This window comes from Pseudomonas sp. TH43 (assembly GCF_016650635.1).
In the GTDB taxonomy this organism is placed as follows: domain Bacteria; phylum Pseudomonadota; class Gammaproteobacteria; order Pseudomonadales; family Pseudomonadaceae; genus Aquipseudomonas.
Window position 1 is genome coordinate 685028 of the sequence record NZ_JAEKFI010000001.1, and the last position, 230686, is coordinate 915713.

The following is a 230686-nucleotide window of genomic DNA, read 5'->3' on the forward strand; positions in this document are numbered from 1 at the left end:
TACAAGCACGCCGCGCCGGAACTGACCTGGGCACTGATCATGGCCGCCACACGCAATCTGGTGAACGAGGCCAATGCCCTGCGCGCGGGTCAATGGCAGCAGGGCCTGGGCGCTGATCTGCATGGCCGGACGCTGGGCATCCTTGGCCTTGGCAGCATCGGCCAGAAAGTCGCACAGTTCGGGCAGGTCTTCGGCATGCGGGTGATCGCCTGGAGTGAAAACCTCACGGCTGAGCGGGCCGAACAGGCTGGCGTGACCTATGTCAGCAAGCAGGCACTGTTTGAGCAGTCCGATGTGCTGTCAGTGCATCTGGTGCTGAGCGAGCGCAGTCGCGGCCTGGTCGATGCGCAGGCCTTGGCCTGGATGAAACCGACGGCGCTGCTGGTCAACACGGCACGCGGGCCGATCGTTGACGAAGCGGCGTTGATCAAAGCCTTGCAGAAACAACAGATCGCTGGCGCCGCGCTGGACGTGTTCGAGCACGAGCCGTTGCCGGCCATGCACCCGTTTCGCACGCTCGACAACGTATTGGCGACGCCGCACGTGGGGTATGTCAGTCGGCAGAACTATGAGCAGTTCTTTTCGCAGATGATCGAGGATATTCAGGCGTGGTCAGCCGGCAGCCCTGTTCGTTTGTTGAATTGAGTCCTGGCTGATTGCGAGGGTGAATCGACCACCGTCATCGCGAGCAAGCTTTGCTCCTACAGAAACACGTTCCCTGTACCCACTGCCGTAGGGTGCGATCCTTTGATCATGATTTAAAAACAGGATCAAAGGATCGCAGCCTGCGGCAGCTCCTACATTGGCAGGAGGGCACCCATTTAACAAAGTGTTCGCACCACAACAGTGCAAGCGCTTTCCCTGCTAGCACGAAAACGTGACCGCCCGGTCACCGTTTTGATCCACTCCCGCAAAAAAACCTGCACTTCGTCGGTGCGTTTGCCCCAGCAAACCAAGGTTTCCGTTAACGGCAAACCGATTGTCGAACAATTTACCCATTTGCGCTCGCCCGCTCTAGGATCTGGCCTAGACTGATTTTTCGGGGACAAGACCTGCCGGTCACATCGCGGAAAAAAAGTCGAAACTTTTGCGTGAAGCGGCGGGTCATCTGAAAGGCGGGGCCAAAGCGGCTGGTGCAATCCTTGCAACGGCCCAACCACCCATTCTGCTTAAGCGTGTTGGGTAGCATTTGCTCACCGATGCGTGGCGCGTTTGCGCTTGCCATATGCAGGTGGGAGCTGCCGAAGGCTGCGATCTTTTGATCTTTCAAACGTAAAGATCGCAGCCTGCGCCAGCCCCTGCAGGGAATGAGACAAGAATCAGATCAACGACACGGGAGATTCATATGATCAGTGCGGCATTGGATATTCAGGGAGAGCGTGCTCAACAGTCGACAGGCGAATCGAGCACCGTCAGCGTTCCCGGCAGCCGAGCGATCAACGTCCCCGGCACCAAGACCCTGACACCAGTAGCAAGTCAGAATCCCAACAAGAAAAAAGTGTTGTTCGTGACGTCGGAAATCGCCGATCTGGTCAAGACCGGTGGCTTGGGCGACGTCTCTGCCGCTCTGCCCCGCGCCATGGCGCACTTGCATGATGTGCGCGTGCTGATTCCCGGTTACCCGCAGGTGATGCACAGCGAAAACCCGATTCACATCATCGGCGAACTCGGTGGCCACGCTGCGCTGCCGCCCTGCAAGATCGGCCGCATGGACATGCCCGACGGCCTGGTGATCTACGTGCTGATCTGCCCGGAACTGTACGAGCGCGAAGGCTCGCCGTATGGCGCCAACAACGGCCGCGACTGGCCGGACAACCATATTCGCTTCGCCCGCCTTGGTCTGGCCGCTGCCGACATCGCCGCCAACCTCGCGCAAATTCACTGGTGCCCGGATCTGGTGCACGCCCATGACTGGCCGGCCGGCCTCGCCCCTGCTTATATGCACTGGCGCGGGCAGCGTACGCCGACCCTGTTCACCATTCACAACCTCGCCTATCAAGGCGTGACCAGCCTCGGCTCGTGCCCTGAGCTGGGCATTCCCAACCATGCCCTGCAACAGGAAGGCATGGAGTTTTACGGCAAAATGTCGTTCCTCAAGGCCGGCATGGCCTATTCGAGCCACATCACCACGGTCAGCGCCACGTACGCGCAGGAAATCACCACCCCGGATTTCGGCTGTGGCCTCGACGGTTTTCTCGCCGCCAAGACCCAGCAAGGCTTGCTCAGCGGTATCCCCAACGGTATCGACGAGAGCTGGGACGCTGCCACTGATCCGCACCTGTTCGCACCGTTCGCCATTGGTGACTGGGAAGGCAAAGCCGTCAACGCCGCCCATGTCCGCGAGCTGTTCGAGCTGAATGATTCCGCAGGCCCGCTGTTTGCCGTGGTGTCGCGCCTGGTTTATCAGAAAGGTCTCGACCTGACCGAGGCTGTGTCCGAGTACATCGTGCAGAACGGCGGCCAGATCGCGATCATCGGTCGTGGCGAACCCGAAGAAGAGCAAGCCATGCGTAATCTGGCCTTGCGCTTCCCCGGCCAGATCGGCGTACGCATTGGCTTCAACGAAACCGACGCCCGACGCATGTTCGCCGGCAGCGACTTCTTGTTGATGCCATCCCGCTACGAACCTTGCGGCCTGAGCCAGATGTACGCCCAGCGCTTCGGATCGTTGCCGGTGGCGCGCAATACCGGGGGTTTGGCCGACACCATCGAAAACGGTGTCACCGGCTTCCTCTTTGACGAATCCACTGCCGAAAGCTATCAGGAAGCCCTGAGCCGCGCGTTCAAGGTCTTTGCCTTTCCCGAACTGCTCAACGCCATGCGTTGCCGAGCGATGGCCGCACCGTTCAACTGGTGCAAAGCGGTTGAACCGTACGCCGAACTCTACGAACAACTGGTGGCCAAGGCACTCGGTAAAGCGCTGCACAAATAACAGGGAGAATTGCCACAATGCCGTTACGGTCTTCTGAAACCTGGCCCCACGGCGCGATCATGCTGGATGCCGAGCACACGCAGTTTGCGTTGTGGGCGCCGGATGCGTTTTACGTCAGCGTCGAGTTGGAAGACGGCCAGTCTCTGCCCCTGCTACCGCAGGCTGACGGCTGGTTCGTGATCAAGGCTCGCTGTGCGGCGGGTATGCGTTACCGCTTCAACATCGATGGCGAACTGGAGGTCCCCGACCCGGCCTCCAGAGCGCAGGACGGCGACCTCGACCGCCAGAGCATTGTCGTCGATCCACTGGCCTATCAATGGCAACACAGCGCCTGGCACGGTCGGCCGTGGAGCGAAGCGGTGATCTACGAGTTGCACGTCGGTGCGCTGGGCGGCTTCGCCGAAGTCGAGCAACACCTGGCCCGCCTGGTGACCCTTGGCATCACCGCCATTGAGCTGATGCCACTGGCGCAATTCCCCGGGGATCGAAATTGGGGCTACGACGGCGTCCTGCCCTATGCGCCACAAGCCTCCTACGGCACGCCGGAACAACTCAAGCATTTGATCGATACGGCTCACGGTCAAGGTCTGGCAGTGATCCTCGACGTGGTCTACAACCACTTCGGCCCCGACGGTAATTACCTGAATCGCTACGCCAAAGGCTTTTTCCGCGAGGACAAACACACGCCATGGGGCGCGGCGATCGATTTTCGCCGCCGCGAAGTGCGCGATTTCTTCATCGAAAACGCGCTGATGTGGCTGCTCGAATATCGCTTCGACGGTCTGCGCCTCGATGCGGTACATGCCATCGAGGATCCGGATTTCCTCATCGAAATGGCCCAGCGCATCCGCCAGCAGGTTGACCCGAGCCGCCACGTCTGGTTGACCGTGGAAAACGAGCTGAACCAGTCGAGCCTGCTGGAATACGACTACGACGCGCAGTGGAATGACGATGGCCATAATGCCCTGCACGTCTTGCTGACCGGCGAAACCGACGCTTATTACGCCGACTACGCCTTGCAACCCACCGAGCAATTGGTCCGTTGCCTGAGCCAGGGCTTCGTGTTTCAGGGCCACATCACCCGTCATGGCGAACCGCGCGGCGAACCGAGCGAGCATCTGCCGTCGACGGCGTTTGTGTTGTTTCTGCAAAACCACGATCAGATCGGCAACCGCGCCTTCGGCGAGCGCCTGCATCAACTGGCCGATCCGCGGGCTTTGCAAGCGGCCACCGTGCTGTTGCTGTTGTCGCCGATGATTCCGCTGATGTTCATGGGCGACGAGTTCGCAGCGGAACAACCGTTCCTGTTTTTCACCAGTCACCACGGTGAGCTGGCCAAGTTGGTACGCGAAGGCCGACGCAATGAATTCGCCGCCTTCAGCGCTTTCGCCGATCCGCACAAACGCGAGCAGATTCCCGACCCCAACGCCGAACAGACCTTCCACGCCTCACAACCCAGGCTGATCGGCAGCGGCACTCAACACCAGCAGCAAACCCTCGCGCTGTACCGACAACTCCTGCAATTACGCCATCGCTACATCATTCCCAACCTGTCCGGCACTCAGGCGCTGGGTGCACACATGCTCGGTTATGGCGCGGTCAGTGCGCGCTGGCGCCTGGGCGATGGCAGCGAGCTGCGAATTGACCTGAACCTCAGCGACACGCCGGTGGTCAACCCTCCACAGACCGACGCCGTGTGGCTGTTTCAGCAGCCGCCCGCTGCGGCGCTGTCGGATCCGGGCGAACTGCCCGCGTATTGCGCGATTGTCAGCCTCACGGCCGCAACCCCTTTGCAACCTCTGGATGGAGAGCGCCTATGAGCGATGCGCAACTGGAAATTCTGGCCAGCCGAGCCGGCCTCGCCGTCGACTGGATCGACGCCAACGGACGCCCGCAAAAAGTCGCCCCGGCGGTGCTGCGCAATGTCCTCATCGGCCTCGGCCACCCCGCCAGCACGGCGCAGGAAATCGACGCCAGCCTGCTGCAACTGCAAGAAGTGCAACAAGACCGCCACTTGCCGCCGCTGTTGACCAGCGATGTCGGCGTCGGCGTCGATCTGGCGCGCTATTTCGAGCCGCACACCCCTTGCGAAATTCACCTTGAAGACGGCTCCCGCCTCAATCTCAAACTCGATGCAGAAGCCGTCCTGCCGGGCCTGATTCCTGTCGGTTATCAGCAAGTGCACATCGCCGATCAGTACTTCACATTGGCCGTGGCGCCGGAACGCTGCTTCAGTGTTGGCGATGCTGTCGACAATCCGATCCCGCGCGCCTGGGGCCTGAGCGTGCAGCTGTATTCATTGCGGCGCCCCGGAGATTGCGGTTTTGGTGACACTCAGGCATTGGAAGAGCTTGCTCGCGTGGCTGGCGAGCGCGGCGCCGAAGCCCTGGCGATTAGCCCGCTGCACGCGATGTTCAGTGCCGACACTGGCCGCTACAGCCCTTATTCGCCTTCCAGTCGCTTGTTCCTCAACTCCCTGTACGCCGCACCGGGCGCGATTCTCGGCGAGCGCGCCTTGCGTGATGCCATCGATGCCACTGGGCTGGCCGAGCACTTTGCGCAGCTCGAAGAGCTCAAACTGATCGACTGGCCGGCCGCCTCCGAAGCCAAACAGAAACTTCTGCACGCGTTGTACGAAGGTTTCGTGGCCGGCGACCACCCGTTGCATCCCGACTTCGCCAGTTTCCGTCACGCCGGTGGCGAGGCGTTGGAAAACCATTGCCGCTTCGAAGCGATTCAGGAAATGCGCGCCGCCCGTGGCGAAAACCTCGATTGGCGGCAGTGGCCGGAACATTGGCATGACCCGCGCGGTGCAGCGCTTGAAGCCTTCGCCGAAGAATATGCCGAACGCATCGGTTACTTCGCTTTTTGCCAATGGTTGATTCATCGTTGTCTGGAGCGCGCGCAAACGGCCGCTCGCGGTGCCGGCATGGGCATCGGCCTGATTGCTGACCTCGCCGTCGGTGCCGATGGCGCCGGCAGTCAGGCGTGGAGTTTCCAGGACGAATTGCTCGCCTCGCTGACCGTGGGTGCGCCGCCAGACATACTCAACCGCTCCGGTCAGGGCTGGGGGATTTCCGCATTTTCCCCGGAAGGCCTGATCCGCAATGGTTTCCGTGCCTTCATCGACATGCTCCGGGCCAATTTCGCCCATGCCGGCGGCTTGCGCATCGACCATGTGATGGGCCTGCAACGCCTGTGGGTGATCCCCAACGGTGCAGCCCCTGCCGACGGTGCATATCTGTATTACCCGGTCGACGATCTGCTGCGCCTGCTGACGCTTGAATCCCATCGTCACCAGGCCATCGTCCTCGGCGAAGACCTTGGCACTGTGCCGGACGGCCTGCGCGAAAAACTTATCGCCCGCTCGATCCTTGGCATGCGCGTGCTGCTGTTCGAACAAGACAACAGTCATTTCAGACCGATACTCGACTGGCCGGACAATGCGCTGGCGACCACCAGCACCCACGACCTGCCGACGCTCAACGGCTGGTGGCACGGCCGTGACATCGACTGGAATGCGCGGCTGGGGTTTGTCGACGCCAATGGCGAAATCGAATGGCGTCACCACCGGCAACGCGAGCGTGAAGGCCTGCGCAGCGCCTTGAGTCAGGATCCGCAGAATTTTCGCGAGGAGTCTCACGAAGCCGATCAAGTGGTCGATGCCAGCGTGCGGTTCCTCGGTCATACCCGCGCGCCTCTGGTATTGCTGCCGCTGGAGGATGCGCTGGGCATCAATGAACAGGCCAATCTGCCGGGCACCATCGACACCCACCCGAACTGGTCGCGGCGATTGCCCGGCACCAGTGAAGCACTGCTCGACGGCGTCGATGCGGCGCGACGCCTAGAGTTGCTGGCCTGCGCACGTCTCCAGGCTGCCGAGCGTGACCAATGAATCAAACGCTTATTCAGCCCCTGCGCGCGACTTTGCGCCTGCAATTTCATAAAGACTTTACCCTCGAAGACGCGGTGCCGCTGGTGCCGTACTTCGCCAGTCTCGGCATCAGCCACATATATGCCTCGCCGCTGCTGGCAGCGCGAGCCGGCTCAATGCACGGTTATGACGTGGTCGACCCGACACAAGTGAACCCGGAACTTGGCGGCGAAGCGGCGCTACGGCACTTGGTCAGCACCCTGCGCGAACACAACATGGGGCTGATCCTCGACATCGTTTCCAACCACATGGCTGTTGGTGGCAGTGACAATCCATGGTGGCTGGACCTGCTGGAATGGGGACGGTTGAGTCCCTACGGTGAGTTCTTCGACATTCAGTGGCACTCGCCGGACCCGTTGATGGAGGGCCAATTGCTGCTGCCGTTTCTGGGCAGCGATTACGGCGTGGCGTTACAGGAAGGCACGCTGAAGCTGCATTTCGATGCGCAAAAAGGCAGCTTCCACGTCGAGCATTACGACCACCACTTCCCGATCTGCCCGAGCGATTACGCTGAGCTGCTCACGTCCGACCAAGCGCTGAAACCCTTGGCCGATCGCTTCGGCGCACTCAGCTACCAGACCGATGCCCATTCGCTGGCGATTCCCCTGAAGGAAGAGCTGCGGCAACTGGCGAGTGATCCGCACATCCTCGAAGCGATTCAAACCAACCTCACTCACTACGACTCCACAACCGAAGAAGGCTTCGACAAGCTGCACCAATTGCTCGAACGGCAAAGCTATCGTCTCGCCAGTTGGCGCACGGCAGCGGACGACATCAACTGGCGGCGTTTTTTCGATATCAACGAGCTTGGCGGTTTGCGCGTCGAACGCCCGGCCGTGTTCGAAGCGACCCACGGTAAAATCTTCCAGTTGATCTCTGAAGGGCTGGTCGACGGTTTGCGCATCGACCATATCGACGGCCTCGCCGATCCGCGCGGGTACTGCCGCAAACTGCGTCGGCGAGTCGATCTGCTCGCGCCGGGACGCCACTTGCCGATCTACATCGAAAAGATCCTCGGCGCTGGTGAAACCCCACGTCGCGACTGGTCGGTGGATGGCACCACCGGCTACGAGTTCATGAACCAACTGTCGCTGCTGCAACATGATCCGGACGGTGAGTACGTGCTCGGTGAGCTGTGGCAACGCCGCACCGAACGCCCCGCCGCATTCATCGAAGAAGCACAACTGGCGCGCCAGCAGATACTCAACGGTTCGCTGGCCAGCGATTGCGAAAGCGTCGCTCAGGCGCTGCTGCAAGTCGCCCGCGATGACTTGATGACCCGCGACCTGACCCTCGGCGCGATTCGTCGCGCGTTGCAGGCGTTGATCGTGCATTTCCCGGTGTATCGCACCTACATCAGCGCAATGGGCCGCTCAGCGCAGGATGAAGTATTTTTCCAGCAGGCCATGGACGGTGCACGACAGACACTCGGCGAAGGCGACTGGCCAGTGCTCGACTGCCTGGCGGCCTGGCTCGGTGGTACACCGTGGCGGCGCAAACCGCGCGGGCGCTCGCGCAAAATCCTCAAGCACGCCTGCGTACGCTTTCAGCAATTGACCTCCCCGGCTGCGGCGAAAGCTGTGGAAGACACCGCGCTGTATCGTTCGGCGGTGCTGCTGTCGCGCAATGACGTCGGCTACAACACTGAACAATTCAGTGCGCCGGTCAGCGACTTCCATGCCGTCAATCAGCAGCGTCTGGCCGAGTTCCCCGACAACCTGCTGGCCACCGCTACCCACGATCACAAACGCGGCGAAGACACCCGCGCACGCCTCGCCATACTCAGCGAGCGCAGTCACTGGTACGCCGAGCAGATCGAATTGTGGCGTGCCCTCGCCCGCCCGGTGCGCAGTGACGATCAAGTGCCGTCGTCGGGTGACGAATTGATTTTGTATCAGGCATTGCTTGGCAGCTGGCCGCTGGAGTTACACGAAGGCGATCAGGCCGGGTTTGCCGACTACGCCAAACGCATCTGGCAATGGCAACAGAAAGCGCTGCGCGAAGCCAAGCTGCAAAGCAGCTGGAGCGCGCCGAACGATGCCTACGAAGACGCCGCCAAAGCTTTCACCGAAAGACTGCTCACCGGTGATGAAGGCGAACTGCTGCGCGCGGCGCTGGGCAAGACGGTCAACAGCATCGCCGCTGCCGGCGCGCTCAACGGTTTGGCGCAAACCTTGCTGCGCATGACCGTGCCGGGGGTGCCGGATCTGTATCAGGGCAATGAGTTCTGGGATTTCAGCCTGGTTGATCCGGACAACCGCCGGCCGGTGGATTACGCCGCTCGCAAGCAGGCCCTGACGGCGCAATTGCCGATCACGGAGCTGCTGGCGAACTGGCGTGACGGGCGCATCAAGCAAGCCTTGATCGCCGAGGTGCTGAACCTGCGCGTTGAACATGCCGAGCTGTTTCGGCGTGGCTCGTACCAGGCCCTGGAGGTGCTGGGCAGTCAAGCGCACAACGTGCTCGCGTTTGCCCGCGAGTACGAGGGGAAACAGGCCATCGTGATCGTGCCGATCCGTTGCGCGACGTTGCTGGAAAATAGTGCTGTACCTCAGGTGGATGCGCTGCGCTGGGGCGATACGCGGGTGGTTTTACCGTTCGCCGCCTCTGATACAAACCTGAAGGGACTTTTTTCGAGCGGCGCAGTCACAAAAAACAGGGAGCTGAATATCAGCGACGCGCTGGGGGATGTCCCGGTCAATCTCTTTATCCAACACTTAACGTAAGCACGAGTTCAGTTCAGGAGCATTGCGATGAGCACCGACGATAAACGCATCCGCGAATTCGCCTATCAGATCTGGGAATCCGAAGGGAAACCCGAAGGCCACGAGGATCGCCACTGGGAGATGGCGCGCAAATTGGCTGAAGCCGAAGCGTTGGCCCCGAAGAAAGCCCCGAAAGCGGCGGGCAGCAAAACCGCTGGCAAGACTGCTGAGGTCAAGGCACCTGCTGCCAAACCGAAAGCGCCGGCCAAGGCCAAGCCTTCCAGCGCCGCCAAGGTGATTCCACCCGGCGAAAAACCCGCCGAGAAAAAGCCACGAGCGCCGCGCAAGCCTTCGGCGATCTGACGCTTAACCCGACGATTGAATTGAACTGAATGACCGTGTGGCGGGCTTGCTCGCCACCGAGGGCCAACTCGCCCTCAAGAAACACACAAATCCCTTGTGGGAGCGGGCTTTTGTGGTGAGAGGATTTATCCAGTCACCACAAAAGCCCGCTCCCACAGGGGATCAGTGTCAACGAACTATCCCCGTTTTTTGCAGGAGCAATTATGACCCGTCCAAAGAAAGCCGAGCCCGCAACGCACACCGAGCCGTCGAGAATCCGTGAAGGCCTGCCCTTCCCGCTGGGTGCGACCTGGGATGGACTGGGGGTTAACTTTGCGCTGTTCTCCGCCAACGCCACCAAGGTCGAGCTGTGCATTTTCGACGACGCCGGCGAAGTCGAACTCGAACGCATCGAATTACCGGAATACACCGACGAGATCTACCACGGCTATTTGCCCGATGCGCATCCGGGGTTGATCTACGGCTACCGCGTTTACGGCCCGTACGATCCCGCCAACGGCCACCGCTTCAACCACAACAAACTGCTCATCGACCCGTACGCCAAACAGCTGGTGGGTGAGTTGAAATGGTCGGAAGCACTGTTCGGCTACACCATCGGCCACCCTGACGCCGACCTCAGTTTCGATGAGCGTGACAGCGCGCCGTTCGTGCCCAAGTGCAAAGTCATCGACCCGGCGCACACCTGGGGCAATGACCATCGCGTTAGCGTGCCGTGGGACAAGACCATCATTTATGAAACCCACGTGCGCGGCATCAGCATGCGTCACCCTTCGGTGCCGGAAAACGTGCGCGGCACGTTTGCCGGATTGATGGTCGACGACGTACTCGAACACATCCGCAAGCTCGGTGTGTCGACGGTCGAGCTGCTGCCGATCCACGCCTTCGTCAATGACCAGCACCTGTTGCAGAAAGGCATGACCAATTACTGGGGCTACAACAGCATCGCGTTTTTTGCCCCCGACCCGCGCTATCTGGCCAGCGGCAAGATCGCCGAATTCAAGGAAATGGTCGCGCACCTGCACGAAGCCAATCTCGAAGTGATCCTCGACGTGGTCTACAACCACACCGCCGAGGGCAACGAGCAAGGCCCGACCCTGTCGATGCGCGGTATCGATAACGCCTCGTACTACCGCTTGATGCCCGACGACAAGCGCTTCTACATCAACGATTCCGGCACCGGCAACACCCTCGACCTGAGTCACCCGTGCGTGCTGCAAATGGTCACCGACTCGCTGCGTTACTGGGCGAGCGAGATGCACGTCGACGGCTTCCGCTTCGATCTGGCGACCATTCTCGGTCGTTATCATGACGGTTTCGACGAACGCCACAGCTTCCTCGTCGCTTGCCGACAGGACCCGGTGCTGCGCCAGGTGAAAATGATCGCCGAGCCGTGGGACTGCGGCCCCGGTGGTTATCAGGTGGGTAATTTCCCGCCGGGCTGGGTCGAGTGGAACGACAAGTTCCGCGACACGGTGCGCGCGTTCTGGAAAGGCGACGATGCTCAGGTCGCCGACTTCGCCAGCCGCATGACTGCGTCCGGCGAGATGTTCAATCAGCGCGGTCGCCGGCCGTATTCGTCGGTCAATTTCATCACCGCTCACGACGGTTTCACCCTCAACGATCTGGTGTCGTACAACGACAAGCACAACGAAGCCAACGACGAGAACAACCAGGACGGCAGCAACAACAACCTGTCGTGGAACCACGGCGTCGAAGGCCCGACCGACGACCCGGAGATCAATGCCCTGCGCCACCGGCAGATGCGCAATTTCTTCGCCACGCTGTTGCTCGCGCAAGGCACACCGATGATCGTCGCCGGTGACGAGTTTGCCCGCACCCAGGACGGCAATAACAACGCCTACTGCCAGGACAGCGAGATCGGTTGGGTCAACTGGGATTTGAGCGAGGACGGCAAGGCACTGCTGAAATTCGTCAAGCGCCTGATCAAGTTGCGCCTGGCGTACCCGATCCTGCGTCGCGGACGTTTCCTGGTCGGCGAATACAACGAGGACATCGGCGTCAAGGACGTCACTTGGCTGGCCCCGGACGCCACCGAGATGACCACCGAGCATTGGCATGATGCGCACAACCGTTGCCTGGGCATGCTGCTTGATGGCCGCGCGCAGGAAACCGGGATTCGTCGCAAGGGTGGCGATGCGACCCTGCTGCTGGTGGTCAACGCGCATCACGACATCGTCAATTTCAAATTGCCGGAAGTGCCTGACGGCGGATTCTGGACATGCATGATCGACACCAATCAGCCATCGATTCGCGGGCAGGAGCGCTTTGATTTCGATCATCAGTATTCGGTGACCGGACGTTCACTGCTGCTGTTTGAACTACAACGTGATGAAGAAGACTGAAATGGACTTGGTACATTATCTCGCCCGTCGGCCGCCGGATTATCCCGACGCCGCGGCCCTCGGCCATTGCCTGCGGGCGCTGGTCGAGGCCGGGCTGGATCGCTTGCCATTACCCGGCAGCGGTCTGACGCTCGCGCGGTTGCAACGGCTGGCCGAGGTCGGCGGGCATGATCTGGGGTTGTGCAAACTCTACGAGGGGCATACCGACGCACTGGCGATCATCGAGCAACTCGGCGGTACGCCGACGCCCGGCAGCACTTGGGGCATGTGGGCAGCAGAACCGCCGCAAGCGCGGGTCAAGGTCAGCTCCAACGGGCACATGGTCGAACTCAACGGGCGCAAGGCGTGGTGTTCGGGCGCTGCCGTCCTCAGCCATGCGCTACTCACCGCATGGGACGCCGATGGCCAACAGCAACTGGTCGCCGTCGCGCTTGACCAGCCCGGCGTGACCGTCACCGAGCAAGGCTGGGCGGCGGTCGGTATGGCGGCCACCGGCAGCGTTGAAGTGCTCTTCGACGGCGCCGAAGGTCAGGCCATCGGCAGCCCAGGCGACTATCTGCAACGGCCGGGCTTCTGGCAGGGTGGCGTTGGCATTGCGGCATGCTGGTATGGCGCCACGCGGCAAATTGCCGAATCCTTGCGCCAGCACTGCGCGCAACGTGAAGAACCGCATGCCCTCGCTCACCTCGGTGCGGTCGACAGTGCCTTGCAGGCCGCCGCCGACGTGCTGCGCTTCAGCGCCTTGCACATCGATGCCCACCCCGAAGACAACGCGCAACTGCTGGCCCGTCGCGCCCGCGCTGTGGTCGAACAGACTGCCGAACAGGTGATTCGCGAAGTCGGCCGTGCGCTGGGCGCCGGGCCTTATTGCAAGGATCGGCACTTCGCGCGACTGATCGCCGACCTGCCGGTGTTCCTGCGCCAAAGCCACGCCGAACGCGACCTCGCTGCCCTTGGCAGCCTGATTGCCGGCCAATCCAGCGAGGTCTGGTCACTATGAGAGCCAATCCAATCGTCGGCCAGGGCACCTCGCTGCAACAGTGGCAAGCCTCGCGGCATCTGGCAGAACTGCCCAGCATCGACATCCTCAGTCTGGTGCCACCGGGCGCGCGGGCGGTGATTGTCGCCCCGCACCCGGACGATGAAGTGCTCGGCTGCGGCGGCCTGTTGCAAGTGCTCGCGGCCGCTGGCCGGCCCCTGCAATTGATTTCGGTCACCGACGGCAGCGCCAGTCATCCAGGCTCGGCACGCTGGCCGGTACAGCGCCTGAGCGTGGTGCGCCCGCAGGAATCTGCCGAAGCCCTGCGTCGTCTAGGCCTGCCAATGCATCGTTTGAAGTGGCTGCGCGGTGGTTTCACCGACAGTCAGGTGGCGGCGCAAGAGGCGCAATTGTGCGAGTTCATCGAACGCCATCTGCGTCCCCAAGATGTGCTTTTTGCCACTTGGAGTGAGGACGGCCATTGCGACCACGAGGCCGTCGGCCGCGCCAGTGCTGAAGCTGCGCGGCGCGTGGGCGCGAGCTTCCATGAGTTGCCGGTGTGGACGTGGCACTGGGCAACGCCCGAAGACGCGCTGGTGCCTTGGCAACGGGCGCGCAAGATTCTCCTGTCACTCGAGCAAATCGCGCGCAAACGCCATGCCGTGCATGCCTTCGCCAGCCAATTGGAAGGTGATCCCGACGCCGGTCTGACGCCAGTGCTGGCGCCCTATGTGCTGGATCGCCTGCTGCAGCCCTTCGAGGTGGTGTTTCTATGAGTGTCGAAGATCGCTATTTCGAAGGCCTGTTCGCCGGCAACGACGACCCTTGGGCCTTCCGCGAGCGCTGGTACGAGCAACGCAAACGCGCGATCACCCTCGCCGCCCTGCCCCGACCGCGGTATCGCGCAATTTTTGAACCGGGCTGCGCCAATGGCGAACTGAGCGCTGAACTGGCGAGCCGTTGCGACCGTTTGCTGTGTTGCGATACGGCCGCTGCCGCCGTGCGGCTGGCGAAAACCCGTTTGAGCCATTTTGACCACGCCGAAGTGCGGCAAAATCGCTTGCCGAGCGACTGGCCGGAGGAAAAATTCGACCTGATTGTATTTAGCGAAATCGGCTACTACCTGGATAGCAAAGATCTGACAGCCGTTATCCGTCACATCAGCAATTCCCTGACTGCGGACGGCCAATTGCTCGCCTGTCACTGGCGTCCACCGATTGAGGGTTGCCCGCTGAATGCGCGCCAGGTTCACGACTTGATTCATGAGCAATTGCAATTGCCACGCCTGGTGCTGCATCAGGAAGCGGATTTCATCCTTGAAGTGTGGAGCCGAGAGCCACGTTCCGTGGCGGCGCTGGAGGGCTTGAGATGATCGGCATCCTGATTCCGGCACACAACGAAGAGGACTTGCTCGACGCCTGCCTGAACGCGGCGTTGCGTGCCAGCAAGCATGGTTTGCTGGCTGGGGAACGCGTGGAAGTGCTGGTGGTGCTCGACAGTTGCACCGATCGTTCGGCGCAAATCGTCGCGCGTTACCCGGTCATGAGCCTGCCAATCGAGGCGCGCAATGTCGGCCAGGCCCGCGCTTGCGGTGCGCGAGTGCTGCTTGAGCGCGGTGCGCGCTGGATCTCCTGCTCGGACGCCGACAGCCGCGTGGCCGACGACTGGCTGGTAGCCCAACTGGGGCTTGGCGCCGACGCCGTGTGCGGCACCGTGACGGTCGAGCACTGGCATGACTCGTTCGATGAGGCTGCGCAGATCCGCTATCACAGCCACTATCAGGCCAGTGACGGTCATCGCCACATCCACGGCGCCAATCTGGGCATCAGCGCCGATGCCTATCGCTGGGCCGGAGGCTTTAAACCGCTGGCTTGCGACGAGGATGTGCAATTGGTGCGGGAGCTGGAACTGTGCGGCGCCAACATTGCCTGGAGCCATCGTCCGCAAGTCCACACCAGCGCCCGACTGGACAGCCGTGCACGGGGCGGATTTGGCGATTATCTGCGACAACTGACACAGCTTTGCGAAAAAAAACCGGATCAGCTGAATCTGTAACGCGACGAATGACAGTTCATGAGCAATACTCTGCTGCGCGGCAATCCAGGGTTCGGAGCGTCGCACGGCAATTCACCAGCCTTCACGGGTCGGCCACGGGCGTCATGTCTGTGCGCGACAGAGGGCCAGACACACAAGGACGTCGCTCACATGAAACTGTTATCCCTCAGCGAAAACAGAGCGCCAGCGCAGATATGGAACAGCGCCCGGCAACTCGACAACATTCCGGTCATCAACACCCGCAGTCTGGTGCCCGTCGGCGCGCGAGCCGTCGTCATCGCCCCGCACCCCGGCGATGAGGTGGCGATAGCCGGCGGCCTGCTGCAACTACTCGCCAACCTTGGCCATCCGCTGCAATTGCTATCGATCACTGACGGCAGTGCCAGCCATCCCGGTTCACGGCAATGGTCGGAGAAACGCCTGAGCGTGTTCCGTCCGCAGGAAAGCGTCGAAGCCTTGCGCCGCCTCGGTCTGCCCATGCACAGCCTGAAATGGGTGCGTGGCGGGTTTACCGACAGCGCACTGATCGATCAGGAAGCGCAGCTGACCGAGTTCATCAGCCGTTACCTGCGCCCCGGCGACGTGGTGTTCAGTACCTGGCGGGGCGACGGCAATAACGACCATGAAGCGGTCGGCCGTGCCAGCGCCAAAGCCGCTGAAATGACAGGGGCGACATTCCACGACGTAGCGATCTGGGCCTGGCACTGGCCGGAACGCGAACACACGCTGATTCCCTGGGAGCGCGCACGCAAGCTGCGCCTTGACAGCTGGACCGTCGCGCGCAAGAGCCACGCCACCCATGCCTACGCCAGCCAGCTCAACGGCGAGCCTGCGCTGGGCATCGCACCGATGATGCCCCCGGTGACCCTCGAGCGCCTGCGTTTACCCTACGAGATCGTGTTCGTCTGACCGCCACTAAATCGTTTATCCCCCTGTAGGAGCTGCCGCAGGCTGCGATCTTTTGATCTTGTTTTTAAAAACCAACGTCAAAAGATCGCAGCCTTCGGCAGCTCCTACACGGGAATCGGGAAGGAACTGCGTAGCCCTCGGATCTGTCGCATGAATAGGCAGACAGATTCAGAGGAGTGAACGTGTCCAGCGATCCCGAGCGTCACCACGTCGACGCACCCGTCATCCATCGCCTGCGCGTGCTGACGGTCAATACCCACAAAGGCTTCACCGCGCTCAATCGGCGTTTCATCCTCCCGGAGCTGCGCGAAGCGGTGCGCAGCACCTCGTCCGATCTGGTGTTTCTGCAAGAGGTGGTGGGTGAACACGAACGCCATTCGAGCCGCTACAACGAATGGCCACAGACTTCGCAGTACGAATTTCTCGCCGACAGCATGTGGAGCGATTTCGCCTACGGGCGTAACGCGGTGTATCCCGACGGTCACCACGGCAATGCCCTGCTGTCGAAATACCCGATCCGCGAATACCGCAACCTCGACGTGTCGATCACCGGCCCCGAACGCCGGGGCCTGTTGCATTGTGTGCTGGACGTGCCGGGGCATGCCGAGGTGCATGCGATTTGTGTGCACTTGAGTTTGCTCGAAAGCCATCGCCAATTGCAGTTGCAGTTGCTCTGCCAACTGCTTGAATCCCTGCCTGACGATGCGCCGGTGATCATCGCCGGCGACTTCAACGACTGGCAGTTACAGGGCAACGCCGCCCTCGCCCGTCGCGACTATTTGCACGAAGCGTTCGAGCGCCATCATGGTCGTCCGGCGAAGACCTATCCGGCGCGGTTTCCACTGTTGCGGCTGGACCGGATCTACCTGCGCAATGCCAGCAGCCACGACCCGCAGATCCTGGGCAACAAGCCGTGGACGCACCTTTCCGATCACCTCCCGCTGGCGGTCGAAGTGCATCTGTAATCGCGGCTCAGACAAGACCGCTGGTCAGACCTGCTTGAACCAAGGCAATAATCATCTACACCTAAGTCAGCTCAAGGAGTAGCGCTTTCAAATTGTTACAGCATGGATCTCACGTAGTGCATCAGTTGCACAGGAAGTGCCGATCCCATGCTTATCAAGGATGAATTCCCCGAATTTTGCCTTAGGGAATTGCCATGACGCGCTACATCCGCCAGTTTCGGGCCCTCCCGCACGCATTGCTTCTGCCTGCCTCGCTATTGCTGCTCACCAGCAATCCTGCCTCGGCGGCGTGCACGCTGGTTCCGGGCCCAGGCAACGACAACTTTACCTGCGACAGCGGCACCAGCGGTTCGCTGACTGATCTTGCCGGCAACAACAGCCTGACCTTGCCGGTCAATGGCACGGGCCGAATCAATGGCAGCGTGACCTTTGGCGCCGGCACCGACCGCGTCGAAATAAACTCCGGGGTGATTACCGGCGCGGTCAGCCAGGGCAACGGCATCGATGACTTCGTCATGACTGGCGGCTCGATTGGCTCCCTCGCCCAAGGCGACAGCCGTGACACCTTTCTCATGACCGGCGGCACCATCGTCGGCGCCTTTGAAGACGGCGATGTCGCACGCATGACGGGTGGCACGATCGGCCGCGTCGACATGAAACTCGACAACAATATTTTCGACCTGTCCGGGGGGCAGATTCTCGGCAATCTGGTCACGGGGTTCGGCACCGACACGATCATCGTCTCCGGTGGCCGCATCGGCGGCAATATCAGTGTCAGCGGCGGCAACGACAGCATCACCGTGACCGGGGGCGAAATCCTCGGCGAGATCCGCGCCAGTGTCGGTGACGACCGATTGCTTTGGGACGGCGGTGGGATCATTCGTTCGGCGATCCTGATGGACGTCGGCAACGACAGCGCCACCCTGCGCAATCTCGATGACAGCATTCTTGCCCTCACGCCGAGCGTCGACGGCGGTGTCGGCAGCGACACCCTGACCTTCGATAACACCCGCACGGCACTCCCCGCACGCTTTATCAATTGGGAAACAGTCAACCTGAGCAACGCTTCACAACTGGATCTGGGCTCAGGCAGCCTGGTACTCGGCGATGCCGGCACGGGCAGCGGTGCATTGAACATCGATGCCAGCAGTACGCTGTTTTCAACTCAGGGCACAGTATCGGCCGCGGTGGCCGGGCAAGCCGCGACGCTGACTAACTCGGGGGTCATCGACCTGACCCGTGATAACAGCCGCACCGACGACACCCTGACCGTACAAGGCAACTACGTCGGCAACAACGGCCAGTTATTGCTGCAAAGCGTCCTCGGTGGCGACAACTCACCGAGCGACAAACTCGTGGTCAATAACGGCAGCCTGAGCGGCGCCACGGTCATCAGCGTGACTAACCTCGGCGGATCAGGTGGGTTGACGCAGGTAAACGGCATTCAGTTGGTGCAGGCGCAAGGCAGCACGGTCAGTACTGATAACGCATTTACCCTGAGCAGCCGGTTGTCCGCCGGGGCCTACGATTACTACCTGTTCAAGGGTGGCGTCACCGCCGGCACGGAAAACAGCTGGTACTTGCGCTCCGCCGTGGTCGCGCCGCAAGTGGTCAGCGTGCCCAACCCCGATCCAAGCCTGCCACCGATTCTGGTGCCAGTGGTGGCTACGCCGATAGCAGCGGCCATCAGCCCCCTTGCCGTGGCCGCCGGCCAACCCGTACCGAGCCCAGCCTTGCCTGTCCTCCCGGCAGCCGTGCCGGGCGCCGAACCGATTCCGTTGTACCGCCCGGAAGTACCGACGTGGTCGGTGTTGCCACCCGCTGCCGCGCAACTGACGCTCAACGCTCTGGGCACGTTCCATGATCGTCAGGGCGATCAGCGCCTGCTCAGTGAAACCGGTGCATTCGGTGCCGGCTGGGGCCGGGTTTACGGAAAAAACATCGACCAGACCTGGGCCGGCACCGTTACACCGCGTCTGGATGGATCGCTCAACGGCTTTCAGGTCGGCAATGATCTGTACAGCTCACAGACGGCTGGCGGCCAGACTCAGCGTGTCGGTTTCTTCGTTGGCCACAGCCGTTTGCAAGGCGACGTCGACGGTTTCAACGAGGGCTTTGAGGACAACAGCGCCGGCAAGATCAAACTCGAAGGCGACAGCTACGGCCTGTACTGGACGCTGACCGACCCGTACGGCTGGTACATCGACACGGTGGTGATGGGCACCCGCTTCGATGGCGACAACCATTCTGATCGCGGGCTCAAACTCGACAATCGTGGACATGCCCTGACGCTGTCTGCCGAAGCCGGTTATCCATTGCCGATCAACGACACTTGGGTGGTCGAACCGCAAGCCCAGGTCATCCACCAGAAAATCTCCCTCGACAGTCAGGATGACGGCATCTCGCGGGTATCGTTCGACTCCGACGGCGCATGGACCGGACGCCTCGGCGCACGCCTCAAAGGCCGTTATCAGGTCAGCGGCCTGCCGATTGAGCCGTATGTGCGGGCCAATCTGTGGCACACATTTTCCGGTACTGATTCGGTAACCTTCGGCGACAGCGACGTGATTACCACGGAGCAAAAATCCTCGACGGCGGACATCGGCCTCGGTCTGGTCGTGACCCTGGATCGTGCCGTGAGCGTGTACGCCAGTACCGATTACAGCCGCAATATTGACAGTAATGACCTGCGCGGCGTGTCGGGCAACGTGGGCATCCGCATCAGTTGGTAAACCTTCCGTCGGTAATGGAAAGCCTTTGAGCCGGGGTATCAAAGGCGATTTTCCATGCAAACAATCACTTAGTTATGTAAAGAAAAACAAACGCTTGCACCGCACAATTTACCCCTACCGCTCATCGTCCAGGTTCTTGACGCGCGCAAGTACGTCTTCTTATCTCTACCTTACTACCCCCGGAATCACTGTCCGGGGCGAGCCTCCGGACACTCGCGAAATCGAGCGGCCACGACTCGCCCCGCTCCATTCGGTCGCCCCTCGTTCGGGGTAGGAGAGACGCCACATCGAGATGCCCAATGCGCCTGCAAGGTAGACCTCCATGAAAATTTCATTCACCCCACACGAGATCAAAATCACCTTTTGCACAGTGTCGAGTTCAATCTTGCTGTGCTCGTCCATGGAGGCCCAGGCCAGCCCTGCGGCGGATGAGACCGATCCGTGGTACCGAGAGAATGTGCCGGTGATGACCTTGCCCGCGACGGTGATCACCCCCTACCCGCAACGCTTCAGCCCTCGGCCGGATTTGCAGGGCACACGCTTGATCACCGAAGACCTCGCACCTTCGGCGTGGGATGAGTTATATGGGCGCAGTGCCCGTCAGGCGCAAACCGATGTGCTGTCGCCGGGGTTCGCCACACCGGGCAGCGACGCTTTCAAAGGTCCGGCGGTGCTGACGCTGCAAAGCGCCAGCCATACCCAGAAGATCGGGTTGATCGGCGGCCTCAATCAGATTCAGGCAAACGGCAATGGCTTGATCACTACCCGTGCCCTCTCCGACCCGACCACCGACACGTTGAACTTGCAGGGCCAAAACCTCGGCGCTTATTACAGCCTGATCGGTGCCCAGGGCTGGCACGTCGATCTGTCGGCCAGCGGTGGCCGGGTCAGCGGTTTCAGCCGCAACGAACAAAGCGCTCGGCAAGCCACCGAAGGCAGCGCGATGACCTTCTCCGTGGAGGGTGGTTATCCGATTGGCTTGAGTGAGAACTGGGTAGTCGAACCGCAGGCGCAATTGATCAATCAGCGGATTACCCTTGATACGCCGTATGCCGGGTCGGGCAATGCCTCATCGACCGATCTGAGCGCGTGGAGTGGCCGCGTCGGCGCACGGCTGAAAGGCAGTTACGATTTGAACGGTTTGCCGGTCGAACCCTACGTTCGCACCAACCTCTGGCACACGGTGTATACGGGCAACACGGTGACACTGGATCAGGTCGACAAGATCAGCAGCAGCCGCAAGTCATCGACCGTCGAGTTGGGATTGGGCTTGGTGGCGCGGGTGACGCCGGCTGTGAGCCTCTATGTGAGTGCCGATTACAGCAGCGATGTCGATGACAATGACCTCAACGGACTGATCGGCAGCCTCGGCGTGCGGATGCGCTGGTGAATCTGGATTTTTTAGAGTGTCCGGGCTGACGCCTTCGCGAGCAGGCTCGCTCCCACATTAGATTGCATTTCTCCAGTAATAACAGCCTGGAACGCGATTCCCTGTGGGAGCGAGCCTGCTCGCGAAGACGGTGGATCAGCCCATAGAAATGTTGAATGTCATGCCCTCATCGCGAGCAGGCTCGCTCCCACAGTGGATTGCATTTCTCCAGTGAGAACAACCTGGAACGCGATTCCCTGTGGGAGCGAGCCTGCTCGCGAAGACGTTGGATCAGCCAATGAAAATGTTGAATGTCACGCCCTCATCGCGAGCAGGCTCGCTCCCACAGTGGATTGCATTTCTCCAGTGAAAACAACCTGGAATGCAATTCCCTGTGGGAGCGAGCCTGCTCGCGAAGACGTTGGATCAGCCAACAGAAATGTTGAATGTCACGCCCTCATCGCGGGCAAGCCCACTCCCACAGTGGATTGCATTTCTCAATTGAGAACAGCCTGGAATGCAATTCACTGTGGGAGCGAGCCTGCTCGCGAAGACGGTGGATCAGCCAATTGGAAATGTTGAATGTCATACCCTCATCGCGGGCAAGCCCGCTCCCACAGCGGATTGCATTTCTCCAGTAATAACAGCCTGGAATGCAATTCCCCGTGGGAGCGAGCCTGCTCGCGAAGACGGTGGATCAGCCAATGGAAATGTTGAATGTCACGCCCTCATCGCGAGCAGGCTCGCTCCCACAGTGGATTGCATTTCTCCAGTGAGAACAACCTGGAACGCGATTCCCTGTGGGAGCGAGCCTGCTCGCGAAGACGGTGGCTCAGCCAATAACAATGTTGAATCTCATACCCTCATCGCGGGCAAGCCCACTCCCACAGTGGATTGCATTTCTCCAGTGAGAACAGCCTGGAATGCAATTCCCGTGGGAGCGAGCCTGCTCGCGATGGCAGCAACTCGGTCTCGGATCAACCCTCAGGCTTGAGGATCAATACGGCCAGCGGTGGCAGGTTCAGTTCCAGCGACAATGACTGACCATGGCTCGGCACTTCCTCGGTAAACGCCCCGCCGCCATTGCCGTAGTTGGAACCGGCATACGTGTCGGCATCGCTGTTGAGCAGTTCAGTCCAGCGCCCGGCAAACGGCACGCCGACCCGATACGCTTGACGCGGCACCGGCGTGAAGTTGGCCACCACCAGCACTGGTTTGCCCTCCTTGCTCCAGCGCAACCAGGCGTAGACACTGTTGATCGCATCGTCGCCGATCAGCCATTGAAAACCCTGCGGCGCGTCGTCCTGATCGTGCAGCGCCGGCTCCTCGCGATAGAGCCGATTGAGGTCGCCGACCAGTTTCTGTACGCCTTTGTGCTCGGAGTACTGCAGCAGATACCAATCGAGTTGCTGATCGTGATTCCACTCGCGCCATTGCCCGAATTCGCAGCCCATGAACAACAGCTTCTTGCCCGGATGGGTCCACATGAAACTCAAATAGGCACGCAGGTTGGCGAACTTCTGCCAGCGATCTCCAGGCATTTTGTCGATCAGCGAATGCTTGCCGTGCACCACTTCGTCATGGGAGATCGGCAAGATGAATCGCTCTGACCAGGCGTAGACCAGGCCAAAACTCAACTCGTTGTGGTGATGCGCGCGATACACCGGATCCTGCTGGATGTAATGCAGCGAATCGTGCATCCAGCCCATGTTCCACTTGTAGGCAAAACCGAGGCCGCCCTGCTGGGTGCTCTGGCTGACGCCTGGCCACGCCGTGGATTCCTCGGCGATCACCAACGCGCCCGGCGCTTCCAGCTCGACCACGTCATTCAAGTGCCGAAGGAAATCGATGGCTTCAAGGTTTTCCCGGCCACCATGGCGATTCGGCACCCATTCACCGGCCTTGCGCGAGTAGTCGCGATAGAGCATCGAGGCGACCGCATCAACCCGCAGACCATCGATATGGAAATGCTTCAACCAGTGCAGCGCCGAAGCAAGCATGTAGCCATGTACTTCGGTGCGGCCGAGGTTGTAGATCAGCGTGTCCCAATCCTGATGGAAACCTTCCAGCGGATTGCCGTACTCATACAGCGCGGTGCCGTCGAATTGCGCCAGGCCATGGGTGTCAGTGGGGAAATGCGCGGGTACCCAGTCGAGAATCACCCCAATGTCGGCTTTGTGGCAGGCGTTGACGAAGTCACCGAACTGCTCGGGGGTGCCATAACGGGCACTCGGGGCAAACTGCGAAAGCAACTGATAACCCCAGGAACCACCGAACGGATGCTCCATGATCGGCATCAATTCGATGTGGGTGAACCCGAGTTCCTTCACGTATGGAATCAAGCGATCAGCCAACTCGGGCCACGTGTACTGACGGGCGACTTCGCCCAGATCATCCAATTCGCATTGCCACGAGCCGGCGTGCAACTCGTAGATCGACAACGGCGCCGAATGTTTCTGCCGATCCCGGCGGCTGTTCATCCAGTCGTGATCCTGCCAGTCGACTTGCAGCGGCGCGGCGACTTTAGACGCGGTGTCCGGCGGCAGGCTGGTGGCCAGCGCCATCGGGTCGGCCTTGAGCGGCAGAATCCCGTGGGCACCGAGAATTTCGTATTTGTACAACTCACCCGCTTGCAGGCGCGGGATGAACAACTCCCAGACCCCGGACGGATGCCGCAAACGCATCGGATGCCGACGCCCGTCCCAGACGTTGAAATCACCGACCACCGACACCCGCCGAGCATTCGGTGCCCACACGGCAAAGCGCACGCCATCAACACCCTCGACGGTCATCAGTTGCGCGCCGAGGCACGAACTGAGATCACGGTGATTACCTTCGGCGAACAGATACAAATCCATTTCACCGAGCAACTGGCCGAAGCTGTAAGGATCCTCCGCTTCCTGCTCGCCACCGGCCCAGCGGGTACGCAAGCGGTACGGCCGTGCGTGGTCGAAGTGCCCGACAAACAGCCCCGGCGTTTCGCTCTGTTCCAGCGCACCGCGCTCTTCACTGCTGTCCTTGTCCAGCACTACAACACTCAGCGCACCCGGTAAATAGGCGCGGATAAACTGCCCGCCGGCGCCATCACCGTGCGGACCGAGAATGGAAAATGGATCGGGATGTTCGGCACGTACCAGCGCGTCGATGTCTTTCGCCGACGGCAGCAGTGCCTCTTTGACCTGACCCTGTTCCTTGTTCGAGAAACTCATGACTACTCTCCACCAAGATCGGAAAAGGGTTTAAGCCCTGTCAATAACCCGTACAAACCGTGCAACGGCACGGGCAGCCACGTGGGGCGATTTTCGGCTTCATAGGCCACTTCATAGGCCGCCTTCTCCAGGCCGAACAACGCAAGCGCGGCGTCGGCGCCATCAGGATCTTGCCAGGCATGATCAAGACTAGCTGCCGCTCGGCGATATGCCTGAACAAATGCCTCACGCGCCTCGCGCAGATAACGTTCGGCGACACGTTGACGTGCGCCTTCGGATTCAGCGCTGTGATCAACGTTGTGTACGTTGATGGTCATCGCCGCTGCGTAATCGAAGGAACGCAGCACGCCACTGACGTCCTTGTACGGACTGTGTTTGCCGCGACGCTCGCTCAATGGCCGCGCCGGTTCACCCTCGAAATCGATCAGGTAGGCGTCGCCCTTGATCACCAACACTTGGCCCAGATGCAAGTCGCCGTGGACGCGGATACGCAGACCGCCGACGGCCTTCTTCGCCAGATCCTGCACGTGGGCGAGGATGGTTTTTTTCTCATCGACCAAGCGTTTGACCAGCTTCTGATCTGCAGCATTGAGCTCGCCCTGATGCTGCTTGAGCAACTTCAACGCATGCTCGACCTGTGCGGCGACATCCTTGCCGGTGGCCTGCATATCCTTCGCCGTACTGGCTTGCGGAGCGAAGTCGGCATTGTCGGTCGGGGCTGCGAGCACTTGATGCATCTCACCCAGTCGCTGCCCGAGCATGCCAGCGAAGTCCTTCAATTCGCTTAGCGCGTTGTAGTGCTGTTCCTGCTCGGACATGGCATCGGCCAGTTCGTCGCGCAACGCCCGTTCGAGGTTGTTCTGCGTCCATTCCCAAGCATCGCCCTGATTGCTCAGATAACCCTGAGCGATCATCAGCAGGTTGTCTTCGCCCTGCGCATCGCGGCGAATCACCGAACCGAGCAGCGGTGAGATATTGGCAAATCCGGCAGCGGTCAGGTAAGCGCTCATCTCCAGTTCCGGGTGGACGCCGGAGGCGACTTTACGGATCAGCTTGAGCACCAGGCTGTTGCCGATCACCACCGAACTGTTGGACTGCTCGGCCGACAGATAACGCACTTCGGACTCACCGCCGAGGTTGAGTGTGTCCAGCAGCGGCGTCGGCTCGAAGCGAATTTCGCCGTCGGCAGATTCCAGCACGGTGTTGTTCTGCATGCCTTGCAGTACGGCGCGGATAAACGCTTCGAGACTGAAGGCGTCAGTGATCAAACCGACCTGACGCACTCGACGCACGCGGGCCAGTGCCAATTGTTGCGGCAGCGCCGCGCCAACCTGATCTTCCGAGATAAAGCCGAACGGCAATTGATAACGGCTGGTCTGGCCGCCGCTGGTGACTTCGATTTCGCTGAGCAGCACCGGGTGCTGGGCATCGCCGAAGCGCACGCCGTAGGCCATATGCACCTTGTCGACGGCCGCGTCCTTGCCAGCGAACCAGCGCCGGTTTTGCAGCCAGCTCGGCAGAATGCCCTGCTCCAGCGTCGCGCGGGACGGCGCTTCGAGCAGTTCTTCCATGCGTTTTTTCAGCACCAGCGTGGTGAAGTCCGGCAGGCTCTGCGCCGGTTCGACGTGCCAGCTTGGCATCTGGTTTTCGGTAGCCAGGGCGAACCAGTAGAAACCGTACGGCGCCAGCGTCAGGAGAAAATTCAACTGGCCAATCGGCGGGAACGCGTTACCGCCGAGCATCTCCACCGGCACCATGCCGACGTACGCCGACAAATCCAGCTCCGCCGCTTGCGCACTACGCGACACGTTGGCCACGCACAGAATGATTTCGTGCTTGCCATCGGCATCGGTGAATTCGCGGGTGTAGGCCAAAATGCGTCGATTGCTCGGCGAGAGCATCTTCAGCGTGCCCCGGCCGAATGCCTTGGATTGCTTGCGCACGGCGAGCATACGCCGCGTCCAGTTGAGCAACGAATGCGGGTCACCGGCCTGGGTTTCGACGTTGACCGACAGATAACCGTATTGCGGGTCCATGATCGGCGGCAGCACCAGACTGGCCGGATCAGCGCGGGAGAAACCACCGTTGCGGTCGATCGACCACTGCATCGGCGTCCGCACACCGTCGCGGTCGCCGAGGTAGATATTGTCGCCCATACCAATTTCATCGCCGTAATACAGAGTCGGCGTGCCCGGCATCGACAGCAGCAGGCTGTTGAGCAATTCGACGCGACGACGATCACGCTCCATCAACGGCGCCAGACGCCGACGAATACCGAGGTTGATCCGCGCCCGGCGATCAGCGGCGTAGTAGTTCCACAGGTAATCGCGCTCCTTGTCGGTGACCATCTCCAGCGTCAGCTCATCGTGATTGCGCAGGAAGATTGCCCACTGGCAGTTGGCAGGTATTTCCGGGGTCTGGCGCAAAATGTCGGTGATCGGGAAGCGATCTTCCTGGGCCAGGGCCATGTACATGCGCGGCATCAGCGGGAAGTGGAACGCCATATGGCATTCGTCGCCATTGAGGCCGTGGGCGTCGGTGTCACCGAAATACAGCTGGGTGTCTTCCGGCCATTGGTTGGCCTCGGCCAACAGCATGCGGTCAGGATAATTGGCGTCGATCTCGGCACGAATCTGCTTGAGGACGTCGTGGGTCTCCGGCAGGTTTTCGTTGTTGGTGCCGTCACGCTCGATCAGATAAGGGATAGCGTCGAGGCGAAGGCCGTCAATGCCCATGTCCAGCCAGTAGCGCATCACCGACAGCACCGCTTTCATGACTTGCGGGTTGTCGAAATTCAGGTCGGGCTGGTGCGAATAGAAGCGGTGCCAGAAATATTGGCCGGCGACCGGATCCCAGGTCCAGTTGGACTTTTCGGTGTCGAGAAAAATGATCCGCGTGCCGTCGTATTTCTGGTCGTCATCCGACCACACATAAAAGTCCCGCGCTGCCGAACCGGGTTTGGCTTTGCGGGCACGCTGGAACCACGGGTGCTGGTCGGAGGTGTGGTTGATGACCAGCTCGGTGATCACCCGCAAGCCGCGCTTGTGCGCCTCGGCGATAAAGCGCTTGGCGTCGGCCATGGTCCCGTAATCGCTGTGTACACCACGGTATTCGGCGATGTCGTAACCGTCGTCGCGACGCGGCGACGGGTAGAACGGCAGCAGCCAGATGGTATTGACGCCGAGTTCGGCGATGTAGTCGAGCTTGGCGATCAAGCCGGGAAAGTCGCCGATACCGTCGTTGTTGGAGTCGAAAAACGATTTGACGTGAACTTGATAAATCACCGCATCCTTGTACCAGAGCGGGTCTTTGATAAAGGTGGCTGCCTTGGGTTTCTTCGCCATGTGAAACTCCTGTTGAATTCTCTGACACCACAAAAATGCCGCTGAAATGAGGACACCTTGTGGTGAGGGGATTTATCCCCGTTCGGCTGCGCAGCAGTCGTAAATCCGGAAAACACGGTGCATCTGAATAAAAGCGGGGCCGCTTCGCAGCCCAACGGGGATAAATCCCCTCACCACAATGTTCCGTGCATTAGTTCAATCTGTAGTAATCCGCCAGATGCCGAACGGCTGGTAAGCCGGGTCCAGGCGCATGAACTGATATTTGCCGTGCCAGTCCCAGCGATGCCCGCTCATCAAGTCTTCGCCATGGGTCGTTGCATCGTCCGGCAGGCCCATTTCCCACAACGGCAGCTCAAAATTCGCCTCCTGCACGTTGTGCGGATCAAGGTTGACCGCCACCAGGATGAAATTGCTGCCATCGGCGCTGCGCTTGCCGAAGTACAGAATGTTGTCGTTCCAGGCGTTGTAGACCTTCAAGCCCAGATGGGTGTGCAGCGCCGGGTTCTGCCGGCGGATGCGGTTGAGCTGGGCGATCTCGGCGATGATGTTGCCGGGTGCCGTAAAGTCGCGGACGCGGATCTGGTATTTCTCCGAATCAAGGTATTCCTCCTTGCCCGGCACCGGCGCTGCCTCGCACAGTTCATAACCCGAATACATGCCCCACAGGCCCGAGCCCATGGTTGCCAGCGCCGCGCGAATCAGAAAACCGGCACGCCCGGATTCATGCAGAAACGCCGGGTTGATGTCCGGCGTATTGACGAAAAAGTTCGGCCGGTAGCATTCGCGCCAGGGTGATTCGTTGAGTTCGGTGAAGTAAGCGGCGAGTTCCGCCTTGGTGTTGCGCCAGGTGAAATAGGTGTAACTCTGCGTGTAACCGACCTTGCCCAGCCGCGCCATCATTGCCGGCGTGGTGAATGCCTCGGCAAGGAAGATCACTTCCGGGTACAGCGCCCGCACATCAGCAATCAGCCATTGCCAGAACGGCAGCGGTTTGGTGTGCGGATTGTCGACGCGAAAGATCTTCACGCCCTCCTCGACCCAGCCGATGACGATGTCACGCAGCTCGACCCAGAGGCTCGGAATTGCGTCCGGCGCATAGAAGTCGACGTTGACGATGTCCTGGTATTTCTTCGGCGGGTTTTCCGCGTATTTGATCGTGCCGTCCGGCCGCCAGTTGAACCAGCCCGGATGCTGTTTGAGCCACGGGTGATCCTGGGAACACTGAATGGCAAAGTCGAGGGCGATCTCCAAGCCATGGTCAGCGGCGGCCGCCACCAGTCGGCGGAAGTCTTCGCGGGTGCCGAGTTGCGAGTGGATCGCCTCGTGGCCGCCCTCCTCGCTGCCGATCGCATAAGGGCTGCCGGGATCATCCGGGCCCGCGGTGAGGGAATTGTTGCGGCCCTTGCGGTGCGCACGACCAATCGGATGGATCGGCGTGAAGTACAGCACGTCGAAACCCATGTCCTGGATCATCGGCAATCGAGAATGCACGTCGTTAAAAGTGCCATGACGGCTTGGATCGTCGGTGATCGAGCGCGGAAACAGCTCATACCAACTGGCGAACTCGGCCAGTTCACGCTCGACATCCATGGGGAATTCGGCGCTGACACTCAGGTAGGCGCGATGATCAGCCTCAGCCATCAGTTGCGCACTGTGCGAGTGCAGGAACAACGCAACCTGCTCGGTTTCGAGCAGGCCGGACAGTTCGTGATGCAGGGCCGCGAGTTGTTCGCTGAGCTGGCCTTCGCTGCGTTCGGCGGCCTGTTGCACCATCGTTCGGCCTTCTTGTAGCTCCAGCGAAATCGGCACTGCAGCGCTGTGCTTCTTCTCCAGTTCGTACTGAAAACTGGCGAAGTGGTCGATCCACGCCTCGATGCAATAGAGGAAGCGCCCCTGATGCTCGGGGCGGAACTGGCCTTGCCAGCCGTTATTGCCCTGGTCGGCCATGACCTCGCTTTGCCAGACCTCCTCGCCTTCCTCGCGCCAGCGAATGCGTACCGCCAGTTTGTCGTGGCCGTCGGCGAAAACCTTGCAGGTGACCACCACTTCACGGCCGGCAATCGATTTCACGGCAAACTGCCCGCCATCGAGAGTCGGCATGGTGTTTTCAATAGCAATGCGTGGCAGCAGCAACGCCTGCGACAGTGGCATGTGCGGGTTGTAGCTCAGTTCAGACGATTTTTCAGCAGTCATTGAGCATCTCTCCTTAACGCCCCAAGGACGCTCTTGTGCCGGATCAGTGTTCACAACAAGACACTGGCCCCGTCATGAACTCGCTTAGGTTCCGAGCAACCCGCGCCGGGAAAAGTTCAGATGAAATTACTGCGCCGCACCAGCGGATCGAATTCAGCGCGAGGCGGTCAATCCACTTAAGCACTTCTCACGCCATGTGCCACACGGAGGTCTACAGATGAACAACCCATTTCCGGCCGAAACGCCCGATCCGAACATCGACAACCCGACGATTCCCGAGACCGAACCGCAACCAGTCCCTGAGCAGGAACCGCCAGGCACGACCCCACCGCCGAAAGAAGAGCCGCCGACGACCATGCCGCCCGTGATCGTCTGAACAACCCCGTAACGACCATGCCGCCGGTGGTTGTTCCCCCCGGTAGGAGCTGCCGAAGGCTGCGATCTTTTGATTTTGTTTTTAAGATCAACATCAACAGATCGCAGCCTTCGGCAGCTCCTACACGTTGTCCGGTTACAGATGCGGTTTTTTCTGTTCGTCCTTCTCGAACAGCCTGACGATGCGCGGCATCACGCTGAAGATCGCCAGTGCCAGAAAGGTACTGAACAGCGCGGTCGCCTCCTTGCCCAAACCCGCCGCGACGCCGATGGCGGCCGTCATCCACAGACCGGCAGCCGTGGTCAGGCCTTTGACGTGGCCTTCATCGCCCTCGCGGTTCTTCAGAATGGTGCCGGCACCAAGAAAGCCGATCCCCGCAATCACACCCTGCAACACTCGGCTCATCGCGTCGGACTCCGCACCCGAAGTTTGCGGCACCAGCACAAACAGCGCCGCGCCCAGCGCCACCAGCATGTGCGTGCGCACCCCGGCAGCCTTGCCCTTGTGTTCGCGCTCGAACCCGAGAATCCCGCCGAGTACCGCCGCCATCAGCAGGCGCACGGTGATCCGCGTCAGTTGCGACGCATCGCCAATGTCGGCGAATTCCTTTTGCAGCGTTTCCCACACTTCATGCCACCACGCGTTCATCGGGTTGTCCTTGTTATTGGCTCGATAAACGATGGACAGCGCCGACCATTAATCAGTTGCGCAGAACCATCGGCAAACGCTGCCCCCTAACCCTTTAGACACCCCCTGTAAAAAAGGACTGCCACCATGTCTCTGCGAGTTGATAAATCCAATCCCGAGCAAGAAGTCTGTTTTTTCACCGTCGAAAATGGCGAAGAAATACGTATCTGCGACACCCTCGAAGTCAAAACCGATAGCGACAAAGCCATGTCCTTCGTGGAAATCGAAGCGCGGCGCGTCTACATCACCGAAGCAGAAGCCGACGCCTTGACCGTTGCCGGCGCGAAGGACGGCCGCAAGCATTTGAAGGCCGACGAGAGTGATTCGGTTATTTGACTGACCTCGGTCAATGCCCGCCGCAAACGCCTGCGATAGGCGTTTGCGCCCCGCCACCCGGGCTGCTTCAAGTTGTCGCAGGGCTTGCGCAAAAACGCATCTGATACGCTTTTTATTGAAATAGCTGAGTCTGTTATGCAAACAGATCGGCGCTCATAGTTCATCGGCCTGATGGAGGCTGATGAGCGAATAACCATGAGCGAACAAATCCCCGTCCGAACCGTAGAAGCATCGCCAACGATAGCGCCTCATATAAAGAAGGTGCCCGCACGCCCAATGAAGCCGACGGCCAAATCCAGCGACAGCCAGATCCACACCCGCAGTTTCACCGGCCTGTTCCGCACCTTGCGCATGAGTGGCGCGGGTTTTCTGTTTCTGCTGTTTTTCGGCACCGTGTGGCTGAACTGGGGCGGACGTCAGGCGGTGCTCTGGGACCTTTCCGAAAGCAAGTTCCACATCTTTGGCGCGACCTTCTGGCCACAGGATTTCATCCTGCTCTCGGCGCTGCTGATCATTGCCGCGTTCGGTCTGTTCGCCATCACCGTATTCGCCGGACGGGTCTGGTGCGGTTACACCTGCCCGCAGAGCTCGTGGACATGGATCTTCATGTGGTGCGAGAAAATCACCGAAGGCGAGCGCAATCAGCGCATCAAACTGCAAGCCGCACCGTGGGGATTGAACAAGCTAGCCCGCCGCGCCGCCAAGCACACACTGTGGCTGGCGATCAGCGTGATGACCGGCCTGACCTTTGTCGGCTACTTCACCCCGATCCGACCGTTGGCCGAGGAACTGCTGACCCTGCAAATCGGCGGCGTCAGTTTGTTCTGGGTGTTGTTTTTCACCGCCGCCACTTACATCAACGCCGGCTGGCTGCGCGAAGCGGTGTGCATGCACATGTGCCCGTATGCGCGATTCCAGAGCGTGATGTTCGACAAGGACACCCTGGCGATTGCCTACGACGTGGCGCGCGGCGAAAACCGTGGCCCGCGTAAACGCGACGTGAAACCGGTCGAGACCGGGCTCGGCGACTGCATCGATTGCCAGTTGTGCGTGCAGGTCTGCCCGACCGGCATCGACATCCGCGACGGCTTGCAGATGGAATGCATCGGTTGCGCCGCCTGCATCGACGCCTGCGATTCGATCATGGACAAAATGAACTACCCGCGCGGTTTGATTCGCTACAGTTCCGAGCGCGAACTGCAGGGTGGCAAGACGCATCTGCTACGCCCGCGATTGATCGGTTACACCGTGGTGTTGCTGGCGATGATCGGCGCATTGGCTTTGGCGCTGGTCGAGCGGCCAATGGTCTCGCTGGACGTGACCAAGGATCGCGGGCTGTTCCGCGAGAACGGCCAGGGCCAGATCGAAAACATCTACAGCCTCAAAGTCATCAACAAGACCCAGCAGCGCCAGGACTACAACCTGAGCCTGGTCGATGGTGAGGGCTTCCAGCTGCAAGGTAAAACCGAACTGAGCCTGGCGCCGGGTGAAATTGTTGATGTGCCGGTGTCGGTGGCGATGACCACGGAACGCCCGAGCAGCAGCTCGCAAACCTTGAGTTTCAAGATTGCCGACAGCGACGAACCCGAGGTTTATAGCGTGGCAAAAAGCAGGTTTGTGGCACCGATGAATCGCTGAACCGCTAGAATCCTCCCCCTCACCCCAGCCATCTCCCCGAGGGAGAGGGGCCGACCGAGGTGTCTGGCGCTATACATCGAACTGACAGACCGAGTCGATTATGGATTCAGCAAAGCAATTTCAGGTCGGTGCATTTCGCAGCATCCCTCAATCAGTCCCCTCTCCCTCCGGGAGAGGGCCAGGGTGAGGGGCCGTTCTTTGACACCCCGCACAACCAACACACACCAAGGGCCCCGATGAAACGCTACGAAAAATTCGCCGATGACATCGCTGAACTGATCCGCTCCGGCGTCCTCGGCCCCGGCCAGCGCGTGCCTTCGGTGCGCTACGCCAGCCAGACCTACGGCGTCAGCCCGTCCACGGTGTTCCAGGCCTATTACCTGCTCGAACGCCGCGGCCTGATTCGCGCCCGACCGCGGTCCGGCTACTTCGTCAACACCCACGCACCGAGTCCGTTTTCAGAGCCGGTGATCAGCAGTCACGTCAACGACTCTACCGAAGTCGACGTCAGCGAACTGGTGTTCTCCGTACTGGATTCGATCAAGGACCCGAGCACCGTGCCGTTCGGCTCGGCATTCCCCAGCCCGACCCTGTTCCCGTTACAACGCCTGTCGCGTTCGCTGGCCAGCGCCGCGCGGGAGATGGATCCGCGCATGGTCGTCACCGACATGTCGCCGGGCAACCCGCAACTGCGCCGGCAAATTGCCCTGCGCTACATGGTCGGCGGGCTGATGCTGCCGATGGAAGAATTGCTGATCACCAACGGCGCACTGGAAGCGCTGAACCTGTGCCTGCAAGCCGTCACCGAACCCGGCGACCTGGTGGCCATCGAAGCCCCGGCGTTCTACGCCAGCCTGCAAGTGCTGGAACGTCTCAAGCTCAAAGCGGTGGAAATCCCCGTACACCCGCGCGACGGCATCGATCTCGGCGTGCTCGCGCAGACACTGGAGCGTCACCCGATCAAGGCCTGCTGGTGCATGACCAGTTTCCAGAACCCGATGGGCGCGACCATGCCCGAGGCGAAGAAACAGGAGTTGGTCGAGCTGCTGCGCCGCCATCAGGTGCCGCTGATCGAGGACGATGTCTACGCCGAACTCTACTATGGCCAACAGGCACCGAAACCGGCCAAGGCGTTCGACACTGAAGGTCTGGTGATGCACTGCGGCTCGTTCGCCAAGAGTCTGGCTCCCGGTTACCGCATCGGCTGGGTTGCCGCCGGGCGCTACGCGCAGAAGATCGAACGGCTGAAGCTGATGACGTCGTTGTGTGCGTCGATGCCCGCACAAGCGGCGATTGCCGACTACCTGCAACACGGTGGGTACGACCGGCATTTGCGCAAACTACGCTACGCGCTGGAGGAACAGCAGAGCGCGATGCTGGCTGCCATCGCTCGTTACTTCCCGGCGCAAACGCGCGTCAGTCAGCCGGCGGGCGGCTATTTTCTTTGGCTGGAACTGCCACCGCAGATGGATTCGTTGAAGTTGTTTCAGATGGCGCTGGCACAAGGCATCAGCATCGCACCGGGGCCGATCTTCTCGCCGACGCAGCGCTTCAGGAATTGTATTCGCCTCAACTATGGCAGCCCGTGGACCGAGGATTCGGAGAAGGCCATGGAAACGTTGGGGCGGATTGTGCGGTCGTTCTGATAGTTCTGAGCTGTATGGGCTATTGCCTTCGCGAGCAGGCTCGCTCCCACATTGGTTTTGTGTCGTGCACATATCCAGGGTGGAAGCGAGCCTGCTCGCGAAGGGGCCCGATCGGATAGCGGAATTCTCTGGACTTAGCGCCCGCCACCCAGATCGACAAACGTCCCGGTGGCATAAGAAGCCTTGTCCGACAGCAACCAGACAATCGCCTCCGCCACCTCGTCCGGCCGCCCCCCACGGGCCATCGGAATCGCCGACTCGAGCTTGCTGACCCGATCCGGATCGCCGCTCAGCGCATGGAAATCGGTATAGATGAATCCCGGACGTACCGCATTGACCCGAATCCCCTCGCCCGCCACTTCCTTGGACAAACCGATGGTGAAGCTGTCGAGCGCACCTTTGGATGCCGCGTAATCAACGTACTCATTCGGCGACCCCAAGCGCGAAGCCACCGATGACACGTTGACGATACTGCCGCCCTGCCCGCCGTGTTTGGGCGACATGCGCAGGATCGCGTGCTTGGCGCAGAGGATCGGCGCCAGGACATTGGTTTTCATGATCTTGAGGATGCGGAATTCAGACATCTCGTCGACCCGCGACTTGTGGCCGACGGTGCCGGCGTTGTTCACCAGCGCGGTGACCCGGCCCAGCTCGGTGTCGACCCGATGGAACATCGCGACCACTTCGTCTTCGATGCTGACGTCAGCACGCACGGTGATGGCTTGTGCGCCCAGCGCGCGGACTTGCTCCAGCACGCTTTGTGCGGCCTGTTCGTCAGACTGGTAATTGATGCAGATCCGATAGCCCTGCTCGGCAGCCAATAACGCCGTAGCGGCGCCAATTCCGCGCCCGCCACCGGTGATCACAATGACTTTATCCATGCTGGCCTTTCCCCCCAATGCACACGTAACAGTCGGGAGGGAGAATAACCGCCATTGACGGCTTTTGCATGGGTTGTATCAAAGGCTGAACCTGCGACAAAACCATTTTGAGATTTGCAGCAGCTCTTGTCGCGGGGGAGCCTGCTTCGCTTGGGTGCGTAGCACTCACCAGGATGTGGCGGCTGCTGCGCAACCCAGCGGGACGGTGCGACGATTCGACAAGCTCGCTCGCCACAGGATTTGTCCCAGCCTCGGCTCCGCGTGAAGTCAGACTGTCGCCAGTTTCTCTCCCCGCGCGATGTCCTGCATGAACTGCTCGGCCGGCATCGGATGCCCGAGCAGGTAACCCTGCAACGAATCACAGCCCAACTTCGTCAGAAAGTCCTGCTGCACACCTGTCTCGACACCTTCGGCCACAATCCGCAATCCCAACGCCTGACCCAACGCCACAATCGCCGAAACAATCGCTGCGTCATCACTGTCATGCTCCAGATCACGCACAAACCCTCGATCGATCTTCAGCTCGTTGGCCGGCAGACGCTTGAGATACATCAGGCTCGAATAGCCTGTACCGAAGTCATCGATCGATAGATCGACGCCCATGTCAGACAACTCCTGCAACACCGTCATGCTCGCATCGGCATCGCTCATCGCCGTGGTTTCGGTGATCTCAAGCGTCAGACTGTTGGCCGGCAAATGGTGAACGGCCAACGCCTTGGCCACGCTTTGCACCAGCCCGGTATGGCAAAACTGCAACGCCGACAGATTCACCGCGATACGCCAATCGGTGTAGCCGAGCACATACCACTCGCGCATCTGCCGGCAGGCCTCGTTAAGCACCCACTCACCAATCGGGATGATCAGACCGCTCTTCTCCGCAAGATCGATGAACTTGTCCGGCATCAGCATGCCATGCACCGGATGCTGCCAGCGCAGCAGCGCTTCGGCACCGATCGCACGGCCATTGGCGGCGTCGAATTTGGGTTGGTAATGCAAACTGAACTGGCTGTGTTCCAGCGCCGCACGCAGATCCTGCAATAACTGCAACTGCTTGCGCGCGTTGCTGTTCATCGACGCATCGAAGAAGCTGTAACCGTTCTTGCCACCGCCTTTGGCGTGGTACATCGCCGCGTCGGCGTTCATCAGCAGTTCCTGAGCGGTCAGGCCATTGCCTGGATACAGGGCGATGCCGACGCTGGCGGAAATCTGCAAGTCATGCTCAGCCACGCGGAACGACCGGGCGATAAGACCGACCTGGCGTGCGGCCAGGCTCAACGCGTCATTGGGTTCGGCCAAGCGAACGAGCAAAGCGAATTCGTCGCCGCCGATCCGTGCCAGCGTGTCGAGACTGCGCAAGTCATCCCGCAGACGCAATCCCACCTCGCGCAACAACTGGTCTCCCATGTGGTGACCGAATGCATCATTGACGGGTTTGAAGCCGTCCAGATCGATGAACATCAAGGCGAAACAGCCGCCCTGTTCGTGGACCTTTTTCATCGCCTGATTGATCCGGTCGTCGAGCAGCATGCGGTTCGGCAGGCCGGTCAGCGTGTCGTGCAGGGCCAACTGCGTCAGTTCGCGGTTGGCCACGGTCAGCGAGTGCGCCAGATCGGCGGTGCGTGCTTCGAGACGGGCGTCAAGAATCGAGGTGAGCAAGGCAATGGAAAGCACCGCCAACGTGGTGATCAACACCAGACTGTCGAGGCCGTTGCCCTTCAAGCCATTGAGCGTCGCGCCGCAGAAGCTGCCATCAGGAAACTGTGCAGCGGCCATGCCGGTGTAATGCATGCCGACAATGGCGATACCCATGATCACCGCAGCGCCGCCACGGATCAGGCGCACATAGGGCGAATGCTGGCGCAGGCGAAACGCGATCCACAGTGCGGCGGCTGAAGCACCGACAGCAATCAGCAGTGAAGCGCCGAACAGCGTTGGGTCGTAGTCGATCCCCGGCGTCATGCGCATCGCCGCCATGCCGGTGTAATGCATGGCGCTGATACCGGCGCCCATGATCAATGCGCCAAACGCCAATTGCAAAATCGGCAGTTTCGGTTGGCTGACCAGCCACAAGGCAAAACCGCAGGACAACACGGCAATCAGCAGCGACAGCGCGGTAATGACGATGTCATAGCCCAGATCGATCGGCAGTTTGAAAGCTAGCATGCCGATGAAGTGCATCGACCAGACGCCGACCCCCATGGCCAACGCACCGCCTGCCGTCCAGAAATGCACGGCACGTCCCTTGGCGGTGGCAATGCGCCCGGTCAGATCGAGCGCGGTGTAGGAGGCGAGGATCGCCACACACAGCGAAATGAACACCAGGGTGAAGGAATAACTACCGATAAGCATGGAGACTCTCGTGGACACCCAATCCGTACTGCGTCCTTTCTCGGCCGGGCAAATGCGCCGATTGTACTGATTGCACAAAAGAACGCACTGACAAAGTGAGCAAATTGCCATCAAGCCGATGAAGCGCTTGTTCGATCGTCCTACAAGGCTCTGGCCCGCGTGTCATAGCAATTATTGAACACTTGTGGCGAGGGGATTTAGCGAAACGTCGCACCACAGGTTTCCGGCACTCACTTTTTGTTGTCGCTTACTTCCAGATCGCCATCCCAACCACCGCCCAGCGCTGCAATCAATTGCACGCTGGCAATCAATCGGCTCTGCAGAATGTTCAGCACGGTCCGCTCGTTGCTCAACGCCGTGGCTTGCACCACCACCACATCGATATAGGCAATCAGGCCGGCCTTGTACTGGTTCTCCGTCAAGCGCAGGGAATCACGCGCGGCGTCCAGCGCCTCTTGACGCACCGCCGCTTCGTCCTCGTAGACTTTGAGCTGCACCAGATAGTTTTCCACTTCGCGGAAACCGTCGAGCACGGTTTGCCGGTACTTGGCCACGGTCTGGTCATACACCGCCTCGGTGCGATCAACCTCGGCCGAACGGATGCCGCCGTCAAACAGCGGCAAGTCGAGTTTCGGCCCGACCGACCAAAAGCGGTTTGGCAGACTGATCAGGTCTTTCGACGTGCTGCTGCTGTAACCGCCACTTAAACTCAGGGACAGATCCGGGTAATACGCCGCTTTCGCCACGCCGATATTGGCGTTGGCGGCGATCACCGAGCGCTCGGCCGAGGCAATGTCCGGGCGCCGTTCCAGCAGCTGCGATGGCAGGCTCAACGGCACCTGCGGCAGGTTCGGAATGGTCTGCGTTTCCGCGATGTTGAAATCCGCCGGGGCCTGCCCGGTTAGCACGGCGATCGCGTTCTCGAATTGCGCGCGCTGCCAGATCAGATCGACCAGATCAGCCTGGGTGCTCTTCAACTGCGTTTGCGCCTGGGCCACCGCGTCCCGCCCGGAAACGCCCGCACGGTACTGGTTCTGGGTCATTTTCAGCGATTTTTCGTAAGCCGCCACTGTCGACTCGAGCAGACGTTTCTGCTGGTCGATCACACGCAATTGCAGGTAGTTCTGCACCAACTCCGACTGCTGGCTGAGGCGCATCGCCGCCAGATCGGCAAAACTTGCCTGGGCACTGGCCTGATCCGCCTCAAGACCGCGCCGCAGCTTGCCCCAGATGTCCGCTTCCCAACTGACGCCCAATTGCGCGTTGTAGGTGTCACGGATACCGCTGGAAGAGCTGCTCAAACTCGAACTGCTGCTGCCGGTGCCCTGACTGGAACGGGTCTTGCCCAGGCTCAGGTCAACATTGGGGTAGAACGCCCCGCGCGCACTGCGCACCAGAGCTTGAGCCTGCCGGTACTGGGCTTCCGATTGCGCAACCGTCTGGTTGGAACTGTTGAGTTTCTCGATCAGCCCGTTGAGTTGCTGGTCGCCGTATAACTCCCACCACGCGCCACGGGCCAGGGAATCGCTCGGATTGGCCTGACGCCAGCCCTCGGCTTCCTTGTATTGAGCAACTTCAGCAGTCTGCGGGCGCTGATAGTCCGGGCCGACGGCGCAGGCACTGAGCAGCGCCACGCACAGCGACAGGCTCAGCAGACGCGAACCGCGAACAGTGGCCAGATTGATAAGCGAACGGTCAGTCATAGCGGAGTTTCCAAAGCGGCGTCAGTACGCACGCCACGCCATTTGTTGAAACGATGGCGCAGCTTGTCGAGATAAAGGTAAACCACAGGTGTGGTGTAAAGCGTCAGCACCTGGCTGAAAATCAGCCCGCCGATAATGGTCAGGCCCAGTGGCTGGCGCATTTCCGCGCCCTCCGCCCGGCTGAGCAACAACGGCAGGGCACCGAGAATCGCTGCCAGCGTGGTCATCAGAATCGGACGCAGACGTTGCAGGCAAGCACTGCGGATCGACTCCAGCGGAGTCATGCCCTGATGCCGTTCCAGTTGCAGCGCCAGGTCGATCATCAGAATGGCGTTCTTCTTCACCACACCGATCAGCAGGAACAGCCCGAGCAGCGAGATCAGGCTGAACTCGCCGCCGAGCAAATAGATCGACAGCAACGCCCCGACACCGGCCGACGGTAACGTCGAAAGAATGGTCAGTGGGTGAATGTAGCTTTCATAAAGCACACCCAGCACCAGATACACCGCCAGCAGTGCTCCGAGGATCATGAACGGCTGACTCTTCTGCGTGGCGGCGAAAGCGTCGGCGGTGCCGGCCATTTTCGCAATAACGTCTTCCGGCAGACCGAGCTTGGCAATCGCCCGCTCGATGGCAGCGCTGCCCTGCTCCACCGTCACGCCTTCGGCCATGTCGAAAGAGATGTCTTCCGAGGCAAACTGGCCTTCGTGACTGACGCGGTCGTCTTCCAGGCTGTTTTCGTAGTGAGCGATGGTCGACAGCGGAATCCGTGCACCGTCAGCCGTGATCACTTGCACCTGCTTGAGCGTCACCGGGTCCTGGGCGTATTTCGGATTGACCTCCATCACCACCTGGTATTGGTTGAGGCTGTCGTAGATCGTCGAAATCTGCCGCTGGCTGTAAGCGTTGTTCAGCACTGCGGTGACCATGTTCATGTCCACACCCAGGCGTTTGGCCTGATCGCGATCGACAATCAACGTTACCTGCTGCGCGCCCTTGCCTTCACGCGCATCGATCGCCGTCAGCTCGGGCAAGGCCCGCAGCGCGGCAACCACTTTCGGATACCACTCACGCAACTGACCCAGATCACCGCTCTGCAGGATGTAGCTGTATTGCGACGTGGTCTGTTCACGACCACCGCCGAATTGCAGGTCCTGGTCGGCCATCAGCATCAATTGCGCGCCCGCTACTTTGGGCATTTCCTTGCGCAGACGTTCGATGACTTTCTGCGCCGACAACTGGCGATCCTTGATGGGTTTCAAGCGCACCAGCATGAAGGCGTTGTTTGTGCCGTTGGTGCCGCCGATGAACCCGGCAACACTTTCCACCGCTTCGTCTTTAAGCACGGCTCGGCGGAAAGTCTCCATTTTCGGTTGCATCACGCTGAACGACAGACCGTCGTCACCGCGCACGAAACCAATCAGTTGACCGGTGTCCTGCTGTGGCATGAAGGTTTTTGGCACCACTACGTACAGCGCAACGTTCACCGCGACGGTAATCAGCAGGCTGAGCAAGGTCAGGCGCCGATGGCGCAGCACCCAATCGAGGCTGGTGGCGTACTTGCCGACCATCCAGTCGTTGGCCCTGCGGCTCCAGCGTTGCAGGCGATTTTCCTCGCCCGGGGTGTGCGGCTTGAGCCAGCGGGCGCAGAGCATTGGTGTCAGGGTCAACGAAACCACCAGCGACACGACGATGGCTGCGGCCAGGGTGATGGAAAACTCGCGGAACAGGCTTTCGACGATACCGCCCATGAACAGAATCGACAGAAACACGGCGACCAGCGACACGTTCATCGACAGGAGCGTGAAGCCGACTTCCTTGGCCCCGAGATAAGCCGCCTGCATCGGTTTGACGCCTTCGTCGATGTGCCGGGAAATGTTCTCCAGCACCACAATGGCATCGTCCACCACCAAGCCGGTGGCCAGGATCAGCGCCATCAGCGACAGGTTGTTCAGCGAGAAGCCATAGAGGTACATCACCGCAAAGGTGCCGACCAGTGACACCGGCACCGCCAGCGTCGGAATCAGCGACGCGCGGAAGTTACCGAGAAACAGGAACACCACGAGGATCACCAGCGCCACGGCGATCAGCAAGGTCATCTCGGCTTCGTGCAATGTCGCCTTGATCACCGGCGAGCGATCCATCGCCAGATTGAGCTTCACACTGGCCGGCAATACCGCTTGCAGCGCTGGCAGTTGCGCCTTGATTTCGTTGACCGTCTCGATGATGTTGGCACCGGCCTGGCGGTTGATCACCAGCAACACCGCTGCGTCGTCGTTGAAGAAACCGCTGTTGTAACGGTCCTCGACGCCATCGCTGACCTTGGCCACGTCCTTCAGGCGCAACGCGGCGCCGTCGGCATAGTGAATGATCAGCGACTCGTAATCCTTGGCCTTCTCCAGTTGATCGTTGGCCTGAATCTGCCACAGCCGCTGGCCGTCCTCGACCGAGCCCTTGGGCCGGCGCACGTTGGCGTCGGCGATGGTCTTGCGCACATCGTCGAGCGCCACGCCATACTGGTTCAGCGCCTGCGGTTCGAGTTCGATGCGCACGGCCGGCAGCGAGCTGCCGCCGATCTGAACTTCGCCGACACCCTGCACCTGCGACAGGCTCTGGGAAAGAATGGTCGACGCCAAATCGTAGAGCTGACCTTTTTCAAGCACATCCGAGGTCAGCGACAGCACCATGATCGGTGCCTGCGACGGGTTGACCTTCTTGTAGGTCGGCATGCTGCGCATTCCGCTCGGCAACAGGTTGCGCGAGGCGTTGATGGCTGCCTGTACTTCCCGCGCGGCGCCGTTAATGTCGCGATCGAGGTCGAATTGCAGGATGACCCGCGTCGAACCCTGGCTGGAGCGGCTGCTCATGGTGTTGACGCCAGCAATGGCGCCGAACGAGCGTTCCAGCGGTGTCGCCACGGTGGACGCCATGACCTCGGGACTGGCACCGGGCAGACTCGCCTGCACGACAATGACCGGGAAATCCATTTGCGGCAGCGGCGACACCGGCAACAGACCGAAGCTGACACCACCGAGCAGCATGATCGCCAGGCTCAGCAGCATCGTCGCTACCGGGCGCTTGATGAAAGGACCGGACAGGTTCATTGACCAATATCCCAGGATTCACACTGAACCACTGTGGGAGCGAGCCTGCTCGCGAAGAGGCCGTCACATCCAGCCTGTGTAGCGACTGAAACGCCGCATTCGCGAGCAGGCTCGCTCCCACAAGGGGTTAGCTGTAGGGCTGAAGTCATACCGAGACCTCTTCGGCGTCCGCATTGGTCTTGCCAAAGCGCCGGCCCAGACGATCGAAATACAGGTAGATCACCGGCGTGGTGAACAGCGTCAGCACCTGGCTCACCAACAAACCACCGACCATCACCAGACCCAGCGGTTGGCGCAGTTCAGCGCCGGAACCGGTGGCGAGCATCAATGGCACAGCGCCAAACAAGGCCGCCAGCGTTGTCATCAGAATCGGTCGGAAACGCAGCAGCGCCGCCTGATAAATCGCCTCCTCCGGCGCCATGCCCTGGTTGCGTTCGGCATCGAGGGCAAAGTCGATCATCATGATCGCGTTCTTCTTGACGATACCAATCAACAGAATGATGCCGATGATCGCGATCATGCCCAGGTCGTTGCCGCTGAGCAGCAATGCCAACAACGCGCCGACCGCCGCCGACGGCAATGTCGAAAGTATGGTGATCGGGTGGATGTAACTCTCGTAAAGCACACCCAGCACGATGTACATGGTCACTACCGCCGCCAGAATCAGCAGCAAAGTGCTCGAGAGCGAAGCCTGAAACGCTTCCGCCGCGCCCTGGAACTGGGTCTGCACGCCCACCGGCATGCCGATGTCTTTCTGAACCTGCTCGATCACGTCGACCGCATGCCCCAGCGCCACGCCGGGCGCGAGGTTGAACGACATCATCACTGCCGGAAACTGGCCGATGTGGGTAATCGCCAGTTGCGCCTGACGTTCCTCGACATGGGCAAGACTCGATAACCGTACCTGCGCGCCGTCGGTGGTCTTGACGTGAATCTGATCCAGCGCCTGCGGGCCGATTTTCTCCCCGGCCTGTGCCTGCAGCACCACGCGGTACTGACTGGCCTGGGTGTAAATGGTCGAGATCTGCCGTTGCCCGAAGGCGTCGTACAAAGCGTCAGTGATATTCGCTACCGAAACGCCGAGGCGCGAGGCGGCATCACGGTCGATCACCAGATAGACCTGCAAGCCCTTGTCCTGCAAGTCGCTGGCAACATCGGTCAGCTCCGGGCGTTGCGCCAACGCTTCGACAAGACGACTGCTCCATTGGCTGAGCAGTTCAGAGTCCGGCGAGGACATGCTGAACTGGTATTGCGTGCGGCTGACACGGTCTTCGATGGTCAAGTCCTGCACCGGCTGCATGAACAGACGAATACCGACCAGTTTGTCCAGTTGCGGTTGCAGGCGTGCGATCACTTCAGTGGCAGTCAGCTCTCGCTGCCCGTGAGGTTTGAGGTTGATCAGCAAGCGCCCGCTGTTGAGCGTGGCGTTGTCGCCGTCGACACCAATGTAGGACGACAGGCTTTGTACTGCCGGGTCTTCGAGAATGATTTTCGCCAGCGCCTGCTGCCGCTCGCCCATCGCCGCGAAGGAAATCGACTGCGGTGCCTCGGAAATACCCTGAATGACCCCGGTGTCCTGTACCGGGAAGAAACCCTTCGGCACCACCATATAAAGGAACACGGTCAACGCCAGTGTGCCGATGGCCACCATCAATGTCAGCGGCTGATGCTTGAGCACCCACTGCAATTTGCGCCCATAGGCCGCAATCATCCAGTCGATCACCGCGCCACTGGCCCGATAGAAACGGCCTTGCTCATGTTCTTCCGGCTCACGCTTGAGCAAGCGCGCGCACATCATTGGCGTCAGGGTCAGCGAGACGACAAGCGAAATCAGGATTGCTACCGCCAAGGTGATGGCGAACTCGCGGAACAGCCGCCCGACCACGTCAGCCATGAACAGCAGCGGTATCAGTACCGCAATCAGCGACAGGGTCAGTGAAATCAGGGTAAAACCAATCTGTTTGGCGCCCTTGAGCGCCGCCTGCATCGGACTATCGCCCTCTTCGATAAAGCGCGCGATGTTTTCCAGCATCACGATCGCATCGTCGACCACGAAACCCGTGGCGATAGTCAACGCCATCAGGGTCAGGTTGTTGACCGAAAACCCGGCCAGATACATCACGCCGAAGGTACCAATCAGCGACAGTGGCACCGCCACCGACGGAATGATCGTCGCACTGGCGCGACGCAGGAACAGGAACGTCACCATCACCACCAGCGCGATGGCGATCAGCAGTTCATGTTGCACGTCGGTAACCGAGGCGCGGATGGTTTGAGTACGGTCAGTCAGCACCGTCACTTCGAGACCGGCCGGCAGGTTGTCGGTGATGCTCGGCAGCAAAGCCTTGATCCGGTCGACCACTTCAATCACGTTCGCACCCGGCTGACGCTGGATGTTCAGCAACACCGCCTGATTCAGGTTTGCCCACGCGGCCAGACGCTCGTTTTCCGCACCATCGACGATTTCCGCAACGTCCTTGAGCCGCAGCGGCGCGCCATTCTTGTAGGCGAGGATCAGGTTGGCGTAATCCTTGGGCGAGGTCAGTTGATCATTGGCGTCGAGCATCGACACCCGGGTCGGGCCGTCAAAGTTACCTTTCGGCTGGTTGACGTTGGATGCACTGATCAAGGTGCGCACGTCCGACAGGTTCAGGCTGTTGGCGGCCAGGGCTTCCGGGTTGACCTTGATCCGCACGGCCTGCCGCTGGCCGCCGGCAATGCTGACCATGCCGACGCCGCTGATCTGAGCGATTTTCTGCGCCATGCGCGTATCGACCAGGTCATTGAGTTTGGGCAGGAGCATGGTTTTCGAGGTAATGGCCAGAGTCAGCACCGGGGTGTCGGCCGGGTTGACCTTGTTGTACACCGGCGGCGCCGGCAAGTCGGTCGGCAGCAGATTGGTTGCCGCATTGATCGCCGCTTGCACCTGTTGTTCGGCGACATCCATGTTGATGTCGAGGCTGAAACGCAGGGTCAGCACCGAAGCGCCACCGGAGCTGGTCGAAGCCATCTGCGTCAGCCCCGGCATCTGCCCGAACTGACGTTCGAGCGGCGCGGTGACGGCGCTGGTCATCACGTCCGGGCTCGCGCCGGGATACAGGGTCATGACGCGAATGGTCGGGTAATCGACCTGCGGCAGCGCCGAGACCGGCAGCAAGCGATAAGCGATCAGGCCGGCCAGAACAATGGCCAGCATGCTCAGGGTAGTGGCTACCGGACGGAGGATGAACAGCCGCGAAATGTTCATGCGCCCTTCTTGGCCTTGTCGGTGACAGCAGTGTCAGTCGGGGTCGCGGCGAATTTACCTTGCAGGTGTTCGGTCGGCGTGGTCGGCACCTGATTACTGTCATTGACCACTTCCACTTCGCTGCCTTCCTTGAGGCGGTCGGTGCCTTCCAGCACCACTCGATCGCCGGCGGCCAGGCCTTCGGTGATCACGGTGTTCTCACCGTCACTGGCGCCGATTTTCAGTTGTCGGATGGTGACTTTCTTGTCGCCGTCCAGCGCATAGACGAAGGTGCCGTTGGTGCCGAACTGAATGGCCGCCGACGGTGCCAGCACTACGCCTTTCAGCGTATCAGCCAGCAAGTGCACGTTGACGAACTGATTGGGGAACAGCGATTGATCGCGGTTATCGTAACGCGCCTTGAACTTCAGGGTGCCAGTGGCGACGTCGATCTGGTTATCGAGGCTTTGCAGCACGCCGGTGGCTTGCAGTTTGGCATCGCCGCGATCCCACGCTTCGGCGGGCAGTTTGGCGCCGCTGCGGTAGCGGGCGAGCACGGTTTCAAGGCTGTTTTCCGGCAGTGTGAAGGCGACGCTGATCGGTTGGGTCTGAGTAATCACGGCGAGGAATGTGGTGTCATTGGCCGCCACGAGGTTACCGACGTCGACCTGACGCAAGCCGACACGACCGGCAATCGGCGCGCGGATTTTGGTGAATTCCAGATTGAGCTTGGCGTCGTTGACCGCTGCCTGATTGGTCTTGACCGTGCCCAGATACTGGCCCACCAGCGCTTCGGCGGTATCCAGAGTCTGTTTGGCGATGCTGTCCTCTTTGAACAGACCGCGGTAACGCTCAACGTCGACCTGAGCATTTTTCAGCTGTGCCTGGTTCTGCAGCAAGGTGCCTTCAGCCTGCAGCAAGGCATTCTGATAAGGACGCGGATCGATCTCTGCCAGCAGATCCCCGGCCTTGACCATCTGCCCTTCTTCGAAATTGATCTTCACCAACTCGCCGCCAACCCGGCTGCGTACGTTGATGGTATTGAGCGCCGTCACCGTGCCCAGTGCCTTGTAATACAGCGGGAAGTCCCCTGTGACCGCCGGCGCGACCCGCACCGGAATCGGCCCGGTGCCACCACCGAAGCCCGGCCGCATCATCCCCGAACGCCCGGTATGCCCGGCCGCCTTGTCAGCGCCCTCTTTGTGGGCCGAACCGGCGGGCCAGAATTTCCAGCACAGGACGGCGATAACCAACAAGACAAGCAGGCTGATCAGCCAGCGACGGGAGTTGCGTGGGGACGATTGCATGGATTGATTAACCATTGGGCGCGTGGGCTTCTTTTTACGGGAGGCTGAACGATAAGCACTGACGAGACTTAAGCAAAGCAGCTTTACCGGCTATTTACTTTCAACTTACGTTTCAAGGTGTGTGGCAAAGCACTGATACACAAATGAAAACGGCCTGGACAGTGCCAGGCCGTTAACAATTGTAAAGCGTTTGTTTCAGAACACTTATTTCAACACAGCCAGTGCCGCGTCGTAGTTCGGCTCTTCAGCGATTTCCTTGACCAGTTCGCTGTGCAGGACGTTGTCGTTTTCGTCCAGAACGACCACAGCACGGGCGGTCAGGCCTTTCAGCGGGCCGTCAGCGATGGCTACGCCGTAGTTTTCGATGAACTCGGCACCGCGCAGGGTCGACAGGTTCTGGACGTTTTCCAGACCTTCGGCGCCGCAGAAACGCGCTTGGGCGAACGGCAGGTCAGCCGAGATGCACAGCACCACGGTGTTGGCCACTTCGTTGGCCTGAGCATTGAACTTGCGCACGGAGGTGGCGCAGGTCGGAGTATCGACGCTTGGGAAGATGTTCAGCACTTTGCGCTTGCCGGCAAAGTCTTTCAGGGTGACGTCGGACAGATTGCCGGCAACCAGGGAAAAGGCTGGCGCCTTGGAACCGGCTTGTGGCAACTGGCCGTTGACTTGAACCGGGTTGCCTTTGAGGGTGACTTGAGCCATGACTTGAGTCCTTCTGAACGTTGTTTTAGAAAATCACGCAAGGGCCGAAGTTAACCACGAAATTGTTCGACAACCTATGCCTGAACCGAAATTGTCATGCTCTTGCCGTGAAATTGCACACAACCCGATCACCTGTGGGAACGAGCCTGCTCGCGAAGGCATTCTGCCAATCAACGCTATGCTGGATGTGCTGCCGTATTCGCGAGCAGGCTCGCTCCCACAGGGATCTTCGGAGATACCGGATCCGCGTCGTTTATTTTAGAGGCTGTCGATTCCTGACCTGCTCATTCGACTAAGCAATGAATCCCTCACACTCTCTGGAGTAACCGCCATGCGATTCATGATCTTTGTCAAAGCCAGCGCCGATTCCGAGGCCGGCATCATGCCTAGCGAACAATTGATTACCGAAATGGGCAATTTCAACGAAGAACTGGCCAAGGCCGGCATTCTGGTCGATTGCGATGGCCTCCACCCAAGCCGCAAAGGCGCCCGTGTTCGCTTCTCCGGCGAAAAGCGCACAGTCATCGACGGCCCCTTTATAGAGACCAAGGAGTTGGTCGCCGGCTATTGGATCTGGGAAGTGAAATCGAAAGAAGAAGCCATCGAATGGGTCAAACGCTGCCCCAACCCAATGCCTGGCACTGAGTCCGAAATTGAAATCCGCCAGATATTCTCCGCCGAAGATTTTGGCGCCGAATTCACCCCGCAAGCGCGGGAACAGGAAGAGCGTGTGCGCGAACAAGCCAAAAAAAACGGCTAATGCCAACCCCGCTGGAGCAACTGGATGCCACTCCTGCGGGGTACTAACCAATTAGGACATGAAACAAGCGAGACTTTGCTCACAAAACCAAAGAATTAATCCATTCGACTGGCTAACTCCGAATTTGCTGCTAGCGTCATTCAGACGTGTCCTACAGGGTTGATAAGAAAGGGATTACGCCGTCAACGGCCGCCAAGTGCCGAGTTATCCAATCAGCCACCAGGGAATCGGGGAATGGTTTTGAATCAATGGGGATGCTGCGCCTTGCTGTTGGCGAGTTCGCTGACGCCCGTAGGTTGTGCCTGGGCGAATAACGCGGAGGAAGCCAACAAGAGCAACAACCCGCTGAACCTGGCGCCCGGCGCCAACCTTCAGGACTACTACACACCCAAGCTCTACGACACCAATGTCCATACCAACGACGCCCTGTTGCGCGGCACCTTGCCGATTGCGCCGAACGACTTCATTGGTGTGCCGCAATTGCTCCGCGCAACCATGCCGGTCAGCACCCGCCCCGACCCGCACGGCGGTTATAGCAGCGGCATCGGCGATCTCAATCTGTTCGATATCTTCCTGCTCAAGACCGATGGCGTGCAGTTGGGCATCGGCCCGCAAATCACCGCACCCACGGCTGCCGAGGACGAACTGGGCACCGGTAAATGGCAGGCCGGCCTTGCCGCGATAGCGATTGACTCTTCACCGCGCGGGCTGCTTGGCGCACTGGTGCAGTACCAGAGTTCGTTCGCCGGCGATCATGATCGGCCCCACGTCGAAACGGCGACGATGCAGCCCTTCATCATCCATAACCTGGAAAAAGGCTGGTACCTGCGCTCCACCGGCACCTGGACGTTCGATCTGAAAAACGACACCCACTACATCCCGATCGGCCTCGGCGCAGGCAAGGTGTGGAAATCCGGCAGCAACATTCTCAACGCCTTTGTCGAGCCGCAATGGACGGTCGAACGCAAAGGCGAGGGACTGCCGCAATTCACCCTGTTCGCCGGTATCAACGTCACCTTCGGTAAATAAGGATATTTCATGCATATCGCTCTTCGCGCGGCCGCTTTCAGCCTGATGACCCTGTTCGCCAGTTGCGGCGTCGGCGCTCAGGATCTCGATGCGCGCATCGGCACGATCGCCATGCAAGGCGAGCCGCCTGCGCAGACGTCGCTCACCAGACTCGGTGGGCGCAGCGGCGAGTGGAAGATGCCGTTGCTCAACCCGGTCAATACCCAACAATAAGCGGAGTCTGTGATGGTCAAGCCTAACGTTGTGCGCCCGATACTGGCGCTGTGCATGCTCGGCAGTCCGCTGCTGTACGCCACCGAAGGCGGAGTGGGTAGGCCCATTACCGGGCAACAGGTGTATTCCAATGCGGGGGTGATACCACCGGAACCGGGCTGGGTGGTTTCAGTCACCAGCATCTGGTACGACGGTTCGCTGAAGGGCAGTCGTGGCGCGCCGATTTCCGGTGAAGTCAGTGCCGGCATCGACATGAAAGTCTCCTACACCATGACCAACCTGACGCACATCTGGGACACCGGCAAAGGCCCGTGGAACTTCGCTTCAGCCATTGGTATTCCGGTGCAATACACCGACATCGACGCCGCTGTCACCGGCCCGCGTGGACGCACCCTCGGCACCAGCGATTCCGGTACCCAGTTCGCCGATCCGCTGATCACGCCGATTGCCGCCGGTTATCACTTCGATGCACTGAACCACATCGCGTTCTCCCTGCCGATCTACGTACCGGCCGGGGCCTACAACGAAAATCGCCTGGCTAACTCCGGGCAGAACAATTACACGTTCATGCCGACCGTGGCCTTCACTCATCTGGATGGCAAGGGTGGCGAGTTCACCCTGTCGAGCGGGCTTGAGTTCTACACCGAGAACGACGCCACGGACTATCGCAACGGTAATATTTTCACGCTTGATGCGCTGTGGACCCACGGTTTCGGTAATGGCTGGAGCGCCGGGCTGGCCGCCGGTTACATTCAGCAGATCAGCGATGACAAAGGCGATACTGCCGATGCCTTGAATGGCTTCCGCGGGCGCTCAGTCGGTGCCGGACCGGTGATCGGTTGGGCCGGGAAGTTCGCCGACGCCCAGGCCAACATCAGCGCGCGCTGGGTGCCGGAGTTCGACACCAAGAACCGCCCCGAAGGCAATGGCGTCAGCGTCAACATGACCCTGGCGTTTTTCTAGAAGGAGCCAGGGATGGCCATTTCTCGTTGTTTGACCTTATGCAGTGCGCTGTTCAGTGGCCTCGCCTGCGCAGCGGGCGACTTGCCGACCCTTGGCACCCCACCGACGCCGAGCACTGCCAAGGGCGACCCCGAAACCTGCCACCGCCTGCAACAAGACTTCGACATCGACCTGAAAAAAGTCGTGGCTGCCGGTTGCGACCCGTCCACCGAACAGATCGCCAAGTTGATGGACAACCCGGTCGGCAACCTCGTGCTGCTGTTCAACCAATACGACTACACCGCGCTCAAAGGCCCGAACAGCAACGGCACACGGATGCTCGGCAAGTACAGTTTCATGCCGACCTTCCCGATCTCCCTCGGGGAAGACTGGAACCTGATCAACCGCTTGCCGATCAGTTACGTCAGCGCCCCGGTCAACCGCAAGGCCGGCAATCTGATCGGCATGGGCCCGAACGAGTTGCTGCACGATCGCGGCGACTTCACCTCGGTTATTCAGGATCCGTTCGACCGCACCAGCGGTTTCGGCGATCTGGCCTATGTCGGCGTGTTCTCGCCCAAGGAGCCGATCCGCTTCGACGGCGGCGGCAAACTGGTCTGGGGCGTCGGCCCGACGGCGATGTTTCCCACCGCTGAAGAAGACGTGCTCGGCACCGGCAAATATTCGCTGGGCCCGGCGTTCGTCGCCGCTTACCTCGGCCCGGACTGGACGCTCGGCGTGTTTCCGCAGCACTGGTGGTCCGTCGGCGGCGACAGCAAACGCAAGGACGTCAGCCTGACCAACGTGCAGTACTTCATTCAACGGGCGATTCCAGGGCCGGAACAATGGCGGATCGGTATGACGCCCAACGTCACCGTCAACTGGAAAGCCGACGGCGGCAACAAGGTCACCTTCCCCATCGGCATTGGTGCCGGGCGGATTTTCAACTTCGGCAAATTACCGGTGCGCATCTCCGGCGAAATCCAGTACTCGGCGATCCACCCTGACGACCTGATCAGTAGCCGCTGGAATTTCCGGCTGTCGTTCATTCCGGTCATTCCGACGTTCATGTTTTGAGAAGGAAGCACACGCCATGACAGCACTCAGCGACCTTAATGCCCTGCAAGCAAGCATTGCCGAATCGGTGCTCGGCCAGGATCAGGTGATCCGGCAGATCCTCCTCGGCCTGCTGGCCAACGGGCATTTGCTGCTGGAGAGCCTGCCGGGACTGGCCAAGACTCGCACGGTCAAGGCATTGGCCAAACACCTCGACGCGAAGATGAGTCGCATCCAGTTCACGCCGGATCTTTTGCCCTCGGACATAACCGGTGCCGAAGTCCTGCATCAGGTTGCGGGCCAGAACGAAATCCGCTTCCAGCAGGGCCCGCTGTTCGGCAACCTGATCCTCGCCGACGAGATCAACCGAGCGCCCGCAAAAGTGCAGGCAGCGCTGCTCGAAGCCATGGAAGAGCGGCAGATCACCGTGGCTGGCAACAGTCATCTGCTGCCGGAACTGTTCATCGTCGTCGCCACGCAAAACCCGATCGAGCAGGAAGGTACTTATCCGTTGCCGGAAGCGCAGATGGACCGCTTCCTGATGAAAGTCCTGCTCGATTATCCGAGCGCCGACAACGAAGGTCAGGTCCTGCGATTGTTGCGCGCCGAGGAGTTCGCCCAAGGCGCCAACACCGCGCCAACCAAGGGTTTCAGCCTGTCGCAGGAGGTGATTTTCGCTGCGCGCAAGGAAGTCAGTGCGGTGCATGTATCGCCGGCCATCGACACCTATCTGATCGACCTGATCAACGCCACCCGCCACCCCGCCGATTACGACGAAGACCTTGGCCGCTGGATCAGCATTGGCGCGAGTCCGCGGGGCGGCATCGGTCTGGATCGCTGCGCGCGCGCCGATGCGTGGTTGCAGGGTCAGGATTTTGTTTCGCCGGACAACGTCCGCGCCGTGGTGCATCCGGTACTGCGGCATCGCCTGCAATTGAGCTATGACGCGGTGGCTGATGGCGTGACGGCCGACCAGGTGCTCGACCGGATTCTCGACAAAGTGGCGATTCCGGCCTGAGGTTGCATATGAACAGCACGGATGGCCTGGTTTACGTCTCTCTCGCGCAATTGATGGCGCTGGAGTTCAAGGCCCGTGACCTGAGCTTTCTCGCCCGCTAACCGCAGGGCAGCATCCTCGCCGGCAACCATGCCTCGCGCCTGCGTGGCCGTGGTCTGAACTTCGATGAGCTACGGCGTTATCAGCCGGGCGACGATCTGCGTCACCTCGACTGGCGCGCCTCGCTGCGCACCGGCAAACCGGTGGTGCGCACCTTCACCGAAGAGCGCGATCGCCCGGCGCTGATTGTGGTTGATCAACGCATGTCGATGTTTTTTGGCTCGCAACGCAGCTTCAAGTCTGCACTTGCCGCCGAGTTGGGCGCACTGGCGGCGTGGATGGTGTTCAACGCCGGTGACCGGGTGGGTGGCCTGGTGTTCAATGATCAACGCATCGACAGCGTCGCGCCATTGCGCAGCCGCAAGCGGGTTGAGGCGTTGCTCAGCCGCATCACCGAACAGAATCAAGCGCTGAACGCCGCCAACCCCGATGCTGAAGACGAAGATCAGCTGGATAAGGCCTTGCAGCGCTGCCTGGCATTGGCCGGCCATGATCATCTGATCTGCATCGTCAGCGACTTTGCCGGCGCCGCAGAGCGCACCTTGCAATTGATGCGGCAACTGCGCGCGCACAACGATGTGATCGCTCTGCAAGTCTATGATCCGCTGGCGTTGAAACTGCCGAGCAATGGCCGGTTGCTGGTGACGCAAGGGCAATTGCAGGTAGAACTGGCGGTTGAAAAACGCAGCGTGCATCAGCCGTTGGGCGATTACCTTGGCGGCCGACTCAAGGACGTCGCCATCCTGCTGCGGCGTAGTCAGGTGCCGTTGCTGATGTTCAGCACTGCCGAAGAGGCGCATGCACAATTGCGTGCCGAACTTGGCAAAACCGCCGGCCCACGGCGATGAATACGAATATCCCGAGCATCGATCAGCTCAAGGAGCTGGGCTTGCCAGCGCCTGTGAGCTATGCGCCACAGACGTGGGGCTGGTGGGTGTTGCTCGCGGTTTTGATCTTGTTGGCGCTGGTTGTCTGCGTACGCCGCCATTTGCAATGGCGCCGCGATCAGTATCGCCGCGAAGGCCTGGCCCGGTTGGCGCAACTGCGTGATCGCAGCGATGACCTCAGCGCATTGCGCGAGCTGCCAGAGCTACTGAAACGCGTAGCCCTCTCGATGCCCACACAATCCCCGAGCTGGAACCCGATCAATGTGGGAGCGAGCCTGCTCGCGAAGAGGCCGGCACATTCAACATCTGTATTGTCTGGCACAGCGCTTTCCCGAGCAGGCTCGCTCCCACAGGGGGCGGCGGCGTTGGGGGGATTGGATTGGCAAGACTTTTTACAGCGGTATAGCAAGAAGCCGCTCCCGGCGGACTTCAGCGAGCAACTCGCCCAGTTGGCCTACGCCCCCGACGACTCCTTGCGCGCCCTCCCCGCCGAGCAACGCCTGGCGCTGTTCGACACCTGCCAATACTGGGTGGAGCATCATCATGTGGCAGCTTGATTACCCATGGCTGTTGCTCCTGCTGCCATTGCCCTGGCTGGCTTACCACTACCTGCCCGCTTACAACGAAGCTCGCAGTGCCGTGCGCGTGCCGTTTTTCGGCGCCATGAGTCGCGCGGTCGGTGAAGCACCGGCCAACGCCGGCACTCGCCGCAATGCCTGGCAAGTGCTGCTTAATCTTTTGGTCTGGGCACTGATTCTGCTGGCTGCGGCGCGCCCGGTGTTCGTCGAAAAACCCATCGAACGCCAGCAACCGGTGCGCGACCTGATGCTCGCCATCGATATCTCGCAATCGATGGAAACCGAAGATTTCACCAACGCCAGCGGCCAGAAAATCAATCGTCTGGCAGCGGTAAAAGAAGTCGTGCAAGGCTTCATCGACAAGCGCAAGGACGATCGTCTCGGCCTGATCGTGTTCGGCAGTGGCGCTTATCCGCAGGCACCGCTGACCCTCGATCACGCGAGCCTCTCGCTGTTGTTGGCTGACACCGGCATCGGTATGGCCGGCCCCAATACCGCCATCGGCGACGCCATCGGCCTGAGTCTGAAGCTGCTCGATCAGGCCCACGAACAGGAAAAAGTGCTGATCCTGCTCACCGACGGCAACGACACCAGCAGCGCGATCACCCCGGATCACGCCGCGCAAATGGCGGCCAACAAAAGCGTGGTGATTCACACCATCGGCATTGGCGATCCGAGCGCCTCCGGCGAAGCCAAGGTCAATCTGCCGGGCCTTGAGCAAATCGCCAAAACCACGGGGGGCCAGTTCTTCCGCGCCGAAGACCGCACCGCGCTGGATCAGGTCTACAGCACCCTCGACCGCCTCACTCCGCATCAGGTGAAAACCCTCAGCCATCAACCGCAACGGGAGTTGTTCTACTGGCCGCTGGGCGCGGCGATCGTGTTGTTGGCGCTGTATCACCTCGGCGCGATGTTGCACCTGCGGTTGTCTTTCGCCCGCCAGCGGCAGGAGGCCTGAGATGGAGATCAATCTCGGTGACTTGCATTTCCTGCGCCCGCTATGGTTGCTGGTAGCGCTGCTCGGCGCACTGCTGCCGCTGATCTGGCGTCACAGCCGTAACCTGCAACAGCGACTGCGCGGCAACATTGCCGAACACCTGCTGCCACACTTGTTGGTCACGCCACAGGATCACCACCGCCTGCGTCCGGTGCATCTGTTGTGCGCGGTGTTGATACTCGGCGCCATTGCGGCGGCCGGGCCGACTTGGGAACAGGATCGCCCGGACTTCCTCGAAAATCGTGCGCCGCTGATCGTCGCCGTCGATCTGTCGCCGTCGATGGATGCCAATGATGTGCAACCGACACGCCTGGAAGCGGCCAAACACAAGCTGCACGACCTGACCCAGCGCCGTGCTGGCGCCCGCACGGCGCTGATCGCTTACGCTGGCAGTGCGCATCTGGTGTTGCCGCCCACCGATGACCCGGCGCTGCTCGACACCTTTATCCAGGCCTTGGGCACCGGGCTGATCGACAAACCGGGCAAGGACGTCGGCGCCGTGATCGATCAGGCCAAACGCCTGCTCAGTGCTGAAAAGACCCCTGGCAGCCTGTTGCTGATCACCGACGGCGCCGACACCGCGCAACTCGCAGGCCTCGATAAACAGCTGAGCGGCAGCCAGTTGCAAGTCCTGGTACTGGCGGTTGGCAGTGCGGACGGCGGGATCCTCCACGATACCAATGGCCAGCCGCGCACTGATGCCAATGGACGCCCGGCGCTGGGCAGTTTTGATCAGGCCGCCCTCAAGCAACTGGCTTCGGCGCTGGACGCGCCGCTCGGCAGCCTGACGCTTAATGACGATGATCTGGACTGGGTCGAACTGCACGCGCAACAGCACTTCCAGAGCGCCAGCGCCGAACAGCGCGAACTGCACTGGAAAGACGCCGGATATTGGCTGTGTTGGCCGTTGTTGCTGTTGGCGCTTTTCAGCGTTCGCAAAGGCTGGAGTGTGAATTGGATGCCGGCGCTGGCGCTTGCCGTGGGACTCGGCTGGCCGGCAGCCCCGGCGCAGGCTAACGCGTTGACCGACGCGTTTTTCACTCGCGATCAGCAAGGGCGCTGGGCTGTCGAGCATGAGCATTGGCCGCAAGCTGCTGCGCTGTTTGTCGACCCTTACTGGAAAGGCGTCGCGGCCTATCACGCTGCCGATTACGACTTGGCATTGGCGACGTTTGCGCGACTGGAAACACCGCAGGCGTACTTCTATCTAGGCAATATTTACGTGCGCCGCTTCAAGTTTGATGAAGCGATTGCTGCCTATGAGCAGGCGTTGAAACTGCAACCGCAATTTCCCGAAGCGACGGCGAATCTGGCCTTGGCGCAGGCGTTGCTCAAAGACACCGACAGTGCCGAGAAAAATGCGCCTGAGACCAAGCCGGACGAGGTGAAATTCGACAAGGCCCCGGGCAAGGGGCAGAGCAAAGCGGTCGAAACCGAGCAGGCGACGTCGGATGCGTTGTGGTTGCAGAACCTCACGACCTCCCCGGCGAAATTCCTCAAGCAGAAGTTCAGCTTGCAGGATCAATCGGGGGCCAAGCCATGAACCGGATTGAAGCATTCGCGAGCAGGCTCGCTCCCACATTGGTTGTATGTACCCCGCAAATCTACTGTGGGAGCGAGCCTGCTCGCGAAGGGGCCAGATCAATCAACACAAGAATCAGCACTGTATTCTTGGTCAGCCTGCTCAGCCTCAATGCCTTTGCAGCCGAACCCCAACTCAAAGTCCAGGCCCACCTGCAACCCGCTGACGGCGCCATGGTTGGTGGTCTGGTCGAGTTGCAAGTCGACGTTCTTACCGACACCTGGTTCACCCGTGCCGCCACCCTGCCCGACCTCAAGCTTGACGGCGCACTGGTCATGCCGCCGGACAGTCAGGCGCAGCACCTCAACCAGACCATCGATGGTCAAGCCTTCAACGGCATGCGCTATAGCTACCTGATCACCCCGAACGTTGCCCGTACCTTCGACATTCCGGCCCTGACCGTGCGAGCCACTCCCGCTCAGGCCAGCGCTGAAATCAGCGCGCAGACCGAGCCGTTGCAATTTCGCACCACCCAACCTCCCGGTTTTAAGCCCGGCGAAGTGCCGTTGGTGGCCACCGCAGTGCGCTTCAACCAAACCGTGACCCACTCGGCCACGCCGTTGAAAGTCGGCGACAGCATCACCCGTCAACTGACCCTGCAAGCCGACGGTGCACTGGCCATGGCCCTGCCGACCCCGACGCTGAGCGATGTCGCCGGCCTCAGTCGTTATGCGAAAAACCCGCAAGTCACCAGCCTCGATGATGGTCGCGGCGACATCCTCGGCGGTCAGCGTATCGACAGCGTGACCTACCGCATCGACAGCGCCGGCTCGCACACGCTGCCCGCCATTGAAGTGCAATGGTGGGACTCAGGCACCCGGCAATCCCGCACTGCACAAGTCCCCCCAGTGACCTTCGACGCCGCCACCGACAGCGCTTACAAACCGGTGTTCTCGATCGCTGAAGACCTGAAGCAACTGGGCCGCAATCGCCTGCATCTCTCCACGCAATGGCTGCTGTGGGTGTTCGTTCTCGTAGCACTGCTAGCGCTCGGTTACCTGAGCCGAGCGCCGCTCACTCGTGCCCGCCTCGCGATGCAAGCACGCAAACAGGCACGCCACGCCGCGTGGCTGCAATCACCCGACTACGCCTGGCAACAAATCAATCCGCAACTTGCCGCCCGACCCGCACAGTTGAGCGCGCTGTATCTATGGCTGCGCCGCAGTCGCCTCGGCTTGAAACTGGTCGATGCCGGCCCGCGTCTGCAAGGGCTGATGCGCGGGCTCTACGGTCGCGAACCGAGTACTGAAAAAACCTTGGCCCAACTACGCCAATCGTTGACTACGCTTCACAGTCAGGCCGAACAACAGCAGCAAAAATCCACACCGGCCCTGCGCCCGCTCAACCCCGTTCACGAGAAGGATTTCCCATGATCAACCCGATGGTGCACCGCCAACGTTTCGGCCTGGCCCTGTTGTTCGGCCTGGCTTTACCGCTGTTGGCTCAGGCCAGCGAACCGTTGCCGTCGTGGAACGACGGGCCGGCGAAAAAGAGCATCATCGAGTTCGTTCAAGCGGTCACTGACCAATCGAGCAAGGACTTCGTCAAACCCGCTGAACGCATCGCCGTGTTCGATAACGACGGCACTCTGTGGAGCGAGCAACCGGCGTACTTCGAGCTGCTGTTCGCCTTTGACGAGATCAAGCGCAACGCGCCGCAGCACCCGGAATGGAAAACCACGCAGCCGTTCAAGGCGGTGATCGAAAACGATCACAAAGCCCTTGGCGAGGCCGGCATGGACGGCATCCTGAAGATCTTCGGCGCCACCCACACTGGCATGACCACCGAGGCGTTCGATGATTACGCCAAGACCTGGCTGAGTCAGGCCCGCCACCCGAAAACCGGCAAGCCGTACACCGAGATGATCTTCCAGCCGATGCTGGAAATGCTCGACTACCTGCGCAGCCAGAACTTCAAGACCTACATCGTTTCCGGCGGCGACACCGCGTTCATGCGCGCCTTCGCCGAAAAGGTCTACGGCATCCCGCCGGAACAGGTGATCGGCACCACGTTTGTCACGGCATTCCAATACAAGGACGGCAAGGCCACGATCCTGCGCACGCCAAAACTGGCGCACAACGACGACGGCCCCGGCAAACCGGAAAGCATCGACGCGGTGATCGGCAAACGACCGATCCTCGCCTTCGGCAACTCCGACGGTGACCTGCAAATGTTGCAGTGGACCGCCGCAGGGCCGGGCAAGCGTTTCATGGGCCTGGTGCATCACACCGATGCCAAACGTGAATGGGCATACGACCGCAAATCTCAGGTCGGCAAACTCGACAAAGCCCTCGACGAAGCAAATTCCCGGGGTTGGACGGTGGTGGACATGGCGGCCGAATGGCGCCGCATCTATCCGTTCGATCCACCGGCAACCGAGCAAGTGCAATAACAAAAAACGTCACGCAGGACCGCAGTAAACGTAAGTCGCAGCAAGCGACACCCCCGCGCAAAAGGAGCAAGTCAGATGACTCGCATACGCAAGTGGCTACCGAAATTCGCCCTGGTGGCAACCTCGGTGATGGCGCTGTCGGCAACCGCCACAGCGGCTGAAAAACCCAACATTCTGGTGATCTTCGGCGACGACATCGGCCAGACCAACATCAGTGCCTATTCGATGGGCGTGGTCGGTTATAAAACGCCGAACATCGACCGCATCGCCAAAGAAGGCATGATGTTCACCGACTACTATGCGGAGAACAGCTGCACCGCCGGTCGTTCCTCGTTTATCACCGGGCAGACGCCGCTGCGTACCGGTCTGTCGAAAGTCGGTATCCCCGGCGCACCGGTAGGTCTGCAAAAACGCGACATCACCATCGCCCAGGCACTGAAGGGCCTGGGCTACGCGACCGGACAATTCGGCAAGAACCACTTGGGCGACAAGGATGAATACCTGCCGACCAACCACGGTTTCGACGAGTTTTTCGGCAACCTCTATCACCTCAACGCTGAAGAAGAACCGGAGCGTCCGTACTGGCCAAAAGACGATGCCGAATTCGTCAAGGCCAACACTCCGCGTGGCGTGATCCACAGCTTCGCCGACGGCAAGATCGAAGACACCGGTGCGCTGACCACCAAGCGCATGGAAACCATCGACGACGAAACCACCGCTGCCGCGCAAGCGTTCATCGAGAAACAGGCCAAGGCCGACAAGCCGTTCTTCGTCTGGATGAACACCACGCGCATGCACGTGTTCACCCACGTGCGTGATTCGATGAAGGGCCAGAGCGGCATGCCCGGCAACGAATACGCCGACGGCATGCTTGAGCACGACGCCGATGTCGGCAAACTGCTGAAGACCCTCGATGACTTGAAAATCACCGACAACACCATCGTCGTCTACACCACCGACAACGGCCCGAACCAGTTCTCCTGGCCGGACGCGGCAACCACGCCGTTCCGCAACGAGAAGAACTCCAACTGGGAAGGCGCGTACCGGGTGCCGGCGATGATCCGTTGGCCGGGCAAGATCAAACCGGCCGAGGTGTCTAACGAGCTGTTCTCGGGCATGGACTGGTTCCCGACCCTCCTCGCAGCGGCGGGTGATGCCGACGTCAAAGGCAAGCTGCTCAAGGGCTGGGCGCCGACTGCCGGCGGTACCAATTTCAAGGTGCACCTGGACGGTTTCAACCAACTGCCGTACCTGACCGGTCAGCAGCCTAAAGGCGAGCGCAAGGAGTTCTACTACTTCAACGACGACGGCGTGCTGGTGTCGATGCGCTTCGATAACTGGAAAGTGGTGTTCTGTGAGCAGCGCGAACCGGGCGGTTTCCGCGTCTGGAGCGAACCGTTCGTGTGCCTGCGCGTACCGAAAATCCTTAACCTGAGGATGGACCCGTACGAGCGTGCCGACGTGGTATCCGATCAGTATTACGATTGGCAGACCAAAAACGTTTACCTCGCGGCGCAAGCGGTACAGAAGTCAGCAGCGTTCCTGCAGACCTTCATCGAGTACCCGCCTAGCCAGAAACCGGCGAGCTTCAGCATTGATCAGATCCGTGCTGCGGTTGACGCCAAAATCGCTGAAAAAATGAAAGCTGCACCGGCTGCACAGTAAGACGCTCGACCGCCGCCCGCCCTCACCGGCGGGCGGCCCTGTTTTCGATCTGGGACCGAGTTGGCCACAATCGCTGGCAAGCCAGCTCCCACAGGTATTGTGATTGTTCACGAAAGATGTGTTCGCCAAAGCTCCCTGTGGGAGCTAATTCAGGGATCTTGGTGAGCAGAGTTTTTGTGAACTACCAAAGTACCTGTGGGAGCTGGCTTGCCAGCGATTGGTCCGAACAGTCGCAGTTATTTCTGAACTGGAACAAGGCAACCGCAATGTCCTCACGTATTGCCAGCAAGCCGTCGGCCATACCCCTCTCGCAAGCCGCTTCACCAGCGCTGTTGATCCCCGCCCTGCTGCTGTGCATTTCCGGCGCCGCAGCGCTGGTGTATCAGGTGTTGTGGATCAAGCAACTGTCATTGGTGGTCGGCGTCGAGGTGTATGCGATCACCACCGGCATCAGCGCTTTTTTTGCCGGCCTGGCCATCGGCGGCTGGCTGTTCGGGCGCTTGGCCGATCGTTTGCAGCAACCGGTTCTGCTGTATGCAGGGCTGGAAGTGCTGGTGGCGATATTGAGCGTCGGCGCGACGGTTGCGATGAGTCTGGCGGCGAGTCCGTTTGCCTGGCTGCAAGGTCACGTCAGTCTGTTCGCATGGGTTTTGCCGTTCGCACTGGTGGGCCTCCCCGCGATACTGATGGGCGGCACCCTCCCGGTGCTGGTGCGCGCGCTGGCGACAGATCCGGGCAAGGCCGGCGGCCAGTTGTATGCGGCGAACACCCTGGGCGCGATTATCGGCACCCTGCTCGCAGCGTTTGTGCTGATCGCCGCCCTCGGCGTGCGCGGCAGTGCGCTGTTCGCCGCGATGCTCAATCTGCTCGCTGCCGTCGGTGCGCTGTGGTTCGCACGTCAGCAGCCAACCTCGGTGACAACGCCAGTCAAACATCACAGCGCGAAACCTGCGGATCGCACCGCGTTGTGGCTGTACTCCATCGCCGGTGGTGTAGCGCTGGGTTATGAAGTGGTCTGGTCACAATCAATCGTGCAGTTCATGAGCACCCGCACCTACGCGTTCGCCGTGGTGCTGGCGACTTATCTGACGGGTCTGTTTATCGGCAGCGCCCTGCTCGCCCGTCGCGTCAATCGCATCCGTGACCCGTGGGGAGTATTCGGATTGCTGATTGCCGGCGCCGGATTGATCGCGCTGCTGGAAATTGCCCTGCTCGGGCGTTGGTTGGTGTTTGCACAAAGTCAGGCCGAGAGTTGGCTGCTGGCGATGGGCGCCAGCGAATTAGCCGGTATGAGCGCACGGTTTGCCGTGGCGGCGTTAAGCATTGTGTTTGTGCCAACGTTGTTGCTGGGCGCGGCGTTTCCGCTGGCCCTGCGTTTGAGTGTTGGTCAGGAACGCGTCGGGCGTGATGTCGGCGCGGTGGTCGCGTTCAATACGTTCGGCGGGATCATTGGCGTCATGCTGTGTGGTTTCCTGCTGATCCCGTGGCTGGGGCTGGTGCGTACCTTGGGGCTGTTGGCGATCATCGCTGCCAGCATCGGTTATTTCGCTGTGCGCAAGGGCCACCACGTCAAGAAAGGCCGACGTCAGGCGGTAGTCGCACTAGGCCTGGCCGCTGTTTTATTAGCCGTTTTGACGCCGGCCGACAAGCTTGCCAGCCTGCTGCCCGGTGCGCGCAACGGCACGCTGGCGTTCTACGAAGAAGGTCGCGGCGGCACCGTTGCGGTGGTCGCTCAGGGCCGAGGCGAAAACACGTTCCACCGTTTGTATATTCAAGGCGTGTCGAACACCGGCGATGCCATGCCCTCGCTGCGCTACATGCGCATTCAGGCTCTGCTGCCGCTGCTGATCCATAACGGCGAACCGCGTTCGACGCTGGTGATCGGTTTCGGCACCGGCATCACGGCCGGGGCGATGCTGCGCTATCCGGGGCTGGAACACCGGGTGGTTGCCGAGTTGCTGCCCTCGGTGGTCAAGGCTGCGCCGTTGTTCAAGGGCAACTTCAATGCCGCCAGTGATCCCGGCGTCGACGTGCGTCTGCGCGATGGTCGCCAGGAACTGCTGCGCAGTCCACAGACCTATGACTTGATCACGCTGGAACCACCGCCGCCGTCCGCCGCTGGCGTGGTCAATCTGTACTCACGAGACTTCTACCAATTGGCCGCCAGTCGCCTGGAGAAAAAGGGCATCGTCGCGCAATGGCTACCGCTGCCGACGCAGAACATCGATGACTCGCGCTCGCTGGTGCGCAGCTTCCTCGACGTGTTCCCGTATGCCTCGCTGTGGACCAGCGAGTTCCACGAGATGTTGCTGGTGGGTTCATTGGCGCCCATGGAGCTGGACGCGGCAAAAATCACCGAACGCTTCCAGCAGGACAGCGTACGCAGCACGTTGCAGGACGTCGGGATTGGTTCGGCGGCGGCGTTGCTGGCGACCTGGGTTACCGACCGCGCCGGCCTGGAACGTTTCGCCGCTGATGCACCGGCGGTGACTGACGACCAGCCGCGTATCGAATACGCGCCGTGGGTGCGCAGCAAGGAAATCACTCGGGTGCTGCCGGCGTTGCTGGATCTGTATCAGGTGCCGACGCTGGTGAATGCCGATGCTGGATTCACTGAACGCATGAACGCCCATCGGCAACGGCTGATGCAGTTCTACCGGGCGAGCCTGCATGCGTACGACGGCGATCGGGATGCGTGGGGGCGGGATATGCAGGAGGTGATGCGTTGGGATGGAGGGAATCCGTATTTCCGCTGGTTTACCGGACAATGATGTTGCGTGTGGCACACCGCTGTCGCTAGCAGGGCTAGCTCCCACACTGGATCCGTGAATGCCACGAATCCCCTGAGGGAGCCAGCCCTGCTGGCGATGAGGCTATCAGCCTCAGTGTCTTACCTGGCCTCTGCCTTGAGTTTGAGATACGACTGATGCAGGTCCGAAGCCCAGCCATCGATAACGCCTTTGACGTCATCCGTCTTCAGCACCTGAGTGTCGTTTTCCAGCGGTTTGCCGGTGCCTTTGCGCACCACTTGTGCCACCACTTTATTGTTACCGCCGTCGATGAACACGGCCTCGGTGGCCAGTGTAGTTTCCTGATCACGAATGCCGCTGGCGGTGCTGACAGCCGCCGCCACCAGTGCAATCGGGATCACTTCATAGGGTTTCAGGCCTTCGGTTTTGCTGCTGACGGCCGTGATCGCGGCACGCACGACGATGACGCCCGGGCCAGGACCGGTGGCCAATGGCAGATCCTTGCCGATCTCACGCTTAAGCGCTTGATCGTAATAGGCGGTGAGGCCATTGAGGGTCTGTTGCGGAATCTTCGCGGTCGGTTGTGGTTTTGGATAGAGTTGGGTCGGTTCGATGTACACGCTGGTGAACGTGTTGACGTTGATCTTCGGATCGATCCAGCGCATCACTTCGGCACCGGAGGGGGATTGGGTCTCCTTGAGTTGACTGTAGTCCTTGAGAAACCCGGAATATTCATCGGGAGCCACGGTTTTGCTTGAACAACCGGTCATGCCGAGGGTGGCGATGCACAGTGTGCCCATGATGACTGCTAGCTTCATGCTGTAACTCCTGTCAGAAAGCCTGAATGTGTGACTTGGGGGTGCTACAGGTATAGCTAAAACATTGGTAATTGCGATTGAAAATCGCAAAATTCACACAAGACTGCGCGGCACCTCACAACCGTCATTTGACAGACGCCGGGCATCCGGCAAAGCTGCACCAAGCTTGAACGCACGCCAGACGGCAAATGCACCTGGACTACGGAAGTCGCAATGCCCAAGCATAAAAATAAAGCAGTACAACCTGACCCTGAATCGTCTCCTTCTGCAATTTCCCGCTATCTGTTCCCCGTCACCATCGGTGTGCTGTTGGCCGCCGTGGCCGGGATCGGCTGGTTTCTCTTCAGCCCTGCTCCGGCGCCAGTCAAACCCGCGCCGATCAGTACGCCCGTTGCCCGGCCTGCGACACCGCAACCCGTCATCGCGAGCAAACCGGCGACCATGGTTGATGAGCAGCAATGCCAGGGCTGCCACACCGAGCAGGTCAAGGATTGGCAAGGCTCTCACCATCAATTGGCGATGCAACCGGCGACTGCCGAGACCCTGCTCGGCAATTTCAACAACATCACTTTCAAAGCCGAAAACGAGACCACGCGTTTCTCGCGCAAGAACGATGAGTTCTGGGTCAACACGCCCGGCATCGACGGCAAGAACGCCGATTTCAAAGTGGCCTACACCTTCGGCATCGCGCCGCTGCAGCAATACTTGATCGATGTCGGCGAAGGCCGGTTGCAGGCACTCGGCGTGGCGTGGGATACCGAGAAGCAGCGCTGGTTTCACCTCTACCCCGGCCAAGGGGTGAACTTCAAGAACCCACTGCACTGGAGCAAGCCGAGCCAGAACGCCAATTTCATGTGCGTCGAATGCCACACCACCGGCTTCAAGCGCAATTTCGATGCGGCCAGCAATACCTTCAACAGTCAGTGGAACAGCCTCGGCGTCGGCTGCCAGGCCTGTCATGGCCCGGCGTCGAATCACCTGGAGTGGACGCAGAAAAAGGGCGACCTGATCCATCAAGGTTTTGACGTCGATCTGAAGGACAAGAACGCCACCGTCGAGATCGAAACCTGCGCTCGCTGCCACGCTCGCCGCGCCCCGCTGGGCGATGGCTATACCGTTGGCAAGCGCTTGATGGATGATTACCTGCCAAGCACCCTCACCCGCGAACTGTATGCGCTGGACGGCAAGATCAAGGACGAAGTGTTCGAACACGGCTCGTTCCTGCAAAGCAAGATGTTCGACAAAGGCGTGCGTTGCAGCAACTGCCACAACCCGCACAGCACTGAGCTGAAAGCACCGGGCAATGCGGTGTGCCTGCAATGCCACAACACCGCTGGTAAAACTTCGGTGGAAGGCGTCGACGGCAAGGGCCTGCAAGCGAAGAACTACGATTCCATCGAACACACTCGCCACACCATGGGCCAACCCGGCTCGCAGTGCGTGGATTGCCACATGCCCGGCAAGTTCTACATGGGCAACGATTTCAGGCATGACCACAGCTTCAGCATTCCCAAACCCGAGCGTGCGCAGAAGCTCGGTACGCCGGACGCGTGCCTGACCTGCCATCAGGGCAAGGCTGGCGACAAGGTCACTGCGCAGTTCAAGTTGTGGAGCGCTTCAACTGCCCCGCAAGCCCCGCGTTATGACGAAAGCCTGTGGCTGATTCGTAACGGCCAGCCCGGCGCCGCCGACGCGTTGTACACGCAATTGCAGCGCAGCAATCTGCCGGCGATCCAACGCGCAACCTTGCTGGCGGAATTGCCGCTGTATCCGAGTGAGCAAGCGTTGAAACTGGCGACTCAGGATTTGAAAAATCCAGCGCCGCAGGTTCGTGAAAGTGCCGTGCGGGCGATCAGCGCATTCTTGCCGCCCGCGGAGCGCGCGCCATTGTTGTCGCCGTTACTGGGTGATCCGGTGAAAGCCGTGCGCATTGTCGCGGCCAGAGATCTGTTGAGCGTCGCGCGCAACAATACTCTGGGTGCAGCGCAAGCCAACTGGGACGCGGCGATTGCCGAGTATGAAGCGGTGCAGAAAAGCCTGGCGGAACGCGCTGAGGCCAACCTGAATCTGGCGATGCTCTATCAGGCCAGTGGGCGCGGATCGGAAGTCGAGGCGCTGCTGCGCACGGCGCTCAAGCGCGACCCGGATTTCTACCCCGCATTGGTCACGCTGGTGCAATGGCTTGAAGCGAATGGTCGCGGTGAGGAAGCGCAAAAGCTGCTGACAGATAGCCTCAAGGAACATCCGGAGGCGGCGCTGTTGCAGCACACCCGTGGCCTGTCTTTGATCCGCGCCGGCAAAACCGCCGAGGCCATGGCCCCGCTGAAAAAAGCCGCCGAACTGGAACCGCAGAACGCGCAGTACGGTTACGTGCTGGCGGTGGCGTTGCATGAAAGCGGCAAGGTCGATGAGGCGTGCGCAATACTCGAACGCCTGCTCAAGGCACAACCGGCGAACCGCAATGCGCGGCTGTCGCTGATCCAGTGGTATCTCGACAGTGGACAGGAACCGAAGGCGCAGGTGCTGTTGCAAGGTTGGAAGAAGATGAACATGGGCGATCCGGCCCTGAAATAACGGCCTCTACAAGGTTTTGTGCAACTAACTCAGACTTCACTCACAACGCAAAAATCGTAGGAGCAAAGCTTGCTCGAGAAGCGGCCGTATCAGTTAACCCCGTGGTCGACTGAAACACCGCTTTCGCGAGCAAGCTCGGCTCCTACAGGGTTTTGTGCTGGTAGCTCAGATTTCATTCGCAACACAAAAACCGTAGGAGCAAAGCTTGCTCGCGAAGGGGCCGTGTCAGTTAACACCGTTGTCAACTGACACACCGCTTTCGCGAGCAAGCTCGGCTCCTACAAAGGTTTGTGCTGATGGCTCCGGCTTCATTCACAACGCAAAAACCGTAGGAGCCGAGCTTGCTCGCGAAGGGGCCGTGTCCGTTAACACCGTTGTCGACTGACACACCGCTTTCGCAAGCAAGCTCGGCTCCTACGAGGTTTGTGCGGGAGGCTGCTTTACCAGGAAGAGGATTCGCCGCTGCGCAAGGCCATCTCGCGCCGGCTATTGGCGCGCATTGCCTTGATCAGCGACACCGTGCCTACCAGCAAGATTGCCGCGCCAAACAGAAAATCGATGTTGTACAGCTGGAAGTCTTGCACTGGCCCGATCAGCAGCACCCGCACCACCGCAATACCCACCAGCGTGGCGAGGAAGTCGATCCCCGGTTCATCGCGGTAGAACACCAGCAGCAACGGCAGGCACAGCACCAGCAGGAGCAACAGCACAACCACCTTGAACGAACCCTTGCGCTCGACACTGAAGGCACATTCGTGCGGCCCGTAAGCCGTGTAATCTTCGTCGCGAATCATCGAGTTTTTCTCGTTGATGTAGTCGACGCGGTTGTACTTCTGGATCGGCGTAAAGGTGTTGGACATCTCCATCAACGTGGTGATGTTCTTGAAGCGCAGGTCGATACGCTCGCTGCCCTTGAGGTAATACAGCACCGGTTTGTAGCCGTAACGATAGGTGTCGAACGGAAATTCGGTGACCTGACCCTGCACGCCGATCGGGCGTGGTTCAAGTTCGGCGTAGGCGCTTTTGTTGGTCGATGACAGGTTGCGACTCAGTGGCTGAACCTTGACTTGCTCAAGGAAGATCGGCGTGACGCCATAGGACCACTGCAATGGTTCCAGACGCAGGCGCAGCTCGTTGCGGCTCAGGTCATAGCGGTTGAACGTGCGTTCGGAAACCACCAGTGAACCACTGAGCATGAACTCGCCGCGCAAGTTGTTGGTGACGCGCAAGGTCAGTTGATCCTTGCCCAACAGCGCCGCTTCAGTGGAGGGCGGCGTGCCGCACCACGCGGTGCTTTCACCGGCGCCGCCGAGCTGACCGTCACGGTTCTCTTTGAAAATATAAAAGTAACTGGCCCACAGCGTCATCATCAAAAGCAACGCTGTGAGACCGAGGATTTTTTTGCCCGGACTCACTGATCAGACTCCCTTCTTCGGTTCCATCGTCCAGCCGAAAACCCGCTGGCGACGGCGACTCTACCAAAAGGCCACCATCGACCCAAGGGAAAATGCCTGATTCATGTGCGTTGTAGGGGTTTCCCCTGCATGCGAAACACCAAACCTGTGGCGAGGGGATTTAGCGAAACGTCGCACCGCCCCGATCGACTGCGCAGCAGTCGCAACCCCAGCAAACGCGGTTGACCTGTGAGAGCCGGTTGCCAGTTTTCAGGGCCGCTGCGCAGCCCATCGGGGCGGTGCGACGTTTCGCTAAATTCCCTCGCCACAAGGTTTACACACCACAGGCAGTCAATCCCGCAATCAGCGTCTTCGGAACAGGGGCCTTGGTTCGATGACTGAGCGGCCGTACAGCACGCTCATCCCCGCCAGGCCCTTCAGTGCATCCTCGGCCGATTTGTCCTCACGCACCGCGAAACTGTCAAAACCGCACTGGCGCATATGGCTGAGTTGATCGCGCAGCACATCGCCAATCGCCCGCAACTCCCCTGCCCAGCCGAAACGACTGCGCAGCAGATACGCCTGACTGTAAGCACGCCCATCACGAAAACTCGGGAAATCCAGTGCGATCAGCGGCAGTGACGCCAGCCACGGGACAAGGCTTTCAACCTCATCGTCGGGTCCCAGCCATACGGCATGGGTCGAAGGTGATTCCAGCCAATGAGCCAACGGAAGGATCAGCAATCCCGAAGGCCTGGTCAAAGCAGGCTCACGCACCAGCGTCCACGGATCGTCCACCTCAATCCGCGCCACACCCTGCTCCAGCCGCAGCAGATTGTTCATGCCGGCACCTCCAGCACCTTCGGGTAGACCCGTTCCTTGAACGGCTCCAGGCCGATCCGCGCCAACGTATCGACAAACAGCTCCTCGCTCTCGCGATAGCGCACAAACGTGCCGATGATCCGTTCGATTACCTGCGGTACTTCGGCAGCGCTGAACGATGGACCGATGACTTTGCCCAGCGCACTGTTTTTGCCCTGCGCGCCGCCGAGGGTGATCTGGTACCACTCGCTGCCGTTCTTATCGACGCCAAGGATGCCGATATTGCCGATGTGGTGATGGCCGCAAGCGTTTATACAGCCCGAGATGTTCAGGCTGATGTCGCCCAGATCGTGCAGGTAATCGAGGTTGTCGAAGCGCGCCTGAATCGCCTGAGCAATCGGGATCGATTTGGCGTTGGCCAATGCGCAGAAGTCACCGCCGGGGCAAGCAATGATGTCGGTCAGCAAGCCGACGTTGGCACTGCCCAGATCGTGTTTGCACGCCAGTTGCCACAGCGCATGGAGGTCTGACTTGGGCACATCCGGCAGGACGATATTTTGCTCATGCGCAATGCGGATTTCGCCAAAACCAAAACGCTGCGACCAGTCCGCCACTGCCAGCATCTGTACGCCCGTGACATCTCCCGGCGGCGAGGCCATACCCGGTTTGGTCGACAGCACCACACTGGTGTAACCCGGTTTTTTATGCGGCTGCACGTTACGCGCGACCCAACGGGCGAACGCCGGGCTCTCGGCCAGACGCGTGCCGAAGTCCAGATCGGTGTCGGGCAAGGTGTGATAGATCGGCGGCACGAAAGCACTGGCGACGCGCTGATATTCAGCCTCGGTCAACTGCGCGGGGCCGTCCTTGAGGTGCTGCCACTCTTCTTCGACTTCCTTGGCGAAGGCCTCTATGCCCAGTGCCTTGACCAGAATTTTGATGCGCGCCTTGTACTTGTTGTCTCGACGACCGTGGCGGTTGTAGACCCGCAAAACGGCTTCGACGTAGGACAGCAAATGCTGCCACGGCAACCCTTCGCGAATCTGCAAACCGAGAATCGGCGTGCGCCCCAACCCGCCGCCGACGATCACCCGCAACAGCATTTGCCCGTCACGACCGGGGTAAAGGTACAGACCGATGTCATGCATCATGATCGCTGCGCGGTCCTGTTTCGCCGAGCAGATGGCGATCTTGAATTTGCGCGGTAAAAAGAGGAATTCCGGGTTGATCGTCGACCACTGCCGCAGGATTTCGGCGAGCGGTCGCGGGTCGATCATTTCGTCCGCCGCAACCCCGGCAAAAGCTTCAGTGGTGATGTTGCGCACGCAGTTGCCGGAGGTCTGGATCGCATGCATGTTGACCTGCGCCAGGCGTTCGAGAATGTCCGGTACTTCAGCCAGTTCGATCCAGTTGAACTGCATGTTCTGCCGCGTGGTGAAGTGACCATAGCCACGGTCGTAATCGCTGGCAATGCTCGCCAACGTGCGCATCTGCTCAGCGCTCAACGTGCCATAGGGGATCGCCACTCGTAGCATGTAAGCGTGCTTTTGCATGTACAGGCCGTTTTGCAGACGCAGCGGCAGAAACTCTTCTTCGCTCAATTCCCCGGCCATGAAGCGCTCGACCTGATCGCGAAACTGCGCAACGCGTTCGAACACCAGCGCCCGGTCGTAATCATCGTACTGATACATGCAACTGCCACCTCATCAGGAATGCGCACAATTCCTGTAGGAGCAGAGCTTGCTCGCGAACGCGGTGTGTCAGACACACCGCGTTCGCGAGCAAGCTCTGCTCCTACAGATTTGCATGCACTATGCCCATGCAGCGCAGTTCATTACAGATTCACCTGAAACGATAAAAACCGTATCAGGGCGCGGCAGAACGCCGCAGGCAGCACTTCAATCTGATCCGCACAAATGAATAATTCCTGAGCCTGTTTTGTTTCTGGCGGTGTTCCTACAGTGCAGTCCATGCCAGACCGGGTGGCCTGGCAAGACTTGCAACCGTGGATGAACTGACCATGAGTACAGCAACAATCGGACAGGCTTATAACTACAAGGTCGTCCGCCAATTCGTCATTGCGACTATTTTCTGGGGCGTCGTGGGTATGGCGATGGGTGTCTTTATCGCCTCGCAACTGGTATGGCCGGAAATGAATCTGGACCTGCCGTGGACCACCTTCGGACGCCTGCGGCCATTGCACACCAGCCTGGTGATTTTCGGTTTCGCCGGCAGCGCACAATTCGCCGCCAGCTACTACGCGGTGCAGCGCACCTGCCAGGTCCGGCTGTATTCGGACAAACTGGCCGCGTTCACGTTTTGGGGCTGGCAATCGGTGATCGTGGTCATGCTGATCACCCTGCCGATGGGCTACACCACCACCAAGGAATACGCCGAGATCGAATTCTCCGGCGCGGTGTGGATGGCGGTGGTCTGGGTGGCGTACGCCGTGGTGTTCTTCACTACCGTGGTGCAGCGCAAGACCAAACACATCTACGTCGGCAACTGGTTTTTCGGCGCGTTCATCCTGGTGATCGCCATGCTCCATGTGGTCAATCACTTGTCGATCCCGGTCGACTGGTTCAAATCGTATCCGGTGTATTCGGGCGCCACCGACGCCATGGTGCAGTGGTGGTACGGGCACAACGCGGTGGGGTTCTTCCTGACCACCGGGTTCCTCGGGATGATGTATTACTTCGTGCCGAAACAGGTCAATCGCCCGGTGTATTCGTACCGGCTTTCGATCGTACACTTTTGGGCGCTGATCACCCTGTACATATGGGCCGGCCCGCACCATTTGCACTACACCGCGCTGCCGGACTGGGCGCAGTCGCTGGGCATGGCGATGTCACTGATTCTGCTGGCACCGAGCTGGGGCGGAATGATCAACGGCATGATGACCTTGTCCGGGGCCTGGCATAAGTTACGCACCGACCCGATCCTGCGTTTCCTCGTGCTGTCGCTGGCGTTCTACGGCATGTCGACCTTTGAAGGCCCGATGATGGCGATCAAGACCGTCAACGCCCTCTCCCACTACACCGACTGGACCATCGGCCACGTTCACGCCGGCGCACTCGGCTGGGTGGCAATGATTACCTTCGGCGCGACCTATCACATGGTGCCGAAAGTCTTCGGACGCGAGCAGATGTTCAGCACGCCGCTGATCAACCTGCACTTTTGGCTGGCGACTATCGGCACCGTGCTTTATATCGCTTCGATGTGGGTCAACGGCATCACGCAGGGCCTGATGTGGCGGGCGATCAATGAGGACGGCACGCTGACCTACTCGTTCGTCGAGGCGCTGCAAGCGAGTCATCCGGGGTTCATCGTGCGCTTTGCCGGCGGGGTGTTCTTCCTCAGCGGGATGTTGTTGATGGCCTACAACGTATGGCGCACCGTGCGCGTTGCGGACGTGGCGCTGGCCAGCCGTGAAGCGCAGATCGCCTGAGGCAGGGAGCCGCAGATGATGGAAGTTTTCTTGAATATATTGGGAGTGGTGTTTCTGTGGCTGGCGGTGGAGTACTGCTTGCGCCATCAGACCGCAGAAAGCCTTGATGACGCCAGCATGGTGCCGTTTGCCGATGATCCGGAGGTGGCGCGGCGGGTTGAACTGGCGACTGGTAAAACCGTAACCGCGGTGGCGCCGGAAGTCGCCAAACCGGGGTGGGGCAATCTGGATATGTGAGGAGAGTCAGTGGGATGCCCCTCACCCTAGCCCTCTCCCGAGGGAGAGGGAACTGACCGCGTTGTACTTTCGAGGTACGCCGACCTGTAACATCGAAGTTGAATGCAATAACAGCAACAACGTCGATCCGCTCCCTTTCCCCATTGCCCCCCAGGGGGAGAGGGAACTGACCGCGTTGTACTTTCGAGGTACACCGACCTGTAACATCGAAGTTGAATGCAATAACAGCAACAACGTCGATCTGCTCCCTTTCCCCATTGCCCCCTGGGGGAGAGGGAACTGACCGCGTTGTACTTTCGAGGTACACCGACCTGTAACATCGAAGTTGAATGCAATAACAGCAACAACATCGATCCGCTCCCTTTCCCCCTCGCCCCCCTGGGTGAGAGGGAACTGACCGCGTTGTACTTTCGAGGTACACCGACCTGTAACATCGAAGTTGAATGCAATAACAGCAACAACGTCGATCTGCGCCCTTTCCCCCTCGCCCCCTGCGGGAGAGGGAACTGACCGCGTTGTACTTTCGAGGTACACCGACCTGTAACATCGAAGTTGAATGCAATAACAGCAACAACGTCGATCTGCTCCCTTTCACCCTTGCCCACCTGGGGGAGAGGGAACTGACCGCGTTGTACTTTCGAGGTACACCGATCTGTAACATCGAAGTTGAATGCAATAACAGCAACAACGTCGATCTGCTCCCTTTCCCCCTCGCCCCCCTGGGTGAGAGGGAACTGACCGCGTTGTACTTTCGAGGTACACCGACCTGTAACATCGAAGTTGAATGCAATAACAGCAACAACGTCGATCTGCTCCCTTTCACCCTTGCCCCCCTGGGGGAGAGGGAACTGACCGCGTTGTACTTTCGAGGTACGCCGACCTGTAACATCGAAGTTGAATGCAATAACAGCAACAACGTCGATCTGCTCCCTTTCCCCCTCGCCCCCCTGGGGGAGAGGGTTGGGGTGAGGGGGTAAGCTTTTGATCTTAACCGCGGTCGCGGGGGATCAGGCTTTGCAGTTGCTGGGCGAGGAAGTTGGCGTCAAAGGCAAACGTGTCGGGGTCTTTCAGGCCATTGGTCTTGCGCCACTGCCACTCGCCGTCCGGCAACCCCACCAGCGAAATACTGCCGTAGCGCGCCGCCGTCAGGCCCATCACCGCCAGTGAAATCTGGCCAGCATTGCCCATCACATCGGGCACGAACTCCACCGGTTTGCCGGCGATCACGATGCTCAGCTTTTCAGTCTTGAAGGTCGAAGTCTCCACCGGGGTACTCGGGCCGAAAGCTACATACGCTTCGCGACTCACTTCCAGCAGATGCGGCGCCTGAACTGGTTCCAGCCATTGCTGGATGTGGCTGAACAGTTCGGTGATGCGTGTTGCCCACGTCTGTGACTGGGTTTCGAACAATTGCTTCTTGTGGGCTTCACTCTCGGCATAGTGACGAAGCATTTCGCCCAGCTGTTGTACGTCTTTCATCGGTACGTTCCTTGGTGAGCCTGCGTTCCCCGATAGTGACAGATCGAAGCGCCGACGTACGTTAAACCTCAGAAACCGACACCGGGACACTTTGCAAAAGGATCAACGGTACAGTTTGCCTGGCACTGGCATGCGCTCGTGAACAAATGGACACTCTGCCGAAGACCAACCTTAATAACCAAGGGAAATCCAATGCGCACCATCGGCCTGATCGGCGGCATGAGCTGGGAGTCCAGCGCCGAATACTATCGCCTCATCAATCAACAGGTTCGTGATCGTCTCGGCCCGTTGCGATCGGCACAACTGCTGATGTACAGCGTCGATTTCGGCCCGGTCGAACAGGCCCAGCACGCCGGACGCTGGGACGACGCAGCAGCGATTCTGGTGGATGCGGCGCGCAGGCTTGAGGCCGGCGGTGCCGAATGCGTGGTGCTGTGTACCAATACCATGCACAAGGTGGCGGAGCAGATTAAGGCGGCAATCACTATTCCATTCCTGCACATTGCCGAGCCGGCGGCGCAGGCAGCGTTGGCGATTGATGCGCGTACGGTCGGGCTGCTCGGTACGGCGTTCACCATGGAGCAGGACTTTCTCAAGGAGCGTCTGATTGCTCAGGGTCTGACGGTTCTGGTGCCAGACGAAGCGGAACGCAAGGATGTCCATCGGATCATCTACGACGAGCTGTGTGTCGGGGTGATCAGCGAGGCATCGCGCAAGATTTACCAACAGATAATCGAGTCGCTGACGGCGCGTGGTGCCCAGGCCATCATTCTCGGCTGCACCGAAATCGGCCTGCTGATCAAACCCGAACACAGTGCCCTGCCCCTGCTCGACACCACCGAACTGCATGCACAGTCGGCAGTGGCGTTCGCGCTGAACGACTGAGTCAGGTGTTTGGGCGGTTGCGCAGACGGGCCATACTCAGGGCGTCGACCCATTGCCCGTCGCGCACGGCGTAATCGCGGAACAGGCCCTCGGTCTCGAAACCGAACTTGCGGTAGAGACCGATGGCCGCCTCGTTATCGGCGTACACCGACAGCTCGACACGGTGCAGATTCATCCAGTTGTCGGCGACGTCCAGCGCCGCTGCCAGCAATGCCGAACCCACACCCTTGCCCTGCCACGCCACCGCAACGGCCATGCCGATGCTGCCGGCGTGGCTGCGGCGAATCCGCGAAAAGTTTTCCAGGCCCAGATTGCCGATCACCCCACCCTGATGCAGCGCCACCAGCTGCAACACGCGCTCGTTGTCTGGCATCAGTCGCTTGCGCCAGATCTCGGTGGATTGAAACGGCATTTGTAGCACTTGCCGGGTTACAGCCGGATCGTTGTAGAGCGCAGTGATGCCCTCGACATGAGATTCGTTGAAACGCTCGATATGAATGGCGGGGTTGTGCTCGGGCATGACGGATCTGTCCGTGATCGATGTGTGGCCGACCACTCTAAACCGCTCTATCAAATACATACAAACTGTAGGAGCTGCCGAAGGCTGCGATCTTTTGATCTTGTATTTTAAAAATCAAAATCCACATCAAAAGATCGCAGCCTTCGGCAGCTCCTACAGGGGAATGGGGCATTGGGGTCAGGTCTGAAACCATTCCTGGCGTTCGTTGAAGGTGTGGTGGATGAGTTCCACCAGCGCCTGCACTTCGGCCAGCGTTTGCGACTCGGCATTCACCGCCAGCCACGCCTGCAACTGCATCGACTCCTCGAACAATCCCGGCAATGCCACCAACCCACGGTCATAGCGGCTCATGTACATGGGCAGCAGGCCGATGCAGGCGCTGCAACGGATCATCTCCAGCATCAGCTCGTAGGACTGCATTTGCACCACCCCGGCCAAGCGTTGTTCGACGAGGTTGTTCCACGGGCGGAAGCTGTCGATCTGACGATCGTGCTGCCATTGCACCAACATGAAATCGGCGAGATCGTCGGGGCTCTCCGGGCGCGCAGTGACGCGCGAATAGCGTTTGGCGATGTGCGGAAGGTAATCCAGTCGCGCAAGACGCTGCGGTTCGCTGGTGGCGAAAGTCGGGCCGGGATGCGCAGAGTCGCCGTGGGCGAGCCAGAGGACAATGTCGGCGCTGACCGCACGCAGGGACAACTCGCTGTCGAGAGCGATGATCTCCAGGCGCACGCTGGCGTTGCGCCGCAGCAACGCGATCAGGTCACGACCGAGAATGTCATGCAGGATCGATTCGGCGACGGCCAGACGGATCAGCGGCTGCTCGACCACCGGCAGTTTGCGCTCGTTGGCCAGGGCGACCAGTTTTGCCTGGAGTTGCTGACCTTCGCGGGTCAGGCTCAGCGCACTGCCCTGAAAGCTGAACAAGGTATGTTTCAGCTCCTGCTCCAGTTGCGCCAATTGTTTGCGCAACAAGGTCGAACGCACATTGAGACTGCGCGCTGCCTGCATGAAACAGCCGCAACGGGCACTGACCAGAAAGTATTGCGCAACATCGCTGTCGATCGTCGCGGCGTGCGCCAGCCACGGTTCGCTGTTGTTATGTGGCCAACGAAAGTCGGCGCTGCCCTGTCGTCCTGCGGGTTCGGTGAATGACATCGATGACTCCCTGTCGATCTTTGTATTTGTCTTAACGCAACTCCCCTGTAGGAGTGAGCCTGCTCGCGATAGCGGTGGGTCAGGTCAGTCATTGTCAACTGATCCACCGCTATCGCGAGCAGGCTCACTCCTACAGGGGCAATGTGTGTCAGTTGCCCAGGACTTTGTTGAGTTCGGCGCCGTCGATGCTCAGCGTTGCGGTGTTGAGCATGCCGTCCAGATACGCTTGAGCGATTTGCTCCTGCCGCTGGCCACGCAAGGCCTGGGTCAATTGATCGCGCAATTCATCCAGCGTCGCCGTGCGCGCTGGTTGCTGCTCGGTGAGTTTGATCACATGGAAACCGGCCGCGCTTTGCACAGGGTCAGACACGGCGCCGACCTTCAGCCGAGCCACCGCACCGCGCACTTCCGGCACCAGTTGCTGCAACGGTTGCAGGCCGCTATCGCCGCCCTTTTCAGCGGTCAGGCGATCCTGCGAATACTGGGTCGCCAATACGGCAAACTCCCCCGGCGCCGCCTGCGCTTTTTTGCTCAGCTCGGTCGCTTGTTTGCGCACAGCTTCCAGACTCTGCGCATCCGGCACCGCCAGGAAAATCTGGCTGACCCGATACAGCGGCGGCGTCATCCAGTTAGCTTTGCCGGCGTCATACGCCTGCTGCAACTCGGCCGCACTCGGATAGTCGGCGGGCACCTGGCTGACCGACTGCAAATAATCGCGAAAGACAATCTGTTCGGTCGCCGCACGGGTCTGACGCAGGACTTCCGGGCGCTGTGCCCAACCTTGCGCGTCGGCCTGCTCCAGCACCGCTTTCTCCGCCAGTCGCGCACGAATCCAGCGCTCCAGTGCGTCACGATTGCCGCGCAGTTGCTCACGGGTCTGCTCCGGCACTGTCGCCAGCAATGTCTGCAACTCCGCAGGCGTTACCTGCTGATTACCCAAACGCGCGACCGCCGGCCCCGTAGCAACCGCCGCCAGCGGCGACGATTGCTGGGCGGCGACCGGGTCATTGCCCGGTCGCACGGCCAACGCCACGGCCACCACCAACAGCGCTACAGCGGCAGCGCTGATCACCATGGCAGGCTTTTTCACAGCGCGACTTCCTCTTGCTCGGTCACGGCGACTTTAGCCGTCTGTGCCGCCGCGCCGTTCTGGGCGAAGTCGCGCAGATAGACGATGAATTCCTGCAACAGGCGATCCCACAATTCGAGGTTGCCGCGCAGGTGATCGTTGCTGACCCCAGCCGCAACCACCACGTCCATTTCCATCACCAGAAACTCGCCCTGCAATGACAGACGCGCGAAACGCCGCGAAGCATTCCATCGCTCGGCGACACCTTCGGGCAACTCGCCCTGCACCCGCAGCGCGCAGCTGAAGGTGAAATCAACGTAGCTGCCCTGCTCCACCGCCGGGTTGCCGAAACGCACGGCATAACCGATGCCCTGGCTGGCACTGAGCAACTGCACGATGCCGTTCTGCTCGGTCTGGTTGACGCGATAACCGGCCGCTTGCAGGACTTCGGTCAGGGATTGCGGGGAAACGTGGCTGATCAATTGAGTCATGACTTCTTCCTTGTTCATCAGTGTGCGAGCGCCGCTTGTGGCGCATCGAATTGGGTCTTGTAGAGGTCGTCGCCAAAACCCTGGGCCAGTTCATCGAACTTGACCCGAGCGCTGCCCGCGAAGGGCTGGCGGATCTTCATCACCTCGGCCACATCGATGTTTTCGTAGGCGGTGAGGATCTGCTTGGCGACGCCGTACATCTGCTGATTCTTGACTGAACATTGCTGCACTTGTGTGTCACGTTCAGTCAATTGCGCTTGAAGCTTAGACCGTTCTGCCTCTTTGGCACGGGCCATGACCAATAGCTCGTCATAGGCCTTTTTGAACTTGCCGGTCTGCTCGGTGCTGGCCGCGACTTGCGCCTGGGCCTGGCTGTGCAGGCTTTGCTGCTGCCCGGCCAGTTGCTCGGCAACGCCCTTGGCTTTGGCCAGTTCGGCGGTCAATTGCTTGATTTGCGCCTGCGCAGCCTTGGCCTCGTTCTGCGCCGCCAACTGCGCTGCGCTGGCCTGCGCCTGCTGACTTTGCAAGGCCTGCAACTGTTGAGTAGTGCTGCGTAACTGGGTGCGCAAGCGCTCTTCCATGCCTTCGGCACTTGCCCCGGTGGCGATCAGCAAGCCAAATCCCAGCCATAACACACGCGTTTTCATAACCCTCTCCCGGCGCTTTAGAAGCGCGTGTTGATCTCAAGCTGCAAGACGTCGATGTCGAACGGCGCGCCGTACACCGCTTCGGTGCTCAACCAGCGACCCGTTGCATAAACGTTCTTTGCCAGACCGTAGTTGCCGCCGATGAAATAGCCTTTTGCGTTGGTGCCGCCGAGGTGGAATGAGGAATCGTTGAAGCCGTCCGGCAAGGCATCCGGCTGGATGTATTTGTAGCCGGCGAACATGTTCCAGTCGCCCTGCTTCTTCAGCTCCAGCGCGCTGCCGAGGGTGAACTGCACCATCCACGCATTGGCGCCGCTTTCGATCTGGCCATTGCTGTCGAGGTTGTTGACGATCTGCCCGGCGGAACGCTTGCGCATGTCGCCTTCGTCGTAGCTGAGGTTGTGGATGTAGTTACCCTGGCTGCGCAGTTTGAAGTCTTGCGGCAGGTCGGCATCCCAGACCACGTTGAGGTCGAGCAAGTTGAACTCGGACGCGAGACCGACAAACTGCGGTTGTGGCGTGGTGCTCGGGTTAAGCGGGTTCGGCGTGATGTCACGCAACAGGAACACGCTGTTGCCCTTCTGCATGAACGCCGCACGCGTGCCATCGCTGTCGCAGCCCGGCGCGCCGGCCCACGGTTCGCAAGGGCTGGAGCGTTCGCCCTGGATGTCGTCGAAACGGTAGTAAGCCAACGCGCCTTTCAAGCGGTTGTTGCTGTTGATCGCCCACTTGGCGCCGACCTGCGCGCCGTACAGCCATTTGTTGTCGCTCTCTTCCTTGTCGAAACCGTTGCTGCTGGTGGTGTCGTTGGTGTAGTCCACCGGGAACGCGCCGACGGTGCCGAACACACCCCAATCGCGGTTGAGTTTGTGGTCGAAAATCGCCGCCACGCCGTCGAAATTCAAGTCGTTGGAATACAGCATGTCGGTGGACATGAACGGGTTGGCGAAACGGCCACCGGTCAGCGTCAGTTCATCCGTCGGCTTCCAGTTCAGGTAACCCTGATCGAGCCAGATGTCCTTCTTGGCGAAACCACCGCCGAGGCTTTGCGTGGTCGACACCGGGTTGTTGTCGGAACCGGTGCCGATGCGGATGCCAGCGGTCCATTCCGGCGAGATCACTGCTTTCATGCCCAGCCGTGCGCGAATGCGGAACTGGTTGGTGCGGTCTTCGCGGGTATTGAGCAGCGGCGGCAGGCTGGTGCTGCTGTTCGGATTGACGTCGTAGGGGCCATTGTTGTTGAGCTTGGCGAAGTCGACGATTTCGTTGCTGTTGTTATCCGAGTAGTAGCGCGATTCGTCACGCAGGCGAATGTCGCCGTCGAAGCTGATGCGCGAGGCCCAGTCCGGGAAAGTGTTCGGCGCTGCCCAGTTTTCCTGTTTGGCAGTGGCCATGACTTCGGCTTTGACCTGATCGCGGATCTGGTCACGCACAGCGGCCGGCACGTATTGCACACGCACATCGCCCGGTGCCGCAACAGGTCCGGCGGCCACTACGGCGCTGGACGCGGCAGCCTGCTTGGCCTGCGCCGCTTCGTTCTGCGCCTGAGCGATCAGGGCGTCGGCCTTGTCCTGTTTCAAAATGCCCTGCTCGACCAGCAAGCGGATCAGATTGATCGTGGCGTTTTCCGAGGGCGCAGGCGCTGCCACGGCCTGACCGACCAGGGTCGCAATGACCATGCCGACCGCCAGGGACAATCGATTCACGTTGGAAATCATCTGCACACAACTCCTTTTCATACAGCTCTATGAATTCGGTTAACCCGGACGTCGCCCTTGCAGGGACAGGCGCACAGGCAAAGTGATGGAGGCCGGAGGCCGTTCGCTCAGGGCCGGCGCACCGCGCAGCGCGGCCAGCACTTGCGTATCAATTTCGGGATTGCCGCTGGACTTGATCAGCTCGACCCGGGTGATCTCGCCGACGCTGCTCAGCCAGACATCGGCCTGCAGCGAAAACGCCAGGTTGCGCAGGTCGGGGTTTTCACGCAGCAGACGCTGAAAAGTGAACGCCAGGAACTGGCTGTAAGTGCCGGTACCCAGTCGCCCGCCCCCGGCGCCGGCCATGCCGCCGCCCTTGCCCGCGCCGATGTTGAAAGCGTCGTTGCCGGATTGCGCATCACCGTCCATTTGCATCGGGTTAGCCAGATCGTCCGCCGGTGATGGCGGCGCTTCTTCCTCGGGCTTGACCTCTTGCGGCTCCGGCGTTGGCTCGGGCTCGACGATTTTTTCTTCCACCGGGGTTTCCGGCTCCGGCGGTTTCTCCGGCGGCGGAGGTGGCGGTGGCGGCAACGGAATGATTGTCGGCACCTTCGGCGCTTCGCGGCGGATGCCACTCACGTCGTTGGCCCACTGCCACAGGAACCACGCGGCGAGCGCGCCGATGATCAGCCCGGCGCCCCACTTCGCGTACCGCAGCACAGGCTTCTGCACGGGCAGCGGCTCAATCGGGAGTTGTGCGGTCATGACTCAGCCCTGCGTCGGTTTGCCGGTCACCAGACCGACCTGAGACAGTTCGAGCCGGCGCAACAGATCCAGCACTTCAATGACTTTCTGGTATTGCACCGTCGCGTCGCCGCGCACGATCACCGGGAAATCCGGGCTCTGCGCCTTCTCGATGCGCAGGCGTTCTTCCAGCTCGGCCAGCGTCACCGGGTAGGCATCGAGGAACACCTGACCGCCGTCGTTGACCGAAATCGCCTTGGTCTTGGCCTCCGACAGCGACACCGAAGCGCTGGCCTTGGGCAAATTGATCTGAATCCCCGAGACCTGCGCGGTGGCAGTGAGGATGAACATCACCAGCACCACCATCAGCACATCGACCAACGGAGTGATGTTGATGCTGTCTACCGCGGCATCTTCGTCATCGTCGTGGGAGGCATTTACGGACGCCATGTCAGTGCTCCTCAGGCCGGTACGGAATGGTTGGCGTGATGGCCGCGCGGGTGCGACGCCTCACTGAATTGGCTCTCGCCGTGCATCTCCGCCAGACGCGTGATGAACTCGTCGACGAACACGCGCATGTCAGCGCTGACTTCCTTGTTGCGGGTGATCAGGCAGTTGTAGCCAAACAGCGCCGGGATCGCGACGAACAGGCCCATGGCGGTGGCGAGCAAGGCGGCGGCCATGCCCGGGGCAATCGCATTGATGTTGACGTCGCCGGCCATCGCCGTGCCGAGGAACACCACCATGATCCCCATCACCGTACCGAGCAGACCGATGTATGGGCCACCGGCGATGGCGTTGGACAGGGTCGAGAGTTTTGAGCTGAGTGCCTGATTTTCGCGAGTGCGCACGCCGTCCATCGAGCAGCGGATCGCTTCGATGGTGGCCGCTGAAACCGACGAGGTATCGGCGCCCTGTTCGCGGCGAGTGCGGATCTCTTTCACCGCTACCAGATAGAGGCGCCACAGCGGCGAATGCTGCAAACGCTGGGCGAGTTGCGCGTCGTCGGCGAACATCTCCAGACGCGTGCCGACCTTGGCGAACTGCACGCGGAAGTCTTCGTTGGCCTTACTGACGCGGCCTAGGGTGCGGTTCTTGCGCAGCATGATGATCCACGACTGGAACATCATCAGCACCAGCACGGCAATGATCACCCAAGCGTCGATGGGCACGGCGTTGAGCAGGAAGCCGAGGCTGCCGAAACCGAAACCGGATTGTTCTTCATCGACGCCGTAAGCAACCAGTTTCGACTCGGCGCCTTGCGAAGTGGCATCGGCCAGCAACAGCGGCGCCGGACGGGCGACTTTCGACAGGCGCAGTTCGTCGATGGCACCTACGAACGGTTGATAAGGGCTTTCGTGCAGGTCAGCACCGATGGCCATGACCGAATTGAACGCCGGCATGGCTTGCGCCAGTGTCGCGCCTTCGCGACCGTTGATGTACAGGGTGACTTTGGAGCCTTCGGCGGTCAGCGCGACGTGCTGCCATTGGCCGGGATTCAGCAGTTGCGTGGCGATGGCGCGCTGGCCGTCGATTTCCACGAATGGCACGCCCTGATTGACACCGATCAGCAAGCTGTTGGCACCTTCACGACGCGCCAGAATCAGTTGCTCGCCATTGGCCTGATCCAGGCGCAGCCAGGCACTGAAGGTGAACGCACTGCCAGCGTTGTGCTGGAGCGATGGACTGGCCGGCAGCAGCAACGGCTGGTTGCTGAACTGCAAGGCTCGCCCGACAACGCCGTCAATCGCCGCACCGGTCGCACTTTGCGCGGTGTTGCCGTAGGCAGTGGTGTCTTTGGCGGGAGTGCCGGTGGCGCCGTCGAAGTGATAGAGCGCGGTGTAATTCGGGTCGAAGGTCAACTGACCGTTGCCGGTCGCCGGGGCCTTTTGGTTGCCGTAGTACATCCAGATGTCCTGGCGCTGACCGCCCTCGACATTCGGCACATCGACCCAGATCAGCGCCATGCCCATCAGCGCGTCGAAGCTTTCGATCTGGTGGTTGAGCACGGTCTTGTCATCGGCGGCGACGAAGCGCAGATCCGAGCCATCGTCCTTGACGCCATCGAAGGTGAAATTGCCGGTGTGCAGGCGCACCAACAGCGCGGTGCGGCCCAATGGCTGATTGATCGCCGCGCCCTGCGGCGTGGTGTCGACGGCGATCTGTTTGCGGTAATGCCAGTCGTCCTGCCACCAGGCCTGAGCCGTGGCCGGGAGCACGAAGCCCAGGCAGATCAACAACGAAAGGAAGAGGCGCTGCATGAACGTGCTCCTTGTCAGAAAGTGGCTTGAAGGTTGAAGTGCAGGCGCGATTCCTGTTTCGAGGTGTTCGGCCCTTCGAGTAGCGGGTAGCCCCAGTCGAGGCTGCCGGACAGCCATTTGCTCAGGCTGGCGCGGGTGCCTAGGCCGACACTGGCCAAGGCGTAATCGGCGTCCTGATCCGGCAGTTCATCGCGCAGATAAAGCTGTGCGCCTTCGGCAAAGGCATAGAACCGCCAGTCCTGCATCCAGGTGCCGGCGTACTTGGCCAGCGATGGCGTGCGAATTTCCTGACTGAGCAGCACACCGTCGTCAGCGGTGCGCTCGGCAGCCAGATAACCGCGCACCGAAGTGGCGCCGCCGGCAGAGAACTGTTCGTTGGAAACCAGTGGCCCGGACGCTAACTGGAACGCGGCTTTGCTCGCGCTCTGCCAGTCGCTGTCGAAGGTCCAGGTGTAATTGCCGTCGCCCTTGAGCACGGCGAAGCTCGGTTTGGCGCGGTAGCGTTTGTAGTCGAAGTCTTCGTCGGAACTGCCGTAACCAAAGAGGCTGCGGGTAGCCGCGACCAGGCTCAGGCCGAGGCCGAGCTGGCTCTTTTCGGTATAGCGATAGCCGTTGTAGGCGAAGGTGAAGGGCGCGTACTTGAGCGGCACCTGGTCGCTTTCGCCGGACAGGGTCAGGCGTTCGTCGAAGTCTTTGAAGTCGACGCCGGCCGACAGCGAGTTCGACCAGTTGCCGCTGGAGGGCAACGTGTAGATCGCCGATACGCCGTAAGAATGACCTTTGCCGAGCACGTTGCTGCCGCCGATGGTGGCGACGTTGCTGTCGGACTGGTAACCGGAGAACTGCACGCTCCAGCGCTCGCTCAGCGGCGCGGTGTAGGAACCCGACCAGACCTTGGCGTTGTCGGTGTCCTGCGGCGCGGTGAAGAACGTCAGGTTGACGCTGTGGCCGAGTTGCCAGAGGTTGTTGTAACCGAGGCTGGTGACTGCGCGCAGCTTTTCGGTGTCGGCGCTGTAGTCGTTGTTGAGGCCGACGCTGGCCGTCCATGGGTTCTGATCTTCAACCTGCAAATCAACGTCCATGGTGCCTGGGCGCTGACCTTCGCGCACCAGCGGCATGACCTGGCGGCCCGGGGTTTTGTTGAGCTGCGCCAGTTCGCCCTGAACCTTGGCGAAGTCTGGTACCTCGCCTTCCTTCAGCGCCGGGACGTTGTCGCGGATGTCCAGCGGTGAGTAATGCTTGGCGCCGACCACACGCACCCGGCCAACCTTGGTTTCGCTGACTTGCAGGTAGACGATGCCGTCGGCCACCGCTTGCTCCGGCAGCTCGACAAACACCGACTGATAGCCGCGTTCCTGATAGGCCTTCTGCAACGCATCACGTGCGCCCTCGATGTCGTTCATGCCTTTTTGCGGGCCGAGAAACGGGTACACCGCTTCTTCAATCGCCCGTGCATCAAGCACGGTATTGCCGCGCACGAAGTATTCGTTGACGTCGACCAAACGTTGCGACGCCGCTGTTTGCGCAGCCTCTTCGGCCAATGCCGGCTGCGCGCCTGCCGTCACCAGCAGCCAGCCGCACAGCGCCAGCCGTGACTTGAAAATCGGTTCCACACTACCCCCTGAATTCGCGATGACCTGTTGGCGTTTCAACGCCCGGCGTGTTGCCGCTGTTAATTGCTGACGTGCGGGGCGCAGGCGTGCTTGCCCAGCCAGGTGTGCAACAGCGCGAAGTTCAAGGAGAACTCGGGCATTTGCAGCAAGGCACCGCAGAACACTTCGCCGATGATTTTCTGGATGAGCAGCACCGCACGCGGGTTATTGAGCAGCGTGGCGATGTCGCGACTGAGGATGTTGAAGCTCCAGACTTTCTGATTCAGACCGAGGCCGACGAACCAGCGGAACAGCAGGTTGTAATTGAGCTGTTCATAAAGCTGCTGTTCGCTGGGCACCGAATAGAGCAGTTGCAGGAGCAGGATGTGCATGACCGTTTGCGCGGGGATGAGCATGCCGGGCTCGGCATTGAGGTCGTGCAACAGGTCGCGATGGGCGTCGAGCAAATCGTCGATCTGCGGACGCAGCAGCACCAGCGAATGACCGGGCGGAATGTAGCTGGAGACCTCTTTCAAGGCGCCCTGCCAGTCATCCTGCGAGACAATCCAGACCCACGGCGCGCCGTAGCGATACACCGAAACCGGCTTCTTGCGCGCGGCTTCGACGATCTTCGACAAGCGTTGATCGAGTTCCTGCATGCCCACTTTCGAGTAGCGTTCCATAGTCCCCATTGCCTCACTCCCGGCGTCCCGCCTCGGCTTGTGAAAAGCGCCCCGTTGGGCCCCTCAAGCGCGTTACATAGGCATGACCGGACTGGCGATGTGCTACCGAACTTTTGTCATAAAAGCTTCATTACAGAATTGATCGGGATTTAACAGACAACACAAAACCCTGTGGGCGAGCCTGCTCGTGAATGCGGTGTGTCAGTCAGGTAGAAGGTAACTGACAGGACGCTTTCGCGAGCAGGCTCGCTCCCACAGGGGGACGTGGTGTTTGGACTAATGGGTTTTCAGGTGTAGACGGGCCAGGTGTCGACGATCTTGCCGTTGCGCACGGCCAGCAGATCGCCGAATTGCAGGAGCACCGCTTCGGTCTGGGTCGGGCGCAGGAAGACCTGGTCTTCTATGGTCAGGCCGACGGTGCTGGAACCGTTGACCATTTCCTGATTCGAACTGCGGCCGTAGACACTGTTGCTTTGTAATCCGGACGGCGATTCGAACTCGGCCATCCAGTTGCCGCCATAGATGAAAAAGGTCTGGCGCTGATTTTGATCCCACCACGAAAAAAGCTTCGACTTGTCATCCAGTGCCGGGATGTTCACCGCCCCCGTGCTTTTCAATACCGGCGTGGCGATATAGGCCGCCGGCACATGGTCGACCAGCGACGTCAAATCATAGTGGGTCGGCTTGAGCATCGCCGTGCCCACCGACACTTCCGTGCTCAGCTTTTCGTTTTCATGCATGCGATAACTCGGGCTGCCGGCGGTGTTCAGGCACAAGCCGTCGTGCCACAACTGCGGAAACTGCTGGCGTGTGAAATCGACGCAGCGCTGATAGATCGCCATGACCTTGGCAAACAGCTCTTCCGGCGATCCGAGAATCCCCGGCACGCCCATGCCCACGAACGGGTCATAACCCATGAACCCGGCGAACTCCAGGTGCTGCGGGTTGGCGTTGATCAGCGTGAGCATCTGCCCCAACACATTCACATCACTGACACCGCCGCGATGCAGGCCAACGTCCAGTTCGATGTTGATGCGCAGCCGCGTGCCCAAACCCTGCGCCAGCGCGAGGTATTGCTGCAAACGTTCGGGGCCGTCGAGCAACCATTGCAGTTGCTTTGCCGGATCAAACGAGCCTTTGTGGGTTTGATAGAACAGCTCTGCCGAACGCACCGGCAGTGGCTTGCCAAGCAAGATGTCGGACTGTGGAAACGTCACGGCATCGTGATTGAGAAACGGCTGATGGAACGACATCAGTTTTTGCGTCCCTGCGCGTTGAGCGATGTAGCTCAACAACCCCGGCGACGGCAGCGACTTTTCTACCAATCGCAGTTGCTTGCCTGCGCGTCTTACCGATTGCATCACCACATCGATGTTGTGATCGAGGCGATCCAGATCGATCAGCAGCACCGGGCGCATCGGGCCTTTGTCCTTGAGTTCACGGTTCAGCGCGCGGAAATAGTCACTGTACGGCGCGCCACGATCCCCCGGCCGCAGCCACGCGCCAACGCCCACCAGTAACGCGCCGACCCCCAGTGTGCCGAGGAGGAAGTTACGTCGATTGACAGCCATCAGCTCACCCCCAGAATTGACGACAGATGCGCATTGAGAAACTTGCCGCTGGGATCGAGCGCCTGGCGCACCTCAACAAATTCGCGCCAGCGCGGATACAGCGGTTGCAGGTTCTTCGCGTTGAGCGTGTGCAACTTGCCCCAATGCGGCCGCCCGTTGTACTTCCAGAAAATCGGCTCCACAGCCGCGAAGAAGTTGTGATGGTCCATCTGGTAATGCTGGTGCACCGAGATCGAACAGCTGTCGCGGCCCTCGAACATGCTCAGCGGGATGTCATCGGCCTTGACGTAGCGGTACTCGATGGGAAACCAGGTTCGTAGATCCTTGTCCTGAATCAGCTTGAGAATTTCACGCAGACACGCCGGGCCGTATTCGGCGGGCACCGAGTATTCCATCTCGTTGAAACGCACCGTGCGCACGTTGGCGTAGATGTCGAACGAGTCGCCCACACGGTCATCGAAACTCGCCAGATGGCGCAGGCTGTTGAGCATCGTCCGGCGCAGGTCGGGGAAGTCGCTGGCGTACTTGTCGATCTTTTCGATCAGGGTGACGAACTCGTTGCCGCCCTCCTCTTCAGGCGGAATCGGCGGCGTGGCCGGATCGTCGGTTTCGTTGAGCGCAATGGACAACGCATAGTCGGAATGGGTGACGACGAGCATTTCCCAGTGCTGATTCTCGCGTGTGTTCTTGTCGAGGTCTTCCAGCAGCTCTTCGGTTTTGGCAATCCATTGGCGTTCGCGCAAGCGGTAGGCCGGGCGGTTTTGCAGGCGGATTTTTGTCGCTACACCGAGGGCGCCAAGGGACACGCGGGCAGCGTTGAACACCTCGGGATGGCGCTGGCTGTCGCAGTCGAGCACCTCGCCGCTGGCGGTCACCAATTGCAGGCCGCAGACGTGCGCCGAATAGGACTGAAAGTTTTTTCCGGTGCCGTGAGTCGAGGTCGAGATCGCCCCGGCGAGGGTCTGGTAATCGATGTCGGCCATGTTCTGCAGGGCCTGGCCGATGTCTTTCAGTGGAGCACCCATGCGCGACATTGGCGTGCCGGCGGCGAATTCGGCTTGCAGGGTTTTCGCATCGTGATCGAGCAGACCGTTGAAGTAACTCAGCGAGAGCAACGTGCCGTCGGTGGGCACCAACGCGCTGAAGGAATGCGCCGAGCCGACCGGACGGATCTTGCCTTGCGCCTGCCTGATGACGGTCGTCAGCTCATCGAGATTCTTCGGCGCCAGTCGCGCCGCCGGCAGGCAACTTTGCCCGCCCGACCAGTTGCGCCACGGAATCAAGCGTGGCGCGCGCAGTAATTGGCTCAACGCCGGGTTGCTCGTCAAGGCACTGAACGCGCCGACGATGCTTGCCCGCTGCAACAACTGACGCCGTGTCAGATCCATGGTCATGCCGGGCACCTTATTGTGGGAGGGGCTGGTCGGCCATGAAGCCGATCAGTTGCAGGAATTGCTCTTCGCTGCATTCAACGCACTGGCCCATCGGCGGCATGCCGTTGTAGCCGTTGATGGCGTGATCGAGCAGCGTGTCAGTGCCCTGCTGGATGCGCGGTGCCCAGGCTTTGCGGTCGCCAGTGAGCGGCGCGTTGGCGGCGGGATTGGCGTGGCAAAGCTGACAGCTGTTGGCGTAGATCTGCGCCAGGGCCGGGTCTTTGGGCACGGCGTTGTTGGCGATGCTGGAAGTGGTCGCCGGTTTGGCGTCATCGCCACAGCCGGCCAGTGCGATGGCCAGAGTCAGCAATGCGATGAATCGAATTGAACGCATGACGTTCCTCGTGTGGGGGTGCCGCTTATTGTTGTGATCACACCTTAAGACAGCGACAGACAACGGTTGAGGGCATTGCGGGACAACGAGGGGGGCAAACGGGGCCAGCCATTGTTTCGGGCGAGCCCCCCTGTAGGAGCTGCCGAAGGCTGCGATCTTTTGACTTTGATTTTAAAAACAAGATCAAAGGATCGCAGCCTTCGGCAGCTCCTACAGGGATTTCGGTTCGGCCAGCCGCCCTCTGCTCTGCGCCTTTGCGTGACATTCGAGTGACATTTGCGGGTTTAAATTTCGGCGCATTCAGGCGTATAACCTGTACAGACTTTTCAATTGCACGCCGACTTCAAATACGGGGTAGCGACATGACCACAGCAAACATCCTTGGCAACCTCTTCCCTTCTGTCAGCGACATCCCGGAAAAATACCGCCTCGACGGTCAGGTCGAGCAACGCGAATACCTCGTCGATGGCGAGTTACGCCGCTGGGACGGCCCGCTCGCCACGGTGCGCAGCCCGGTTTATCTGAAGGGTGACCATGGCGACGAACAAGTGATCCTCGGCAGCACGCCGCTGCTCGATGCCGACACCGCCCTCACCGCTCTCGACGCCGCCGTGCGTGCCTACGATCGCGGCCAGGGCCTGTGGCCGACCATGCGCGTAGCCGAGCGCATCCAGCACGTCGAAGCCTTCCTCGGCCGCATGCGCCAGCAACGCGACGCCGTAGTCAAACTGCTGATGTGGGAAATCGGCAAGAATCTGAAGGACTCGGAAAAAGAGTTCGATCGCACCTGCGACTACATCGTCGACACCATCAATGCCCTGAAAGAACTCGACCGTCGCTCCAGCCGTTTCGAGCTGGAACAGGACACCCTTGGCCAAATCCGCCGTGTTCCGCTCGGCGTCGCCCTGTGCATGGGCCCTTACAACTACCCGTTGAACGAGACTTTCACCACGCTGATCCCCGCGCTGATCATGGGCAACACCGTGGTGTTCAAACCGGCCAAGCTCGGCGTTCTGCTGATCCGTCCGTTGCTCGAAGCGTTCCGCGACAGTTTCCCGACCGGTGTGATCAACGTGATCTACGGCAGCGGCCGCGAAACCGTCAGTGCCTTGATGGCCAGCGGCAAGATCGACATCTTCGCCTTCATCGGCACCAACAAAGCCGCCAGTGACCTGAAGAAGCTGCACCCGAAACCGCACCGTTTGCGCGCCGCACTGGGCCTGGATGCGAAAAACCCCGGCATCGTTTTGCCGGAGGTCGATCTCGACAACGCCGTCAGCGAAGCGGTCACCGGCTCGCTGTCATTCAACGGTCAGCGCTGCACGGCGCTGAAAATCCTCTTTGTGCATGAAGACGTCGTCGACAGCTTCATCGAGAAATTCAACGCCAAACTGGCCACACTCAAACCGGGTATGCCGTGGGACAGCGGTGTGTCACTGACGCCATTGCCCGAGTCGGGCAAGGTCGATTACCTGCATGGCCTGGTCGCGGACGCGCGCAGCAAGGGCGCCGAAGTGGTCAACCCGAATGGCGGCGAATCCCGCGAATCGTTCTTCTACCCTGCCGTGCTCTACCCGGTGAACCCGCAGATGCGCGTTTATCAGGAAGAACAGTTCGGCCCGGTGGTGCCGATCGTGCCGTACCGCCATCTCGACACGGTGATCGATTACGTTCTGGAATCGGATTTCGGCCAGCAGTTGAGCATCTTCGGCACTAACCCGGTAGCGGTCGGGCGTTTGGTCGATACGTTCGCCAACCAGGTTGGCCGGATCAATCTGAACGCCCAGTGTCAGCGCGGGCCGGATACTTATCCGTTCAATGGCCGCAAGAATTCCGCCGAGGGCACGTTGTCGGTACACGATGCGTTGCGGGTGTTTTCGATCCGCACGCTGGTGGCGACCAAGTTCCAGGACAGCAATAAGGATTTGATCAGCGAGATCATTCGCGGCCGCGATTCGAGCTTCCTGACCACTGATTACATCTTCTGATCGGTAGACGGTGGGACAGGGATCTCCTGTTTAAAACAGCCAAACCCCGGTAAATCAGTGGCTACACTGGTTTCAGCATCCATTGGCCCGGGACAGATGAAGCGAGGTTCGCACTGAGTACTTACAGCTCCCACCGACTGCCACCGCTATTGCGCCGTGTTCTACGTCCATTGCTGGACCCGTATCGGCGCTACCGACACGCACGGCTGATTCACGCCGTGCGCGTGGCATTGGGTTTGCTGGCGACAATCCTGCTGACCACCGGCATCAACCTGCCCCACGGCGAGTGGGCTTCGGTGACCATGCTGGTGGTAATCGGCGGCTTGCAGCACCACGGCAACATCGGCAAGAAAGCCGCTGAGCGCGCCACCGGTACGTTGATTGGCGCAGGCGTCGGCTTGTTGTTGGTAGCACAGCAGGCGTGGCTCGGCATGCCGTGGCTGACCTACTTTGCGATGGCGGTGGTCTGCGGATTTTTCTCCTATCACGCCATTGGCAAGGGGGGTTACACCGCCCTGCTCTCGGCGATCACCGTATTCATTGTCGCCGGGCATGGCGACAACCCGATCACCGACGGCTTGTGGCGCGGCGTCGACATCCTCATCGGCATCGCCCTGGCCCTGGCGTTCTCTTTCGCTTTGCCGCTGTACGCGGTGTACTCGTGGCGCTACAACCTCGCCGATGCCTTGCGCGATTGCGCCACGGTGTACGGGCGAATCATCAGCGGCCAGCCGGTCAGCGCCGATGAGCATCTGAAACTGATGAGCCGTTTGGGCGCAGTCATGGTGCAACTGCGCTCACTGATGCCGTCGGTGTCCAAGGAAGTGAAGATTTCCATGACCGAACTCGATGCGATCCAGCGCAACCTGCGCATGTGCATCAGCACGCTGGAGATCCTCGGCAACACCCGCCCGGACGCCAATGACCCGCACGCCATGGCTCATCTGCAATCGGCGTTGAAGGCCGAACATCGGCAGATCCGTGTGCAGTTGATCGGCATGGCGCGGGCGTTGAAGACCGGTGCCGCCCAACGCCTCGACCGGCCACTGGAACTGCCCGACGCCAGCCTTGACGAGCCGGTCTACAGCCCGCTTGATGGCTACCGATTGCTGACCCGGCAACTGGCAGCCAACGTTGGCGAAATGCGCCAGCGCCTGGCGAAAACGGCACCACGCTGGAACATCTGAACAGCGCTGCATAATTCTCATGTAACAAAGCCGACATGATCACTACAATGCGCCACCGCAACGTAAAAGTGACATGGATGCACACATGCAGTTCAGGAAGAATATCAATGCGTTACGGGCACTTGCCGTTCTCTCGGTGGTGCTCTTTCACTTCAGGATCCAGGGCTTTGGCGGTGGGTTTGCCGGCGTCGACGTCTTCTTCGTAATCTCCGGATTCCTGATGACTGGAATCATCTGTACGGGCCTGCAACAACAGAAGTTTTCCCTCCTCGGATTCTATGCCTCCAGAGCACGGCGGATCATTCCTGCGCTGCTGACGTTGTGCGTCGCACTGTTGATCTTCGGTTACGTGTATCTGCCACTGGATGATTTCCGCGAGTCGATCCGCACGATCAAAAGCAGCCTGCTGTTCAGCTCGAACTTCCTGTTTGCCAAAGATGGCAACTACTTCGATGCGCCCTTGCACGAGAACTGGCTGCTGCATACCTGGTCATTGTCGGTCGAGTGGCAGTTCTACATGCTCTATCCCGTGCTGATCATGGCGCTTTACAGATACTTCGGCGCGCAGAAAACCAGGTATGCGCTATGCGCGCTGGCGTTGGTTTCGTTCGGCGCATCAGTGGTTCTGAGCCAGACATCGCCGATTTTCGCGTTCTACATGCTACCGGCGCGCGCCTGGGAGATGATCGCCGGCGGCCTGGTCTTCCTGTTTCCGCTGCACCTGAAGCCGCGCAACGGTTCGATCTGCGAAGGCCTCGGACTGCTCGCCATATTCATCAGCGTGGTGTGCTTTTCGGAGGACGACCTTTGGCCAGGCTACCTTGCGTTGCTGCCCGTGCTGGGGACGATGCTGGTGATCCATGGCAACACGCAGTCGATGTTCAGTCGCAGCACCATCCTGCAGTTTATCGGGAGCATTTCCTACTCCGTGTACCTCTGGCACTGGCCGCTGGTGGTGCTGCTGTACCTTTGCGGCCTGTTGAGCAGTTGGCCGCACGTTGTGGGTGCAATCGCACTGTCATTGCTGTTGGGCGCGCTGTCCTTCTACTGGATAGAGTCGAAGGTCAAGAACGTCACGACGGCCCCGCGAACGCTCTTCAAATTCGCCTCACTGACGGTCGGCGTCATTGCGGTGGCAGCGATGACGTCGTCGCTGGTCAAGCAATACCCGGCCGCGCGTCTGGCGTTTGTCGACCTGGGACAACCCGAGTACACCAGCAAGCTTTACCCGCAGGAGTGCTACCCCAACGCCCACACCGCCGCAGACTGCAAACTGGGCACAGGAGACGTCTCGGTCATTCTGTTCGGCGACAGTCATGCGCAATCGACCGCTGCCGCCGTGCAGATGGACAACCCGCAAGCTGCCCTGTCCTGGTCACTCGGCGGCTGCCCGCCACTACTGAACTTCGAGATGCGCGACAAGAATTTGCAAAACAAATGCCGCGCGTTCAATCAGGAAAAACTACAGGTGCTGAAGCAATCGTTTCAGGGCGTTCCCGTGGTTCTGCTCAGTCGTGCAGCGCTGTACGCCGACCCGAGCAGAAACAACAGCTACCGCATTCATTTTCCCGAGCAAGCGGCGGCCGGCGACTCTGGATTTGTCGATGCCTACGTTGCCGAGTACAGCAAAACCGTCTGTGAAATCGCGCAGAATCATCCGGTCTATATCGTCAGACCGATTCCGGAAATGCCCTTCAGTGTGTACAAAGGCCTGAATCTGAATCAGCGTTTGTTCCAGCAGGCGTCCGACATTTCCGTGCCGCTGGTGGATTATCAAAAGCGCAACAGGATTGCCAACTTCACCATTGAAGCCGCCGCACGCCAATGCAACGCGACCGTGATCGATCCGACCCCTTATCTGTGTCCGGACGGCAACTGCCGGGGGTCCGTGGACGGCGTGCCGCTGTACTTTGACGACAACCACCTGATCGATGCCGGCAACCAACAGTTGAAAGGCCTGTTCAAAGACGTGATCAAGACTCTCTAAGGGCGCGCCGCAATGCGCCTTCTCGACTTGAAGCCCCAGCCCTGTTGCATGCCCGCGGCCGCCAGCAGAATCGCGCCGACGCCGATCCATTGCAGGGTTTCCAGGCGATGGCCAAAGGCGAACCAGTCGACCAGGATCGCCGCGATTGGGTAGATGAACGACAGCGCGCCCGTCAGCGCAGTCGGTAATTTCTGAATCGCGCCATAAAGCAGCACGTACATCAGGCCAGTGTGCACAACGCCGAGCGTCACCAGGCTGGCCCAGGCACTCGGCGCTTGTGGCAGTGCGGAAAAATGCGCGAACGGTGCGAGCAACAACACCCCGGTGCACACCTGAATCAGCGCAATCAGGTGGGGTGGCGTACCGGTCAGGCGCTTGATGATCAGCGCGGCAATCGCGTACAGCAGCGCCGCGCCCAGCGCCAGGCCAATGCCCATCAGATAGTCGTGACCGCTCTCGCCTTGCGTGCCGTGGGCGCTGACGATGGCGAGCATCCCGGTAAACGAAACGCCCAGCCAGAACAGCTTTTGTACGGTGATTTTTTCGCCCAGAAACAGTGCTGCCAGTCCCACCAGCATGAACGGCTGTACGTTGTACACCGCGGTGCCGATAGCAATCGAGGCCCGCGAGTACGAGGCGAACAGCAGTAACCAGTTGCCGACAATCGCCACAGCGCTGAGCACGGCCAGCAGCAACGTTGTGCGGGTGAGAATTCCCGGCCGCAGAAAGCCGAATGCCGCGCAAATCAGCAACAAGGTGCCGGCACCGAATACACACCGCCAGAACACCACGTCCAGCACTGGTTGCCCGGAAACCAGCACGAACCAGCCGATCGTCCCGGATATGAGCATGGCGGCGGTCATTTCAACTGTGCCTCTAGGGAGTGTTTTGTCCATTATTGATCTCCTGTGGTCGTGGCAAAAGTATGCCGATCCCGCCTTTCAACTCTCCAGCGCTAAAAGCAGGCTAAACTCGATATTTTCCTTTTTTATCGCGGGTAATTTTGCTTGATTGCCTAATACTGGAGTTTGTTCATGACCGACGATATTGATCAGATCCTCATCAACGCATTGATGGAGGATTCGCGGCGCTCGCTGAAAGCACTGGCACAGCTCAGTGGATTGTCTTCACCTAGCGTGGCCGAACGTCTGCGGCGGCTGGAAGAGCGTGGCGTGCTCAAAGGCTACACGGTCGAAATTGACCCGAAATGCTTTGGTTATCAGTTGCAGGCCATCGTGCGAGTGCGGCCACTGCCGGGACAACTGCAAGAAGTCGAACGGCAGATTCAGTCCATTCCCGAGTTCACCGAGTGCGACAAGGTCACCGGCGAGGACTGCTTCATCGCCCGTTTGCATGTACGTTCGATGGAGCAACTGGACACCCTGCTCGATCGCCTTAATACAATGGCTGAAACCAACACAGCGATCGTCAAAAAGACCCCGGTCAAGCGTCGCTTGCCGCCGATGGCGTGAGTGCTTTTTCCGCACGTTCGGCGTAGATTGAGGTTTTTCCGGCGAAGGATTGGCGGTAATGAAAATACAGGCAATGCTGCTCGCATCGTTGATGCTGGCCGGCTGCGGCACGGTGCAGACCGTTGCGCTGAGTGATAAAGACTCTGCGCAAAACCTCAAGGAGAAGAAGACCTATTGCGGAGCCGTACCGCGGATCTACAGCGGCGTGACGTATGACTTCTGCATGATGCACGCCGAACTGCGGGACGGTGTCGATGCCTTTGACTATAACAATGCGAATTTCGGCATGCTGATCGATGTTGGCGCGTCTGGAGTGCTCGATACCTTGCTGTTGCCCTACACGATCTACAAACAACAGGCCGACGGCAGCATCGAGATCAATTGAGCTGAGCGCCTCCGCACGCCCATGCGTACGGAGGCGGCAGCGGTTTACTCCAGCAGTTGCTGCAGGCTCGGGTCACGTATGACTTTTTGATGAGCCTCTGGCGCGGCGTTGCTTTCCTGCGACATCTTCAGCTTCATGCTGGCCGCTTTGGTGCAGGCGTTCTTGCCGTCCTCGTAGATACCGCCCATGTCGCACTTCCATTCATAGAAATTCACCAGACCACCCGACAGCTGCAGGCTGTAGTCGGTGCTTTGTGCACTCGGTGTGAAGGCATGGCCTGCTGGAATGTTCTGGAACCAGCGCATCCATTCAGGTGATCCCGGCTTCGGCGCGTTGCTCTGAAAAGTCGGGTTCATGATCGCCAGTTGCGGCGACTCGGCGGTGGCGTGGCAGCTCAGACAGGAGCTGTTGGGATTGTCCACCGGGCCGTTGAGGCGACCGTTCCAGCCCAGATGAGTGGGTGGCAGTTCCTTGTCGGCGTTGATGGCGGTCTGTTGCAGCGCACTATTGATCTTGGTAACGGTTGGCTCCGGGTTGGTGAAGTCATTGCCGATTTCTTGCGGATCATTGCCCCACATGATCCCCACCGGTACCAGATTGTCCCAGCCGGCCTTGCCGGTTTTCTCACCGTTGTACTGGAAGGTACCGAAAATCCAGCCTGTATCGCTCATGCGCGTGTCACGCACGGCGATGTCCATCTGGATCAGCGCGACATCTTTGATCTTGCGATTGACGGAAGTAAACGTGTCGGTGATGTAGCCCTGCCACAGAACGGGGTTAACCAGAAAAGGCACGGTGTTGCGGTCGATGTCGGCGAACAGGGCTTTACACACGACAGTGCCGTTGGCAAAGCTGTTCGGTTTCGAGGTGTACTTGGGATCGGGGTTTTGCGGGTCTTTCCAGACCTCGCCGATGGTGTAGGCACCGATATCGTTGTAAATGCCCACCGCATAGGTCTGGCCGGTGGCGACCTGGGTTGGCGCCAATTGCTTGGCCTTGATCTGCGCTTCCTTGGTCAACCCATGAATACCTTCGCGGCCCAGTGGGCCATAGTGTTGCCAGGGCATGTGATACCACTGACGCACCTTGTTTTTCTGTACATCCCAGTTGTTATCGACGTTGCCTTCCAGGCAGTAATTTTTCACTTCCTCCATGTAGCCGCGCCAGGTCTCGAAATTGTTATCCGGCTTGGCCGGCAGTTTCTTGAAGAACTCCGGTAGTGGGCCTTTTGGCGCCGTTGCCGGGTAACTCTGGCTGAGTACGAATTTTTCGCCAGTGTAGCTGGCGGGCGGTGCATACCCATAATCGGGATAGACACCGGCACTGGACGCTGCACTGAACAGCGCTGCTGATACTGCGACTACTGCAAGCTTTGATTGGGGCTGGTTCATCGATCGTCTCCTTGACTGGGACAACGCCTGCCATGGCTCGAGATTCACTCCTGCCTTGCAGAGCCTCCATTATTTTTATGGCATCAGGGTCCCGGTTCGATAGCCGGGATACGGTCAGGGTTTAAGCCGATTCTTACCTCTTGCACCTCCTGGGTTTTGCTGGGCGAACGAACACACTCAACCCGGCCAGTAGCCGGTTTACGTTAGTGCTGGAAGTAAACGAGAGAGACGCGAGGGCCGAGTGGGAGCTGCTGCATACCGACTCCTGTCGATCAATTACCGTCCTTCCTTGCTTACAGGTGTAGGTCATCTCAATCAAAGCGCCAGACTTTTTTCTCTATTTTGTAAGTAAAAGGCCATCACTCGTTTTACAGGCAACAAAAAACCCGCCGAAGCGGGTTTTTTGTTGAAGCGGCTGACTATCAGTCATCGCGGCTCATGATGCCGAAGATCTGCAACAAGCTGATGAACAGGTTGTAGATCGATACATACAGGCTGATGGTCGCCATGATGTAGTTACGCTCGCCGCCGTGGATGATGGCGCTGGTCTGGAACAGAATGCAGACCGACGAGAACAGCACGAAACCTGCGCTGATCGCCAGTTGCAGACCGCTGATCTGGAAGAAGAAGCTCGCCAGCGTTGCACCCAGCAACACGAAGAAACCAGCAGTGATGAAACCACCGAGGAAGCTCATGTCCTTACGGGTGATCAGCACGTAAGCCGACAGACCGCCGAACACCAGCGCCGTCATCGCGAACGCCGAGCTGACCACTTCAGCGCCGCCCTGCATACCCAGGTAACGGTTGAGGATCGGGCCAAGCAGGAAACCCATGAAACCGGTCAGCGCAAACGCGGACACCAGGCCCCACGCGGAATCACGGAGTTTGTTGGTGAGGAAGAACAGCCCGTAGAAGCCGATCAGCACCACGAAAATATTCGGGTAGCCAACACGCATCTGCTGAGCCACGAAAGCCATCACACCGCTGAATGCGAGGGTGAGAGCCAGTAAGCCGTAAGTGTTGCGCAGGACGCGGCTAACCTCTAGCTGCTCAGCCTGCACGCTGTTATTAACTGCGTAATCCTGTTCGCGCATGGCGACACTCCTGTTGGTTTGAAACGTTCAGTCGCAAAGATCATAACAGACGCTCTGTAACAAGCCATGCAGAGAGTTTGACAGTGTGTTTCATTCAGGTATTATGGCGCCCGCAACGCAACGGAGGTGTGGCCGAGTGGTTTAAGGCAACGGTCTTGAAAACCGTCGACTGTAACAGGTCCATGAGTTCGAATCCCATCGCCTCCGCCATATTTGTACCGACAAAGCCCTGATTATTCAGGGCTTTGTCGTTTCTGGGATTTACGAAAATTTCCGTCTTTCAGAATGTGTTCCATAACTCGACCTGCTTTCTGCCTTCTCTGCCGCCCTGCCAAACGTAAAACACTCTTCATGTAACCCGGTCCTACGCTGGGTCTTTCACGGAGGAGCGTTGAGTGCCAATTTCAGATCTGCTCCCTTCCCTGCCCTTCAAAATAACGAAAACAAATTCGCACTAGAAGCCGCCATCATGGAGCTCACGAACTAGGTCGCGCGGATTGGCCGACGTCGCAGAAAACGTCCGGCTGACGACTTTGGGCCAAAATTGTCATTGTGGAGAGACCCAGGAAAACCGACAAAAAGACACGAGAACCCAATGGACCCCATCTTCGATTTGATAGCTCACCGTGTTGGTGTTCCCTTGATGTAGAGCGACCAAGAATGGTATTCATCGGGGTTACTGAGAGGCCTGAATGGACTCTCTCCCCTGAGGACACACGGAAATGAGTGCGGGAAAAATTTTGGTCACCGGTGCTGCGGGCAGAATCGGCAGTGCTTTTTGGGCAGCGTATGGCGATGAACTGGATTTGCGTTTAGCCGATGTCGACGTCAATAGTTTTCCGGATTCAGTCGAACACCTCGCCCTCGACATCCGAGATCTGCACAACTGTCTTGCGGCCTGCGAAGGAATAGAAACCGTGATTCATCTAGCGGCTGATCCTAATGCAGATGCTGACTTCATGACCTCTGTCCTGCCGGTGAATATTGTGGGTACCTACAATATGCTGGTCGCCGCGAAGGCTCAGGGTTGCAAGCGTTTCATATTTGCCAGCAGCGCCCAAGCCATCGAAGGTTATCCAAAAGATGTGCAAGTACATGAATGCATGGCGCCCAGACCTGGCAATCTTTACGGCGTCGGCAAAGCGTTCGGGGAGGCACTGGCGTCGATGTATGCAAATGATGGTCTGATGACGACCGTCGCGGTGCGCATCGCCAACGTGGCCGAATTTCATCCCGGGGAGACTCACAGTCCCAGGGATGTCGCTGCGTTTATCAGTTACAGGGATGTCGTCGCGCTACTCAAAAATTGCGTTGAGGCCGAGCTGAGCGGTTTCCACGTCGTCCATGGTGTTTCGAACAATAGATACAAGCGCCTTTCTATTGATAAAACGAAGGATGTTGTTGGGTACGCACCCCGTGATGATGCATTTGCAATTCTGGAGGGGCACCCTGTTTCGTAACTGATGGGGGCGGGTTCTGACAGCACTTGGAAATTTCAACATCCAGACGTCATCATTCGCCGCTACCGCATGCCGAGTATTTTTCGGCTACAGCCCCATTGGAATGACGGTTGAATGAAGGCTTCGATCCTCGCACTCGCCGCACTTTCTTGCATGGGCACAAATGCAGCATTTGCGGCTAGCTCGCAGGCGACAAGTGACACGCTCACCGGCCGGCATCGCCGTAGCTCGGCCGATGAGTGTCCCGACGCCTCCACAACCCAGTAAGAGTGATGCCGCGACGCCTCTCGTTGCGGTGTTCTGATCTTGTTTGTTGCGACTGTTTGGGCGGCATGCGCGAGAGCCGAGAAAAATTTTGCCTGGCGGTGCATCCGCTTGCGCTCCTGCTCCGTACATTCAATACCCTCATACGAAGGGTCGAAGAATCCAGGAGACTCAACATGCACTCGCTCATCAAACGCCTCGCTATCACTTGCCTGACACTGCTATGCCTCGGTGCTGGATCCAGTTTTGCTGCCGATACCGTGATGGTCGGCGGCGCTGCCATGTATCCGACCAAAACCATTGTCGAAAACGCGGTCAACTCCAAAGATCACACGACACTCGTCGCCGCGGTCAAGGCCGCTGGATTGGTCGACACGCTCAACAGCAAAGGGCCGTTCACCGTCTTCGCCCCCACCAACGAGGCCTTCGCAAAACTACCTGCCGGTACGGTCGACACCTTGGTCAAACCGGAACACAAGGCTGACCTGACGAAAATCCTCACTTACCACGTGGTGGCCGGCACTCACACCTCAAAACAGCTGATGGATGACGCCAAAATGCACGGCGGCAAAGTGATGCTGAAAACCGTACAGGGCGAATCTCTGACCGTCATGCTGCACGACGGCAAGTTATGGGTGCAGGACGCTAAAGGAGGCAAAGCCGCCATCACCATCGCTGACGTCACACAGTCCAACGGCGTCATACACGTGATCGATACGGTACTGATGCCGAATTGATTTTCATGGCCGCGGCGGACGCGAAAATGCTCGCGTCCGCCTCAGACAGGGTTCGGCGATCTCTAGCATTGAAAGATTCAAGTATGCGCCTGACAGGCCGATAGACAACGCACCTCAGCGGGACGCGATTCCCCTCCCGCGCGTCTATCAAGGAAGACTCGTCATGAAAAGACTGCTACTTGTCCTGGCCTCCGCCGCCATCCTCACCGCGTGCTCCGATGACGCCGGCAAACAGGAGATAAAAAGCATCCTTGAATGCTCGATGGCAGCCAAGCTCGTCGGTCAGACGGACAAGATCGACATCATCTCCAATCACGCCAATTGGGCATCGGCAAAAAGCGGTTACCAGCCATCGATTGCCGACGCAAAACAGATGCACGATGAGATCAAAGCCAAGTGGAGTCTGAGGTCTCTGCCCAGAGCGGATCAGGACGCATTGCTCGTCGGTATCTATAATTCTGATCACTGCGCAAAACTCCACGAGGGTGCAGCAATCACGGTGAACGACGTACCACCCGATGCGTGATCGCACCGCTGGCAGATAACACAAAGCCCCGATTATTCGGGGCTTTGTCGTTTCTGGCGGGCCAATTTTTTGGCGACTGAAATCTGCTTCAACACAGCGTTACGCAAACCAATAAAATATTGGCACCTTTGCACAACAAGTTGACCTGCAAAAGCATGCCACGGCCCATCGATATCATTAGAGTATGCGCCCTTCGAAAGGAAAGGATTCTCGATGACTCGATCACTCTCACGGCGCGTTGTGGCGATTACTGGCGCCTTGGGGAATCTCGGCGAGACCCTCGCTGAAATGGCAGCCGCCCAAGGTGCAGACCTGGTGCTGATCGATCAGGCGCCTATCGCGATTCCTTGCTCGGCCAAACGATTGATATTGTCGGGAGTCGATCTCACCTCCTTTGCCGATTGCCAGGAAGTCGCTCAGCAGATCAACGACCATTACGGCCGACTCGATGCGTTGGTCAACGTCGCGGGCGGCTATGCATGGGAACCCTTGCTCGGTGGCGCGATAGAAGCCTGGGACCGCCTCTACAGTTTGAACTTGCGCACCGCGCTGAATGCCAGCAAAGCCATGTTGCCGCTGCTGCTGAAATCTTCCGCCGGGCGCATCGTCAATATCGGCGCGAGCATGGCGGCCAAGGCCGGGTTGGGGATGGGCGCCTATGCTGCCTCGAAATCCAGCGTACTGCGCCTGACGGAAAGCCTTGCCGAGGAACTCAAAGACATGGACATCACGGTCAACGCGGTGCTGCCGAGCATTCTCGACACGCCGCAAAATCGCGGGGCCATGCCGGACGCCGACCATCAGCGCTGGGTGACGCCGGCGCAACTGGCCGCCGTCATCCTGTTCCTGATCTCGGAACAAGCCTCAGCGGTCACCGGCACGGGTATTCCGGTGATGGGTCGCATGTAGCGTCGATTGACGCCGTGCGCTCTCGCGACGTCGCCTCCTTCAAATTTCGGAAAAGCAAGATCACCGGATTACCGGACTTCCCCGCCTCCCATGCGACCCGCCACCTCCAGCGCTGCATTCGTCAACCACGTCCTTGATGTCGCCGAGCGACACGGTTGCGATGGCGATTGGCTGTTGAACCAGATCGGCCTCGCCCGCGAACAACTGGCCGACTCCATGCTGCGCGTGCCCATGCGCCATGTGCGCGCGCTTCTGGACCTGACGGCGCGCGTCAGTAACCTTGCGCATTTCGGCCTGCTGGTCGGCGCGGCGGTGCGCCCCGGCACCTACGGCGCGCTCGGTTATGTGTTGATGACCAGCCCGACGCTGGGTGAATCGATGAACATGATTCTGCGTTTCGGCAAAATCGTTTACGACTGCCCCTCCAGCCAAACGCGGATCGTCATCAGCGACGGACGCGTGACACTTGAACATCAACGCATCAGTGAACTGGAACCTTATTGCGCGCTGCATCAGGAAGCGTTGCTGGTCGGCTGGGCGGCGTTCGGACGCTGGTTGATCGCCAGCAACGCGCCCATGCTCGAAGTGCGCATGATGCATTCGCCTATCGGTGATACGGCCCTGTATGAACACTTTTTTGGCTGCCCGGTGCAGTTCGATGCTGGCAGCAATGCGCTGGTGTTTGCCGAGTCACTGCTGTCGAGCAGGATCCACGGCGCCGATCCGCGCGCCCATCGCAACATGCTGCTGGAGGCTGACTGGCAAATGTGCCTGGCCTATCCAGCGCTCACCGCCACCGATCGGTTGCGCGCCCTGCTCACCGAACAACTGCCGAGCGGCGATTTCAGTTTGAAAAGTCTGGCGAGCCAGTTGGCCATTTCACCGCGCACCCTGCAGCGCAAACTGGCGGTCGAGGGTGAAAACTTCAATCAGGTTCTGGAAAACCTGCGCATGGAACTGGCCGATCATTACTTGCGACGCACCGACTCCAGCATCATGGACATCGCCCTGCTGCTGGGCTTTTCTCAAGCCAGTTCTTTCAGCCATGCATTTCGCCAGGCGCATGGCATCTCTCCGGCGGAATATCGCAAAACCCTTCGCGCCAAACCGAATACCACCGCGGCAAGAGTCGACATGGATCGCCAATCGAGGGCTTGATCTGGGTCAATGGCGCCGCGCGGCAAACGCTCAAAATAGTCGCAGAAACTGAATCAGTCGCTACGCAGCGAACTGAATGGCCAACAAGGCCAAGGCGGCAACATGCATCGCGCGCGGATTATCGGGGTAAGCGTCTTTCTGGCAATTCTCAGTGTGGTGGTTTCACTGGGGTTGGCGTGTTACCTGGCGTGGATGCTGGCGATCAATAGCACTCATCAACGTCTCGAAGCCCTCGCCCAAATCGCTTCGCATCAGGCAGACGTCACACTGCGCGAAGCCTCCACGGCGCTCAAAACCTTAGCGGCGTTGCCCCTTGCACCGTGTACCGCCGAGGGCATCGATCAGATGCGTCTGATCGCACTCAACGTTCATTCGGTGAAGTCGGTGGGCTATGTCGAAGAAGAAGTCTTCGTTTGCAGTTCCTGGGGCACCGTAGGTAAACACGTGGCGCCATGGCCGGAAGACTTCACCACTGCGGATGGCGTGCGTGTCTCGGTCAATGTCGAGCCCAGAATCGCCCCGTCAAAACCGATGATGGCGCTGCAATATGCAGCCTTCAACGTGCTGGTCGACCCGAAGCAGTTTCTCGAAGTCGCACTCGATGACAACGTGAAACTGGCGATCGCCGCCAGCAGCGGGCACTTGGTCGGCGCGTCTAGCGCAGGTCTGGATAAAATCCTTGCCCTGTTCCACGGCGGCTCGCATGCCGGGTTGGCGGACGGCTATCTGTACGCCCTGGTCGGGCGCGGCGACTGGATTGCCGTCGCCGCCGTCTCGCGGGACGAGATCTGGAGCGACCTGCGCCGTGCCGAATGGTTACTCCTGCCGTTCGGCGCGATCACGGCAATGCTGTTGTTGATCATGATCTGGCGGGGGGCCAAGCGCCAATTGTCGCCGCTGGCGGAGCTGAAACGCGCCGTGCAGCAACACGAATTCGTGGCGCATTACCAGCCGATCATGGACCTGTACAACGAACATTGCGTCGGCGCAGAGGTGCTGGTGCGCTGGCAGCAACCGGACGGCAATCTGGTCTCGCCATTACAGTTCATCCCTTTGGCTGAGCACAGTGGTTTGATCCTGCCGATTACCGATCAGGTCATCGACGAAGTCATGCGCGACCTGGGCCCGGCACTGGCGGCTGACCCGCGCCTGCACGTGTCGATCAACCTGTCAGCCGCCGATGTCGACAGCGGACGCTTTATGCCGGTATTGCACGCCGCCATGGGCAAATCCCGGGTGCGCCCCGCGCAGGTCTGGCTGGAGGTGACTGAAGGTGGCCTGGTCGACATCGAACGTGCTCGCCACGTTCTCGAAAACGCCAGAGCCAGCGGTCACTGTGTGGCCATCGATGACTTCGGCACGGGTTATTCGAGCCTCAAACATTTGCAGGAATTGCCGCTGGATGTCTTGAAGCTCGACAAGGCTTTCATCGACCGCATCAATAGCGACGGCCAGCCCTGCCCGGTCACCGAGCAGATCATGCAAATGGCTAACAGACTGGGTTTGGAGATGGTGGCCGAAGGCGTCGAGCAAGCGCACCAGATCGACAGCCTCAAGGCGCACCATGTCCGTTTCGCCCAAGGCTGGTATTTCGCCAAAGCCATGCGCGCCAGTGAGTTCCTGCGTTTTTATCGCGAGCACTTGCCGAGCCCTGAGCCGCTTGCGCTCGCTACAAGCGCCTGATGCAGGATTGTGCACAGATGACCCGCAGACGAAAACGGTCGCCTCAAACGCCGTCACGAACCTGCATCAGTGCAAACCCCAACAGATTCAGGCCTTCCCACAGGTTGGGATCTTTCGCCTTCGCGTCATCCTGAGTCAGACCAATGCCCCAAATGTTATCCACCGGACTTGCCTCGACAATGATTCGCGATCCCGTCTCCTTGAGAAACGCGTTCATCTCGGGGTTTTGCGCGAACTTGGCCTGATTGGCGCGCACGACAATCGCATAGCGCTGTTGCAGCCAATCCTGATCGTTGAATCCGCGCACCTTGCGGCCCAGTGCTTTGGCTTCGTTGGGCGTGGAGGCCTGGAGCACTTGCGCACGAATGTCGTCATCACCAAACAGCGCGGCTTTCTCAGCCATCATGAAATGTTCGGCGGTCAGGTAACGTTGCCCATCGACCGTGAATTCGGCGTTGTACCATTGGCTGAAGCACGAAGCGGTCACGCCACTTTTGCTGCGTTGATGGCCCCAGAAAAAAGTAAACTCGAGTTTCTCTCCCGAATTGAAGCGAACGCGAAGCTCTTCAAGATATTTAGAGTCGTGCAATGATGCCTCCTCGGCGACGGCTTGTTTATGTGCGCGATTTAACACGACTGGCGCGGATAAATCTCGATTCACGGGTTAACTCGAGTGAGTAAAGGATTGATCAATGGCGAACAAACAAACAGTCAGTAACGACTCGGCGACGGCCACTGAAATCGAGCGTTCTATTCTGGCCTTGAACAAAATGGCCGAACGCCTGTGGGGCGAAGGACGCGAGGCAGAAGCCAAGGCCCTGCTCGATGCACTTGATGCATTGAACCGGGCACTCGACAGGATCCGCATTGGCGAAAGTCGCAGAGTGGTCACCCTTCATTGAGTCTGCCGCTCAGCTCAGAGATTGCAGCTGTACTGATACTCGAACGGGTAGAACGCTGCATTAACGCCGGCAACACCAGATAGTCACTCCGATCAAAACGGTTCATCCCTACACTCAGGACGCTTCATCATGCATAGGATTGCTTTGTGTCTCGCGGTACTTTCAAGTCTTGCCGGCTGCACTGACTACAAATGGGGGCATAACTGGAAACCCGACGCCCACGCTGGCTGGGTCGATGAAACCTCCCCTCGCGGCAACACCATTGTAAAAACCGTTTGCGCCGCCGAACCACTGCGAGTGACGTTGCATCAGGTGGGTGAAACGTCCGTAGTCGCGCTGTTTATGATTCCGTTGTTTTACTCATCGCCCGATGACAATTACCGATCTTTCGCGATCGTCACCAGCCACCCGACGCTGGACAACTGCGCTGTACGCAATCCGCTGGTGGTAAAAATGGATAACCAGGTGATCAAGAACCTCGAGTGGTCGTCTCGAAGCAGCAAAGGCATGTGCATCATCCAGATCCCCGCGAGCGAGATGGAGGGCGAATCACTTTCGATCGAAGTCGATCAGAACGTTCTGCCCTGCACGACAGCGCCCATAACCTTCAAGAAAAAAAGCTATTTCTGTCTGCGTGATACCAAGTTCGGAGGATCGCCCGCCTGCGATGACTAGTCGGGTTGGCTGCAATCGAGCAACCACTGCCTCAAGGCCTGAATTTTTCTCGAATCGGCCGTTTCATGTGGCGTCACCAGATAAAAACCCAAGGGATCTTGCAGGCGCAGACTGAAGGGCGCGACCAGACGCCCCGCACGCAGATCATCGTCGACATAGGTCGAACGGCCGATGCACACGCCCTGCCCATCCACGGCCGCCTGCACCGCCATCAGTGCGAGGTCAAAGGTCAGCCGTGGCCCGGCAGCCAAATGCGATGGTTGGCCAGCCGCGCCCAACCAGGTGCTCCAGTCATCGGCCGTCACGCCACTGACCTGCAACAGAGTGTGGTGAGCGAGATCCGCAGGTACGTTCAAGGCTTTCGGGCCGCTGAGCAATGCCGGGCTGCACACCGGGAAGATTTCATCGGACATCAGAAAATCAGCGCGCAGGCCTTTCCAGTCGCCACGGCCGTAGCGAATCGCCGCATCGATTGCGCCCTTGCGAAAATCCACCAGATCGGTGGATGCACTGACTCGCACATCGATCTCGGGAAATGCCTGCTGAAATGACGGCAGCCGCGGCAGCAACCACTTTGACGCTACCGACACCAGCGTACTGAGGGTCAACACGCTGTTGTTGCGCGACGCCAGCAGTTGCTCCGTTGAATAGCGCAACTCATGAAACGCAGCCCGAAGGCCAGGAAAGTACGCCTGCCCGTCGTCGCTGAGCGCCAAGCCATCCTTGAGCCGCAGAAACAGCTGCACGCCGAGCTCGTTTTCAAGGCGACGAATCTGATGACTGATCGCCGTTTGCGTGACATTCAGTTCTTCGGCCGCTTTGGTAAAGCTCATATGCCGAGCGGCGGACTCAAAGGCTCTCAAGCCGTTCAGGGAAGGAAGTCTGGCGATCATTGGCAATCCTGCGCTCATGAGATTTTGTCATACGCTAACAGCACAAATGACCTTTGCGAATCCCCACGCCGCAATGGATTCTGGCGCCTCCTCCTTACCAGGCATTGCCATGAAACTGTATTTCGCACCCATGACCTGCTCGCTGTCGCCGCACATTGTTCTGCGCGAGCTGGAGTTACCCTTCGAACTGATTCGCGTGAATAACCAGAGCAAGTGCACCGCCGATGGCCGTGACTTTCGTGACATCAATCGCAAGGGCTACGTCGCAGCGCTGGAACTGGACAATGGCGAGGTGCTGACGGAAGGGCCGGCGATCCTGCAGTATCTCGCTGATCAAGTTCCCGGCAACACGCTGGCACCGGCACAGGGCACTTGGGAACGCGTACGGTTACAGGAGCATCTGAATTTCATCAGTTCGGAAATTCATGGTGGCAGCGCACCGTTGTTCAATGCGGACTTGCCGGACACGGTCAAAACGATGTTCAAGCAGAAGCTCTGCAAACGGCTCGATTTCCTCTGTCACCAGCTCGCAGATCAGCAATACCTGATGGTGACGTTCGGTGTGGCCGACGCCTATCTGTTCACCGTGCTCGGGTGGCTGCCGACGTTCGATATCGATATCGGCGATTGGCCGGTGCTGGCGGCCTACCTGCGCCGTATCGCCGCGCGCCGCAGTGTCGTTTCGGCCATGGCGGCTGAAGCGGCGACTGCGCCGGTCTGATCGGGATTTACAGCGGATTTGCCCTGAACGGGCCATGCCGGCGGGGAATCTGTAAACTGGCGCGATCCTTATCCGCTCAAACAAGAGATGACCATGGCCCACCAAGACATCACCTTCACACCCGATCCGGACGCCGACTCGATTTCTTCCGACGTCGCGACGTTCGGCGGGATCATGGTTTCCACGCAGATCCCGACCCATGCCGATGGCAGCCTGGAACTGGGCGACATCACGCTGCAGAGCGAATGCACGCTGCAAGCGCTGAAGGTTGCGCTGGAACGCGCCGGCAGCTCGATGGATCGCGTCATGCACCTGACCATCTACCTCACCGACATGGCTGACCGCGCCGCGTTCAACGAGGTGTACAAACGCTTCTTCGCCAAACCCTGGCCGGTGCGCGCCGCAGTAGGCGTGGCCTCCCTGGCCGTCGAAGGCATGCGCGTGGAAGTCACCGCCATGGCCGCCAAAGCCTGACACCCGCGAAATCCTCTGTAGGAGTTGTCGAGTAAACGAGGCTGCGATCCTTTGATCTTGAAAATCAAAGCCAGAATCAACAGATCGCAGCGTGCCGCAGCTCCTACAATGTTTTGCGGTGCTCCAGAAATCCGCGACAACGCAAAATCCTGTAGGAGCCAAGCTTGCTCGCGATAACGCCGGCACAGCTTGCCAGGCTGCTGCCTGACACACCGCTTTCGCGAGCAAGCTCTGCTCCTACGAATTTTGCGGTGTCCCCGGAACCCGCGACAACGCAAATTCCTGTAGGAGCCAAGCTTGCTCGCGATGGCGCCGGCACAGCTTGCCAGGCTGCTGCCTGACACATCGCTTTCGCGAGCAAGCTCTGCTCCTACGAATTTTGCGGTACTCCAGAAATCCGCGACAACGCAAAATCCTGTAGGAGCCAAGCTTGCTCGCGATGGCGCCGGCACAGCTTGCCAGGCTGCTGCCTGACACACCGCTTTCGCGAGCAGGCTCTGCTCCTGCAGGTGCGCAGTGGAGAGTGACGCCATCGGGCAGCACGGGCGTGCCGGGCGCGCGTTTCGGGGGTAGAATGCGCGCCTAACCGTGACAGCCTGACTAAAAAAACTATGTCCTTGCCCAAGCATCATCTGGAATTGCTCAGCCCTGCCCGCGATGTGGCCATCGCCCGTGAGGCGATCCTGCACGGCGCCGACGCCGTCTACATTGGTGGTCCGAGCTTCGGCGCCCGCCATAACGCCTGCAACGAAGTGAGCGAAATCGCCGATCTGGTGGAGTTCGCCCGCAAGTATCACGCGCGGATCTTCACCACCATCAACACCATCCTCCACGACAACGAACTGGAGCCGGCGCGCAAGCTGATCCATCAGTTGTACGACGCTGGTGTCGACGCGCTGATCGTTCAGGATCTGGGCGTGATGGAACTGGACATCCCGCCGATCGAGCTGCACGCCTCGACCCAGACCGACATTCGCACCCTGGAGCGAGCAAAATTCCTCGACCAGGCCGGTTTCTCGCAGCTTGTTTTGGCCCGTGAGCTGAACCTGCAAGAGATCCGCGCCATCGCCGACGAAACCGACGCCGCCATCGAATTCTTCATCCATGGCGCGTTGTGCGTGGCGTTCTCCGGCCAGTGCAACATTTCCCACGCGCAGACCGGGCGCAGCGCCAACCGTGGCGACTGCTCGCAGGCCTGCCGTTTGCCGTACACCCTTAAAGATGAAAAGGGTGGCGTGATCGCCTACGAAAAACACCTGCTATCAATGAAAGACAATAACCAGAGCGCCAACATCCGCGCCCTGGTCGAAGCCGGCGTGCGCTCGTTCAAGATCGAAGGTCGCTATAAGGACATGGGCTACGTGAAAAACATCACGGCCTATTACCGTCAGCGCCTCGACGACGTCCTCGAAGATCGTCCGGACCTCGCCCGCGCTTCCAGCGGCCGCACCGCGCACTTCTTCCTGCCGGACCCGGAAAAGACTTTCCACCGGGGCAGCACCGACTACTTCGTGACTGATCGCAAGATCGACATCGGCGCGTTCGACTCGCCGACCTTCACCGGTCTGCCGGTCGGCACCGTCGAAAAAGTCGGCAAGCGTGACATGCAGGTCGTGACCCACGAGCCACTGTCCAACGGCGATGGCCTTAACGTGCTGGTCAAACGTGACGTGGTCGGTTTCCGCGCTAACATCGCCGAAGCCAAGGGCGAGTTCGAAGAAGACGGCGAGAAGCGCTACCGCTACCGCGTCGAGCCGAACGAAATGCCGGAAGGCTTGTTCAAGCTGCGCCCGAACCACCCGCTCAATCGCAACCTCGACCATAACTGGCAACAGGCACTGCAAAAGACCTCCTCCGAGCGTCGTGTGGCGTTGAGCTGGTTCGCCCGTCTGCGCGAAGAGCAGCTGGAAATCACCGCCACCAGCGAAGAAGGCATCAGCGCCAGTGTCACCCTGGACGGCCCGTTCGGCGTGGCCAACAAGCCTGAGCAAGCGCTGGAACAGTTGCGCGATCTGCTCGGTCAGCTCGGCACCACGCAGTACCACGCCACCGACATCAAACTCGATGCGCCACAGGCATTCTTCATCCCGAACTCGCAGCTCAAATCCCTGCGTCGTGAAGTGATCGAAGCGCTGACTGCAGCTCGTGTTGCCGCGCATCCGCGTGGCAGCCGTAAAGCCGAAACCAGCCCGCCGCCGGTGTACCCGGATTCGCACCTGACGTTCCTGGCCAACGTGTACAACCAGAAGGCCCGCGACTTCTATCACCGTCACGGCGTGAAGCTGATCGATGCGGCGTATGAAGCGCACGAAGAGCCAGGCGAAGTGCCGGTGATGATCACCAAGCACTGCCTGCGTTTCTCCTTCAACCTGTGCCCGAAACAGGCCAAAGGCGTGACCGGTGTGCGCACCAAAGTCGCGCCGATGCAGTTGATCCACGGCGATGAAGTGCTGACGCTGAAGTTCGATTGCAAGCCGTGCGAGATGCACATCATCGGCAAGATGAAAGGCCACATCCTCAACCTGCCGCAACCGGGCAGCGTGGTCGGCCACATCAGCCCCGAAGACCTGATGAAAACCATCCCGCGCGCACCGCACTGAGTGCAGAGCCTGCGCGGTGCCTCGGCGCCGCGCAGGCCATCCCTGCTCTGCCAGGCCAAATCGCAGGCATAAAAAAACGCCAACTTCTTGCGAAGTTGGCGTTTTTTCGAATATGGCAGGGGCGGCTGGATTTGAACCAACGCATGGCAGGATCAAAACCTGCTGCCTTACCGCTTGGCGACGCCCCTACAGCTCTTGTCAGCGGCTCCGTGAGGATCGCTGCGAGAACGGGGCGTAATTTACCAACATTAGTTTGGTTTGTGAAGCACGAATTGAAATATTTTTTGTTTTAAAACAGCCACTTATTATTTTTGGCCGATTCAGGCCAAGGATCAGGCCGTTTCGCGCCGTGCATCACACTGTGTACCAACCCCGCCGCGATACAGCGACACTCAACAACGCCCCACTTCGACACAGGCCAGACAAGTCCCGGCGCTCAAATGCACCCACGGTTTGAGGGATAAATTGGGAGCGCTGGCCAGCGACGTCTTTGATTTCATGGACGCGCTGAAGATCAAGCAAACGAAGCTCGGTGGTTCTGCAGATTCTTTGCCTGAACTGGCGTCATCGCGAGCAGGCTCACTCCTACAGGAGAACGCATTCCAAATGTAGGAGTGAGCCTGCTCGCGATGAGGCCCGACCAGACACCCACAAACCCACTAACGTGCGTAATTACTCGGTTGGCACAACAAGATCCAACGCCTTGTTCACCGCCAACTCTCCCAACATGACCACTTGCGCAATGCCCAGCAGCGTATGGCGGTTTGATCCCTCCAGCATCCCGGCAAAATTGCCGAGCATGACCGAGGCGGACGCCAAGGAGCCGCAAGCGTTGGTCAACAACGACTCAGTGTCTGCGTGCGGATTGGCCATGAACAGAGCGTTGGGCGTGTAGGGTGTGGCCACGATCGCGGCAGGCAACAGGTAATGATCAAGCGCACGCTCGGCCGCTTCGTGGAGCTTTCGTGAATTGGGCGATGCGTACGGGGACGCCGGATCGGTGATCGGTGGTTCGGGTGTCTTGGACATCAGCTGAAGCTCCAACAAGAACCGGTTCAGGTTCCTGGATAGAAAGCGTTCGCGGACGCTTCCGTGCAATGAGGGGGCACGCCCCCTCACCCATCTACACCGCGACTAGTGCGGCAAGCGCTGGTTGTCCAGGACTCGGCCCACGACCAGCTCACTGAGCATGATCACCTGTTGCAGGATCAGCATCTTTCGACGCTGCGAAATGTCTATCGAATCGGCAAGCTCACGCGCCATGTCACTGGCAGAAGACAAGGTTTCAGTCGCCTAAACGAGCAGCGTTTCGTCATCGACCGTCGGGTCGATGAGGTAGATCCTGCCGGTCTTGCGGGTGGGGATTGAGGTCTTTAGTGCTGAGGGATTGAGGTAAAAGTTGATTGCGCGTTCTGTGGCCTCTTTTATGTTCTGAGGTTCGAGAGCGGCGTCGTAGGGGATTGGGTCGGTTTCTGGTGGGTTGGGCGTTACTTTGAACATTTATCTAATTCCAAAAGTAGGGCCGCGCCCCTTCTCTACTAAAAGAAGGGTGGCAGCTGTGCGCAGGTTAGTAGACCGGTGGAATTAGCAAAACCGGCGCGCCCGAGAGCGCCCTGCGCACAACCACCATCAAGTGCAAGAAAAGACTTACCTGACTGAATGGGACTCGTGCGCTTACTAATTCTATCCGAGCTACTAAACCCGACCACTGATGGGCAGTGGCAGGTCAACGATAGAGCCCGAGGGGCAAGCGCACAAGCCGGCGGATTCTGGCGTATGCGTAGGCAACGGCACAAGGTGTTGTAGCCTTTATGGCGTAACAGTTGGTGTAAATTAAACGTGTTTGCAGAATCGTGTTTAAGCACTGCGACGATAGTGAATCCCTCGCCCACTTTTTCGGGGGGCTGAAAGCTTGGCTATCGGCTGTTTTGGCGGCATCCGGTGTCAGGATAGTTGTCGATTTACTCTTGTAGCATCACCATCGAACCTGTCCGGCCATCCGGTGGTATTCGACTTGAACTGCGCATCCGGGATCAGCTAATCACTACCCTCTTTGGACCACTCGCAATCAGACTGGAACTCTTTCCAGATTCTTACTAAGGACAAACCACGCTTAAAAATATTCAAAAACGTGATCTGTCCCCGAGAAATGCCGGCGAGCGTCTTTGGTGTCCGGCCAGTCAGATCCCCCCCGATCAGCCCGACGTTTTTCAATCCCTCGCGCATGCCTTGATCCGTCTGTTCGCATCACTGCTTGAACGTCAGGTCCGATGGCAAGTTGGCCTCCAGTTTCTGGTATTTACCTTCCGTCAGCACTTCCCCTTTGCGACTGTTGGCTTCCCGGTGGCCGTCGGGGCGCACGCTGGCGACTCGTTGGTTGAGCACGTCGTACTCGTGCTGCCAGATTGCGACGGTGGGCTTTTCCAGTCCTAGGTAATGCTGGTGCTCGCGCAGCAGATTGCTGGCCGGATCGTGGAACCATTGCAGACGGCTATCGGCGTTATCGGCCAGCACCTGGTTGCCGTTGCCGTCATAGGCGAAAGTTTCGCTTTGCGACTAGTCGCCCAAGGTGGCGCGACGCTCGGTCAAACGGCCCATCGGGTCGAAGCTCAACGAGATGACACGTTGGCCATTGATCGATTGCGCGAGGCGTCCGGTGAGTGGGTCGTACTGATAGCGCGTGCTGCGGCCGTCGAAACCGCGTTCCTCAAGCAGGCGACCGACCGGGTCGTAGTGGAAGTGCGCACGTTGTTCGTTTTCGTTTTCCAGTGTCGTTAGTCGTCCGAGACGGTCCCAGCGATAGCGCAGGGTCTGCTCGGCAGCATCGACACGTTCGGCGATCAAACCGGCAGCGCTGTAGCTCCACGTGGTGCAGCGATCGAGACCGTCGACGTGGGACGATAACCGGCCTTCGGCGTCACGCTCAAAGCGCTCTTCGGTTTTGTCCGGGTGCTTGAACAGTATCAATTCAACGCTACTTAAATAGGCGCGCAGCATAAAACGCGACAGCGCATCGCACTGGCTCGCCTTTTTAAGAATATATGTCCAATCGTGGCTGAAATCCGGTGGCGCAAGCTGTCGGGAACGTCCGTAGTCTCGCACCTCACCGGAGAGAAATACGAGGGATCTCGACAATCTCTACACAGTCATCGAACCGAAGCCTAATTCTGACCAGCTGACGCCATTGCCCTCCACACCTCCTTATTCCTTTAGGCGTCAGCGGCAAGTTTCGCCTCACAGTGCCACTACACTGATCCTTGCCTAGCGAACTTAAATTTCATTTAAATTCAAAATACTCAATCATCATTCTCATTGGCATTGTCATATCAACTTTCAAGAATCCCAGCACCTCAAAAAACCATGAAAGATTATCTCCCATTACAGAAACATCATCTTCATCATTTGACAGCAGGCAGATAGCTAGCCGCGCCAGTAATACGTCCTTATCTTGAAAGTCACGTATTGCGCCTATCTCATCGATTTTCGCCCACCAAACCGAAGCCTCGGCCTTACAGACTTCAATTGGGATCTTGCCTTCCACATAGTCTTTAGCAAGACGCAAAGGATCATTCTCACAATCAGAGAATTTGATATCCAAAGCATCCACAACCTTGACCAAAAATCCGATCTGCTGCTTGAGCGCTTCGCGATTGTCAGATGGCCGAATAATCGCGCCAACGTTATATTTCTTAAAATCAATTTGATTCATACGACGTTAACCTTGAAATGTTGTAAAAGGTCGGCACACGAGGAGCAGGGAGCCTTATTTGTGCCATGACCATTTCCGGAGCCACCAATATTAACGGTCCGAATGGTTCCTCCAGCAGGATCAATACCTGCATTCATAGCTTTATCCAAGCAAACCACCTCGGCGCATCCGCCGTGCCATTGGGCGCGTTTATCTGCTGGCGTACCCATCAGCCCCGCTGTTACCTGGGAATTATGCGGCACTTTTTCACCGCTTACACCCGTAATAACATGGTCTCCTTGGCGGAACTCAGATGCCGCCCCAGATGTTTTCCCTCCTGCTACCGCAGCGTCTGCTGCACCCTCGGCAGTGTTGGTTTTTTTGGAGCCAGATGTAGTGCCTTTTCGAGACAGTCCCAAAGCATCGGTCCAACCTATCGGATTCGGTGCGTACTGATAAAGGTTCAACCCGGCATCGTAACTGAGCGGATCCTTACTGATGAACCGCCCTACTGTGGGATCATAGTACCGATACCGGTTGTAATGCAGCCCCGTCTCATGATCGTGATATTGCCCCTGAAAACGTATCGGGTTCATCACGCCATGCTGCCGTGCCCATTCCGAACGCTGTTCCGTCACCTGCCCCCACGCCTTGTACTGCGCGGTCCACGCCATGTTGCCTTGTGAATCAGTCAGCTCTTGCGGGGTACCGAGGTGATCACATTGGTACCAGGCCAACGCATCAAACGGTAATGCCGTGGCCTTGTGATTCCACAACGGGTCCTCATCCAGACTGTACTCACCGCTATAATCCGGCAGCCCAATCAGATCGATTGGCGCGTGCCGTACAGCCTGTGCAACAGGGACAAAAGTCCCCGGTTCGAAGACGTAGTGCACCGTGCGACCCGGCTCGCCATCGCTCTGCGCCGAGCTGCTTTCCCAGGCGAGGTTGTCGCCATCCCAGCCGTATAAGGTGAAGCCACAGCCAAGCTCGCGTTGTTTGCGTGCGTGCTCGTTTCTGTTCCAGAGAGAGCCTGCTTCTGGACGTTGCTTGTAATGCGCGCGCGAGTTTTTGTGCAGGCGGCGTCCCAGTGCGTCGTAGGCGAAATCCACGCTCAGGCGCGGGTCTTCGAAATTCACCAGTCGATCAAACAGGTCCCAACGCATATCGGAACGTTGGCCGTTGTGCCAGCGCTGAATCTGGTTACCGCGTTCATCGTAGTCGTAATGCGTGCCGGCGTATTCGTGCAGTATATTGTCGACCAGTTGCTGCGCGGGAATTTATAAGGGATAGACTGGATTTAAACAGTATTAAAAACGTGATCCGCCCCTTAAAAATTCTCAGAGGCAGGTTACGTTTAATCAATCCTCAAAAACGTGGCCTGCCCCTGATAAATTTCGTGGGCTTTTAGAGATTAAAACGTGACTATTCCGCTGCAACTTGACCGAGAGTCAACCTACACACGGAAGGCCTCATTTAAGCCAACCTCTTCATTCTCGCCCCCATCCTCAAGACACCTGAAATTTCTTCCCTTTAGTGCTGTTTTAAATAGGGTGTAAAGTTCTGCTGATTGGAAATTCACTTGGAGCCACAGGGATTCATCATCCCCATAAATGAGACGAGCATCGTAAGCTCCACTGCTATTCAACGAGTAATCCTTTAAATAAAGATCACCGTCTTCCGCGTAAACACAAGCACTACTGGATTCAATTACGTCGATGACATGCCGGGCTGTAGAGTTGTCGTCTAACACCAATTTGTATTCATAACTCATGATCCACGCGACCTCCCTCGGACAGCCACAATCGACTGAAGCGCCATGAATGGTGAAGTATCTAAGACTCTTCATAACTTGAACCCCAGGGCTCACGCTTTATAAACATCAAAAAACGGTGCGCCCTGAGGGATTATAGAAGTGTTATTGCGCCCTGACCCATGTGGAAATCATTTTCTTTATTTCATCCATCAAGGATAGTTTTCCAAATATAACAAGCTCACATCCCGCTTCCTTGTCGTTGTACGAGAAAACCTCATCGACCTCCTCGTCTAATACAATTCTAAGAATCTGACCATTTACCTCATTTCTTACAGAAAAAATCGGATTTCCGTCCATGAACGGCGTGCCGTTTGAAAAGAATGTATTGTAAAAAGGCGCCTTGAATACTTCACTAGCGACTTCGTTTTTCTGAACCTCTAGATAAAAGAATTTATAAAAAACCTGCTCTAGCTGGAAATAGCTGTCTTTGTTACTCAGGTAGGCATCAAAAATTTTTCTCTACTCCAAAAATGCTTTGCCAGTAACTAACTCTTTTCATTCAGTAGCTCCTGAAAAAACCGTACAAAATCCTGTCGAACATCAGGAAATATCTTTTTCAACATGACGAAATACAAATAAATTGGTGTTAAATCATCTGAATCTTCTTCCCCCCAACCCCCTAGAGTTCCAAAGCAAAAAAGAGAGCATTTAGCCATGATGTAAGTTTCGGAGCTGGGAGTTTCGCACTGCGCCTCAATAGCACATAGCAGAGCGATAATATTCTTTAAACAAGTATCTTCCCTGTCAATGCATTCCCGTGATATGGCTTCTGATAGAGCCAGGGTGATCGTTTGTAAATTCTCGGCTGAAATGGTCCCTAGCTTCCCCTTAATTATCAACTCTAGTAAAAAATTGGCTAGGTGACGCCTAAGCCTGTCAAAAGAAACACCGTCCTGAAGCAGTTGTTCTTCCAGGGCGTCAATCACTTGTGCGTCTTGGTTGTGAGCCATTCTGGAATCCCGGCATGATCCCTTTAATGCGGTGGAGTTCGGACCGTATTCATACAGATGGATCACCCACCGTTAAAGATGACCGTTTTATATAAAGCAAAAATGATGCAAAAATAAATCCGTCCCCATTATTCCATCCTTCCTGAAACGGCATATCAAGCAAGAGGCTTGATAACATGAATCAAGAGAGAAGTATCAGGCTTTGGATCATATATGAACGTCAATACCTCGCTCCGCCGAGACTGAATCTGGAATGTCAGGCACGCGTCTGCCTCAAACGTGTCGGCGGCATCAAACACCACCAACTTTTCAGCCCACTCAACAACCAGATTTTCGATGTAAGATGGACTTCCAAATATAACAAGTTCACACACCTTATCCTTTTCGTCTTTTTCCCTTTCATGACTTTGGTGCTCTAGGCTCGGCTTGGTCTACCTGAGCAGCGACACCATAGCTTCTCATCTTTTGAGTATATCTCCGTAAAAAAACATATCATCAAATGAAAAAATGACTCTCAAGTTTTTGGGAATTAGCACTATTGAATTCTCGTCAGAAGGGTGAAAAATCATTCCAAGATTTTAAAAAAACTTCACGCGGGGCAATTCCCGCCGATCTTGTTAGGGGCAAACCGTGCTTGTTAGTTTTTGAAAACATGATCCACCCCTTTATGCTCCCGCAAGATTAACCTCAAGCCCGCACAATCAAGGCTTTCTTTCTTTGTAGTTACACTCCGCCACTCTTGCGACGTTCTCGCTTTCATCATTGAGCAGCTTTTCAAGAATTTCAATAGGTGTTTTTCTATTTGCAGCTATTGCACCTCTCACAACAGAGCAGGGATCCAGGGAAAGTCGCTTGAACAATGCATGTGATAATTTTCGCTTGGATGCAACGAAACGTCGGACACTGACATCGAACGCACACAGCTCTTCAAGAATCTCCAGTGGCACTGTTTTATTGTGCGCTACCCATCTTCTATGCTCAGGAAATCTTTCAATTACTTCGCGCCATACTGAAAGAGGAGCTTCTTCCATTGCTGCTCGATCATAATCGATTTTGATTGCACTATCGCGCAACGCCACAAATTCTTCAGCAGACGTAATCATTTTGCATCCTTACACTTCAAAGATTTAAAGTTTATATTTTTCCCTGTCTCACTCTTATGTTTGCTCATGTAGTCACCGTAGGTATCAGCGTCAGCAATCCATACTCCTTTTTGGTCGTAGACCTTCCACGCACTTTCACCATGACCCGTTTTATCCTCCGACCACCATGTGTCGGTTTTAGTGTCGTGATGGTACTTCGCGTAACCAACGCCAGCCACGTTCCCCTCACAAACTCGATCATACCGATTAACTTCCCATTTTTTCCTGCACGGGCATTTGGAGTTTTGATTTGGTTTATCAGACGTAGGTTTTCGCCCCGCACCATTTGGCGACTTCGTCAAACCAAGTGGATCGAGCCAGCTAAGAGGATTAGGCGCATAAGCATACAGATTCAAACCGCCCACGTAGCTAACTGGATCCTTACTAATAAACCGCCCAACCCCCGGATCATAGTACCGATGCCGGTTGTAATGCAGCCCCGTCTCATGATCGTGATACTGCCCCTGAAACCGTATCGGGTTCATCACACCATGCTGCCGCGCCCACTCCGAACGCTGCTCCGTCACCTGCCCCCACGCCTTGTACTGCGCGGTCCACGCCATGTTGCCTTGTGAATCAGTCAGCTCTTGCGGGGTACCGAGGTGATCACATTGGTACCAGGCCAACGCATCAAACGGTAATGCCGTGGCCTTGTGATTCCACAACGGGTCCTCATCCAGACTGTACTCACCGCTATAATCCGGCAGCCCAATCAGATCGATTGGCGCGTGCCGTACAGCCTGTGCAACAGGGACAAAAGTCCCCGGTTCGAAGACGTAGTGAACCGTGCGACCCGGCTCGCCATCGCTCTGCGCCGGGCTGCTTTCCCAGGCGAGGTTGTCGCCATCCCAGCCGTACAAGGTAAAGCCGCAGCCAAGCTCCCGTTGTTTGCGTGCGTGCTCGTTTCTGTTCCAGAGGGAACCTGCTTCAGGCCGCTGTTTGTAGTGGGCACGGGAGTTTTTGTGCAGGCGTCGCCCCAGCGCGTCGTAGGCGAAATCCACGCTCAGGCGCGGGTCTTCGAAATTCACCAGTCGATCAAACAGGTCCCAACGCAGATCGCTGCGTTGGCCGTTGTGCCAGCGCTGGATCTGGTTGCCGCGTTCGTCGTAGTCGTAATGCTTGCCAGCGTATTCGCGCAGCAGGTTATCAACGAGTTTGCTGCGTGGTGGGGTCAGGTCCAGTGGGCGGCGAATCTCTGTCGCTTTGTCGTCGAGCAGGTTGCCGGCCGGGTCGAAGGCGAAGGTTTCCACGCCTTGGCGTGTGGTGGCGCTGAGCAGTCGGCCGACGGGATCGTAGCGATAGGCGAGTGGGCCACGACGGCTGTCGTTGATGTCGGTGAGTTGGCCCGCGGCGTCGTAGGTGTATTCGCGTTTGAGCAGTGTGGGTTTGTCGTCGCTGCGGCCCAGCAGTTGCTCTTGCAAACGGCCGGCCGGATCCCAGCTCTGGGTTTGCAGCAGGTGGTTGCCTTGATGGCGGGCGACCTCGCGGTGCAGGTCGTCGCGCTCGTAACCGATCAGTTCGTGGTCGTCCAGGCGCAGACCGAGCAGGTGGCCGCTGCCGTAGGTCAGCCAACTGACGCGGTGGCCGTCGGGGCGCACGGTGGCAACACGCTGGTTGAGCACGTCGTACTCGTGCTGCCAGATGGCGACGGTGGGTTTTTCCAGTCCGAGGTAATGTTGGTGTTCACGCAGGAGATTGCCGGCCGGGTCGTGGAACCACTGCAGGCGGCTGTCGGCGTTGTCGGCCAGCACCATGTTGCCGTTGCCGTCGTAGGCGAAGGTCTCGCTTTGCGACTGGTCGCCCAGGGTCGCTCGACGCTCAGTCAAACGGCCCATTGGGTCGAAGCTCAACGAGATGACGCGTTGGCCATTGATCGATTGCGCGAGGCGTCCGGTCAGTGGGTCGTACTGATAACGCGTGCTGCGACCATCGAAGCCACGCTCTTCGAGCAGGCGTCCGACCGGGTCGTAGTGAAAGTGCGCGCGTTGCTCGTTTTCGTTTTCCAGTGCCGTTAGCCGTCCGAGACGGTCCCAGCGATAGCGCAGGGTCTGCTCGGCGGCATCGACGCGTTCGGCGATCAAACCGGCCGCGCTATAGCTCCAGGTGGTGCAGCGATCAAGACCATCGACATGGGCCAACAAGCGACCTTCGGCGTCGCGCTCAAAGCGTTCTTCGGTCTTGTCCGGGTGCTTGATCAGCACCAGTTGCCCGGCCTTGTATTCGTATTCGGTGGCGTTGCCGGCGGCGTCGGTGAAGCAGATCATCTGCCCCAGCTCGTTGTATTCCCAGGCGCTGGTTTTGCCTGAGCAATCGACGTACTCGACCAGTTGCCCCGCGTCGTTGTAGTCGAGGGTCTTTTCGTTGCCGTTGGCATCCTTGATCGCGGTGGGCTGGCCGGACTTGTTGTAGGCGTATTCGGTTTTGTTGCCGAGCGGATCGAGCGCTTCGACCAGGTTGCCCTGATCGTCATAGACACGCTGCCACTGACCACCCTCGGCATCGCGGATTTTGATCAGCAGATCCTGATCGTCGTAGGCGTAGTGCATCACGGTGTGATCGGCGCGGATGTGCTCGAGCAGGTTGCTGCGCTCGTCGTAGCTGTAGCGATCGGTGCTGCCGTCGGCATTGACGTGGCGCACGATGTTTTTCGCATCGTCGCGGAAGAACCATTCCGAACGTTCATCGGCGTAGCGAATGCGATAGGTGTAGCCAAGGATGTCGTAGTAGTGCCAGGTCTCGTTGCCGAGCGCATCGGTGACGTAGGTCAGACGGATGTTTTCGTCCCACTCCAGACGCGTGTCGAAGCTGCCGTCGTCCGCCCATTCGCGGATGGCTTTGGCCTTGGCGCCCGAGCCGTCCCACTGCAGATTCATGCCTCGGCCGGTGCGGTCGGTGTAACGGGTGATCAGGTGATGTTGGTACTGATACGACCAGACTGCGCCGTTCTCGTCCTGCGCCTGAATCAGATCGCCATAGGCGTCGTACTGGTAGGCACAGAGTTGTCGCAGTGGAGCACCGTCAACGATTTGCCAGAGACCGATCAGCCGGCCCTGATCGTCGATCATCGTGCCGAGGTGCAGATGCACTTTGCTGAAGTCGTTTTCCTGATAGGTGATCAGGTCAGAGAGCACCGAGTGTTCGCCGTGACGATGCTCGTAATGCAGCATGATCCCGGCGCCGTTGCGCAGGGAAATGTTGGTCAGCACATAGCGCTGGCCACGGCGGATGTAGGTTTCCTTGCGCTCGAAACCACGGCACAGCAACAACTGATCTTCGCTGTTACGGACCAGCGTGATGTTTTCGATCGCGTCGTAGTGAAACAGGCCGACTTTGGGCAGCGGATAACTGTGGTCGCGACCATCGGCGCCGTAGAACGTCAGGCCATCGTCCACGCAGTCGAAACGCGTGGTGAATTCGTTGATCCAGCGAGCCCCGAGTTCGCTGTGATCGTAGGCATCGAGGCGTGAGTTGTAAGTGCGTGCCCACTCGACCGGAAATGGGCCGGGCAGGCTGAAATCGGTATGGCTGAGGCTTTCCGAACCCAAAGAAAAACTGATGCTGTGACCGGTACTGGAACAGGCGCAGTTTTTCTTCGGCTCGGGCGCGCCTTTCGCCGGAGCTTGTTGGCCGCTGGATCCCAATTGACCATCGGACGCCGTGTGCTTGGCCTGACCGGTCTTGTCTGGATGGACGGCGGCGCTCTGGCCATGAGCATTGCGTTTGCGCCACAGGGTCACGGCGCTGGAGAGGATCAGCAGCAACCAGCCAATGGAGTTCTGCACCGACTCATCGTCGAGTTTGCTCAACTGCGTGCGCAGCTCCGGACCCATCGTCCGCAGTTTTTTGGTTTCGTCGGAAACGGTTTTTTTGAAGTCGTCAGGGACGAGGTTCTGCGCCACGCTGTTGGCCAGGCCCTTGCCAGCCGCTTTATAAGCACTCGCGGCAGCTCCGAATACATTGCTGAATGAGGCCAGCGGATCATTCTTGAATTGATCGACTGCGGCGCTCGCCTGGGCGCTGGCCGCATTCAGATCACCTTTGGCATCCAGATTGCCGAAAGCCACCGCTTCGATGCCTTTGGCAATCTCGTTGATGACGTCTTCACCGAGCTTGCCAGCGTCCGCGAGGATGCCGGGCAACTTGCCTTTGGCCTGTTCAACAAAATCGTCCAGCGTGCCGATAATCGAGGCGTTCAGGTGACCGACCAGCACTTCGATCACGGAGGTGCTGAGCAACAATTTGCTGCTGGCCTTCATCTCCTGACGCACCAGAAACAGCGTCGGGCGCAGGGTCATGCGTGCTGCCGCCATCGCCGGAGGCAAAGGTAATACACCGATCAGGTTGATGCCAAGGCTGGCCCACGCGAGCAAATCGCGCTGCTTGGCGTTCGACAAGGTGACGATGTCACCCAGCGCATCGACCAGCGCCATGATGTTGCCCACCACCGGCAAGGCACCGGCGACGTTCTTGATCCGGTCGAGGGTGACCACACCACCGCTGGCCGATTGCAGCCAGGCATCGAAGGTCGCCGCACTGCTGGCGACGTCCTGAATATCGATGGCATTGAGTGGAACGATGGCGACTTGGGGCTCACGTTTTGCGACAGCAGTTTCAGTGGTCATTCACAGCATCTCACCCGCCAACAAGGCCCGGGCATGGAGGAAAAAAGGTCAAGGCTTCAGCAAGAGGACGACAAAAAGCCGCCTCTCTGAGGCACGCATCAAAGAAAAAATCCGGATTAGCTGACGACAGCCCCTTTCGGGCCACTGGCAATCAACGCAGCACCGCAGGCGGTTTTCATGCCGTCGAGGGCGATGGGCGTGCCATCGACGGTGTAGGTACTGCTGCCCTCGGCAATAGGGAATATCCCTTTGCACAATGGGCAACTGACTTTGTGACCGACCCCGGCAATGGGCTTGCCGTTGAGGTCGGTCCGGGAGAAGGCTTCGAGGACTTTGCCACCGTGGGTGGTGGAGTCGCCGAGGCGAATGGCGTCTTTCATGGTGTCACTCCTTTGACCAGATCACTGAAACTCCAAATTGATCCGAGGGATCAATCAAACGTGAAACCGGTGGTGAACCGGCTTCAATATTTCTTACTCAGCCATCCAGACATCTTCATAGCCGGCTGTATCGATGATGAATTTTGCGCCGGTGGGCAGACAAAGATAATTCACAGTCTGGGGCAACATTTCACTTAGGTGGTGAACATGGACAGGCTTGTAAAAGTCATCTGCCGCCGAGTACTCACCGCAGTGAATGAACCAACTGATATTGCCGTCCTCGGGCAATTGCACTCTTGTGCCGTAGATCGGCGACTGGCCAAGCGAATCAATAGCAACCGCGACCATCTCTTCGGGCGGTTGCACAGGCATTCCATACTTGCTACAGATTTCTTTCTGCGCTTCGTCCGGATAAACAGCTTCAGCCTTTTGCATTAATCAGATCCCCAGCTTGGTTTTCATACATTTTGAATACGATGATGCATGCCCACCTTGTTTCCTTGAGCAGACGGGGCAATGTGATTGCACCGCCAACAATGAGGACTGATGCGTCACATCGTTAGTACCCGTTCGATAATACTCCACCACCAAAGCATCTTTGTGGTCAGCAACCATTTTAGGCGCCACGGTTCCACACACCACACAAGGAGCGCCTTGTACCGAAGCAGTTTGCGCCGCAGTAGGCCCACACGCCGAACTTCGAGCATAAGGCTGAGTGATGCCCGGTTTTGGATCAAACTGACTCTTGTCGGGGATACCCAAATTGCTCACCGGAACGGTTTTCCCGGTGCCGTCGGTGGTATTCGTCAAGCCTAGGGGGTCAACCCAGCCTGTTGGGTTGGGCGCGTATGCGTAGGTGTTCAAACCACCTGCATAACCCACCGGGTCCTTGCTTATGAATCGACCGACACTAGGGTCGTAGTAGCGATGGCGGTTGTAATGTAGGCCGGTCTCGACATCGTGGTATTGCCCTTGGAAACGTATCGGGTTAGCCAATCCCAGCTGTTGAGCTCGAGCGGAGCTTTGCTCACGAACCTCTCCCCATGCCTTGTAGTGAGCATTCCAGGCAATATCACCATTCTGATCAGTGAGTTCTAATGGTGTACCTAGTCGATCACACTGGTACCAGGCAATGGCATCGAAACCATGTACTGTTGGCTGATGATTCCACAGGGGATCGTCGTCTAGTGTGTAGTCGCCAACATAATCGGGCAGTCCTGACAGTTGAATCGGGCCGTTGGAAACAGCCTGGGCTACCGGGATGTAAGTGCCAGGCTCATAGACGTAATGAACTGTTCGACCCGTTCCACCATCTGCTTGAGCAGGACTGCTTTCCCACGCGAGGTTATCTCCGTCCCAGCCAAATAAAGTGAATCCGCAGCCAAACTCTCTCTGTTTACGAGCACGTTCGTTGTGATTCCACTGAGACCCTGCCTCTGGACGCTCCTTGTAATGAGCATTGGAGCTCTTGTACAGGCGCCGGCCCAACGCGTCATAAGCGAAATCGACACTCAAACGTGCATCGTCGAAGTTCACCATTCGATCAAACAGATCCCAGCGCATGCGGCTGTAGCTTCCGTTGTGCCATCGCTGGATGAGATTGCCACGCTCATCGTACTCATAGTGAGTACCGGCATATTCACGCAGGAGGTTGTCGAGCAACTTGCTGCGCGGTGTGTCCTGATCAAGCGGTTTTCGAACCTGTGTAACCGCGTCATCCAATAGATTGCTGGCCGGATCAAATGCAAATGTTTCAATGCCTAGTCGGCTGACGGCACTGACGAGACGGCCAACCGGATCGTAGCGGTATGCCAATGGGCCGCGCCGAGTGTCGTTAATCTCGGTCAACTGGCCCACCGCATCGTACTTGTACTCGCGCTTGAGTAGAGTCGATTTGTCGTCAGTGCGCCCCAGTAGCTGCTCCTGAAGACGCCCTGCCGGGTCCCACTTTTGTGTTTGTAGCAGCTGGTTACCTTGATGGCGTGCCACTTCACGGTGCAGATCGTCACGCTCGTATGCAATCAGATCATGATCGTCCAGCCGCAATCCCAGAAGATGGCCACTTCCGTAAGTCAGCCAGCTCACCTTATGCCCGTCTGGCCGAACCGTCGCTATGCGTAGATTGAGAACGTCATACTCATGTTTCCAGACAGCTACAAGAGGCTTGTCGAGATCCAGATAGTGCTGGTGTTCCCGAACAAGATTGCCGGCAGGATCATGAAACCAGTTCAGGCGACTGTTGCCGTTGCTGGCCATGACAAGACGGCCATTTCCGTCATAGGCATATGCTTCACTTTGGGACTCACCACCGAGGTTTGCACGACGATCGGTCAGCCGCCCCATGGAGTCGAATTCGAACTTGATGACACGCTGGCCATTGAACTTGCTATCCAGGCGCCCGGTTTCCGGATTGTATTGATAGCGAGTCGTGCGTCCATCAAACCCCCTATCCTCCAACAATCGGCCAAGCGGATCATAGTGAAAGTGGGCGCGCTGTTCATTTTCGTTCTCGAGGGCCACCAGACGCCCCAAGCGGTCCCAGCTGTAACGCAAGGTCTGCTCGGCGGCATCTACACGCTCACTGACGAACCCTGCGGCGGTATAACTCCAAGTCGTGCATTGCCCCAGTGCATCAACGTGCGCCAGCAATCGACCCTCCGCGTCCCGCTCGAAACGCTCTTCTGTTTTGTCAGGATGTTTGATCAGCACCAACTGACCATTTCTGTATTCGTATTCGGTGCTTTGCCCGGCGGCGTCAGTGAAGCAGATCATCTGGCCACGCGCGTCGTACTCCCATGCGCTGGCCTTGCCAGAACAGTCAACGTATTTGGTCAGCTGACCGGCGTCGTTGTATTCGATTGTTTTTTCATTGCCGTTGGCATCTTTGATAGCCACCGGCAACCCGGCCTTGTTATAGGCGTACTCCGTCGTGTTGCCTAAAGGATCTATTGCCTCCACAAGATTGCCGTGATCGTCATATCCTCTCTGCCACTGACCACCTTCTGCGTCACTGATTTTGATCAGTTGATCATGGTCGTCAAAAGCGTAGTACTCGACGCTATCATCCGGGCGGATGTGTTCAACCATGTTTCCGCGGGCGTCGTAGCTAAAGCGATCGGTAGTTCCATCCGTATGAACATGACGAACCAAATTTTTGGCCTCGTCACGGAAGAACCATTCAGAGCGCTCATCTGAATGACGGATGCGATACGTGTAGCCAAGGATGTCGTAGTAGTGCCAGGTTTCGTTGCCGTATGCGTCCGTCACATAGGTCAAACGAATATTGTCATCCCACTCAAGACGCGTATCGAAGCTGCCATCGTCAGCCCATTCCCGAATAGCTCTTGCGTCGGCGCCACGCCCCTGCCATTCGATGTTCATGCCCCGGGCGGTTCGATCGGTATAGCGAGTGATCAAGTGGTGCTCGTACTGATACGACCATACGGCGCCATTCTCATCTTGGGCCAGGATCAGATCGCCGAAGCTGTCGTATTGATAACTGCACAGTTGACGCTGAGGCACCCCATCCTTGATCTCCCACAAACCGGTAAAGCGTCCGTGATCATCAATCAACGTCCCCAGATGCGACAGCACTTGAGTGACTTCGTCCTGATAAGTCATCAAGTCTGACAGGATCGATTCGTCACCGTGACGATGCTCGTAATGAAGCATGATCCCGGCACCGTTACGAAGTACAACGCCAGCCAACAGATAGCGACGCCCATGACGGACGTAGGTTTCCTTGCGCTCGAAGCCGCGACACAACAGCAACTGATCTTCACTGCTGCGGATCAGGGTGACGTTCTCTACAGGGTCATAGTGAAACAGTCCGACCTTGGGAAGTGGGTAGTCGTGGCTTCTGCCATCCGAGCCAAAGAAGACCAAACCATCATCCCGGCAGTCGAAGCGTGTACTCAGTTCGGTTACCCAGCGTGCACCCAATGAGCCTTGGTCATAGGCATTCAATCGAGAGTTATAGGTTCTCGACCACTCGATTGGAAAAGCACCGGGCAGACTGAAATCGGTATGACGAAGAAGCTCTGAGCCCAGCGAAAAACTAATACTGTGGCAGGTACCAGTACAAGCGACGTTCTTGTTTGGATTGGCTGCACCTTTGGCCGGTGCTTGATGACTGGAGGCCTCTAATTGACCCTCCCCGGCCTTGTGCTGTGCCTTGCTGGTCGCATTGGGTTTGACGCTCGCGCTCTGACCATGCCCACGGCGCTTGCGCCACGTCAAAACGGCACCGCTGAGCATTTGCAATAACCAGCCAATCGAATGACGTGTACCTGGATCCCCCAACTTGCTCAGTTGGGTTTTTATCTCAGGCCCCATGGCTCTCAAGGTTCCGGTATGCGTCAAAACCAGCTTTTTAGCCTGATCTGGAAGCAGGTTCTTGGCTGCACTGTTGGCGACGCCCTTACCTACGGCTTTGTAAGCACTGAAGGCGGCGCCAAAAATGTTACTGATGGCCGCTTTAGGATCATTGAGCAACTGATTGCCGGCAGCCGTGATTTTCTGGCCAGCGGCGCGAGCATCACCCTTCGCATCAAGCTTGCCGTTAACAACGGCCTCCAGTCCCTTTGCGATTTCCGTCACAGCGCTTTCGCCCAGCTTGCCGGCATCGGCTAGAATGCCGGACAGCTTGCCCTGCGCCTGTTTTACGAAGTCATCAATCGTACCAACGATGGTCGCGTTCAAATGACCGACCAATACTTCGATCATTGAATCGCCCAACAGCATTTTGGCGCTGTTGCGCAGTTCCTGACGAACTAGAACCAAGGTCGGACGCAAGCTCATGCGCGCCGCAGCCATCGTGGGAGGCGCGGGTAATACACCAATCAGGTTGATGCCCAAACTCACCCAATCGAGTAGTTCGCGCTGCTTGCTTTTGGCGAGGGTCACGATATCGCCAAGCGCATCAACCAGCGCCATGATGTTGCCGACAACAGGCAACGCTCCAGCTACACCTTTGATACGATCCAGCGTAACAACATCGCCACTGATAGATCGCAGCCAGGCATCAAATCGGGCCGCACCGCGCCCAACATCCTGCACATCCAGAGTGTTCAACGGTACAACGGCGACCTGTGGTTCACGCTTTTGCCCGGCTGCATCGGTCATGACAAAACTTCTCCAGTCAGTAGGCTTGGAGTCTTAACAACGGATTTCGGTATCGTCGGCGCCGGCAGACTCGGCAACTTGCCGGACTTGTTCGCCGCCCCCAAAATCCCCGACGCACTCGGCATCGCAGCGCTCGCCAGCTTCGGCAACCCGGCCACACCGCCCTGCACCACGCCTTTCACTTGCTGTGCTGTTTGCATCGCACCTTGCGCCGTCTGCACCGCACTCATCCCTGTTTGTGCCATGTCCTTGCCCTTCTCCAGCATGTCCCAGCTCTTGCTCGGCAAGACCTGCGCGACCATCGCCTGCACCTGGCTCGGCACTTCTTCAGCCCCCGGCGGGTTCAACGGCCATTCCGGTTTGCCGATGTAGCTGCCATCGCTCCAGGTGTCCGCCGGATCCTTGCCGAACAACACGCGCGCCGGCCCCGGTGCGGCGCCCGCGACGCTAGCGAAACCTTTGCCGTCGAGCTTGCCCTTGATGCTTTTGCCCAGGGCGTCGATGACTTCGTAATCTCCTTCCTTGATGCCCTGACGCCCAGCGTACTGGTTGAACAGTTCCAGATTGCCCTTGCCCGGTTTCGGCGGTTCCGGGAATACACCGGCCAGACTTTTCGCCCCGGTGTAGGCGAAATTCGCCGCGTGCGCGGTGTACGGGCCGCTGGTGGCGTGGGTGATGCCACCGGCGTTGTAGGTCGTGGCGCTGCCGCCGCCCTGAATCACCAGTTCGGTTTTCGCGGTGATGGTGATGCGGTCGGCGTTAGCGGTGATGTTGAGCTTGGCCAGCAGGTTGATGCTGTCTTTCAGCGCACGCACGTCAATGTCGCCGGATGCTGCGACCAGCCGCCAACCCATGCTTTGCACGAAAAGACGCATGCCACGACTGGCACTGGCCAGCAGGCGTTTGCCGATCGACAGGCTGGTGTGGCCGGTGCTGCTCAGCGCCAGGTGTTCGCCAGTGGCGATGTGACTGGAGCGCGGCGTGGTCAGGGCGATGCCGGCCGGGCTGGCGAGGACCAGATGCGGCTCGGTAAATTCCGGAAATTCGTTGGCGGTGAGGTTGGCCGGGCCGCTGCCGAGCACGCCTTGATGCTGGGCGTGCAGCGCTTTGGCCACGTCGTCCTGATCGCCCGCTTCCTGCGCTTGCAATTCCTTGGCCTGCACCGCGAAGCCGTCCTGCTGATCGCTGGCGGTGGCGAGGCGTTCGGCGGTTTCCGGCAGATCCTTGTGGTGCTTGGATTCATTCGGGCGCGGCTCGGTGGTAATCAACAAACCGGCAGCGGCACGTACGGCACCGTGGCGATCGGTGCGCAGTTCAAAACCTTCGCCGCGTGGCTGGCCGCCGCTTGGACGCGGATGAGTCAAATAACCGAGGTTGATCGCACTCGCACCGTGGTCACTGCGCAGCGCAATACTGATCTCGCTGGTGGTGTCGTCGATGCGCAGTTCGTTGGCGCGGCTGCCTTTGTATTCCTTGCTCTTGACCGTGGCCAGGGTCTTGAAATCCGGCAGTTTGTACGGCGGCAGATTGGCGCCGTGGTACAGGCAACCGGTGATCAATGGTTGATCCGGATCGCCTTCCAGGAAGGTGATCAATACTTCCATGCCGACCCGAGGAATATTGATCGAACCAAAGGTCTCGGCGGCCCAGCTCGATGCGACGCGCATCCAGCAACTGGTCATGTCGTCGTGCTTGCCTTCGCGATCCCAGAAGAACTGCACCTTCACCCGGCCATACTGGTCGCAGTAGATCTCTTCGCCTTCAGGGCCACAAACCACCGCGCTTTGTGTGCCGAGGACTTTTGGTTTCGGGTGATCAAGTGGCGGACGGTACGGCACGTCCCACGGGATCGCGCTGAAGCGGTTGCGATAACCCTGATGGAAATCGTCCTTGTTGTCGGTGGTGTCGCTGGTCACCGACTCTTCGAGCACCTGCGGCTGCTTGCCTTCGTGGAAAATTTCAGTGAGCAGCCACAGGTCATTCCACGTCGGGTTGGCGTGGTCGGTCAGGGCGAGGAAATGCCCGCTGACCAGAATCGGCTGATCACTGTTGCCCTCGGCCAGACGGTAGTCACTGCGATGGCGTTCCAGGGCGCGATTGGCCAGGTGTTTGCCGCGCTCGCGGTCAACGAAACGGCCCGGGTAATCGTAGTCTTCCAGATCCGGCTGGGCGCTGCTTTTGGCATCGCTTTCCAGCTCGATTTTCGGTTTGACGAAGTCGTAATCGCGGCGCGTGGTGCGGCTGGTGCGGGTGGCCAGACGCAGGCCGAAACGCTTGACCACCGGTTTGTCGGCAACCAGTCCTGAATCCTGCTGATAGGCCACCGGCGCGAGTTTCGGGAACACCGTCTGGTCATCGCCGAAGGTCAGTTTGTGGCCGCTGGCGGTGTGCTGGAAGTGGTAGTGAATCCCCTCCTCTTCGCACAGACGCTGGATGAAATCCAGATCCGACTCGTCGTACTGCACGCAGTAGATCCGTTCCGGATAAATTGCGCTGAGCTGGAAGTGGTAGTCACTGGCGAGGATGCCGTGTTCTTCCAGGACCTTGCTGATGATCTGCTGCACGGTCATCTGCTGGAAGATGCGCTGGTTGACCCGGTGCGCGAGGTACGCCAGTTGCGGGCGCAGAGAGATCTTGTAGCGCGTCAGGCGCTTGCCCGCCTCGCCCTGGGCGATGCTGTAGACCAGCCCGTGAATGCCGCTGCCGCTCGGCGACAACTGAAGAAACGCCAGTTTGTGCAGCACGCTTTCGAGGTTGATCGAAGCCTTTTCGCTGACCAGTTCCAGTTCGAACTCGAAGGGGGTATTGAGTGCCTCTCGACCGGTGAACGACAGCACTTGAAAATCGCTGTCCACGCCATCGACGGTCAGATTGAAATGAGGCTGATTGGCCGGTGAGAACATTCCCTTGTTCCTTGCGCAGTGCTGCGACGCGCCTCAGATTGCAAGAATCTGACGCGATAAATTCTTTAAAAGTGAGTGCGCCCCGACCAGCGATGCCGGCCGGGGCGGTACAACCATCAGCCGTGATTAAACGACTGGAGCACGCCAGTCATCGGAACCCGAAGTACCGGATACTTCGTGGGTCCAGGTGATTTTGCGGTAGGTGAATTGCACTTCTTCCAGGTGCGTGAAGTGCGCGTTGGACGGGTCCTGGCAGTTGTGCATTTTGTTGTTGATGGCGACGATGATCGCGTCTTCCAGTTTGGTGGTGTAGTAGTGCTCTTGGGTGCCTTGAGCCGAAGTGCGGTACCACTGGATAACGATTTCGCTCATGCGCTCGCCCGAGGTCAGCGCCGCTTGCAGCAGAGGCGAAGCCTTGTCGTAGACCTTGGTGATCACAACTGGCTTGTGTACGCGCTGACCGGTTGGCTGACCGGATTGCGGGTCACGCGGGATGATCACGTCGTGGGTGAATGCCTGAACCATGACCTGGTCTTCATGACCTTCCTGGTAGGTGTTGCCAACGGAGTCGGCGGTGAAGGCGCCTGCAGTGATCAGGCCTTGTTTTTCGCCGGTAACCGACATGTACGCTGGTGTTGCCATGGGGATGCTCTCCTTGCTCAAAAAGACTCACTCGACAGGCACCATTGCCCATCAGAGTGGCGATGAGCTATCAAACTTCATGCCAGATACCACAAAGCCCTTTCGGATCAATGCTTTGAGCTGGACCCAGCGCATTCCTACGTCGTTTAAACCAAAATAAACAAAGAAAAGTGCGCAACTTCTTGCGCAGTGGTGTGCAAGAAGTTGCGCACTCGTCTGTACAGAACGGATTACTTGGCCTGGAGAGATGTGTCCACAGGGTTATCCACATTTGAGTGCGCAAGAAGTTGCGCACATTGGTGTGAGGGCCAAAATCAGGAATCCAGAGCCCCTCACCCTAACCCTCTCCCGGAGGGAGAGGGGACTGACCGGGGTGTTTGGGGGAGGTACGCCGACGTGTGAAACCGTGTTGAACTCGGGTTAATAGACGGCTTGTTATTTAACCAGCCGTTTTTCTTTCGACGGTCGATAGCCGAAATACGAGCTGTAGCATTTACTGAAATGGCTTGGCGAAACGAAGCCACACGCCACCAGCACTTCCACCTGCGACAACTCGGTGTGTTGCAGCAAGCGTCGCGCTTCGGTGATGCGCAGCTCCAGGTAATAGCGCTGCGGCGTGGTGCCGAGTTGCTCCTTGAACAAGCGCTCCAACTGACGCCGTGAACGACCGGCGTAAACCGCCAGTTGCTCCAGCTCCAATGGTTCTTCCAGATTGGCGTCCATCAGCTTGACGACTTCGCGCAACGGCGCACTGACGCAGATGTTTTCATCCGGTTTGATCCGCCGATAGCGCGATTCCTCGAACGCCAGAATATCTTCGATGCCCTCGACCAACGCCTTGCCGTGCAAGCCTTTGATCCAGTCCAGCGCCATGTGAAAAGCGCCAGAGGGGCCCGACGCCGTTAGCCGGTCGCGATCGATCACGTAAGGCTCGCTGCTGACCTGGGTGGATTTGGCGATTTCGGTGAGCGCCGGGCGATGTTCCGGGTGGATCGCGCAGCGATAGCCGTCAAGCAACCCGGCGCGCCCGAGAAACCACGCGCCGTTCCACAAACCGGCGAGGGACACGCCCCGCTCCGCCGCCGCCCGCAACAGGCTGGTTAGCTCATCCGTTGCCTTCAGCTCGGTTCGGTAACCGCCGCAGACCACCAGCAGATCCAGATCATCCAACGCCGCCAGATCAATCCGTGCGTCCGGACGAATAACCAGGCCCAGATCGCTGATCACCTCAGCTTCGCTCAAGCCAAACGTGCGCGACGCAAACAGCTCGGCGCGCAACAGGTTGGCGGTGATGATCGTGTCCAGCGCCTGGGTGAAGGCCGGCAACGAAAAGTGTTCGAGCAGCAGAAAACCGGTGCGCGTCATGCGGGTGTCAGCCGATTGCTCATTCAGATAGCGGAGGTTTTTCCCCTTCATGCCTCCGCTGAATTGGCGTCGTTCGATCAAGGTCTGGTCCATCGGTCATGTTGTTATCCGCCGATAGTTGGCCCGATCCGCCGCAGAGTCAATCACGCCTGTGGCTGGTGACTGGTCACACAGTGAATCCCGCCGCCACCCGCCGCAATCGCATCGATGTTGAGCTGGACGATTTCACGATCCGGATACAGCTTGGCCAGCAGATCAAAGGCCTTTTGGTCCGCCGCTTTGTCGCCGAACTCCGGGGCGATGATCGCGCCGTTGATCACGAAATAATTGATGTAACCGGCGGCGAAGTCCGGGTTGTTCTTGTTGAATTTGGTGGTGCGCGGTTTGAGCGGCGGCGAGATCGTATGTATCTGCAGCTTGCGGCCATCAGCGTCAGTGGCGTTTTTGAGAATCTCCAGGTGCGCCAGCGTTACCTTGTGATCGTAGGACTCCGGGTCGGTGTCGAGGTTGGCGATCACCACGCCCGGTTTGATGAAGCGTGCGTAGAAATCGACGTGGGCGTCGGTGATGTCTTTGTTCTTGATCCCCGGCAGCCAGATGATTTTGCGCAGACCCAAGCGCTCCTTCAATTCTGCCTCGACATCAGCCTTGCTCCAGTCGGGGTTGCGGTTGCTATTGATCCAGCTGCTTTCGGTCATGATTCCGGTGCCATGGCCATCGACTTCGATACCGCCGCCCTCGCCCACCAGTTCGCTGCGCTGATAAGTCGCTTGCGCATCGGCAGACACCAGTGCGGCGATTTTCGCGTCTTTGCTGTGCTGCTGTTTGTTGCCCCAACCGCTGAAGTTGAAATCCACGGCACCCAGCCCGCCCTTGTCGTCGATGACGAAATTGGCGCTGATGTCACGCATCCAGATGTCGTCCAGCGCTGCAGTCACGTAGGTGATGTTGCGGGTGCCGCAAAACTCTTCGGCGAGACTCCGCTCGTTCTTGCGGCAGAACACGGTGATCGGCTCATAACGAGCAATGGCCCGAGCGATGCGACCGAGGGCTTCCTGGACGTCTTCGGTGAAGTCTTCCCAGATCGCATCCTGCGCGCCGAAGGCGATATAGGCTCGCTCGTGTTTGTCACCCTCGTCGGGCATGAACCAGCGTTCCTGTGCAGCCGCGAGCACTGTGCGCGGCGACAGGCCAAGGCTCATGACCGCGGCACTGACACCGGCAACCACCGAGGCCTGTTTAATGAAATCGCGACGAGTCGTCATGGGTGCTTTTCCTGAATATCGGTGAGGGCCGGCGATGGCTCGCCGGCCGTGGATCATTGGCCAGTGGCGGTTTTGAATTTGGTCCAGGTGCGCATGCGGGCACGCATGTCGGCCTGGGAAATGTCCTTGCCCGCAATCAATCGAGAATAGGTCGCTTCATCAAGATAGATGTCCGGGTTGTCGCGCATCACCGCATCGACGCCCGCCCGCGCCCTGGCGCTGGACGTCGGGTAACCGGTGGCATTACTGATCGCGGCCATGTTCTCCGGACGCATGACGAAGTTGATGAACGCGTAGGCGTATTCCGGGTGTTTGGCGTCTACCGGAATGGCCATGGTGTCCATCCATATCGTCGTGCCTTCGCGGGGCACTCGATACTGAAATTTCGTGTGCTTGCCGGCGCTGTCGGAGGTGCGCTGCGCCTGGGTCATGTCGCCGCTGTAACCGAGGGACAGGCAAAGGTTGCCGTTGACCAGATCGGTCACCGGTTGCGACTGAAATTTGCGGATGTAGGGGCGCAGTTTCATCAGCAAATCACTGGCTGCGGCCAGATCTGCCGGTTTGGCGCTGCGCGGATCGCGGCCGAGGTAATTGAGCACGACGGCCAGCACTTCATCCGGCGAGTCGATCACGGAGATACCGCAGTTGGCGAATTTGGCCGCCAGTTCCGGCTTGAACAGCATGTCCAGACTGTTGACCGGCGCATCGGCCATGCGCTGTTTGATCTGCTCTTCGTTGTAGGTCAGGCCGATGGTGCCCCAGGTATAGGGCACTGTGGCTTTTTGAGAATGCTCGTAGTGGCTGCGCAGTTTCTGCAAACCGGGTTCGATGTCGTCCATTGCCGTCAACTTCGATTGATCCAGCGGCATCAGGCTGCCGGCGCGCATCAAGCGCTCGGCCACCGTGTCGCCGGGAAAAATCAGGTCATAGCCGCTGCCGCCGGAGAGCATTTTCGCCTCTAACGTTTCGCTGCCATCCAGAACGTCGTAGATCACTTTGATCCCGGTTTCGGCGGTGAAACGGCTCAGGGTGTCTTCGGCGAAATAATCGGCCCAGTTGTACAGCCGCAGGGTTTTGTCTTCGGCATGCGACGACGGCATGAAGCAGGTCAGTGCCAGGCCTATCGCGCCGAGCAAGCGTTTGTGGTGGGTAACCATAATCAAACCCCTTGAGTGTTCCAGCGTGCATGAAGGTGGCGACCGTCCTGACTCAGCAGCGGCCCATACATTTCCGGACGTCGATCGCGGTAGATGCCCCAGCTCAAACGCTCTTCGCGCATGGCTGCCAGATCGAGGCTGTGCAGCAGCACGCCGGTGCTGTCGCGGTCGGCTTCGGCGAGCAATTTGCCTTTGTGATCGCAGATGAACGACGAGCCGTAGAAGCTCATGTGCAGATCTGGATCGGTGGTCGCGACTTCTCGGCCCACTCGATTCGACGCCACCACCGGCAGCAGATTGGCGGCGGCGTGGCCGCGCATGGTCATCTGCCAATGGTCGCGTGAATCCAGCGCCGCGCAGCCAGGTTCCGAACCGATCGCGGTGGGATAGAGCAACACTTCAGCGCCCATCAAGGCCAGGCAACGCGCCGTTTCGGGGAACCACTGATCCCAGCAGATACCGACGCCGAGGCGCCCGAACGCGGTGTCCCAGACTTTGAAACCGCTGTCACCGGGGCTGAAGTATTCCTTCTCCTGATAACCGATGGCGTTGGGGATGTGGGTCTTGCGATACACACCCGACAGGCGCCCATCGGCATCGGCCACGGCCAGCGAATTGAAGTAGGCGTTGCCGGCCTTTTCGAACCAGCTCAGCGGCAGCACCACACCCAACTCCCGGGCCAGCGCAGCGAAGCGAGCGAGTACGCGGCTGTCGCGATACTCCTCGGCCAGCGCCATGTGCTTATGGCTTTGTTCGATGCAGAAGTACGGCGTGGCGAACAATTCCTGCAACAGGATGACTTGCGCGCCCTTCTCCGCAGCCTCCCGCACCAGACGTTCGGCCTGATCGAGATTGCCGGGTAAATCCCAGGTGCAGGGCATTTGCGTAGTGGCAATGGTCAATAACGTCATCGCTCAACCCTCCAGCGGCCAGGCTGGCTGTTGCTGGGTGATGCAATGCACCCCGCCGCCACCATGCGCCAGATGATTGATCCGCACCGGCACCACTTCACGACCGGGGAAGGCTTGCTCCAGCACTTTCACCGCAACGTTGTCTGCCTCGATGCCGTACGCCGGCATGATGATCGCGCCGTTTGCGATGTAGAAATTGGTGTACGAAGCGCAAAACACTTGGGCTTCGGTGTCCACCGCCTCGGAGGCTTCGTACAGTTCGATCAGCTCGAACTTGCGGCCATGGGCATCGGTTGCCAGTTCCAGCGCGCGACGGTTTTCCCGTGCCACTTCGGCATACACCGAGCTGTGATCGTGAGTCGCATCGACCAACAACACACCCGGACGGGCGAAGGCGCAGACGCCGTCGACGTGGCCGTCCGTGACGTCGCCAGTGACGTAATCCGGATCGCCCGGCAGCCAGATGGTTTTTTTCACGCCGAGCAGTCGGCTGAAGATTTCTTCCATCTCGGCTTTGCTTACGCCCGGGTTGCGATTGGGGTTGAGCAACACCGATTCAGTGGTGATCAACGTGCCTTCGCCGTCGACATGGATCGCCCCGCCCTCGTTGCTCAACGGCGTGCCGAAGCATTCCAGGCCCAAGTGATTGAGCGCGCGGCGCGCCACGCTTTCGTCCAGATCATGGGCCGACTTGCCGCCCCAGGCATTGAAGCGCCAGCTGACGCCGGCCAGGCCTTGTTGCGGGTGGCAGACAAAGCTTGGGCCGGAGTCACGGAACCAACTGTCGTTGACCGCCAACGGAATCAGCTCGATGTTCGGCCCGCACAACGCTTTGGCGCTGGCGACCGCCGACGGATCGACGACCAGTTTCACCGGTTCGAATCGGGCGATAGCGTTGGCGACGCGAGCGAAATCTTCCTGCACCTGCGCCAGGGTCACGCCCCAAACCGACCCCCACAGAGCCTCGTTGTGCGGCCAGACCATCCACGTTGCGGCGTGGGTGACCCACTCGGCCGGCATCATCCATCCGCTGTTTTTATTGTCGTTGTACTGCATGATAAGCCTCGTAAGTTAAGCTGCTGTGTTCAGAGCGCTCATGCTACGAGCCGTAAATCCAGCAGACAAACGATGGATTTTGCGGATAACTGATTAGAGGAGCTTATCGATATGCTTAAACACTGGCCGCCGCTCAGCTCTCTGCGCGGCTTCGAAGCGGCCGCGCGACTGGGCAGTTTTCACAAAGCCGCCGGTGAGTTGCACCTCACGCAGTCGGCGATCAGTCAGCAGATCCGCAGCCTTGAGGCGTATCTGGAACAACCGCTGTTTTTCCGCAACGGTCGCAGCGTGGCACTCACCGATGCCGGCAACGATTTGCTCAGCACCACGCAAGCGATGCTGCAGCAATTGGCGGTGGGGATTCGTCGGTTGGGGCAGTATCAGAAGCCCAATCAACTGGTGCTCAACACGACGCCAGCATTCGCTCGGCATTGGTTGTTGCCTCGATTGGCAGATTTTCGCGCGCAGCATCCCGAGGTCGATCTGTGGATTTACAGCACCGATGAAGTGCCGGACATGACCACCCAGACGATTGATCTGGCGGTACGTGACGACATCAGTTCCCAGGCCGAATGCAGCTTCAAAGTGCTGCATGCCGACCGCCTCTACCCGGCCTGTCATCCACGGGTTTTGGCGCTGCCCGTGACGCAACGCACCACCCTGCACGGCGAGCGCGAAATGGACTGGAGCCACTGGGCGGTGGAAGCCGGAATCGATGTCGGCCAACAGGATCAGGGCTTGAATTTCTCCGATCCCGGGTTGCTGCTAGAAGCCGCCAGCGCCGGGCTTGGCATCGCCCTGGTCAGTCGACTGCTCAGCCGTCAGGCGCGGGCTGAGGGCCTGTTGCAGCCGCTGGTCGAGGACACTATCCGCGGGCCGAACTGGGCGCTGCTGACCCATCGCGACAGTGAGCATGATCCAATGGCACGCCGTTTCAGCGAGTGGTTGCTCAGTAACCTGAGCGATCAATAACCGGAGCGTGCTGCGCCATGACCTCGACAATCCAGTCAATGAACACGCGCAGTTTGAGGCTGACATGGCGGTTCGGCGGGTACGCCACGTAAAGTGGCATCGGATCGAGTTGCCAGTCTTCGAACAGCGGGACCAGTTCACCCTGAGCCTGGTGAACGGCTGACATGTACTTGGGCAGCCACAGCACGCCCATACCGGCCAGCCCTGCCGCGAGGTAAGCATTACCATCGTCGACCGCCAACACATGACGACCTTTGATGTGCAGGTTTTCGCCGGCGCGGTGCAAGGCGTACGGCACGGGTTTGCCGGTGCGAGCCCAGAGGAAACCGACCACGCGGTGATGGGAGTCTTCCAGTTCTCGGGGATGCGCCGGCGTGCCCTCGCGAACCAGGTAAGCCGGTGCAGCAAACACACCCAACTGAAGATCGGCGATCTTGCGCGCCATCAATGACTGATCCAGCAACTCGCCGCCTCGCACCACGCAATCGACGTTCTCATCGATGATATCGACGATGCGGTCGCTGACGCCCATGTCGATCTGAATGTGCGGATAACGCACGTGAAATTCGGGCAATGCGGGAATCAGGATCAACCGCGCCAGCGGGCTCGGTACGTCAACGCGCAGTCGACCGCTGGGCAATGCCGCCGCGCCGGGCAGGCTGGTTTCGGCATCGTCGAGGTCGGCCAGTAACCGGATCACCCGTTGGTAATAGGCCGCGCCATCGGCGGTGACATTGACCTTGCGCGTGGTGCGGTTGAGCAATTTGACTCGCAGCCGCGCTTCCAACTGCTGAACCAGCTGGGTCACGGTGGTCTTGCTCATGTGCAAGGTTTCTGCGGCTTTGGTGAAACTCCCCGCCTCGACCACCCGCGCAAAAGCCTGCATTGCATCGAAACGATCCACACTCGCCCCTTGATTGTTTGGTTTTTACAAACAGTGAACGCCAAGCTTGCGCGTTTATCGCCCGACTGCAAATACCTAAAGTGGCCTCATCAACTCAAATGATGGAGGCACCCCATGACTCAGCGCGATGTTGTTTTCCCACCGGCCCGGCGAGCGCTTTACGAGCGTCATCGCTACTCGCCCGCGGTACGTTCGAATGGCTTTCTTTTCGTTTCGGGGCAAGTCGGCAGCACCGAGGACGGCTCACCCGAGCCCGATCTGCCAACCCAGGTCCGGCGAGCCTTCAGCAACCTGAATGCGATCCTCGACGAAGCTGGCTGCAGCTTCGACGACGTGGTCGATGTGACCGTGTTCATTGTCGATCCGCAATCGAAGTTCGAAACCATCTGGAATATCGTGCTGACGGAGTTCTGGGGCGATGCGCCGCATCCGACCGCGACCGCTGTGGGCGTGACCTGGCTGTATGGCTTTGATGTCGAGATCAAGGTGATCGCCAAGCTTCCTGAAGCAGCCTGATCGTCAGGTCGATTTGCAGCGCGGGCCGGCAGTCTTCAAAGTGTTGGCCCTTCAATCTCTCTCGACATCCCCCATGGCTGATCCATTGCTCAAACCCGCTCTACCCGGCATCGCCCTGCGTCGTTGGCGCTTGTTGCATCGCGTAAAGCAAAGCCACGCTGGCGAGATGTTCAACGTCACCCAATCGACCATTTCCCGTTGGGAAAGCGGTATTCAGGCGATTGACCCGGTAGCGTATCGACAGCTGGAGCAACTGCTCGCCGCCCGTCTCGATACAGCCGCCGATCAAGCCCTCGCCCGGCTGGTGAGCGAAAGCACACGACCGGTGCATCTGGTCTGCGACCTGACCCACCGTTTGCTGGCCTGCTCTGCTGCCCGTGCCGCGCAATTCGCCAGTCCGTTGAGCCAATTGCTCGGGCGATCACTGTGGCGCTTCGCGACCGCGGAAATTGCCCGCAATGAACGGGCGCTCGACACACTGGGCTGGCGTGAACTCCAGGTAGCGCCGGCGCTGGAATTTGTCACCGGCAGCAACGACTCCGACCTCGTACCGATCCGCCAGAGCCTGTGCCGCTGGACACGTATTCCACTGTCCGACGGTACATTTGCGCGGCTGGTCGAGACGCTCTGAACGCATACTTTATGCGTGGACGCTCAAGCGCATCGGCTCTAGGCTTGTGACTCTGTTCCACCACCGGGTACGTGTATGGACCTCGAAAAAATCAGCCGACGCCTTGAATTCCTCCGTGAAGCAGAAAAGCTCAAGGACGTCCTGAGGAGTGCGCACACCTCTGGCGGCCGCACCGAAAGCACTGCCGAACACAGCTGGCGCCTATGCCTGATGGCAATTGTCTTTGCCGATGAGCTGGCCGGGCTCGACCTGCTGAAGGTTCTCAAGATGTGCGTGATTCACGACTTGGGCGAAGCTATCAATGGCGACATCCCGGCAGTCGTTCAGGACGCATTTCCCGACAAAAGCGAACAAGAGCGCATCGACCTTCTGCTGCTCACCGACTCGCTCGATGATGCCCTGAGAAGCGAAATTCTCGCGTTGTGGGACGACTACGAAAACGCCCGTTCTGCCGAGGCCAAAGCGGTCAAGGCACTGGACAAGCTGGAGACCCTGCTGCAACACACTCAGGGCTTGAACCCGGTGGATTTCGACTACCACTTCAATCTGACTTACGGCAAAAAACACACCAGTGCCGAACCGATCTTCGCAGCGCTGCGAGCGCTTATCGACCTTGATACCCAGGAAAGAATCGACTTGAACATGACAGACCGTTCGTAAATATTCGGATACACCCATTCGTTTGCCATTTCAGCGGTCGTTTGTTTGCATGCTCGACCATCAGCAATCTGATCATGGAGACGATCAATGAAGATTTTGGTGGTGGGTGCCAGCAAAGGCTTGGGCAGAGCTTTTATCGAAGGCTTGGGCAACGCTGGAGACACATTGACGGGCGTTTCTCGCACACGCCCGAACGATTTCCCTCCCAGCCATACTCGACGAGCGCTTTTAACCGCGCACACCTGATGGCGCTGGCCTTTGTACGCATGAGTACGTATAAACTCGCCGATTCGTCTACCCTCACGTAGCGCCCTTTTTCAGCTCTTCACCTATTTTCACGCCGATGAAATGGAGATTTCTATGCTCAAGCGAACCCTGGCACTGACCGCCGGCCTGGCCCTGTCCTTTTCTGCGCTGGTGGCACAGGCCGCCGATGTATTGCGGGTCAGCGCGATTCCCGATGAAGCGCCGACCGAACTGCTGCGCAAGTTCGAACCGCTGGGTGCCTATCTGGAACAGCAATTGGGCATGAAGGTGCAGTTTGTGCCGGTGGCCGATTACCCGGCAGTGGTTGAAGCGCTGGCGACCGATCGCCTGGACATGGCCTGGCTCGGCGGCTTCACGTTTGTGCAGGCACGCTTGAAGACCGATGCCACGACTCCGGTGATCCCGCTGGTGCAGCGTGAACAGGATGCGCAGTTCACCAGCAAATTCATCACCGCCGACCCGAATGTGCATAGCCTCGCCGATCTGAAAGGCAAGACTTTCGCCTTCGGCTCCGTGTCGTCGACTTCGGGCAGCCTGATGCCGCGCTATTTCATGCTGAAAAACGACGGCATCAAGCCTGAAGCCTATTTCAGCCGCGTCGCCTACTCCGGCGCCCATGACGCCACCGTGGCTTGGGTGCAGGCCGGCAAGGTCGATGCCGGTGTACTCAACGCCAGTGTCTGGCAGAAACTGGTCGATGCCGGCAAAGTCGACACCACCAAGGTCAAAGTCTTCGCCACCACCCCGACCTACTTCGATTACAACTGGACAGTGCGCGGCACGCTCGATCCGGCGCTGGCGGCGAAGATCAAGAAAGCCTTCCTCGATCTCGACCCGGCCAACCCTGAGCAGAAGAAGATCCTCGACCTGCAAGCGGCCAGCCGCTTCATCGACACCAAGCCTGAGAACTACAAGGGCATCGAGGAAGCCGCCCGCGCCGCCGACCTGCTGAAATGACCCTACGCCTCAACCAGGGCAGCCTGCGCCACGCCAATGGAGTCGACGCCCTGCGCGGCGTCGACTTACAGATTGGCGCTGGCGAACAGGTCGCCATCATCGGCCCGTCCGGGGCCGGCAAATCGAGTCTGCTCAACCTGCTGGCCACGGCCCTGCGGCCCAGCAGCGGTGACATCGAAGTGCTGGGTGAGCGCGCCTGGCACTTGTCCGCGCGTCAACGGCAACGTCTGCGTGCCCGAATCGGCCTGGTGCATCAGGCACCACCGCTGCCGCCGCGCCAGCGCGTGGTCACCGCGGTGCTGGCCGGGAAACTGGGCCAGTGGAGTCTGGGCAAAAGCCTGCTGAATCTGTTGCATCCGCTCGACGTATCGGGCGCACGCGCGGCATTGGCGCGGCTGGATCTGGGCGACAAACTGTTCGCCCATTGCCAGCAATTGTCCGGCGGCCAGTTGCAGCGTGTGGGCATCGCCCGCGTGTTGTATCAGGCACCGGAAATTCTGTTGGCCGACGAACCGGTGTCGGCGATGGACCCGGTCATGGCCGCGCACACACTGTCGATCCTGTCGCGCCATGCGCGCGAGCACAACGTCACGCTGGTGGCGAGCCTGCACGCGGTGGATCTGGCGCTGTCGCACTTCCCGCGCATCATCGGTTTGCGTGACGGGCAGATTCTGTTCGACAGCCCGTCCGATCACGTCAGCCCCGAGATGCTCGATGCGCTGTACGCCAACGAAAAACTGCAATCGCCGACCGCTGCGGTGGCCCCTTTGACTGTGCAGATTCCACGATGCTGAAGGCCGATTCACGGGATCCGGCCGCATGGCCAAGATTACTGCTGACGTTGTTGGCGATTGCTTTGCTGGTGCCGGGCATCCAGCTCAGCGAACTGAACCTGGGCGTGCTGCTGCCCGACAGCCAGAACGAAATGGGCCGTTTTGTCGCGCAATTCTGGCCACCGGCGCACGACGAAGCCTTTCTCCAGTTACTGCTCAAAGCCACCCTGCAGACCCTGGCCATCGCCACGGCCGGCATGGCGTTGGCGCTGTTGTTGGCGATACCGGCCAGCCTGATTGCCAGTCGAGCGCTTTCGCTGTCCGCGGCGTCCAGGGGCGGCGTGCCCAGTCGATTGGGCCGTCTGCTGCGCTGGCCGGTGCGCGGTTTGCTGATCTTTCTGCGCAGCGTGCCGGAAATCGTCTGGGCGCTGTTGTTTGTGCGTGCCGTTGGCCTTGGCCCGGCTGCGGGTGTGCTGGCCATTGCGATCACCTACAGCGGCATGCTCGGTAAGGTCTACGCGGAGATTTTCGAGTCGACCAATCAGCGCCCGGCGCACGCATTGCTGCAGGCCGGCAGTGGTCGACTGGCGGCGTTTGCTTACGGCACGCTGCCCAATGTCGCGGCGGAACTGCTGTCGTACACGGTCTATCGCTGGGAATGCGCGATTCGTGCTTCGGTGGTGATGGGTTTTGTCGGTGCCGGTGGGCTCGGCCAGCAGATTGACCTGTCGATCCGTATGTTCGCTGGCGGTGAAGTCGCCAGTATTCTGTTGGCCTTTCTGATTCTGGTCTTGGGCGCCGATCAACTCAGCCGTTTGCTGCGCTGGAGGCTGACATGAATCGCCTGATCAACCTGCTGCTGATCGCCGCCATTGGCGTGGCCGTCATCGCGTCCTTCAGCTATCTGGGGCTGGACCTCGGTGAGCTGGGCAGCGCCACCAGCCTGAAACAGATGAGCGCGTATGTGCAGCGTTTTCTCAGCCCGGACTTGAGCGCCGATTACCTGAAAGCGATCTTCCATGGTTCGATGGAAACGCTGGCCATGTCGGCCCTCGGCACACTGCTCGCGGCGGGATTCGGCATCGTCATTGCCCTGCCTGCCGCCGGGCGTTTCGGCTGGCCACTGCAAAGCCTCGCGCGGCTGCTGCTCAATGGTCTGCGGGCGATTCCGGAACTGGTCTGGGCGGCGCTGATGGTGCTCGCCGCCGGGCTCGGCCCGAATGCCGGCACCCTCGCCCTCGCCCTGCACACCACAGGCGTACTTGGGCGTTTGTTCGCCGAAGCACTGGAAAACACCCCGCCACAACCGGCCGAAGCCATTCGCTTGCAGGGTGGCAATCCGGTTCTCGCCTTCTGCTACGGCACCCTGCCGAACCTTGCGCCGCAATTGCTCGCTTACATTCTGTATCGCTGGGAAAACAACATCCGCATGGCCAGCGTGCTCGGTTTTGTCGGCGCTGGCGGCTTGGGGCAAATGTTGTATGTGAGCCTGAGCCTGTTTCAGGAAGCCCAGGCCAGCACAGTGATCCTGGCGATGCTGGTGCTGGTGTTCGTGGTTGACTGGTTGAGTGCGTGGAGCCGCCAGCGCTGGGTTAAAGCGTAGGCGGCCCGGCCCGGCCCGGTCAGTTCAGCGAGAGGTTGTGTTGGGTGGCCGTGTCGACGTTGATATGACTGAAGCGCCCATGGTGATCGAAGAGCAAGTAATCGGCGCCGACACAGCGCACCTGCGCACCGTGCAAAGGCCATTGCAACGTGGCGCAGAGTTGGTCGCTGCCGCGATGAATGAAATGCCAGCGCATCTCCTGATCGTTGATCAAGTAACGAATCAGCATCCATTGGCCATGCAAATACACATCAAGCGAATCGAATTCTTCGCCATCCAGCCCCGGCAATCGATAGCCCTTGCGTCCGCCGATCCACTCCACCACCAACACAGGGTCTTCATTGTCGGCCAGTTTCAGTTGTGCGCCGAGTAGACGACCATCAGTGTCGAGCACCTGGAAGCTGCCCACTGGCACGGCCGGCATCAAATCCCGAGTGATCAATCGACGCTCGGGCAAGCGGTAATGCCACAGATACAAGCCTTGGTCCGGGTGAGTCAGCCACACCAGTTCGTTTTGCGCATCATCTCTCATGCCGCAGACCTGACCCGGCAAATCGCTGACATGCCACAGCGTTTCGAATCCATGATCGACATCGACTACCCGCACCTGCCGACCGCGGCCGATGGTCCAGGTCAGGCCATCGAATGACCGGGCAAATACATCGAACATCTGCACACCCAGATCCGTCGCGCTGCGCGTGACCAGATCGAGCTTGCTGATGCGCCAGACATCATCGCGCCGGGCCAACACCAGCACGACCTGTCGGTCATGGGCCAGGACGATGTTGTGTGCCGGCACCGGGAAATGGCACTGGGTCTGGCCGTGCGCATCGATGACCACCGCCCCCGCCTCGCCCAACGCGAGTAAATAACGCCCATCCTCCAGCGGCACCGCGTCGAGAATCTTGCGGTTGCCCATGAACGGAGCTGTCCATTCCAGTGGCTCAGCCACCTTCGACAGCGGCACCTTCGCGGCGAGTGTCGGCAACGCTCCCGGCAGATCGGCCTGCAACAGTTTGTCCTTGCTCATGCTGACGAGTGCCTGCAATTGCAGTTGCGACAAGCGCCCATGGCCGTCGTTTTGGTCCGCCAGCACCGCGTGCACCATGGCTGCGGCCAGCCATGCCAGGGCATTCACGTGCGTCTTGTGCTGCAACAAAATCTCCGCCAATGCCGCGCGCTCGGCGTGACGCGCCGGATCATCGCGCAGTTGCTCGACCCACTCGGCATACGCCTGCAAGGTATCGGGCAACAACGCCGCCCGTTTGACCAATGCACCCAACGCCAGCGTGCCGCCCGCTGCTTCGGCATCCAGCAGCCACTGGGCGGCGCGCTCGCGCTCCGCACGCAGCGGCCAGATCACTTCGACGGCTTGCAGCCAGAGGCCCTTGCGGGTCAGTGATTCGGCCCATTCCAGACGCAAACGGTCGGCGCTCTCCGGCCACTTGCCTTGCAGCAATGTCACGGCGGCCGCAAACGCGTCGTCACGTCGGGCAACCAACAAGGCACGCTGCCAGTTATCGGCCAGACACAACAGACGCACGATCATCGCGGACGGCATATCCCAGGCCAGCGCGAGGTCGGCGGCTTGTTGCAGGCGTCCGTGCTTCTCCAGATAGTCGAGCGACTCCTGACGCACCTTTAGCAGCTCGGCGAGCACGAAGACCGCTTCCTCGATGCGACCCGCGCGATCGAGGCGCTCAAAGGTCTGCCGGTAGATCAATCGCAGATGCGCTTCCATGTCGTGTTCGAACCTGATCGAACGCGTGGGCCCACGGCTGTGGTCGATCATCAGATCCTGACGTCGCTGCGGCGTACCGAATGATTGCTCGCCGCTGCTCTGCTCGCTGCCCAATGGAATCGCGTGACGCAGCGCCTCTTCGAAGTTGCCGTCCTCGAACATTTCGAGCATGCGCCGCATGTAGGCGGCCTGACGCTTGCCATACAGTGCCGACAGACGCGAGTTTTCAGTCAGGCGCGTCACCCAGCGCCGCCAGCGCGACGGCTTGGTTTTGGCCGGTGTGGCGCGGGCCTCGATGCCGGGTTCGGCGGCACGGGGAGCCGAAGGCTGCACCGGCACCGGCCGGCGCAACACATGGCGCAACCCTGCCAGCAACAGGGTCAGGGCGATCCCGCCGATCAATGTGCTCACCACCACGCCGCCGATTTGCACCGACGTCGATGGAGTGTCGGGCATGGTCATGCGCTGCATGCCGGTTTTCTCGCCTTGCGACCCCATCCAGAACAGCGCCACCAGAATCACCAGCGTTACGCTGAGTTTCAGCCACGGCAAGGAAGTGCCTGGCGTCTGCGTCCAGGTGCTGTTCTGCGTCGTATTTGCCTGAGGGGGCGGCACCTTCGACGCATTTTGCTGACGTTCCAGCAACGCTTTCATGACCTGCGCCTGCTCTGGGCTGACCGGACGCAACGCGTCGCCGAGAATTTCCCGGACGTCGGTGACCACGGCCACGGGCTCAAGCACTGGCTCCGGCAGCACGTTGCGACAGTCATAGGTGTCGAGCAAGGTCAGGCCGTTGATGTCGAGCCAGTCACCTGGTGCCAATGCCACGGCATCGCGTAAATGCCGGGCACTGACGTGGCTGCCGCGCACCAGCCAGAGGTCGGCGGTGGGCAGGTTGCGCACTTCCTGTGGGTCGAGCACAGCGGAACACAGCACATTGCCTTGGCGAATCAACGGCCAGCCGAGCATGTCCTCGCACTGCACCGCCACCGGCTGGCGTAAGCGCAACAGATCGCCGTCGGCAAAACGGTAGGCGCTGGCGCCGGTTTGCCATTGTTCGAGAATCAGCTTTGCGCGCTCGTCAGGCGTGAAGCGCTCGGCGGCAAACCACAGCCCTTCAATGTGCTGGTGGCCGGTCAACAGCGGGCGGCGGATCAGTGCAGCGTCCAGTTCAAGCATCGCTGCTGTCCTTGTTTTCCGGTTGTTCATTACAAAACACCTGCAAGCGCATCAGCCGTTTGGGCACCGAGTACACCAACAATTCACGCGCACTGGTCAGTACCGCAACCAGACCGCTCAACGGGCAGAAGCTGACCTTGGCAATCACCGCGCTGGTGGTGAACAGGGTTTCATGGTCGTCACCGTAGTGCAGAGCGATGGCTTGCTGACCAGGGCTGATCAACAGCAACGAGTAGTCCTCGTCATCCTCTTGCAGCAAACCGATGCCCTTCCAGCCTCGGGCCAGATCGATCCGCTGATTTTCGAACGGCGCCCCCTTGACCGACACTACCCGCCAACTTTCACATTCATTTTTTACGGTGAGCAACGCGCAGCCGCCAAAGCCGTTGCGCCACCGGTAACTGGCGGCAAACAGCACCTGGGTGACGCCCTCGGCAATCCCCACCACATGCGCAGCGTTGCTGTCACCGGAGTTCGAGTTGATCGAGTAGGCATACAGCCGATCACCTTCGCGGCGCACATAGGCCATGGCGTCGCCAGACACTTTGGCCATCGCCATCACCCCTGCCGCCAAGCGCTGGGTGCCCCGGGGTGCAGGCGTCGCGGTGTGTTTCTCTTTTTCCACCACCCAAAAGGCCAGGTGCCCTTGAGTATCGAGCAGGTACAAGCGGTTGGCGAAGTGACCGTGCAAACCTACGGCGGGAAGGAAATTAGCCGTACCCGGCGGCAGCTTCAATTCTTCCAAACTCGGTTTATCGACCGGATTCAGACCAGGGATATTCCAGAACGACAGTTGTAACTGGTCACTCAGGACAGCGCCGATTGCACGCCCGACGAACAGCACCGTCAGCGGTGTGCGGCAGGCGCTCCAGAGGTTGCGGCGCACTTCCAAGGACTTTTTCTGGTTCTGCGCCGGCAACTTGATGACCACCATGCCGGGCTCATCGAGCATCTTCAGGGCGACGTGCGTACCGGCACTCGAAATCACCGGCTGCAACGTCAGCGAGACACGCGGCACGAGCCCTTTGGCGGACGGCGCGGCCTGCACGACTTCGCCTTCAAAATGGCCTTTGAGCAGTTGCACCGCCAAGCGCTCGTCCGGAATCGGCAGGCTCACACGCCGGGTTTCACCGGCCTGCATCTGCACCGACAAACTTTGCCCTTCAAGGCTGCGCGACACCTGCACCCGATGTGTACAGGTGTGCCGGTCAGTCACGGGCAAACGTTGCCCCACCAGCCAACACTCGCCGACGGGCATAGGCTCGTTTTGCAGCGATTGCCGCCACGTCTGCCAATGCGCGTCGTTGACGGTGGTAAAGGTTCGCGCACTGAGCAGGCGCTTGAGTTGCGCCACCGAGTCGAGCTCGTGCAGCAGCGGTTCGTGCTGCAAAATCCCCCAACGCAGTTCGGCGCCAGCCTCTTTGGCACGACGGGCCAAAAGGATCAGCAGCGCCATGTGTACCAGGCGTGCGCTGCCCAATTGCAGGGGCCCGGCATCGAACAGTACGACAATCAGGCGGCTGGCCTGTTGGGCGCGATACTGCGGCGCGAGGAACATATGTTCGCCCACTACCGCCCGACGCAGAAACTCGTCGGGCACTTCATCGGCCAGCAGCCATTCACTGGAGAGCAAGCGCTCATAAGGCCCGCGCCGCTGCAAGTCACCCAGGCCATCCGGCTCAGGCACACCGCCCTGTTGCAGACCGCGCAAAGGGCCCAGCATCGGGTTCAGCCGACCGAGCAGATCGGCAAACAGCGGCAGTTGTTCCGGGGCAAACCATTCCAGCCATTCACGCCAGGGTTGCAGGGAGTCCGGTAATTGCATCAGCGCCCCGTCCAGTAAGCATTGATCCGCTGCAAATGCTGCGCGGTCACCGGCAATTGCCGGTCGAGGGGCACCACGGCCGGTGGATCACGCCACAGCAGCAGCGGCGTGCGAGAGAATTTTTTGGCTAACGCCTGACCCAACAGGTCGCTCGGCACATCGGGTTCCCAACTGGTGGGCAACCACAAGCCCGGCGCACGATCGTCCATCGCTGCATACGCCACGCCGTCGACCCACGGCAGATCCGCCGCCGCACCGGCCACCAGTAACACATCACGATTGGCCGTGGCGTGCAGGCGCGATGCCTGTTCTTCGGGAATCAGCAGCAGTCGTGCATGCAGACGTCGCGCGACGTCGCCCCACGCCACAGCCGCCTGCGGTGCGGCAGGCGCCTGCCGAGGTCGCCAGGCCCAGCCCATCGCGTTACCACTCATGCGGCCGACGTCAACAGACGGGCGACCTGACCACGCACAGCCTGCAACGACGCCGGAATCGTCATGTCATTGAAGTTGGCGTCAATCTCCCGCAGCAAGCCTTCCAGCAGAGCACTGGCCGGTGGCTCACTGCGCGCCAGATAGTCCTCGGCGGTTTCCACCAGGCGGCTGACACGCGACATCGGCTGCAGGGTCGCCTCTTCCACTGCACTGAACAAATGGCTATTGCTGGACTGCGCGAAGATCTCGCGCAGCACTTCGCGGCCATGCTGTTGGGTTTCCTTGGTCGGCAGCACATACAGCAGCGGCCACAGGTCCGCGTCGCTGGCCTCCAGACGTCCGCCGAGCAATGCCGCTGCGGCGATCAGCCGTTGCGATTTGACGATGCGTCGATCCGACAACTGAATGCCGGCCTCGCGCAGGCGGCGAATGGCCTGAGCCAGTGCCGGGCGAACGGCCGTCAGGTCGACGTTTTTCAAGGCCTGGCCGAGGGTGTCCAGTTGGCTCAGGCCCAGCAACTGCTGAACCGGGTGCTGCTCGGATTGCCAGCCGCCGGCCAGCATCGCTTCGAGCTGATTGTCCGGCACCGACTCGACAAACAGGTGCAGCAGGAAACGGTCGCCGAATGCCGCCAGTGCTTCATCATCCGGCAGACCATTGGAGGCGCCGACGCAAACCCGCAGCGGGCACTGGATCTGCGTGTGGCCACGGCGGAAGCGGCGCTCGTTGAGCACGCCGAGCAAGGTATTGAGGATGGCCGTCGAACCGAGGAACACCTCGTCGAGAAAGACGATGTCGGCTTCCGGCAGCATGCCGCTGACGTCGGTTTCAACCGTGCCTTCGCGAAGCTTTTTCAGGTCGACCGCGCCAAACAGCTCCGAAGGCTCGGTGAAGCGCCCCAGCAAGTACTCGAAATAACGCCCACCCATCGACTGCGCCACGCGCCGCACCACAGCACTTTTAGCCGTGCCTGGCGGGCCGATGACCAAAATATGCTCCTGCGCCACCGCTGCCAGCACGATCAGTTCGGCCAACTGTTCACGTCCCACCAGACCTTCAGTGGCGACCCGGACGGCCTGACGGATTTGCGCGGCAGCGCTCTGCAATGAAGCATTCATGGGCATCTTCCCTGAAAAGTGGATTCTGAATTGGGCTGGTCGGCAGCTATCGGCCGTCGGCGAGCGATCTTTAATCGACCGTGCCCGCAGGACGCCGAGTGGATATCCCGCAGAAGCTGATTATGCTTTAGAGAACCTTGCAGCCATGCGAGGCCGTCAGACGGTGAAAGTTTCACGCGAGAGCAATGGCGGCATTTGCCCAAGGCCAGAGTGCGATAAGCAGTAACGGGGGACTCCGGCCCACAACAATAAGCACGACGGAGAACACCCATGGCCACAATTTCCACAGCATCCTCAGGCAGTCCACCCCGCAGCGGCGGCATCACCAAGGAGGAGCGCAAGGTCATCTTCGCCTCGTCCCTGGGCACGGTGTTCGAGTGGTACGACTTTTACCTCTACGGCTCACTGGCGGCGATCATCGCCAAGCATTTCTTTGCCGGCGTCAACGAAACCACAGCGTTTATCTTCGCCCTGCTCGCCTTCGCAGCGGGATTCGCGGTGCGGCCGTTCGGCGCGATCGTGTTCGGCCGCCTCGGCGATATGATCGGGCGCAAACACACGTTCCTGATCACCATCGTGATCATGGGGATCTCGACCGCCGTAGTGGGTTTGCTGCCCGGTTACGCGACCATCGGCGTCGCGGCACCGGTCATCCTGATCACCCTGCGCTTGCTGCAAGGCCTGGCGCTGGGCGGTGAGTACGGTGGCGCGGCCACTTACGTCGCCGAACACGCACCACCCGGCAAACGTGGCTTTTTCACCTCATGGATTCAGACCACCGCGACCCTCGGCCTGTTTCTCTCGCTACTGGTGATCCTCGCCTGCCGCACCGCGCTGGGCACCGAAGCGTTTGAAGCCTGGGGCTGGCGGATTCCGTTTCTGTTGTCGATTCTGCTACTGATCGTCTCGGTGTACATCCGCCTGCAATTGAGCGAGTCGCCGGCATTCCAGAAGATGAAGGCCGAAGGCAAGACATCCAAGGCGCCGCTGACCGAGTCCTTTGCTCGCTGGGACAACCTTAAGGTGGTGATCATGTCGTTGCTCGGCGGCACTGCCGGGCAAGCTGTGGTCTGGTACACCGGGCAGTTCTATGCGCTGTTCTTTCTGTTGCAGACGTTGAAGATCGACCCGCAAACCGCCAATTTGCTGATCGCCGGATCGCTGCTGATCGGTACGCCGTTCTTCGTGATTTTCGGCAGTCTTTCGGATCGTATCGGCCGCAAGCCGATAATCATGGCGGGCTGCATTCTGGCGGCGCTGACCTACTTTCCGATCTTCCATGCGCTGACCCAGTACGGCAATCCTGACGTGTTCATCGCTCAGGAGAAAAACCCGGTGAAGGTGATCGCCAATCCCGATCAGTGCTCGTTCCAGTTCGACCCCGTGGGCAAGGCCAAATTCACCAGTTCCTGCGACCTGGCGAAAACTCTGCTGGCGAAACGGGCGATCCCATATGAAAACGTGATCGCCGAACCGGGCACCGTCGCGCAAGTGCGCATCGGCGACAAAGTCGTCGAAAGCTTCGAGGGCAGCGCCCTGCCCGCCGCCGACTTCAAGACCCGCAACGACGCCTTCACCGCGACCCTCGGCACGGCACTCAAGGACGCCGGTTATCCGGAAAAAGCCGATCCGGCGAAAATCAATTACCCGATGGTGCTGCTCATGCTGACCATCCTGGTGATCTACGTGACCATGGTCTATGGCCCGATTGCCGCCTGGCTGGTTGAACTGTTCCCGACCCGCATCCGCTACACCTCGATGTCGCTGCCGTATCACATCGGCAACGGCTGGTTTGGCGGATTCCTGCCGACGGTGGCGTTCGCCATGGTCGCGGCGACCGGCGATATTTACTACGGGCTGTGGTATCCGATCGTGATCGCAGTGATGACCGCGGTACTCGGCATATTCTTCCTGCCGGAAACCAAGGATCGCGACATCCTCAAAGACTGAAGCCACGCAAACGACAGCTCCTACAGGCATAGGCTTGCAGGAGCAAAACTTGCTCGCGATGGCGCAGGTTTGGTCAGCTTGTTTGGTGACTGAAACAACGTCTTCGCGAGCAAGCTTTGCTCCTACAGAAGCGAGAGCCGCATGGGGTGATGCATCGTTCTGTAGAAAAATCGAACGCTCGCCGCAGCGGCACCTCCAATGTTTACACCACTGGAGGTCAACGATATGAACAGCAATGATGACAAAACCCCGAACGCCCCAGCCACCGACACTTCCGGGAAACCGGTGAACGTCGTCGAGCGCGATCTTGAGGACAGGGACAATGACACCCGGGCGGTGGACGAGGTGATCACCCCCACTTCAACCCGCGTCAAAGAGCAGGATGCCGAAACGTTGCAGCGCAAGGTCGACGAGATCGAACGCAAAGTGGCAGACGGCAACTGAGATTTGTGGTGTTTGTTGAATTTACCCCCTCACCCCAGCCCTCTCCCTCAGGGAGAGGGGGAAAGGGAGCCGATCGAGTACAGTTCAAAACCTGAGTTCGCTTCGAAATCTCGTATCCGCACACCGCGAAAGAACACCACGGTCAGTCCCCCTCTCCCTCTGGAGCAGTGAGCTGAGCGGGTGTAGTTAAAAACATTGGTTTCCCTCGAAATCTCAGGTCGGCGTACCCCGAAAGATCACCACGGTCAGTCCCCTCTCCCTCTGGGGCCATGAGCTGAGCGGGTCTAGTTCTAAATCTTGGTTTGCCTCGAAATCTCAGGTCGGCGTACGCCGAAAGAACACCACGGTCAGCCCTCTCGCCCTCCAGGGCAGTGAGCTAAGCGGGTGTAGTTAAAAACCTTGGTTTCCCTCGAAATCTGAGGTCGGCGTACCCCGAAAGAACACCACGGCCAGTCCCCTCTCCCTCTGGGGCCATGAGCTGAGCGGGTGCAGTTAAAAACCTTGGTTTTCCTCGAAATCTCAGGTCGGCGTACCCCGAAAGAACACCACGGTCAGTCCCCTCTCCCTCTGGGAGAGGGTTAGGGTGAGGGCTTCGACGTATTCAGCTTCACCGCTTCACGAATCAATGCCACCAGGGCATTTTCATCAATCACTTCGTCTTTATGCACATCAATCGCCCGCCTCGTATTGCCCTCAAGGCTTGCATTGAACAATCCCGTCGGATCCGCCAGCGATGCGCCCTTGGCAAAGGTCATTTTCACCACTGACTTGTAAGTCTCACCCGTGCAGATAATCCCGCTGTGCGACCACGTCGGCACACGCCATTTCCACTCTTCCACCACGTCCGGATCAGCCTTGCGCATGATCAAACGGATCTTCGCGAGCGTGTCGCCGCGCCAGTCAGCCAGCGCCTCGATGCGCTGATCGATCAGCGCCGACGCTGACTCCGTGCCTTCTTCCTGCTTGTCCTTGTTCATAACGAGTCCTCTGCGGATACGCGTGGAAGAACTCTAGACTCGACACTTTCCTCACGCCAGTTTCCGGCCTCAGCGCACGTTGCGGTACAACATCAATCGCGCACTTTCGTGCAAGCCTCGGGTCAGCTCCACCAGCCGTTGAAATTCCTGCGGATTTTGTTCGGCGACGTTGTCCAGCGGCGTTGAGGAGCGCAAATCGTGCAAGGTCGGCGCGCTGCCGTTGTGTTGCATTTGCAGCAGATAATCCTCGGTCACGCCGCCGATCAGCGGGAACGTTCCTTCGCGCAACACCAGCGGCACCACACGCTCACCTTCCGGCGCCGGCTGCTGGACGTCACGGCCCATTGCCCCGTTGGTAAACGCTATGCCGGCCATCCCCGCGACAGTCGGAAGCAGATCCGCCAGGCCCACGGCTTCATCAATCACCCGAGGTTTGAGCAACCCCGGCGCGTGAATCAACATCGGCACATGGTTGCTTTCAAGGCCCAGCAGTTCGAAGGCCGGCGGCATGTGCGGGATCTGGCTGATGCGCGTGTTGTGATCGCCGAAGAACACGAAAATCGTGTTGTCGTAATAACCGCCGGCCTTGGCCATTTCCATCAGCTTGCCAATGTTGAAGTCCAGCAGGCGCACGGCGTTGTACTGTTCGACACTGCGCGATCCGGCAGCCTGCACCTGTTGCAGCGTGAGACTGCTGATCTGGAAACCATCATTGTCTTCAGGGATGGTGAACGGCCGGTGGTTGCCCGAGGTTTGCACGTAGGCAAAGAATGGCCGGTCCTTGGGCAAGTCCCGCAAGATATGGTCGCTTTCCTTGAACAGGTCCAGATCGGAAATCCCCCACACGTCCACCAGTGGCGAACGCCAATCGCTTTCCTGATACAGGCGCACGCCATTGATGCTTTGCTGGATCAGCGCATTGATGTTTGCCCACCCGGCGTTGCCGCCGATCATGTAGAGCTTCTGATAATCGCTGAACGCGTTGATCAGCGTGTGCTGACGGGTGATCAGCGGATGGCGGGTTGCGGTTTCCTGACGCGTGACGTCGGGGACGCCAGTGATGCTCGCCCAGACGGTTTTTGCCGTGCCGGTCACCGGAACGTAAAAGTGTTTGAAGAACCAGCTCTCGCTGGCCAGTCGATCAAGGTTCGGCGTCGGATTCAACGGATTGCCGTAAGCACCCACCGCACTGGTGCCGAGCGATTCGAGCATGACGAACATCACGTTCGGCGTGCCGGCAACCCGGTACGGCTGCACGCCTTGCTGACGGACGAAGGTCAGGGTCTGCGCATCTGGCTGATCGACGCCCAGATAGCGCGCCACCGCCGGGTAATGTTCGCGCACCTTGGCTTCATCGAACTGCGCTTGCCCGGTCTTCAGCGTGTCATAAAGGAACAGCACGGGGTTGAGGCCCAGGGCGGCGATTTGGCTGTTACCGGAAAAAAACGCGTCGCTCCAGCGCAGCGGCACCGGGTTTTCCAGGTTGAGGTTGTCCACTCGACCGAGCAGTGCGAGCAATACCGCCACCATCCCGAAACCGCTTCCGAGCGCAAGCGAAGTGCGCCCGATCACCTTGGCTTCACGCGCCAGGGTCAAGCGCTCCAGGCGCACAAATGCGTAAAACCACAAGCCGAGTACTGCCAGCCAACCGAGGGCAATCGACAGCACCGGATAGGTTTCCCAGACCATCTGCTGCGAGATCTGTGCGTCCTGCAGATAACGCAGCACCGTGGCGTTGATCCGCACCCCAAGGTAGGCGTAATGGCCAAAGTCGATGATGTAAATCAAACCGACCACGCCCAACGTCAGCAGCCAATACAACCGTGCGACACCGCGCAGCCATGGCAACCGCGTCAGGTTCCAGCGCGGCAGCCATGCGAGCACCGCCAACGGCAACATCAGCAACACCGCCAGACGCAGGTCGAAACGCAAACCGATGCCGAGGGTCTGCAGCCATTGCGGGTTGTCGGCAAATTCATTGAGATCAACGCCGGAAAAACCGAGGACAAACACCAGCCGGAGCGTGGCAAACAACAAAAACGCCAAACCTGCCGCGCCCACGCCATAGCGCAGACGTCGCGATTGCAACCAACCCATCGTTGACCTCTGTGTCATTCGTTCAAATAGAAGCTGTCGCGGCAACCGGGGTACGCCGTAGGCGGCGCCCGATGGCGTGGATCAACAGCGAGCAGCCGGCCACCAGGCAGTAGCCCACCAGCAGCGGATCGATCAGATAGTCCCAGTAGTTTTCCGACGCCTTGAGGCGTAGCGCGAAGGCCAGTGTGCCGAGTACCAGCAGGGTGACGGCCAACGTATTGCCCAGCCACAACAGTGCCAAAGCCAGCACACCGACGCCGACAATCATCGGCCGCGGATTGAACCCCCAACGGTAAGGATCGGCATAGGTCAGGCCCATCGTCGCCGGGTACAGAATGGCCGCCAGGACCACAAACAACACCAGCACCTGAACCCGCGTCAGCGTTGCCAACGGCTGAATCACGCCCAAGCGCAGCAGGCTCACCCAGCCGAGCAACACCAGCGTGGTGATCGCCAGATCATCGGTAAAGCTGCGCACATACGCCGCCAGCGGCAGGTCACTGATCGGGATGAAACTGACCAGCGCCAACACTGGCAACAACCATGGGCGCCAGCGCTGGGTGAAGCGAAATGCGCTCAGTAAAACGAAACCGAGCAGGATGAAACTCAAATGGGCTTGCCAGAGCATCAGCATCACAGGCGCTCCTCCAGCCAGGCTTCATTGAAGCTGACATGTTTGATGAAGGTGTTATTCCACGAATACACCAAGTGATAGAGGCCGTCCGTGCCACGGCTGAAGTACGGGTATTCGTACTCGAAATCACAGCCCTGCGGCTTGCACACGCGGTAATCCAGGTTGCTCAGAAAACGCTGTTCCAACGGTAACCGCCGGGCACCGCTGGAGGCGCGAAAGCCTTCACCGATGATTGCCTTGTAGGCCTCAGGCGCGAACGGCTGGCCGAGCGGGTCTGGCGATTGATCGAGTTCGATCACGCTGCGCCAGTCGTTGAGGTTGGCATCGGTGCCGTACAGACTGAGCTTGAAACGACCGTCCTGCAGGTCATTCAACGCCACCAGCAGACCGTTATCGTGAGTGCCGACGGCCGCCAGCGATGAGTTCGGGTTGGCCGGTTCCAGCGGGTACGGTTCGCTCCAGGTTTGCCCGGCATCTTCGGTGCGGCTGGCCAGCACGCGATGGTGAGTGTCACCGGCATAACGCAACATCGCCACCGCGCGACGCCCGTCGAGGGGCACGATGGTCGGTTGCAACGAGTGTTTGCCACGGCTGATACGGAATTTGTCGACCACCGCGCCGTCGGCGCTCAGGTACAGGTATTCGGCGAACTTGCCCATGAACTCGTGGTAGACCGGCAAACCGATCGAGCCGTCGGCATGGAACACCGGCGCGGCGCGTACCAGCGTGCTGATGTTGAAGAACGGCGAGGTGATCAGTTGCCGAGGCGCCGTCCAGTTGCGGCCGAGGTCATCGGAGACCATCACGTTGATCGCACTGGTGGCCCAGCCGCCCACGGACACCGAGACGTAGAACATCCACAAGCGCTGATCCGGCGCGAGGGCGATCACCGGGTTGCCGAGTTTGCGGATGTACCGCCGGGTGCCGTCACGCGTCGATTCACGGGTCGCGAGCACTTGCTCGGCGCCCCACTCGGCAGTTTTCGCATCGTAGCGCGCGGTGCGAATCTGTACGTCGGCGGCGCCCTCACGCGAGCCGGCAAACCACACCGCCATCAAGTCACCGCCGGGCAGCGAGGTGACCGATGAAGAGTGGACGAAATCGTTCAGTTCCGAGGACACGAAACGGCTGCTGTACATCGGCTCGGGGGTTTGCAGCGCAGCGTCGACCGGGGGTGTCGACAGCGCAAACGGTGACAGTACGTGAGTGGGATGACTGCGCCACGCAGCCAGAAAAACCAGGATCACTGCCAGGCTGCCGAGAATCATTTTCAAGCGAAAGGACAACGCACGCATAGTGGGCTCGAGACAGAAACAGGATGGAAGACGTACGGCAAGACATCCTTGTCAGCGCGTCGGATCGTCCGGTAATCGGCGACGGCGTCCTGTGAGCATCGACAACGGCAAGTTGTCGCGAACCTGAAAACTTTCAAACAGCGCAGCGGCGATATGGATGCAAACCAGCACCAACAGGCCATCGGCAGCGGTTTCGTGCACCTGTAACGGCCAATCGGCTCCCCACAGGGCATCGACCTCCTCCATGGCCCAACCGCTCAGCCCCACAGTCAGCAACGCCAGCAACATCACAATCATCACCAGCGCGCCAATCGGTGAGTGGCCGAGGCGGTGCTCTGGCCGTCCGGCGAGCAGTGAGCGTGCATGTGCCAGCAATCGGCTCGGCGTCGGCCAGAAGTCCGACCAACGCGCGCTGCGCGGTCCTGTGAAACCCCACACCGTGCGCACCAGCAGCCAGCCCATGGCGTAGTAACCGAGCCATACATGCCAGTCGTCACCGGCTTCGTTGAAAAAATAATTGGCAACGAAAACCCCCGCGATGGACAGATGAAACAGTCGCACCACGGGGTCCCACAGGCGCACGGACGCGCTCGGCATCAGCCCTTGATCTCGGTTTTCACCGCTTTACCGCTGACCGGATCGTGGTAGATCTCGACCTTGCGCTTGTCCTTGTCGAAACCGTAGATCTCATAGCAGTTGCCGTCAGTGACCTTGAACTTGCTGATCTCGTAACCCTGGGCTTTCAGTTGTTCCTGAAAGGCTTTCTGGTCTTGCCATTGTGAGCGCTCGGCGGTGGTGCATTGCGGACCGGCGACGGCCAGCGGGCTGGCAACGATGAGGGACAACAGCAGCAGTTTGCGCATGGAAACACTCTCGCTAGTTGAGGAAGGCCCCACTGTGCAAAAGCAACCTTAGCGAAAGCTTAGTTGGCAACGAGTGGTTACATCTTTCCCGTCGGGCGGGCTGCCACGGCGGCCTGCGCAGCGGCATCATGCCGCCGACCAACCCCCTTATTTCCTCTAGAGAACTTCCATGCGCCTGCTTCTGGTCGAAGATGATCGTGCCCTCGGACAAGGCATCCGCGTTGCGCTGAGCAGCGAAGGTTATGCCCTCGACTGGTTGCAGGACGGAGTCAGCGCCTTGCATGCGTTGCGCACGGAAAGCTTTGATCTGCTGCTGCTCGATCTTGGCCTGCCACGCCTCGACGGTCTGGCGCTGTTGCAGCAATTGCGCGGCAAGCAACATGACTTGCCGGTGCTGATTCTCACCGCCCGCGACGGCACTGCCGAGCGCATCGCGGGGCTCGATGCCGGCGCCGACGATTACCTGATCAAGCCCTTCGATGTCGATGAGCTGAAGGCACGCATCCGCGCCTTGCTGCGACGCAGTCAGGGCCGCGCGCAACCGGTGCTGGAGCATGCGGGGGTAAGCCTCGATCCGGTCAGCCAGCAAGTGACCTGGCAAGGCAGTGATGTGGTGGTGACGCCGATGGAGTATCAGTTGCTCCATCAGTTGATGGCGCGCCCCGGCAAAGTGGTGACCCGCGAACGCTTGTCCCGGGCGTTGTATGGCTGGCAGGAGCGCGTCGAAAGCAACACCCTTGAAGTGCTGATTCACAACTTGCGCAAAAAACTCTCGGGCGAGTTGATCCGCACCGTGCGCGGCGTCGGCTACGTGCTGGAGCTCAAGCCATGAACTCGATACGGACACGGATTCTGCTGCCGGTGCTGATGCTGGTGTTGCTGGGCGATGTGCTCATCAGTTGGCTGGTGCTGCGCGACAGCCACCATGAAATCGAAGAGGTTTACGACGCGCAATTGGCGCAAAGCGCGCGCCTGCTGCAGGGCGTGCTGGCGCAACGTGCGCCCGGCGATGACGACTGGCAGCGGCTTCATCAGGCCTTCGACCAGGCGATGAGCCGGGTGGGCGATGGCGAGGCAGCGCATCCCTATGAGACCCGTCTGACGTTTCAGGTCTGGCGCAGCGACGGCCAATTGCTGATGCGTTCCGCCGAAGCGCCGGAGCTTTCGGCGCCGCCGACCACCGTGGGCTCTCACGATATTCTCGAGAACGGTCGCGACTGGTGTGCCTTTCTGCTCAAGGATCCTCAACAGGGATTGCTGATCTGGGTCGGTGAGCGTGACGACATTCGTCAGGATCTGATTCAACGCATCGTTGGCCATACGTTGTGGCCGAGTCTGATCGGGGTGCCGGCGCTCGCGGCACTGATCTGGCTGACCATCGGTTGGGGCCTGCAACCGCTGCGCGCGATGGCGCAATCGATCCGTGGACGCACTACCGAAACACTCAAGCCACTCAATCTCAGCCCCCTGCCCCACGACCTCGAACCGATGCAGACGGCGCTCAATCGACTTTTGCAGCAGATCGACAATTTGCTCGCGCGGGAACGGCGCTTCATCGCCGACGCGGCCCATGAATTGCGCACGCCGCTGGCGATTCTGCGCATCCATGCGCAAAACGCGCAGCTGGCCAGTACCGCGCAACAGCGCGACGAAGCCCTGGAGTTTCTGCTCAGCGCGGTGGATCGCGCCACACGCATTGCCAGCCAGTTGCTGACCATGGCGCGTATTGAACCGCGTCTGGCCAACCCACAGCGAAGCCCGGTGGAACTGACCGCACTGGTGCGTGAAGAAGTCGCCGAGCTGGCGCCGCTGGCCATGGCAAAAGACATCGAACTGATCCTCGACAGCGACCACCACTGCCCGGTCGAAACCGACCCGGTGGCACTGGCCATCGCCCTGCAGAACCTGGTGACCAACGCACTGAACTTCGCCCCGCCCGGCAGCGAAGTGCGCGTTCAGGTGCAGCCGCAAAGTGATGGCTCGGTGTACATCAGCGTCGAGGATGCCGGCCCGGGCATCAACGAGACTGATTACGCGCGACTGTTCGAACGTTTCTACAGCCAGGGCCACGCCAATGGCGCCGGATTGGGCCTGGCGATTGTGCAAATGATCGTCAGCAAGATCGGCAGCACCCTGCAGCTGTACAACCGGCCGCAGGGCGGCTTGTGCGCTGAGCTGCGGATCAATCAGGCGCAACGCTGACCATCACAGAACATATTTTGTGTGCCGAAAGGACGTGGCTTGTGGAAAGGCCTCTGGATCTCTTGGTTGAGGGGAGCGTGTTCCAAGCACCACAAAAGCAATTCCCCACTGAAAAAGCAGCATCAGAACGCCGACATTTCTCTGCGCTTTTGACAAAATTTTCATGTTTGCCCGCATAAGATCCGCACCCTCGTTGGGGAGTAGCCTGTTTCCGAGCCTTTCGGAAGCGTTCGTATCAACATTCTCGGCAACATGCCGTGGTGCGAACACCTTTTGGTTGGTGAGACCGACGACACATCCATGCCTAAAGTCGGGCGTGTGGTTGTGTCGTTGACTCATAGCCCGACTGGAAGTACACCACCGTGAATCCCGTTTCCCTCATCTTCCTCGCGCTGGCCATGTCCACGGATGCGTTTGCAGCCGCCATCGGCAAAGGTTCCAGCCTGCACAAACCGCGCCTGACCGAAGCCCTGCGCACCGGTCTGATCTTCGGTGTGATCGAAGCCATCACCCCGATCATCGGTTGGTTGATCGGCCAGGCTGCCACTCGCTGGGTGTCCGAATGGGACCACTGGATCGCCTTCACCCTGCTGCTGATTCTCGGCTTGCACATGATTTACAACGGCCTCAAACACGAAGACGAAGCAGAGGAAAAACCGGGGCAACATTCCTTCCTGATCCTCGCGGTGACCGCGTTCGCCACCAGCATCGATGCGCTGGCGGTCGGTGTTGGCCTGGCGTTTGTCGACGTGAATATCTGGGTGGCAGCGGCCGCGATCGGTCTGGCAACCATGACCATGGTGACCATTGGCGTGATGCTCGGTCGGGTGCTGGGTGCGGTGGTCGGCAAACGCGCCGAAATCGTCGGTGGCGTGGTGCTGATGATTGTTGGTGCGACGATTCTTTATGAGCACCTGTCGGTTTGATCCGACGCTATTGATGAGCTCTCCTCATGGGTCTATGCAGCGCCAACTCTATTGTTGAGCGGATAGCCGCCCTATAAGGTGCTGCATTCACTAGAGGAGAGACGCCATGCCTACCCCGTCCGACGTTATTGTCGTCATCGGCGCCGGCTCGATCGGTCAGGCCATCGCTCGCAGAGTCAGCGTTGGCAAACACGTCGTAGTGGCGGACTTGAAGCAAGAAAATGCCGATGCCGCTGCCCGCGTCCTGCTCGACGCCGGGTTCGCCGTCAGCACCGCTGTGGTCGACGTGGCTTCGCGCGAATCGATCGAGGCGCTGGTGCGCACCGCCACTGCACTGGGCCCAGTCACCGGGGTCATTCACGCCGCCGGTGTTTCACCTTCGCAAGCGCCTGTGGCAACCATTCTGCGCGTTGATCTGTATGGCACCGCCGTAGTCCTTGAAGCGTTTGGCAACGTGATTGCCCCGGGCGGCAGCGCGATCGTCATCGCCTCGCAATCCGGGCACCGTTTGCCGGCCTTGAGTGCCGAGCAAAACAAGGCGCTGGCGACGACTCCTGCGGACGATCTGTTGGCTCTGCCGATGCTTCAGGCCGATCAGATCACTGATCCCCTGCACGCCTATCAAATCTCCAAACGCGGCAATTCATTGCGCGTGATGGCCGAAGCGGTGCGCTGGGGCAAACGCGGTGCACGGGTCAACACGATCAGTCCGGGGATCATCTTCACGCCACTGGCGCGCGACGAATTGAATGGCCCCCGCGGTGCGGGTTACCGCCGCATGATCGAACTGAGCCCGGCCGGACGCGGTGGTACACCTGATGAAGTCGGTGCCGTTGGCGCGCTGCTCATGGGACCTGACGGTACGTTCATTACCGGCAGCGACTTCTTGATGGATGGCGGCGTTACCGCGGCCTATTGGTACGGTGATCTGGCGCCGCAATGATGCTCTCGTGAACCAGCGTCAAGGCGTTTCCGAGCGCTGCGCCGCTGGCGGTGTTGTCAAAAATGCACCAGGTGGTTGCGCCCGCCGCCACCGCGGTTTGCAAGGCTTGCGCCAGTGTTTGCAGAAAGGGCAATTCGTAAGCGCTGTGGTAAATGCGCGGTGAGCCGTGCAGTCGCCAATAGCGCAAACCGTCCCAGCCACCCACAGTTGCATCATTGCTGATGCGTGACGGATCGACGACTGCCTGGGCGATCTGGAAAGTGACGAGTAATGGCCCGGCATTCACCCACGATTCATGCCGGGGCTCCAGCACAACGGCGCCGTTGAAACGTTGACGCAACGCCTTGAAAAAGCCTTGGGCAATTGACGCGTCGAACGCCAGTGAAGGTGGCAGTTGCACCAGCAGGCACCCCAGGCGCTGACCCAATCCGCCGCATTGCGCGAAAAACTCCTCCAACGCGGCTTCACAATCTACCAACCGCCGTTCATGGGTGATGTGCCTGGGCACCTTTACCGAAAACCGAAACGTCTCTGGAACCGAATCGGCCCAACGCTCGTAAGTCTGTCGACGGTGCGGGCGATAGAACGAACTGTTGATTTCCACGCCGTCTAAGCGTGCTGCGTAGCGTTGCAAGTGCGTGCCTTCAAGCGGAAACACTGGCCAATATTCTCGCCCAAGACTCCATCCGGCACAGCCAATAAAAATCAAAACCCACCTCCAAAACCCACCTCCAAAAGCCACCTGCAAGCGTTGCCCAAGGCCAGGGCCGCGATCGGCGGATCTTTTGATTCCGGTTTTAAAAAACAAGTCAAAAGATCGCAGCCTGAGGCAGCTCCTGGAGGGGTATCCGTTTAGTGCGGAATCGGGTTATTTTTTGCCTGGCAGGACTGAGCTCAGCACCTGCTTGGCGGCTTGCACGATGATGCCCGCTTCGTCCGGATCGCCCTTGAGCAGCGTCGTGGCGAATTTCTTCGCCTGCTCAAGCTTGATGTGCGGCGGCAGCGGCGGCACGTTCGGGTCGGTTTTGAACTCGATCACCACCGGCACATCCGACGCCAGAGCCTGCTCCCAGGCGCCGGCAACGTCTTCTTCGCGATCGACGAAAATACCTTTCAGGCCGATGGAAATCGCAAACAGGTGGTAAGGCACGTCCGGAATGCTCTGCGAAGCCTCGAATTTCGGATCGCCCTCCATCACACGTTGCTCCCACGTGACCTGATTGAGGTCTTCGTTGTTGAACACCGCACAGATCCATTTCGGGCTCTCCCACTGCCGCCAATATTTGGCCACGGTGATCAGCTCCGCCATGTTGTTCATCTGCATCGCGCCGTCGCCCACCAAGGCGATGACCGAGCGCTCGGGATAAGCGAATTTTGCAGCAATCGCATAAGGCACCGCCGCGCCCATCGAGGCCAGTCCACCGGACAGTGAGCACTGCATGCCTCGGCGGATCTTCAGGTCGCGGGCGTACCAGTTGGCACAGGAACCCGAGTCGCTGGTGATGATGGCCTGCTCCGGCAGGCGTGGCGACAGTTCGTACACCACTCTTTGCGGATTGATCGGGTCGGCTTTGGCCATGGCGCGTTTTTCCAGGGTTTTCTCCCAGATGCCGCGCCAGCCTTCGACCTTCTTGCGCCATTTGCCTGAGGTCTTCTGCTCCAGCAGCGGCAACAACGCCGCCAGGGTTTCCGCCGAATCCCCGACCAGATTGACCTCCATCGGATAGCGCAAGCTGAGCATGTCGGGCTGCAAATCGATCTGCACACCACGGGCGTGGCCTTCCTTGGGTAGAAATTCGGCGTACGGAAACCCCGAACCGATCATCAGCAAGGTGTCGCATTCGTTCATCAATTTGTAGCTGGGCTCGGTGCCGAGCAGGCCGATGCTGCCAGTGACCCACGGTAGATCGTCGGGTAACGCAGCTTTCCCCAGCAGTGCTTTGGCGACCCCGGCACCGAGCTTCTCCGCCACCGCAATCACTTGATCGGTCGCCTGCAAGGCGCCGGCACCAACCAGAATGGCGACCTTTTCACCGGCGTTCAAAACGTCGGCGGCACGTTGCAGATCCGCTTCGTAGGGCAGCACTTTCGGTTTCGTGTAACCGACCCCGGAATGCGCCGTGCCATGGGCGCGGGCCGGCGCTTCGTAAGGCAGATCCTGCAAATCGTTGGGCAGAATGATCGCCGTCACGCGGCGCTCGCCAACGGCCGTACGGACCGCACGGTCGAGAAGATGGCGCACTTGCGACGGCACCGAAGCCTGCTGCACAAAGGCGCCAGCGACGTCCTTGAACATCGAGACCAGATCAAGCTCTTGCTGGTAATGACTGCCCAACGCAGTGCGCGCCTGCTGACCGACAATGGCCAGCACCGGCATGTGATCCATTCGCGCGTCGTAGAGCCCGGTGATCAAGTGCGACGCACCAGGGCCTGAGGTAGCGATGCAGACGCCCAACTCCCCCGTGAACTTGGCATGGGCCGAGGCCATGAATGCGGCCATTTCCTCATGGCGCGCCTGGACGAATTCAATCTTGCCCTTGGCCCGACTGAGCGCGCCGAACACGCCGTTGATGCCATCGCCCGGATAGCCAAAAATCCGCGTAACGCCCCATTCACTGAGCCGCTCAACCAGAAAATCTCCCACTGTCATCGTCATTTCGATCCTCATCCTTCACCAATGCATGGAGCGTTCCCGGCAGAACATTGGCCGGGAGGTGTAAGGGTCTGGACAGCCGCGCTGACGGCGAAGTTTCGATTGATTTGCGCGGCGCTGGCATAAAATGCGGCCGCTTTGCGCCCCAGCGGGAGCAAGCTCCCTCGCCACACTTGCCGGCAACACCCGTTACCGAGAAGCAAACAAGCGCCGGATCGCCTTTTATCAGTTGCTCGACGAGTTTTTCTGAGGCGCACGCCCTCCTTCGCTGTCCACCGATCACTGCAGAGGAGAGATGACGATGACAGAAGCACGTGCGGTGTTGGTGCAAGCCTTGCGGCTTGAGTGCAACGACTGGGTGCCCAATAACCAGCGTTTGCCGGTATTGATTTATCCCAAGTCGATTGCCATCGAAGGGGACGAACCGGCGGCTCTGTTCGAGCACACCTTCGACGCCAACGACTGGCCCAGCCAATGGCGCTATGGAATTTACGATTTCCATCATTATCACACCGAAGGCCACGAAGTATTGGGGGTCGCCGTGGGCCATGCGCGGCTGATGCTCGGTGGCCCGCAAGGGCATGTACTGGACGTCAGCGCCGGCGACGTGTTGCTGCTGCCCGCCGGCACCGGCCACTGCAATCTCGGCTCCAGCGCGGACTTTCTGGTGGTTGGCGCCTACCCGCCGGGGCAGCACGGCGATATTTGCCGCGAAGCGCCGAGCAAGGAGCAATTGGAGAATATCGATAAGCTGCCGTTTCCCGAGCGGGATCCGGTGCAAGGCGCACACGGTGCAGTGAAACAGTATTGGCTCAAATAGGCTTTCAGCGATGCGGATGTACGGTCCATGCGACCAGTTTGATCACGATGGGCCGCACGACGAGAATGCACAGAAAGGCAATCGGCATGGCCAGTTTGTAAGCGTTCAGCACATTGCGCAGGTATTCGTTATCAATCCCTGAGTTGGCCGCCGTGATCACCAGCGACATCAAAAATGCCATGATCGTCGCCATGTACAGGGCAAATACATACGGTGTGGCGCGCGGGGACAGTTTGCGACGGCTGACATAAGTGGCGGCGGGATTTCTTTGATTCATGGCTTTTCCATCCATTGACAGGGAGCCGGCACCTTAACAAAGCCCGATAGGGCCAACTAGACGGCCAAACGCAGGTGCTTTATAAAGCACAACTTACGAATCAGTCCTTCTCGCAGGCCACGGATGAATCTGTTAGCGGCGATTGCCAGTTTTATCAAAGTGGTCGAATCCGGCTCGATTGTCGGTGCGGCCAAGACGCTGGGCGTCAGCGCCGCCGCTGTCAGCCAGACCCTCAGTCGCCTGGAAACACATCTTGGTGTACGTCTGTTGCGACGCACTACACGCAGCATGGCGCTCACCGAAAATGGCAGGGTGTATTACGAGAAGGTCAAACGCATTGCAGCAGATCTGGAGTCGGCTCAAAGCTTGATCAACGACGACGACAGCGAGTTGCAAGGTCGCCTGTGCATCGCATCTACCTCTGCGTTCGGGCGACATGTATTGGCGCCGCTGATCGCCGGTTTTTCGGCGCAGCACCCGCGCCTGTTGCTTGAACTCTCCACCACCGACGGCAAGATCAGTCACATCCAGGACGGCATCGACCTGAGCCTGCGAATCAAGCCGCAACTGGAAGATGGCATCGTTGCGCGCCGGATCGTTTCGCTGCCCTTCGTCCTTTGCGCCTCGCCCGCCTATCTGCAACGCGCGGGCCGGCCGCAGTCGCCTGACGACCTGCAAAATCATGCCTGTCTGGCGTTTCGATACCCTCTGGACGGGCGTTTTCTGCGCTGGAGTTTTATCCGCGACGGGCAGCGCTACGACGCACCGGTCAATGCAACGGCCATCAGCGATGACATCGACGCGCTGGCGCAAATGGCAATCAACGGCGCCGGCATCACCCGTCTGGCAGAGTTCGTCGCTGCGCCTTTCCTCGCCAGCGGTCAATTGCTGCCGCTGTTTGAACAGCACGCAGGCACGGCGCAAGCGGTCGTCGAACCGATGGAGATCTACGCTTGCGTGCAGGAACGCGCGGCACTGACGCCGAAGGTCAAAGCCTTTCTGGATTATCTGACGCAGCACCTGGCCACGCGCTGGCCAATGACAGACGCCTGAAACCGCGAACCTCACATGAAGAGACAAGCCGTGACTGAATTACGCTATGTAAAGGGCTCAGGCCGCCCCCCGCTGCATCTGGCCTCGATTGACTCGTCTGGCGCTGTTGCCGGCGATCTGGTGTTCACTTTGGCGAATGCCGCCGTGCTGCGCATTGCCTTCGCTTGCCACACTGAACGGGTCGGCATGCTCCAGCGCTTGATCGCTGAGCGGGTGCCCTTCGCGGTCGGCGGCATGTGTCCGGGGCCGGCAGACGAGGTCGGTTTGCTGATCGACAGTGGAGAACTGACCGGCCCGCACCTCGAACTGTCCTGGTCGGGGCCGCAACAATGGGTGGTGCGCGAGATCGCAAAGAATGCACACGAATGGCTGCCGGAATCTGACATCAGCCAGATCACCAATCCCAGCTTCGATCCACATTCGCTCAGCGTCGATTGATGCCAGTCAGGACACACGCTTCATCCGTAAAATCCAGGCATCCGGCCCAGACATATCAAATTGCACATAAGCAACATGTTCTCCGCGACATGGGCGCGACGGGCTCGCGTCCCTAGCATGGGTCACGCACTCGTTGTCCGTCCGGCTGACCAAGCAGCCATCGGATCGCTCGCGGACGCACTGCACTTCAGTGCCGATCCCACCCTAAGGAGAACTGAACATGACCCTGGCCGCCATCGCCTGCAAGGACATCACCTGGAACCCGATCACCAAGTCCAGCACCTTCACTGAACACGATCGTGAAATCCTCAAACACCATTGGCATCCCGTCGCTTTCTCGGCAGACGTTGCCGATAAACCGTTTGCCGTCACGCTGCTCGACGAGCCCATCGTGCTTTATCGCACCGGCGAAAAACTCAATGCTGCCCGTGATATTTGCAGCCATCGCGGGGCGCCGCTGAGCAAGGGTTGGGTACAGGGCGAAAACATCATTTGCCCTTACCACGGACTGCATTTCGGCACCGATGGCCGCTGCACGCGTATTCCTTCGGAGCCGAACGCCAACCTCACCGAGCGCCATCGCATCCAGATGTATTCGACCCGCGAAGACTACGGCTTGATCTGGGTCTTGATGGCGGGCAGCAGTGCTCCCTTCGCTGAAATGCCGTCGTGGCATGACGAAGAATCCCAACGTATTCTGCCGCCGTCGCTCGACATCGCTGCCTCGGCCGGGCGTCAGGTAGAGGGCTTTATCGATGTGGCGCACTTCGCCTGGATTCACCACGAAGCGTTTGCCGAGCGCGACAATCCGGTGGTGCCAACGTACAAGGCCGAGGTCACGCCGTACGGCGTCCACGCCGAGTACGTGAGCAATGTCAGCAACTTCCCCAAGAGCATGCAGCACCGCGCCCCGGAAGATTTTTTGTGGAAGCGCACGTTCGATGTGTTTGCACCGTTTACCGCGCGCTTGACCGTGAACTTTCCCGATCCGCAGCACCGTTTGGTGATCCTCAACGCCGCCAGCCCGATCTCGGCACGCAAGACGCGGATGTTCTGCGCGATCACGCGCAATTTCGACCAGGAGATGCCGCTGGAGGATGTCTACGCGTTCAACCAGCAGGTGTTTGAAGAGGATCGCGACATTGTCGAACTGTGTCGCCCGGAAGATCTGCCGTTGGATCTGTCGCTGGAAATCCATATTCCCGCCGACCGTTCTTCCACTGCCTATCGCCGCGCCCTGAGCGCCCTTGGCCTGGGACGCGCGTTCACCAGCTGAGGCTCGCGTTGTTTCCCCCATCGATAGGAGTGAGCAAAATGTTCAAGTGGGAATGTCTGGTGTGCGGTTTTATTTACGATGAAGCGGCGGGCCTGCCGGAAGACGGGATTGTGGCGGGCACACGTTGGGAGGACGTGCCTGAGGATTGGTACTGTCCGGAATGCGGCGTCGGCAAGTCCGACTTCGACATGATCCGGATACCGGCCTCGGCCGAGCCCAATCGCCCGGCAGCGCAACCGGATTCGGTCGTCATTGTCGGCTCAGGGCTGGCGGGCAACACCGTGGCACGCGAGCTGCGCAAGCTGAACGCCGAGACACCGATCCTGATCGTCACCCGCGATGGCGGCGAGTTCTATTCAAAACCGGCGCTCTCCAACGCCTACCAGACCGGGCGCTTGCCCGATCAACTGGTCACCGCCAGTGCTGAGCAGATGGCCGCGCAGTTGCAGGCGCAGTTCAAAACGCGCACCTCGATTGAGCGTATCGACACCCTCGCGCAGTTGATTTATCTCGACGGCCAGCCGCTGCGCTATGGCTCGCTGGTACTGGCGCTGGGCGCTGACGCTCGCCGCCCGGAGCTGCAAGGCGATGGCGCGGCAGCGATCATTACGGTCAACGATCTGGAAGACTACCGGCGTTTCCGTCAGCAGATCGGCGTCGAAAGCCGCATCGCCATTTTGGGCGGTGGTTTGATCGGCTGCGAGTTCGCCAATGATCTGCGCCATGCGGGGCATGAGGTTTCGGTTATCGACCGCGCGACCTGGCCGCTGAGCCGGCTATTGCCGGTGGAGGCCGGTGATGCCATGGCCAGCGCGCTGCAATCGATCGGTGTCCACCTGGAACTGGGCAATGCGCCGATGGCTGTGCGCCGCGCCGACAGCGGGTTCGAGTTACAGCTAGCCGATGGTCGTGTGCTTGGGGTGGATCATGTGCTCAGCGCAATCGGTCTGGAGCCGCGCGTCGATCTCGCGCGAGCTGCTGGCATTGCCGTGGCCAACGGCGTCATTACCGATGCCTGCCTGCGCACCAGCACGCCGAATGTGTATGCCTTGGGCGACTGCGCGCGTGTTCACGATCTGGTCTTGCCGTACGTGATGCCGATCATGTTGCAGGCCCGCGCTCTGGCCCAGACCCTCGCGGGGCGGGCAACACCTGTCGCCTATCCGGCAATGCCGGTGACGATCAAGACCAGCGTCCTGCCGACAATCGTAGCGTCGCCGCTGGACAGCGCCGGGCTGTGGTCGACCAAGTGGGCTGAGCGCTGCGACAAAGGCATCGCCAACGTCAAATCGCTCTACCACGATCCGCAGAGCCGCATGCTCGGCTTCGTGCTGATGGGCGCGGCGACGCAAGAAAAAGCCGAATTGCTGAAATCGCTGCCCGACTGGCGCTGACTCATTCTATTCACGGCCGAGCCTTTGCATAGACGCTTCCAGGCGTATCGCTATATAGTCATTTATATAGCGATACGCTTTTCACCCTCAGCCACTCAGGGACATGGACCGATCTGCAGTTGGCCGCCCAAGAAGAGAGCCTGCCGTGTCTAACGCCGTCCCCAACTGCGATGCACAACTGATTCGCACGCTATACACCTTGCTGACTGAATGCAGCGTTTCGCGTACGGCAGAGTTGCTCGGCCAATCGCAACCGGCGATCAGCGTCGCCCTGCGCCGGCTGCGAGAGCTGACCGGTGATCAACTGTTGGTGCGCAGTGGCAGCCGCATGGTGCTGACCACCCACGGGCTGACCCTGATCGATCCCGTTGCACAGGCGCTGAATGGCATCGAACAGATTCTGCACCCGGTCGACCGGTTCGACCCTGCCACTACCCGGCAAACTTTTCGCATCAGCACGCCGGATTATCTGAGTGTGTTTTTTGTTCCGGCGATCATCGAACGTTTCAACGCGCAGGCGCCGCTGGCCACGTTGGAGCTCAAGCACTTACAAGCCGAGGGCGGCTATTCGCGCGGACTTGAGGATGGATTTCTCGATCTGGTGATCGGCAATTGGCGAGCACCGGCAGAGCATCTGCACCTGCAAATGCTCTGCGACGATGATCTGGTGTGTCTGTTGCGCGAGGAACACCCGATCCCGCCCGGTGGCCTGACGCGCGAGGCTTACATGGACGCCGACCACTTGGCCGTCATGACCCACAACTCATCCGGCCAAGGCACCATCGGCGCCGAACTGGCCAGGAACGGCCTGGCCCGGCGAGTGACCACCACGCTGCCGTACTTCTGCATCGCGCCGTATGTGCTGGTGAAATCGAATCTGCTCTTCACCACCACACGTTCTTTTGCCAAGCACTACAGCGATTTGTTGCCGCTGCGCATCGAGCCCTTCCCCGTGCCTGCGCAACCGCTGCGCTATTACCAGTTGTGGCATGCGCGCAAACATCGCTCGCAGGCCTCGAAGTGGTTACGCAGCGTGGTGCTCTCTGCGGCCAGGGCGATTGCACCTGAGCCAACGGCAGTGAATCAGCGCGAAGCATCCGGGCAATCTGCTTAACTGACTCATTGCTGTTCTTCAACCCGGAGGCCTGCAATGAAATCCAGATATCCACTCACGGCGTTATTGATCGCAGCAGGCCTGTTCGGCTGCGCCACATCGTCCAACCCTGGCGTGAACGTCACGCTCACCGCCACCCGGCAGAATGTCGGACAGATTGGCAACGTCAGCCTCGCTGACTGGGGCAAGGACACCGGCTTCAGCTTCTTCATCAGCGGTGCGCCCAGTGGCGCCTCCCTGCCCTTGCGCCTGTATGCCTTCGTCAATCAAGGGAGTTGCGCGCAACCCGGGCCGGTGGCTTATGCGATGAACGATAAAGTCACCACCGAACGTCAGCCTGTACGCGGCTGGGCATTTTCACGAAGTGCGCCGGTGGCCTTGTCGACATTGCTCGCCGCCGAGCATTCCGTGGTCGTGCGGACGGCCGCGACCGATGGCAGCGTAGACATTTTCTGTGGGGACATTCGCCAGGCCAACGTGAAATAACGTCGATCGCGCTGGCACGCGAGGAGAATTTTTCATACGGTGTCGGTCTCTTATCCGTCAGCATTCGACGAGGCCCACTACATGAGCAAAGCGCCCTACGTACCGCCCAAGGTCTGGAAAAACGATGCGCCGTCCGGCGGCCAGTTCGCCAGCATCAATCGCCCGATTGCCGGGCCGACGCATGAGAAAACGCTGCCAGTGGGCAAACACCCGCTACAGCTGTATTCACTGGCCACGCCCAACGGCGTGAAAGTGACGATTCTGCTCGAAGAACTGCTGGCGCTGGGACACACCGGCGCCGAGTACGACGCGTGGCTGATCCGCATTGGTGAAGGCGATCAGTTCTCCAGCGGGTTTGTCGAAATCAATCCGAATTCGAAGATTCCGGCGCTGCTGGATCGCAGTGTCGAGCCGCCTGTTCGGGTATTCGAGTCGGGTTCGATTCTGCTGTATCTGGCAGAGAAATTCGGCGCCTTGCTGCCCAAGGACCTGGCGGGACGCACCGAAACGCTGAACTGGCTGTTCTGGCAAATGGGCGCGGCGCCGTATCTGGGTGGGGGCTTCGGGCATTTCTATGCTTATGCGCCGGAGAAACTCGAGTACCCGATCAACCGCTTCACCATGGAAACCAAGCGTCAGCTCGATGTGCTCGATCGCCGTTTGGCTGAAAGCCCTTACCTGGCAGGCGACAGCTACACCATCGCCGACATCGCCGTGTGGTCGTGGTACGGGCAACTGGTGCGCAACACCGTGTACTCGGCCGCCGAGTTTTTATCGGCGCAGGAATACACGCATGTGCAACGCTGGGCGGAAGACATCGCCAATCGGCCCGCAGTGATACGCGGAATGCGCGTCAACCGCACCTGGGGCGACGAAGCAACGCAAGTGCCTGAAAGGCACCAGGCGCAAGATCTGGCCTGACCTCCTCCCCTGCGGTAAATCACTGTAGGAGCTGCCGAAGGCTGCGATCTTTTGATCCTGCTCTCTGCGAACGGGCCAAAAGATCAAAAGATCGCAGCCTTCGGCAGCTCCTACAGATGACTTGGGGGCTGGGAAGCTATTTTCTGTTTGCAGGCTGAGCGTGCTGTCATTTTACAGATGTGAAAATTTCGTTAACTAACTGACTCGTGAAGCTTTCTTCAGGCAATTCAATCTGACATGCTAATGCGAATACTTCTTGTATGCGCTTGCATCAGATTCGTTTTGGTATTACCTGGGGAAGCAGATTGATGTCGTTTCACACCATTCACCGCCGTTCGAACCTTTCACCCAACCTGTTGGCACTGGCGATCTGCATCGCCGCTGTCGCACCGGTTGCGGCAGACGAATCTACGCAAGACCAGCCTGACAACGTCGCTCCGCCGACCACGCTGGAGTTGGGCGCTACCGAAATCGGCGCCACGCAGATGGGCAGTACCACCGAAGGTACGGACTCCTACACCACCGGTCCCATGCAGACCGCGACCAAACTGTCGCTGACCATGCGCGAAACACCGCAAGCGGTGACCGTTGTCACCCGCCAGCGCATGGACGATCAGGCCATGACCAGCATCAACGACGTGGTGAAGGCCACGCCGGGCTTGTTTCTCAACCAGTCAGGCGGCCCGGGGCGGCAGACTTACAGTTCGCGCGGTTTCGACATCGACACCATCATGTACGACGGCCTGCCCAGCTCGTATCAGGCCTACTCGATGGCGGTGCAGCCGAACCTGGCCATGTTCGACCGAGTCGAAATCGTCCGCGGTGCAACCGGCCTCGTCACCGGTGCCGGCAACCCTTCAGCGGCGATCAACATGGTGCGCAAGCGCCCGACGGCAGACCAGCAAGTGACCCTCACTGGCGCGGCCGGCAGTTGGGACGATTACCGTGGCGAGATCGACGCCTCCAGCCCGCTCAATGAAAGCGGCACGTTGCGTGGCCGGGTGGTCAGTTCCTATCAAGGCGCCGACAGTTTTCGCGACAAAGAACAAAACGACCACGGCCTGTTCTACGCCATCGGTGAAGCCGACCTCAGCGACAGCACCACGGCCACGCTTGGCTTCTCTCGCCAAAATGAACAGACCAACTATTTCTGGGGCGGTTTGCCACTCGGCACCGATGGCCACCACCTCGATCTGCCGCGCTCCACCTACCCCGGCACCGACTGGGAAAACAAGAAGCTGCAGATCGACACCGTGTTCGGTGAAGTGGAGCATCGCTTCGACAACGACTGGAAACTGCACGTTGCCGGGACTTCCTCGACGCTGAATGGCGAGTTTTCCGGCACTTACCTGTCGCGCTACAACGGCCCGCTGGAAACCACCGCCTATCAATCGCATAACACCGACAAGCAGACCGCACTGGACGCCTTTGCCAGCGGCCCGTTCGAAGCCTTCGGCCGCACTCATGAACTGGTCGTCGGTGCGAGCAACCGCGTCTACGATGCGACCTCCAAGGAATACGACCCGTACACCACCGCGTGGCCGATCGGTGCGCCAAAACCTGACTTTGTCCGTGACAGCAAAACCCGCACGGTGACTACGCAGGATGCCGTCTACCTGACCTCCCGCCTGAGCCTCGCCGACCCACTGACCCTGATCCTCGGCGGCCGCCTCGACTGGTACGACTACGACGACCGCACCGGCGACGGTGATTACAAAGTCACCCGCAACCTGACGCGCTACTCGGGTCTGATCTACAAGCTCGACGATCACCATTCGCTGTACGCCAGTTACACGGACATCTTCACCCCACAGACCTCCAAAGACCTTTCGGGCAAGGTGCTGGACCCGATCGTCGGCGAAAACTACGAAGTCGGGATCAAAGGCGAATACTTCAACGGCGCTCTCAATGCCAGTCTGGCCGTGTTCCAGATGGATCAGACCAATCGCGCGGCCCTTGCCGCAACGCAATTGGGTTGCCCGGTCATGACCTGCTATCAGGCTTCCGGCAAGGTTCGCAGCCAGGGCGTCGACATGGAGCTGCAAGGTGCGCTGACCGAAAACTGGCAGGTCGGCGGCGGTTACACCTACACCCGCGCCCATTACATCAAGGATGAGAACCCGGACAACGATAATCAGCGCTTCAAAACCGACATCCCCGAGCACCTGTTCAAACTCTCGACGATGTATCGCCTGCAAGGTCCGCTGGAGAAGTTTCGCATCGGTGGCAACGTCTACTGGCAGAGCCGCTTGTACAACGATGTTCCGGTTGCCAACAGCACCTATCGCGTCGAACAGGGCAGTTACGCCGTCACTGACCTGATGGCCGGTTACGAGGTGAACAAACACCTGGACCTGCAAGTCAACGCGAACAACATCTTTGACCGCGTCTACTACTCCTCCATCGGCTACAACACCACCTGGGGTGCTACCGACAACTACGGCAATCCGCGCAGCTACATGCTGACGGCCAAATACAGGTTCTGAGTCCGACGCATTAGTCATGGCTGGCAATAAGGGATAGTCTTTGCCTCGATACCCTCTCGAAGCGCCAGCCCATGACCAACCCAGCATTCTTATCCGACATTGAAGCCATCCGCAGCATCGACGCGGTGCCGGTCATCCTGAGCATGGTCAAACACCTTACCGGCATGCGCTTCGCGGCGGTCGCGCGGGTCACGGACAGCAACTGGGTGGCGTGCGCCGTCGACGACTCGATCGAATTCGGGCTCAAGCCCGGCGGCGAGCTTGTACTCGAATCGACCATCTGCCACGAGATCCGCCAACACAAACAGCCGGTCATCTTCGGTCATGCCAGCACGCACGCGATCTTTTCTGCGCATCACACGCCGAAAACCTATGGGCTGGAAAGCTACATCTCCATTCCGATCGTCAAAGCCAACGGCGATTTTTTCGGCACGCTGTGCGCCATTGATTCGGTCCCGGCGAATCTCGACGAGCCGGCCATCGCGAAAACGCTGACCCTCTTCGCCCAACTGATAGCCATGAGCCTCGACACGCAAAGTCGTCTGCAGGCAACGGAAGTCGAACTGAGCAACGCCAATGAGCTAGGCCGCCTGCGCGAACAGTTCATTGCTGTACTCGGCCATGACCTGCGCACGCCATTAAGTGCCGTGCGCATGAGCACCGACCTGCTGGAAAGTAAAACCGAGGACAAACGCTCGCTCTCACTGATTTCGGCGATCCGCAACAGCTCGGTGCGCATGGGCGTGCTGATCGAAAACATCCTCGACTTTGCTCGCGGCCGTTTGGGGGGCGGGATTCCGCTTCAGCGAAAACTCGTGGATGACCTGCAACAAACCCTGCAACTGACCCTTGACGAGGTCAAGGCGTCCCACCCGAATGTAACGTTCGTGCACGCGCTGGACGTTCCGGGCGGCGTCTATTGCGACGCGTTGCGCATCAGCCAGTTGCTGTCGAACCTGTTGGGCAACGCAGCCACTCATGGCTCGACCAGTGCGCCGATCACCCTCAAAGCCTATTCGGAGAATGATGAGATTGTCATCTCGCTGACTAATCAGGGCACACCTATTTCAGCGCAGTTGCTGCCGCTGTTGTTCGAGCCTTTTACCCGATCCGAAGCCGGTCAGCGTTGCGAAGGACTGGGTCTGGGTCTTTACATCGCGTCGCAGATCGCGACTGCGCACAATGGCACCTTGAGCGTCACGTCGAACATCGAGTCGGGAACCTGCTTTGTGGCGCGCTTCCCGGCTCAGTTCAAATGGCTTTAAGCAGACGCTCCGCGCTTACACAGTCTGCCGGCGCATCGTCAGAATCGCTGCGCCAAAACCGATGAATGTCGACCCGACGATCCGGCTTACCCAACGCGATAGCGCCGGACGGGTCAGCACGCCCTTGGCGCGAGACGCCAATGCGGCATAGATAGTCAGCGAAGACACCGACAACGCCATGAAGATCGAGGTCAGAATCAGGAATTGCGGCAGCAGCGCTGCGCCCTGATCGATGAACTGTGGAAACAATGCAGTGAAGAACATCGTTGCCTTGGGGTTGGTCACCGCCGTCAGGAAGGCCGACTTGTACAGTTTGCCGCGCGTTGGGCGGACCTTGCTCGCCTCACCTTCAAGCCCCTCTGGCAGCATCGGGCCCTTTTTGAACAGCTGTTTCACGCCCAGGTAAAACAGATAACCGGCACCGAGAATCTTCACGGCGTTGAAGAGGATTTCCGAGCTGGCCAACAACGCTCCCAACCCAAGCATCGCCGCCGCCGACAGACAGAACAAACCACTGGCATTGCCAAGCGACGACCATACAGTGCTGCGTTGCCCGTACGTCAGGCTGTTGTTGATCGCCATCAACGTCGCCGGTCCCGGGCTGGCAATGGCAATCGCGCCAACCAGGGTGAACGTCAGTATCGAGTGAGAATCCATTTTCGCTGCTCGTGGTCAATGTGGTGCTGCATGTTACCGCAGCCAGGCGATCTGTCGCCTGCTCAGCTATACCTTCTTCGCTGGCACTGAAACCGGGAAGGACGCCATGACAGATTGCCAACGCCTGCACCGCCAAGGCTACGCCCTGCTCCGTGGGGCCATTCCCGCGCAATGGCTGGGCGAGCTCCGCGCCGCGTTCGATGCGGGTGTGAAGCCTTCGTCGCAATGGCCAACACCGCGCGGGATGGACTGGCGTCATGCTCAATTGGATCTGGATCCGCAGATTCAGGCGACCTGTCGTCTACCGCAAGTGTTGGCGGTCGTGGGCGAACTGATTGGCGAGCGTTTCTTTCTTGCGCAGGTAGAAGGCCGCGAACCCCTTGGCGGCGGTGGTCATCAACCCTTGCATCGCGACATGTCGGCGCAACGGCCAGGAGACATGGTCAATGCTCTGGTCTTTCTCGACGACTATGGCCCCGACAATGGCGCAACGCGCATCGTCCCCGGCAGCCATCGGCCTGAGCCGGGAGCGCCACCCCTCGATATCAATGAGCCGCCCGGCTGTGTGCAGCTAGCAGGCCGCGCGGGCGACGTACTGCTATTCGATGTCGATCTGGTGCACGCGGGCAGTTTGAATCACACCGGTGCACGCCGCCGCACCCTGCTGATCAGCTATTGCGCTGTGGCGCTGTACGACTCACAGCTGCAAACGGCGCATCTGCGAGGCGTGCGAATGGACATCGGCGACCGCTTCGAACCATCGGACTTTGCCTACAACCTGTGTCCCGTTTCGGGGGTCGACAAACCTGCCTTGCGCTCCCAACATAGCGCTTTCTCTGAACATGACAGCGAGGCGTTGTAATGAGCCAACCGACTATCCGTGCGTTGATCCTGGATGACTACGCCCACAACGCCTTCCGTGAAGCGCACATCGAGCGCCCCCAGCCTCAAGCTCACGAAGTGCTGGTGCGGGTGGTGGCCAGCGGCGTCAACCCGATCGACTACAAGATCCGCTCCGGCAACGCGCCCTACGCGATGCCGGAGCTGCCAGCGATTCTCGGCACCGACATGGCCGGGGTGATCGAAGCTGTCGGTGCCGACATCAAGCACTTGGCTGTCGGCGATGAAGTGTACGGAATGGTCGGCGGCGTCCGTGGTTTGCCGGGATCGCTGGCGGAATACCTCGCGGTGGATGCCGATCTGGTAGCGCGTAAACCGAAAAATCTCGGGTTTCGCGAGGCGGCGGCAATTCCGCTGGTGTTCCTCACCGCTTGGGAAGGTCTGGTCGATCGTGCTCACGTCCAGGCCGGGCAAAAAGTCCTCGTGCATGGCGGCGCCGGCGGCGTGGGCCACATGGCAGTGCAAATTGCCAGGGCGCTGGGCGCCGAAGTGTTCGCCACGGTTTCGCCGGGCAAACGCTCGATTGTCGAAGGCTACGGCGCCACGGCGATCGACTACCGCGACGAGCCGGTTGCGCAATACGTGAACCAGCATACCGGCGGCAAAGGTTTCGACGTGATTTACGACACCGTCGGCGGCCAGAGCCTCGACGATTCGTTCGCCGCCATTCGTCTCTATGGCCACGTCGCCAGTTGCGCGGCGTTCGGCACCCACAACCTTGCCACCGGCTCGCTGCGCAGTGCAACGCTGTCGGGGATTTTCGTGTTATTGCCAATGCTCACTGGCGTTGGTCGCAAGCACCATGCCGAGATCCTCGGTTACGCAACGCGACTGATCGAAGAAGGCAAGGTCAAGCCGCTGATGCATCCGCAGCGCTTCAGCCTCGGCGAAGCACGCCAGGCCCATGATGCAGTTGAACAAGGCACTGGCATCGGCAAAGTGGTAATCGACATCGCTTGATCCCACAGCAGATTGAGCCCTTTCTGGAAGCAAAAAAAACCCCGCGACCGAATGAAGGCGCGGGGCAAAGAATTGGTTGGTTGCGGCCAACCAAAGGAGCTCTGTTACATACGTGTACCGGGCAGAATCAGATGCAGTCTTGCGCAGCTCGTTCAAAACTCGATGGCAGGTAGTTCGAGGCCAGCAGGTGGCGCTCGTAGAGGAACACCTTGCCGCCGGTACCCGCCTTGTAGGCTTCGAGTATGTTGTCCGCGGAAATCTTGCTCGGTACCACGATCCGGTAACTGCGTTGGGTCTGCGAGACCGTTGGGGTCAGCGCGCTGCCCTGCAGCTTCGGCACCACACAATCGGCGTACTGCGCAGGGGTTTTGCTGGTCTGCAAAACCAGGGTCGGATTGTTCGGTGTCGAGGCACAACCGGCGAGCAGCAAGGCAGCGACAGCCATGGCAGGCACAAATAAAGGACGCATAGGGGTAATCCTGAAAATAAAGGTTCTGTTCAACCGGCAACGGTTCAGCCTCACGGAGCTGCCGTCGCCATTTATGTTTTAAGTGTTCAGCTCGACGCCACCAGCGCCTTGAGCGACACATCGAATTGCTTCAAAGCGTTAAGCTGCAAGTCGCGTTGCTTGTCGATCTGCGCAGCAATTGCCGCTGCCGCCTGGTTGTGGACCCACACGGAAGGCAGCTGTTTTTCCACCGCCCCTTCAGCTTTGCCGATGTATTGCAGGTCGGCGTCGTAGAAACGTGCGGTGAAGCGCGCTTCGACCAGACTGTTGCGTTGCGTCAGCAAGCGGTTGAACGTGTCGAGTTTCACCACGATGTCTGGATGTGCCTGGACCAACGCATCGAGGCTGTCGTAAACGGTGACGGACAAAAACTGTTGCTGCAGCGAACTGATCAACCAATCGATGGCCAGTTCAGGATCGGAGCTGCCGACGAAGGCCTCGCGAATCCTTGAGTCCAGCGCATCTTTGGCACCGTTGGCGGCCATGTCGTGGTAACGCTCAAGGTATTGCAGGTTTTCCAGTGTGTTCTCGCTGTACAGCACGCCGACGCTTTGCGAGTGTCGCAACGTCGCGCTGCTGCCGGCGATGGGCTGGAGATGACACGACCGGGCGTCGTCTGCGTAGGTCGGTGCAGCGGCAACCGCTCCGCCCATCAACAGGGCGACCAGAGCCAGTCGGGTCAAAGTGTTCATCGCGCAAATTCCTTGAGCTGCGTGTTCGATGGAAGCGATTTTCCGCCCATTGGCGACAAAGCAAAACTTGCGTTTCGTGATGGTCACTATTACTTCTAGCAATAGTTGCGCGACGTGCAGACTGATACACACTTCAATACAACTAGAAAAAGATGAAAGAGGATCTCTCTTTGAGAACATTCGACCTGATCCGTGACGCCGTTTTGCCCGACTTTCGCGAGCGAGTGGCGGAATACCTGGTCCAGTACGAGACTGTATTGCTAGCCGACAACCCCGGCGACACCCAGCTGATCCGCAACACCGCCCACCAGTTGCTCGGTTACCTGCGCGGCCTGAACACCACGCGAGTGCTGGGCATGGCGGACTGGGAAGAGCTCGATCGGCGGGTGGTAAACACCTGGCTAGCGCCGCAGCAATGACCGACTAGACTTGCCGGGCTGTTTCCGACTGTCGAACCGGAGGTGCCCCATGAGCAACACCGAACCCACTACTTTCAACGGCTGGGCGGCCACCGCTGCCGGCGCACCACTAGAGCGTTACAGCTACGATCCCGGCGCATTGGGCGAAGAAGACGTCGAAGTCGCCGTGGAATACTGCGGCGTCTGCCACTCGGATCAATCGCTGATCGACAACGACTGGGGCATCAGCCGCTATCCGTTCGTGCCGGGCCACGAAGCGGTCGGCAAGATCGTTCGTATGGGCTCGCAGGTACGTGGCTTGAAAATCGGCCAGCGTGTCGGCATCGGTTGGTACAAGGGCAGTTGCATGCACTGCTCATCCTGCATCTCGGGCTCGCAGCAACTGTGCGGCACCGCGCAGCCGACCATCATCGGCAGTAACGGTGGCTTCGCCGATCGCTTGCGCTCGCACTGGGCCTGGGCGATTCCGGTACCTGACAACCTTGATCCGGCGATGGTTGGGCCATTGTTCTGCGCAGGTTCGACGGTATTCAACCCATTGCTGCAATTCGGCGTGAAACCCACCGACCGCGTCGGCGTGGTCGGCATCGGCGGCCTTGGTCACCTGGCGCTGCGCTTTCTGAATGCCTGGGGCTGTGAAGTCACCGCGTTTACCTCATCGCTGAACAAGCAGGACGAAGCCAAACGCCTCGGCGCGCACAATGTCGTCGCCTCAACCGACAGCAATGCGTTGAAAGCCATTGCCGGTACGCTGGATTTTCTGCTGATCAGTGCCAACGCCGACCTCGACTGGAAGGCCATGCTCGCCACTCTGCGGGCCAATGGGCGGCTGCATTTCGTCGGCATCGTGCCCAGTGCGATTCCGGTTCACGTGTTCGATCTGATTCCGCAGCAAAAATCCCTGTCCGCCTCACCCGTTGGTTCGCCGGGCACCATGGCGACCATGCTCGAGTTCTGTGCGCGGCATCAGATTCTGCCGCAGGTCGAGATGTTTCCCATGAGCAAGGTCAACGAGGCCGTCGAGCATTTGCGCAGCGGCAAGGCGCGTTATCGCGTGGTGCTGGACGCCAGTCAGTGAGCAATCGGCGCGGCGGTTGATGCCGCTCGCGCCCTCCCCCAACGCCAATGGTCTGCGCGGCAACAAGGCCCCTGCGAAAATCCTTGGCGAACGCTTACAATCGCCCGTCTAACCGCCCACCAGACAGGCCCGCCCAGAAATGCCGCTCGACCCTCCGACGATGCTGACCCTTTCCATCGCCCTCGCAGCCGCTGCCGCGCTGTACCTGGCGATCGAGTGGCGGAGCATCCGTGAACCCTCGCTGCTGTTCTGGAGCGCCGGTTTCGCCACCATCACCGTGGGCTCCACCCTCGCATTGCTGCGCAGTAGCGGCTTTTTGCTGATCGGCATCTGGTTCGCCAACGGCCTGCTGGTGACCGCACACTTCCTCTTCCTGCTGGGCGTTGCGCGCTTCACGCAGATACGTCTGTCCCGCGGTTGGTACCTTATCTTCCTCACCTGGCTGGTGATGTTGTTATTGCCCGACGGGCCACTGTGGTCAAAAGTCATGCTCGCGGCCAACTCGCTGCTGGTGGCGCTGGTGACGCTCAAGGCGAGCACGCTGCTGCGCCCGCATGGCAAATCGCTGAGTGTGGGCGCGGTGCAACTGCGCTACGTTCTGCTGATTCACGGAAGCTTCTATATCGCCAAGGCCCTGACGGTGGTCATCCCCGGCACGCTGATCGATCTGGCCGCATTTCGCGGCGAGATCATCCAGATTTCGCTGGTCGAAGGCGCCATGGCAATCATGTTGATCGCGCTGTCGATGACGGGCACCGAACGTTACCGCCGGGAAAAAGAGATCGCGCGCCTCGCCGAACGTGACCCGCTGACCGCCCTCTACAATCGCCGCGCCCTGGAAAAACGCGCTACGCGTCTGCTCGCCGACGTCTGCGCAGAACGCCCCGGCGCCCTGCTGCTGATCGACATCGACAACTTCAAACTGGTCAACGACCAATACGGCCACACCGCGGGCGATCGTCTGTTGATTGCATTGAGCGAAATGATCCGCTCGCTGCTGCCGCGCAATGCATTGACCGCACGCCTGGGCGGCGACGAGTTCGTCATTCTCCTGGGCGGCGCCTCAAGCGAGCGCATCGTCGAGCTGGGCAACAGTTTGCGCGAACAGTTTCTGAGCACCACCTCACAGACATTCCCCACGCCCGAGGCCGTCACGTTGAGCATCGGCGCCAGTCTGTTCGAGCAACCGCCCGCCAGCCTCACGGCGTTGATCGAACAAGGCGATGTCGCTCTCTACGAGTCCAAACGCGGCGGTCGCAACCGCCTGCGCCTGACCGGGCTCCCCACACAAGGATGACCACAATCATGTCCAGCCTCGACAGTTCTCTGCAAGACAGCGCCGCGCCAGAAGGCGTTTGCTATGGCTGCGGCAGCAGCAACCCCCATGGATTGCACATTAAAAGCCACTGGCATGAAGATGGCGTGCACGTCCTCGCCGAGCACGTGCCAGACGCCAAATACTGCGGCTGGCCCGACCTGGTTTACGGTGGACTGATCGCGATGCTGGTCGATTGCCACTCCAACTGGACGGCGATGGCCTACCACTATCGCGCCGAACAGCGTGCCCCCGGCAGCCTGCCGCGCATCGACTGCGTGACCGGTAACCTGGGCATCAAATTCATCAAACCGACACCGATGGGCGTACCGTTGACCTTGCGGGCCAGAGTTGATGGCGACGTCGGGCGCAAGACTCGGGTGATCTGCGAGGTATATGCAGGGGATGTGCTGACGGCGGTGGGCGATTCAATTTTTGTGCGCGTGGACACCGGGCAACTGGCAGCGGTTGCGCACGGGCGCTGAAACCGGCGCGCTGGTATCTGGCACTCGGTAGCCAAACAAAAACGCTCGCGATCAGCGAGCGTCTTTGAATACGGATAATCAGGTGAGCCTTTCTTACAGACCGACGCGCTTCAAGCCCTGACGCATGCCTTCGTCCGCCTGTTCGCACCATTGCTTGAGACTCAGCGACGCCGGCAGGCCGGTTTCGAGCTTCTGGTATTCACCCTCGACCAACACTTCGCCCTTACGGCCTTGCGCTTCGTTCTTGTCGCCGTCCTTCTTGTTCACTGGACCCGGCATACCCTCAACGAAGGCAGCCATCTTGTCGGCATTCGCAGTGCTGTCGGCTTTGAGGAAACCCTTGTCGACGCAATGTTTGATCAGCCCGGTGGTGTTACGACCCGAGTCATAAACGCTTTTCAGCGTGGCAGCATCGATTTCTTCGGCATGGGCGAGACTGGACGCGCCGAAAGCGGCGGTCATTGCGAGGATCAAAGCGGTGTAATTCATATTTATTCCTTTAAATGTGCAGCCACGGTTTCATTGATGAATTCGTGCGAGCGAATATCCAATCGCTCAAGCAAAAAAACAAGCGGTATTGCGCAACGATAACGCCGGAGTTTTTGATCTGGCCGCCTTACGCTTCAATCGCTAAAAAGAGCGCCTGATACGCCTCCACCAGGTCCCCTTGGGTGAACGCTAGATTGCGTCCACTCGGATTAGGCAAAACCCACACCGGGCAACCACCGAATAACTCGGCCTGACGCCCCCACGGCACTTGTTTTTGTCCCGACAATGCGGCGTACGCGGCTTTGCCCAGAAACGCCACAAAACGCGGCGCACAGCGTTCGATCTTCGCCTCGAAACTGGCGGCGACTGCATTGAATTCATGTAGCGCCAACTGATCCGCCCGTGCCGTCGGCCGCCCGACCACCGCCGTCAAACCACAGCGATGGTGCAGAATCGAGCGGTCGTCCTCCGCGCGGATCTCCTGCGGAGTAAACCCGGCCAGATGCAACGTGCGCCAGAAACGATTGCTGCGGCCGGCAAAGTGATGCCCTTGCGCAGCGGCCTTGAGCCCCGGATTGATGCCACAGAAAATCACCGAAAGATCATCAGCCAGAATGTCCTCAAGCCCTTCGCCCGCCATATCGCCTCTCGATTAATCATCCCCCCTCAACTTACCCTCTCCCAGAGGTAGAGGGGACTGATTGCGGGATATTCAGGATAAACACCGACCTGAACCTGCTCTAGCGAATCCATTATCGACTCGATCGTTCCGGTCGGTGGATGACGCCAGACACTGGCGTCGGCCCCTCTTCCTCCAGGAGAGAGCCGGGGTGAGGGCTTTGCTGCGCGCTACTTGAAATTAGCCCGCGCCGTGTGCAGTTTCTGGTAGCTCTCGATCAAGCGCAGATGCCGGTCAAGACCTTCCAGCTTCATGCTCGTCGGCGTCAAGCCGTAGAAGCGTACGCTGCCGTTGACCGAACCAATCGCTGCATCCATGCGCTCGTTGCCGAACATGCGGCGGAAGTTGGCTTCGTAGTCTTCCAGCTGCAGATCGTCGTCCAGCTCCATCTCCAGTACCACGTTCACCGCTTGATAGAACAAGCCGCGCTCGACGGTGTTGTCGTTGTATTGCAGAAACGCTTCAACCAGATCCTTGGCCTCATCAAACTTCTGCAGCGCGAGGTAGATCATCAGGCGCAGTTCCAGAATAGTCAGCTTGCCCCACGGCGTGTTGTCATCGAATTCGATGCCGATCAGCGTGGTGATCTCGGTGTAATCGTCCTGCTCGCTTTTTTCCAGGCCTTGGGCGAGGTTGCGCAGGCCGACCTTGCTGAGGTTATGCAGGTTGAGGATGTCGGCGCGAAATTGCAGGGCTTTGTTGGTGTTGTCCCAGATCAGATCTTCGACCGGGTAGATCTCCGAGTAATCCGGCACCAGAATCCGGCAGGCCTTGGCACCGATGTGCTCATAGACCGCCATGTAGACTTCTTTGCCCATGTCTTCGAGGATGCCGAACAGGGTGGCGGCCTCCTCGGCATTGGAGTTTTCGCCTTGGCCGGAGAAGTCCCACTCGACGAATTCGAAATCCGCTGCAGCGCTGAAGAAACGCCACGACACGACACCGCTGGAATCGATGAAGTGCTCGACAAAGTTGTTCGGCTCGGTCACTGCCTGACCGGAGAAGGTCGGCTGCGGCAAGTCGTTCAAACCTTCGAAACTGCGGCCCTGCAACAACTCGGTCAGGCTGCGCTCCAGTGCCACTTCCAGGCTCGGGTGTGCGCCGAACGAAGCGAATACGCCACCAGTGCGCGGGTTCATCAGGGTCACGCACATCACCGGAAATTCACCGCCCAGCGATGCGTCCTTGACCAGCACCGGGAAGCCCTGTTCTTCCAGGCCCTTGATGCCGGCGAGGATGCTCGGGTATTTCTCCAGCACTGCTTGCGGCACGTCTGGCAGCGCCATTTCACCTTCGAGGATTTCGCGTTTCACCGCACGCTCGAAGATTTCCGACAGGCACTGTACCTGCGCTTCGGCGAGCGTGTTACCGGCGCTCATGCCGTTGCTGAGGTAGAGGTTTTCGATCAGGTTGGACGGGAAATACACCACTTCATTGTCCGACTGGCGCACAAACGGCAGCGAGCAGATGCCCCGCTGGGTATTGCCGGAGTTGGTGTCGAACAGGTTCGAACCGCGCAACTCGCCGTCGCGGTTGTAAATCTTCAGGGTGTACTCGTCGAGAATTTCGCTCGGCAGTTCGTCTTTTGGCCCCGGTTTGAACCACTTCTCGTCCGGGTAATGCACGAACTCGGCATTGGCAATCTCTTCACCCCAGAACTGGTCGTTGTAGAAGAAGTTGCAGTTCAGGCGCTCGATGAACTCACCCAGCGCCGAGGCCAGCGCGCCTTCTTTGGTCGCGCCCTTGCCGTTGGTGAAGCACATGGGCGAATGCGCATCACGGATGTGCAGCGACCAGACGTTGGGCACGATGTTGCGCCACGAAGCGATTTCGATCTTCATCCCCAGGTCGGCCAAAATGCCCGACATGTTGGCGATGGTCTGCTCCAGCGGCAGGTCCTTGCCCGCAATGAAAGTGCCAGCGTCCGAACCGGCAACCGGCATCAACAAAGCCTGAGCATCGGCATCGAGGTTTTCGACTTCTTCGATGATGAACTCAGGGCCGGTCTGCACGACCTTCTTCACCGTGCAGCGATCGATCGAACGCAGAATGCCCTGGCGATCCTTGTCGGAGATGTCCGCTGGCAACTCGACCTGGATCTTGAAGATCTGGTTGTAGCGGTTTTCCGGGTCGACGATGTTGTTCTGCGAAAGGCGAATGTTTTCCGTGGGGATGTTGCGCGTGTCGCAGTACAACTTCACAAAGTACGCCGCACACAACGCCGACGACGCCAGAAAGTAGTCGAACGGCCCCGGTGCCGAGCCATCGCCCTTGTAGCGAATGGGCTGATCGGCGATCACCGTGAAGTCGTCGAACTTGGCTTCAAGTCGAAGGTTGTCGAGAAAATTGACCTTGATTTCCATGCGGGATTACCAGAATACGGCTAAACGAATGGGCGCCATTATCCGGTTTTTGCGCGGGAAGTCTTGCCCTTTCGGGATTGGCCGCTGATCGGCGCGCTGCACCCGGGGAGGCAAATCACGCGGGTTTCACTACGCTTTCAGTGCAGTTGCCCAGAAGAATCTGAACATTGCGCCCGCGCCGTGGTTCTAGATTCAGAAGACAGCGGATCAAGGACGAGCACATGGATCTTTCCAGCTATGCAGCCCCGCTTCCACCGCGCCAGAACGCCGTCACCCGCCGCCTCGCCTTCGCGGTCGGTGCGCTATTTGTCAGCGGTGTGATTGCCGCAACGGTGGCCTTGCTCGGTATTGCCGAACGCCTCGACAACGACGAAATCAGCAAAACCCGCTTTTACTCCGCTCGCGCGCTGGAAAACCGCATCACCGCCTCGAAAAACTACATCACCAGCTACGCCTACTGGACTACCGCCTACGAGCATTTGAGCGGTCAGGTCGATACTGACTGGGCCTACACCGAGCAGAATGTCGGCAAGACCCTGTTCACCACCGACGGTTATGACGGCGTCTTCGTGCTGAACCGCGAAGGCACCCGCTATGGTGTGGTGCGCGGGCAAATGGTCGATGCCGAGCTGTCCGCGTTTGTTCAGGTGAGCGCCAGCGCGTTGCTCGATCAAGTGCAGGGGCAAGCTGACCTGACCAAACCGGTCAGCCGTTATTCACTGTTCGAGGGTTGGCCGGCGCTGGTGTCGGCGGCGGCGATCATTCCCAACGATGAGCGCCCCCTCGGCGATCCGCAAAAAACCTCGGTGCTGGTATTTGTCGACAAACTCACGCCGACCAAGCTGCGCCTGATCGGCAGCGGTTACGGCTTGAACAACCTGAGCCTGGCACTGGACGAGACGCTCGACCCGCAACGACCTCGTGTGCCGCTGGACAACACCGGTTACAGCCTGATCGCTGATCTGGAGCGGCCCGGGCAACATTTATTGTGGTCATTGCTGCCGCCACTGGGCGCAACGATAGTGGTACTGATGCTGCTGACCGCGTACTTCTTCCGCCACGCTTTGCGTTCATCGGAGTACGTCGACCAGAGTTTTGCCGTCATGCAAACCGCCAATCAAGCGCTGGAACACGCCAACCGTGACCTCGAGGCGAGCGAAGAACGCTTTCGCGCGGTGGCCGAAGCCGCGTCGGACTGGATCTGGGAGGTCGATCGCGCCCTCGCGCTGACCTACCTCTCGGCGCGCTTCAGCGAAGTGACCGGTTACCCGCAAACCCTGTGGCTGGGGCAAGACATCGGCCAGTTGCTGTTTTGCGACACCACGCCACTGGAACTGTGGCTGAGGAATCTCATCGAGGAAGACAGCGCCAGTGATTTACGCTGCACCTACCGTGACCACGCCGGCCAGCAACGCCATTGTCGGCTGTCGGCCCGGCCGATTTATCAGCAGCACGCGGTCATTGGCTATCGCGGCACGGCCAGTGACATCACCGACGAAGTCGCCGCCCACGCACAAATCCAGCACCTGTCGATGCACGACGCACTGACCGGCCTGCCCAACCGCAACAAGCTCGCACGCTATCTGGATGACGCGCTGCTGCTCAATGAACACGCGCCGGCACTGTCGCTGTTGATGATCGATCTGGACAATTTCAAACCGATCAACGATTCGCTCGGTCATCCGGCCGGCGACGCGGTGCTGCAGGAAGTCGCCGTGCGCCTGCGTGAATGCACCCGCGAACATGACCTCGTCGCCCGGCTGGGCGGTGACGAATTTGTCGTGGTGCTCAACGGCATGGACAGCCGCCACGAGATCGACAAGTTCTGCACCCGCCTGATCGGCAGCCTGCACCAGCCGATCGTCTTCGAGCATCATCCGCTGCACGTCGGCGCCAGCATCGGCATCGCCCTCAGCCGTCGCCACGGTTACGTGCCCAGTGAACTGATCCGCTACGCCGACATCGCGCTGTATCAAGCCAAATCCGAGGGCAAAAACACTTGGTGCTATTTCGAAGCGCACATGAGCGACCAGATCCAGACGCGCCGGCAAATGGAAGACGACCTGCGCCATGCGCTCCAGCACGATGAATTCGTCCTGCACTATCAGCCGCGCTACAAGGTCGATGGCAAGCAGATTGTCTCGGTCGAAGCGCTGGTACGCTGGCAACATCCGAGCAAGGGCCTGCTCGGCCCGGACCTGTTTATTGCGCTGGCGGAGCAGACCGACCTGATTGTCCCGCTGGGCCGCTGGGTATTGCGCGAAGCCTGCGAAACCGCGCTGGCCTGGCCTGAAGACATACTGCTGTCGGTCAATCTGTCCCCTGCGCAGTTTGCCGCCAGCGACGTGGTCGAGGAAGTCCGCGAAGTGTTGATCCAGACCCGCTTCCCGGCCAGTCGACTGGAACTGGAGATCACCGAAAACGTCATGCTCAACGATACCGACGGCGCCCTGACCACCATGAATGCCCTGAAAGAACTGGGCGTGCGCCTGAACATGGATGACTTCGGCACCGGTTATTCATCCCTCGGCTACTTGCGTGCCTATCCATTCGACGGGATCAAGATCGACAAGCGCTTTATCGCCTCGATCAGCAGCGGTACCAATGACCGCGCGGTGGTGCAAGCGATCATTGGGCTGGGCAAAGCCATGGGCCTGACTGTCACCGCCGAAGGTGTAGAGACCGAGGAACAACTGGCAATTCTCGGCAAGGATCAGTGCAACGAAGTGCAGGGATATTTCATGAGCCGGCCGATCGACAAGGCCGCCTTTACCGATCTGCTGAATAGTTCCAGAGACCCGCGTTCGGCAGGCTCTGCCACCAGCCGCAAAGGTCGCGTAACCTGAGCAGCGACCAGCGCTATTGCGTACCGGTGAAGATACTGCCCGCATCGCGCACCAACTGGCGCCACTCAGCGCTGGTGATTAGCCCCTGCTCTTCCATTTCGTCAGCGGCTTTGAGCAACTCGTCATATTGCTCTTCCGGATCCAGGCGCATCTGCGGTTGGGTTGCCAGTTTGCGCCATGCCGCCAGTGATTGTTTTTTTTGCTGATCAAACATAGGGTCTCTCTCGCGAAGGCTTATTCGGTAGAGAGAGGTACGTTCGCGGCGTTCAGCGCAATCGACGGATGGCGCCGCGGTGCCTTGCCGTCATGGGTATTTTCAAACGTGCTCTTCCATGCGCTCCAGTCGCTGGGACTGCCCTTGCCACTGCATCGCGTCGGCACAGCGAAAGGCGTGGCGGCCGTTGATTTCCAGCGCCGAGGTGAAGAAGAACTGCCCGACCGTGAGTTCGCCCACCGCATGGATCTGCCGTGTGCCTGCAGCCCGGCCTTGAAGGCGATAGCTGTCTGGGTCGACGCATATGCCGCCCATCGCATGCGGCGTGGCCGTGCCGTTCTTGATCAGCGCAGCAAGCAATGCCGAGTCGAGCAGTTGCGCATCGCGTGGGAAACCTGTGGCGTGGATCAGTCGATCGTAAACGTGAGCCCAACCTGCGCCCTGCAAGGTCAGGCCCTGCGAATCTGCCTGCGGTGAAGCAAACGCGCCGGCGACGAATTCGAGCTGGCCGTTGCGCAGATAACTGAGGATCTTGCGCGCATTTTCGCTTGGGATCGATACGCGATACGCCATGAAGAAGCTGAAATACTCACTCATGAACCGCGCCTGCGCGCTGGCGTCCAGCGCCTGCCACACGTGCTCGATAAAGCCGTTGGTGGCGTAGAGAATGGCCTGCCAGATGCGCGGCGCCCGGGAGACGTTGAGTTCGTCCTCGATAAAGCGGATAACGTCCGGCGGCGGCGCCGGCATCGGGATCACCGCCGTGGTCGACGCCGGGTCATGTGCGGCCAGTTCCTTGCGAAACAACGCGACCAGATCACTGATCTGCAGCGGCCCGTTTTGCGCAACGAGCGCACGCACGCCCTCGCGTGTCAGGTGCTTGAGTTCGACGCGCTCCTGGGTCCCGCGCACCACCGGAAAATAGCCGCTGCGCGAGTGCATGCGAATCGGCCCACGGTGCCCGCCCTCGATCAAGGCAATCACCGTGTCGATGGCGCTCAAACGCGCACCAATCACCGCTACGCGCTCGTCCGGGTCGATGACGCTAAGCAGGCGCGACACTGGATAAGGCGTCGACAGAACGCGTGCATCGTGCCGGGCCGGGTCGATCTTCTTGCCCAACGGCCCACAGAACAGCAAGACCTTTTGCGTGGCGATACTCACCCCGCAACGCGTGCGCACGGTCTCGGTGCCGTCGATCGGATCGATGGCGCAGACTTCCGCGTGCATCAGCACGATCTGGCAGCCGAGTGACGCGCCACGCAGGACGATTTTCCTGATCTGATGTTGCAGGTAAACCCCAAACAACGCTCGCGGCGCAAAGCTTTCCGCCGCCGGTTGAAACGCGGGGAAAGCGCTGCGCCAGGCGCTCGGGTGTTCTTCCAGCCAGCGTTGAAAATGCCCCGGATGGTCGGGGAAAGGCGTGATGAAAGCGGTTTTGGTATTGAGAATATTGCTCTGCAGATCGGCTTCATAAGCGGCGCCAGGGCCAAAGTCCTGGCGTTTTTCGAACAGGTAAATCACCCCGGCCGGTGCGCTGCCGGCAGCGACGCGATCGAGATGACGTTGCAGGAATGCGACAGCCGTCGCGCCGCAGCCGACGATTGCAAAGGCACTTTTCATCAAGGTATTTCCTTATAGTGAACCGCTTCCTACGTTGGCTTCAGCGCCCTGCCCGTACGTTGTCACTCCAGGGCGCTGAGGAACGCTTTCAAGCGCACGGCGCCGGCCTGGACCTGATCGGGGTCGCCCGAATAGGACAATCGCGCATGGCCCGGCGCGCCGAAAAAACTCCCCGGAATCAGCGCCACGCCGTACGCCTCAAGCAGCATCGAGCAGAACGCCTCGTCGTCGGCGATCAATTGACCGCGCAACGATTTGCCGAGCGCCTGGCGGATGTCCATGAACAGATAGAACGCCCCCCCAGGCGAGCAAAAACGCAGATGGGGCGCGTCATCCAGCGCGTTGATCAATGCCAGGCGTTGCGCGGCTAAACGGTCTCGGGCCGCGAATGAAAATTCCTGATCGCCGTTGAACGCCGCAGCGGCGGCGGCAGCGGGAATCGGCGGGATGTTCGAGATCGAATTGGAGTTGAGCGTGGTCACCGCCGTGGCAATGCGCTCGTCCGCCGCCAGCAGGCCGACCCGCCAGCCCGGCATGCCATAGAGCTTGGAAACGCTGTCGATCTTGATGATGCGCGCGCCGAGGTCCGGCGCGACAGACAGCAGGTTCGGACAACTGTCCATTTCGTAGACAAAGCGCTGATAGACGTCATCGGAGATGATCCACACGTCTTTCTTGCGCAAGACCTCGGCCAGTTCCGCCAGCTCCTGCGCCGAATACACCGCACCGGTAGGGTTGCCCGGCGAGTTGAGCATGACCACGCGCACGCTGTTCGTCAGCGCCTGTTCCAGCGCCTGCGCAGTCATCTTGTAGCCGGTATCGGCGGTGCAGACGACATTGACCACGCCCGCCCCGACCAGGTCAGCGATGTCGAAATAGGTCGGCCAGCACGGTGTTGAAACGAGGATCTCGTCACCCGGGCAAATGATCGCCCGCAAGACGCTGAACAACAGGTGCTTGGCGCCAAGACCGGCCACCAGATTCTGCTTGGCATAATGGGTAAAACCCTGCCCGTGCAAGTAACCCAGATACGCCGAAAGCAGCGCTTCATCACCTTGGCTTGAGCCGTAGCCGCCAGAGTGCTCGCAGGCGGCATTGACCGCCGCTTCGATGATGTGCGGCGCCGGCAGAAAGCCCGGCACGCCAACACCGAGATCGATCACAGGGTGCTCGGCTTCCCTGACTTTCTGCACAACACCGAGGATGGGACAGAACCGCGCAAATTCAAGATCTGGCGAAAGAGCAGGCATACAAGTCTCTCCGTGAGCCGAGGTCAGGCAGCGCGTTCGGCGACGCGACTGCGCGCCATGAGGGCGGCCATGTGCGTGGCCGTGGCGGTGATGATGTCGAGGTTGCCGGCGCTCGGATCGAGGAAATCTCCCGCCCCTTCCACCCGAACCATGGTGAACAGCCGACCTTCGCTGTAATGCAGGTCGACGATCACTTCATAACCCGGCACCGCAGACTGCACTTGGCTCACGGCGCGCTCGACTTCGCGGCGTGTCGCGGTCAGATCGATGTCTTCGATCAGCGCTGACACTGCGGTCTGCATGTACACGTTCGGCTTGGCCGGATTGATGTTGAGGATCGCCTTGACGTCGCCACAACCAGTGAAATGCTTCAGCGCATTCTCGGTGGTGGTGATGTAGTTGCTGAGGTTGCGGCGCGTCGCAGGACCTGCGCTTTCAGCACTGATCGACGACACCACTTCGATGTAGTGCAAACCCGGATTGGCCCGAGCGATGGCGGCGGCGAGCGGGATCGACGCTTGGCCGCCGCAAGTAATCATGTTGACGTTGGTCGCCTCGGTCAGCGCCAGACCGTTGAGCGATGGCACGCACAGGCTGCCCAGTGAGGCCGGGGTCAGGTTGATGATCGCCTTGCCGGCGTCGATCAGGCGCGGTGCATGGATTTCATGGTCCGTCGCCGACGTGGCATCGAACACCACGTCGAAATCGTTGATGCGCGCAAACAGCCCTTCGATACCGTCGGCGGTCGTGGCGACGCCGCGCTCACGGGCGAACGCGAGGCCGGCCGATTGCGGCGAGCGCCCGGCCACCAGTGTGCAATCGAGATCCGGGTGGGCAAGTACTTTACAGAGGATGTCGCAGCCAATATTGCCGCTGCCGATAATCGCGGTTTTCAACGTCATGTGGGGCTCCAGAGTCAGGCGACGGCAGGTTGAGAGAGGCGGCTGGCGACCGAAATAATCAGGTCTTCCTGACCGGCCACGGCGTTGCAGCGGGCCAACTCTTCATAGATTTTCCGCGGTTCGACGCGAAACTCGGCGGCGGCCCGGGCGACGTGCTTTTCAAAGCCGCTGCACACACCGTAGAGGCCGCTGATCAGGTTGGCGGTCTTGACCACTGTCGGCGTCCTGACCGGGGTGAATTCTTCCAGGCTGTCGACGGCTCGGCACAGCCCGAAGACGTCCACGCCGGTGTCGAACTGATAACGTTCGAGGACGGCGCACAGCACTTCCAGCTGAGTGTTGCCGGCTCCGGCACCGAAGCCGCGCATGCAACCGTCAATGATGGTCGCTCCGGCCTGGGCCGCCGCCAGCGAATTGGCCACCGCCAGGCCGAGGTTGTTGTGGCCATGAAAGCCCACCGGAATCGACAGTTCGCGCGCCAGCAGGCCAATCTTTTCGCGGGTGCTGTCCGGGTCGAAATGACCGGCCGAATCCATCAGCACCAGCGCGTTGGCACCGTAGCCTTGCTGTTTCAAGGCCTCTTCGAGCAGGCGCTCGGCACTGGCCATGTGGGTCATCATCAGCACACCGTGGACGAACGCACCTTTGGCTCGCGCATGTTCGATGTAGCTTTCGGTCACGCTGGCCTCGGTGCAATGCGAGGCGATGCGCAGCACCTCAACGCCGATGCTCAGGGCCGTGTCGATGTCGCTCAAGCGCGCAAAGCCGGGGATCATGTGAATGCCCAGTTTCGACTGCGTCAGGTTGGCCCGCGCGGTTTCGAGCATTTCCGTGTCTTTGTAGCGTGCCAGCCCCAGTTGCAGCGATGACGCACCCAAACCGTTACCGTGGCCGACTTCCACCACATTCAGCCCGCAGCCATCGACGGCGCGGCAATACGTGGCGATGTCTTCAAGGCTCAGCGAATGGGACACCGCGTGATTTCCGTCGCGCAGCGTAGGGTCATGAATTGCAATAGCAGTCATCGAGATCAAATCCTTGTCATTCGAAGGTAGGCAGCCGTTATTGCTCGGGCTGAGGTTGTTCCTGCAACAGGCGCTTGGGCAAAAACACCGGGGAAATGTGGATGATCGACATCCGCACCACGTGGTTGAGCATCACGAAGGCCGGGTCGAGCTTGAGCAGCAGCGCTGCGGCGGTCATCACTTCGACGCCACCGGGCACCCACGACATGAACAGCGTGAGGAACGGTTTGCCGGTCAGCTTGCTGAAGACGAACGCCACCAGCAGCGTCGTGCAGAACGTCAGGGCGGTGACCACCAGGCCAGCGCGGATGTAACGCACGACATCCTTGAAGGAGATGTCTTTGAGACGAATGCCGATCAAGCCACCGAGCAGGATCAGCGCGACGATGGCGAAAGGATCCGGCACGTGCAGGTTGGCCTGCGGAAACGCGACGTTGACCCCGGCCGTGCAAATCAACCCGGTCAGCATGTATGGCGCCGGCACGTCGAAACGCTCCAGCAGATAACCCAGCGCCACGGCGGCAATCGCTGGCGGGATCACGCCCAGGTAGTTGTCCAGAGTGCCCAGCACCGGCGTGACGCTGTCGGCGTGGCCGCCGGCGATAATCGTCACCACGGCGAGCAGCGCGAGCAGTCGCACGATGTGCACGAACGCGATGCGCCCGGACGCCGGCCCCTGCTCGCCCGACACGGTCATCACCGCCGCCATCGCTCCGGGAATCGAGCCCAGCAGGCTTTCGATGTGGCCCCATTTCTCCATGCGTCGCAGCCAGTTGTAGCCGACGAAAATCTGCGTGGTCATGCAGATGACCAGGCCGACCAGAATGCTGAAGTCACTCAACTCCTTGATCATCGAGCCGGTGACGATGGAGCCGACGCTGATACCCAGCAGCAGTTGCACCGTGGCCACGAACGGATACGGCATGCGCATCGGCACGCCGAACTTGCTCAGCGCGGTGACCGCGCAAATCGCACCGATCAAGTCGCCGAGGGGAAATCCGGTGAGGTAGCCGAGCCATGCGCCGAGCGCCGCCACAGGAATCGGGATAAGGCTTTCGATCACTTTGTTCATGGGATATCCACTTTTCTGAGGGCGTGACCGTACCGTCCAGCACGGAAAGGTCAGCTCAATTGATGTCGGAGGAATCGGCGCCGCGGTCTAGACCAGGGCGGCAACGGCGCTGGTGGACCAGTCGCAACTCTCGTGGAACCAGCGTTCGACCTGCCGCAGGTTGTCGCGCAGCTCAGCCTCGTTGCGCCCCGCCACAATGGCGTTGAGGATCTCCGAGTTGGTGAATTCCATGCTCGAATAAGACGTCATTTTCTTCGCCGAAATGCGGTATTCGAGGACGCTTGGCAGCGTGCAGGTGTGCGGCACGTCACGCAGCAGGCCGACACGCGGCGGGATGCTGATATGCCCGACCATCTGCAACGGCTCGACCATCGGCTCGGGGCGATAGGTCGGATCCTGCAACGCACGCAGGAAGCTCATGCGCGGATCAATGCCCCAGGCATGGGTCAGTTCCTGATTGAAGAACACCCCGCCCAACCGCGAAGCGATTTCGCAGAGGACGATTTCACCGTTCTCGGTAACGAACAACTCCAGGTGAAACAGCATCGTCGGATCCGAAGGCAGCACGTCTTCGACCAGCGAACGGGCGTAGTGAACCAGCCGTTCGCGCATCGGATTGCTCGCATCGAGCATGTGCAGGTCGTGGGACTTGCCGCCCAAAAAATCCAGCGCCGAGGTCATCACGCGCACCGGTGACACGAGGATCGGCTGACCCTCGATGTACAAACCATTAACGATGTAATGGCTGCCGCGCACGAAGCTTTCGATCATCAGGTTGTGGAAGGTGGTGGACGGACGCGCGGCCAGCCACTGTGTCAGTTGTCCGAGGTCCTTGAGCACTTCGACACCGTTGGAACCACGGCCATCGCGCGGTTTGACCACCACCGGAAAACCGTGGCGTTCGCTGAAGCGCACCGCTTCAGTGGCATTGTGGATTTGGGCCATTTCGGCAATCGCAAAGCCACACTGTCGGGTCCGCTGTTTCATCAGGAACTTGTCCCGGTAAAACATCGCGCGTTCTTCGGCGCCCTGGGTGATGCCGAGGCGATCATTGATGCGCGCTACCCGCAACACGTCGATCTCGGCCAATGCGACGCACAGCGGCGCATGCAGTTCGCGCGCGATTTCGTAGACATCGATCTCGACCAGCGCACTGTCATTGAAATTGTCGAAGAGCTGGAAGTGCACGCTCTCGCCCAAATGCGCGGCGATTTCCGCCATTCGCGATGCACAGCTCAACAGGACGCCCTCACGACCCAGCGCGGCAGACCAGCTTTCGGCGCTGTGCTGGAGAACAATTTTCGGCGGGCAAAAAACAATGAGCTGCATACGGCCTTCCTTGCAATCTTGCGGGATTTGTCGAGCTTCGGGCCGGCCGTGCGAGGCCGATCCAAAGCCACAACATCTTGATAAAAACTTGCTGCGCAGGCCAATACCGATTCCGTCGTTATTGATACTTTGCACGACGTTTCAACGATTTTCGGTTACTTAAGCCAGATGTTCCGCACAATTTCGCATCACTGCGGCCTTGCGTTGCAGGTACTCGCTGAAGATTTCCTGCGCCGCCGCCTGAACCACGGCGATGCCCATGACATCGACAAATTCCTCGACCGCTGCCACCGCGTGGGCGAAGTGATTGCTCTCGGTGCCGCCGGTGTGCACGGTCACCCAGGCGACCGTCGAACGCACCTTCGCGGCCGGCACGCCCATGTCGCGTTCGAACCATTGCTTGAACAGCGGATGGATGAATTCCACTTCGCCGTGGGTGTAGACCTCATGCACCAGCGTGGTCAGCAGGCCTTCCAGCAGATCGCGATCGCGCAGTCGTCGGCTGTCCGCCCAGTCTTTGAAGGCCTGTGCCGACGGCAGGCAGTTTTCCTTGAGCAACCATTGATCGTCGCCGCAGATCGGTGTGGCCATGTTGTAGAACAGCTCTGAGTGCAGAATATTGCCCAACGCACCAAGGTCTTCGTCGGTAATCCTTTGCAGGCTGCTGCACACCTGATGCAGACGTTGCGCCGACTCCCCGCCCTGCTCCGATCGCGCCAGCAAGGTGATCCGGTTGGCCAGCCCCGAAACGCTGGCGGCCGAGTTGTTGGTTTTCGACCAACTGCCGAAGAAGGTGCGCAACGGCACGACGTCATGGCGGCGTGCAGTGAGCAACTGGAACGACGCTTCGATGTCCAGCAGGGCCGCCTCTTCGCTGCGGAATGTCGCCACCAGCGCCTGCTTCAAAACACCGTCAGGCATGTCCTCGAGCACCGGCTCGATCACGTTCAACAACTGGCTTTGCAGCGTCTGCAGGTTACTCACGGTCATCTCACTTTTTCCTTGTTGGATGTTGAATCGAGCGCGTTCAGCGCGTGTGGGCCGGCGATCACCGGCAATGCAGAGACTTTCCAGCCGCTGCGGATCACCAGCAGTGGCAACACCTGGAACATCACGATCAGCGCAATACAGGCGGGCCAGCCACCCAGTTCCCACAGCGTGCCCGGCACGAAAGCGCCGAAGCTGCCGCCCAGGTAATAACTGGTGAGGTACAAGCCGACGGCGCCGGCTTTGTCTTGCCGGGCGTGGGCGGTGATAAAGGCATTGGCGGCGGCTTGTGCGAGGAACACCCCGGTCGAGCTGAGCGCCAGCCCCAGGACGATCAGCCACAAGGACGACGTCAGCGTCAGCAGCGAGCCGGTCACCCCAAGGCACGCCGCCACTTTGATCAAATCGCTGCGCGGCCGCGCCTTGCCGAGGCGTCCGGCAACCGGCACCACCACCAGCGCCAGCAGAAAGACTGAATAAATCGCCCCAAGCTCACCCGTGCTCAACGAAAACGGCGCATGGCTGAGGTGCAAGCCGACGTAGGTAAACATCGCGATTTGCGCAAACAGCACGCAAAAGCCCACGGCATAAGCGGCCAGCAACGGCTTGCTGAATCGCTCACCTGTTATGGCCTTACGGTCAGCGGGGGTTGGCACAGGCGCGGGTGGGTTGCGCGGCAACAACCAGGCAATCGCCAGGCCGAGGACCAGGCTCAGCCCGGCGAGCAATGCCAGCGCCATACGCCAATCGGCAAGCTCGGTGGTCCAGCCGGTGAGAAAGCGTCCGCAAAAGCCGCCCAGCACGGTGCCGGCGACGTACACGCTGGTCACTTCCGTGACCGCGCCGTCCTTCCAGCGCACGCCGATGTAGGCAATGCTGGTGGCGAACACCACTGGAATGAGCATGCCCTGCACGGATCGCCAGAGAAGAAACTCACTGAAACTACTTGCCCATGCGGCCAATAACGCCGGCAGCGCCAGGAGGATAGCGGCCAGGGCGATCACCCGGTGCTGCTCGGCCCGCGCACTCAATCGACCGACAAACAACGCTGTCAGGGCGACGGCCAGGGTGGTGACGGTAATGCTCCAGCTGGCTTGCCGCGCTGACACGTCAAAATCAGCGGCCAACTCGTTAAGCAGGCCTTGTGTGGCATAAAGGTTGATGAAAGCCGCGCATCCCGACAGAAACAAGGCGACCCGAGGACACAACACGCGAAGATTCATGAGAAAAGTTCGTAATGATTTCAAACACTTTTATAAGATGGGCTGTCGTAACGATCCAATACCTATTTCCGACCGATTGATACCCAAGGATGAACATGATCGATCTGCGCCGTTTGCGTTACTTCCTGGTCGTCAGCGACGAACTGCACTTTGGCCGTGCCGCCGCGCGCTTGCACATCGCCCAGCCGCCGCTGACACGGCAGATCTCGGCACTGGAAACCGAATTGGGTTTTCGCTTGTTCGATCGCAGCACGCGCAACGTCACGCTGACGTCCGAGGGCCGGCATTTTCTGCCCTATGCCCGGGCGGTGCTGGAGCAGGTCGACCTGACCGCGACCATCACCAGCAAACTGGCGGCCGGTTCAGCCGGCCATCTGGCGGTGGGCTATGCGAGCTCGATTGCGCTGTCGGATATCTTCAGCCAGACCATCCAAACGTTTTGCTCGTCGTACCCGGACGTGCAACTGACCGTTGAAGAAGGCGCGTCCAGCACGCAATGGGCGCAGATCATCGAGGGCCGCCTCGACATCGGCATGAGCCGCATGCAACCGCCCGGCGATGATTCCGAGGTGCAGGCGATTTGTCTGGACAACGAACCGCTGGTGGCCGCCATTGCCAGCGACAGCCCGCTGGCCCAACAGGATCAGGTGACCCTGGCCGAGTTGAGCGCGTACCCGTTGATCGCCTTCCCCAGCGATTACGGCTCGGGCCTGAACGACATCATCGCGGCGCTGTACCACCGCAACGGCCTGACACCGCTGCCGGCGCCGACCGGTAAACAGATCACCTCGATCATTGCGCTGGTCGCTGCCGGCCGTGGCGTGGCGGTGGTGCCGCAATGCACGCAGACCCTGGTCAAACGCGGCGTGACCTATCGCCCACTGGCCGAGCCTGGCGCAACGGCGCCTTTGCTGGTGCTGACACGCAAGCGCGAGCGCAGTCCGCTGGTGAAGGCGTTTGTCGAGGTGATCGAACAGACGTTGCAGGCAAAGTGATGAGGCCTTATGGCACACTTCGCCGCTGATTTTGATCTTGCAAGGAACGCCCGTGGAATTCTTTAAAAAGCTGTTTGCCTCGAAGAAAAAACCCGAGTTGCCGTCTGCGCAGCCCTTCGACGAGTCACTCTCGGAGATCGACCTCAGCGAGGCGGAGAAAGCCAACCTGGCAGCGCGCGAAGCCAGCCAGGCTTGCCTTGATCGACACTGGAATGCGGTCGGCTTGAGTGAGCGCGATGTGCTCGGCTACATGATCAGCCCGAGCTTCATGGGGGGCCCGGACTGGCCTTCGACCCGCCAGGCGTATCGCATCGTGCGCCGTGGCGATTCGATCATTCTCGCCAGCGAAGGCCTGTCGGATCCGTTCGATGACGCTGAAGGCCTGGGCAATGGTTTCGAGATGGAATTGTTCATCGAAACCGCCGACATTCCCGAGCACGCGCGCGGCGCGCTGGGCGATGTCGCTCCACTCCAGCAAAGCTGGGCCTTTGAATTGCTCAAGCACATCGCCGCGACGGTGGCGAACGCCGGCGGAATCACCGGCCAGTTGCAAAAGTACGGTGCACTGTCCCTGGAGCTTCCGGGGTTCAGTCAATCGCATTACATGAGCGATCAAATGCCTGCCCATTTCGTCACCGAGGATGACATGGTCGGCGTCCTGCTCGGCGCGCCCGACGCGGACTTCCCTTCGGTGCTGAATGACATGCCGCTGTCGCCGGTGAAGCTGGTGTCGGTGGTACTGATGACCGCCGCCGAACTGGAGTACGTCCGCGCAGGCGGGCAAAAGGCGCGCGAAGATCTCATTGTTCGCTTGCAGGCAGCAGGCGTCGGACACATCAACACCTTCAACCGCACCAGCGTCGTATAACCGAAAACACTCCAGCCTGTAGGAGCAAAGCTTGCTCGCGAAAGCATAGGCCCAGCCAATACTGATGCTGGATCTGCCGCCCCCTTCGCGAGCGAGCTTTGCGCCTACACAGCCACCGTTGCCGGGCAAAAGCAAAATTGCCATGTGTTTCCTTCGTTCTTTGTTACGTCGCACTGTTCATTGCCCGCCCCTTGTTTGCTGGAGTTTCCCCATGCCGTCGCCCAAATCCCTGCCCACCGCCCTGCTGGGCCTGGCCCTCGCCTGCCCGGCGATGGCCGAGACTCAAGGTCTGGAGCTTGGGCAAGTATTGATTTCGGCCGATGAGCGCAGTGGTTCCGATGCAAGCATTGAAGAAGCCAAGGCCCGGCTCGAACAGGTGCCCGGCGGCACCAACCTGGTCGACATGCGCAAACCCTTGCAGGGCCGTGTCGCCAGTAACCAGGACGTATTGGCCTATCAGCCGGGCGTCTATGCGCAGTCGGCGGGCAACGAAGGCGTGAAGATTTCCATCCGTGGCTCGGGCATCAACCGCGCGCCCGGCGCCCACGCGTCGGGGCTGTACACGATGCTCGACGGCTTGCCCCTGACCGGCCCCGGCGGCACACCGTATGAATTGCTCGAACCGTTGTGGGTCGATCACGTTGAAGTGCTGCGTGGCGCCAACGGCTTCGACCGTGGTTCGCTGGCCCTGGGCGGCGCCATCGATTACGTCAGCCACACCGGCTACAAAGCGCCGAAACTGCAAGTACGCTACGCCACCGGCAGCCACGGTTATCAGCAACGTCAGGTCAGTTCCGGGCAAGTGCTCGGTGACTTCGACTACTACGTATCGCTGACCGATTCCAACGCCGACGGTTATCAGGATCACACTGCCAGCGAGAGCAAAGGCCTGATCGCGAACTTCGGTTATCGCTTCAACCCGAACCTGGAAACCCGCTTTTATATCCGCTACCGCGAGACCGACAACGACCTCGCCGGCCGCGTGACCAAGCACTCCATCGAACACGACCCACGGGCAGCCAATCCGTCCTACGTTTCGCGCGACGACAGCCGCAAGCAACCGGGCAGCACCTTCATCGGCAACAAAACCACCTTCTACATCGACGACGATTCGAGCATCCAGACCGGCCTCGTCTACCACGACTACCCGATGGATTTGCGTGAAGGCCCGAACCGTTTGAAGGTCGCTTACACCGACGTCAGCGGCACCTTCGACTACAAACGCCGCGACACTGTTTTCGGCATGGAAAGCCGCAGCAACGTGGGCCTGCGCGTGACCAAACACCTGCCCAACGATGGCGCCAGCGAATTGGTGCGCATCCCCACCGGCAACACCGCGGGTTACGCGCCCGGCACGCACATGCGCAACTTCACCTATCAAGGTTCGGACACCGTTCTGCACTTTGGCAACGAACTGGAAATCGCCAATGATCTGTGGCTGACCACCGGCCTCGCCGCCATCTACACCCGCCGCGAGAGCGACGTCACCTACCCGCAAAGCGGCGGCAAAACCAGCATGAACGACTGGGACTACGCGCCGCGACTCGGTCTGCGCTACCAGATCAACCCGGATCTACAGGTTTTCGGCAACCTCAGCCGCTCGGTCGAAGCACCGCATCCGTGGTCGCTGATCTACAGCTCCAACGTGCGCTTCCCGGCCGCCAGTGGCCCGGCGAGCGGCACCCAGAAAGACCCGATCAAACTGCAAAACCAGACCGCGACCACCCTCGAACTCGGCGGCCGTGGCGACAGCGCCATCGGCGAATGGAGCCTGGCCTGGTACTACGCGCAAGTGCGCCATGAACTGCTCTCGGTACTGCCGGACGCCAACGCCACCACGCCCTACGAGCTGAACGCCAGCCCGACCGTGCACCAAGGCGTCGAGGCCAGCCTCAACAGCAAACTCTGGTCCGCCGCCGACGGCCGTCAACTGAGCCTGCGCCAAGCCTACACCTTCAGTGATTTCCACTACCGCGACGACGAGCGCTTCGGCGACAACCGCCTCCCCGGCCTGCCGATGCATTACTACCAGGGCGAATTGCGCTACGACTGGCCGCAGGGATTCTTTGCGGCAGTCAATACGCAACTGGTGTCCAAAGTAGCCGTGGACTACGCCGACAGCTACTACGCCGACCCTTACGCACTGTTCGGCGCAACGCTGGGCTATAACGCGCCAAAGGGCGACTGGCAAACGTGGCTGGACATGCGCAACCTGACCAACAAACACTATGCGGCGACGGTCACGCCGGGGTATGACGACAAGGGCCTCGACGCGGCGCGGTCAACGCCGGGTGAAGGCATGGGCGTGTATGTCGGGGTCTCGTGGAGTTTGCTGTGAGCCCGGTGCTAAACCGATCCTTACTGAGCAACTGACCGAGGTTGAGATGGACAGCCATTCGAAACTGGAAATCGACAGCGCCGCTTATGAGCACTTTCTCAGCCTGTGGGAACTGGGCAAGTTTGAGGGGCAGCGTTTGGGACAGGCCTTCTATAACCATTTCCGTTTGCATCGGCTGTCCGACCAAACACCGTTGCAGTGACTGTATGCAGCGGACGGTAAGAAGGCGCTGAAGGTGATTGGCGAAGTGATTCAGATAAAGTAAACGTCTGTTTTCAACAGGGGCACCATTGATAAATCCGACGCTGCACACAGCAGCCAATGGGCACTCGGTGCTCGAATTCAATGAGTTATCAGATTCTGGCTGGCTAGTGCGGGAGAGCTTCTCGCAAGTTACAGCCCCCGACCGACAGCGTTCAGGCCGACGCATCATTGGCCGCCTGTGCTCAGCACGCGGGTACTGTTGATTCGGCACTCAGGAATACACGACGCCGGGCGCCAATCTGATACCGCACAACGCCCGGTAGCAAACGCCATTGCCATAGACCAGGCACTTATCCTCGGCTTGAGCTTTAATCGTCAACGCCCGCAACCGTTGAATAACCCGCACGGCTCGACGCCTGAATAAAAGTGGCCTCAGGGGCTGTTTTTCTTGCCGTGGGTACTGGATTTCACCGAGATATTCTCGCCAGCTTATTGGTCGCTGACTCAGCGCTGTTTCAAGATCGCGCAAAATTACCAATGCGTCATCCAGATCATCGGCGCTCACGCGGAACTTCACATTGATGGAGTTGATGCCTACCTTCGGATCCCGCTGGGCATAACGTGCAAAAGCAGAGGCTATGAGTGAAAAATAGCCTAGCGAATGAAAATTGTCAGTCCTGAAAACAAATCGGTCTAGAGGGTCTAGCAGCCATGAATGCTCTGTTTTTTTCGGGGTATATAGGCCGACTACGTGACGCATGGTGACTGTACCTGACTACTGACATGCTTATGAGGGATGACAGCGCCCCTCTTGTGAGGACTTAGCGTAACAGCTGCGTGCGATGTATTTGCCAGTGGCTATGGCCTTAAACAGTTCGTTGCCTGGATCGCTGTCGGCCATAAGCAGTCATTCAAGGTGATTCGAACCCAATCACACCATTCTGCGATTGATCGACCAGCAATCTATCTGATAGGCGCACTTTCAACTCATGGGTACCGCGAACACCGCGCTGGCGAGTGCAACTGTTCGCTCACCGACATGCAGGCTGACGGCGGCAAACGCTAGTTGACGACCCTTTTTCGAGTGTTCAAGGCGCACTTCCAGCCATTCATTGATTTGAACTGCGCCGAGATAATCCAGGGTCATGCTCGCCGTGATCAATGGCTGCGGAGGGTCGCTGGCAAACGCCATGGCATAGCCCATTCCGACATCGGCCAACGTCGCCAACACCCCTCCATGTAAAGTGCCACGGCCATTGGCATGGCGTGAGTCCGTCAACAACCCCAACTCCAGTTGCAGCCCACTGCCTCTGGCGTAAATCGGGCCGAGCAAATCAAGCAACGGGCTACTGCGGGTAAACGGAGTGAAACCCTCGGGAATCGCGGTGGTGTCCATAGTCTCTCCTTGTGCCGGCTACTGACTGGCATCATTGACTTGTACTTCGACTCACTCGGGGTTTAGGGGGAATCACACAATGGGGCAAGCACTATACGATTGCGGAATTTGCATTGATAAAACGGCAAACAATCCGCGGTGATGACCGCTACAGCCTCCCGACCGCTAGTTTCACAGAGCAGGCTCTATTGTTGAAATCCGTGCTACCCGTAAAGCATCGACCGTGGGTCAAATGCGGCCAAAGGTTGTCAGATGAACACACAAAATGGCTGAACCCGTTTGTTGCTCTAGCGACTACAGGAGATGTGATGTGCCTCTATTCCCGCACCCCATGCATCGGACTGCGTTTGTGGCAGACACCACTGCGCTGATCCTGTTTTTCACCACCACCGGCATCATCAATGAACGTTTCATCGCCGGCATGACTTGGGATCAGGTTCTTCACGCGCGCCTGCTGGGCGCCGCCCTGATGATTCCGGTCGCGAGACCTTACGGTTTATGGCGGGACTGGGTGATGAGGCGAGCCAGTCAGCGTCTGGCTTCGAGGCTACTCTGGGACAGTATCGCCCTGGTCAGTTTCCAGGTGCCTATCTATGCAGCAATCATCGCTTTCAGTGGTGCCTCAGGAGACGGCCTGGTGCGCGGCACTCTCGGCGCGTCGTTGATGATGCTGGTTCTGGGACGACCTTATGGGGCGTTTCTTAACGGGGTACGGAAGCTTTTTGGCTTGCCTCCGGGGGGCGATAAGCCGATGTCGTTGAACAGTTGAGTGAGTGCTTTCGGCCAGAAGCGGGCATTGGGTGGCACATGGCGATATATTCCGGGCATAGCAATCCATCTTCATTCACGATACTCGCTAAAGACAATGGTCAGAAAAGACATGAACTTCACCGACGAATTAGTAGCCGCTTTCCCGGCAAGCAATCCGGTACCTCCAGTATTACGACAGACCATGGAATTCCTGGAAGCACTAGGCTGCGTCCGTCGCTATCGGAGCGGGGGGCGCTACATGACTTTGCATCCCGAACCGGAATACAACAACAGCGCTATCACCGCCTTTCACGTTCCGGACTCCGCCGATACTGCTCGATGGACGGCCTGCGAAGATCCCAGAGTAAACGAGCGGCTATCAATATTCCTCAGGACTGGTGGCGATGGATCGTGGGCAGGGTTATGGCTGGACGACCACGATCAGCAGCGAATCGTTCATCTTGGCTCGGGCTCGGGATCAGACATGCTCTGCGTCTTGACTAATAGTACGCAAGACCTGATTCGCTTACTGGCCATCGGTTACAACGAGCACTGCTGGCCAGAGGAGTTTACGAGAACACCGGCCGAACTGCGGGAGCAGCAATACGCAGATGATGACTACCCAGCACCACCTAGGGCATTGCGCGCGTACGTGGAACGCACGCTTGGCCTCAGCGTCCCGGCGCGCGCATCAGATCTCATCTCAAGCACAACAAGCATGGACGCGCATGAATCCAGTGATCCTTTCTGGAACTGGCTCAAACAGGTAAGAAATGATTGAAAGGTCCCGTCACGATCTCGACCACCAGAAGGTCAGAGAATCGCAGGATTTTTCATCAAGCCTGGGATTAATTGGCCACTCGCAACGGGCGTAGATCAGCAAAAAATCGACGTTAGACACGTAATCGCGAGCTGCTTAATCCAAGCTTCGAAGCTAGGATAGGGGAAAGATATGGCAGGAGGGAACATCATCTGCGGCACCTTCCAAAGTGCTGACAAATCCGGATCAGCCTTGGAAGCTGTTTTAGAAGCACTCCCGTTGCAGGCTCACGAACTGGTCGAAAATGTTAAACAGCAACTCGATACAGCAGAATTTGTCCTCATAGAGATTGAACAAGCGAAAAGCTTGCTTCCATTCTTACAGGTCTACCAGGCTCAATTGATCGCTGAGATCGGGCACAATGATTGGGCTCGCGCAACGCAGGAGGAAGAGTCTTCGCTTGAACCTGTCGCGGCAAAGTGGGGATCAGGTAAGGGATGGAGGCTTTACTGTGTGCGAGATCTCGTAAGGGCCTGTGAAAATTCGTTGGTAGAGATGGAACCAGTCTGCATCACGTTTAGTTAACTGCTTCCAGCTCGTTTTCACACAACCTGGGTCGATAGCAGCCCTTTGCCAAAGGCAGCCATCGACCAACAGCACCCTCTGGGCTACTTCCGCGTTGCGGGTTCAACAAAGGCGAAACCGCTCCGCAAAGACACCCAGGGGTAAAGCACGGCCCTTCGGCCGATGCTTACAGACCGACCGCTATCGGCCAGAAGCGGCCATTCGCGAATGACTTTCGACTATTCAAGCTGCCTTTCTCGGATGTACCTGGCGACCATTTGCCCTTGGTGCCCTCCAACGCCAGTGGAATGCTGTTTGAAAGTCTGCGATAGTTTTTTTTGGTGATAAAATTGCGCCTGCTTAAACCATAAAACGTCAAACAAGCGATCTTTCTTTATTAGTTAAAGCATGATACAAAAATGGCTACCTTTCGCCTAAAAGCGTCTAAAAAACGTGGGCAAAAAAGGTACTTAGGAGAATAGAATGCATGTCTACCGGTATCGATCATCAAACTTGCTTTCACAGAAAGGCTTACTTTACGATGAATGGTATTTCGCCTCAAAGGAAGAGCTCAACGATCCTATCGATATGCAGTCAAAATTTGAATTTTCAGGCGACTGGACACGAACACTAACAAGCCTATGGGAGAATGAGCATGAAGCAAAAATTGCTGCGGCTTATTTATCTAAGATAGGTCAAATTTCTTATGAGCAGTTAATAATCGATTTTGACCTTCATAAAGAAAAAATAATAGAGCGAGTTTTCAGTGATAGGCACATCTCACTCATGGAGCTCTCCAAGCTAGAAAACTCGCTGGAACACCTATTGGCACTGCTAAACCTTTATGCCCCTGGCTCGGGATACTCCATCTCATTATCTAGAACAAATTCAGACATGTTGATGTGGTCTCACTATGCCGCGAGTCATACGGGATTTTGTCTGACTTATAGACCGATAAATGGCTGCCTAAATCAGTGTCCAATTAGGAAAAAAGACTCATTAGCTGTTACAGCAAACCACCTCTCATCTGTTAGCGCTGCTTTCGAAATCGAAGATATCAATTATAAAGACCAGCTTCATCCGATAGATGCATTTTCATTGCTGCCAGTAATCTACACAGGCTATAGCTTCGAATCAGAATCATCAAGACTGGAGTATCATAAAAAAATTAGAGAGCAATTACTTACCAAAAACAAGTGCTGGCAGTACGAGCAAGAATGCAGGCTAATGTTGCGTCAGCCTACTAAGTGGATTTCCGGCTGCTCGGCCTATAACAGTTTGCAACGTTTGTTTTATTATGATTTCAGTCAGGTTTCTGGAATAATATTCGGTGCGCGAATGTCATCACATGACAAAGAAGCAATACGAAATATTATTAGTCATAAAATGCTAGATAAATACAAAAGTATTCAGGGCAGAAAAACCTATGTTTTTGATTTTCTCTATCAACAGGCAGAGATCTGTCCAAGTTCGAGAGCTGTAAAAATTGTAGATCTTGATTTATATCTGATGGGGTCAATATTGAAGCCCGGTAGTGCGCAGTATGCAGATCGCTTGGATAGGTGGAGGAGAGGAGAAGGAATGGCTATCGAAAACGGAAATTTTTCTTATGAGCCTATACCCTGAGTGGAAAACTCATTATCCGCCCCCCTGTAACTAGGAGTCAGTAATGTTTACGCTAGTTAAGCGATGGCAGCCACTCGAGTACTACAAGTTGGAATGGTGCGAGAGGCTTCAGATCTTAAGTTTAGTTGTGTAATACGATTAGGCCGGCTTTGCTGTTCATAGGTAATTTTATAGGGGGTTATATGTCAGTGGATCTTGAGCTACCAGTTGATACCGAACAGCTGCTGAGGAAATGGTATACCCGGTGTAGTACTGTAGCCGTTGGGCATTACAAATCTGCTGAATACTACACTAAAATGCACGCGCGATTATCTGGCTCGGCAGCAGTGCTATCTGCTATAACCGGTACCACTGTATTCGCGACGCTGCAGAACCAACCCACATTGTGGTTGCAGATAATGCTTGGCTTTTTTAGTATTTTAGCAGCAGTCCTAGCAACATTTTCCGCCTCGATGGCTTATCAGGAAAAAGCAGAAAAGCACAGAAGTGCGGGGTCTAAATATAACTCCATTGGAAGAGAGTTTGAACAAATCGGATTAGCGACGCCGATAACTCAGGAGCTAATACACAACGTCCGTTCTCGTCTTGATGCATTGGCAGAGGAGGCTCCGCACATTCCACGGAAGATCCATAAAAAAATCGCCAACCCTGCCCAACTCTCAAACTGGAGCAACTAAAATTTTTATTTAAGGCGAAGAACTGAAGTTCAGTTTGTAATTTCGCACCCTCGAGCGTCCGCTTTTGGCCGAAAGCAGCCGCTCAAAGCGCACATCCAACCCAACAGTCTTAGAACGAGGCCAAATAAGATATCTTGTTGATCTACCAACCCGCTCGCCATCTTAGGGAAGCCATGCTGAGTTCACTTGTGTTGAATGGCCAGTCTCCAGCATCTGACCGCTCAGACCTGATGGTGCCGTGGTGGAGTTTTACGAAAACGGTTCTGGCGGCGACTGCCCTGACGTTGGTGCGTGACGGCCTGATCAGATTGGACGACCCGATCCCTGATCAACCTTTCACGTTACGCCAACTATTGCGCCATGAAGCAGGTCTCGCCGACTACAGCGAACTGGCCGACTATCACGCCGCCGTCGCTGACAATCAGGCAGCCTGGCCCGCCGACGAAATGATGCAACGCCTTGACGGCGAGCGGCTTCGATACAGTCCCGGAAGCGGATGGCGTTACTCGAATGTCGGCTACCTGCTCATCGGCAGACTGATTGAACGAGTGACGGATCTGTCGCTTGAAGACGCCGTGAGTCAACGTGTATTCAACGCTTTAGGCCTGTCGAACGTTCGCTTCGCTAAAACGCGAAAAGATTTGCAAGAGACCCATTCAGGAAGCAGCTCGAATTACGACCCTGGCTGGGTCTACCACGGTCTATTGATTGGCCCGCTTTCGCAGGCTGCTTTATTACTTGATCGACTACTTGCCGGCCACCTCCTCCCGCCGGATTTACTCGAAGAAATGCAGACAGCAAAAACATTGGGCGGACCGATTCCGGGACGTCCATGGGTTACGCCGAGGTATGGGCTGGGTTTGATGCAGGGATTGATCGAAGGTGGTTACACCCTCAGCGGGCACACAGGTTGCGGGCCTGGCAGTGTGATTGCCGTTTACCGCATCAGCGACGGCGACGCATCGGTTTGTTGCGCAAGTTTTGATGCGGGCGCCAGTGAAGGTGCGGTCGAAACGTATGTCGTTGGAAGATTGATGCAGGCCTTACGCAGAGCGAGCGTTTGAAGTAAAACGGCCTTGCCGTGAGCACTTCAGAAACCGAAATACACTATTGTCACTACTTTATAAAAGCAGGAACGCCGATACATGACCGAACCTCAGACCGTTGAGCAAAGCAGTGCCTGGTCGGTGTTTCTGATCTTTCTGCGCCTCGGACTGACCTCCTTCGGTGGTCCGGTGGCGCACCTGGGGTACTTCCATAATGAATTCGTTCTCAGGCGCCATTGGTTAAGTGAACGCAGTTATGCGGATCTGGTAGCGCTCTGCCAATTCCTGCCCGGCCCGGCGAGCAGCCAGGTCGGCATCGCCTTGGGCATGTTGCGGGCCGGATACCGTGGTGCGTTGGCGGCGTGGGTGGGGTTTACACTGCCCTCGGCGACTGCGTTGATTGTGTTTGCGTTGGGCATCGCCCACTACGGCACCGCTCTTTCGCCTGGTGCCCTGCATGGGCTCAAAGTGGTCGCCGTTGCGGTGGTTGCTCAAGCCGTGTGGGGCATGGCGCGCAATCTGTGCACGGACGTGCCGCGCATTGCCCTGATGGCGATTGCCGCGTGTGTTGCATTGCTTGCGCCGTCGGCATGGGCACAGGTGGCTGTGATTTTCGCCGCAGGTATCGCGGGCCTGCTGCTGTTCAAACCGGTGGAGCGTGCCGAGCACGACGCTCTGCCGATCACCATCAGCCGGCGAACCGGTGCGATCTGTTTATCACTGTTCCTGATATTGCTAGTGGGCCTGCCGTTGCTGGCCGAACTACATCCCGATCAACGCGTGGCATTGGTGGATGCGTTTTACCGCGCCGGCGCTTTGGTATTCGGAGGTGGCCACGTCGTTCTGCCTCTGCTGCAAGCGGAAGTTGTTCCCACTGGCTGGGTCAGCAATGAAGCGTTTCTGGCCGGCTATGGCGCCACGCAGGCGATGCCCGGCCCTTTGTTTACGTTCGCCGCGTTTCTCGGTGCTTCGATGAACGTCGCGCCTTCAGGCTGGGCAGGTGGCGCGATCTGCTTGATGGCGATTTTTGCCCCCTCGTTTCTGTTGATCATCGGTGCCTTGCCTTTCTGGGAGCGGTTACGACGCAGCCTGCTTGCGCAAGCCGCTCTGGCTGGGGTGAACGCCGCGGTGGTTGGCCTGCTGTTGGCCGCGCTTTACCAACCTGTCTGGACGAGCGCCATTATCAAACCACAAGATTTTTGTCTGGCGCTGGTTGCCCTGATCGCGTTGATGTTCGCAAAGCTGCCAGTGTGGTTGGTTGTGGTCGGAACAGGCTTTGCGGGGTGGGGTTTGAATGGTCTGTATTGAGCTCAATCATCGGTGGTTCAGCGAATGATGCCCTGAACGCCTTCCTATGATCAGCCGCCAATCCACAACATGGTCTGAACCGTAATATGCGGATGACTCTCCAACGGCTCCCACTCATCGACAAAAGCAAAACCTTGCTTCAGATAGAAATTCGCGGCCCTGGCATTGTCCGGTGAGACGTCGAGATAAACCCGATCGAAGCCCTTTTCCAACGCACGAGACTTCACCGCTTCGACCAGTTGCGTAGCCACGCCAGAACCGCGTGCAGCGGGCTCAATCCACATTCCGATCAAGTTGAAGCGGTTGGCGCTATTGATCGCCGCGCCGATCATGCCCACAGGGCGGTCTTGCTCAATCGCCAGCCAGAACGCGCTGGTGGCTGACGAAGCGCGGGCTTGCCACTGTTGATCCGTGTAGCCGGCGGCGGTTTGATAGCTCACACCGAAGGCCGTGGGCGCGTCCCGCAGCGCGGCCAGCCGGACGTGTTTGAGCAGCGTCCAATCCTGGGTTTGCGTGAGTCGAATGGTCATGATCGTCCCTGAAAAATAAACAGCGCCCTCAACGTCTCACATGGACGTCGAGGGGGCAATTTGATTTTTAGGCGCGTTTGGGCAGCTTCCAGTTCGGGCGGATGAAGTGGCAGGTGTAGCCATTCGGTATGCGCTCGAGGTAATCCTGGTGCTCCGGCTCCGCTTCCCAGAACGGACCCGCCGGCTCGATTTCGGTGACCACACGGCCCGGCCACAACTTGGAAGCGTCGACGTCGGCAGCGGTATCCTCGGCGACATCGCGCTGCGCTTCGCTGAGGTAGTAAATCGCCGAACGATAGCTCGGGCCGAGGTCGTTGCCTTGGCGGTTGGGTGTGCTCGGGTCGTGGATCTGGAAGAAGAACTCAAGAATCTGTCGGTAGCTGATCACGGCCGGGTCGAAGACGATTTCTATGGCTTCGGCGTGATTGCCGTGGTTGCGATAAGTCGCGTTCGGCACATCGCCGCCGGTGTATCCGACCCGCGTCTGCAGCACACCGGGATAGCGCCGCAGCAGATCCTGCATGCCCCAGAAGCAGCCGCCAGCAAGAATGGCAGTTTCGGTTTGCGTGGTCATGGTGTGTCCTTCCTCTCGGGGACGTGGGTATAGCTGATGTTATGAGGGCGTATTGGCAAATTCCAAGGTTGCGTGTAAACAAGCTGACCGGCGCCGAAAATGACGCATGGGCAGAACATCACGGAAGAATGAATGAGCCGACGGATTAGCAGACTCCTCTTGACCGGTGCGTGCCTGTTTGCCGGCTGCGCCATGGCTGAACCGCGATGCGCAGACTTCCTCGCGAAACTCAGCGACAAACCTCAATTCGTCGAGTTTGTGGAGTGCACCCAAGACATCGACGCACAGGGAAAACCTTTCATCGCGCGCTACCGCGTCAAAGGCACCGATGCCCTTGAGGCCGAGCGCTACCTGAACCGCCGTTTCGGATTGCCAATGCTGCGGTACATCTGCTGCGGCTGGGATTCGACGTTCTATTCCTATCGGGATAAAAAAACCCAACACTGGTATCTGCTGGGCATGGGTTCCGAGGAAACGTCCGTCAACACGCGGGAGGCGTGGCCGCAGATAAAGTACTTCTACCTCCAGGTGTCACTCGCGACAGAAGATCCTTAAGCGTGATTGCACAGCCATTCATGTGATTTCAATCTCAGCTATGCCGAAGACTCAGGGATCATGGAATGCGAGTCATCGGCAAGGTCCAGGCGCTGAAATCCCACCTCAACCAAGGAAGATAACCCCATTGAAAATTGCTCTCGGTGTCCTGCTGTTAACCTGCCTGGCGAGCCACGCTCTTGCTGACGTCAACGCGGTCGGCATTCAATCCCTGAAACTCGCGGACACGCAAAATCAGCGGCCGCTGGACTTGATCGTCTGGTACCCCACGGCCGCCAAAACCCCGGCTCAGATGATCGCCGATGACGTGGTGTTTGTCGGTGCAGCGGCCGTGCGCGACGCGCCGCCGGTGGCGGGTGAGCATCCCCTGGTGGTGCTCTCCCACGGTTACCGAGGCAATTGGGGTAATCAGATCTGGCTGGCAAATGCATTGGCCGAAAAGGGTTACATCGTTGCCGCGGTCAACCACCCAGGCACCACAACCCATGACCGCAGCCCGCAAGCAGCCGCGCAGCTATGGCAGCGCCCTGTTGATGTGGGCCGGGCCATTGAGGCCGTCACCTCGCAACCTGCAAAATTTGGTGCGGTCGCGCAGCGCCAGATCGCCGTGGTGGGCCACTCACTCGGCGGCTGGACTGCCCTGGAGATCGCCGGCGCGCGCTTCGACCCGGATCTTTTTGACCGTGACTGCGAAACTCACCCGCAACTGAGCAGTTGCACCAACTATCGAAAGATCAACCCTGCGAGCACACCGGCATTGAAGGCGCATCTGGCCAGCGACTTGCGCGATAAGCGCGTCACCGCTGTGGTGTCATTGGACTTGGGATTGTCACGCGGGATGACCGACGAGAGCCTGGCAACACTGCCGGTGCCAGTACTGGTAATCGCTGCCGGCGCACCGTCGATGGATCTGCCTGCGCAATTGGAGTCCGCCAACCTGGCCCAACGCTTGCCCTCGGCCTCGAGCCGTTACGTCGAGATCACTGACGCCAGCCACTTCAGCTTTTTGCAGAGATGCAAAACGGGAGCAGTAGACCTGCTCGAAGAAGACGTTCCCGGCGACGGAATCATTTGCGCAGATGGCGTCGCGGCGCGTCCACGGGAGGTGATCCAGCAGCAGGCGACATCGCTGATCAGCGAGTTTCTGCAGCAGTCGTGGCGACAGCAAGACGGTTTGGTAAACCGTTAAGAGAACGGCAGAAGAAGCCGTTTATCAAGCGCTTATGTGGGTGAGTGTGTGGGGATGGGCGAAGCAATGCCATTGAAGTGCCATCACCTAAATAGTATGTTACTCAAAATCCATCCCCCCGCTTTACCCCCCACAAGGAAGACTTCATGTCGCTCAAAGGGAAGATAATCTCTGGTTATCTCGTCATCGGCCTGATCTACGCGCTCTATTCCTGGCTGTTCAGCGCCTACTACTCCCACGCAGGCTTTTTCTACAACCTCGGCCGGGGCCTGATGTGGCCAGCGGCGATGTTTCCAGCCTTCGGCGCATTTATCGGCGGCATCTTGCTGGTCATCATCGCGTGCGCATTTGCTCTGAATCGCCGCTAAGCCTCTGCACATCCAAATCATTCAAGGACAAATGCTCATGAGCATGAAAAAGCTAACGCTCGCTGTATTGTTGGCAGCGGCACTGGCAGGTTGCGGCGGCAGCAAGGACAAAGCGCAAGAGTTGGTTGAGGCCAGTGGTTTGACCAAGCAATACGGCAACATCGTCGAGATCGCAGCCAGGGGCTACGCGACCCGCTACCCAATGCTGGAACACGAGCAGATTCGCAACGTCGTGCGCGAAAACCTCGATGCTGATGACTTGAAAGACATGGTCGTCGAGATCTACGCCGACCACTTCGACAACGATGAACTCGACCTGATGATTCGCGCCAATCAGCATCCTGATCAGGCCATGGCGATGATCATCACCTCCAAGAGCGGTCGCGATCTGGCGCAAAAGATCATGACGATCCAGACGACCATTGCCAAAGACATGCAAGAAGCGTTGACCGACAGCGACGAAGCGATCATCGATGCACTGGATGATCTGAAGGACGAAGCGCAGGGCTGAAACCCAGTAGCTCGCGCGGGCGGATTCCGTCTGTTATGACAGACGGTATCCGCCCCACTAACACCTGATCTCAGGATGCCGTTTGCGGATAGCTGCAGCCTACATACAGATCGACATCTTTGTCTTCGGTAGAAAGCACACGCAGCGTTGCGCCATTGTCGAGGCTGCGCTGATAGTCGAAGTAACCGCCGTTATCCAGAACTTTTTTCAGTTTCAGCGTGCTGGCGAGCTTCTCTGCGTCTGCCGCCGGGCTGCTGCTTTTGGTCTGGAGGAAGAAGCCGAAGCGGTCAATCATCACCGCCGTGGACGAAGACACACCGTTGACTGACAGCGCGGGCGTGACCTGCCAGGCACCGCCGCCCCACGGGGTGTGCGCGGCATCTTTGGCCAACGTCAGCTGCTTGGCATCCACCAGCGCATTGAACTCGCCGACCTGCTGCGCATTGCCTTTGCACTCGGCCAACGCCTGGAACATTTCGCCGTGACTCGGCGCCGCCGCAGCGGAAAAACTGAACAGACACCCAGCGAGAGTGAAAAGACCCAAAGCGACTTTCATGACGACTTCCTTGTTGAGTTGAACCCGATGTAAAGATCACCGGAGTTCCATGGCTAATATCCCGTATTGCGCGACTTGCCCAATAGCACACGACCGCGCAACGGGCAAAAGTTTGCCATGTTACAAACCACTAAGCGATCAGGGAATCCCTTAAACCGCGCCCATTAAAAAGCGCACGCAAGTCCTGAGACTGCACGTGCGCTTTTTTAAAGCTTTGTGTTTAGTGCAAAGTAATCAACGCAAAACCACACCCATCCCATTAGGCAGCTCAGCGAAAGCGTGGCAAAAAGATGCGCTTCATCTGACCACCCTTTGCGCACGCTACTGCGTCACCACAATCTTGCCGATCATCTGCGGATGCAGCGCACAGAAATACTCAAACTCCCCCGGTGTATCGAACACCCAGGCAAAACTGTCATCGGTATCCAGCGCGCCCGAGCGAAACACCTTGTGGGTTTCCGCCACGGTGTGCGGAATCTGGTCGTCATTCACCCATGTCACCTTGGTGCCCACGGCCACGGTCAGATCCTTGGGGCCAAACATGAATTCCTTGATGTCGATCTTCACGTCCTGCGCCCATGCCGGTGTCGACAACATCAGGCACAGCAGCGCTAACAGTCGCGTTTTCATACCACCGCCCTCCCCTTAAACCAATGTCGAATCGATCAGCGCCAACGGATGATCGCCCTGTGTCGCGCGCACATCGGTGAGCCCCAGATAATTGCGCAACTGATCCGCCGCGACGGTCATCGGCCCTGGTGACGGCGCCGCGCCGGGTGCTGGTTGCGGGTAGGCCGTGCCACGGGCGGTGTGGAAGGTGATGTTGCCTTCGACTTTCTGAATTACCTGATGAATGTGCCCGTTCAGCACCGTCACCGAACCGTACTTGCGCAGCATCGCGATCGCCTGATCGCCATCCTCGGTGCCCCAGCCCCACGGCTGATAAATCGTCCACAGCGGAATGTGCGTGAACACGACGATGGGCGTACTGCTCGACACCGCGCGCAAGTCATCGGCCAGCCAGGCGAGTTGATCGGCGCCCAGATTGGCTTCACGCCCGGCCTGAAAATTGAAGACGTTCACCAACGCAATGAAATGCACGCCGTGGTCGTCGAAGCTGTACCAGCCATTGCCTTTGGTGCCCTTGCCGTAGCGCTCCAGATACAGCGCGCCGCCACCCGCATCGAGGGTGTCGTGCTCGCCCGGCACGTAATGCACGGTGGCCGGCAGGCCCTTGAGCAACTGCGCCGCAGTGTCGAACTCCTCGGCTTTCGACAGGTGGGTGATGTCGCCGGTATGCAGGATCAGCGACGGTCGTTTCGGCAGCGCGATGACCTTGTCGATCGCCACTTGCAGCGTCTTCACCGGTTCCGGATTGGCCTCCTTGTTGAAGCCGATGTGCGAGTCGCTGATCTGCACGAAGTGAAAGGTGCTGGCCAGCGCTTTGGGATCGCTGACATTACCCGCCTCGTCCAGCGCAAAAGCTTTCGGAATGCCGCCGTGCAGGGCCCAGATCACTCCAGCTCCGGCCCACGCCGAGCACTTGAGCAGCGTGCGCCGGTCAGGGTTGAGCAAACCGTCGGTGCGACGTTGAGGTTTTGTGTGCATGTCCATCGGTATGTCCTCGCGGGCGGACTACAGTGATGTAGCTGACACGAGGTAAACCTTGCGGGCTGCGAGTTTATTCCGCGTCGAAAAATAAATACTTTCGCGGGAATAAACGCCCACGCAGCACGGTTATAGAGGTGTGACGGTGCGGAACCGACCATGAAGCGATTTGAGGAACTGATAGCGCCCCATCTGGACGCCGCTTACAACCTCGCGCGCTGGCTCACCGGCAACGACAGCGCCGCGCGCGACGTCGTGCAGGAAAGCGCCCTGCGCGCCTTCCGGTTTTTGCAGCGTTTCGCCGATGGCAACGCCAAAGCGTGGTTCCTGACCATCGTGCGCAACGAAAGCTACACCTGGCTCAAAGCCTCGGCCGGGCGCCATTGGGTGGCTATCGATGACGACATCGGCGAGCACGAAGGCGCGCTCAGCCACAGCCAGACCCCGGAATTGCTCGCCATTCACACGGAAAACGCTGCATTGCTCCAGCAAGCCCTGAGCGCTCTGCCGCCAGCGTATCGCGAGGTGATCGTGCTCAAAGAACTCGAAGACCTGCCCTACAAAGACATCGCCCTGGTGGTCGACATCCCCATCGGCACCGTCATGTCGCGACTGGCCCGGGCACGCGCGATGCTCAAAGTTGAATTACTGAAGTTGCACGATCATGAATGAACTTGATTGCCCGGTGTGCCGGGAACGGTTGCAGGTCTATGCGGACCAGGAGCTTGAGCCTGCGTCGGCTGCGGATGTGGCTGCGCATTTGGTTGCGTGTATTGAATGCTCACGGGTATATGAAGAATTGAAAGCGCTGAAGGTCAGCGTGAAGCGCCATGCCGCGTATTACCCGGCGCCGGCATCGTTGGCCGCCAATCTCTTTGCGCCTGAAACACCTGCGATTGGCTTTATGGAACGCTGGCGCAAGTGGTTCGCCCCAGCGTTCTCCGCGACGGCGTTAGCGCTAGCGGTGATGCTTTACATCGCCACGCCGGGCAGCGAACAACCGTTGATGGACGAAGCTGTTTCCAGCCACGTGCGCTCGCTGATGGGCGAACACCTCAACGACGTCGTCTCGTCTGATCGCCACACCGTCAAACCATGGTTCACCGGCAAACTCGATTTCTCGCCGCCGGTGTTCGACTACACCGCGCAAGGCTTCCCGCTGCTCGGAGGACGTCTCGATTACCTGCAGCACCAAACCGCCGCTGCCCTCAGCTACGGCCACGCCAAACACATCATCAACGTGTTCATACTGCCCACCCCCGACGCCGACAAACCGCAGCAAGCCCAGTCAATCCGAGGCTTCAACGTCGTCTCATGGCAAACCAACCACATGCGCTACGTCCTCGTCTCCGACGTAGAAAAAGGCGAACTGCAAACCCTCAGCCACCTCCTGCAAAACGCCCCTTAACCACCATCCCCCTGTAGGAGCTGCGGCACGCTGCGATCTTTTGATCTTGTTTTTACAATCCAAATCAAAAGATCGCAGCGTGCCGCAGCTCCTACGGGGGGGCAGCCTGGGATGTTGGTGGTGCGAAACGTCAGACGCCGCCAGTAGCGATCCTCAACATCCGGGAAAAGTATGAAATCGCCAGATGAATTTCATCCTGAGTATCGCCATCCCAATCCTCAACCGTCGCCAACTCTGCCCGCAGCGCGTCAATTCGATCGCGTATTTCAGCCACCTCTTCGTCCCCACACTGGTGCGCAATCGCCGCCCATTTCTCATCCGAAATACGCTGCTGCACGGAAAGCCCCGTACTCGCTTGCGCGATCATTGCTGACAATTGGCTCATCAAATATCCCTCCTCTATTCCTTGCAAACCGTCGGCCCGATGCTGCCGCCGGCAACAGAAATGATGTAACTGGCCGTGCTCACGCACACCGCTTCATTCTCTGAACGGACGACCAATACCAGCGGGTTGATCGAAACACGATCGACGTCGACACGCAGTCCGGGGTTGGTGCGGAGTGTCAGGGTCAGCTCCGTCCAGTGGCGATCATCAGGGGTTTTGCTGTCACCGTCAGAATCGATATTGCAACCCGGGCCCCATAGGTGCTCGGCAACGAGGTAGTAAGCCGGTAGCGGCCCTTCGGGGCTGATTTCAATGAAGTAGTCCGTCGACATCGTTGGGCTCGCGAAAATTCTGAATCTGAAGAAGCGTCATCACATCAAGGCTACAACTGAACGCGCTTCTGCCTACAAATCTTGAGGAAGTGGCTGGCGTGCAGGCTTCTGCTTCAGCCTTATCTTCCTATTGCGCGTTTTGCTGTCTGAAATCCGGTAAGCCTCTAATCAACAACCTCAACATAACTCGACTCCCCGCCCCCACTCGCGCCCGACAACCAGCCCCACACAAAGCTCAAAGTAGTCCGCCCCGCCTCATCCACACCGACAATGCCACGCGACCAGCCGGACAAAATCTCATCCTCAGTCGTCAGGCAATGAAACAGCAGCTCAATCGTGTCAGGCCCCGTCACACGTCCCACTTGGTGGCCCAGACGAATCCGGCCACCCTGATAAGTGCTCGAAATCCCCACGCCATCAATACGGTAGTGAAACACCGTCCCACTACCCGACAGCCCCTGCGTGTTATCCGCTACCGCGAATCGACGGTCGTGCAAGCGCTCGCCAACTTGAGAAAAGAGGGTTTCCATAAATATCGCGTCCTTGGTCGAGAGGGCCTATTCCGGTGTGCGAGCATCCTACCCCATCGTTTCGCGGCAGCGACCATTTCGCCTGCGTCAGTGCCCCGCCACCGCAGGTCGCCCGGACCCGCGCGGCCCGGACTTGAAGCCATGCCCGCGCGCGCGCCAGGCAATTGCAAACCCTACGGCGACCAGCACCACCATGGCCCATGGAAACGAGGCGACACCCCAACGGTCAAGCAACACGCCGCCGACCACGCCGCTGCCGGCGATCGCGCTGTTCCACGCCACCACATTCAACGACAACGCCACGTCTGCGCCGTCACCTGCCGCATCCGCCAACGCCGTTTGCAGCAACGTCGCCGCGCCGCCAAAACTCAATCCCCACACCGCCACACCGATGTAGATCACCTCCGGCAGACGGCCAAGAAAACCCAGCGCCACACACACCAGCGCAAACGTCGCCAGGCTCGCCAACGTGGTTTTGCGCAACAGCGGCTCCACCAGTTTGGCCGTCAGCCAGATCCCCACCAGCGCCGCGATACCAAACACCAACAGCACCAGATCCACGCGATCCGCCAACCCCGCGGGCGCCACAAACGGTGCGATGTAGGTATAGAGAATGTTGTGCGCCAGCATCCAGCTGATCACCACCGCCAGCACCGGACGCACACCCGGCATGGCCAGAACGCTGCGCAGCGACAGGCGCTGATGCGCGGGTTGCGGTGGGTAGTCAGGCACTTTCACCAGCACCCAGACAATCAGAATCAAGGTCAGTGCAGACATGATCCCGAACGCGGTGCGCCAGCCCACAAGGCCACCCAGCCATGTGCCGAGGGGTACACCGAGCGACAGCGCAATCGGCGTACCGACCATGGCCAGCGCCAACGCCTTGCCCTGTTGATCGGGCTCGACCATGCGGCGGGCATAGCCGGCCAACAGGCTCCACGCGAGCCCTGCCGAGACACCGGCGAAGAAGCGCGCCACCAGCGTCACACCGTAGTGCGACGACAACGCCGTAATGGAATTGAACAGCAGGAAACCGACGATGGTCAGCAACAACACATTGCGCCGGCGCCAGCCGCGAGTGGCGATAGTCAGAGGGATAACCGCCACCACTGAACCCAGCGCGTACGCGGTCACCATCTGCCCGGCCATCGACGGAGAAATCGCCAGACCTTCACTGATCAATGGCAACAAGCCGGCAGGCAGGGTTTCGGTGACGATGCAAATGAAGCCCGTCATGGCCAGCGCGAGCAACGCGCCGATGGGCAGGCTTTTCGGCGCTGCCGATAAAGTGAGTGAGGGTGTCACGGGGTACTCCTTGAGAAGAGAATTTCAGACTTAAATACCGATCGATATAAAATACTGGCGGCAGTCGCCGGTCGTTGTCAACGACTTATGTATCGACTAGTATCCAAATCACTTTCCGAGGAGTGTTTGATATGGCGAGAACCGGTCGCCCCCGCGCATTCGATCGCGACGACGCCGTCGACCAGGCCATGCAATTGTTCTGGCAACACGGCTACGACTCGACCTCCCTCGCCCTGTTGAAGGCAGAACTGGGCGGCGGCATTTCCGCGCCGAGCTTCTACGCCGCGTTCGGTTCCAAAGAAGCCCTGTTCGATGAGTGCGTGCAGCGTTACCTGGCCACCTACGCCCAAGTCACCGAATGCCTGTGGGACGCAACCCTGCCGCCACGCCAAGCCATCGAAACTGCCCTGCGCCAATCGGCGCGCATGCAGTGTGACGACGGCCACCCCAAGGGCTGCATGGTCACCCTCGGCGTGATGAGCGCGCCCAGCCCGGAAAACGCCGGCGTCGTCGAAGCCCTCACCCAGTCCCGCGCCCGCACGCGCGCGGGGATGCTGGTGTGCGTCGAGCGCGGTATCGCTGCCGGTCAGTTACCCGACCAACCTGAATCCCGCGCCCTTGCGACGGCGTTCGACAGCTTCCTCCAAGGCATTTCTATCCTCGCCCGGGACGATACGCCGCTTGAGCGCGTTGATGCGGCGATCACCCAAGTCATGCGGGCGTGGGATTTCGCCGCGACCATTGAGCTGTCAGTGGATTGCAGTGAGTGAATGGCCTGCCTCTATCGACCCACCTGATCTACTCCCATCCCGCCCAAGGCAGTAGGCCGTCCTAACCATCCAGGACGCGCCAAACCCTTGGGCGTTTTGTAATCAGGAAGAAGACATGCCCACAGCGGTATTGGTCGATGGCGCCTTTTTCATCAAGCGATTTAGAACGTCAATGTCACGCCGTTTCAAGCCAACCCGCTCGCCCAAAGCCTCTGCGACCATTACCCTGCTCTACGTGCTCATCAACATCCTGGACATGCTTATTTCGTTTGCCAATTGACCATGCCGCCAATCAAAAACAATCCCGGCTCCAAAGGCTTAACCCGTTTGCGCTTCATTCGACTGCCGTTCTTCCTGTTTTCACAAGCGCGTGAAAAACTGCTCACGGTACTGCCACTGCAAGGAAGAATTATGAAAGTCAGTCACGACAACCGGCCTGAAGCGTTCCAGCGACTGGAACATCTCCTCTACGGCTACAACTACGAGGTATGGGTAAACGTTTATGGCCCGCTCGATGCGAGTCAGCCATTAGTCGATGCCCTCGAACATGCCGTCTCACGGCGCAGCGTGGTTGCCAACATCACCGCCATGTCAGTTGCAGAAGTGCAAACGGAAGTGCTCGAAATGCTGCTGTATGCCGGCGATGAAGGCAGCGGCCCCGAAGACCTTGACGTCAAGCGCGATGAAATCAACCAACTTGCCAGCGAAATAATGCAACTCGCCCACGTCAATGAGGCTGACCACATCAGTGCCTTCCGATACGTAGAGGGGCATCCGGCTTATCCGGTTTTCTGGGAGTTTGCCTACGACATACACGCGCAAGGCAAACGCTGGATTCTGCTAGGGTGCAGCAGCGACTGACCTGCTCTGCCATTCACTCACTGTCTGTTTTTATGGAACGAACGATGGACATCACCCATACCCAGAAAGAAAACGCCCTCGAACAATCACTGCGCCTGGCGGCGGATGAGCCTGCGCACCGACCCGATTTTCTCAAAGCCCTGTTGGGCTCGACGATCTACGTACTCGGCACCACCGGCACCGGCGAAGGCCCGGCCCACCTTGAGGCGGGCAGCAATATCAGCATCGCGCATTGGCAAAAACCCGACGGCTCCGCGGTCATCCCGTTTTTCTCTTCACTGCAAACCCTGCAAAAGTCCATCGACAGCGAACAGTCCTACATAGAAATCCCGGCCAGAGCCCTGTTCGAAATCACCTTGGGCGCGCAACTTTTTCTCAATCCAAAGTCGCCGTATGGCAAAGAGTTCTACCCGGAAGAAGTACGCAACCTGCTCTCCGATGAAATCGGCCAAATACCAACACAGCGCACCGTCGAAAAAGACACCCAAGTGCTGCTCGGCCAACCGTCGCAGTATCCGACGAAGATGATCAATTCGCTCACGCAACTGCTCGCCAAACATAGCAACGTAAAACGTGCGTTTCTGGCATTGATGCATGACGCCTCGACGGATCAAAAGCCTCACCTGATCGTCGGCATCGAAGCGGACGGCGACATTGAACGGGTCATGCGCGAAGCCGGAAACGTCGCAGGGGACACCGCGCCGGATGGCGAGCCCGTTGATCTGTACCGCGTCAGCGAAGGCGAAACAGGCCTGAGCGACTATTTCCTCAAACAAACCGCGCCCTTCTATGAGCGAAAGTCGACAGGCTGGCTGCGTTCATTGTTTGGTTTTGGCAAAGCATGAGCGAGCGCAACACCAAACTGACCGCAGACCAGGCGTGCGCAATCGTACTCGCGCTGTTTGACGGTGCCATGAGAGATGGCAAACCCGAGCGCTTTGTCATTCAGAACTGTGAGCTGTCCGCCAACGGGGATTACTGGGTCATTCGCTGCAACAGCGAGGATTACGTCGTCCACGGCATGACGGAGTTCTGCTATGTCGGTGTTAATGCGCACTTGATCAACGTCTTCACGGGCGAGCGTGAGATGGTCGTCAGTTGCATCACTGTCGAGGAGTATCTGCAGGACAAATACGACCTGGAGGCGGCGGCGGGCAAACAATATGTACTGACCCCGGCACTGGACCGGGCTGATAAACCGGCGCTGATCAATCTGCGCCAAAAACTGCAGTGCACCTACCCGCAAACCCTTGCGTTGCTGACGGGCCAACAACGGTTATGGCTCACGGGTACACGCATGCTTCTGAAAAACGCACAGCGACTGCTTGGCGAACAAGGCATCACCACGCAAATCGAGTTGTTGCCAGATGCCGGTGAAGCCGTCGTCATCGGCGTCGAAACCTGGCATATCGAAGCGGTGCTGAAGGCAGTGCGCAAGCGGTTGTGCTGAGGGACTGCGCACGGGCGCCGTCCCTCGTTGCGTGGTGAAAGGACACTTCGCACCCAAGCGGGAGCCAGCTCCCTCGCCACAAATTGTTAGTCGCTCAGCCTATTTCAGGCCGGTACCAGGCTCTGTAACCGACTGCTTCAGTTCGACGTTGTCCAGCGCCTTATTGACCGCCAATTCCCCCAACATCACGACTTGAGCGATGCCTTGCAAGGTGTGACGGTTAGGCCCCTCCAGCATCCCGGCGAAGTCACCGAGCATCACCGTCGCCGAAGCCAGGGATTCGCAAGCGTTCGCCAGCAATGACTCAGTATCGGTTTGCGGGTTGACCATGAACATGCTGCTGGGACTGTAGGGCGCGGCCATACTCGTGGCTGCCGGCAAAAGGTAATGATCGAGGGCACGTTCGGCAGCTTCGTGGAGCTTTCTTGAACCGAAGGATTCGTACGGCGATATCGGATCTGTAACCGCCGAAGGGGTTGTGGTTTCAGACATCAGGAACTCCAAACAAGTACCCATCGGGCACTTCGCGAAAATGACCACCGCGGAATTGTCGACCCATGTAGGAGCTCCCGGAGGCTCGGACCGAGTTCGGACGATCTTTTGAAAAAGCAGATCAAAAGATCGTCCGAACGCGGCCCGAGCCTCCGGCAGCTCCTACACGGAATTCAGGGCGATGGCATTTGTGTATTGAGGGGCAAGCCCCCTCATCCACTAGCCTGCCGACTAGTTTGGCAAACGGCGACCATCCAGCACTCGATTGACCATCAACTCACTCAGCATGATCACCTGATGCAGCATCAGCATGGTTCGGCGTTGTGAGTTGTCGACGACATCGCTCATGTCACGTGCCATGTCACTGGCGGCGGCCAACGACTCGCAGGCTTCGAGGAGGAGAGTTTCTTCGTCCACGGCGGGATCGATGAGGAAGATCTTGCTGGTTTTGCGGGATGGGATTGAGAGCTTCAGTGAGCCGGGGTTGAGATAGAAATTGATGGCGCGGTCGGTCGCTTCTCTTATCTTTTGAGGTTCGAGCGTTGGGTCGTACGGGATCGGATCGGCGTCCGGTGGGTTTGGGGTAACTTTGAACATAGATGAAGCTCCTAACACATTTAATGGAGGCTTCACCCTTTCGCTACCAAACGAAGGGTGGCGGCCATGCAGAGGTTGGTAGACCGGGTGTTAGGATCCGGCGCGCCCTAGGACGCCCTATACATGGCCACCATAATCGAGCGAGAAATCTCGACGACAGTGGGCTGTACAACTAACACCGGGCTACCAAACCCGATCACTGTTTTGCAGTGACAGGGAAACGATATAGCCCGATCGATAGTCGTGTATGCCGGCGGATTCTGGCGTACGCGTAGGCAACGGCGCAAGGCGTTGTAGCCTTTGTGGCGTAACGGATTGTGTAATTTAAACAAGCTTGCGAGGTTATGTTTACGCGGGGGAAACGCCTGCTTCCTAAATGGTTTTTGCCTACTGACGGGAAAAGGGGATGGATTTATTTCAGACAATAAGCGCATCCCCTTTTACGATCCCGGAATAAACGCAAATTGCTACCGGAGGACTGGTAGCTTGCGGCAAACGTTGGGCCAGGAACTTGAATCAGTCCTCTTTGAATCCCGATAGGCCGTTAGCAGCGCGCCATTCGACCCAAAAGCAGCCACACACTGAAGCTTAGTTTGCGGAGCAGCAGAAGCTCCCGGAGAGCGAGACGAATCACTTGGACTACGTTTTATAGCATTTCACTTCGCACGAAACTGCCGAATAAGCTCACTTGCCTTTATAGATGCATAAAAAATTAAAATCACACACGCTATAGCAGCTAGCGTCGGGCCGATGGAGTTTATACCTACTGTGATTTGTACATATATAGATATAAACAAAAAAAGGACTATGTAGCTTATGGCGACCTTGTTAAAGGCGGCCAGCAATAGCGGAATTATTGAAATAATAGTTGAGTGAGCTGTAATGGTTAAAAGTATCTCCATAATCAGTCGAAGAGGAACGCCGCCAAACTGTGCTTGCGCAATTGCAATCAAGGGTTCGTACAAAAGTGTCTGTAATACCCCAACGACAGCCGCGCTGATTCCAATAAAGGGCAAGGTTGTTTTTTTCGTAATGTTCATTGTACTTCCGCTGACTCCTATAACCCTTATTAAGGACATCGTTATTTCTTAACATTTCTTGCTACACGCTAAGACGTAACTTTTCTTGGATCCTATCATGACAAATGCGGATCTGAGCAGAGAAAAACGTGATACGAACCTGGCCAGATTGCCGCGTTAGCAGTCAACGGATAGCGGGCTATGGACTCGCTGACAGGCTGTTCAGTGGCGGCTTCTGGCCGAAAGCCGCCCTTCAAGCATGGCGAATTCTGACCGAAAGCAGCAGACCTAACTCAATCAAGCCGATAATCATCCAGCGCTCAAAAAATATCTGAATTCACGAGTGCAAACCTCACCCCTTCTTCTTAAACAACTTACTCACGTAATACCTCAAACTCCACCGATCCTTCGGCCGCGGCTTATAGTGCGTTTTATTCCTCTGCCCCGGCTCCCCACCCACCCCACTCGCCGTGTAGTAATAAAGCGCAATCGACCGCCGCGTAATGCCTTCCGGCGTAGTCAACGGCTCCGGATGCCCGTGGTTGCTGTCCTTGTCCGTATTAAAAATCACACAGCGGTTATAAACCGGCAGCACCTTCTTCAGGCATTTCTTCATCCCTACATCCCAAAGCTCCAGGTTGC

Annotated in this window: 200 protein-coding genes, 2 tRNA genes, 6 pseudogenes and 1 riboswitch (2 of these 209 cut by a window edge); of the genes and pseudogenes, 109 read left to right on the plus strand and 99 right to left on the minus strand. The window is 59.1% G+C overall.

The window, feature by feature from the left end; all coding sequences use genetic code 11:
* From JFT81_RS02990 to JFT81_RS03060, 15 genes are all read left to right on the plus strand, one after another.
* Positions 1-645, plus strand: partial view of a D-2-hydroxyacid dehydrogenase family protein gene (locus JFT81_RS02990; RefSeq protein ID WP_201226054.1) — the 3' portion only. Its footprint begins 309 nt before the window's first position; 645 of the gene's 954 nt are visible here — the last part of the coding sequence; its start codon lies off the left edge, out of view; it ends in the stop codon at positions 643-645.
* A 700-nt stretch (positions 646-1345) separates the two neighbouring features.
* Entirely contained in the window at positions 1346-2932 is a 1587-nt protein-coding gene (gene glgA, locus JFT81_RS02995) for a glycogen synthase GlgA (RefSeq protein WP_201226055.1), read from the plus strand.
* A gap of 17 nt (positions 2933-2949) precedes the next feature.
* Entirely contained in the window at positions 2950-4752 is a 1803-nt protein-coding gene (gene treZ, locus JFT81_RS03000) for a malto-oligosyltrehalose trehalohydrolase (RefSeq protein ID WP_201226056.1), read from the plus strand.
* Positions 4749-6827, plus strand: coding sequence for a 4-alpha-glucanotransferase (malQ, locus tag JFT81_RS03005; RefSeq protein ID WP_201226057.1), 2079 nt, complete (start codon positions 4749-4751; stop codon positions 6825-6827). Before treZ ends, malQ begins: the two co-directional genes overlap by 4 nt.
* A complete protein-coding gene (locus JFT81_RS03010; protein ID WP_201226058.1) occupies positions 6824-9592 on the plus strand; it encodes a malto-oligosyltrehalose synthase in 2769 nt (922 codons plus the stop codon). Before malQ ends, JFT81_RS03010 begins: the two co-directional genes overlap by 4 nt.
* Positions 9593-9619: 27 nt before the next feature.
* A complete protein-coding gene (locus JFT81_RS03015) occupies positions 9620-9934 on the plus strand; it encodes a DUF2934 domain-containing protein (RefSeq protein ID WP_201226059.1) in 315 nt (104 codons plus the stop codon).
* A gap of 203 nt (positions 9935-10137) precedes the next feature.
* Positions 10138-12297, plus strand: a complete 2160-nt coding sequence (gene glgX / locus JFT81_RS03020) for a glycogen debranching protein GlgX (protein ID WP_201226060.1) — start codon at positions 10138-10140, stop codon at positions 12295-12297.
* A 1-nt stretch (position 12298) separates the two neighbouring features.
* The gene (locus JFT81_RS03025; protein ID WP_201226061.1) at positions 12299-13297 is read left to right on the plus strand and encodes an acyl-CoA dehydrogenase; all 999 of its coding nucleotides are present in this window, start codon (positions 12299-12301) and stop codon (positions 13295-13297) included.
* Entirely contained in the window at positions 13294-14052 is a 759-nt protein-coding gene (locus JFT81_RS03030; RefSeq protein ID WP_201226062.1) for a PIG-L family deacetylase, read from the plus strand. The genes JFT81_RS03025 and JFT81_RS03030 overlap by 4 nt, the downstream gene beginning before the upstream one ends.
* The gene (locus tag JFT81_RS03035; RefSeq protein WP_201226063.1) at positions 14049-14648 is read left to right on the plus strand and encodes an SAM-dependent methyltransferase; all 600 of its coding nucleotides are present in this window, start codon (positions 14049-14051) and stop codon (positions 14646-14648) included. The genes JFT81_RS03030 and JFT81_RS03035 overlap by 4 nt, the downstream gene beginning before the upstream one ends.
* Entirely contained in the window at positions 14645-15331 is a 687-nt protein-coding gene (locus JFT81_RS03040) for a glycosyltransferase (RefSeq protein WP_201226064.1), read from the plus strand. The genes JFT81_RS03035 and JFT81_RS03040 overlap by 4 nt, the downstream gene beginning before the upstream one ends.
* A gap of 150 nt (positions 15332-15481) precedes the next feature.
* A complete protein-coding gene (locus JFT81_RS03045; RefSeq protein WP_201226065.1) occupies positions 15482-16240 on the plus strand; it encodes a PIG-L family deacetylase in 759 nt (252 codons plus the stop codon).
* Between the two features lie 182 nt (positions 16241-16422).
* Positions 16423-17205 (plus strand): endonuclease/exonuclease/phosphatase family protein, encoded by a 783-nt coding sequence (locus JFT81_RS03050; protein ID WP_201226066.1) that lies wholly within the window; start codon positions 16423-16425, stop codon positions 17203-17205.
* A 194-nt stretch (positions 17206-17399) separates the two neighbouring features.
* The gene (locus JFT81_RS03055) at positions 17400-19937 is read left to right on the plus strand and encodes an autotransporter outer membrane beta-barrel domain-containing protein (protein WP_201226067.1); all 2538 of its coding nucleotides are present in this window, start codon (positions 17400-17402) and stop codon (positions 19935-19937) included.
* A 322-nt stretch (positions 19938-20259) separates the two neighbouring features.
* A complete protein-coding gene (locus JFT81_RS03060) occupies positions 20260-21327 on the plus strand; it encodes an autotransporter outer membrane beta-barrel domain-containing protein (RefSeq protein ID WP_201226068.1) in 1068 nt (355 codons plus the stop codon).
* Between the two features lie 956 nt (positions 21328-22283).
* Here JFT81_RS03060 and glgB read toward each other — a convergent pair.
* The 3 genes from glgB to JFT81_RS03075 form a co-directional block, all read right to left on the minus strand.
* Positions 22284-24515 carry a 1,4-alpha-glucan branching protein GlgB gene (glgB, locus tag JFT81_RS03065; RefSeq protein WP_201226069.1) on the minus strand — a complete coding sequence of 744 codons (2232 nt, stop codon included), beginning with the start codon at positions 24513-24515 and terminating at the stop codon, positions 22284-22286.
* A gap of 2 nt (positions 24516-24517) precedes the next feature.
* Positions 24518-27859, minus strand: a complete 3342-nt coding sequence (gene treS, locus JFT81_RS03070) for a maltose alpha-D-glucosyltransferase (protein ID WP_201226070.1) — start codon at positions 27857-27859, stop codon at positions 24518-24520.
* A gap of 195 nt (positions 27860-28054) precedes the next feature.
* Positions 28055-30052 (minus strand): alpha-1,4-glucan--maltose-1-phosphate maltosyltransferase, encoded by a 1998-nt coding sequence (locus JFT81_RS03075; RefSeq protein WP_201226071.1) that lies wholly within the window; start codon positions 30050-30052, stop codon positions 28055-28057.
* Positions 30053-30269: 217 nt separating this feature from the next.
* Here JFT81_RS03075 and JFT81_RS03080 point away from each other — a divergent pair, with 217 nt between their 5' ends.
* Positions 30270-30428, plus strand: coding sequence for a hypothetical protein (locus JFT81_RS03080; RefSeq protein ID WP_201204089.1), 159 nt, complete (start codon positions 30270-30272; stop codon positions 30426-30428).
* A 135-nt stretch (positions 30429-30563) separates the two neighbouring features.
* Here the strand turns inward: JFT81_RS03080 and JFT81_RS03085 are convergent, their stop codons facing one another.
* Positions 30564-31076: an MgtC/SapB family protein gene (locus tag JFT81_RS03085; protein ID WP_201204091.1), complete on the minus strand. Its 513-nt coding sequence runs from the start codon at positions 31074-31076 to the stop codon at positions 30564-30566.
* A gap of 126 nt (positions 31077-31202) precedes the next feature.
* Here JFT81_RS03085 and JFT81_RS03090 point away from each other — a divergent pair, with 126 nt between their 5' ends.
* From JFT81_RS03090 to mapR, 3 genes are all read left to right on the plus strand, one after another.
* Positions 31203-31451, plus strand: a complete 249-nt coding sequence (locus tag JFT81_RS03090; RefSeq protein ID WP_201226072.1) for a DUF3203 family protein — start codon at positions 31203-31205, stop codon at positions 31449-31451.
* A gap of 195 nt (positions 31452-31646) precedes the next feature.
* Positions 31647-33089 carry a cytochrome c oxidase accessory protein CcoG gene (gene ccoG, locus JFT81_RS03095; protein WP_201226073.1) on the plus strand — a complete coding sequence of 481 codons (1443 nt, stop codon included), beginning with the start codon at positions 31647-31649 and terminating at the stop codon, positions 33087-33089.
* Positions 33090-33325: 236 nt separating this feature from the next.
* Positions 33326-34735 carry a GntR family transcriptional regulator MpaR gene (gene mapR / locus JFT81_RS03100; RefSeq protein WP_007919188.1) on the plus strand — a complete coding sequence of 470 codons (1410 nt, stop codon included), beginning with the start codon at positions 33326-33328 and terminating at the stop codon, positions 34733-34735.
* 134 nt (positions 34736-34869) lie between these two features.
* Here mapR and JFT81_RS03105 read toward each other — a convergent pair whose 3' ends face one another.
* From JFT81_RS03105 to tpx, 7 genes are all read right to left on the minus strand, one after another.
* Positions 34870-35616, minus strand: coding sequence for an SDR family oxidoreductase (locus JFT81_RS03105; protein WP_201226074.1), 747 nt, complete (start codon positions 35614-35616; stop codon positions 34870-34872).
* A gap of 267 nt (positions 35617-35883) precedes the next feature.
* A complete protein-coding gene (locus JFT81_RS03110) occupies positions 35884-37965 on the minus strand; it encodes an EAL domain-containing protein (protein ID WP_201226075.1) in 2082 nt (693 codons plus the stop codon).
* A 230-nt stretch (positions 37966-38195) separates the two neighbouring features.
* The gene (locus JFT81_RS03115) at positions 38196-39668 is read right to left on the minus strand and encodes an efflux transporter outer membrane subunit (RefSeq protein ID WP_201226076.1); all 1473 of its coding nucleotides are present in this window, start codon (positions 39666-39668) and stop codon (positions 38196-38198) included.
* Positions 39665-42772, minus strand: a complete 3108-nt coding sequence (locus tag JFT81_RS03120) for an efflux RND transporter permease subunit (protein ID WP_201226077.1) — start codon at positions 42770-42772, stop codon at positions 39665-39667. The genes JFT81_RS03115 and JFT81_RS03120 overlap by 4 nt, the downstream gene beginning before the upstream one ends.
* 145 nt (positions 42773-42917) lie before the next feature.
* On the minus strand, positions 42918-46019 hold the full coding sequence (locus JFT81_RS03125) for an MdtB/MuxB family multidrug efflux RND transporter permease subunit (protein ID WP_201226078.1): 3102 nt from the start codon (positions 46017-46019) through the stop codon (positions 42918-42920).
* A complete protein-coding gene (locus tag JFT81_RS03130; RefSeq protein ID WP_201226079.1) occupies positions 46016-47320 on the minus strand; it encodes an MdtA/MuxA family multidrug efflux RND transporter periplasmic adaptor subunit in 1305 nt (434 codons plus the stop codon). Before JFT81_RS03130 ends, JFT81_RS03125 begins: the two co-directional genes overlap by 4 nt.
* Before the next feature lie 189 nt (positions 47321-47509).
* Complete coding sequence (gene tpx, locus JFT81_RS03135) at positions 47510-48010, minus strand: thiol peroxidase (protein ID WP_008086450.1); 501 nt, start codon at positions 48008-48010, stop codon at positions 47510-47512.
* Between the two features lie 331 nt (positions 48011-48341).
* On the opposite strand from tpx, the gene JFT81_RS03140 reads away from it, so the two are divergent.
* From JFT81_RS03140 to JFT81_RS03205, 14 genes and pseudogenes are all read left to right on the plus strand, one after another.
* Positions 48342-48770: a YciI family protein gene (locus tag JFT81_RS03140; protein ID WP_201226080.1), complete on the plus strand. Its 429-nt coding sequence runs from the start codon at positions 48342-48344 to the stop codon at positions 48768-48770.
* Between the two features lie 234 nt (positions 48771-49004).
* Complete coding sequence (locus tag JFT81_RS03145) at positions 49005-49799, plus strand: hypothetical protein (protein ID WP_201226081.1); 795 nt, start codon at positions 49005-49007, stop codon at positions 49797-49799.
* A gap of 9 nt (positions 49800-49808) precedes the next feature.
* The gene (locus JFT81_RS03150; protein WP_201205343.1) at positions 49809-50012 is read left to right on the plus strand and encodes a hypothetical protein; all 204 of its coding nucleotides are present in this window, start codon (positions 49809-49811) and stop codon (positions 50010-50012) included.
* A gap of 12 nt (positions 50013-50024) precedes the next feature.
* Positions 50025-50975, plus strand: coding sequence for a transporter (locus JFT81_RS03155; RefSeq protein ID WP_201226082.1), 951 nt, complete (start codon positions 50025-50027; stop codon positions 50973-50975).
* A 12-nt stretch (positions 50976-50987) separates the two neighbouring features.
* On the plus strand, positions 50988-52031 hold the full coding sequence (locus JFT81_RS03160; protein ID WP_201226083.1) for a hypothetical protein: 1044 nt from the start codon (positions 50988-50990) through the stop codon (positions 52029-52031).
* A 16-nt stretch (positions 52032-52047) separates the two neighbouring features.
* Positions 52048-53028 carry a MoxR family ATPase gene (locus tag JFT81_RS03165; RefSeq protein WP_201226084.1) on the plus strand — a complete coding sequence of 327 codons (981 nt, stop codon included), beginning with the start codon at positions 52048-52050 and terminating at the stop codon, positions 53026-53028.
* Between the two features lie 8 nt (positions 53029-53036).
* A pseudogene (locus JFT81_RS03170) lies at positions 53037-53975 on the plus strand (DUF58 domain-containing protein).
* A complete protein-coding gene (locus JFT81_RS03175; protein WP_201226085.1) occupies positions 53972-54571 on the plus strand; it encodes a DUF4381 domain-containing protein in 600 nt (199 codons plus the stop codon). The pseudogene JFT81_RS03170 and the gene JFT81_RS03175 overlap by 4 nt, the downstream one beginning before the upstream one ends.
* Complete coding sequence (locus JFT81_RS03180; protein ID WP_201226086.1) at positions 54558-55550, plus strand: VWA domain-containing protein; 993 nt, start codon at positions 54558-54560, stop codon at positions 55548-55550. The genes JFT81_RS03175 and JFT81_RS03180 overlap by 14 nt, the downstream gene beginning before the upstream one ends.
* 1 nt (position 55551) lies before the next feature.
* Positions 55552-57132, plus strand: a complete 1581-nt coding sequence (locus tag JFT81_RS03185; RefSeq protein WP_201226087.1) for a VWA domain-containing protein — start codon at positions 55552-55554, stop codon at positions 57130-57132.
* On the plus strand, positions 57129-58544 hold the full coding sequence (locus JFT81_RS03190; protein ID WP_201226088.1) for a BatD family protein: 1416 nt from the start codon (positions 57129-57131) through the stop codon (positions 58542-58544). The genes JFT81_RS03185 and JFT81_RS03190 overlap by 4 nt, the downstream gene beginning before the upstream one ends.
* Positions 58541-59563, plus strand: a complete 1023-nt coding sequence (locus JFT81_RS03195) for an HAD family hydrolase (RefSeq protein ID WP_201226089.1) — start codon at positions 58541-58543, stop codon at positions 59561-59563. Before JFT81_RS03190 ends, JFT81_RS03195 begins: the two co-directional genes overlap by 4 nt.
* A 75-nt stretch (positions 59564-59638) precedes the next feature.
* Positions 59639-61228 (plus strand): arylsulfatase, encoded by a 1590-nt coding sequence (locus JFT81_RS03200; protein WP_201204120.1) that lies wholly within the window; start codon positions 59639-59641, stop codon positions 61226-61228.
* Positions 61229-61494: 266 nt separating this feature from the next.
* Positions 61495-63999 carry a fused MFS/spermidine synthase gene (locus JFT81_RS03205; RefSeq protein ID WP_201226090.1) on the plus strand — a complete coding sequence of 835 codons (2505 nt, stop codon included), beginning with the start codon at positions 61495-61497 and terminating at the stop codon, positions 63997-63999.
* 119 nt (positions 64000-64118) lie between these two features.
* Here the strand turns inward: JFT81_RS03205 and JFT81_RS03210 are convergent, their stop codons facing one another.
* A complete protein-coding gene (locus JFT81_RS03210; RefSeq protein ID WP_201226091.1) occupies positions 64119-64796 on the minus strand; it encodes a DUF3313 domain-containing protein in 678 nt (225 codons plus the stop codon).
* A gap of 213 nt (positions 64797-65009) precedes the next feature.
* Between JFT81_RS03210 and JFT81_RS03215 the strand changes: the two genes are divergently transcribed.
* Positions 65010-67370 carry a tetratricopeptide repeat protein gene (locus JFT81_RS03215; RefSeq protein ID WP_201226092.1) on the plus strand — a complete coding sequence of 787 codons (2361 nt, stop codon included), beginning with the start codon at positions 65010-65012 and terminating at the stop codon, positions 67368-67370.
* A 440-nt stretch (positions 67371-67810) separates the two neighbouring features.
* On the opposite strand, the gene JFT81_RS03220 is transcribed toward JFT81_RS03215, so the two are convergent.
* The 3 genes from JFT81_RS03220 to JFT81_RS03230 form a co-directional block, all read right to left on the minus strand.
* Positions 67811-68785, minus strand: a complete 975-nt coding sequence (locus tag JFT81_RS03220; RefSeq protein WP_201226093.1) for a hypothetical protein — start codon at positions 68783-68785, stop codon at positions 67811-67813.
* Between the two features lie 342 nt (positions 68786-69127).
* Complete coding sequence (locus JFT81_RS03225) at positions 69128-69607, minus strand: DUF934 domain-containing protein (protein ID WP_201226094.1); 480 nt, start codon at positions 69605-69607, stop codon at positions 69128-69130.
* Positions 69604-71277 carry a nitrite/sulfite reductase gene (locus JFT81_RS03230; protein ID WP_201226095.1) on the minus strand — a complete coding sequence of 558 codons (1674 nt, stop codon included), beginning with the start codon at positions 71275-71277 and terminating at the stop codon, positions 69604-69606. The genes JFT81_RS03225 and JFT81_RS03230 overlap by 4 nt, the downstream gene beginning before the upstream one ends.
* Positions 71278-71606: 329 nt before the next feature.
* Here JFT81_RS03230 and ccoN point away from each other — a divergent pair, with 329 nt between their 5' ends.
* On the plus strand, positions 71607-73034 hold the full coding sequence (gene ccoN / locus JFT81_RS03235) for a cytochrome-c oxidase, cbb3-type subunit I (protein ID WP_201226096.1): 1428 nt from the start codon (positions 71607-71609) through the stop codon (positions 73032-73034).
* Between the two features lie 15 nt (positions 73035-73049).
* Positions 73050-73271, plus strand: a complete 222-nt coding sequence (locus JFT81_RS03240) for a cbb3-type cytochrome c oxidase subunit 3 (protein ID WP_201226097.1) — start codon at positions 73050-73052, stop codon at positions 73269-73271.
* 987 nt (positions 73272-74258) lie between these two features.
* On the opposite strand, the gene JFT81_RS03245 is transcribed toward JFT81_RS03240, so the two are convergent.
* Positions 74259-74750, minus strand: coding sequence for a hypothetical protein (locus tag JFT81_RS03245; RefSeq protein WP_201226098.1), 492 nt, complete (start codon positions 74748-74750; stop codon positions 74259-74261).
* A gap of 192 nt (positions 74751-74942) precedes the next feature.
* On the opposite strand from JFT81_RS03245, the gene JFT81_RS03250 reads away from it, so the two are divergent.
* Positions 74943-75635: an aspartate/glutamate racemase family protein gene (locus tag JFT81_RS03250; protein WP_201226099.1), complete on the plus strand. Its 693-nt coding sequence runs from the start codon at positions 74943-74945 to the stop codon at positions 75633-75635.
* Between the two features lies 1 nt (position 75636).
* Here the strand turns inward: JFT81_RS03250 and JFT81_RS03255 are convergent, their stop codons facing one another.
* From JFT81_RS03255 to JFT81_RS03320, 14 genes are all read right to left on the minus strand, one after another.
* Positions 75637-76155, minus strand: coding sequence for a GNAT family N-acetyltransferase (locus tag JFT81_RS03255; protein WP_201204132.1), 519 nt, complete (start codon positions 76153-76155; stop codon positions 75637-75639).
* Between the two features lie 177 nt (positions 76156-76332).
* Positions 76333-77313, minus strand: coding sequence for a LysR family transcriptional regulator (locus JFT81_RS03260; RefSeq protein WP_201226100.1), 981 nt, complete (start codon positions 77311-77313; stop codon positions 76333-76335).
* A 148-nt stretch (positions 77314-77461) separates the two neighbouring features.
* A complete protein-coding gene (locus JFT81_RS03265) occupies positions 77462-78403 on the minus strand; it encodes a peptidylprolyl isomerase (RefSeq protein WP_201226101.1) in 942 nt (313 codons plus the stop codon).
* Positions 78400-78873 carry a YbjN domain-containing protein gene (locus JFT81_RS03270; RefSeq protein WP_201226102.1) on the minus strand — a complete coding sequence of 158 codons (474 nt, stop codon included), beginning with the start codon at positions 78871-78873 and terminating at the stop codon, positions 78400-78402. The genes JFT81_RS03265 and JFT81_RS03270 overlap by 4 nt, the downstream gene beginning before the upstream one ends.
* Positions 78874-78890: 17 nt before the next feature.
* Positions 78891-79520, minus strand: a complete 630-nt coding sequence (locus JFT81_RS03275) for a DNA repair protein (protein WP_201226103.1) — start codon at positions 79518-79520, stop codon at positions 78891-78893.
* A 17-nt stretch (positions 79521-79537) separates the two neighbouring features.
* The gene (locus JFT81_RS03280) at positions 79538-81238 is read right to left on the minus strand and encodes a putative porin (RefSeq protein WP_201204139.1); all 1701 of its coding nucleotides are present in this window, start codon (positions 81236-81238) and stop codon (positions 79538-79540) included.
* Between the two features lie 39 nt (positions 81239-81277).
* Positions 81278-81982, minus strand: coding sequence for an energy transducer TonB (locus tag JFT81_RS03285; protein WP_201226104.1), 705 nt, complete (start codon positions 81980-81982; stop codon positions 81278-81280).
* Positions 81983-81985: 3 nt separating this feature from the next.
* Positions 81986-82411 (minus strand): biopolymer transporter ExbD, encoded by a 426-nt coding sequence (locus tag JFT81_RS03290; RefSeq protein WP_003224462.1) that lies wholly within the window; start codon positions 82409-82411, stop codon positions 81986-81988.
* A gap of 11 nt (positions 82412-82422) precedes the next feature.
* Complete coding sequence (locus tag JFT81_RS03295; RefSeq protein ID WP_201226105.1) at positions 82423-84222, minus strand: MotA/TolQ/ExbB proton channel family protein; 1800 nt, start codon at positions 84220-84222, stop codon at positions 82423-82425.
* A 14-nt stretch (positions 84223-84236) separates the two neighbouring features.
* Positions 84237-85835 carry a ShlB/FhaC/HecB family hemolysin secretion/activation protein gene (locus JFT81_RS03300; protein ID WP_201226106.1) on the minus strand — a complete coding sequence of 533 codons (1599 nt, stop codon included), beginning with the start codon at positions 85833-85835 and terminating at the stop codon, positions 84237-84239.
* A gap of 59 nt (positions 85836-85894) precedes the next feature.
* Positions 85895-86506 (minus strand): transposase, encoded by a 612-nt coding sequence (locus tag JFT81_RS03305; protein ID WP_201204143.1) that lies wholly within the window; start codon positions 86504-86506, stop codon positions 85895-85897.
* Between the two features lie 278 nt (positions 86507-86784).
* Entirely contained in the window at positions 86785-87993 is a 1209-nt protein-coding gene (locus tag JFT81_RS03310; protein ID WP_201226663.1) for a DSD1 family PLP-dependent enzyme, read from the minus strand.
* Between the two features lie 74 nt (positions 87994-88067).
* Entirely contained in the window at positions 88068-89396 is a 1329-nt protein-coding gene (locus JFT81_RS03315) for a D-arabinono-1,4-lactone oxidase (RefSeq protein ID WP_201226664.1), read from the minus strand.
* A gap of 76 nt (positions 89397-89472) precedes the next feature.
* Positions 89473-89835 carry a c-type cytochrome gene (locus JFT81_RS03320; protein ID WP_201226107.1) on the minus strand — a complete coding sequence of 121 codons (363 nt, stop codon included), beginning with the start codon at positions 89833-89835 and terminating at the stop codon, positions 89473-89475.
* Between the two features lie 362 nt (positions 89836-90197).
* Here JFT81_RS03320 and JFT81_RS03325 point away from each other — a divergent pair, with 362 nt between their 5' ends.
* The 3 genes from JFT81_RS03325 to JFT81_RS03335 all read left to right on the plus strand — a co-directional run bounded on the left by JFT81_RS03325 (position 90198) and on the right by JFT81_RS03335 (position 94997).
* Complete coding sequence (locus JFT81_RS03325; protein WP_201226108.1) at positions 90198-91823, plus strand: NADP-dependent glyceraldehyde-3-phosphate dehydrogenase; 1626 nt, start codon at positions 90198-90200, stop codon at positions 91821-91823.
* A 149-nt stretch (positions 91824-91972) separates the two neighbouring features.
* Positions 91973-93010, plus strand: coding sequence for an FUSC family protein (locus JFT81_RS03330; protein WP_201226109.1), 1038 nt, complete (start codon positions 91973-91975; stop codon positions 93008-93010).
* An 85-nt stretch (positions 93011-93095) separates the two neighbouring features.
* On the plus strand, positions 93096-94997 hold the full coding sequence (locus JFT81_RS03335) for an acyltransferase family protein (RefSeq protein ID WP_201226110.1): 1902 nt from the start codon (positions 93096-93098) through the stop codon (positions 94995-94997).
* Here the strand turns inward: JFT81_RS03335 and JFT81_RS03340 are convergent.
* Complete coding sequence (locus tag JFT81_RS03340) at positions 94994-95893, minus strand: DMT family transporter (protein WP_201226111.1); 900 nt, start codon at positions 95891-95893, stop codon at positions 94994-94996. The genes JFT81_RS03335 and JFT81_RS03340 overlap by 4 nt on opposite strands.
* A 138-nt stretch (positions 95894-96031) precedes the next feature.
* Between JFT81_RS03340 and JFT81_RS03345 the strand changes: the two genes are divergently transcribed.
* Entirely contained in the window at positions 96032-96469 is a 438-nt protein-coding gene (locus JFT81_RS03345; protein ID WP_201204153.1) for an Lrp/AsnC family transcriptional regulator, read from the plus strand.
* Between the two features lie 58 nt (positions 96470-96527).
* The gene (locus tag JFT81_RS03350; RefSeq protein ID WP_201204155.1) at positions 96528-96854 is read left to right on the plus strand and encodes a YceK/YidQ family lipoprotein; all 327 of its coding nucleotides are present in this window, start codon (positions 96528-96530) and stop codon (positions 96852-96854) included.
* A gap of 44 nt (positions 96855-96898) precedes the next feature.
* On the opposite strand, the gene JFT81_RS03355 is transcribed toward JFT81_RS03350, so the two are convergent.
* Entirely contained in the window at positions 96899-98245 is a 1347-nt protein-coding gene (locus JFT81_RS03355) for a hypothetical protein (RefSeq protein ID WP_201204157.1), read from the minus strand.
* Positions 98246-98667: 422 nt separating this feature from the next.
* Positions 98668-99339, minus strand: coding sequence for a Bax inhibitor-1/YccA family protein (locus JFT81_RS03360; protein WP_008081508.1), 672 nt, complete (start codon positions 99337-99339; stop codon positions 98668-98670).
* A 122-nt stretch (positions 99340-99461) separates the two neighbouring features.
* Between JFT81_RS03360 and JFT81_RS03365 the strand changes: the two genes are divergently transcribed.
* The 7 genes from JFT81_RS03365 (at position 99462) to JFT81_RS03395 (ending at position 106076) form a co-directional block, all read left to right on the plus strand.
* Positions 99462-99549: transfer RNA gene (locus JFT81_RS03365), tRNA-Ser, on the plus strand.
* Positions 99550-100061: 512 nt separating this feature from the next.
* Positions 100062-100799: an NAD(P)-dependent oxidoreductase gene (locus tag JFT81_RS03370; protein WP_201204161.1), complete on the plus strand. Its 738-nt coding sequence runs from the start codon at positions 100062-100064 to the stop codon at positions 100797-100799.
* 440 nt (positions 100800-101239) lie between these two features.
* Positions 101240-101800, plus strand: a complete 561-nt coding sequence (locus JFT81_RS03375; RefSeq protein ID WP_201204163.1) for a fasciclin domain-containing protein — start codon at positions 101240-101242, stop codon at positions 101798-101800.
* A 163-nt stretch (positions 101801-101963) separates the two neighbouring features.
* Positions 101964-102326 (plus strand): hypothetical protein, encoded by a 363-nt coding sequence (locus JFT81_RS03380; protein ID WP_201226112.1) that lies wholly within the window; start codon positions 101964-101966, stop codon positions 102324-102326.
* 213 nt (positions 102327-102539) lie between these two features.
* Entirely contained in the window at positions 102540-103235 is a 696-nt protein-coding gene (locus JFT81_RS03385) for an SDR family NAD(P)-dependent oxidoreductase (RefSeq protein ID WP_201226113.1), read from the plus strand.
* A 90-nt stretch (positions 103236-103325) separates the two neighbouring features.
* A complete protein-coding gene (locus tag JFT81_RS03390) occupies positions 103326-104393 on the plus strand; it encodes an AraC family transcriptional regulator (RefSeq protein ID WP_201204167.1) in 1068 nt (355 codons plus the stop codon).
* 102 nt (positions 104394-104495) lie between these two features.
* The gene (locus JFT81_RS03395; RefSeq protein WP_201226114.1) at positions 104496-106076 is read left to right on the plus strand and encodes an EAL domain-containing protein; all 1581 of its coding nucleotides are present in this window, start codon (positions 104496-104498) and stop codon (positions 106074-106076) included.
* A 43-nt stretch (positions 106077-106119) separates the two neighbouring features.
* Here JFT81_RS03395 and JFT81_RS03400 read toward each other — a convergent pair whose 3' ends face one another.
* Positions 106120-106665, minus strand: coding sequence for an NADAR family protein (locus tag JFT81_RS03400; protein ID WP_201226115.1), 546 nt, complete (start codon positions 106663-106665; stop codon positions 106120-106122).
* Positions 106666-106768: 103 nt separating this feature from the next.
* On the opposite strand from JFT81_RS03400, the gene JFT81_RS03405 reads away from it, so the two are divergent.
* On the plus strand, positions 106769-106978 hold the full coding sequence (locus JFT81_RS03405) for a hypothetical protein (RefSeq protein ID WP_201204168.1): 210 nt from the start codon (positions 106769-106771) through the stop codon (positions 106976-106978).
* 129 nt (positions 106979-107107) lie between these two features.
* A complete protein-coding gene (locus JFT81_RS03410) occupies positions 107108-107653 on the plus strand; it encodes a hypothetical protein (protein WP_201226116.1) in 546 nt (181 codons plus the stop codon).
* Here the strand turns inward: JFT81_RS03410 and JFT81_RS03415 are convergent.
* On the minus strand, positions 107650-108546 hold the full coding sequence (locus tag JFT81_RS03415) for a transcriptional regulator GcvA (protein ID WP_201204169.1): 897 nt from the start codon (positions 108544-108546) through the stop codon (positions 107650-107652). The genes JFT81_RS03410 and JFT81_RS03415 overlap by 4 nt on opposite strands.
* A 109-nt stretch (positions 108547-108655) precedes the next feature.
* Here JFT81_RS03415 and gstA point away from each other — a divergent pair, with 109 nt between their 5' ends.
* From gstA to JFT81_RS03430, 3 genes are all read left to right on the plus strand, one after another.
* Positions 108656-109267 carry a glutathione transferase GstA gene (gene gstA, locus JFT81_RS03420; protein ID WP_201226117.1) on the plus strand — a complete coding sequence of 204 codons (612 nt, stop codon included), beginning with the start codon at positions 108656-108658 and terminating at the stop codon, positions 109265-109267.
* 93 nt (positions 109268-109360) lie between these two features.
* Positions 109361-109741 (plus strand): RidA family protein, encoded by a 381-nt coding sequence (locus JFT81_RS03425; RefSeq protein WP_201226118.1) that lies wholly within the window; start codon positions 109361-109363, stop codon positions 109739-109741.
* Between the two features lie 611 nt (positions 109742-110352).
* A complete protein-coding gene (locus tag JFT81_RS03430; RefSeq protein WP_201226119.1) occupies positions 110353-112341 on the plus strand; it encodes a U32 family peptidase in 1989 nt (662 codons plus the stop codon).
* 113 nt (positions 112342-112454) lie between these two features.
* Here JFT81_RS03430 and JFT81_RS03435 read toward each other — a convergent pair.
* From JFT81_RS03435 to JFT81_RS03530, 20 genes and pseudogenes are all read right to left on the minus strand, one after another.
* Positions 112455-112529, minus strand: a tRNA-Gln gene (locus JFT81_RS03435).
* Positions 112530-113013: 484 nt separating this feature from the next.
* On the minus strand, positions 113014-113370 hold the full coding sequence (locus JFT81_RS03440) for a DUF6124 family protein (RefSeq protein WP_201226120.1): 357 nt from the start codon (positions 113368-113370) through the stop codon (positions 113014-113016).
* 105 nt (positions 113371-113475) lie between these two features.
* Positions 113476-113841: pseudogene (locus tag JFT81_RS03445) on the minus strand (hypothetical protein).
* A gap of 843 nt (positions 113842-114684) precedes the next feature.
* A pseudogene (locus JFT81_RS03450) lies at positions 114685-115308 on the minus strand (RHS repeat protein); the annotation flags it as partial.
* 310 nt (positions 115309-115618) lie between these two features.
* A complete protein-coding gene (locus JFT81_RS03455) occupies positions 115619-116050 on the minus strand; it encodes a hypothetical protein (protein ID WP_201226121.1) in 432 nt (143 codons plus the stop codon).
* Positions 116047-117297: pseudogene (locus JFT81_RS03460) on the minus strand (RHS repeat-associated core domain-containing protein); the annotation flags it as partial. The gene JFT81_RS03455 and the pseudogene JFT81_RS03460, both read right to left, overlap by 4 nt.
* A gap of 188 nt (positions 117298-117485) precedes the next feature.
* The gene (locus JFT81_RS03465) at positions 117486-117803 is read right to left on the minus strand and encodes a hypothetical protein (RefSeq protein WP_201226122.1); all 318 of its coding nucleotides are present in this window, start codon (positions 117801-117803) and stop codon (positions 117486-117488) included.
* Between the two features lie 527 nt (positions 117804-118330).
* The gene (locus JFT81_RS03470) at positions 118331-118795 is read right to left on the minus strand and encodes a hypothetical protein (RefSeq protein ID WP_201226123.1); all 465 of its coding nucleotides are present in this window, start codon (positions 118793-118795) and stop codon (positions 118331-118333) included.
* 701 nt (positions 118796-119496) lie between these two features.
* Complete coding sequence (locus tag JFT81_RS03475) at positions 119497-119898, minus strand: hypothetical protein (protein WP_201226124.1); 402 nt, start codon at positions 119896-119898, stop codon at positions 119497-119499.
* Positions 119895-124559, minus strand: a complete 4665-nt coding sequence (locus JFT81_RS03480; protein ID WP_242485550.1) for an RHS repeat-associated core domain-containing protein — start codon at positions 124557-124559, stop codon at positions 119895-119897. The genes JFT81_RS03475 and JFT81_RS03480 overlap by 4 nt, the downstream gene beginning before the upstream one ends.
* Positions 124560-124675: 116 nt before the next feature.
* Positions 124676-124939 carry a PAAR domain-containing protein gene (locus JFT81_RS03485; protein WP_011333757.1) on the minus strand — a complete coding sequence of 88 codons (264 nt, stop codon included), beginning with the start codon at positions 124937-124939 and terminating at the stop codon, positions 124676-124678.
* Between the two features lie 93 nt (positions 124940-125032).
* Positions 125033-125374: a hypothetical protein gene (locus tag JFT81_RS03490; RefSeq protein WP_201226125.1), complete on the minus strand. Its 342-nt coding sequence runs from the start codon at positions 125372-125374 to the stop codon at positions 125033-125035.
* A 3-nt stretch (positions 125375-125377) separates the two neighbouring features.
* Positions 125378-130063 carry an RHS repeat-associated core domain-containing protein gene (locus JFT81_RS03495; protein ID WP_201226126.1) on the minus strand — a complete coding sequence of 1562 codons (4686 nt, stop codon included), beginning with the start codon at positions 130061-130063 and terminating at the stop codon, positions 125378-125380.
* On the minus strand, positions 130060-132966 hold the full coding sequence (gene tssI, locus JFT81_RS03500) for a type VI secretion system tip protein TssI/VgrG (RefSeq protein WP_201226127.1): 2907 nt from the start codon (positions 132964-132966) through the stop codon (positions 130060-130062). Before tssI ends, JFT81_RS03495 begins: the two co-directional genes overlap by 4 nt.
* A 126-nt stretch (positions 132967-133092) precedes the next feature.
* Positions 133093-133608 (minus strand): Hcp family type VI secretion system effector, encoded by a 516-nt coding sequence (locus tag JFT81_RS03505; protein ID WP_007958075.1) that lies wholly within the window; start codon positions 133606-133608, stop codon positions 133093-133095.
* 435 nt (positions 133609-134043) lie between these two features.
* Positions 134044-135066, minus strand: a complete 1023-nt coding sequence (locus tag JFT81_RS03510; protein ID WP_201226128.1) for a GlxA family transcriptional regulator — start codon at positions 135064-135066, stop codon at positions 134044-134046.
* Between the two features lie 50 nt (positions 135067-135116).
* Positions 135117-136238, minus strand: coding sequence for an agmatine deiminase family protein (locus JFT81_RS03515; protein ID WP_201226129.1), 1122 nt, complete (start codon positions 136236-136238; stop codon positions 135117-135119).
* A gap of 53 nt (positions 136239-136291) precedes the next feature.
* On the minus strand, positions 136292-137395 hold the full coding sequence (locus JFT81_RS03520) for an extracellular solute-binding protein (RefSeq protein WP_201226130.1): 1104 nt from the start codon (positions 137393-137395) through the stop codon (positions 136292-136294).
* Positions 137396-137397: 2 nt separating this feature from the next.
* Positions 137398-138306: an N-carbamoylputrescine amidase gene (gene aguB, locus JFT81_RS03525; protein ID WP_201226131.1), complete on the minus strand. Its 909-nt coding sequence runs from the start codon at positions 138304-138306 to the stop codon at positions 137398-137400.
* Positions 138307-138309: 3 nt separating this feature from the next.
* On the minus strand, positions 138310-139362 hold the full coding sequence (locus JFT81_RS03530; RefSeq protein ID WP_201226132.1) for an agmatine deiminase family protein: 1053 nt from the start codon (positions 139360-139362) through the stop codon (positions 138310-138312).
* 111 nt (positions 139363-139473) lie between these two features.
* Between JFT81_RS03530 and JFT81_RS03535 the strand changes: the two genes are divergently transcribed.
* Positions 139474-140334, plus strand: coding sequence for a LysR substrate-binding domain-containing protein (locus tag JFT81_RS03535; RefSeq protein WP_201226133.1), 861 nt, complete (start codon positions 139474-139476; stop codon positions 140332-140334).
* Here JFT81_RS03535 and JFT81_RS03540 read toward each other — a convergent pair.
* The gene (locus JFT81_RS03540) at positions 140312-141238 is read right to left on the minus strand and encodes a LysR family transcriptional regulator (RefSeq protein WP_201226134.1); all 927 of its coding nucleotides are present in this window, start codon (positions 141236-141238) and stop codon (positions 140312-140314) included. The two genes, JFT81_RS03535 and JFT81_RS03540, sit on opposite strands and share 23 nt — an antisense overlap.
* 114 nt (positions 141239-141352) lie before the next feature.
* On the opposite strand from JFT81_RS03540, the gene JFT81_RS03545 reads away from it, so the two are divergent.
* The 8 genes and pseudogenes from JFT81_RS03545 (at position 141353) to phnE (ending at position 146645) form a co-directional block, all read left to right on the plus strand.
* The gene (locus JFT81_RS03545) at positions 141353-141754 is read left to right on the plus strand and encodes a RidA family protein (RefSeq protein WP_201204194.1); all 402 of its coding nucleotides are present in this window, start codon (positions 141353-141355) and stop codon (positions 141752-141754) included.
* Between the two features lie 73 nt (positions 141755-141827).
* The gene (locus tag JFT81_RS03550; protein ID WP_201226135.1) at positions 141828-142385 is read left to right on the plus strand and encodes a helix-turn-helix transcriptional regulator; all 558 of its coding nucleotides are present in this window, start codon (positions 141828-141830) and stop codon (positions 142383-142385) included.
* A gap of 75 nt (positions 142386-142460) precedes the next feature.
* The gene (locus JFT81_RS03555) at positions 142461-143045 is read left to right on the plus strand and encodes an HD domain-containing protein (RefSeq protein WP_201226136.1); all 585 of its coding nucleotides are present in this window, start codon (positions 142461-142463) and stop codon (positions 143043-143045) included.
* Between the two features lie 87 nt (positions 143046-143132).
* Positions 143133-143240, plus strand: a pseudogene (locus tag JFT81_RS29380) (SDR family NAD(P)-dependent oxidoreductase); the annotation flags it as partial.
* 165 nt (positions 143241-143405) lie between these two features.
* On the plus strand, positions 143406-144269 hold the full coding sequence (locus JFT81_RS03560) for a putative selenate ABC transporter substrate-binding protein (RefSeq protein ID WP_201226137.1): 864 nt from the start codon (positions 143406-143408) through the stop codon (positions 144267-144269).
* A complete protein-coding gene (locus JFT81_RS03565) occupies positions 144266-145063 on the plus strand; it encodes an ATP-binding cassette domain-containing protein (protein ID WP_201226138.1) in 798 nt (265 codons plus the stop codon). Before JFT81_RS03560 ends, JFT81_RS03565 begins: the two co-directional genes overlap by 4 nt.
* Complete coding sequence (locus JFT81_RS03570; protein WP_201226139.1) at positions 145057-145881, plus strand: ABC transporter permease subunit; 825 nt, start codon at positions 145057-145059, stop codon at positions 145879-145881. The genes JFT81_RS03565 and JFT81_RS03570 overlap by 7 nt, the downstream gene beginning before the upstream one ends.
* Entirely contained in the window at positions 145878-146645 is a 768-nt protein-coding gene (gene phnE / locus JFT81_RS03575) for a phosphonate ABC transporter, permease protein PhnE (RefSeq protein ID WP_201204207.1), read from the plus strand. Before JFT81_RS03570 ends, phnE begins: the two co-directional genes overlap by 4 nt.
* A 19-nt stretch (positions 146646-146664) precedes the next feature.
* Here phnE and JFT81_RS03580 read toward each other — a convergent pair whose 3' ends face one another.
* Genes JFT81_RS03580 through JFT81_RS03595 form a run of 4 tightly spaced genes read right to left on the minus strand, consistent with a single transcriptional unit; the run spans position 146665 to position 152942 of the window.
* On the minus strand, positions 146665-149565 hold the full coding sequence (locus JFT81_RS03580; protein ID WP_201226140.1) for a bpX6 domain-containing protein: 2901 nt from the start codon (positions 149563-149565) through the stop codon (positions 146665-146667).
* Positions 149558-151390: a hypothetical protein gene (locus JFT81_RS03585; protein WP_201226141.1), complete on the minus strand. Its 1833-nt coding sequence runs from the start codon at positions 151388-151390 to the stop codon at positions 149558-149560. The genes JFT81_RS03580 and JFT81_RS03585 overlap by 8 nt, the downstream gene beginning before the upstream one ends.
* Complete coding sequence (locus JFT81_RS03590) at positions 151390-151824, minus strand: hypothetical protein (protein WP_201226142.1); 435 nt, start codon at positions 151822-151824, stop codon at positions 151390-151392. The genes JFT81_RS03585 and JFT81_RS03590 overlap by 1 nt, the downstream gene beginning before the upstream one ends.
* Positions 151821-152942: an AAA family ATPase gene (locus tag JFT81_RS03595; RefSeq protein ID WP_201226143.1), complete on the minus strand. Its 1122-nt coding sequence runs from the start codon at positions 152940-152942 to the stop codon at positions 151821-151823. Before JFT81_RS03595 ends, JFT81_RS03590 begins: the two co-directional genes overlap by 4 nt.
* A 270-nt stretch (positions 152943-153212) precedes the next feature.
* Here JFT81_RS03595 and JFT81_RS03600 point away from each other — a divergent pair, with 270 nt between their 5' ends.
* Both JFT81_RS03600 and JFT81_RS03605 read left to right on the plus strand, forming a co-directional pair.
* On the plus strand, positions 153213-154892 hold the full coding sequence (locus JFT81_RS03600) for an MFS transporter (RefSeq protein WP_201226144.1): 1680 nt from the start codon (positions 153213-153215) through the stop codon (positions 154890-154892).
* A 225-nt stretch (positions 154893-155117) separates the two neighbouring features.
* Positions 155118-155336: a hypothetical protein gene (locus JFT81_RS03605; RefSeq protein WP_201204212.1), complete on the plus strand. Its 219-nt coding sequence runs from the start codon at positions 155118-155120 to the stop codon at positions 155334-155336.
* A 578-nt stretch (positions 155337-155914) separates the two neighbouring features.
* Here the strand turns inward: JFT81_RS03605 and JFT81_RS03610 are convergent.
* The 6 genes from JFT81_RS03610 to JFT81_RS03635 all read right to left on the minus strand — a co-directional run bounded on the left by JFT81_RS03610 (position 155915) and on the right by JFT81_RS03635 (position 161202).
* A complete protein-coding gene (locus JFT81_RS03610) occupies positions 155915-156313 on the minus strand; it encodes a DUF1801 domain-containing protein (protein ID WP_201226145.1) in 399 nt (132 codons plus the stop codon).
* Positions 156314-156382: 69 nt separating this feature from the next.
* Entirely contained in the window at positions 156383-158410 is a 2028-nt protein-coding gene (locus tag JFT81_RS03615; protein ID WP_201226146.1) for an alkaline phosphatase family protein, read from the minus strand.
* Positions 158411-158432: 22 nt separating this feature from the next.
* The gene (locus JFT81_RS03620) at positions 158433-159044 is read right to left on the minus strand and encodes a hypothetical protein (protein ID WP_201226147.1); all 612 of its coding nucleotides are present in this window, start codon (positions 159042-159044) and stop codon (positions 158433-158435) included.
* Positions 159044-160339 carry a sialidase family protein gene (locus JFT81_RS03625; protein ID WP_201226148.1) on the minus strand — a complete coding sequence of 432 codons (1296 nt, stop codon included), beginning with the start codon at positions 160337-160339 and terminating at the stop codon, positions 159044-159046. The genes JFT81_RS03620 and JFT81_RS03625 overlap by 1 nt, the downstream gene beginning before the upstream one ends.
* A gap of 51 nt (positions 160340-160390) precedes the next feature.
* Positions 160391-160936: a cytochrome b/b6 domain-containing protein gene (locus JFT81_RS03630; RefSeq protein ID WP_201226149.1), complete on the minus strand. Its 546-nt coding sequence runs from the start codon at positions 160934-160936 to the stop codon at positions 160391-160393.
* Positions 160936-161202, minus strand: coding sequence for a PepSY domain-containing protein (locus tag JFT81_RS03635; protein ID WP_007960465.1), 267 nt, complete (start codon positions 161200-161202; stop codon positions 160936-160938). Before JFT81_RS03635 ends, JFT81_RS03630 begins: the two co-directional genes overlap by 1 nt.
* Positions 161203-161371: 169 nt before the next feature.
* Between JFT81_RS03635 and JFT81_RS03640 the strand changes: the two genes are divergently transcribed.
* From JFT81_RS03640 to JFT81_RS03655, 4 genes are all read left to right on the plus strand, one after another.
* Complete coding sequence (locus tag JFT81_RS03640; RefSeq protein ID WP_201226150.1) at positions 161372-162034, plus strand: response regulator; 663 nt, start codon at positions 161372-161374, stop codon at positions 162032-162034.
* Positions 162031-163404, plus strand: coding sequence for an ATP-binding protein (locus tag JFT81_RS03645; protein WP_201226151.1), 1374 nt, complete (start codon positions 162031-162033; stop codon positions 163402-163404). The genes JFT81_RS03640 and JFT81_RS03645 overlap by 4 nt, the downstream gene beginning before the upstream one ends.
* 183 nt (positions 163405-163587) lie before the next feature.
* Positions 163588-163757: riboswitch (yybP-ykoY riboswitch) on the plus strand.
* A 9-nt stretch (positions 163758-163766) separates the two neighbouring features.
* Positions 163767-164330 (plus strand): manganese efflux pump MntP, encoded by a 564-nt coding sequence (gene mntP / locus JFT81_RS03650; protein ID WP_201204223.1) that lies wholly within the window; start codon positions 163767-163769, stop codon positions 164328-164330.
* A gap of 106 nt (positions 164331-164436) precedes the next feature.
* Positions 164437-165273: an SDR family oxidoreductase gene (locus tag JFT81_RS03655; protein ID WP_201226152.1), complete on the plus strand. Its 837-nt coding sequence runs from the start codon at positions 164437-164439 to the stop codon at positions 165271-165273.
* Here the strand turns inward: JFT81_RS03655 and JFT81_RS03660 are convergent.
* Both JFT81_RS03660 and JFT81_RS03665 read right to left on the minus strand, forming a co-directional pair.
* Positions 165233-165982: a DUF72 domain-containing protein gene (locus tag JFT81_RS03660; protein WP_201226153.1), complete on the minus strand. Its 750-nt coding sequence runs from the start codon at positions 165980-165982 to the stop codon at positions 165233-165235. The two genes, JFT81_RS03655 and JFT81_RS03660, sit on opposite strands and share 41 nt — an antisense overlap.
* Before the next feature lie 159 nt (positions 165983-166141).
* On the minus strand, positions 166142-167929 hold the full coding sequence (locus JFT81_RS03665; RefSeq protein WP_201226154.1) for a thiamine pyrophosphate-requiring protein: 1788 nt from the start codon (positions 167927-167929) through the stop codon (positions 166142-166144).
* Between the two features lie 298 nt (positions 167930-168227).
* Between JFT81_RS03665 and JFT81_RS03670 the strand changes: the two genes are divergently transcribed.
* On the plus strand, positions 168228-168746 hold the full coding sequence (locus tag JFT81_RS03670) for a cupin (RefSeq protein ID WP_201226155.1): 519 nt from the start codon (positions 168228-168230) through the stop codon (positions 168744-168746).
* 4 nt (positions 168747-168750) lie between these two features.
* Here JFT81_RS03670 and JFT81_RS03675 read toward each other — a convergent pair whose 3' ends face one another.
* Positions 168751-169023: a DUF2798 domain-containing protein gene (locus tag JFT81_RS03675; protein ID WP_201226156.1), complete on the minus strand. Its 273-nt coding sequence runs from the start codon at positions 169021-169023 to the stop codon at positions 168751-168753.
* Between the two features lie 123 nt (positions 169024-169146).
* Between JFT81_RS03675 and JFT81_RS03680 the strand changes: the two genes are divergently transcribed.
* The 10 genes and pseudogenes from JFT81_RS03680 to JFT81_RS03720 all read left to right on the plus strand — a co-directional run bounded on the left by JFT81_RS03680 (position 169147) and on the right by JFT81_RS03720 (position 179456).
* Positions 169147-170076, plus strand: coding sequence for a LysR family transcriptional regulator (locus tag JFT81_RS03680; protein WP_201226157.1), 930 nt, complete (start codon positions 169147-169149; stop codon positions 170074-170076).
* Positions 170077-170106: 30 nt separating this feature from the next.
* The gene (locus JFT81_RS03685) at positions 170107-170514 is read left to right on the plus strand and encodes a hypothetical protein (protein WP_347340475.1); all 408 of its coding nucleotides are present in this window, start codon (positions 170107-170109) and stop codon (positions 170512-170514) included.
* 220 nt (positions 170515-170734) lie between these two features.
* Complete coding sequence (locus JFT81_RS03690) at positions 170735-171790, plus strand: aromatic ring-hydroxylating dioxygenase subunit alpha (protein WP_201226159.1); 1056 nt, start codon at positions 170735-170737, stop codon at positions 171788-171790.
* A gap of 38 nt (positions 171791-171828) precedes the next feature.
* Positions 171829-171984 (plus strand): annotated as a pseudogene (locus tag JFT81_RS29385) (rubredoxin); the annotation flags it as partial.
* Entirely contained in the window at positions 171979-173184 is a 1206-nt protein-coding gene (locus tag JFT81_RS03695; RefSeq protein WP_242485568.1) for an FAD-dependent oxidoreductase, read from the plus strand. The pseudogene JFT81_RS29385 and the gene JFT81_RS03695, both read left to right, overlap by 6 nt.
* A 145-nt stretch (positions 173185-173329) precedes the next feature.
* Entirely contained in the window at positions 173330-174298 is a 969-nt protein-coding gene (locus JFT81_RS03700; protein WP_201226161.1) for a LysR family transcriptional regulator, read from the plus strand.
* Positions 174299-174334: 36 nt separating this feature from the next.
* Positions 174335-174784 carry a hypothetical protein gene (locus JFT81_RS03705; RefSeq protein WP_201226162.1) on the plus strand — a complete coding sequence of 150 codons (450 nt, stop codon included), beginning with the start codon at positions 174335-174337 and terminating at the stop codon, positions 174782-174784.
* Positions 174785-174865: 81 nt separating this feature from the next.
* A complete protein-coding gene (gene yghU / locus JFT81_RS03710) occupies positions 174866-175705 on the plus strand; it encodes a glutathione-dependent disulfide-bond oxidoreductase (protein WP_201204237.1) in 840 nt (279 codons plus the stop codon).
* Positions 175706-176013: 308 nt separating this feature from the next.
* Positions 176014-178191, plus strand: coding sequence for a TonB-dependent siderophore receptor (locus JFT81_RS03715; protein WP_201226163.1), 2178 nt, complete (start codon positions 176014-176016; stop codon positions 178189-178191).
* A 71-nt stretch (positions 178192-178262) separates the two neighbouring features.
* Positions 178263-179456: a GAF domain-containing sensor histidine kinase gene (locus JFT81_RS03720; protein ID WP_201204240.1), complete on the plus strand. Its 1194-nt coding sequence runs from the start codon at positions 178263-178265 to the stop codon at positions 179454-179456.
* Positions 179457-179471: 15 nt separating this feature from the next.
* Here JFT81_RS03720 and JFT81_RS03725 read toward each other — a convergent pair whose 3' ends face one another.
* Positions 179472-180113, minus strand: coding sequence for a LysE family translocator (locus JFT81_RS03725; RefSeq protein ID WP_201204241.1), 642 nt, complete (start codon positions 180111-180113; stop codon positions 179472-179474).
* A gap of 106 nt (positions 180114-180219) precedes the next feature.
* Between JFT81_RS03725 and JFT81_RS03730 the strand changes: the two genes are divergently transcribed.
* Together JFT81_RS03730 and JFT81_RS03735 are read left to right on the plus strand one after the other, a co-directional pair.
* Positions 180220-180975, plus strand: coding sequence for a phytanoyl-CoA dioxygenase family protein (locus tag JFT81_RS03730; RefSeq protein ID WP_201226164.1), 756 nt, complete (start codon positions 180220-180222; stop codon positions 180973-180975).
* The gene (locus JFT81_RS03735) at positions 180975-181973 is read left to right on the plus strand and encodes a zinc-dependent alcohol dehydrogenase family protein (RefSeq protein WP_201226165.1); all 999 of its coding nucleotides are present in this window, start codon (positions 180975-180977) and stop codon (positions 181971-181973) included. Before JFT81_RS03730 ends, JFT81_RS03735 begins: the two co-directional genes overlap by 1 nt.
* Positions 181974-182100: 127 nt before the next feature.
* Here the strand turns inward: JFT81_RS03735 and JFT81_RS03740 are convergent, their stop codons facing one another.
* On the minus strand, positions 182101-182442 hold the full coding sequence (locus JFT81_RS03740) for a hypothetical protein (protein ID WP_201204244.1): 342 nt from the start codon (positions 182440-182442) through the stop codon (positions 182101-182103).
* A gap of 86 nt (positions 182443-182528) precedes the next feature.
* Positions 182529-183173, minus strand: coding sequence for an ATPase (locus JFT81_RS03745; RefSeq protein WP_201204245.1), 645 nt, complete (start codon positions 183171-183173; stop codon positions 182529-182531).
* A 170-nt stretch (positions 183174-183343) separates the two neighbouring features.
* On the opposite strand from JFT81_RS03745, the gene JFT81_RS03750 reads away from it, so the two are divergent.
* The 4 genes from JFT81_RS03750 to JFT81_RS03765 all read left to right on the plus strand — a co-directional run bounded on the left by JFT81_RS03750 (position 183344) and on the right by JFT81_RS03765 (position 186470).
* A complete protein-coding gene (locus JFT81_RS03750) occupies positions 183344-183592 on the plus strand; it encodes a hypothetical protein (protein WP_201226166.1) in 249 nt (82 codons plus the stop codon).
* A gap of 49 nt (positions 183593-183641) precedes the next feature.
* A complete protein-coding gene (locus JFT81_RS03755; protein ID WP_201226167.1) occupies positions 183642-184670 on the plus strand; it encodes an NAD(P)-dependent alcohol dehydrogenase in 1029 nt (342 codons plus the stop codon).
* A 139-nt stretch (positions 184671-184809) separates the two neighbouring features.
* Complete coding sequence (locus tag JFT81_RS03760; RefSeq protein WP_201204247.1) at positions 184810-185967, plus strand: GGDEF domain-containing protein; 1158 nt, start codon at positions 184810-184812, stop codon at positions 185965-185967.
* Positions 185968-185975: 8 nt separating this feature from the next.
* Entirely contained in the window at positions 185976-186470 is a 495-nt protein-coding gene (locus JFT81_RS03765; RefSeq protein ID WP_201204248.1) for a PaaI family thioesterase, read from the plus strand.
* 93 nt (positions 186471-186563) lie between these two features.
* On the opposite strand, the gene JFT81_RS03770 is transcribed toward JFT81_RS03765, so the two are convergent.
* From JFT81_RS03770 to JFT81_RS03780, 3 genes are all read right to left on the minus strand, one after another.
* Complete coding sequence (locus tag JFT81_RS03770) at positions 186564-186959, minus strand: hypothetical protein (protein ID WP_201204249.1); 396 nt, start codon at positions 186957-186959, stop codon at positions 186564-186566.
* Positions 186960-187086: 127 nt separating this feature from the next.
* Positions 187087-187599 carry a G/U mismatch-specific DNA glycosylase gene (gene mug / locus JFT81_RS03775; RefSeq protein ID WP_201226168.1) on the minus strand — a complete coding sequence of 171 codons (513 nt, stop codon included), beginning with the start codon at positions 187597-187599 and terminating at the stop codon, positions 187087-187089.
* A 209-nt stretch (positions 187600-187808) separates the two neighbouring features.
* Positions 187809-190001 carry an OsmC domain/YcaO domain-containing protein gene (locus tag JFT81_RS03780; RefSeq protein ID WP_201226169.1) on the minus strand — a complete coding sequence of 731 codons (2193 nt, stop codon included), beginning with the start codon at positions 189999-190001 and terminating at the stop codon, positions 187809-187811.
* A gap of 221 nt (positions 190002-190222) precedes the next feature.
* Between JFT81_RS03780 and JFT81_RS03785 the strand changes: the two genes are divergently transcribed.
* Positions 190223-192847 carry an EAL domain-containing protein gene (locus JFT81_RS03785; RefSeq protein ID WP_201226170.1) on the plus strand — a complete coding sequence of 875 codons (2625 nt, stop codon included), beginning with the start codon at positions 190223-190225 and terminating at the stop codon, positions 192845-192847.
* Between the two features lie 13 nt (positions 192848-192860).
* Here JFT81_RS03785 and JFT81_RS03790 read toward each other — a convergent pair whose 3' ends face one another.
* The 9 genes from JFT81_RS03790 to JFT81_RS03830 all read right to left on the minus strand — a co-directional run bounded on the left by JFT81_RS03790 (position 192861) and on the right by JFT81_RS03830 (position 202472).
* Positions 192861-193061, minus strand: a complete 201-nt coding sequence (locus JFT81_RS03790) for a hypothetical protein (RefSeq protein ID WP_201226171.1) — start codon at positions 193059-193061, stop codon at positions 192861-192863.
* 102 nt (positions 193062-193163) lie between these two features.
* Complete coding sequence (locus tag JFT81_RS03795) at positions 193164-194684, minus strand: FAD/NAD(P)-binding protein (RefSeq protein ID WP_201226172.1); 1521 nt, start codon at positions 194682-194684, stop codon at positions 193164-193166.
* Positions 194685-194746: 62 nt separating this feature from the next.
* Positions 194747-195934: an aminotransferase class I/II-fold pyridoxal phosphate-dependent enzyme gene (locus tag JFT81_RS03800; RefSeq protein ID WP_201226173.1), complete on the minus strand. Its 1188-nt coding sequence runs from the start codon at positions 195932-195934 to the stop codon at positions 194747-194749.
* A 23-nt stretch (positions 195935-195957) separates the two neighbouring features.
* Positions 195958-196836 (minus strand): acetaldehyde dehydrogenase (acetylating), encoded by an 879-nt coding sequence (locus tag JFT81_RS03805; protein WP_201226174.1) that lies wholly within the window; start codon positions 196834-196836, stop codon positions 195958-195960.
* Positions 196837-196850: 14 nt separating this feature from the next.
* Complete coding sequence (gene dmpG, locus JFT81_RS03810; protein ID WP_201226175.1) at positions 196851-197861, minus strand: 4-hydroxy-2-oxovalerate aldolase; 1011 nt, start codon at positions 197859-197861, stop codon at positions 196851-196853.
* Positions 197862-197898: 37 nt separating this feature from the next.
* Positions 197899-198933, minus strand: coding sequence for an AbrB family transcriptional regulator (locus JFT81_RS03815; protein ID WP_201204258.1), 1035 nt, complete (start codon positions 198931-198933; stop codon positions 197899-197901).
* Between the two features lie 87 nt (positions 198934-199020).
* A complete protein-coding gene (locus JFT81_RS03820; protein WP_201204259.1) occupies positions 199021-200262 on the minus strand; it encodes an ATP-grasp domain-containing protein in 1242 nt (413 codons plus the stop codon).
* A gap of 159 nt (positions 200263-200421) precedes the next feature.
* On the minus strand, positions 200422-201246 hold the full coding sequence (locus JFT81_RS03825) for a hypothetical protein (RefSeq protein WP_347340481.1): 825 nt from the start codon (positions 201244-201246) through the stop codon (positions 200422-200424).
* 2 nt (positions 201247-201248) lie between these two features.
* The gene (locus JFT81_RS03830) at positions 201249-202472 is read right to left on the minus strand and encodes an MFS transporter (protein ID WP_201204261.1); all 1224 of its coding nucleotides are present in this window, start codon (positions 202470-202472) and stop codon (positions 201249-201251) included.
* Positions 202473-202567: 95 nt separating this feature from the next.
* Between JFT81_RS03830 and JFT81_RS03835 the strand changes: the two genes are divergently transcribed.
* The 4 genes from JFT81_RS03835 (at position 202568) to JFT81_RS03850 (ending at position 206875) form a co-directional block, all read left to right on the plus strand.
* Positions 202568-203467 carry a LysR family transcriptional regulator gene (locus JFT81_RS03835; RefSeq protein ID WP_201204262.1) on the plus strand — a complete coding sequence of 300 codons (900 nt, stop codon included), beginning with the start codon at positions 202568-202570 and terminating at the stop codon, positions 203465-203467.
* Positions 203468-203519: 52 nt separating this feature from the next.
* The gene (locus JFT81_RS03840; protein ID WP_201226177.1) at positions 203520-204335 is read left to right on the plus strand and encodes a suppressor of fused domain protein; all 816 of its coding nucleotides are present in this window, start codon (positions 203520-203522) and stop codon (positions 204333-204335) included.
* Between the two features lie 211 nt (positions 204336-204546).
* Positions 204547-206673 (plus strand): TonB-dependent receptor, encoded by a 2127-nt coding sequence (locus JFT81_RS03845; protein WP_201226178.1) that lies wholly within the window; start codon positions 204547-204549, stop codon positions 206671-206673.
* A gap of 46 nt (positions 206674-206719) precedes the next feature.
* Positions 206720-206875 (plus strand): hypothetical protein, encoded by a 156-nt coding sequence (locus JFT81_RS03850; protein WP_242485579.1) that lies wholly within the window; start codon positions 206720-206722, stop codon positions 206873-206875.
* A gap of 273 nt (positions 206876-207148) precedes the next feature.
* Here JFT81_RS03850 and JFT81_RS03855 read toward each other — a convergent pair whose 3' ends face one another.
* Positions 207149-207637, minus strand: a complete 489-nt coding sequence (locus JFT81_RS03855) for a hypothetical protein (protein WP_201226179.1) — start codon at positions 207635-207637, stop codon at positions 207149-207151.
* A gap of 222 nt (positions 207638-207859) precedes the next feature.
* A complete protein-coding gene (locus JFT81_RS03860; RefSeq protein WP_201226180.1) occupies positions 207860-208273 on the minus strand; it encodes a PaaI family thioesterase in 414 nt (137 codons plus the stop codon).
* Between the two features lie 349 nt (positions 208274-208622).
* Here JFT81_RS03860 and alaE point away from each other — a divergent pair, with 349 nt between their 5' ends.
* The 7 genes from alaE (at position 208623) to chrA (ending at position 215004) form a co-directional block, all read left to right on the plus strand.
* Entirely contained in the window at positions 208623-209042 is a 420-nt protein-coding gene (alaE, locus tag JFT81_RS03865; RefSeq protein WP_342367188.1) for an L-alanine exporter AlaE, read from the plus strand.
* Between the two features lie 111 nt (positions 209043-209153).
* Positions 209154-209804, plus strand: coding sequence for a hypothetical protein (locus JFT81_RS03870; RefSeq protein ID WP_201226181.1), 651 nt, complete (start codon positions 209154-209156; stop codon positions 209802-209804).
* Positions 209805-209975: 171 nt separating this feature from the next.
* A complete protein-coding gene (locus tag JFT81_RS03875; protein WP_201226182.1) occupies positions 209976-210368 on the plus strand; it encodes a hypothetical protein in 393 nt (130 codons plus the stop codon).
* 462 nt (positions 210369-210830) lie between these two features.
* The gene (locus JFT81_RS03880) at positions 210831-211973 is read left to right on the plus strand and encodes a DUF2971 domain-containing protein (protein ID WP_242485552.1); all 1143 of its coding nucleotides are present in this window, start codon (positions 210831-210833) and stop codon (positions 211971-211973) included.
* A 182-nt stretch (positions 211974-212155) separates the two neighbouring features.
* Positions 212156-212650, plus strand: a complete 495-nt coding sequence (locus JFT81_RS03885; RefSeq protein ID WP_201226183.1) for an SLATT domain-containing protein — start codon at positions 212156-212158, stop codon at positions 212648-212650.
* A 173-nt stretch (positions 212651-212823) separates the two neighbouring features.
* Entirely contained in the window at positions 212824-213714 is an 891-nt protein-coding gene (locus JFT81_RS03890) for a serine hydrolase domain-containing protein (protein WP_201226184.1), read from the plus strand.
* A gap of 81 nt (positions 213715-213795) precedes the next feature.
* Positions 213796-215004 (plus strand): chromate efflux transporter, encoded by a 1209-nt coding sequence (gene chrA / locus JFT81_RS03895; RefSeq protein ID WP_201226185.1) that lies wholly within the window; start codon positions 213796-213798, stop codon positions 215002-215004.
* Between the two features lie 50 nt (positions 215005-215054).
* Here chrA and JFT81_RS03900 read toward each other — a convergent pair whose 3' ends face one another.
* A complete protein-coding gene (locus tag JFT81_RS03900; protein ID WP_201226186.1) occupies positions 215055-215534 on the minus strand; it encodes a GNAT family N-acetyltransferase in 480 nt (159 codons plus the stop codon).
* A 67-nt stretch (positions 215535-215601) separates the two neighbouring features.
* Positions 215602-216108, minus strand: coding sequence for a peptide-methionine (S)-S-oxide reductase MsrA (gene msrA / locus JFT81_RS03905; protein WP_008088550.1), 507 nt, complete (start codon positions 216106-216108; stop codon positions 215602-215604).
* Positions 216109-216240: 132 nt separating this feature from the next.
* Between msrA and JFT81_RS03910 the strand changes: the two genes are divergently transcribed.
* The 4 genes from JFT81_RS03910 to JFT81_RS03925 all read left to right on the plus strand — a co-directional run bounded on the left by JFT81_RS03910 (position 216241) and on the right by JFT81_RS03925 (position 218731).
* Positions 216241-216663, plus strand: a complete 423-nt coding sequence (locus tag JFT81_RS03910) for a DUF4952 domain-containing protein (RefSeq protein WP_201226187.1) — start codon at positions 216241-216243, stop codon at positions 216661-216663.
* Between the two features lie 127 nt (positions 216664-216790).
* On the plus strand, positions 216791-217852 hold the full coding sequence (locus tag JFT81_RS03915) for an alpha/beta fold hydrolase (protein ID WP_201226188.1): 1062 nt from the start codon (positions 216791-216793) through the stop codon (positions 217850-217852).
* A gap of 146 nt (positions 217853-217998) precedes the next feature.
* Positions 217999-218220: a hypothetical protein gene (locus JFT81_RS03920; protein WP_201226189.1), complete on the plus strand. Its 222-nt coding sequence runs from the start codon at positions 217999-218001 to the stop codon at positions 218218-218220.
* Positions 218221-218257: 37 nt separating this feature from the next.
* Positions 218258-218731 (plus strand): hypothetical protein, encoded by a 474-nt coding sequence (locus tag JFT81_RS03925; protein ID WP_201204286.1) that lies wholly within the window; start codon positions 218258-218260, stop codon positions 218729-218731.
* 70 nt (positions 218732-218801) lie between these two features.
* On the opposite strand, the gene JFT81_RS03930 is transcribed toward JFT81_RS03925, so the two are convergent.
* The 3 genes from JFT81_RS03930 to JFT81_RS03940 form a co-directional block, all read right to left on the minus strand.
* On the minus strand, positions 218802-219287 hold the full coding sequence (locus JFT81_RS03930; protein WP_201226190.1) for a hypothetical protein: 486 nt from the start codon (positions 219285-219287) through the stop codon (positions 218802-218804).
* 321 nt (positions 219288-219608) lie between these two features.
* The gene (locus JFT81_RS03935) at positions 219609-219917 is read right to left on the minus strand and encodes a plastocyanin/azurin family copper-binding protein (RefSeq protein WP_201226191.1); all 309 of its coding nucleotides are present in this window, start codon (positions 219915-219917) and stop codon (positions 219609-219611) included.
* Positions 219918-219932: 15 nt separating this feature from the next.
* Positions 219933-220901 carry a metallophosphoesterase gene (locus tag JFT81_RS03940; RefSeq protein WP_201226192.1) on the minus strand — a complete coding sequence of 323 codons (969 nt, stop codon included), beginning with the start codon at positions 220899-220901 and terminating at the stop codon, positions 219933-219935.
* A gap of 153 nt (positions 220902-221054) precedes the next feature.
* Here JFT81_RS03940 and JFT81_RS03945 point away from each other — a divergent pair, with 153 nt between their 5' ends.
* A complete protein-coding gene (locus JFT81_RS03945) occupies positions 221055-221567 on the plus strand; it encodes a sigma-70 family RNA polymerase sigma factor (protein WP_201226193.1) in 513 nt (170 codons plus the stop codon).
* The gene (locus tag JFT81_RS03950; protein WP_201226194.1) at positions 221560-222303 is read left to right on the plus strand and encodes an anti-sigma factor; all 744 of its coding nucleotides are present in this window, start codon (positions 221560-221562) and stop codon (positions 222301-222303) included. Before JFT81_RS03945 ends, JFT81_RS03950 begins: the two co-directional genes overlap by 8 nt.
* 130 nt (positions 222304-222433) lie before the next feature.
* Here JFT81_RS03950 and JFT81_RS03955 read toward each other — a convergent pair whose 3' ends face one another.
* From JFT81_RS03955 to JFT81_RS03970, 4 genes are all read right to left on the minus strand, one after another.
* On the minus strand, positions 222434-222688 hold the full coding sequence (locus tag JFT81_RS03955) for a hypothetical protein (protein ID WP_201226195.1): 255 nt from the start codon (positions 222686-222688) through the stop codon (positions 222434-222436).
* 14 nt (positions 222689-222702) lie between these two features.
* A complete protein-coding gene (locus JFT81_RS03960) occupies positions 222703-223020 on the minus strand; it encodes a hypothetical protein (RefSeq protein ID WP_201226196.1) in 318 nt (105 codons plus the stop codon).
* A 164-nt stretch (positions 223021-223184) separates the two neighbouring features.
* Positions 223185-223550, minus strand: a complete 366-nt coding sequence (locus tag JFT81_RS03965) for a hypothetical protein (protein ID WP_201226197.1) — start codon at positions 223548-223550, stop codon at positions 223185-223187.
* 87 nt (positions 223551-223637) lie between these two features.
* Positions 223638-224855, minus strand: coding sequence for an MFS transporter (locus tag JFT81_RS03970; RefSeq protein WP_201226198.1), 1218 nt, complete (start codon positions 224853-224855; stop codon positions 223638-223640).
* A 131-nt stretch (positions 224856-224986) separates the two neighbouring features.
* Between JFT81_RS03970 and JFT81_RS03975 the strand changes: the two genes are divergently transcribed.
* From JFT81_RS03975 to JFT81_RS03995, 5 genes are all read left to right on the plus strand, one after another.
* The gene (locus JFT81_RS03975) at positions 224987-225625 is read left to right on the plus strand and encodes a TetR/AcrR family transcriptional regulator (RefSeq protein WP_201226199.1); all 639 of its coding nucleotides are present in this window, start codon (positions 224987-224989) and stop codon (positions 225623-225625) included.
* Positions 225626-225740: 115 nt separating this feature from the next.
* Positions 225741-225905, plus strand: a complete 165-nt coding sequence (locus JFT81_RS03980) for a hypothetical protein (RefSeq protein ID WP_201226200.1) — start codon at positions 225741-225743, stop codon at positions 225903-225905.
* 2 nt (positions 225906-225907) lie between these two features.
* Positions 225908-226486, plus strand: coding sequence for a hypothetical protein (locus JFT81_RS03985; RefSeq protein ID WP_201226201.1), 579 nt, complete (start codon positions 225908-225910; stop codon positions 226484-226486).
* 44 nt (positions 226487-226530) lie between these two features.
* Positions 226531-227331, plus strand: a complete 801-nt coding sequence (gene sseB / locus JFT81_RS03990; protein WP_201226202.1) for an enhanced serine sensitivity protein SseB — start codon at positions 226531-226533, stop codon at positions 227329-227331.
* Entirely contained in the window at positions 227328-227936 is a 609-nt protein-coding gene (locus JFT81_RS03995; protein ID WP_201226203.1) for a hypothetical protein, read from the plus strand. Before sseB ends, JFT81_RS03995 begins: the two co-directional genes overlap by 4 nt.
* Before the next feature lie 99 nt (positions 227937-228035).
* On the opposite strand, the gene JFT81_RS04000 is transcribed toward JFT81_RS03995, so the two are convergent.
* The 4 genes from JFT81_RS04000 to JFT81_RS04015 form a co-directional block, all read right to left on the minus strand.
* Positions 228036-228428, minus strand: coding sequence for a DUF6124 family protein (locus tag JFT81_RS04000; RefSeq protein WP_201226204.1), 393 nt, complete (start codon positions 228426-228428; stop codon positions 228036-228038).
* Between the two features lie 231 nt (positions 228429-228659).
* On the minus strand, positions 228660-229025 hold the full coding sequence (locus tag JFT81_RS04005) for a DUF6124 family protein (protein WP_008080779.1): 366 nt from the start codon (positions 229023-229025) through the stop codon (positions 228660-228662).
* A 656-nt stretch (positions 229026-229681) separates the two neighbouring features.
* Complete coding sequence (locus JFT81_RS04010; RefSeq protein WP_201226205.1) at positions 229682-230065, minus strand: hypothetical protein; 384 nt, start codon at positions 230063-230065, stop codon at positions 229682-229684.
* A gap of 331 nt (positions 230066-230396) precedes the next feature.
* Positions 230397-230686 carry the 3' end of a 2OG-Fe(II) oxygenase gene (locus tag JFT81_RS04015; RefSeq protein WP_201226206.1) on the minus strand. It continues 514 nt past the right edge of the window, so the window shows 290 of its 804 coding nt (coding positions 515-804); its start codon lies off the right edge, out of view — the gene reads right to left on this strand; it ends in the stop codon at positions 230397-230399.

What these genes read in the sequence shown, in the direction of transcription:
- JFT81_RS03565 (WP_201226138.1), top strand. Translation starts at nt 144,266, where the DNA reads ATGACCCTACGCCTCAACCAGGGCAGCCTGCGCCACGCCAATGGAGTC.
- JFT81_RS03060 (WP_201226068.1), top strand. Translation starts at nt 20,260, where the DNA reads ATGAAAATTTCATTCACCCCACACGAGATCAAAATCACCTTTTGCACA.
- JFT81_RS03820 (WP_201204259.1), bottom strand. Translation starts at nt 200,262, where the DNA reads ATGCAGCTCATTGTTTTTTGCCCGCCGAAAATTGTTCTCCAGCACAGC.
- JFT81_RS03860 (WP_201226180.1), bottom strand. Translation starts at nt 208,273, where the DNA reads ATGGACACCACCGCGATTCCCGAGGGTTTCACTCCGTTTACCCGCAGT.
- JFT81_RS03085 (WP_201204091.1), bottom strand. Translation starts at nt 31,076, where the DNA reads ATGAACGCGTGGTGGCATGAAGTGTGGGAAACGCTGCAAAAGGAATTC.
- JFT81_RS03145 (WP_201226081.1), top strand. Translation starts at nt 49,005, where the DNA reads ATGGTTTTGAATCAATGGGGATGCTGCGCCTTGCTGTTGGCGAGTTCG.
- JFT81_RS03080 (WP_201204089.1), top strand. Translation starts at nt 30,270, where the DNA reads ATGAACAACCCATTTCCGGCCGAAACGCCCGATCCGAACATCGACAAC.
- JFT81_RS03355 (WP_201204157.1), bottom strand. Translation starts at nt 98,245, where the DNA reads ATGAACCAGCCCCAATCAAAGCTTGCAGTAGTCGCAGTATCAGCAGCG.
- tpx (WP_008086450.1), bottom strand. Translation starts at nt 48,010, where the DNA reads ATGGCTCAAGTCACCCTCAAAGGCAACCCGGTTCAAGTCAACGGCCAG.
- JFT81_RS03935 (WP_201226191.1), bottom strand. Translation starts at nt 219,917, where the DNA reads ATGAAAACGCGACTGTTAGCGCTGCTGTGCCTGATGTTGTCGACACCG.
- JFT81_RS03480 (WP_242485550.1), bottom strand. Translation starts at nt 124,559, where the DNA reads ATGACCACTGAAACTGCTGTCGCAAAACGTGAGCCCCAAGTCGCCATC.
- JFT81_RS03490 (WP_201226125.1), bottom strand. Translation starts at nt 125,374, where the DNA reads ATGCAAAAGGCTGAAGCTGTTTATCCGGACGAAGCGCAGAAAGAAATC.
- JFT81_RS03350 (WP_201204155.1), top strand. Translation starts at nt 96,528, where the DNA reads ATGAAAATACAGGCAATGCTGCTCGCATCGTTGATGCTGGCCGGCTGC.
- treZ (WP_201226056.1), top strand. Translation starts at nt 2,950, where the DNA reads ATGCCGTTACGGTCTTCTGAAACCTGGCCCCACGGCGCGATCATGCTG.
- JFT81_RS03175 (WP_201226085.1), top strand. Translation starts at nt 53,972, where the DNA reads ATGAATACGAATATCCCGAGCATCGATCAGCTCAAGGAGCTGGGCTTG.
- JFT81_RS03940 (WP_201226192.1), bottom strand. Translation starts at nt 220,901, where the DNA reads ATGGACATGCACACAAAACCTCAACGTCGCACCGACGGTTTGCTCAAC.
- yghU (WP_201204237.1), top strand. Translation starts at nt 174,866, where the DNA reads ATGAGCAAAGCGCCCTACGTACCGCCCAAGGTCTGGAAAAACGATGCG.
- aguB (WP_201226131.1), bottom strand. Translation starts at nt 138,306, where the DNA reads ATGACGTTATTGACCATTGCCACTACGCAAATGCCCTGCACCTGGGAT.
- JFT81_RS03390 (WP_201204167.1), top strand. Translation starts at nt 103,326, where the DNA reads ATGCGACCCGCCACCTCCAGCGCTGCATTCGTCAACCACGTCCTTGAT.
- JFT81_RS03075 (WP_201226071.1), bottom strand. Translation starts at nt 30,052, where the DNA reads ATGACTGCTGAAAAATCGTCTGAACTGAGCTACAACCCGCACATGCCA.
- JFT81_RS03385 (WP_201226113.1), top strand. Translation starts at nt 102,540, where the DNA reads ATGACTCGATCACTCTCACGGCGCGTTGTGGCGATTACTGGCGCCTTG.
- JFT81_RS03305 (WP_201204143.1), bottom strand. Translation starts at nt 86,506, where the DNA reads ATGGGGACTATGGAACGCTACTCGAAAGTGGGCATGCAGGAACTCGAT.
- JFT81_RS03320 (WP_201226107.1), bottom strand. Translation starts at nt 89,835, where the DNA reads ATGCGTTCAATTCGATTCATCGCATTGCTGACTCTGGCCATCGCACTG.
- JFT81_RS03885 (WP_201226183.1), top strand. Translation starts at nt 212,156, where the DNA reads ATGTCAGTGGATCTTGAGCTACCAGTTGATACCGAACAGCTGCTGAGG.
- JFT81_RS03555 (WP_201226136.1), top strand. Translation starts at nt 142,461, where the DNA reads ATGGACCTCGAAAAAATCAGCCGACGCCTTGAATTCCTCCGTGAAGCA.
- gstA (WP_201226117.1), top strand. Translation starts at nt 108,656, where the DNA reads ATGAAACTGTATTTCGCACCCATGACCTGCTCGCTGTCGCCGCACATT.
- JFT81_RS03110 (WP_201226075.1), bottom strand. Translation starts at nt 37,965, where the DNA reads ATGCTTATCGGTAGTTATTCCTTCACCCTGGTGTTCATTTCGCTGTGT.
- JFT81_RS03620 (WP_201226147.1), bottom strand. Translation starts at nt 159,044, where the DNA reads ATGCTGATGCTCTGGCAAGCCCATTTGAGTTTCATCCTGCTCGGTTTC.
- glgA (WP_201226055.1), top strand. Translation starts at nt 1,346, where the DNA reads ATGATCAGTGCGGCATTGGATATTCAGGGAGAGCGTGCTCAACAGTCG.
- JFT81_RS03215 (WP_201226092.1), top strand. Translation starts at nt 65,010, where the DNA reads ATGCCCAAGCATAAAAATAAAGCAGTACAACCTGACCCTGAATCGTCT.
- JFT81_RS03255 (WP_201204132.1), bottom strand. Translation starts at nt 76,155, where the DNA reads ATGCCCGAGCACAACCCCGCCATTCATATCGAGCGTTTCAACGAATCT.
- JFT81_RS03455 (WP_201226121.1), bottom strand. Translation starts at nt 116,050, where the DNA reads ATGAATCAAATTGATTTTAAGAAATATAACGTTGGCGCGATTATTCGG.
- JFT81_RS03015 (WP_201226059.1), top strand. Translation starts at nt 9,620, where the DNA reads ATGAGCACCGACGATAAACGCATCCGCGAATTCGCCTATCAGATCTGG.
- JFT81_RS03655 (WP_201226152.1), top strand. Translation starts at nt 164,437, where the DNA reads ATGCCTACCCCGTCCGACGTTATTGTCGTCATCGGCGCCGGCTCGATC.
- JFT81_RS03430 (WP_201226119.1), top strand. Translation starts at nt 110,353, where the DNA reads ATGTCCTTGCCCAAGCATCATCTGGAATTGCTCAGCCCTGCCCGCGAT.
- JFT81_RS03760 (WP_201204247.1), top strand. Translation starts at nt 184,810, where the DNA reads ATGCCGCTCGACCCTCCGACGATGCTGACCCTTTCCATCGCCCTCGCA.
- JFT81_RS03785 (WP_201226170.1), top strand. Translation starts at nt 190,223, where the DNA reads ATGGATCTTTCCAGCTATGCAGCCCCGCTTCCACCGCGCCAGAACGCC.
- JFT81_RS03335 (WP_201226110.1), top strand. Translation starts at nt 93,096, where the DNA reads ATGCAGTTCAGGAAGAATATCAATGCGTTACGGGCACTTGCCGTTCTC.
- JFT81_RS03670 (WP_201226155.1), top strand. Translation starts at nt 168,228, where the DNA reads ATGACAGAAGCACGTGCGGTGTTGGTGCAAGCCTTGCGGCTTGAGTGC.
- JFT81_RS03545 (WP_201204194.1), top strand. Translation starts at nt 141,353, where the DNA reads ATGACTCAGCGCGATGTTGTTTTCCCACCGGCCCGGCGAGCGCTTTAC.
- JFT81_RS03920 (WP_201226189.1), top strand. Translation starts at nt 217,999, where the DNA reads ATGTCGCTCAAAGGGAAGATAATCTCTGGTTATCTCGTCATCGGCCTG.
- JFT81_RS03115 (WP_201226076.1), bottom strand. Translation starts at nt 39,668, where the DNA reads ATGACTGACCGTTCGCTTATCAATCTGGCCACTGTTCGCGGTTCGCGT.
- JFT81_RS03830 (WP_201204261.1), bottom strand. Translation starts at nt 202,472, where the DNA reads ATGAATCTTCGCGTGTTGTGTCCTCGGGTCGCCTTGTTTCTGTCGGGA.
- JFT81_RS03835 (WP_201204262.1), top strand. Translation starts at nt 202,568, where the DNA reads ATGATCGATCTGCGCCGTTTGCGTTACTTCCTGGTCGTCAGCGACGAA.
- mug (WP_201226168.1), bottom strand. Translation starts at nt 187,599, where the DNA reads ATGGCGGGCGAAGGGCTTGAGGACATTCTGGCTGATGATCTTTCGGTG.
- JFT81_RS03275 (WP_201226103.1), bottom strand. Translation starts at nt 79,520, where the DNA reads ATGAAAACGCGTGTGTTATGGCTGGGATTTGGCTTGCTGATCGCCACC.
- JFT81_RS03290 (WP_003224462.1), bottom strand. Translation starts at nt 82,411, where the DNA reads ATGGCGTCCGTAAATGCCTCCCACGACGATGACGAAGATGCCGCGGTA.
- JFT81_RS03140 (WP_201226080.1), top strand. Translation starts at nt 48,342, where the DNA reads ATGCGATTCATGATCTTTGTCAAAGCCAGCGCCGATTCCGAGGCCGGC.
- glgX (WP_201226060.1), top strand. Translation starts at nt 10,138, where the DNA reads ATGACCCGTCCAAAGAAAGCCGAGCCCGCAACGCACACCGAGCCGTCG.
- JFT81_RS03580 (WP_201226140.1), bottom strand. Translation starts at nt 149,565, where the DNA reads ATGCTTGAACTGGACGCTGCACTGATCCGCCGCCCGCTGTTGACCGGC.
- JFT81_RS03960 (WP_201226196.1), bottom strand. Translation starts at nt 223,020, where the DNA reads ATGTCGACGGACTACTTCATTGAAATCAGCCCCGAAGGGCCGCTACCG.
- JFT81_RS03645 (WP_201226151.1), top strand. Translation starts at nt 162,031, where the DNA reads ATGAACTCGATACGGACACGGATTCTGCTGCCGGTGCTGATGCTGGTG.
- JFT81_RS03600 (WP_201226144.1), top strand. Translation starts at nt 153,213, where the DNA reads ATGGCCACAATTTCCACAGCATCCTCAGGCAGTCCACCCCGCAGCGGC.
- JFT81_RS03805 (WP_201226174.1), bottom strand. Translation starts at nt 196,836, where the DNA reads ATGACGTTGAAAACCGCGATTATCGGCAGCGGCAATATTGGCTGCGAC.
- JFT81_RS03280 (WP_201204139.1), bottom strand. Translation starts at nt 81,238, where the DNA reads ATGATTTCCAACGTGAATCGATTGTCCCTGGCGGTCGGCATGGTCATT.
- JFT81_RS03045 (WP_201226065.1), top strand. Translation starts at nt 15,482, where the DNA reads ATGAAACTGTTATCCCTCAGCGAAAACAGAGCGCCAGCGCAGATATGG.
- JFT81_RS03185 (WP_201226087.1), top strand. Translation starts at nt 55,552, where the DNA reads ATGGAGATCAATCTCGGTGACTTGCATTTCCTGCGCCCGCTATGGTTG.
- JFT81_RS03745 (WP_201204245.1), bottom strand. Translation starts at nt 183,173, where the DNA reads ATGAACACTTTGACCCGACTGGCTCTGGTCGCCCTGTTGATGGGCGGA.
- JFT81_RS03845 (WP_201226178.1), top strand. Translation starts at nt 204,547, where the DNA reads ATGCCGTCGCCCAAATCCCTGCCCACCGCCCTGCTGGGCCTGGCCCTC.
- JFT81_RS03025 (WP_201226061.1), top strand. Translation starts at nt 12,299, where the DNA reads ATGGACTTGGTACATTATCTCGCCCGTCGGCCGCCGGATTATCCCGAC.
- JFT81_RS03705 (WP_201226162.1), top strand. Translation starts at nt 174,335, where the DNA reads ATGAAATCCAGATATCCACTCACGGCGTTATTGATCGCAGCAGGCCTG.
- JFT81_RS03150 (WP_201205343.1), top strand. Translation starts at nt 49,809, where the DNA reads ATGCATATCGCTCTTCGCGCGGCCGCTTTCAGCCTGATGACCCTGTTC.
- JFT81_RS03415 (WP_201204169.1), bottom strand. Translation starts at nt 108,546, where the DNA reads ATGATCGCCAGACTTCCTTCCCTGAACGGCTTGAGAGCCTTTGAGTCC.
- JFT81_RS03360 (WP_008081508.1), bottom strand. Translation starts at nt 99,339, where the DNA reads ATGCGCGAACAGGATTACGCAGTTAATAACAGCGTGCAGGCTGAGCAG.
- JFT81_RS03295 (WP_201226105.1), bottom strand. Translation starts at nt 84,222, where the DNA reads ATGCAGCGCCTCTTCCTTTCGTTGTTGATCTGCCTGGGCTTCGTGCTC.
- JFT81_RS03380 (WP_201226112.1), top strand. Translation starts at nt 101,964, where the DNA reads ATGAAAAGACTGCTACTTGTCCTGGCCTCCGCCGCCATCCTCACCGCG.
- JFT81_RS03605 (WP_201204212.1), top strand. Translation starts at nt 155,118, where the DNA reads ATGAACAGCAATGATGACAAAACCCCGAACGCCCCAGCCACCGACACT.
- JFT81_RS03210 (WP_201226091.1), bottom strand. Translation starts at nt 64,796, where the DNA reads ATGAAGCTAGCAGTCATCATGGGCACACTGTGCATCGCCACCCTCGGC.
- malQ (WP_201226057.1), top strand. Translation starts at nt 4,749, where the DNA reads ATGAGCGATGCGCAACTGGAAATTCTGGCCAGCCGAGCCGGCCTCGCC.
- mapR (WP_007919188.1), top strand. Translation starts at nt 33,326, where the DNA reads ATGAAACGCTACGAAAAATTCGCCGATGACATCGCTGAACTGATCCGC.
- JFT81_RS03230 (WP_201226095.1), bottom strand. Translation starts at nt 71,277, where the DNA reads ATGTATCAGTACGATGATTACGACCGGGCGCTGGTGTTCGAACGCGTT.
- JFT81_RS03945 (WP_201226193.1), top strand. Translation starts at nt 221,055, where the DNA reads ATGAAGCGATTTGAGGAACTGATAGCGCCCCATCTGGACGCCGCTTAC.
- JFT81_RS03675 (WP_201226156.1), bottom strand. Translation starts at nt 169,023, where the DNA reads ATGAATCAAAGAAATCCCGCCGCCACTTATGTCAGCCGTCGCAAACTG.
- JFT81_RS03130 (WP_201226079.1), bottom strand. Translation starts at nt 47,320, where the DNA reads ATGGTTAATCAATCCATGCAATCGTCCCCACGCAACTCCCGTCGCTGG.
- JFT81_RS03925 (WP_201204286.1), top strand. Translation starts at nt 218,258, where the DNA reads ATGAGCATGAAAAAGCTAACGCTCGCTGTATTGTTGGCAGCGGCACTG.
- JFT81_RS03375 (WP_201204163.1), top strand. Translation starts at nt 101,240, where the DNA reads ATGCACTCGCTCATCAAACGCCTCGCTATCACTTGCCTGACACTGCTA.
- JFT81_RS03470 (WP_201226123.1), bottom strand. Translation starts at nt 118,795, where the DNA reads ATGGCTCACAACCAAGACGCACAAGTGATTGACGCCCTGGAAGAACAA.
- JFT81_RS03090 (WP_201226072.1), top strand. Translation starts at nt 31,203, where the DNA reads ATGTCTCTGCGAGTTGATAAATCCAATCCCGAGCAAGAAGTCTGTTTT.
- JFT81_RS03180 (WP_201226086.1), top strand. Translation starts at nt 54,558, where the DNA reads ATGTGGCAGCTTGATTACCCATGGCTGTTGCTCCTGCTGCCATTGCCC.
- JFT81_RS03035 (WP_201226063.1), top strand. Translation starts at nt 14,049, where the DNA reads ATGAGTGTCGAAGATCGCTATTTCGAAGGCCTGTTCGCCGGCAACGAC.
- JFT81_RS03395 (WP_201226114.1), top strand. Translation starts at nt 104,496, where the DNA reads ATGCATCGCGCGCGGATTATCGGGGTAAGCGTCTTTCTGGCAATTCTC.
- JFT81_RS04010 (WP_201226205.1), bottom strand. Translation starts at nt 230,065, where the DNA reads ATGAACATTACGAAAAAAACAACCTTGCCCTTTATTGGAATCAGCGCG.
- JFT81_RS03370 (WP_201204161.1), top strand. Translation starts at nt 100,062, where the DNA reads ATGAGTGCGGGAAAAATTTTGGTCACCGGTGCTGCGGGCAGAATCGGC.
- JFT81_RS03985 (WP_201226201.1), top strand. Translation starts at nt 225,908, where the DNA reads ATGCCGCCAATCAAAAACAATCCCGGCTCCAAAGGCTTAACCCGTTTG.
- JFT81_RS03120 (WP_201226077.1), bottom strand. Translation starts at nt 42,772, where the DNA reads ATGAACCTGTCCGGTCCTTTCATCAAGCGCCCGGTAGCGACGATGCTG.
- JFT81_RS03680 (WP_201226157.1), top strand. Translation starts at nt 169,147, where the DNA reads ATGAATCTGTTAGCGGCGATTGCCAGTTTTATCAAAGTGGTCGAATCC.
- JFT81_RS03515 (WP_201226129.1), bottom strand. Translation starts at nt 136,238, where the DNA reads ATGACGACTCGTCGCGATTTCATTAAACAGGCCTCGGTGGTTGCCGGT.
- JFT81_RS03240 (WP_201226097.1), top strand. Translation starts at nt 73,050, where the DNA reads ATGATGGAAGTTTTCTTGAATATATTGGGAGTGGTGTTTCTGTGGCTG.
- tssI (WP_201226127.1), bottom strand. Translation starts at nt 132,966, where the DNA reads ATGTTCTCACCGGCCAATCAGCCTCATTTCAATCTGACCGTCGATGGC.
- JFT81_RS03665 (WP_201226154.1), bottom strand. Translation starts at nt 167,929, where the DNA reads ATGACGATGACAGTGGGAGATTTTCTGGTTGAGCGGCTCAGTGAATGG.
- JFT81_RS03610 (WP_201226145.1), bottom strand. Translation starts at nt 156,313, where the DNA reads ATGAACAAGGACAAGCAGGAAGAAGGCACGGAGTCAGCGTCGGCGCTG.
- JFT81_RS03770 (WP_201204249.1), bottom strand. Translation starts at nt 186,959, where the DNA reads ATGAATTACACCGCTTTGATCCTCGCAATGACCGCCGCTTTCGGCGCG.
- JFT81_RS03855 (WP_201226179.1), bottom strand. Translation starts at nt 207,637, where the DNA reads ATGCGTCACGTAGTCGGCCTATATACCCCGAAAAAAACAGAGCATTCA.
- JFT81_RS03165 (WP_201226084.1), top strand. Translation starts at nt 52,048, where the DNA reads ATGACAGCACTCAGCGACCTTAATGCCCTGCAAGCAAGCATTGCCGAA.
- JFT81_RS03625 (WP_201226148.1), bottom strand. Translation starts at nt 160,339, where the DNA reads ATGCGTGCGTTGTCCTTTCGCTTGAAAATGATTCTCGGCAGCCTGGCA.
- JFT81_RS03690 (WP_201226159.1), top strand. Translation starts at nt 170,735, where the DNA reads ATGACCCTGGCCGCCATCGCCTGCAAGGACATCACCTGGAACCCGATC.
- sseB (WP_201226202.1), top strand. Translation starts at nt 226,531, where the DNA reads ATGGACATCACCCATACCCAGAAAGAAAACGCCCTCGAACAATCACTG.
- JFT81_RS03875 (WP_201226182.1), top strand. Translation starts at nt 209,976, where the DNA reads ATGGCAGGAGGGAACATCATCTGCGGCACCTTCCAAAGTGCTGACAAA.
- JFT81_RS03635 (WP_007960465.1), bottom strand. Translation starts at nt 161,202, where the DNA reads ATGCGCAAACTGCTGCTGTTGTCCCTCATCGTTGCCAGCCCGCTGGCC.
- JFT81_RS03900 (WP_201226186.1), bottom strand. Translation starts at nt 215,534, where the DNA reads ATGACCATTCGACTCACGCAAACCCAGGATTGGACGCTGCTCAAACAC.
- JFT81_RS03560 (WP_201226137.1), top strand. Translation starts at nt 143,406, where the DNA reads ATGCTCAAGCGAACCCTGGCACTGACCGCCGGCCTGGCCCTGTCCTTT.
- JFT81_RS03425 (WP_201226118.1), top strand. Translation starts at nt 109,361, where the DNA reads ATGGCCCACCAAGACATCACCTTCACACCCGATCCGGACGCCGACTCG.
- JFT81_RS03495 (WP_201226126.1), bottom strand. Translation starts at nt 130,063, where the DNA reads ATGACCGATGCAGCCGGGCAAAAGCGTGAACCACAGGTCGCCGTTGTA.
- JFT81_RS03190 (WP_201226088.1), top strand. Translation starts at nt 57,129, where the DNA reads ATGAACCGGATTGAAGCATTCGCGAGCAGGCTCGCTCCCACATTGGTT.
- JFT81_RS04005 (WP_008080779.1), bottom strand. Translation starts at nt 229,025, where the DNA reads ATGTTCAAAGTTACCCCAAACCCACCGGACGCCGATCCGATCCCGTAC.
- JFT81_RS03105 (WP_201226074.1), bottom strand. Translation starts at nt 35,616, where the DNA reads ATGGATAAAGTCATTGTGATCACCGGTGGCGGGCGCGGAATTGGCGCC.
- JFT81_RS03930 (WP_201226190.1), bottom strand. Translation starts at nt 219,287, where the DNA reads ATGAAAGTCGCTTTGGGTCTTTTCACTCTCGCTGGGTGTCTGTTCAGT.
- JFT81_RS03615 (WP_201226146.1), bottom strand. Translation starts at nt 158,410, where the DNA reads ATGGGTTGGTTGCAATCGCGACGTCTGCGCTATGGCGTGGGCGCGGCA.
- JFT81_RS03055 (WP_201226067.1), top strand. Translation starts at nt 17,400, where the DNA reads ATGACGCGCTACATCCGCCAGTTTCGGGCCCTCCCGCACGCATTGCTT.
- JFT81_RS03325 (WP_201226108.1), top strand. Translation starts at nt 90,198, where the DNA reads ATGACCACAGCAAACATCCTTGGCAACCTCTTCCCTTCTGTCAGCGAC.
- JFT81_RS03260 (WP_201226100.1), bottom strand. Translation starts at nt 77,313, where the DNA reads ATGTCATTCACCGAACCCGCAGGACGACAGGGCAGCGCCGACTTTCGT.
- JFT81_RS03205 (WP_201226090.1), top strand. Translation starts at nt 61,495, where the DNA reads ATGTCCTCACGTATTGCCAGCAAGCCGTCGGCCATACCCCTCTCGCAA.
- ccoG (WP_201226073.1), top strand. Translation starts at nt 31,647, where the DNA reads ATGAGCGAACAAATCCCCGTCCGAACCGTAGAAGCATCGCCAACGATA.
- JFT81_RS03485 (WP_011333757.1), bottom strand. Translation starts at nt 124,939, where the DNA reads ATGAAAGACGCCATTCGCCTCGGCGACTCCACCACCCACGGTGGCAAA.
- JFT81_RS03200 (WP_201204120.1), top strand. Translation starts at nt 59,639, where the DNA reads ATGACTCGCATACGCAAGTGGCTACCGAAATTCGCCCTGGTGGCAACC.
- JFT81_RS03570 (WP_201226139.1), top strand. Translation starts at nt 145,057, where the DNA reads ATGCTGAAGGCCGATTCACGGGATCCGGCCGCATGGCCAAGATTACTG.
- JFT81_RS03715 (WP_201226163.1), top strand. Translation starts at nt 176,014, where the DNA reads ATGTCGTTTCACACCATTCACCGCCGTTCGAACCTTTCACCCAACCTG.
- JFT81_RS03530 (WP_201226132.1), bottom strand. Translation starts at nt 139,362, where the DNA reads ATGCAGTACAACGACAATAAAAACAGCGGATGGATGATGCCGGCCGAG.
- JFT81_RS03880 (WP_242485552.1), top strand. Translation starts at nt 210,831, where the DNA reads ATGCATGTCTACCGGTATCGATCATCAAACTTGCTTTCACAGAAAGGC.
- JFT81_RS03285 (WP_201226104.1), bottom strand. Translation starts at nt 81,982, where the DNA reads ATGACCGCACAACTCCCGATTGAGCCGCTGCCCGTGCAGAAGCCTGTG.
- JFT81_RS03800 (WP_201226173.1), bottom strand. Translation starts at nt 195,934, where the DNA reads ATGCCTGCTCTTTCGCCAGATCTTGAATTTGCGCGGTTCTGTCCCATC.
- JFT81_RS03195 (WP_201226089.1), top strand. Translation starts at nt 58,541, where the DNA reads ATGATCAACCCGATGGTGCACCGCCAACGTTTCGGCCTGGCCCTGTTG.
- JFT81_RS03030 (WP_201226062.1), top strand. Translation starts at nt 13,294, where the DNA reads ATGAGAGCCAATCCAATCGTCGGCCAGGGCACCTCGCTGCAACAGTGG.
- ccoN (WP_201226096.1), top strand. Translation starts at nt 71,607, where the DNA reads ATGAGTACAGCAACAATCGGACAGGCTTATAACTACAAGGTCGTCCGC.
- chrA (WP_201226185.1), top strand. Translation starts at nt 213,796, where the DNA reads ATGACCGAACCTCAGACCGTTGAGCAAAGCAGTGCCTGGTCGGTGTTT.
- JFT81_RS04000 (WP_201226204.1), bottom strand. Translation starts at nt 228,428, where the DNA reads ATGTCTGAAACCACAACCCCTTCGGCGGTTACAGATCCGATATCGCCG.
- phnE (WP_201204207.1), top strand. Translation starts at nt 145,878, where the DNA reads ATGAATCGCCTGATCAACCTGCTGCTGATCGCCGCCATTGGCGTGGCC.
- JFT81_RS03740 (WP_201204244.1), bottom strand. Translation starts at nt 182,442, where the DNA reads ATGCGTCCTTTATTTGTGCCTGCCATGGCTGTCGCTGCCTTGCTGCTC.
- JFT81_RS03790 (WP_201226171.1), bottom strand. Translation starts at nt 193,061, where the DNA reads ATGTTTGATCAGCAAAAAAAACAATCACTGGCGGCATGGCGCAAACTG.
- JFT81_RS03730 (WP_201226164.1), top strand. Translation starts at nt 180,220, where the DNA reads ATGACAGATTGCCAACGCCTGCACCGCCAAGGCTACGCCCTGCTCCGT.
- JFT81_RS03585 (WP_201226141.1), bottom strand. Translation starts at nt 151,390, where the DNA reads ATGCAATTACCGGACTCCCTGCAACCCTGGCGTGAATGGCTGGAATGG.
- JFT81_RS03340 (WP_201226111.1), bottom strand. Translation starts at nt 95,893, where the DNA reads ATGGACAAAACACTCCCTAGAGGCACAGTTGAAATGACCGCCGCCATG.
- JFT81_RS03720 (WP_201204240.1), top strand. Translation starts at nt 178,263, where the DNA reads ATGACCAACCCAGCATTCTTATCCGACATTGAAGCCATCCGCAGCATC.
- JFT81_RS03725 (WP_201204241.1), bottom strand. Translation starts at nt 180,113, where the DNA reads ATGGATTCTCACTCGATACTGACGTTCACCCTGGTTGGCGCGATTGCC.
- JFT81_RS03440 (WP_201226120.1), bottom strand. Translation starts at nt 113,370, where the DNA reads ATGTCCAAGACACCCGAACCACCGATCACCGATCCGGCGTCCCCGTAC.
- JFT81_RS03245 (WP_201226098.1), bottom strand. Translation starts at nt 74,750, where the DNA reads ATGAAAGACGTACAACAGCTGGGCGAAATGCTTCGTCACTATGCCGAG.
- JFT81_RS03630 (WP_201226149.1), bottom strand. Translation starts at nt 160,936, where the DNA reads ATGCCGAGCGCGTCCGTGCGCCTGTGGGACCCCGTGGTGCGACTGTTT.
- JFT81_RS03510 (WP_201226128.1), bottom strand. Translation starts at nt 135,066, where the DNA reads ATGGACCAGACCTTGATCGAACGACGCCAATTCAGCGGAGGCATGAAG.
- JFT81_RS03735 (WP_201226165.1), top strand. Translation starts at nt 180,975, where the DNA reads ATGAGCCAACCGACTATCCGTGCGTTGATCCTGGATGACTACGCCCAC.
- JFT81_RS03765 (WP_201204248.1), top strand. Translation starts at nt 185,976, where the DNA reads ATGTCCAGCCTCGACAGTTCTCTGCAAGACAGCGCCGCGCCAGAAGGC.
- JFT81_RS03780 (WP_201226169.1), bottom strand. Translation starts at nt 190,001, where the DNA reads ATGGAAATCAAGGTCAATTTTCTCGACAACCTTCGACTTGAAGCCAAG.
- JFT81_RS03640 (WP_201226150.1), top strand. Translation starts at nt 161,372, where the DNA reads ATGCGCCTGCTTCTGGTCGAAGATGATCGTGCCCTCGGACAAGGCATC.
- JFT81_RS03155 (WP_201226082.1), top strand. Translation starts at nt 50,025, where the DNA reads ATGGTCAAGCCTAACGTTGTGCGCCCGATACTGGCGCTGTGCATGCTC.
- JFT81_RS03755 (WP_201226167.1), top strand. Translation starts at nt 183,642, where the DNA reads ATGAGCAACACCGAACCCACTACTTTCAACGGCTGGGCGGCCACCGCT.
- JFT81_RS03950 (WP_201226194.1), top strand. Translation starts at nt 221,560, where the DNA reads ATGAATGAACTTGATTGCCCGGTGTGCCGGGAACGGTTGCAGGTCTAT.
- JFT81_RS03250 (WP_201226099.1), top strand. Translation starts at nt 74,943, where the DNA reads ATGCGCACCATCGGCCTGATCGGCGGCATGAGCTGGGAGTCCAGCGCC.
- msrA (WP_008088550.1), bottom strand. Translation starts at nt 216,108, where the DNA reads ATGACCACGCAAACCGAAACTGCCATTCTTGCTGGCGGCTGCTTCTGG.
- JFT81_RS03405 (WP_201204168.1), top strand. Translation starts at nt 106,769, where the DNA reads ATGGCGAACAAACAAACAGTCAGTAACGACTCGGCGACGGCCACTGAA.
- dmpG (WP_201226175.1), bottom strand. Translation starts at nt 197,861, where the DNA reads ATGACTGCTATTGCAATTCATGACCCTACGCTGCGCGACGGAAATCAC.
- JFT81_RS03995 (WP_201226203.1), top strand. Translation starts at nt 227,328, where the DNA reads ATGAGCGAGCGCAACACCAAACTGACCGCAGACCAGGCGTGCGCAATC.
- JFT81_RS03590 (WP_201226142.1), bottom strand. Translation starts at nt 151,824, where the DNA reads ATGAGTGGTAACGCGATGGGCTGGGCCTGGCGACCTCGGCAGGCGCCT.
- JFT81_RS03595 (WP_201226143.1), bottom strand. Translation starts at nt 152,942, where the DNA reads ATGAATGCTTCATTGCAGAGCGCTGCCGCGCAAATCCGTCAGGCCGTC.
- JFT81_RS03695 (WP_242485568.1), top strand. Translation starts at nt 171,979, where the DNA reads ATGATCCGGATACCGGCCTCGGCCGAGCCCAATCGCCCGGCAGCGCAA.
- JFT81_RS03955 (WP_201226195.1), bottom strand. Translation starts at nt 222,688, where the DNA reads ATGAGCCAATTGTCAGCAATGATCGCGCAAGCGAGTACGGGGCTTTCC.
- JFT81_RS03505 (WP_007958075.1), bottom strand. Translation starts at nt 133,608, where the DNA reads ATGGCAACACCAGCGTACATGTCGGTTACCGGCGAAAAACAAGGCCTG.
- JFT81_RS03535 (WP_201226133.1), top strand. Translation starts at nt 139,474, where the DNA reads ATGCTTAAACACTGGCCGCCGCTCAGCTCTCTGCGCGGCTTCGAAGCG.
- JFT81_RS03225 (WP_201226094.1), bottom strand. Translation starts at nt 69,607, where the DNA reads ATGAACAATCTGCTGCGGCTGGAGCAGGGTGTGGCGCGGATTGAGGTG.
- JFT81_RS03815 (WP_201204258.1), bottom strand. Translation starts at nt 198,933, where the DNA reads ATGAACAAAGTGATCGAAAGCCTTATCCCGATTCCTGTGGCGGCGCTC.
- JFT81_RS03520 (WP_201226130.1), bottom strand. Translation starts at nt 137,395, where the DNA reads ATGGTTACCCACCACAAACGCTTGCTCGGCGCGATAGGCCTGGCACTG.
- JFT81_RS03965 (WP_201226197.1), bottom strand. Translation starts at nt 223,550, where the DNA reads ATGGAAACCCTCTTTTCTCAAGTTGGCGAGCGCTTGCACGACCGTCGA.
- JFT81_RS03850 (WP_242485579.1), top strand. Translation starts at nt 206,720, where the DNA reads ATGGACAGCCATTCGAAACTGGAAATCGACAGCGCCGCTTATGAGCAC.
- JFT81_RS03795 (WP_201226172.1), bottom strand. Translation starts at nt 194,684, where the DNA reads ATGAAAAGTGCCTTTGCAATCGTCGGCTGCGGCGCGACGGCTGTCGCA.
- JFT81_RS03910 (WP_201226187.1), top strand. Translation starts at nt 216,241, where the DNA reads ATGAGCCGACGGATTAGCAGACTCCTCTTGACCGGTGCGTGCCTGTTT.
- JFT81_RS03465 (WP_201226122.1), bottom strand. Translation starts at nt 117,803, where the DNA reads ATGAGTTATGAATACAAATTGGTGTTAGACGACAACTCTACAGCCCGG.
- JFT81_RS03125 (WP_201226078.1), bottom strand. Translation starts at nt 46,019, where the DNA reads ATGAACATTTCGCGGCTGTTCATCCTCCGTCCGGTAGCCACTACCCTG.
- JFT81_RS03550 (WP_201226135.1), top strand. Translation starts at nt 141,828, where the DNA reads ATGGCTGATCCATTGCTCAAACCCGCTCTACCCGGCATCGCCCTGCGT.
- JFT81_RS03010 (WP_201226058.1), top strand. Translation starts at nt 6,824, where the DNA reads ATGAATCAAACGCTTATTCAGCCCCTGCGCGCGACTTTGCGCCTGCAA.
- JFT81_RS03160 (WP_201226083.1), top strand. Translation starts at nt 50,988, where the DNA reads ATGGCCATTTCTCGTTGTTTGACCTTATGCAGTGCGCTGTTCAGTGGC.
- JFT81_RS03980 (WP_201226200.1), top strand. Translation starts at nt 225,741, where the DNA reads ATGCCCACAGCGGTATTGGTCGATGGCGCCTTTTTCATCAAGCGATTT.
- treS (WP_201226070.1), bottom strand. Translation starts at nt 27,859, where the DNA reads ATGGCGAAGAAACCCAAGGCAGCCACCTTTATCAAAGACCCGCTCTGG.
- JFT81_RS03040 (WP_201226064.1), top strand. Translation starts at nt 14,645, where the DNA reads ATGATCGGCATCCTGATTCCGGCACACAACGAAGAGGACTTGCTCGAC.
- JFT81_RS03270 (WP_201226102.1), bottom strand. Translation starts at nt 78,873, where the DNA reads ATGACTCAATTGATCAGCCACGTTTCCCCGCAATCCCTGACCGAAGTC.
- JFT81_RS03975 (WP_201226199.1), top strand. Translation starts at nt 224,987, where the DNA reads ATGGCGAGAACCGGTCGCCCCCGCGCATTCGATCGCGACGACGCCGTC.
- JFT81_RS03475 (WP_201226124.1), bottom strand. Translation starts at nt 119,898, where the DNA reads ATGATTACGTCTGCTGAAGAATTTGTGGCGTTGCGCGATAGTGCAATC.
- JFT81_RS03345 (WP_201204153.1), top strand. Translation starts at nt 96,032, where the DNA reads ATGACCGACGATATTGATCAGATCCTCATCAACGCATTGATGGAGGAT.
- glgB (WP_201226069.1), bottom strand. Translation starts at nt 24,515, where the DNA reads ATGAGTTTCTCGAACAAGGAACAGGGTCAGGTCAAAGAGGCACTGCTG.
- JFT81_RS03870 (WP_201226181.1), top strand. Translation starts at nt 209,154, where the DNA reads ATGAACTTCACCGACGAATTAGTAGCCGCTTTCCCGGCAAGCAATCCG.
- JFT81_RS03410 (WP_201226116.1), top strand. Translation starts at nt 107,108, where the DNA reads ATGCATAGGATTGCTTTGTGTCTCGCGGTACTTTCAAGTCTTGCCGGC.
- JFT81_RS03890 (WP_201226184.1), top strand. Translation starts at nt 212,824, where the DNA reads ATGCTGAGTTCACTTGTGTTGAATGGCCAGTCTCCAGCATCTGACCGC.